This is a genomic window from Mycolicibacterium anyangense (assembly GCF_010731855.1).
Classification (GTDB): domain Bacteria; phylum Actinomycetota; class Actinomycetes; order Mycobacteriales; family Mycobacteriaceae; genus Mycobacterium; species Mycobacterium anyangense.
In genome coordinates this window covers 1,887,104-2,112,504 of the sequence record NZ_AP022620.1, presented here as the reverse complement: position 1 = coordinate 2,112,504, position 225,401 = coordinate 1,887,104, and the positions used below count along the sequence as shown (strand labels likewise).

Genomic DNA, 225,401 nt, shown 5'->3' with positions numbered 1-225,401 from the left:
CGCTGCTGGCCAACGTCGACACCTACCGGTGCTGGCTGGACAACGAGCGCGAGGAGGTCCTCGACCGCATCGACGAGCTGGTGATCAAACCGGTCGAGGGCTCCGGCGGGTACGGCATCGTCTTCGGGCCGGAGGCCTCTGAGAAGGAACTGGCCACCATTCGCAAGAAAGTCATTTCCGATCCCCGCGGCTGGATCGCCCAGCCGGTGGTTCAGCTCTCGACGGTACCGACCAAGGTCGGGGACACCCTGGCGCCCCGCCATGTCGACCTGCGGCCGTTCGCCGTCAACGACGGTGAGGACGTCTGGGTGCTGCCGGGCGGGCTGACCCGCGTGGCGCTTCCCGAAGGCTCACTGGTGGTGAACTCCAGCCAGGGCGGTGGTTCCAAAGACACCTGGGTCCTGGCGTCGCGGACGTCGGTGGCGGCGCGCGAACTGGTGGGCGCGGAGATCGTGCGCAAGGTGACCAAGACGGCCAAGGCGCCGGCGACGGAGAAATCGCCCGAGCAATCCGGCCAGCAACAACAGAGCCAACAGCAGCAACAGCAGCAGGGAGTGATGCACTGATGCTCGCCCGTAACGCCGAGGCGCTGTACTGGATCGGGCGCTATGTCGAGCGCGCCGACGACACCGCCCGGATCCTCGATGTCACCGTGCACACCCTGCTCGAGGATTCCAGCGTCGACCCCGACCAGACGTCGCGGGTACTGCTGCAGGTGCTGGGGATCGAACCGCCCAAGCACCAGCTCGACCTGTGGTCGCTGACCGACCTGGTGGCGTTCAGTCGCGGCCTGCCTAGCGGCTGCTCGATCGTCGACGCCATCTCCGCGGCACGTGAAAACGCCCGCTCGGCAAGGGAAGTCACCTCCACCGACATGTGGGAGTGCCTGAACACCACCTACAACGCCCTGGCCGAGCGAGAGCGTGCCGCCCGACGCCTCGGCCCGCACGAGTTCTTCGCGTTCATCGAGGGGCGGGCGGCCATGTTCGCCGGCCTGGCCGACTCGACGCTGTCCCGCGACGACGGTTACCGGTTCCTGGTGCTGGGCCGGGCGATCGAACGAGTGGACATGACGGTGCGGCTGCTGCTGTCCCGCGTCGGTGACAGCGCCTCGTCACCGGCGTGGGTCACGGTGCTGCGTTCGGCCGGTGCCCATGACACCTATCTGCGGACCTACCGTGGCGTGCTCGACGCCAACCGGGTGGTCGAATTCATGTTGCTGGACCGGCTTTTCCCGCGGTCGATCTTCTATTCGCTCAAGCTCGCCGAGCACAGCCTCGACGAGCTGATGCACCGCGCCCACAACCGGGTCGGCGCCACCGCCGAGGCGCAGCGCCTACTGGGTCGTGCCCGCAGTGAGTTGGAGTTCATCCGGCCCGGTGTACTGCTGGAGTCGTTGGAACAGCGGCTGGCCGCGCTGCAGACGACCTGTGCGGAGGTCGGAGAAGCCGTGGCCCTGCAGTACTTCCACTCCGCGCCCTGGGTGGCGTGGTCGGATGCCGGGCGAAACGGGGCGTTGGTCGTCGAGGAAGGTGAGATTTAAATGTGGCGGATGCGCGTGGTGCACGCGACGGGTTATGCCTACAAGTCCCCGGTGACCGCCTCCTACAACGAGGCCCGGCTCACCCCTCGGTCGGACTCCCGGCAGAACGTGATCCTCAACCGGGTCGAGACCATCCCCGCGACCCGCAACTACCGCTACGTCGACTATTGGGGAACGGCCGTAACGGCTTTCGACCTGCACGCCCCGCACACCGAACTGGAGGTCACGTCCTCCTCGGTGGTCGAGACCGACAAGGGCGAACCGCCGGAGGAGTCGGTCTCGTGGGAGGAGCTGGCTTCCGAGGCGGTCCGCGACCGGTTTGACGAGGTACTCACCCCGACGCACTACACCCCGGCCAGCCGTCGGCTGGAGCGGGTGGGCAGGCGCATCATGAAGGAGAACGAGCCCAACGACGCCGTGGTGGCGGCGGCCAGGTGGGCGCACAGCGAACTCAAGTACGTGCCCGGCACCACCGGTGTGCACTCCTCGGGCCTTGATGCGCTGCGTGAAGGCAAGGGTGTCTGCCAGGACTTCGCCCACCTGACCCTGATCCTGCTGCGCGGCATGGGGATTCCGGCTCGATACGTGTCCGGCTACCTGCATCCCAACCGCAAGGCGGCCATCGGGGACACCGTCGACGGCCAGAGCCACGCCTGGATCCAGGCCTGGACGGGCAGCTGGTGGAATTACGACCCCACCAACGACACCGACATCAACGAGCAGTACATCAGTGTCGGTGTCGGTCGGGACTATGCGGATGTGTCACCGCTGAAGGGCATCTACTCCGGCGAGGGCTCGACCGATCTGGACGTCGTGGTGGAGATCACCCGCCTGGCGTGAGTTCGCCGACCGGCACCTCGTTGTCGTCAACCGTGCTGTCCTCTGGCGCAGGGGCTTTCGGCTGCCGGGAACGCCGCACGGCGATGACGGCCTCGACCACGAGGACGACCAGCAGGGACACCCCGAACACTGGGTAGAGCACACCGAGGGTGACGGCAACGATCGTCGCCGCCGTCATCGCGCCCCGTGGCGTGTTGGCACGGGTGGCTTCGCTCACCGGGGCGGGCAGACCGGTGCCGCCCTTCGGCCGTCGCTTCCACCACATGAGCAGTCCAGTCAGCACGCTGGTCAGCACGCCGAGGCAGGCGACGGTCGCTGAAATCCTGGTGAGCCAACCCATTTGGTTACCCATGTGCATGGCGATCCCGAAACTGGTGAGCCGCGACAGGGCGCCGTCCTGGGCGGCGGTGGCGTTGGTGATGGTCGCTCCGGTGAACTGGTTGAGGTACAGCGTGCGCTGTTCGGAGACCCGCTGCGGCCAGCGGTTGACCACCGTGTAGCTGCCGTAGACGGTCTTGCCGTCCGTGGTGGAGTCCGACGGCGGGAAGATCGCGTAGCCGGGCAGCATGTGCTCGTCCTTGGCGATCTTGTCGATGTCGGCATAGGACAGCCGCGCCGGGACGGTCCCGCCAGGTTGCGATGCATAGACCGGATCGTCGGTGGCGGCCCAGGCGATCCGCCGGCCCAGCCGGTCGTAGTCGCCGAGTGTGGCCGCGGTGGACGGGGCGTCGATCGTGGTGGATGGAGTGACGGTGGCAACGACCGTGCGCCAGTTCTCGCCCCAGTAGCGGGTCCAGGTCATTCCGGAGACGATGTAGCAGATCAGGATGACCGCGATCACCACACCGGTCAGCGCATGGACGTCACGCCACCGGATCCGGCCGCCCTTGCGCCACCGGACTTTGACCAGCGGTTTGGCGGCCTCGATGGCCCGCGGCCACCACAGGTAGATACCGGTGGCCAGCAACACCAGAATCCAGGTGGCGGTCAGTTCGATCCACAGATTGCCCACCCCGACCGGGATGGTGGAGTTGGGGTAGGCCGACGGGTTGATCAGATGGCCCAACGACGGCAACTGCACATGCGGGCCGTCGTTGCCGAACATCCGGTGCAGTTGGTTGGCCCATCCGACCAGGCCGGACAGCTGATCGCGCTGACCGAGGTAGGCGCCGGTGTAGGGGTTCACGAACACCTGGACCACGTTGGTCTCGGCCTGCGGGTAGCCGGCGGTGTTGGGGGCCAGGAAGTCCACCCGAGTAGATCCGCGGCCGTTGTCCGGCGGGGTGACCGCTTCGAGCGAGAAGTCGGAACCGACATGCTGTTTGGCGGTGGCCACCTGTTGATCGAGCGGGATGGTCTGCGGCCCCTGCTCGACGATGAACAAATGTCGGTTCAGTGCGGCGTCGAGCGGCTGGCTGTAGAGGATCACCAGCCCGGTGCAGGCCAGCACTACCAGGACCGGCGCTGCGAACAGCCCCACCCAGAAGTGCAGCCGCCAGATCCGGCGCAGCACCGCGGCGTCACTACGCCGTTTCGGTCGATTCGAAGTCTCCGTCGTCGTCACGGCGCATTAGTCGGCCACACTTCGGTGTTGGTTCCCGCCGGCGGGAAAGATCTAGCCGACCGACACGCGGTGCAGGTCGTCGCCAATCTCCACGGTTCCGCTGAATTCGCCTGCGGCCAGGGCGCGCCACTGATCCTCTTGCCCGGGTACCAGCGGCGGCACGTAGTGGGTGAGGACGAGTGTGCCCACCCCGGCGCGCGCCGCCGTCGCGGCGGCCTGTTCCACCGACGAGTGATAGTCGAGGATGTCGCGGATCCGCTGGACCGGCAGCTGCTGCACCAGGTCGGCGCGGATCACGGTGTGCACCAACGCGCCTGCCCCGCTTGCCAACTCGTCGAGGCTGGCGCAGGGAACCGTGTCGCCGGCCAATACCACCGACGTGCCGTCATGTTCGATGCGGAAGGCGATGGTCGGTTCCACCGGACGATGGTCGGTGGGCGCCACGGTGATGCGTACCCCGTCGGTATCCCACACCTGACCTTCGGTGTACTCGTGCACCTGGATTGACGGCGGCTCGGTGATATCGGCGTGGTGGCCGATGCGGTAGGAGATGTCGGGCGCCAGCGCCGCCAGCGTCGCCTCGACGACGGCCTTGGTTCCGGGCGGGCCGATGATCGGCAGCGGGGTCGCGACGAACGTGGTGACCCACCGGGTGGTGATGATGTCCGACAGGTCGGTGATGTGGTCGCTGTGCAGGTGGGTGAGCAGCAGTGCGGTGATGTTGGCGGCGCCCACGCCCGCGGCGGCGGCCCGCATCAGTACACCCCGTCCGCAGTCCACCAGGAACACCGCATTGCCGGCCTTGACCAAGGTGGACGGGCCCGCCCGGTTCGGGTCGACCATGGGGCTTCCGGTGCCGAGCAGCGTGATGTCGATCATGCGTCATTCCTACCGTGCCGCGGCGGTCAGGGCCGGTAACCGGCCTCGGCTGTCGCGGCCGGTGTCGTCCCGCCGGCGTCACCATCCGGTCTTTTCAATGCGTTATTGAAACATGATCGGCGTCAGGTCGGCGATAAAGTGCTGCTAGATCTCGAAGGTTATTCTTTATTTTCAATAGGTCATTCACTGCGCCGAAACACCCCGGCAACAGTCCGCCGTTACGGTCGGAGTTCCACCGCCGCCGACATTGCGTCGACCGCTGAAAGGAATCACATGACCAGCACGCGCAACGGCCACCCGCAACACGCGGAGGTTGATCAGGTCGCCGAGACGTTGGCGAGTGCAGGCGTTCGGTACGCCGCGATCAGCTTCGTCGACATGCACGGCAAGCCCAAGTCGAAGATGGTGCCGCTGGCGCACCTGGGGCAGGCGGCGTACGGCTCGGAGATGTTCACCGGCGCCGCACTCGACGGCGTACCCCAGGACGTCAACGACGACGAGGTGGCGCCCCACCCGGATCTCGGCAGAGCGATCATCATGCCGTTCAACCGCGAGATCGCCTGGTTCCCCGGAGATCTGTGGATCGGCGACACCCCATTCGAGGCGTGCAGCAGGCAAATCCTCAAGCGGGTCGCCTCCGACGCCGAGTCCCTCGGATACACCTTCAATCTGGGGATCGAGACCGAGTTCTTCCTGCTGTCGGACAGTTCCGGCGGCCCGGTTCCGGCCAGCCCGGACGACAACCTCGACAAGCCGTGCTACGACCTGCGCACCATGTTGCACAACTTCGGTGTGGTGGACGAGATCGTCACCGCCATGAACGAATTGGGTTGGGACGTCTACTCCTTCGACCATGAGGACGGCAACGGCCAGTTCGAGACCGACTTCACCTACACCGACGTGGTCTCGATGGCCGACCGCTTCGTGTTCTTCCGGATGATGGTCGGTGAGATCGCCCGCAAACACGGACTGTTCGCGTCGTGGATGCCCAAACCCTTTGCCGATCGGACCGGTAGTGGTGCGCACTTCAACATGTCGCTGGCCGACGCCGCGGGTGTCAACCTGTTCGCCGCCGACGACGACCCCCGTGGGTGTGGTCTCTCGGAACTCGGATACCAGTTCATCGCCGGCGTGCTCCGGCACGCCCCGGCGATCTGTGCGGTGATCGCCCCCACCGTCAACAGTTACAAGCGGCTGGTCAAGCAGGGCAGCATGTCGGGTCTGACCTGGGCCCCGATCTTTGCCTGTTACGGGGACAACAACCGCACCAACATGCTGCGCATTCCCAGGGGCGGCGGTCGGGTCGAATGCCGCGCCGCCGACAGCGCCAACAATCCTTATCTGGGAGCCGCTCTCATGCTGGCCGCCGGCTTGGAGGGTATCCGCGAAGGGCTCGACCCGGGAGAGCCCAACCGGGACAACCTCTACCGGCTCTCCGAGGCTGAGCTGCAGGATCGGGGCATCACCTGGTTGCCGCGCTCGCTCGGCGAAGCCATCGAGGTACTCGACGCAGACCCGTTGGCCCGCAGCGTTTTCGGTGATGCCATGTTCACCTCATTCCTGGACGAGAAACGTGCCGAGTGGAACTCCTACAACGCCCACGTGTCGTCGTGGGAGTCCGATCGCTACCTGAGGTTCTTCTGATGGCCGAGTCCAGCCACCGCTGGGAAGAACTCAACTCGGTCCAGATCGCCGCACGCCTAGCGGCGGACCCCGACACGGTCGCCCTGATCCCGGTCGGAGCCACCGAACAGCACGGTCCCCATCTGCCGGTCGGCACCGACACCATCATGGCGACCGCGGTCGCCGACGCCGCGGCTGGTGACCTCGCGCTGGTACTACCCGCACTGGCGTTCGGCGCGAGCATGTTTCACGGAACCCAGCTGGCCGGGACCGTCGCCTTCTCCGGCGAGGACACCGCGGACGCAGCGGTGCGGGTCGCGCAGGCATGCGTCGAGTCCGGGGTGCGGCGCATCCTGTTCGTCAACGGGCACGTCGGCAACGCGGCTCCACTGTGGTTGTCCTGCGACCGGTTTCGCCGGCTGCATCCGGACCGCCGCGTTGGTGTCATGCAGTGGTGGGACCTGACACCCGATATCGCTCGGCGGGCCACCGAGGACGCCGCCGACTGGCACGCCAATGCCGCCGAGACCTCGCTCATGCTCGCGGTTCGCCCCGACCTGGTGGATACCGACGCGATGGCCGGTGCCGACGATCCGGACCGCACCGCTGGCACGGTGTTCCGCTATCCCGTCCAGCAGGTCTCCACCAACGGGGTGACCGGGTACCCGTCGCGGGCTTCGGAGGCCTTCGGGCGTGAGCTGTGGCGGGATGTGGTGGCCGCCGCCCGCGATGTCGTCGAGCGCGCCCACAACGAGGTCCCCCCACTGGGGTGAGTGACGACCGTAGAATTCGCCGTGTGCCGACATCGGAGCCCCGGTCGCAGGTTCGTTCCATCGGGCGACCCCGCAACGATGCCGACTCGGTGGGTGCGGCCTCGCCGCGCGCCGGGATCGTCAACGCTGCGACACGCCTGTTCTCCGAAAAAGGCTATGCGCAAACCACGATGAGCGACATCGCCAGGGCCGCGGGTCTGCAGCAGTCGTCGCTGTACTACTGGTTTCGCAACAAGGAGCAGCTGCTGGGCGAGGCTTTGCTGGTCAATCGGGCGCCGCTGACGTTCATCTCCGAGGTGGGGGCCGGCTCGGGTTCGCCGGCGGTCAAGTTGTACCGCTTGTTGCGGTTCGACACCCTGCAGTTGGCGTTGTCGCCGATCGACTTCAACGAGATCCAGCGCATCGCCCACGACCAGCGCGCCGAGTTCCACCAATTCTGGACGGATTACGAGCGGCTGAAGAACTGGGTGGCGGACCTGATCGGTGCCGGCATTGCCGAGGGCAAGTTCATCGATTGCGATCAGCAGGAGACGGCGGGGCTGCTGCTGAACTTCGATGAGGGCGCGCAGAAACGCACCCGGCTGCACACCGACGAAGGGGATCGGGAAGCCGAGGCGATCAGGGTGGCCGAACAGGTCGCTGTCATCGCCGTGCGGGGCCTGTTGAAGCGCCCGAGTGAGATCACCCGGATCAGCAGTCAGGCCGCCCAGTTCGACGACGCCGCGATGATCATTCCCGGCCGGCCGACACCCAGGTGAGGTCGGCGAACCGGTCGCCGGTGACCGCGGCGGCTGCCGCGTCCAGCCCGCCGAGCTGCGCGTCGGTGAGCTGAATCGACAGCGATGCGGCGTTCTCGTCGACCCGCGCCGCCCGCCGCGTTCCCGGGATCGGCACCGATACGATGCCCAAGGCCTGCGCGCGCTGGCGCAGCCAGGCCAGCGCGACCTGGGCCGGGGTGGCGCCGATCTGGTCTCCGACATCGGAAATGGCGTGCAGGACAGCCTGATTAGCGTCCAATGCCCCGTCGGTGAAGCGCGGCATGGTACGGCGGAAGTCCCATTCGGAGGAGAAGTCCCCCGCCGAGCGGAAGGCCCCGGCCAAGAAGCCGCGGCCCAAGGGTGAGTAGGGCACGAAACCGACGCCGAGCGCTACCGCGGCGGGAACGACGTTGCGTTCCACGTCCCGACTCCACAACGACCATTCGCTCTGCACCGCAGCGATCGGGTGGACGGCCACGGCGGCACGCAGCTCCTCTGCCGTCACTTCCGATAGCCCGAGGTGGCGCACCTTGCCTGCGGTGACCAGCTCGGCCATCGCGCCGACGGTTTCCTCGATCGGCACCGTCACATCACGCCGGTGCAGGTAGTACAGGTCGACGGCGTCGGTGCCGAGCCGTGCGAGGCTCTCGTCCAGGCACTGCCGTACGTAGTCGGCGTCACCGCGGGCGCGCAGCTGGCCGGTCGTCGGGTCACCGGTGATACCGAACTTCGTCGCCACCGTGATCTCGTCGCGGCGGTCAGCGAGCAGCCTGCCGATCAGCTGCTCGTTGGCGCCGATGCCATAGACGTTGGCGGTGTCGAGGAAGGTGACACCGATGTCGACGCAGTGATGCAGGGTGGCCAGCGACTCGGCGTCGTCGACCTCCCCATAGATCGGAGTCAGCGCCATCCCGCCGAATCCGATCGCACTGACCTCCAGGCCGTCGCCCAGCATCGTCGTGGGAACCGCGCTCACGGTGCACTCTCCTTCAGTCGTCCTGCTCCAACATCAACACACTCGGTTTGCATCCGCGCCGGGGAGGAACGTTTTAGCCTGATGTGAGGTCGATCACAAAGGAGTGTCGATGCGCATCGCGGATATTTTGCGGAGCAAGGGCTCGGCGGTGGCGACGGTCACCGAAACGACCACGGTCAAAGGTCTGCTGACCGAGCTGGCCACCCACAATATCGGCGCCATGGTGGTCGTCGGCGCCGACGGTGTGCTGGGCATCGTGTCCGAACGAGACGTGGTGCGCCAACTCCACGAGCACGGGCCTGACCTGCTGCATCGTCGGGTCGGCGACATCATGAGCAGCACCCTGGTGACCTGCACACCGGAGGATCACATCGACGACCTTTCGGCGCTGATGACCAACAACCGGGTCCGTCATGTGCCGGTGCTGCACAACGGCCGGCTGGTCGGCATCGTCAGCATCGGCGACGTGGTGAAGAACCGGATGGAGGAACTGCAGGCCGAGCAGCAGCAGCTGCAGGCCTACATCACCCAGGGCGGCTAGCCGAGCCTCTCCGATCACCGTGGTTTGAACTATCGCCACGGCTGCGATCTCCGATCATGCTCGTACGGGGTGCCCGCACGCCGAAATGATCTGGAGCCGAACCGATTTCATGTCTGACCATCTCAAGTTCCACTGGTATCTGCCCACCCACGGCGACACCACCACCATCGCGGACAACCAGGGCAACTTTCAGCTACGCGCGCAGTCCCATCTGCTGCCCACGCTGGAGAATCTGACCAAGCTGGTTCGCACGGCCGAAGACCTGGGCTTCGAGGCTGCGCTGACGCCCACCGGATCGGCGTGCGAGGACTCCTGGATCGCGACAGCGGCCCTGGCCCAGCACAGCGAGAAGCTGAAATTCCTGGTGGCCTTCCGGCCCGGGGTACTCTCGCCGACCCTGGCCGCCCAGGAAGTCAGCACCTATCAGCGGTTCACCGGCAATCGGCTGGCCATCAACATCGTCACCGGCGGGGAGGACGTCGAGATGCGCCGCTACGGCGACCATCTGGACAAGGCCGCCCGCTACCGGCGCACCGGGGAGTTCCTGTCGATCCTGCGCGGGGTGTGGCGCGGTGGCGAGTTCTCCTTCCGCGGCGAGTTCTACCAGGTGGACAGCGCCCGCGTCGCCTACCCGGTGACCACGGCGCCGGCCATCTATTTCGGTGGCTCCTCGCCGGAGGCCATCGAGGTGGCCGCCGAGCACGCCGACGTCTACCTCACCTGGGGTGAGACACCTGATCAGGTCGCCGAGAAGATCGCCGAGGTCCGGGCGGCGGCGGCCAGGCACGGTCGCACCCTGCGCTACGGCCTGCGGGTGCACACGGTGGCCCGTCCTACCCGCGACGAGGCCTGGGCCCGTGCCGAGGAACTGCTCGCCGACCTCGATCCCCAGCAGGTTCGTGCCGCGCATGAGCGCTTTCTGCAGTCGGGCTCCGAAGGCCAGCGGCGGATGGCGGCGCTGACCACCGGGGAACTGCTCGATGCGCGCAGCCTCGAGGTCCATCCCGGCCTGTGGGCCGGGCCGAGCCTGCTGCGCGACGGTGCAGGTACCGCCGCGGTGGGCAGCTACGACGACGTCGCGGCGCTCTTCGACGAGTACGCGCGCCTGGGCATCAGCGAGTTCGTGCTGTCGGGTTATCCGCAGATCGAGGAGATCGCGCACGTCGGCACCGGGGTGTTGCCGGTGGTGCGGGCGGCCGAGCAGGCGGCCCCGGTGACCGCGTGAACGCTCAGCTCCAGGAATGCTCCGACCGCAGTCGGGTGGCCACCAGTTCGAAGGTCGCCGCATCGAGGATCGCGCCTTCCCGCCGGATGCCCTCCTCGGGAACGTCGAGCACCCGGTCCAGCCGCACCCAGCTGGCCCGGCCCTCGTAGTCCCAGGTGCCCGCGCCGATACCGATCCAGTTCGGGTCCTCGGCGCGCTGAGTCTGGCTGGACAGCATCAACCCCAGCAGAATCTCGCGGTCCCGGCCGACGACCAGAACCGGGCGGTCCTTGCCCTGAGTGGGATCGTCCTCGTAGACCACCCACGTCCAGACGATCTCGCCCGGGTCCGCCCGGCCGTCCAGATCGGGGGAGTAGACGACCTTGCGGGCACGGTGCGCGGTGGGCACACCAGCCTTGGTCACCGGGCGACCCGCGGTGATCGCGGCGGGCGCCTCGGGGGCAAGGGCGGTCGCGAGCAACGCGTCGAGACCCAATTTGAGGCCCTGTTGGATGGTCCGCTGCACCCCCTGCGGACTCTGCAGCTGGCGGATGAGCTTGGGAGCTTCGTTGAACACGAGGTGCTCGGTGTTGATCAGAATCCGTTGCAACGTCTTCCACTGCGACGCCATTCTCGACAGCATAGGCGAGGACGATGGAGCGCGATTGTGCTCGACGGCGCCGGTGTCGATACTCTTGAGCTGCCCAACGGCCCTCAGAACACCGCCCGACCAGGAGATTCCCATCAGCAGTTTCGCCGACAAGACGTTCACCGCGCCGGCACAGATTCGGAACTTCTGCATCATCGCCCACATCGATCACGGCAAGTCGACGCTGGCCGACCGGATGCTGCAGCTCACCGGTGTCGTCGATGAGCGCTCGATGCGCGCCCAGTACCTGGACCGGATGGACATCGAGCGGGAGCGCGGCATCACCATCAAGGCCCAGAACGTCCGACTGCCGTGGAAGGTCGGCGACGACGAGTTCGTTCTGCACTTGATCGACACCCCCGGCCACGTCGACTTCACCTACGAGGTGTCCCGGGCGCTGGAGGCCTGCGAGGGCGCGATCCTGCTGGTCGATGCGGCCCAAGGTATCGAGGCCCAGACCCTGGCGAACCTCTATCTGGCGTTGGACCGCGACCTGACCATCGTCCCGGTGCTCAACAAGATCGACCTGCCCGCCGCCGACCCGGAGCGCTACGCCGCCGAACTCGCGCACATCATCGGCTGCGAGCCGGGTGACGTGCTGCGGGTCTCCGGGAAGACCGGCGAGGGCGTCGCCGAGTTGCTCGACGAGGTGGTGCGCCAGGTGCCGGCCCCCACCGGTGATGCCGACGCCCCGGCCCGGGCGATGATCTTCGACTCGGTCTACGACATCTATCGCGGCGTGGTCACCTACGTGCGCGTGGTCGACGGCAAGATCGTTCCCCGCGAGAAGATCAAGATGATGTCGACCGGCGCCACCCACGAGCTGCTCGAGGTGGGCATCGTCTCCCCGGAGCCTAAGGCCACCGAGGGCCTCGGTGTCGGTGAGGTGGGCTACCTGATCACCGGTGTGAAGGATGTCCGCCAGTCCAAGGTCGGTGACACCGTCACCACCGCCCGCAACGGCGCCGGCGAGGCGCTCACCGGCTACCGCGAGCCCAAGCCGATGGTGTATTCCGGGCTCTATCCGGTGGACGGCTCGGACTACCCGAACCTGCGTGAGGCGCTGGACAAACTTCAGCTCAACGACGCCGCGCTGACCTACGAACCGGAAACGTCGGTGGCGCTCGGCTTCGGCTTCCGGTGCGGGTTCCTCGGACTGCTGCACATGGAGATCACCCGGGAGCGGCTCGAGCGGGAGTTCGACCTCGACCTGATCTCCACCGCACCCAACGTGGTCTACCGGGTGATCCAGGACGACGGCACCGAGCTCACCGTGACCAACCCGTCGGACTGGCCGGAAGGCAAGGTGCGCTCCGTCTTCGAGCCGGTGGTCAAGTGCACGGTCATCTCGCCCAGCGAATTCATCGGCACCATCATGGAGCTGTGTCAGTCCCGCCGTGGCGAGCTCGGCGGCATGGACTATCTCTCACCCGAACGCGTCGAACTGCGCTACACCATGCCGATGGGCGAGATCATCTTCGACTTCTTCGATGCGCTCAAGTCGCGCACCCGCGGCTACGCCAGCCTGGACTACGAGGAGGCCGGTGAGCAGGAGGCCGCGCTGGTCAAGGTCGACATCCTGCTCCAGGGTGAGGCCGTCGACGCGTTCAGTGCGATCGTGCACAAGGATTCGGCCTCGGCCTACGGCAACAAGATGACCACCAAGCTCAAGGAACTGATCCCGCGCCAGCAGTTCGAGGTGCCGGTGCAGGCCGCGATCGGGTCGAGAATCATTGCGCGCGAGAATATCCGGGCGATCCGTAAAGACGTTCTGGCCAAGTGCTACGGCGGTGACATCACCCGCAAGCGCAAGCTGCTGGAGAAGCAGAAAGAGGGCAAGAAGCGGATGAAGACCATCGGTCGGGTCGACGTGCCGCAGGAAGCCTTCGTCGCCGCGCTCAGTACCGATTCCGGCGGCGACAAGTCGGGCGAGAAAACTCGGAAGTAGGAGCACATCACACACGACGGTTACGTCGTTCGGGGGCGATCGATTCTCGGTGCCGTGTTGGGCATCACCGTGCTGGCCGGCTGCGCGGCCACTGTCGATGGCCGTGCCGTGCCGCAGACCGGCCCGCTGCGCCCACTCGTCTCAGCGCTGCCGACCAGCGCCGAGGTGAGTCGGATCGCCGGAAACCCCCTGAGCGACAACGGTTCACGCCCCTATCAGGGCGGCATCGGCGTCCTGCCGAACGGTATCCGGGACAACGACACCGCCCGGCCCATCGACTGCCTCGGGGCGGTGTCGCCGTTCATGCGCATCGTCTACGAGAAGGGCGACGTCGTCGGGGCTGCCTGGCAGGAATTCTCGCGGTACGGAACCGGCCAGGCGGTTTCCAGCGTCGACGCCGGGGTGGTGCGGTTCCGGTCACCGGGTGAGGCGCAGCGGATGTTCAGCGCGTTCGCGGCCCGCTGGAAGGCCTGCGAGGGCACTACGGTGACGACGTTCCTGCCGGGCCCGCAGAACACCGAACTGTACGAGAAGGTCACCGACGTCCGTGTCGACGGAGCGGTCCTGACGGCGATCATCGTCAATTCCGACAACCAGGGTGGTGCGCAGTTCCCCGCCGAGCGGGCCGTCGAGGTGTCGGCCGACTGCATTGTCGATGTCGACATGGCGGTCACCGCCGGCCGGGCTGCGACCGCCGACCGGGCCGCCGGTATCGCCCGGCTGATGGTCGAGCGGCTCGGCTAGCCCCGGTGACCGGCCACCCGCCGAAGACACACAGGAAACGGTCAGCGGAGGGACAATATTGCGATGATGCGCCGTATACCCGTGCTCTACGTGACCGCGTTGCTGGCCAGCGCCCTGGCCTCCGGATGCGCCTCGACGGTCGCGGGAACGGCGGTCCGGACGCAGGGGACCGGTAAGGCCTCGGTGAACCTTCCCGACCTCACCGAGTCCGATCTCGGTCGGGTGCTGCTCAGCGTGGGCCAGATCAACGGCGTGATGGGCTCGACCGGAATCCGGGAGACCGGATCCACCGAGACCTTGAGCGACAACTCCGCCGTGGTGTCCGACGTGGACTGCCTGGGCGCCATGTACGGCGCCGAGGAGAAGGTCTACCGGGGTAGCGGCTGGTCTGCCGTTCGCGACGAGGTGCTTCAGGAACCCACCGACGACAACGATCACTGGGTGGAGCAGATCGCCGTGCTGTTCCCCTCGGCGGGCAAGGCGCAGCAGTTCCTGGAGGAGTCACGGACGACGTGGCAGTCGTGCGAGAAGGCGTCGGTGGACGTCGACCGCACCGGGGTTCATGCGACGTGGGACATCGGTGCCGCCGATGTCAGTGGTGAAGTGCTGACCCAGGGCATCGAGCAACAAGATGCCGGGGGATGGGGCTGCCAGCACGCGATGGCCTCGGCCGCCAACCTCATCGTCGAAGTGTGGGCGTGCAGCGACTCCATCGGTGACGAGGCCAAATCGATCGCCACCGGCATGCTGGCCAAGGTGGCTAAGAAGTAGCGTTTCGGCCGCCAAGATAGGCCGCTATCGCCAACACCGACAGCGTCACCATGACGATGGCCAGCGGCAGGGCTGTGTGCTCTCCGCCGAGACTGACCAGCGGGGAGACCGCTGCTCCCAACCCGAACTGCAAGGCGCCCAGGCCGGCTGAGCCGGCCCCGGCGGCGGTCGGCACCGCTGCGAGGGCAAGTGCGGTGGCGTTGCCGAGGATCAGTCCCTGGCAGCACACCGCGACGAAGATCGGGACGGCGACGGTCCATGCCGGGGCCGCGGTGAGGGTCAGGACGAGCAGGGTGAGTGTCGCGGCCAGTGTCACACCGAGGCCGGTGCCGAGCAGTCGGCGGCTCGAGACGCTTGCCGTCAACCGCGCGGACAGTGCGCTCGTGGCGGTGAGACCAAGCGCATTGACGGCGAAGGCGATCCCGTACTGCATCGGAGTCAGCCCGAGCATCACCTGGTAGACGAACGGGGAGGCCGAGATATAGGCCATCATCACCGAGAACCCGAAGCCGAACGCCAGGGTGTTGGCCAGATAGGTGCGGGAGCGCAGTTCGCCCCACCGTGAAATACCCTCGGCCACAGTCGCTTTGAGGGCCTCCCGGCGCTCCATGGGATGTGACTCGCGCACCAGGACAGCCGAGGACAGGAACATCAACACCGCGATACCGCCGACCACCCACAGGATGCCGCGCCACCCGAGGGGGCCGACCAGAAGTCCGCCGGCGAACGGGGCGACGACAGGGGCGATGCCGCCGACGATCATCATCAGGCTGAAGGCGCGAGCAGCCGACTTGCCGGTCGCGAGATCGGAGATCACCGCCCGGCCGATCACCATGCCGGCTGCGCCGGTGAATCCCTGGGCGAAGCGTGCCGCGATCAGGATGCCGACGCTGGGGGCGGTGGCCGCCACCGCACTGGCGAGCACACACAGCAGGGTGCCGACCACCAGCGGGCCGCGGCGGCCGACGCGGTCGGACAGCGGTCCGAAGGCGAGCTGCCCGAAGGTGAGGCCGAGCAGGAACGCGGTCAGGGTCAACTGCACGGCCGTCGCGCTCGCGTGCAGTTCGGCCGTCATCTCGGGGAAGGCGGGCAGGTAGAGGTCGGTGGCCACCGGGGCGACCGCCGAGAGCAGGGCCAGCGCCAACAGCAGCCAGGGTGAGATGGACCCGTCGTGCTGGTTGGTCCGGCCGGGCTCGGTCGCTGCGGTCGTCATGAGTCCTCATTGAAGTAGTTATGAACAAATAACTATAAAATAATAACCAATGGGCGTAGTCTTTGTCCATGGACAGCCAGCTGGCCGACCTCGCCGAGGTGATTCTCGCCATCGGCCGAGAACTCCGCATGGGCATGGACGCCGAGACGGTGCCGCTCACCCCGTCGGAGGCCCAGGTGATGCGTCATATCGACAACCATCCCGGCGCGGCTCCCAGTGACGTCGCCAAACACACCGGCCTGCAGCGCAGCAACCTCAGCACGGCGCTGCGGAGCCTGGAACGCCGCGGATTCGTCGAGCGTCGCGTCGATCCCCAGGACGCCCGCGGTGTCAATCTCTTTCCCACCGAGCTGGCCGCTGCGAATCTGACCCGGTTGCGCCGGCAGTGGGCCCGTCACATGGCCACGGCTCTGGGCGACGACGTGGGTGAGGTGGCGACCGTCAAGGCGGTGTTGCAGCGGATCGAGTCGGCGATGGTCACCGATCGTCTCGGGTAGCGCGCATATCGCGCTCCTACATGGGGGCGTTGGCCGGCTGGAACACCCCGGTGCTGTCCGCCTCCTCCTCGGCGCGGATGACGTGCACGACGGCGTTGATGAGCGCCAGGTGCGTGAACGCCTGCGGGAAGTTCCCCAGATGCCGGCCGGTGCGCGGCTCGATCTCCTCGGCATAGAGATGCAGCGGGCTGGCGAACGACAGCAACCGCTCACACAGATGCCGGGCCCGGCTCACCTCACCGATCTCCACCAGAGCCGACACCAGCCAGAACGAACAGATCGTGAACGTGCCCTCTTCGCCGGACAGCCCGTCGTCGGTCTCCTCGACCCGGTAGCGCAGTACCAGGCCGTCCTCGGTGAGCTCGTCGGCGATCGCCAGCACGGTGGCCCGTACCCGCGGGTCGTCGGACGGCAGGAAGCGCACCAGCGGAACCAGCAGCAGTGAGGCGTCCAGCGCGTCGTCGCCATAGCGCTGGGTGAGCACCCCGCGCTGGTCCACCCCGTGGGCCAGGATGTCGGCCTTGATCTCCTCGGCAATGGCCCGCCACTGCTGTGCGTAACTCTTTTCACCGACCAGTTCGGCCAGTTTGGAGCCGCGGTCCAGGGCGACCCAGCACATCACCTTCGAGGAGGTGAAATGCTGCGGTTCACCGCGAACCTCCCAGATGCCGCGGTCGGGTTCCTTCCAGTGCTTGATGGCCTCTTCGACCTGCTCCTTGAGTACCGGCCACAGCTGATCGGAGATCTGCTCGCGGGACTTGGCGTGCAGGTACACCGAGTCCAGCATGGTGCCCCAGATATCGTGCTGGCGTTGGTTGTAGGCGCCGTTGCCGATGCGCACCGGCCGAGCGTTGTCGTAGCCCGACAGGTGGTTGAGCTCCTCCTCGACGAGTTCACGTTCGCCGCCGACGGCGTACATCACCTGCAGCGGGTGCCGCTCCCCGTTGTTGGCGCCCGAGACGTCGGCGATGAATGAGAAGAAGTCGTCAGCCTCCCGGTCCAGGCCCAGGGTGTAGAGGCCCCACAAGGCGAATGTCGAGTCACGCACCCAGGCGTAGCGGTAGTCCCAGTTGCGTTCGCCCTGGGGTGTCTCGGGCAGCGAGGTGGTGCTGGCCGCGAGCAGGGCGCCGGTGGGCGAGTAGGTCAGCCCCTTGAGGGTGAGCGCGCTGCGCTGCAGGTACGACCGCCACGGGTGGTCCGGGAAGTCACCGATGTTGATCCACTGGCGCCAGGCCTCGCTGGTCTGCCACATCTTGTCGGCGGCCTCTTCATAGGTCTGCGGCGCCGGATGTTTCGACCAGGACAGGGCGACGAAGATGTTGTCGCCTTCCTTCAACCTGGTTCGCGCCCTGGCCTCGCGGCCCTCCAACCCGATCCGAAGGTTGGTGGTCAGCCTCAGCGTCGGGTGCGCATCGGGATCCTTGCGGGCCCGCGCGATCGCCTCGCCGTAGGCGTTGGCCGAGTACTCCCACGTCGCGTTGACGCGGGCGTAGTCGAAGGACGGCTCGCAGTTCATCACCATCTCGACCGTGCCGCTCACACAGCGCACGGTGCGCAGCAGGATGTGTTCGGCATCCCAGTCCATCGGGGTGCGCCGGTGGGTGCGCGACCGGGTTTCGATGTCATGCCATGGCCCCATCACGAGGGCGTCGCGGACGATCACCCAGCCGGTGTGGGTCTGCCAGGTGGTTTCCAGAATCAGGCTGCCGGGCAGGTAGCGGCGTGCTGCCGGCACCGAGACCCCGTAGGGCCCGAGCCGGAAGTGGCCGGCCCCGCGGTCCAGGATGGCGCCGAAGACGCTGGGGGAGTCGGGCCGCGGGACGCACAGCCATTCCACCGCCCCGGCCGAGGAGATGAGGCAGGTGTTCTCGCAGTCCGAGAGGAACGCATAGTCGGCGATCGGCGGGAACGGGTTGCGCAGGGGCCCGCCCGGTGTGTACGGCACCGGCGCCGTGGCCGACAGCGGTGCGGCGGTGTCGAAGGCCGGCACGGCCGAGTTATCACCTGCTGGCTGGGCTTGCAGAACCATCCAGACATCATCGACCGCGCGGAGGTCTGGCGTCCACTTCTGCGCCGAACCGTAACTTTGCTGCTCACACCGATGGCGAGCGGGTATCGGTGGCGGCCTAGGCTGGGATCGTGACCGGGATCCTCAGTTGGTGGGACGGCGTGGAATTGTGGCTATCCGGCCTCGGATTCGTGCTGCAGGTCGTCATCGTGATTCCGGTGGTGCTGGCGCTGGCCTACGGCATCGCCGCCACGATCGACGTCATCCTGGGAAACGGCATCAAGGCGCTGCACTGGATTCGGCGCAGTGAGGAGCAGAATCGGTGAGCGGGATGCCCAGGTCGCGGGTCACACTGGCCCTTGTCGCGCTGCTGATCCTCGTCGTCGTGGTGTGGCTTCTCAATCGCTGACGCCCCGAGTAGCCCTGCGCTGAAACTCTGTTAAGCTTCGCGCCATGCAATCGGCGACCGGTTACGGCGAGGGCCATAAATTGGCGCTCATTGCCGTCGGTGCGTGTGCCGTTGCTGATGTCGCTTGTTGTCGCTGACACCCCTGCCCGCCTGCGGTTTGGTGTCGGTGATGGTCATGGCAATTCGCCGTTGATACATAGCCATTCCGTTGTGACGGGTGCGATCCGCCCACATCCCACAATGAGAAAGGCCCCCCATGAAGAGAGTCCCCTCCATCCCGAGCCGTTGGCGCGCTGCCGCGGCTCTCACCGTCACCGCCACAGTGTTGGCCGCGTGCGGTGGCGGAGGCTCGAGCGACGTCGCCGGTGGTGGAAACCAGCCGAAGGCTGATACCACCCTCACCCTGGTCGCCTATGCCGTGCCCGAGCCGGGCTGGAGCAAGATCATCCCGGCCTTCGCCGCCACTCCGGAGGGCAAGGGTGTCGCCGTCACCACGTCCTACGGCGCCTCCGGTGACCAGTCGCGCGCGGTGGTCGACGGCAAGCCGGCCGACATCGTGAACTTCTCGGTCGAGCCCGACGTCACCCGACTGGTGAAGGCCAACAAGGTGGCCGCCGACTGGAACAAGGACGCCACCAAGGGCGTCCCGTTCGGATCGGTGGTGTCCATCGTGGTGCGCAAGGGAAACCCCAAGAACATCAAGACCTGGGACGATCTGCTGAAGCCGGGTATCGAGGTCGTCACTCCGAGCCCGCTGAGCTCGGGTTCGGCCAAGTGGAACCTGCTGGCGCCGTACGCCGCCAAGAGCAACGGCGGCCAGGATGCGCAAGCCGGTCTCGACTTCGTCAGCAAGCTGGTCAGCGAGCACGTCAAGACCCGTCCGGGTTCGGGCCGCGAGGCCACCGACGTGTTCCTGCAGGGCACCGGTGACGTCCTGCTGAGCTACGAGGACGAGGCCATCAACATCGAGCGGCAGGGCAAGGATGTCGAGCACTTCATCCCGGCGCAGACCTTCAAGATCGAGAACCCGGTGGCCGTGGTGACCACCAGTGCGCATGCCGACAAGGCCACCGCGCTGAAGAATTACCTGTTCACCCCGGAGGGCCAGAAGATCTGGGCCGAAGCCGGTTTCCGTCCGGTCGACCCCAAGGTCGCAGCGGACTTCGCGTCCGAGTTCCCGGCACCCGCAGAGAAGCTGTGGACCATCGCCGATCTCGGTGGCTGGACAACGGTGGATCCGGCGCTGTTCGACAAGGAGAATGGCTCCATCACGAAGATCTACAAGCAGGCCACTGGATGACAGCGGCTATCGAGCCGAATCCTTCGGCGGTCCGGCCCGAGCTCACCGGCGGTGACTCGGGCCGGTCGCCCGGCTTTCTATCTCGTCGGCACGGCACCACCCGGCTGCGGGTCGGTGCCGCGTCGATCTGGCTGAGTGTCATCGTCCTGCTGCCGCTGGCAGCGATCGTCTGGCAGTCCGCCAAGGGCGGTTGGTCGGCGTTCTGGGCGGCGGTCACCTCGAACGCAGCGCAGGAGTCGTTCCGGGTCACGTTGACCATCTCGATCGGCGTGACCCTGATCAACGCGGTGTTCGGCCTGCTGGTGGCCTGGGTGCTCACCCGCGACGACTTCCCGGGCAAGCGCCTGGTGGATGCGGTGATCGACCTGCCGTTCGCGCTGCCCACCATCGTCGCGAGCCTGGTGATGCTGGCGCTCTACGGCCCGAACAGTCCGGTCGATCTGCATCTGCAACACACCAAGTGGGGCGTTGGTATCGCGCTGCTGTTCGTCACCCTGCCTTTTGTGGTGCGCTCGGTTCAGCCGGTTCTGCTCGAACTCGACCGTGAGGTGGAGGAGGCGGCGGCGTCGCTTGGCGCCAACAACACCGTCATCTTCACCCGGGTCGTATTGCCTGCCCTGCTGCCCTCGCTGCTGTCGGGCGCCGGACTGGCCTTCTCCCGTGCCATCGGTGAATTCGGGTCGGTGGTGCTGATCGGTGGTGCGGTGCCAGGTGAGACCGAGGTGTCCTCGCAGTGGATCCGTACGCTGATCGAGAATGACGACCGGACCGGTGCGGCGGCGATTTCCATTGTCCTGCTGCTGATCTCGTTCGTGGTGCTGTTCATCCTCAGGGCGATCGGATCGCGGGCGGCCAAACGGGAGGAGCTGGCGTCATGACCCCGTCTCCGTTGGTGCGATACCTCGCTCGCTATACGGCACTGGGCTACGTTCTGATCTTGGTTCTGGTCCCGGTGGGGCTGATCCTGTGGCGCACCTTCGCTCCCGGCTTCGGTGCGTTCTTCGCCTCGATCTCCACGCCTGCGGCGATATCCGCCCTGCAACTGTCGCTTCTCGTGGTGGCGATCGTGGTGCCGCTCAACGTCATCTTCGGGGTTCCGACTGCCCTAGTACTGGCGCGCAACAAGTTTCGTGGCAAGGCGGCACTGCAGGCAATCATCGATCTGCCGTTCGCGGTGTCGCCGGTAGTCGTCGGCGTAGCCCTGATCCTGTTGTGGGGGACCGCTGGGGTCTTCGGTTTCGTCGAGAACAGTCTGGGCTTCAAGATCATCTTCGGGCTGCCCGGCATCGTGCTCGCCAGCATTTTCGTCACCGTGCCGTTCGTCATCCGGGAGGTCGAACCGGTGCTGCACGAACTGGGCACCGACCAGGAGGAGGCTGCCGCAACGCTGGGTTCCAGCTGGTGGCAAACGTTCTGGCGGATCACCCTCCCATCGATCCGGTGGGGCCTGACCTACGGCATCGTGCTCACCGTCGCGCGCACCCTCGGCGAGTACGGCGCGGTGATCATGGTGTCGTCCAACCTGCCCGGCACGTCCCAGACCCTGACCCTGTTGGTGTCCGACCGCTACAACCGCGGCTCCGAGTACGGCGCCTACGCCGTCTCGACACTGCTGATGGCCGTCGCCGTCATCGTCCTCGTCGTCCAGGTGATTCTCGACGCGCGGCGGGCGCGGGCCGCCGAATGAGCCAGACCAGATTGGAACTGTCATGACCAATGCGATCACCGTCAGCGGCGCCAACAAGCGTTACGGCGAGTTCGTCGCCCTCGACAACGTCGACTTCGTGGTGCCGTCCGGATCGCTGACCGCCCTGTTGGGTCCCAGCGGCTCGGGCAAGTCCACGCTGCTGCGCGCCATCGCGGGGCTCGACCAGCCCGACACCGGCTCCGTCACGATCAATGGCCGTGACGTCACCGGTATCCCGCCCCAGCGCCGCGGCATCGGGTTTGTCTTCCAGCACTACGCCGCGTTCAAGCACCTGACGGTGCGCGACAACGTCGCGTTCGGGCTGAAGATCCGCAAGAAGCCCAAGTCCGAGATCAAGGAGAAGGTGGACAACCTTCTCGAGGTCGTCGGTTTGGCCGGCTTCCAGAACCGTTATCCCAACCAGCTTTCCGGCGGTCAGCGTCAGCGCATGGCGCTGGCGCGGGCCCTGGCCGTCGACCCGGAAGTGCTGCTGCTCGACGAGCCGTTCGGCGCGCTGGATGCCAAGGTCCGGGAGGATCTGCGGGCGTGGCTGCGCCGGCTGCACGACGAGGTCCACGTGACGACGGTGCTGGTGACCCACGATCAGGCCGAGGCGCTGGATGTCGCCGACCGGATCGCGGTGCTCAACAAGGGTCGGGTGGAACAGGTCGGCAGCCCCACCGAGGTCTACGACAGTCCGGCAAACGCGTTCGTCATGTCGTTCCTGGGGACCGTGTCGGCACTGAACGGAATCTTGGTGCGTCCGCACGACATTCGGGTCGGGCGTAGCCCGGAGATGGCCATCGCGGCTGGTGACGGCACCGCAGAGTCCACCGGGGTCACCCGAGCCACCATCGACCGTGTGGTGTACCTGGGCTTCGAGGTGCGGGTGGAACTGACCAGCGCGACCAACGGCTCGCCGTTCACCGCACAGATCACCCGGGGCGACGCCGAGGCGCTGGGCCTCAAAGAGGGCGACACCGTCTATGTGCGGGCCACCCGGGTGCCGCCGATCGCCGGCGAAGTCCAGGTCGCGGCAAGCTAAGCCGCGGCGCGCTGCGCCACCGCGCGGTCGAATCGGTCGAGCACCGTTTCGGCCACTAGTGGGTGTGCGCCCAGCGGATCGGCCATCGCGATGCCCTCGGCTTCGGCGATCTCGGCCACCCGGTCGGTGATGCGTCCCGGCGCGATGAACCACGGCGCCAGCACGATCCGGCGGGCGCCGGACTGCCGCAGCAGCTCGATCCCGTCGCGCACCGACGGCTGCGGTCCGGTGGCGTAAGCCACCTGTGCGGCTGCCCAATGGGCGCCATCGGACAGCGCGCCGGCGAGGGTGGCCGTGCGGGCGTTGGCCTGCGGCCGCGACGACCCGACGGCCACTACCAGCACCCCCACCTCGTGGTCGTGCGGGCCGACACCGGTGTGGGCCAGGCGTTCACGCATGACCTGCACCAGGCGCGGGTCCTCGCCGAGGGCGTCGGCCTGCAACACATCGGCATCGGCCTCGGCGATCATCGCCGGGATGTCCACCCGGGCATGGTAGGCGCTGGCCAGCAGCAGGGGACTGACCACAGCAGGTTCATTGTGCGCCTGCAATACGTCGCGCAGGTTGGGGGAGTTCTTCTCGCAGAACGCGACTCGAACGTCCAATGCGGGCCGCTGCAGCCGGATCTGGTCGGCCACCGCGTGTGTCACCGTGGCCGAGCGCGGATCGGCACTGCCGTGCGCGGTCAGGATCAGCGGCAGGGTCACGAAACGTGAAGTCCGCATTCGGTTTTGGCCAGGCCCTGCCAGCGGCCGCTACGCGGGTCGGCGCCCTCGACCGGTTTGGCGGTGCACGGAGCGCAACCGATCGACGGATACCCTTCGTCGACAAGCGGATTCACCAGCACACCATGGGCGTTGATGTAGTCCTGCATGTCCTCGTCGGTCCAGGCTGCCAGCGGATTGATTTTCACCAGGCCGAACGCCTCGTCGAAGCTGATCAGCGGGGCGTTGGCGCGAGTCGGCGATTCCACCCGCCGAATCCCGGTCACCCAGGCCGAATAGCCCGCCAGGGCCTTCCGCAGCGGGGTCACCTTGCGCAGCCGGCAGCACTCATTGGGGTCACGGGAGAACAGGTCCTTGCCCAGCAACCGATCCTGTTCGGCCACGCTGTGCTCGGCGGTGACATTGACGATGTGCACGTCGTAGACGGCCTCGACCGCGTCGCGGGTGCCGATCGTCTCGGCGAAGTGATAGCCGGTGTCCAGGAACAGCACGTCCACCCCGGGACGAACCTTGGCGGCCAAGTCGACCAGCACCGCGTCCTGCATGTTCGACGCCACCACATAGGTGCCGGCGAAATTCTGGTCGGTCCATGCCAGCAGGTCGGCGGCGCTGGCGCCGTCCAGTTCGGCGGCACCGCGCTCGGCGAGCGCCCGCAGGTCGGCCTCGGTCATCTCATGCACCCCAATACTCATCGCGGCCTTCTTCTCTTCGCGCGAGCGCTCATCGCAAATCACCCTCGTCAGCACGAACGGCCCACTGGGCGAAACGCTCTCCCTCGGTTCTTTGTTTCACGAAGTTGCGGACGACACGCTCGATATAGTCACCCAACTCGGTGGAGAGCACCTTGTGCTGGCGCAGCTTGCGGCCGAAGTTGCTGTCCAGACCCAGGCTGCCGCCCAGGTGCACCTGGAAGCCTTCCTCCGGGCCGTTGCCCTCGTCGACCATCTGACCCTTGAAGCCGATATCGGCGACCTGGATGCGGGCGCACGAGTTGGGGCAGCCGTTGATGTTGACGGTCACCGGCACATCGAGCGTGGAGTTGATGTCCTCGAGGCGCTTCTCCAGTTCGGGCACCAGGCTCTGTGCCCTTACCCGGGTCTCGGCGAAGCTGAGCTTGCAGAACTCGATTCCCGTGCAGGCCATCAGGTTGCGCCGCCAATGCGACGGTGACGACGGCAGCCCGATCGCATCCAGGCCCGCGATGAGCTCGTCGAGCTTGTCGTCAGCCACGTCGAGGATGATCAGCTTCTGGTACGGCGTGAACCGGACCCGCTGGGAGCCGGCGGCCTCGGCCAGGTCGGCGACCTTGGTCAGGATCGTGCCCGAGACCCGGCCCGCGATGGGCGCGACGCCGACGGCGTTGAGCCCGTTCTTCAGCCGTTGCACACCGACATGGTCGATGGGCCGCACGACGGGCGCCGGCGCCGGCCCGTCGATCAGCGGCCGCTTCAGATACTCGGTCTCGAGAACTTCGCGAAACTTCTCAACGCCCCAGTCCTTGATCAGGAACTTCAGCCGGGCCTTCGACCGCAGCCGCCGGTAGCCGTAGTCGCGGAAGACGCTCACCACGCCTTCCCACACGTCGGGAACCTCGTCGATCGGCACCCAGGCGCCCACCCGCTGTCCCAGCATCGGATTCGTCGACAACCCGCCACCGACCCACAGGTCGAAACCGGGGCCGTGCTCGGGGTGCTCGACACCGATGAACGCGACGTCATTGACCTCGTGCACCACGTCCTGCAGACCACTGATCGCGGTCTTGAACTTGCGCGGCAGATTCGAGTACTCGAGCTTGCCGACGTAGCGGCGCACGATCTCCTCGACGGCGGGGGTGCCGTCGATGACCTCGTCGAGTGACTCGCCGGCAAGGGGGGAGCCCAGCACGACGCGCGGGCAGTCGCCGCAGGCCTCGGTGGTCTGCAGACCGACCTCGTCGAGCCGGCGCCAGATCTCCGGCATGTCCTCGACCCGGATCCAGTGGTACTGGACGTTCTCGCGGTCGCTGATGTCGGCGGTGTCGCGGGCGAACTCGGTCGAGATGCCGCCGAGTGTCCGCAGCGCCGCGGTGGTCAGTGCTCCGCCGTCGCTGCGCACCCGCAGCATGAAGAACTCGTCCTCGAGCATGTCGGTGTTCTCGTCACCGGTCCAGGTGCCGTCGTAACCGGGCTTGCGCTGGGTGTAGAGCCCCCACCACCGGAACCGGCCACGCAGGTCGCTCTTGTCGATACTGTCGAAGCCCTGCTTGGCGTAGATGGACTCGATGCGCGCCCGCACGTTCAGCGGGTTGTCGTCCTTCTTGTTCTGCTCATTGGGGTTGAGCGGTTCGCGGTAACCCAGGGCCCACTGGCCCTCGCCGCGTCGCTTGGCTGGCCTGGCCGTGTTGGTCGGCTGGGTCATGAATCGTTGCTCCTGGAATTGAGGAGCCGGCGTTCGAATTGCGCACTGCACCGGTGAGCTGTTCCGGCAGCGCAGATCCGGCGGCCAGCTGAAGAACAGGGTGGGCGGGGTCTACGGCGTCAAGCCAGACAACAACAGGTACAGACGCGCTTGAAATCGACATGGCGCCGGGCCACCAGCACACCGTTGCGCAGGGTCTGAGGGGCAGCCATGCGGGTCATTCTGCCATGAACGCCCGCATTGCCTCTAACCGGGCCAGATTTGTGCTCGCGGTGAGCAAAAGTCGATCTCTGCCACACTGAGCGCATGTCGGTTCGCCCCGATCCGGCCGCCGTGCCCCATCTCGTCGTTACTCCGGGTACGGCGTTCGGCATCTACGTTCATGTCCCTTTTTGCGCCACCCGGTGCGGGTACTGCGACTTCAACACCTACACCGCCGGTGAGCTCGGCGGCGCGACCCCGCAGGGCTGGTTGGCCGCGGCCCGCGCCGAGTTGGCGATGGCCGCCGACGTGCTCGGCGAGGTGGTCGTGGACACCGTCTTCGTCGGTGGCGGAACCCCCTCGCTGTTGGGCGGCGACGGACTGGCGGCGGTGCTCGCCGCGATCGGCGATAAGTTCCCGCTGGCGCCGGACGCCGAGATCACCACCGAGGCCAACCCCGAGTCGACGTCGGCGGAATTCTTCGAGCAGATCCGGTCGGCCGGCTACACGCGGGTGTCGCTGGGCATGCAATCGGCGGTCCCGCGGGTACTGGCCACACTGGACCGGACGCATTCACCGGGGCGCGCACTCGAGGCCGCCGCGCAGGCCACGGCGGCAGGATTCGAGCACCTCAACCTCGATCTGATCTACGGCACGCCGGGCGAGTCCGACGACGATCTGCGCCGGTCGGTCGAGGCGGTGCTGTCCGCCGATGTCGACCACGTGTCGGCCTACGCCCTGGTGGTGGAGGAAGGCACGGCGCTGGCCCGCCGGGTCCGGCGCGGCGAGATCACCCGGCCCGACGACGACGTCCTGGCGCACCGCTATGAACTGCTCGACACCTGGCTGTCCGACGCCGGCCTGCAGTGGTACGAGGTGTCCAACTGGAGCTCACCCGGCGGCGAATGCCGGCACAATCTCGGCTACTGGAACGGCGGACAGTGGTGGGGCGTAGGTCCCGGTGCGCACGGCTTCGTCGGAAATGTCCGGTGGTGGAATGTCAAGCACCCCAACGCCTATGCGCAGAAGATCGATGAAGAACAGTTGCCGATAGCCGATTTTGAACGGCTCGACGCTCACGACCGCCATGTCGAAGATGTGCTGCTGCGCATCCGGTTACGCGGCGGGCTGCCCGTTGGCCTGTTGACCGAGTCCGAACGCGAGCGTGCCGAGCACGCCGTCCCCGCCGGCCTGCTGACTGCTGTGGATGGGCATCTGGTGCTGACCCGGCGTGGGCGTCTGCTCGCCGATGCCGTGGTGCGCGACGTCCTCTACGACTAGTACGACGTGGCCGCGGTGCCAGTGTCCATGTCATAGACCCGGGCGTGCAACACCGTGCGGTTGCGCAGCGCGGCCCGCACCGCGCGATGCAGACCGTCCTCGAGGTAGACCACCCCGTGCCACTTCACCGCGTGCGGGAACAGGTCGCCGTAGAACGTCGAGTCCTCCGACAGCAACCGGTCCAATGCCAGCACGGTGGTGGTGGTGACCAGTTCGTCGAGGCGGATCTGGCGCGGTGGGATCTGCGACCAGTCGCGGTAGGTCAGACCATGCTCCGGATAGGGCTTACCTTCGCGGACACCCTTGAAGATCATCGACGCGCCATCCCGAGCTCGTCCTCGAGGGCTGGCGTCACCATGTGAGCAAGGCTAGTCGCTGCGCGGCCGAATGCCAGTGCAGGGCGAACTTCGGTGCGCGGGTGACCACCGCGTGACGCACCGCGGCGCGGGGTGGCACTCGGCGGCCGTGGGTGCTAATTGTGCAGATGATGACCGTAAAATGGAGACGACTTGGAGGTGTACCAGATGGGAAGTGCTGACGACCGTCGCTTTGAGGTGCTCCGTGCCATCGTTGCCGACTTCGTCGCGACCCAGGAGCCGATCGGCTCCAAGGCGTTGGTCGAGCGCCACAACCTCGGCGTCTCCAGCGCGACCGTGCGCAACGACATGGCGGTGCTGGAGGCCGAGGGCTATATCGCCCAGCCACACACCAGCTCCGGCCGGGTGCCCACCGAGAAGGGCTATCGCGAATTCGTCAACCGGCTCGACCAGGTCAAGCCGCTGTCCTCCTCGGAGCGCCGCGCGATCCTGCAGTTCCTGGAATCCGGCGTCGACCTGGACGACGTGCTGCGCCGCGCGGTCAAACTGCTCGCACAGCTGACCCGCCAGGTCGCGATCGTGCAGTACCCCACGCTGTCCACCTCGACGGTGCGCCACCTCGAGATCGTGGCACTGACCCCGGCGCGGCTACTGATGGTCGTGATCACCGACTCGGGCCGGGTCGATCAGCGCATCGTCGAACTCGGCGACACCATCGACGACCACCAGCTGTCCCAGCTGCGCGAACTGCTGGGCCAGGCCCTCGAGGGCAAGCGGCTGGCCGCGGCCTCGGTCGCGGTCGCCGACCTGGCGGCCCGGCTCGACGGCTCGGGGGGACTGGGTGACGCGGTCGGCCGGTCGGCGACCGTCTTGCTGGAGTCGCTGGTCGAGCACAACGAAGAGCGACTGCTGATGGGTGGCACCGCGAACCTGACCCGCAACACCGCGGATTTCGGCAGTTCGCTGCGCACCGTCCTGGAAGCGCTCGAAGAGCAGGTGGTGGTGCTTCGACTGCTGGCCGCCCAGCAGGAGGCGGGTAAGGTCACGGTGCGTATCGGTCACGAGACCGAGGCCGAGCAGATCCTCGGCACCTCGGTGGTGACCACGACGTACGGCAGCTCCAACACCGTGTACGGCGGCATGGGTGTGTTGGGGCCGACCCGGATGGACTACCCGGGAACTATCGCCAACGTTGCGGCGGTTGCGACGTACATCGGCGAAGTTCTCGGCAACAGAACCGGCTAATCGGCAGAGATTTTCGAAAGGTCAAGCGTGGCACGCGACTACTACGGCCTGCTCGGGGTCAGCAAGGGTGCGAGCGATCAGGAGCTCAAACGCGCCTATCGCAAGCTGGCCCGCGAATACCATCCCGACGTCAACCCCGACGAGGAAGCCCAGCACAAGTTCAAGGAGATCAGCACCGCCTACGAGGTGCTCTCCGATCCGGAGAAGCGGCGCATCGTCGACCTCGGCGGTGACCCGCTGGAGAACGGTGCGGCGGGCAACGGCTTCGCCGGGTTCGGCGGTCTCGGCGACGTGTTCGAGGCGTTCTTCGGAGGCGGTACCGGATCGCGCGGTCCGGTCGGTCGGGTCCGGCCCGGCTCGGACTCGCTGCTGCGGATGCGGCTGGATCTGGCCGAGTGCGCGACCGGGGTGACCAAGCAGGTCACCGTCGACACCGCCATCCTGTGCGATATCTGCCAGGGCAAGGGCACCCACGGCAACTCGACCCCGGTCACCTGCGACATCTGCGGCGGCCGCGGCGAGGTGCAGAGCGTTCAGCGCTCACTGCTGGGTCAGGTCATGACGTCCCGTCCGTGCCCGCAGTGCCGCGGCGTCGGCGAGGTGATTCCCGATCCCTGCCACCGCTGTGGCGGCGACGGCCGGGTGCGCGCGCGGCGCGACATCAGCGTCAAGATCCCCGCCGGTGTCGGGGACGGCATGCGGGTGCGGTTGGCCGCCCAGGGTGAGGTCGGGCCGGGCGGCGGTCCCGCGGGCGACCTCTACGTCGAGGTCCACGAACAGCCGCACGACATCTTCGTGCGCGACGGCGACGACCTGCACTGCACCGTTTCGGTGCCGATGGTCGACGCCGCCCTGGGCACCAGCGTCACCGTCGACGCGATCCTGGACGGGCTGACCGAGATCACCATTCCGGCAGGCACCCAGCCCGGATCGGTCACCACGCTGCGTGGTCACGGTATGCCGCACCTGCGTTCCGGCGTGCGCGGTGATCTGCACGCCCACATCGACGTCACTGTCCCGACCAAACTCGACGCCCGTACCAAGGAGCTGCTGACGGAGGTCAAGTCCCGCGGGCAGGAGGAGGCGGCGGTGCGGTCCGCGCACGCCCAGACGGCCAACTCCGGCGGGCTGTTCAGCCGGCTGCGGGAAACCTTCAGCGGCCGCTGACGCCGTTGGCCGACACGCTGTTCTACACCGACACCGTCCCGGCCGTCGGCCAGCGCGCCGCCGTCGAGGGAGACGAGGGCTTTCATGCCGCCACGGTGCGCCGGATCCGGCCCGGCGAGATCCTGGTGCTCTCCGACGGTGCCGGGGCGCTGGCCCGCTGTGAAGTCGAAACGGCGACCAAGCGCGGGCTGACGGCCACGGTGCTGGAACGCTGGGACGCCGCGCCGCCGGTTCCCGCGGTGACCGTCGTGCAGGCCATCCCCAAGTCGGAGCGCTCGGAACTGGCCGTCGAACTGGCCACCGAGGCCGGCGCCGACGGGTTCGTCGCCTGGCAGGCCGCCCGGTGCGTGGCGCGCTGGGACGGTGAGCGTGCCGAGAAAGGGCTGCGCCGGTGGCGCGCGGTGGCCAAGTCGGCGGCCCGGCAGTCGCGCCGGCCGTGGATCCCCGAGGTCGCCGGGCCGTTGACCACGACGGCCCTGGCCGCACTGGTGGCTGACCGGGTCGGCGGGGGCGCAGTGGTGCTGGCGCTGCATGAGTCAGGTCCGCTGGCCTTCGCGGAAATGCCGGTCGCCCAAGCAGATTCGATCGTCCTGATCGTCGGTCCGGAGGGCGGGATCAGCGACGAGGAGCTGGCCGCCCTGACGGCTGCCGGTGCCCGCACGGTCCGGCTCGGGCCCACGGTGCTGCGGACGTCCACCGCGGCGGCGGTCGCGCTGGGAGCCCTCGGCGTCCTCACCGACCGCTGGGCGCTGCCGTCCTGACCTGGTGCCAGCAAACCCGCGGGTGCGTCGTCGGGCAGAGCGGTAAACTGGGGTTTCTGACCCCGTCGGAAAAACCCAGAAAGCAGGCTTCGAAGACCACGTGACGCCCCGCGAGACGACCGCTGCTCGCCCTGATCACAGCCAGGTGCGCAGCAGCATGACTGTTCCGCCCGACCTCGTGGTGGGCCTTCTGGGTTCTGCCGACGAGAATTTGCGCACCCTGGAGAAGAGCCTGTCGGCCGACGTCCACGTGCGCGGCAACACCGTCTCGATGGCCGGTGACGCCGCCGACGTCGCACTGGCCGAGCGGGTCATCTCCGAATTGATCGCGATCGTCGCCGGCGGCCAGAGCCTGACCCCCGACGCGGTCCGCCGCAGCGTGGCCATGGTGTCCGGGGCCGACGACGAATCCCCGGCCGAGGTGCTGAGCCTGGACATCCTGTCCCGGCGCGGCAAGACCATCCGGCCCAAGACGCTCAACCAGAAACGCTACGTCGATGCCATCGACGCCAACACCATCGTGTTCGGCATCGGCCCGGCCGGTACCGGCAAGACCTATCTGGCGATGGCCAAGGCCGTCAGCGCACTGCAGACCAAGCAGGTCAACCGGATCATCCTGACCCGCCCTGCGGTGGAAGCCGGTGAGCGCCTTGGCTTTCTGCCGGGCACGCTGAGCGAGAAGATCGACCCGTATCTGCGGCCGCTCTACGATGCGCTGCACGACATGATGGATCCCGCGGCCATCCCGAAGCTGATGGCCGCCGGCGTGATCGAGGTTGCGCCCCTGGCCTATATGCGGGGTCGCGCGCAGCCCCTGTCCACTAAAGTGTTGACGCCCGCCGGCTTCCGTCCGATCGGTGAGCTTGTGGTCGGCGACTTCGTCATCGGCTCGAATGGCAGCCCGACCGAGGTCCTCGGGACCTATCCCCAGGGTTTCAAAGAGATCTACCGGGTCCACACCCAGGACGGATCGTCAACCCTCGCATCCGGTGACCACCTGTGGGCGGTCTATACCGCAAGTGACCGACGCCGAAATCGGCCCGCCAGGGTGCTCGAGACCAAGGAAATGATTGGCAACCTTTGGGCAGCGCATGCCCATCGCTACGAGTTGCCGCTACTCGGTGCGCCTGTTGCATTCGAGTCCCGCTCGGTACCGCTCGACCCATATGCGTTGGGACTCCTGCTGGGTGACGGCTGCTTCAGTTGCCGAGCCACACCGACGTTCGCCACCACAGATCCCGAACTGGCGCAGGCGCTGACTGACCTCATCCCCGGCGTCCAAGCACGGCAGAAGACCGAGGTCGATTACGTCCTTAACCGGATCCGGAAACCCGGCGACGTGATCACAATCGAGAATCCCGTTACTGGAGCGATGCGCCGCCTCGGACTTGACGGCAGACGATCGAGTACCAAGTTCGTCCCGGAGGACTACCTACTCAACTCCGCCGACATTCGACTCGCGGTGCTACAGGGATTGCTTGACACCGACGGGGGTCCCGTTACGCAGCTGGGTCGCACATGCCGGATCCAATACGCCACGGTCTCTGACCAGCTTCGGGATGACGTCATCTTTCTGGTCCGTTCGCTCGGCGGCATCGCCTACTGCCGCACCCGTAAGGCCGAGGGTCGCAAGCCCGGCCTTGCTCGCGGGAGAGCGGTCGCATACCGGTCTGATGCACATGTCGTCGACATTCGACTGCCGGAGGGCCTTGCTCCATTCCGATTGGCCCGCAAGGCCGCGAAGTATGACGCGACCGGGGGCGGTCACCCGAAGCGCTATATCCACAGCATCGAACCTGCGGGCACTGAAGAGGCCGTCTGCATCCGTGTCGCAGCCGAGGATTCGCTTTATGTCACTGAGGACTTCCTGCTTACCCACAACACCCTCAATGATGCCTTCATCATTCTCGACGAGGCGCAGAACACCACTGCCGAACAGATGAAGATGTTCCTGACCAGGCTCGGATTCGGCTCGAAAATCGTTGTGACGGGCGATGTTACGCAGGTCGACCTGCCCGGTGGCGCCAAGTCCGGTCTTCGTGCGGCCGCGGAGATCCTCGATGGAATCGACGATATCCACTTCGCCCAGCTCACCAGTGCCGACGTGGTGCGCCACCGGCTGGTCTCCGAGATCGTCGACGCATACGCCAAGGCCGAACAACCGGCTCTGATGAACCGGGCGCAACGGCGCTCGCCCCGACGTTAGGCGGCAGGCCACACCATGACCATCGAGGTATCCAACGAATCCGGCCTCGACGTTTCCGAAGAGGAACTGATCAGCGTCGCCCGCTTCGTGATCCGCAAGATGGACGTCAACCCGGCCGCCGAACTGTCGATGGTGTTGCTCGACACCAACGCGATGGCCGATCTGCACATGCGGTGGATGGACCTGCCCGGCCCCACCGACGTGATGAGTTTCCCGATGGACGAGCTCGAGCCCGGGGGGCGGCCCGATGCGCCGGAGCCCGGCCCGTCGATGCTCGGTGACATCGTGCTGTGCCCGGAGTTCGCCGCCGGGCAGGCCGCCGCAGCCGGTCACACCCTCGGCCAAGAACTGGCGCTGCTGACCGTGCACGGTGTGCTGCACCTGCTCGGCTACGACCACGCCGAGCCGGACGAGGAAAGAGAGATGTTCGCCCTGCAACGTCAGCTGCTCGAGGAGTGGGTGGCCGAACAGGTGGAGTCCTACCACCACGACCGCCAGAACGAGAAGGACCGGCGACTGCTCGACAAGTCGCGGTATTTCGACGAACCGTGACCGGACTCGGCCCGCTCCTGGGCGCTATCGCCCTCATCGCGATGGGCGGCCTGTTCGCCGCCATCGACGCCGCGATCAGCACCGTATCGGTGGCCCGCGTCGAGGAACTGGTGCGCGACGAACGCCCCGGGGCGCTGCGGCTGGCTCGGGTGATGGCCGAGCGGCCGCGCTACATCAACCTCGTCGTCCTGCTGCGTATCGCCTGCGAGTCGGCCGCCACCGTGCTGCTGGTCGCCTTCCTGTGGGATGACCTGGGGTTGACCTGGGGTCTGGTGGCTGCTGCGGGCATCATGACGATCGCCAGCTTCGTGGTGATCGGGGTGGGACCGCGCACCGTCGGGCGGCAGAACGCGTACACGATCGCGCTGGCGTCGGCGGTTCCGCTGCAAGCGATCTCGGTACTGCTCACGCCGATCAGCCGGCTGCTGATCCTGCTCGGCAACGCCGTCACACCGGGTCGCGGCTTCCGCAACGGGCCGTTCGCCTCCGAGATCGAGCTGCGCGAGGTCGTGGACCTGGCCCAGCAGCGCGGTGTGGTGGCCGACGACGAGCGCCGGATGATCCAGTCGGTGTTCGAACTCGGCGACACCCCGGCCCGTGAGGTCATGGTGCCGCGCACCGAGATGGTGTGGATCGAGAGCGACAAGACTGCCGGTCAAGCCACGTCGTTGGCGGTGCGCAGCGGTCACTCCCGGATCCCGGTGATCGGTGAGAACGTCGACGACGTCATCGGCGTGGTCTACCTCAAAGATCTTGTGCAGCGCACCTATTACTCGACCAACAGCGGGCGCGACACCACGGTCTCCGAGGTGATGCGCCCCGCGGTGTTCGTCCCGGACTCCAAGCCACTCGACGAACTGCTGCGTGAGATGCAGCGCGATCGCAACCACATGGCCCTGCTGGTCGACGAGTACGGCGCCATCGCCGGGCTGGTCACCATCGAAGACGTCCTCGAGGAGATCGTCGGCGAGATCGCCGACGAGTATGACACCCACGAGGTGGCTCCGGTGGAGGAGTTGGGCGACAACACGTTCCGGGTGTCGGCGCGGCTGCCGATCGAGGACGTCGGTGAGCTCTACGACGTCGAGTTCGAAGAGGATCTCGACGTCGACACCGTCGGCGGGCTGGTGGCCCTGGAGCTGGGTCGCGTCCCGCTGCCCGGCGCCGAAGTGGAGTCGCACGGGCTGCGGCTGCGCGCCGAGGGCGGCCGCGACCACCGTGGCCGGGTGCGGATCGAAACCGTTCTGGTGAGCAGAACGGAACGGGAGAACGAGGTGACCGATGACTGAGCTCGACGCCGAAGACGCCAAACTGGTGGTGCTCGCCCGTGGCGCGATGGCCCGGGCCGAGGCCGCCCAGGGCGCGGCGGTGCGCGATCTGGACGGACGCACCTATGCCGGTGCCCCCGTGGCGCTGGCGGCGCTGCAGCTGACCGCGTTGCAGGCCGCCGTGGCCGCCGCGGTGTCCAGCGGTGCGACAGGTCTGGAGGCGGCGGTCCTGCTGGGCGGCAGCGCCGACGACGACGGTGTGGCGGCCGTGCGGGAACTCTCGCCGCAGGCGGCCGTCATCGTCACCGACCGGGCCGGGACGCCGCAGTGAGCGACGAATTCCGTTCCGGCTTCGTCTGTTTCGTCGGTCGTCCGAACACCGGCAAGTCGACGCTGACCAACGCCCTGGTGGGTGCCAAGGTCGCGATCACCTCCAACCGGCCGCAGACCACCCGGCACACCATCCGTGGCATCGTGCACCGCGAGCAGTTCCAGATCGTCCTGGTCGACACCCCCGGGCTGCACCGGCCGCGCACCCTGCTGGGCAAGCGCCTCAACGACCTGGTGCGCGACACCTACTCCGAGGTCGACGTCATCGGCCTGTGCATCCCGGCCGACGAACCGATCGGCCCCGGTGATCGGTGGATCTACGAACAGATCCGGGCCGTGGCGCCCCGGACCACGCTGGTCGTGATCGTCACCAAGATCGACAAAGTGGCCAAAGACAAAGTGGCCGAACAGCTCATCGCCGTGCACGAACTGGTCGGGGACACCGCCGCCGAGATCGTCCCGGTGTCGGCCACCACCGGCCAGCAGGTCGACGTCCTGATCGACGTGCTGGCCGGCCAGCTGCCGCCCGGCCCGGCGTTCTACCCCGACGGTGAACTCACCGACGAGCCGGAAGAAGTGCTGATGGCCGAGCTCATCCGGGAAGCCGCGCTCGAGGGTGTGCGAGACGAGTTGCCGCACTCGCTGGCCGTGGTCATCGAGGAGATCGAACAGCGCGAAGACCGGGACGACCTCATCGACGTGCACGCGGTGCTTTACGTGGAGCGCGACAGCCAGAAGGGCATCGTGATCGGCAAGGGCGGCGCCCGGCTCAAGGAGGTCGGTACCGTTGCGCGGACCCAGATCGAGAAGCTGCTCGGCACCAAGGTGTACCTGGACCTGCGCGTCAAGATCGCCAAGAACTGGCAGCGTGACCCCAAACAGCTTGGACGGCTAGGCTTCTAGATCTCTGCGGCCAAACGAGGCCTCACAGGATCTTGCCGCCCGTAGCGCCACGGGTGGGAGGTGCGCTGAGAATCCCTCGGGCACGCGCTTTTTCGACCCAGCTAACCACCGTTCGCGGACTCACGCAGTACTCCTGAGCCAAGCTCGCGGTATAGCCGCGACCCCGGACCAGGTACTCGTGGGCGATCGTGTTCAGGAATTCGTCGGTGAGCATGCGGCGGCAGCGGAGGGGTTGGACGGCGACAGCCGGGAATCCGGTCAACGGAAGGTCGGTGGCGAATGGGTCCGACCCGGCGGCGATGAGTCGGGGCAGGATTCCCGTGACGGCAGTCAACGGCGAGGCCCAGCGAAACTCCTGCTGGAGCGTAGCGAGGTCCAGACCGTCCGGTGCGAGCAGAGACATCTCGACGATCTGCGGCTTGCCATCGATGAGATCTACTCGCGCATTGATCCGTACCGTTGTGTCGCCAGTGGTGGGATCAGTGTGGACCCAGTTGACGATCACGGGTAGATCGACTGTGACGCCGCCGGTCTTCCAAGGATGGTGTGCCGGCCCATCGACCCGCACGAATCGCGACCTGACTCCACTGAATCTCGGCGCTGCATCCATAGGCCTGATCTTCCTCGGCGGGCCGCCTGCACCTTCTGTTTCCGCGCAAGCCGCGGCGATCGGCGGCTTTACGTAGTGGTGCCGTCGGCGCCGCTGTCTCCCGGTTGGCCGCCGAGGCCACCCGGGCCGCCGAAGCCGCCTGTACCGGGCTTGGTCCCGGGGAAACCGCCCTGGTTGGCATTGCCGCCGGTGCCCCCGGTCCCGCCGTTGGCGAAGAGGCCGCCTCGGCCGCCGGTGCCTCCGGTGCCACCGGTACCAAGGGCAATGTTCGAATACGGGCCGGTGCCCACGAGTGCCCCGCCGGTGCCGCCGGTGCCGCCGACAGCGAACGGCCCACCTCTGGCGCCGGTGCCGCCGTGACCGCCCTTGGCGGTCGCGGTGCCGTTCGATGTTGTCGTGGCGCGTCCGCCCGCGCCTCCGGTTGCAGCCCGGACGAGGCTGAGGAAGCTCGCGCCGCCGTCGCCACCTGCCCCGCCCTGGGTGTCACCGAGGAGGCTCACGGCAGAGCCACCGCTACCACCGGACTGGCCCGGGCCGGCGAGCCGAACACCACCGCCGCTGCCGCCGGCACCGCCGGTGGCACTACCACCGCCGGTTGAGGTAGCGGCGTTTCCGCCGTTGCCGGCTTGGCCGCCGGAGCCCATCGTCGCCCCGCCGCCGCTGCCGCCGGGACCGCCGATCGCCTTCCCGTCACCGGAGACGACCCCGGTGAGATACCAGTTGTCGGGATTAGTGCTGGCGGTCCAGCCGCCGCCGTTGCCGCCGGCGCCGCCACTGCCCAACACGAGTCCACCGCGACCGCCGTTGCGGCCGGCGCCGCCGGTGGCGTTGCCATTGGGTGATTGGGCGCGGGCGCCCATACCGCCGGCGCCGCCCGTCCCGAACAGGCCGGTGCCTCCGCCTGCTCCGCCGTCGCCGCCGGTGGCGCCTTGGATACCGAGGCTCAGGACCAGGGCCTCCCCGCCGGCGCCGCCTGCGCCGCCGTCACCCCAGAGCAGGCCACCGCGGCCGCCCGCGCCACCGTTGGCGCCCACCGAGTTGCCGGTCTGCGCGGTGCCACCAAGATCGGTACCGCCGTTGCCGCCTGCACCGCCGTTGCCCAGCAATCCGGCGCGACCACCCCGTCCGCCGGCGGTAGCGGCCTGGTTCAACACATTGGCGACGTACCCGGCGTTGGCGCCGTTGCCGCCATCGCCGGCGTTGCCGACGCCGAGCAAGCCGGCGTTTCCGCCATTGCCTGCGGCCAGCCCGGAGCCTGCGGTGGCACTCCAGCCGCTGCCGCCGTTGCCGAACAACAATCCGGCGTTGCCGCCGTTGCAGACGTGCGACGTGCAATAGGTGTCATCCGCAGAGGTGTAGCTGTATCCGTTGCCGATCAGAAGCCCCGCGTTCGGGCGCGTCTGGGTTCCGTCACCGATGAAGAAGCCGACGACGGAACCCAGCAACCCACTCGCCGAAGCGGTCAACTCCACGTCATGGGTTTGGACGTGCGCCGCAGGTGTGGAAGCGAGAAACGGCGCCCCCGCCGGCGGCATCATCATCATTACCCCGGTGCCGGCCGCGACCCCGACAGTCATCAAACGATTAATGGTCATTCTTCCCCCCAGATGAACTGCAGCCCCGGGTGCACACCCAATCAGGGCGCCGGGCTATCCGGCGCACATTCATCGATCGGTGGAAGCTCGTGGCCGTGATGGAAGGTTCAGGAGACGCCGGGGGACAGCGGCGTGTTCCACCACACGTCGGGTTGTTTGTCGGCCCAGCCGTTGATCGCCTCCAACTCGGCGGCCAGTGACACCAGCAGCGGTTCGCTGTTGGCCGGACCCATCAGCTGGACACCGATCGGCAGGCCGTCGGAGGTGAATCCGGCCGGGATGTTGATCGATGGCCAGCCCAGGACGTTCCACGGGAAGGTCACCGGACACGCCGCGATCATCGCCCGGTCGGTGGCGGTGGGGCCGAGATCGTCGAATAGGCGGGCCTGCGGTGGCGGCTGCGCGGTGGTCGGCGCCAGCACCACGTCGACGGCATTGAAGATGGCCCCCACCCGGCGGTGCAGCGCCGGTTCGCCACGTCGTGCCCAGCGCAGCATCGAGCCCGACAGCAGCTGCCCCATCCGCAGATTGGCCTCGGTGCGGCGGTCGAAGGTGACGTCCTCGCCGAGCCGGTCCGCCCAGTCCAGCAGCCCGGCGGTGGAGCGGGGCAAAAAGCTCAGCGGCAACCGCAGTCCGTAGTTGGGGTTGCCGGCCATCACCGTGTGCCCCAGGTCGACCAGTTGATCGGCGATCGTCTGCAATGCCGCGCGGATCTCCGGGTGAAGCTTGGCCCCGAAGAGGGTGAACGGGAACCGGGTGGACACCGCGACCCGCAATGACCCCGGCGCCACCCCGACGTGATCGGAGACCCGCACCGGTGGCGGCTGGTGCGGGTCATCGTCGACGTTGCCCGAGCAGGCGTCGAGTACCAGCGCCGCATCGGCCACGGTGCGGGCCAGCACCCCGTTGACGGTGATCCCGTTGAACGGGTCGCGCAGCGGCCAGGTGGAGATGCGACCGCGTTGCGGTTTGATACCGACCAGATGGGTCCAGGCGGCGGGTACCCGCACACTGCCGGCCCCGTCGGAGCCGATGGCAGCGGCCACCAGGCCGGCGGCGACGGCGGCGGCGCTACCGCCCGAGGATCCGCCGGGGGTGTGCTTGCGTGACCATGGGTTGCGGGTGTGGCCGAACGCCGGGCCGCTGGTGAACGGCCACTGGCCCAGTTCGCAGCAGTTGGTCTTGCCGACGATCACCGCACCTGCGGCCCGCAGCCGGCGCACCAGCTCGGCGTCCTCGGTGGCGGGCCGGATTCGCCCGGCAGTGCCGAAGGAGGTGGGCACCCCCGCGATGTCGACGTCGTCCTTGACCGCGATCGGCACGCCCAGCAGCGGGGCCTGCTCACCGGCGGCCCGCCGGCGGTCGGCCTCGGCGGCCTCGGCCAGGGCGCTCTCGGTGAGCACCACCCGGAAGGCATTGAGCGTCGACTGGCTGACGGTGATCGCATGCAGCGATCGGCGCACCAGTTCGGCGGAGGTCACCGCTCCGCTGGCCAACTGGTAGAGCTGTTCGCCGACCGTTGGAAACCGGGTCGACCTGCTCGGATGCGCATTCACTGCCATGGCGAGGTCGAGACTATCGGCGCGGGTCCGCGTGGATGTCGCATTACGGTGCGAAACTCTTCTGATGCGGCTGTACCGGGATCGGGCGGTCGTGCTGCGCCAGCACAAGCTCGGTGAGGCCGACCGGATCGTCACCTTGCTGACCCGCGACCATGGTCTGGTCCGCGCCGTCGCCAAGGGCGTCCGTCGTACCCGCAGCAAGTTCGGCTCCCGGCTGGAGCCTTTCGCCCACATCGACGTCCAGCTACATCCCGGCCGCAACCTGGACATCGTCACCCAGGTGGTATCCATCGACGCGTTCGCCACCGACATCGTCAACGACTACGGCCGCTATACCTGCGCATGTGCCGTCCTGGAGACCGCCGAGCGCCTCGCCGGTGAGGAGCGGGCCCCGGCGCCGGCGCTGCACCGGCTCACCGTCGGGGCATTACGTGCGGTCGCCGACGGGAGCCGCCCCCGTGAACTGGTGCTCGACGCCTACCTGCTGCGGGCCATGGGCATTGCCGGCTGGGCGCCCGCACTCACCGAATGTGCCCGCTGCGCGGCTCCCGGCCCGCACCGCGCATTCCACATCGGCGCTGGTGGCAGCGTTTGTATCCATTGCCGCCCGTCGGGTTCGTCCACCCCGCCGCAGGCCGTGGTGGACCTGATGTCGGCGCTGTACGACGGTGACTGGCAGACCGCGGAGTCCTCCACGGCATCGCACCGCAGCCATGCCAGCGGCCTGGTCGCTGCGCACCTGCAGTGGCACCTGGAGCGGCAGCTGCGGACGCTGCCGTTGGTGGAGCGCGTCTACCGGCAGCCCGCTAACCACGGTAAGGAGATGTTCAGGCAGGATGTGCCCCATGGCGATGAACCGGGTGACCAGCTCGTGGCGGGGGGCTGAGCGTCGGCGCAAGGATAAGTTCCCCCAGCTCCCGGCGGCGCCCGACGACTATCCGGTCTTCCCCGACACCTCGAACTGGCCGGTCGTGTTCCCCGACCTGCCGCCGTCCCCGGACGGCGGCCCCCGTCGGCCACCCCAGCATCCGTCCAAGGCGGTGCCGCCGGCCATCCCGGCCGACCAGATGCCCAAGCACGTCGCGGTCGTCATGGATGGCAACGGCCGGTGGGCCACCCAGCGCGGATTGAGCCGCACCGAGGGCCACAAGATGGGTGAGGCGGTCCTCATCGACATCACCTGCGGGGCCATCGAGATCGGCATCAGGCACCTGTCCGTCTATGCGTTCTCCACCGAGAACTGGCGACGCAGCGCCGAGGAAGTCCGCTTTCTGATGGGGTTCAACCGCGAGGTGGTGCGCCGCCGCCGGGAGAACCTCGACATCATGGGCGTGCAGATGCGCTGGGTCGGCTCCCGGGCGCGGATGTGGCGCAGCGTGATCAAAGAGTTCGACATCGCCGAGAACATGACGACGCAGAACGACGTCATCACGGTGAACTATTGCGTCAACTACGGTGGCCGCGCCGAGATCGCCGAAGCCGCGCGCCAGATCGCCCGCGAGGCGGCCGCCGGGCGCATCGATCCCGAACGGGTCAACGAGGCCACCATCTCCGAGCACCTGCACCGGCCCGACATTCCCGACGTCGACCTGTTCATCCGGACCTCGGGGGAGCAGCGGTCGAGCAACTTCATGCTCTGGCAGGCGGCCTACGCCGAATACGTGTTTCAGGACAAGCTGTGGCCGGACTACGACCGCCGCGACCTGTGGGCCGCGTGCGAGGAGTACGCCGAGCGCAACCGGCGCTTCGGACGCGCGTGAGTCTCGCGGCGCGACTGGCCGAGGCGCTGCGTGACGTCATGCCGGTCGACGTCGAGGAGGACGGCGCGCTGACCGTGCGCCACGACGGCACGTTCGCCTCGCTGCGCACGGTGACGATCGCCGAGGACATCGAGATGGTGTCGGTCACCCAGGTGCTGGCCTGGGATCTGCCACTGAACGCCGATCTTCGCAAACGTGTTGCAGCCCAAGCGCAGTCGACGATGCTGGGCACGGTGACCTTGGTCGAGCAACCCGGCAAGCGCGGCGATGTGATGCTGCGCTACAACTTTCCCGGCGACGGTCTGGGTGATTCGGCATTGAGCACGCTGGTGTTGATGGTGCTGGCCGGTGGCGCCGATGCGCGCACCGCGCTGACCACATAGGGCGTTCTGGCGGCGGGTGAGTACTTGTCCACACCGTTGATGCCACAGGGTTTTTGGGGTCGATATGTCGTTGCTCTGATCCTCGCCGTCGCCCCGATCGGGTTGGGCGTCGTTGGTGGCGGGCCGCCAACCGGGACCGCCGTGGCCGAGTGCTTCCAGCGCGGCGGCTACAACCCGCCGCCGTGCACCACAACTGCTCCCACCGCCACGAGCACGCCGGCCCCCAGCAGTTCGTCAGGCGACTCATCCGCCGGCAGCCAGGATTCGGATCAGGGCGGTGCGAGTTCGCCGGATAAGGATCAGTCGGAAAATCCGCCGGCCGGAAAGACCCCGACCGACTCTGGCCTCAACGCCTGTCAGAACCAGGCCGCGATGCCCAACTCGCTGGGCCTGCCGCCCGCCACCTGTCGCGCGAGTCAGGGCCCGAACACTCCGCCGGACTCCGGATCCACCGCCTGCCAGAACCAAAGTGCCATGCCCACGTCCATCGGGCTGCTACCGGCCAGTTGTCCAGGCACTCAGGGCGCCAAGACCGCGACCGACTCCGCAAGTACCGCCTGCCAGAACCAGAGCGCCATGCCGATCTCCATCGGCCTGCAGCCCACCCCGTGCCCGGGCACCCAGGGGGCCAGCACTCCGCCGGACTCGGGAGTCAATGCGTGTCAGAACCTGAACGCAATGGCCAACTCGCTCGGATTGCTTCCCGGTATCTGCCCGCCGAGCGCACCCGGCTAGATCTCAGCTGCTGCGCAGCCCGGCCAGTGCGTCGAAGGAGCCCCGGATGTGCTGCTCGGTGAGGTCGGCGGCTCGTTCGCCGTCACCGGCCTCGATCGCGTCGAAGATCCCATGGTGCTGGCTCTGTAGGACGCGAGCCAGTGCCGGCCAGTCGTCGACCCGCCGCATGGCGTCGAGGATCGGCTGGCGCAGCGAGGCCCGGATGGCCACGGTCATATCGGAGACCAGTCGATTGCCGCTGGCTTCGGCGATGGCGACGTGGAAGGCGGTGTCGGCATCGTTGAAACGCTCGACATCGATTCCGGCAGAATCCATGTCGAGCAGGGGAGCACGGATGGCGGCCCGCTCGGCGTCTCCGGCGTTGACGGCGGTCAAGGCGGCGCTGTTGCGCTCCAGGATGACGCGCGCGTCGACGATGTCAGGCATCGCGAAGTTGGACAGCGCGACGTGCAGGCGCAGGAAACGGGTCAGTGCGGCGCTGGGCATTGCGGCGATGAAGGTGCCGGCTTCCGGTCCTGCGCCGACGTTGGCGGTGACCACACCCTGGGCTTCCAGCACGCGGATTGCTTCGCGGACACCGGCCCGGCTGACCTGAAGGTGGGCAGCGAGCTCCCGCTCCGAGGGCAGCGGATCGCCGACCTTGAGCGCTCCGCCCAGGATCTGGTCTTCGATCGCGGCGATCACCAACTCGTGTGACCGCACCCGCGCGACGGGAGTCCACTGTGGTGCAGGGTGTGCGGCGTTGGTCATGCATGACTCCCTATCACGGGGGCGGCGGTCAGCGGTGTCGTGGAGACGTCTGGCATGTCGGGGATTGACTGTGAGCGGGCTCACGCCTAGTGTACACACCACTGTGTGGTCAGACCACTAAGAGGTCGGCCCCTTTGGGAAGTATGGGCACCAGCATGTACACACCGAATCTGGCACCGATCGCCGGCAGCCTGTTCTCTTCGTCGCTGGTGGCGCTGCTGCCACTGCTGGCGGTCTTCCTCACCCTCGGTGTGCTGAAGTGGAAGGCGCACTGGGCCGGGCTCACCGGTCTGGGCACGGCGCTGGTGGTCGCCGTCGTGGGCTACGGCATGCCGCCGGCGCTGGCGGCGATGTCGGCCACCGAGGGCTTCGCCTTCGGCGTGTTCCCGATCATGTGGATCGTGCTCAACGCGATCTGGCTCTACGAGCTGACCGTGACGAGCGGGCGGTTCGAGGACCTGCGCCGTGTCATCGACCGGATCTCCGACGATCCCCGCGTCCAGTCGATCATCATCGCGTTCTGCCTCGGCGGCCTGCTCGAGGCGCTGGCCGGATTCGGTGCCCCGGTGGCCATCACCGGGGTGATGCTCATGTCGATCGGCTTCACCGCCATGCGCGCGGCGGTCGTGGTACTGGTGGCGAACACCGCGCCGGTGGCCTTCGGCGCGATCGCGATCCCGATCATCACCGCGGGCAACCTCACCGGGATTCCGTTCACCGAGATCGGCGCCGTGGTCGGTCGGCAGACACCGCTGCTCGCCCTGTTCGTGCCGCTGATCCTGGTCCTGCTCGCCGACGGCCGGCGCGGGGTACGTGACGTCTGGCCGATGGCCTCGGTGGTCGGCGTCAGCTTCGCGCTGGCTCAATTCGTTTCGGCCAACTGGCTTTCGGTCGAGTTGACCGATGTGATCGCCTCCTTGGTCGGCCTTGCCGTCGCTGTCCTGATGTTGCGGGTGTGGCAGCCGTCCAACACCGCTGCGGCTCGCGGGCGGCTGCTGACCGAGGGTGCCCGCGACGTCGCCGGTGCGGCCGCAACCGGGTCGGCCCCGCGCGGCAGCACCGTCGTGGAGCACAAGACCGCAACCGAACTCAGCTCCTCCCGCGTCTTCCTGGCGCTGTTTCCCTACCTGTTGGTGATCGTGGTCTTCGCGGTCGCCAAACTCTGGACCCCGGTCAAGACGTGGCTGGCCGGAACGGATGTGAAGTTCGGCTGGCCGGGCCTGGACGGTCATGTCCTGACGGCCGCCGGCAAGCCCTCGGCGTCCACGATCTTCACCGTTGGTTGGTTGTCCTCGCCCGGTTCGCTGTTGCTGATCGCCGGGGTGGTGGTAGCCGTCGTGTACCGCATCTCGTTGGTGCAGGCCGCCCGGGTCTACGGCCGCACGGTCGTCAAGCTGAAGTTCTCGATCCTGACCGTCGCGTCGGTGCTGGCGCTGGCGTATGTGATGAATCAGTCCGGTCAGACGATTACCGTGGGAACCTGGATCGCGGGCACCGGTGCGGTATTCGCTTTCCTCTCACCGATTCTCGGTTGGCTCGGCACCGCGGTCACCGGGTCGGACACCAGTGCGAACGCCTTGTTCGCCACACTGCAGCAGACAGCGGCCACCCATGCGGGTATCAACCCGACGCTGCTGGTGGCCGCGAACACCTCCGGAGGAGTTGTCGGCAAGATGATCAGTCCGCAGAACCTCACCATCGCGGCAACCGCAGTCGGGTTGCTGGGACGTGAGTCCGAGATCTTCCGCCGGGTGATCTGGTGGAGCCTGGGCATGCTGGCCGTGCTGTGCATGTTGATCGGCCTGCAGTCGACGGTGCTGTCCTGGATGCTGCCATGATGAAAGTCGCCGTCTTCGCGACCTGTTACAACGACACGATGTGGCCCGAGACGCCCAAGGCCGTGGTCCGCCTGCTGCGCCGGCTGGGGTGCGAACCGGTGTTCCCGCCCGAACAGACCTGCTGCGGTCAGATGTTCACCAATACCGGGTATGCCGCCGAAGCGCTTCCGGCGGTGCGCCGATTCGCGGCCGCCTTCGCCGACTGCGATGCGGTGGTGGCGCCGTCGGGATCGTGCGTCGGGTCGGTGCGCCACCAGCACGCCGATGTGGCGGCCCGGGCCGGGGACACTGCGCTGAGTGCGGCGGTCGCCGAACTGGCGCCCCGGGTCTACGAGCTGTCCGAGTTCCTGGTCGACGTCCTCGGAGTCACCGATGTGGGGGCCTACTTCCCGCACCGGGTCACCTATCACCCGACGTGTCACTCGCTGCGGATGCTGCGGGTGGGGGACCGACCGCTGCAATTGCTGCGGGCGGTCCGCGGTATCGACCTGGTCGACCTGCCCGCCGCCGACCAATGCTGTGGCTTCGGTGGCACGTTCTCGGTGAAGAACGCCGACGTGTCGGTGTCGATGGGGGCCGACAAGGCCCGCAACGTCAAGGATTCCGGCGCTGAAGTCCTTGTCGCAGGGGACAATTCGTGCCTGGCCCAGATCGGCGGCATCCTGTCGCGCCAGCGTGCCGGGATCCGTGTGATGCATCTGGCCGAGATCCTGGCCACCACCGAGGGGAGTGTGTCGTGAGCGGGCACCCGCATGTCGGAGTCACTCAGGCATTTCTTGGCCTGCCCAGGGCTGTGCCGAAGTTCCCTACGGCCGCCAAAGCGGCACTTCAGAATTCGGTCCAGCGCCGCAACCTCACCCATGCCACCGGCATCATCCGCGGCAAACGTGCCGGCGTGGTGGGCGAGCTGGACAACTGGGAGGAGCTGCGGCTGGCGGCCGAAGCGATCAAGGACCGCACGCTGGGCCGACTCGACGAGTATCTGGAGCAGTTCGAGGCCAAGGCCACCGCGGCCGGCGCCGTCGTGCACTGGGCGCGCGATGCCGAAGAGGCCAACCGCATCGTCGTCGACCTCGTGAAGTCCACCGGGTCAAGCGAAGTCGTCAAGGTCAAGTCGATGGCCACCCAGGAGATCGAACTCAACGAGGCGCTCGCCGCGGCCGGGATCGACGCCTGGGAGACCGATCTGGCGGAGCTGATCGTGCAGCTCGGCGACGACTGGCCCAGTCACATCCTGGTGCCGGCGATCCACCGCAACCGCGCCGAGGTCCGTCAGATCTTCCTGCGCGAGATGGGCAAGGTCGGCAGGCCCGCACCCGCCGACCTGACCGACGAGCCGCGCCGGCTGGCCGAGGCCGCCCGGTTGCACCTGCGGGAGAAGTTCCTGCGTGCCAAGGTCGCCGTGTCGGGGGCCAACTTCGCCATCGCCGAGACCGGGAGCCTCGTGGTGGTCGAATCTGAGGGCAACGGCCGGATGTGCCTGACCCTGCCCGAGACTCTGATCTCGGTCGTCGGCATCGAGAAGCTGCTGCCCTCCTGGCGCGACCTGGAGGTCTTCCTGCAGGTGTTGCCGCGCAGCAGCACCGGCGAACGGGAAAACCCCTACACCTCGATCTGGACCGGTCCCAGCGGTGGTGACGGGCCCCGCGCCATGCACATCGTGCTGCTCGACAACGGCCGCACCGACGTACTGGCCGACACCCTCGGCCGCCAGGCCCTGCGCTGCATCCGCTGCTCGGCGTGCCTGAACGTCTGCCCGGTCTACGAGCGGGCCGGCGGGCACTCCTACGGTTCGGTGTACCCGGGCCCGATCGGAGCGGTACTGACGCCCCAATTACGCGGTACCGCAAGTGAAGTCGACAAGTCGCTGCCGTACGCCTCGAGTCTGTGCGGTGCGTGCTTCGATGTCTGTCCGGTACGTATCGACATCCCGTCGCTGCTGGTGCATCTGCGCACCCGGGTGGTCGACGAGGCCCGCGGCGGCCTGCCGTCGGCCGAACAGGCCGCCATGAAGGCGGCCGGCTGGATGTTCGGCGACCATCGCCGGCTGGAAGCGGCGCAGCGCGCCGCGGGGCTGGGCGGGCGGGCCTTACGCAGCCGGGTGCTCGGCAACAAACAGGTGCTGCGGTCGCTGCCGGGGCCGGCGGCCGGATGGTCGAACGCCCGGGACACCCCGGTACCGCCGGCGGAGACCTTCCGCTCGTGGTGGGAGCGCACCGACGGCGGACGCAACGAGGAGGACCAGTGAGCGCACGAGACGAGATCCTCGGTCGGGTGCGAGCCGCACTGGCCGACCGGCCAGCGCCGGCCGAATCCGGTTGGACCTACGGTGCGCCGGTGTCGACCGGCGGCCAGGACGTCGTCGAGCGGTTCATCGAACGGGCCGCCGATTACCGGGCCACGGTGGTGCGCGTCGACGCGGGGGCGGTGGCCGCTGCGGTGTCCGAGGCGCTCGCTGCTGCCGGTACCAACACGGTAGTGGCCGACGATATGGTGCAAACCCGTTGGGGTGCACAGGTTCCGGTGAGCTGGATCGCCGATGACGGGCTCGATGCCGCCACCCTGGATGGTGTCGACGCCGTCGTCACCACCGCCACGCTGGCGATCGCCAACACCGGCACCATCGTCCTGGACCACGGTCCCGGTCAGGGCCGCCGGGCGCTGAGCCTGATTCCCGACGTCCACGTGTGCGTGGTCTTCGTCGATCAGATCGTCACCGATGTCCCCGAGGCGGTGGCGCGGCTGGTCGAGCTGGGCAGCCACACCAGGCCGTTGACCTGGATCAGCGGGCCCAGCGCCACCAGCGACATCGAACTCGACCGGGTCGAGGGTGTGCACGGCCCGCGCACGCTCGCGGTGATCGTCGCCGGTTAGCCCCGTGCGCAGTCGGCACAGGTGCCGAACAGTTCGATGGTGTGACTGACGTTGGAAAAGCCATGTGCCGAAGCCACTTCCGCGGCCCAGGCTTCGACTTCGCGGCCACTGACCTCCACCGCCGATCCGCAGTGCCGGCACACCAGATGGTGGTGATGGTGCGGCGCCGAGCAGCGCCGGTACATCGACTCGCCGGTATCGGTGCGCACCATGTCCACCAGGTCGGCTGCCGACAGTGACTGCAGCGTGCGGTAGACGGTGGTGAGCCCGATGTTCTCGCCGCGGCGGCGGAGTTCGTCGTGCAGGTCCTGGGCCGAGCGGAACTCCTCGACCGCATCCAGCAACCCGATGATCGCCGCCCGCTGCCGGGTGGCGCGGACGCCGGCCCCTGCTGAACGCACCTCGGCCCCGGTCACGTGCGGTCCTCCTCGGAATGGGTGATCGCGGCGACGACGATCTCGGCCAGATGATCGTCGACCAACCGGTACATGACCTCGCGTCCGGACCGCTCGCCGGCGACCACACCGGCCGCTTTCAGAATCCGGAGGTGCTGGCTGACCAGCGGCTGGGGGACGTCGAGGGCGTCGACGAGCTCGTGCACACAGCGCTGCGACTCGCGTAGCTGCATCACGATCGCGATGCGCACCGGCGCGGCCAGGGCCCGCAGCAGCTCACCGGCTCGTTCCAGCAGTTCGCCGGACAGCAGTGGCGTCGCCTCGACATCCGCCCAATTGGAAACGGTTTTCATATACCGCCAGAATACATGCGCAATCGTGCATGTCAACGCCACCGGCGGCGACCGGGCGCCCACACCGGGTCGCTAGGCTAAGGGATTGTTGCCCGACAGACCGCCCAGACCGACCAAGACAAAGGAGTGACACCCATCGTGGCGTCCGTGATCGATAACGTCGTCAACCTGGCCAAGCGGCGTGGGCTGGTGTACCAGTCCGGTGAGATCTACGGCGGCACGAAGTCGGCGTGGGACTACGGCCCACTGGGTGTCGAACTCAAGGAGAACATCAAGCGGCAGTGGTGGCGCTCGGTGGTGACCGGTCGCGATGACGTCGTCGGCCTGGACTCCTCGATCATCCTGCCCCGCGACGTCTGGGTGGCCTCCGGTCACGTCGCGGTGTTCAACGACCCACTGGTGGAGTGCCTGAACTGCCACAAGCGGCACCGCCAGGACCATCTGCAGGAGGCGTACGCCCTGAAGAAGGGTGGCGACCCCGACGACGTCCCGATGACCGAGATCGTCTGCCCGGACTGCGGCACCAAGGGACAGTGGACCGAGCCGCGTGACTTCAACATGATGCTCAAGACCTACCTCGGCCCGATCGAATCCGAGGAAGGTCTGCACTACCTGCGCCCGGAGACCGCGCAGGGCATCTTCGTCAACTTCGCCAACGTCGTGACGACGTCGCGCAAGAAGCCGCCGTTCGGCATCGGCCAGATCGGCAAGAGCTTCCGCAACGAGATCACGCCCGGCAATTTCATCTTCCGCACCCGCGAGTTCGAGCAGATGGAGATGGAGTTCTTCGTCGAACCGGACACCGCCAAGCAGTGGCACCAGTACTGGATCGACACCCGCCTGCAGTGGTACGTCGACCTCGGTATCAAGCGGGACAACCTGCGGCTCTACGAGCACCCGCTGGAGAAGCTGTCGCACTACAGCGCGGGCACCACCGACATCGAGTACAAGTTCGGGTTCGCCGGCAACCCATGGGGTGAGCTCGAAGGCATTGCCAACCGCACCGACTTCGACCTCAAGACGCACTCGGAGCACTCGGGCACCGACCTGTCGTTCTACGACCAGGCCTCCGACACCCGCTACGTCCCCTACGTCATCGAACCCGCAGCGGGGTTGACCCGCTCCTTCATGGCGTTCCTGGTCGACGCCTATTCCGAGGACGAGGCCCCCAACGCCAAGGGCGGCGTGGACAAGCGCACGGTGCTGCGCCTGGATCCGCGGCTGGCCCCGGTCAAGGCCGCCGTGCTGCCGCTGTCGCGCAACGAGGACCTCAGTCCCAAGGCCCGCGACCTGGCCGCAGAGCTGCGCAAGTACTGGAACATCGAATTCGACGACGCCGGTGCCATCGGACGGCGCTACCGCCGCCAGGACGAGATCGGCACCCCGTATTGCGTCACAGTCGATTTCGACACCCTCGAGGATCAGGCCGTCACCGTTCGCGAGCGTGACCAGATGACCCAGGAGCGGATCGGTCTGGACTCGGTGGTCGACTACCTGGCCACCCGGCTCAAGGGCTGACCCTCCGGCGCGAGCGTGCGTTTCGCGCACGCTCGCGGCCGGCCTGTGCCGCCTAGAACCGGCCGCCGCCGCCCAGCATTCCGCCACCGCCAGAGGATCCCGACGATCCGCCGTAGGATCCCGACGATCCACCCGACGATCCGCCGTAGCTGGTCGACGTCCATCCTCCGCCTTGGCTTGATCCAGCGGCTGACGCCCCGGCGGTAAAGGCACGCAGAATGAGGCCGCCGACCACCGCGGCCGTCTCGATCGGATCTCGCTGTCCGGCGTTGTTGTTCATATATCTCTGCTGGGTCCACTCGACGTCGTCGTTGGCCAACTGCTGGGCCTGAGCGGCCAACTTCGACGCTCGGTTGGCGTAGGCAATGGCCTCGGCGATGTTGGTCTTCTGCTTGGCTTGGGCAGTTTCCAGTTGGCGTTCTGCCGCGTTGAGTCGAGTCCGGGCCTCGGGTCCGACGCTCCCGCGGCGGGTGTCGATGTAGTCCGACACCGAACGAACCCGCGATTGCGCAGTGAGCAGCGCCTTGTCGAACGACCGGTTCAGTCGTTGTGCGGTTTTGCGTTCCTCGGCCACCTCGTCCAGTACGTGGTCGAGATCGGCGTCGGCCTCAGTCAAGTCGGTCAAGGTGCCCAGCGGGTCGGCCGCGCCGTTGTCCTTCGCTGCGGTCACCGCGGTGACCGCAGCGTCGTGTGTCGTGGTCAGCTTGGCGGTGTCGGACAGTCCGCCCTTGGCGAGTTGGGCTGCGGCCTCGTCGATGCCCTCCTGGACGTCCGCGATCACCGACGGCAACGTGGCGACCGCGCTTCTGATGTCGGTGGCCGCGCTGTCTACCGAGTCCAGCATCGAACCGGCCTGCTGCAGAGCCGATTCCGCGCCCCGCACACAGTCGACGAGTTCGATCTGCGGACCGGTGGGTGGTCTGGCCACCAACTCGCGGGCGCGGCCGATGGAGTGGTCGGCAAAGTGCAGTCGCTCCTTGGCGGCGTCAGCGTTGGGAGCCACCGACACCAACGCGGTCTCGGCGAATTCGGTGCGCAGCTGGGTCAGCTTCGCTCGTGCCGGATCGACGCGTGTGCTGATGTCGACCAGTTTCTGAGTCAACGTGTCAAGGCGGTCGGATGCGTTGAGCACCAGGTCGCGCAGCTTGTGGAACGACTCCGTCTGAGCGTCCAGTTCACGGTTGGCGCGTGCGGCCGCGGTCACGACCCGGGTGAGCAGCTTCCGGCGTTCTTCCGGCGTTTCGAAATCTTCGTCATCGAGTACGAGGCGGACATTGAATGCCTGTCGCAGTGCGGACTTCGCGTTCTCGACGGCCTTCGTGAACGGCTCTGTCTCCTGTCGGCCGAATTCTTGGGTCGCCAAAGCCAATTCGTTAGTGCTGGTGCGCACCGCGTTGTCGACATCGACGACGATCGACTTTGACAGGTCGTCGAGCACGTCGAGGGGGATCGCGGCGAGCGCCTTGGGATCGGTCGGGTCCACTCGCTTGGCGGCCGCCAGCTGGGCGGCGTGCCGCTTGCGCGAGCGCCGGTAGCTCCATAGCAGCCACGCTGAGACCGCCAGAACGATGACCGTCAGACCGATCAGTAGTGGCTTCACCCAGAATCGGCTGGAACTGCTGGTTCCGACGGTCGTCAACCCGTCAGCCGCGGCGATCGCCGCATCCGCCCAGTGGTTGTTGTGCAGCGCGGGCTCGATCTTGTCGCGGCGCAGTGCGTCGACGTCCGCCGCGGCGCCACCGACCGCATCGGAGGGCACCTGGAAGTAATACGAGCGGTCCAGGACCGCTACCGCCAGTATTGCGTCGAGAGCGCCGAGGTCACTGGCCTCTCGGGTCGCCTGAGTCCAGCTCGGGCTCGTCAGCGGGGAAAACGATTCGACGTAGACCACCCAGAGCCGAATATGCCGATCGCGGTACAGCGCCTCGACCGCATTCTGCACGTCGGTCCGCTGACCCGGGGTCAGGATGCCGAGGTCGTCGGTGACGTAGCCGGGCAGCCGGAACGGCGGCTCGGCGGTGGCCGCCGGAGCCACCAGAGTCGCCACCGTCAGGATGACGCCGAGCAGGCTGAGTAGACGTCCGAAGTACATGAGCAATCAACTTAATGGTGCGAGGGCGCCGCGCCTGGGAATGCTAGGACAAGGCCCACTGCCGCGGCCCCTAGAACCGGCCGCCGCCGCCGAACATCCCGCCGCCCGAGGAACCCTGCGAGCCGCCGTAGGTGGTCGACGTCCAGCCGCCACCACCGCCGCCGAAGCCGCCGCCGCGGGAACCGCCGGACAGGATGTTGCCCAGGATGATCCCGCCGATCACCGCGCCCATGTCCGACGAACGGCCGCCGCTGCCATAGTGATTCATGTAGACGCGCTGGGCGGCCTGCACATCGCTGTTGGCCAGCTGCTGGGCCTGGGCGGCCAAGAGTGAGGCGCCGTTGGCGTGTGCGATGGCCTCGGTGATATTGGTTTTCTTCTTGGACTGCGCAGCCTCGAGCTGGCGGACCGCCTCGTTGAGCCGGGTGCGCGCCTCCGGGCCGACGCTGCCGCGACGGGTGTCGACGTAGTCCGACACCGACCGCACCCGCGACTGCGCGGTGAACAGCGCCTGGTCGTAGGACCGGTTGAGCCGTTCGGCGGCTTCGCGTTCCTCGGCCACCGCCGCCAGCAGCCGGTCCAGCTGGGCGTCGGCCTCGGTCAGCGCGGTGAACGCGCCGAGTGGGTCGGCGGTGCCGGTGTTCTGGGCGGCGGTGACCGCCGTGACGGCTGCGTCCCGGGCCGCCGACAGCTCGGCGGGATTGGCGAGTTCACCCTGGGCCAGCTGGGTGGCCGCCTCGTTGATGCCGTTCTGGATGTCGGCGATCGCCGCGGGCAGGGTGGCCACCGCCCGCCGGATGTCGGTGGCCGCGCTGTCCACCGCGTCGAGCATCGAACCGGCTTGCTGCAGAGCCGATTCCGCACCCCGCACACAGTCGACCAGTTCAGACTGCTTACCGGCTACCGGCTTGGCCACCAGCTCGCGGCCACGGGTGATCGACTGGTCGGCGAAGCCCAGCCGCTCCTTGGCGGCGTTGACATTGCGGGCCACCGACGCCAGCGCGGAATCGGAGAACTCGGAGTGCAGCTGGGTCAGCTGCTGCGACGACGGATCGATGCGGGCGGTGATGTCGACCAGTTGCTGGGTCAGGGCGTCGAGGCGGTCGGGTGCGTTGATCACCAGATCCCGCAGCTGATGGAAGGACTCGGTCTGGGTCTCCAGTTCGCGGTTGGCTTTGGCGGCGGCGACGATCACCCGGGTCAGCAGGTCCCGGCGCTGGGCCGGTGTCTCGGGCACGTCGTCGTCGAGCTGCTGGCGCACGTTGAACGCCTGCTGCAGCGTGATCCTGGCGTTCTCGACAGCCTTGGCGAACGGTGCGGTCTGCTGCTCGCCGAACTCCTCGACGGCAAGCACCAATTCGTTGTTGCTGGTGCGGACGGCGTTGTCGACGTCGACGACGATCGAGCGGGACAGCTCGTCGAGTGCGTCCACCGGCACCGCCGCCAGCGCGGTCGGGTCGGTCGGGTCCACCCGCTTGGCGGCCGCCACCTCGGCTTCGTGGCGCTTGCGCTTGCGGTGCCGGCTCCACAGGAGCAGCAGCGCGACGGCCAGCAGCACGATCGCGGCGATGATCAGGACGGGCACGATCGACATGCTCGCCGGGGCGGTGCCCGCCGAGGCGCCCAGCGCCGACAGCCCGGTGGCGGCCGCGATCGCCGAGCCCGCCCAGTCGTTGGCGCGCAGCGCCGGTTCGATCCGGTCGCGGCGGATGTCGTCGACCTTGGAGGAGCTGCCGCCGGCCGCGGCCGAGGGCACCAGGAACGAGTACGACCGGTCCTTGGTCGCTACCGCCAGGATCGCGTCCTCGTTGCCCAGATCGCTGACCACCCGGGTGTCCTGCGCCCAGGACATCGCGCCCTTGGGGGCGAACGAGTCCACGAAGACCACCCAGAGCCGCACATGACGGTCCGCGTAGAGCTGGTCGACAGCCTTCTGCACATCGGAGAGCTGCTTGTCGGACAGCACGCCGGCGTTGTCGGTGACGTAGTCGGGCAGCCGGAAGGGCGGCTCGGCGGTGGCCGCCGGAGCCACCAGTGTGGCCGCCACCAGGAGGGCGGCGAACAGGCTGAGTAGACGTGCGAGGCGCATGGGCAATCAATCTAGTGGTGCCAGGGCGGCGCGCCTGAGAAAGTTCTGCGCAAGCGTCGTCATTCGGGCCTGGCAGACTGTGCCCCGGTATGACGAATCAGTACGGCCGCTACGACGAGGCCGACCGCGAACGGGTGGTGACCGAGCCACCCAAGGCCGCCGGGCTACCTGGCACCAGCACCGAGCACCGCAGCGACTTCGCCCGCGACCGTGCCCGCGTGCTGCACTGTGCCGCCCTGCGCCGGTTGGCCGACAAGACCCAGGTGGTCGGGCCCCGCGAAAGCGAGAACCCGCGCACCCGGCTGACCCACTCGCTGGAGGTGGCCCAGATCGGCCGCGGCATGGCCGTCCCGCTGGGCTGTGACGCCGACCTGGTGGACATGGCCGGCCTGGCCCACGACATCGGCCATCCGCCCTACGGGCACAACGGCGAACGTGCGCTCGACGAGTTCGCGGCCTCCTGCGGTGGTTTCGAGGGCAACGCCCAGAACTTCCGGATCCTGACCCGGATCGAACCGAAAGTGCTTGACGCACAAGGCCGTAGCGTTGGGCTGAACCTGACCCGCGCAGGCCTGGACGCGGTGACGAAGTACCCGTGGTTCCGTGGCGAGCAGGGCCGCAAGTTCGGCTTCTACGCCGATGACCGCGAACTGGCGGAGTGGGTGCGCGGCGGGCAGCCGGCGCGCCGGCCCTGCCTGGAGTCCCAGGTGATGGACTGGGCCGACGATGTCGCGTACTCGGTGCATGACGTCGAGGACGGGGTGATCTCCGGTCGCATCGACCTGCGGGTGCTCGCCGACGACGACGCCGCGGCCGCCCTCGGCAAGCTGGGGGAGTCCGCTGCCGTGGCCGCCGCGGAACTGGAGCAGGCCGCCCGTCGGCTCTCGCGCCTGCCGGTGGTCGCCGCGGTCGGCAAGTACGACGGCACGCTCACGGCCTCAGTGGCACTCAAGCGGCTGACCAGTGAGCTGGTCGGCCGGTTCGCCTCCGCGGCGGTCGCGCTCACCCATCAGGTGGCAGGCCCGCAGCCGTTGGTGCGCTACCAGGCCGACCTCCAGGTCCCCGCCACCGTGCGCGCCGAGGTCGCCGTGCTCAAGACCCTTGCGCTGCAGTTCATCATGTCCGATCCACGGCACCTCGAATTGCAGGCGCGACAGCGCGAGCGCATCCATCAGGTGGCGCACTGGTTGCTGTCCGGGGCGCCGGCCACCCTGGATGCCATCTTCGTCCCCGCGTTCAATGCGGCCGCCGACGACGCCGCCCGGATGCGGGTGGTCGTCGACCAGATCGCCTCCTTCACCGAGGGCAGACTCGAGCGCATCGTCGCGCTCTAGACTGTGCCGATGGCTGCAGGTGTGAGCGGGGATCGCAAGGGGCGGATCTCCGACCGTGACATCGCGGCCATCCGTGAGCGGGTCCGCATCGAGGACGTCGTCGGCGATTACGTGCAGTTGCGCCGCGCCGGCGCGGACTCGATGAAGGGCCTGTGCCCGTTCCACGACGAGAAGTCGCCGTCGTTTCACGTTCGGCCCAACCACGGCCACTTCCACTGCTTCGGCTGCGGGGAAGGCGGTGACGTCTACGCCTTCATCCAGAAGATCGAACACGTCAGCTTCGTCGAAGCCGTCGAGACCCTGGCCGACCGCATCGGCTACACCGTCACCTACAGTGGCGGCGGCACCAGCGTGCAGCGCGACCGCGGCAGCCGCAGCCGGCTGGTCGCCGCCAATGCCGAGGCTCAGGAGTTCTATGCGGCCGCGCTGGATTCCGACGAGGCCGCCCCGGCCCGAAAGTACTTGACGGAGCGCAACTTCGACGCGGCGGCCGCCCGGCAGTTCGGCTGCGGGTTCGCCCCCTCAGGCTGGGACTCCCTGACCAAACATCTGATCCGTAAGGGCTTCGAATTCAAGGAACTCGAAGCCGCCGGGCTATCCCGCGAGGGTCGTCGCGGCCCGATGGACCGCTTCCACCGCCGCCTGCTGTGGCCGATCCGTACGGCCAGTGGCGAGACGGTCGGCTTCGGGGCGCGCCGCATCTTCGACGACGACCAGATGGAAGCCAAGTACGTCAACACCCCGGAGACGGTGCTCTACAAGAAGTCCAACGTGTTGTTCGGCATCGACCTGGCCAAGCGCGATATCGCCAAGGGGCATCAGGCCGTGGTGGTCGAGGGCTATACCGACGTGATGGCCATGCACCTGGCCGGGGTCACCACCGCCGTCGCCTCCTGCGGCACCGCGTTCGGCGACGAGCACCTGTCGATGCTGCGGCGGCTGATGATGGACGACAAGTTCTTCCGCGGCGAACTGATCTACGTGTTCGACGGCGACGCCGCGGGCCGCGCGGCCGCGCTCAAGGCCTTCGAAGGTGAGCAGAACCTGGCCGGGCAGAGCTTCGTCGCGGTGGCGGCCGACGGGATGGATCCGTGCGATCTGCGGTTGGCGCAGGGCGACGGTGCGCTGCGTGATCTGGTGGCGCGCCGCACGCCGCTGTTCGAATTCGCCATTCGCACCGCGTTGGCCGAGCACGACCTCGACCTGGCCGAGGGCCGGGTGGCGGCGCTGCGCCGCTGCGTGCCGATGGTCGCCCAGATCAAAGATCCGACGTTGCGTGACGAGTACGCCCGCCAGCTGGCCGGCTGGGTGGGTTGGGATGACGTGGCCCAGGTGATCGGCCGGGTCCGTGAGGAAGCCGGTCACAAGCCCGGCGCCCGTGGGGACAACCGCCGGCATGCGGCCAGCCGGCCGCGTACGGCCGCTGATGCCGGAGCGGTCCGCCCGGATCCGCGCGATCCCACCCTGTGGCCTCAGCGTGAGGCGCTCAAGGCGGCGCTGCAGTACCCGGCGCTGGCGGGCCCGATCTTCGACACCCTGACGGTGGAGAGCTTCACCCATCCCGGCTATGCCGCCGTCCGGATGGCGATCGAGGCCGCCGGCGGCACATCCTCCGGGGCCGCCGGTGCGCTGTGGATCGACATGGTGCGGGAGAAGAGCGGCTCACCGGCCGCGCAAGGGCTGATCACCGAACTCGGGGTGGAGGCCGTCCGGGTGGAGGACGAGGAGAAGCTGCCGCGCTACATCAGCGGCGTGCTGGCCCGGTTGCAAGAGGTGTGGGTGGGCCGGCAGGTCGCCGAGGTCAAGTCCAAGCTGCAGCGAATGTCCCCGGTGGAGCAGGGAGACGAATATCACGCTCTGTTCGGCGACCTGGTGGCTCTGGAGTCGTATCGCCGCAGCTTGCTCGAACAGGCCAGCGGCGACGACCTGACTGCGTGACCCCGGTGATCACGGTATGGTTAACACGCTGCCTGTCTCCGGCGAAAGGTCAGATATGACTACCGCGAATACTCGTGCCCGGCGTATCGCCGCCATCGGCGTGCTTGCCGTGGCTGCGGCCGCGGTGCCGGCCCTGGCGGCACTGACCGACTCCAGCACGTCGAGCACCTCGGCCACCGGCAACTGCCTGGCCTGGGTCGGTTCCCGCAACGACGGCCAGTGCATCTCGTACTCGAATGGCACGCCGGCCTTCATCGGCACCCCGGACCTCGGGATCTACGGCCCGCAGGCCAACGGCGGTAATGGTGGCGGTATCGGCGTCACCACCGGTCCGTTGCTGCCGGGTCAGACCATCAGCATCCCGCTGGGCTAGTTTCGTTCGGCTCGCAGCCCTCCGCCGTTCGGTGTGAGGGCTGTTCGTCGTCGGGTCAGCGGCCCTTCTGGCGTTCCCGCTGCACGGGCTCCACCACGGTGGTGTCCGCGTCGATCTGGGTCAGTGTCACCATCTTGGGATCCGGGTCCGGTGAGACCCGGTCGGCCAGCTTGCGGCGGCCGGCATCGATCACCGTCTTGGTGGCGGGATTGTCGGTGAGCGCACGGTAGGTACCCACGATCTGCTCGTAGCGACGTCGTCCGGCTTTGGTGCCCAACACGTAGCCCACGCCCAGTACGGCCAGAAACCGAATCACTGCGCTCCCTTCCTCGGCTCTGCCACCATCCTGCCTGACGCGCCTGGGGGGACGCTCGTCCGCCCGTTTTGGCGTCAGGGGACCCCGGTAGGCTAGAGTCACTTCCCGGCCCGCATCAGCGGGAAGGTAGTCCCCTGTAGCTCAATTGGCAGAGCTTCCGACTGTTAATCGGACGGTTGATGGTTCGAGTCCATCCGGGGGAGCCAGGGTTTCAGCGGCGGAAGTGCCGCTACAGCCACAGATACAGGCCACTGAGCACGGCCCACAGCGCCACAGAGTAGATCTCGAAGGCGGACACTCAGCGGGATCGGGGCATGCCGCAATTCCATGAAGTCCAGCCCCACCAGGCGCACCTTGACCGCGGCGATGCCGAGGACGGCGACCAGTGAGCCGGTGCCCAGCACCGGCCAGCAGCGCGTACTCGGTGACCTTCAGCGCCACGAACAGCACACCGCAGCCAATGGCCGCCAGCAGCGCCCGGGCGGCGATGGATCGCGCTCCCGTGCGAATGCCGCCCACCGCCGCGACCACCAGCAGTGAGCTGGTGAGCAACACCAGGGTGTTCAGCAGGCCGATATCGAGGTGCAGCGTTTTCCGTGCCGCATCGAAAACCACTGGCGCCTTGGATCTTTCGACCAGGAAGGTACCGAAGAACACGCCGAACACCAGCATGTCGCCGAACACGAACACCCAGGTGCCTTGCTCGCCGGGAATGCGGCGGGCAGCCGGAGCGGGGCGGCCCCGCCACCGTTTCGTCAAGATTGTCAAAACATCTGGGTTCGTGTCGGTCCTGCGCGCGGTAAAGTGACGATTGCGTCAAAATGTGTTTGCCGCCGCGTACAGCCCGCTATCGTTTGTCTTCAGAAGGGCTTTTCGTCGGTATGGGGGTGCGATGGCTCGAGCTCTTCGATCGGCATTGGTCGCCGGTGGTTTCGCTGCCCTCTACGCGATGTCGGTGTCTCTCGGCCGCGCCACTCGGCTGCCCGGCGGCGAGGTGTCTCTGGTCTGGCCGGCCGCCGCCGTGGCCGTCATCTGGTTACTCGTCGCCCGCCGGTATGGGCGCGGGACCTGCTTGATCAACGTGGCGCTGCTCGGCCTCGTCACATTCGTCACCAACCTGGTCACCGGTGCCTCCGCGCCGCTGAGTGCGTGCTTCATCGTGGTCAATGTCTCGTTGGCGGTGGTGACCACTGCGGTGCTGACCTACCGTCGCGACGAGGTGGTCCTGCGTGACCCCCCTGACCTTGCGCGGTTGGTCACCGCGGTCACCGCGGGATCGCTCTGCGCGGCCACCGCGGCCACGGCGGCCCTGGCCTACTTCCTGGACCAACCGCTGGGAATGACGTTCGCGCTCTTCGCAGTGCGCAACGGAGCTACCGCACTGCTCGGGGTGGCGGCCTGGCTGCGACTGCGCGACGTCACCTGGCACCGTCCGCGGCTATCGGCCAGGGCAGTCATGGAGGCCGTGCTGGTCGGTGTCGCTGTCGTGGTGATCTTCTGGACCGCGTTCTGGCTGAAAAATGGTGCGCAGCTTGCCTTTCTGGCACTCGTGCCGGCGATGTGGGTGGCGCTGCGCTACAGCACCACCGTCAGTACCGTCTTTCTCCTGACTGCGGGCGCCTGGATCGTCTTCTCCACCCTCGCTGATCGGGAAGTCTTCGTCGTCGCCACGGTTCAGATGCGTGCCCTGCTGGCACAGGCGCTCGTCATCAGCCTGACGCTTGTCGTGCTGACGCTGTCGTTGTACCGCGACTCACGGGTTCGTCTCGTCCGGCAACTGGAGGCGGCGCGCGATCAGGCAGATCGCGACTCCGAGCTGTTCGGCGCCGTGCTCGACAGCATCCACGACAGCGTTCTGCTCATCGATCCCGCCGGTGATGTCGTGCTGCAGAACGCGCGGGCCTCCGATTCCGGAATCGTGGACGACGTGGTCGCAGTGGCCCGGGGCGACAACGGGGCACGACGCCGTGACGTCAAGGTCGCGGCCGAAAACTCCCGGGTCGTCGAGGTCACGACCGCTCCGCTGGCGCGGCGGTCGCTGTTCGAAGTCGTCGCCTTCCGGGATGTCACCGAGGAACGGGCGAATGCGCGAGCGCTGCGCGAGGCGCGTGACCTGTTCGCCGGGATCCTGCGGGCCGCATCCGAGCAGGCCATCATCGGCACCGACCCCGAGGGGCGCATCACGGTCTTCAACAACGGCGCCGAGCGATTGCTCGGCTGGACTGAAGCAGAGCTGCTGGGCGCCTCGCCGACGGCCTTCCACGACGACGCCGAATTGCGTTTGAGGGCAGCGGAACTCGGCATACCCGTTGGCTTCGGGATCTTTGTTCACAACGTCACGCCGAGCCGGGCCGAGGTGCGGGAGTGGACGTACATCCGGCGCGACGGCAGCAGGGTGACGGTGAGCCTGGCCGTTTCCCAGATCACCAATGAGGATGGCAGCTGCGGGGGATACATCGGTGTCGCTACCGACATCACCCAACAGAAGGCGGCAAAACAGGCGCTCGCGGAAAGCGAAGAGCGGTTCCGGCTTGCCTTCGACACCGCCCCCATGGGCGTGTTCATGTTCGAACTCGCACCGCACGGCGCCGGGCGCATCATCCGATGCAACCAGGCCATGGCCGAATTCCTCGGCCGCACGGCGGAGCAGATGTTGGGAATCACCCTTGTCGAGCTTGTCGACGATATCTGCGTCTCCTGGGCTCCCCGGCTGGACGACCTCCTGGCGCTGCAGGTGGGCCAACGGTGCGAAGCCGAGACCGCTTTTCATCGTGCGGACGGTGTCATCGTGTGGGGTTCGATCTCGGCCTCGATCGTCGCGCCCGCCGGATCCGACTCGTATGGGATCTGCCTGGTCGAGGACGTCACCGGACGCAAGCGCGTGGAGTCGGAGCTACACCATCTGGCGCTGCACGACCAGTTGACGGGATTGGCGAATCGGGCACGGTTCATGGATCACGTGGAACGCGCGCTGGCTACCTCCGAAGACGGTGCCCGCGCCAGGGTGGGCCTGATCTTCCTGGACCTCGACGGATTCAAGACCGTCAACGACAACTGGGGTCACGGTGAAGGGGACAGCGTCCTGAAGATCGTGGCGGGCCGGATACTGACATCGATTCGAGCAGGCGACATCGCGGCCAGAGTGGGCGGCGACGAGTTCGCCGTGTTGTGTCCAGAGGTTGCCGACGCCGCCGAACTGGACAGCGTGGCCCGACGCATCCGAGAGAGCTTGCGCTGGCCCGTCGGGCTGGGTGACGGTGCCACCTACGATCAGCTCTCGGTGAGTGCCGGCGCGGTGATCGCCCGGCCGGGATGTACCGCGGAATCGCTTTTGCAACGAGCAGACATGATGATGTATCAGGCGAAACGGTCCGGTAAGGACCAGGTGACGATCGGCGATCCGTCGAGCGAGGCGGCGCTGGTTCGCACCATGGCACTGATGCGCGATCTCGAGCGGGCTGAGGCGTCAGATCAGTTCGTCGTGCACTTTCAGCCGATCGTGAATCTTCGCAGCGGCGAATGTGTTGCGGCCGAGGCCCTTTTGCGCTGGCAACATCCGCGGTGGGGGTTGCTCACTCCGGAAGCGTTCTTGGATCTGGCCGAAACCTCGTGCCAGATGCCCGCCATCGGGCGCCATGTTCTCAACGAGGCGTGCGCTCAAGCGGTGCGATGGACCGGGGAGATGGCTGCTGCCGCCGTTCATGTGAATGTCTCGCCCCGAGAACTGGTGGACACGAAATTCCGGGCGGGCGTGGTCGACGCGCTCGCTAGGACGGGGCTCTCGCCGTATCGGCTCGTCCTGGAAATCACGGAGAGTTCCGCCGGACAGATCGCGGAGTCGGCGCGAGCTGATCTGGACGACCTTCGCCGGATCGGCGTGCGCATCGCGATCGACGACGTCGGCACCGGTTTCAGCGGCCTGGCCAGGATCGTCAACCTGCCCCTCGACATCCTCAAGATCGACAAGCAGTTCATCGCCGGTCTGCTGGGCGACGTGCGCTGCCAGGCGATCACGCAGGCCGTCTTGGGCCTGGGAGCGAGCCTGGGTCTCACGGTGATTGCCGAGGGCATCGAAGGTGCCGAACAGCGCGCCGCGCTCATCGAACTGGACTGTGAATTCGGTCAGGGCTTTGTGTTCGGAGAGATCACGGCCGCCGGCCGCGCGCACTAACTGCTGACCAGGTGCTCCGGGTGCAGCATCTCGGCGTAGCGCAACTGCTCGGGAACTCCGAACCCGTCGACGAGTTCCTCGGCGTAGGGCCGCAACAACCGGCAGCGCTCGTTGATGGCCCGGGTGACGGCCTTGGCCCGTTCGGTGGACAGATACCGGTGCTCGATGAACCAGGCCTTGTCCTCGTCGATCACCGACAGCGCATACAGGTCGCACACCATGCTCAGAACGCGGCGGGCCTCCGGGTCCCCACATGCGTCGATGCCGGCGACGAAGGCCTCGAGCACGATCCGGTCGATATGGGCCTGCGCGGTGTGCAGCACGTGATCCTGCACGGCGTTGAACGCGTCGAAGGCCGACATCTCCTTGGACTTGCCCTGTAGGCGCCGGGCGACCGACGACAGCAGGTACTCCTCGCGGTCTTCGAACATCGCGACCTGGGTGCCCCGGTTGAACAGGCTGCCCTCCTCCTCGCTGTCCTGCCGGGAGTCCAGGATGGTCTGCATGATTGTCTCTGCCGCAGTCCTTTTCAGTACCCGGTCGCCGGCGAAGTTGGCGGCGAAGCGCACCCACTCGACCGGGCTCATGCCCTTGATGTCGTCGGCGTAGGCGGTCAGCAGCTCCTTGGCCACCAGCTGGGTCAGCACGTGGTTGTCACCCTCGAAGGTGGTGAACACGTCGGTATCGGCGCGCAGTGCGATCAGGCGATTCTCGGCCAGATACCCGGCGCCACCGCAGGCCTCGCGGGCTTCCTGGATCGCCCGGCTGGCGTGCCAGGTGTTGGCGGCCTTGAGCCCGGCGGCCCGCGACTCCAACTCGCGCTGCTCCTCGGCATCGGGATTGTCCGAGGTCTGCAGGTCATGCAGCCGGGCCACCAGTTCGTTCTGGGCGAATTGCAACGCATAGGAGCGCGCGATCAGCGGGAAGAGCCGGCGCTGATGCACCAGGTAGTCCATGATCAGCACTTCGCCCTCGTCGTCCGGAGCGCTGAACTGCTTGCGCTGCAATGCATATCGGACAGCGATGTCGAGTGCCACCCGCGCCGCTGCGGCCGCGCTGCCGCCGACGGTGACGCGGCCCCGGATCAGGGTGCCCAGCATCGTGAAGAACCGGCGGTTGGGGTTCTCGATCGGTGAGGAATAGGTGCCGTCGGCGGCCACGTCGGCATACTTGTTGAGCAGATTCTCCCGTGGCACCCGGACGTGGTCGAACATGATCCGGCCGTTGTCCACCCCGGGCAGGCCGCCCTTGTACTGGCAGTCCGACGTGGTGACGCCGGGCAGGTCGTTGCCGTCCCCGTCGCGGATCGGCACGACGAAACAATGTACGCCGTGGCCTTCGCCCCTGGTGACGAGCTGCGCGAAAACCGCGGCCACTCTGGCGGTTTCGGCAGCACCACCGATGTAGTCCTTACGCGACGACGCGGTGGGGGAGTTGATGACGAACTCCTGGGTATCCGGGTCGTAGGTGGCGGTGGTCTCCAGGGACTGCACGTCGCTGCCGTGACCGGTCTCGGTCATCGCGAAGCAGCCGAGCAGGTCGCAGTCGATGATGCGCCGCACATAGGCCTGGTGGTGGCGCTCGGTGCCCAGGTTCTCGATCGCCCCGCCGAACAGGCCCCACTGCACCCCGGCCTTGACCATCAACGACAGGTCCGACATCGCCAGCATCTCGATACGGGTCACCGCGGCGCCGACGTCGCCGTTGCCGCCGTGCTCCTTGCGGAACCCGTCCTCGGCGGCACCGGCGGCGGCCATGATCCTCATCTGCTCGGCCACTTTGGCCCTGGCGATGGCGGTGTTCGGGGTGTAATGCGGCCGGAACACCTCAGTGGCGAGTTCGGCACGGACCGCGTTCTTGACGTCGCGCCAGCGACCGTCGAGCGCATGACGAAGATGCTCCGCAGTGGTAGTCATACGTGAAAGTAGCCCGCTTCTTGTTCGGGCAAACGCTCTTGTGGCAAACACAGGTAAACCTGAGTCGAAGTGACCGCGGCGGCGCGCGTTGAATAGCGCTCATGCCCGAGCAGATCGGGGGCAGCATGCAGCCCCAGGTTGCCCTTCCACACGAGATCGACCACTCGCACGCCGACGTCACCGGCGGCTGGCTACGGGCCGCCACCTTCGGCGCCATGGACGGTCTGGTGAGTAACACCGCACTGATTGCCGGCGTCGCCGCGAGTGCCGACGCGCAAACTGTCGTGCTCAGCGGAGTGGCCGGCCTGCTGGCCGGTGCGTTCTCCATGGCGCTGGGTGAGTACACCTCCGTGACCACCGCCAATGAGCAACTCGATTCCGAGGTGCGCGCCGAGCGGCTGGCATTCGAGCGTCATCCCCATGCCGAGCAGGTCGAACTCGTCGCCATGCTGATGGACATGGGGATGACCGAGCCCACCGCCCGCAAGGCCGCCGAGGAGATCCACCTCGACGAGGAGAAGGCCGTGCACTTCCACATCGCCCAGGAGTTGGGCGTGGACCCGCGCGAGAAGCCGTCGGCGATGGTGGCGGCGGTGTCGTCGTTCCTGTTGTTCGCGGTCGGGGCGATCATCCCGCTGTTGCCCTACCTGTTCGGTGTCGTGGCGTTGTGGCCGGGCCTGGTCTGCGGCGGGGTGGGTCTGCTGTTGGCCGGTGCGATTGCCGCGCGCTTCACCAAGGGCTCGCTGGTGTTCGGCGCCGGCCGCCAACTCGCGTTCGGGGTGGTCGCCATCGCCGCGACCTATACCGTCGGAAAGCTCATCGGCGCGGTGGTGTGACGGCCGCTCAGCTGTCGCTGCCGACCGTCCCGGCGCTGTCCTGATCGCCGGCTGCGTCGAGATCGCCGAGCAGGCGGTGCAGGGCACCGACGGCGTCCGACAGGATGGCCCGGTCATCTGCCGAGAGACGCTCGATCCGGGGATCGATCACCGCGGCCCGGTCCGCCCGAACCTGGGCCAGCACCCGCTGTCCTTCCGGTGTGATGCGGATGTGGACGGCGCGGGCGTCGGCCGGATCGGGAGTGCGCGCCACCAACCCGGCGTCCTCGAGCCGGCGGACTTGGGTGGTCATCGTCGGCTGCGAGCAGTGGTCCAATCCGGCCAGATCCGAGATCCGCGCCTCGCCCTGGTCGTCGATGGTGCTCAGCAGCCGCGCCTGCGCCCAGGGCAGGGGCAACCGGATGCGCTGGGTGGCCAGCCGGTTCAGCTTGGCGACGACGCTCAGTAGTTCGGAACCCAGGCCGGTGGTCTGCGGCGGCGTCGAACTCATACCTCTATATTTACATAGTTTTGCTATGCGAAGCGAACTCGGTGCGCGGTGGCATCCCTCACAGGCACGTCGGATCGACGGCCCGCCCCCGCCGGCTGGCAGAATCGTGAGATGACCGCGACGCGACCGGGGGCGCTTGCGCAACCTCCCGACTCCGCATCGCACCCTTCCCCAGGTCGATCTATGACGCCCGTCGAGATGGCGCACGCCTCGGTGATGGCTGCGCTGGCCGCGGCGTTGTCGATCCTGTCGGTGGTGATCCCGTTCGCCGGCGGGCTGTCGCTGCTGGTGACCGTCCCGATGGGGCTGTTGGGCTACCGCTACCGACTGCGGGTGCTGGTCGCGGCGACGTTCGCCGGCGCGACCATCGCTTTCCTCATCGGCGGCATCGCCGGTTTCATGGTCGTCCTCAACTGCGCCTACGTGGGTGGGCTGACCGGCATCATCAAGCGCCGCGGGCGCGGTACCCCGACGGTGATCGCGGTCTCCGTGGTGGCGGGCGTGGTCTCCGGGGTGTTCATCATCGCCGCGCTGACCGTGTTGTCCCGGCTGCGCACCCTGACCTTCGATGCGATGACCGCCAACGTCGACGGTGTGGCGTCGGTGATGTCGCGGTTCGAGCCGTTCCGGCCGGCTGCCGAGGACTTCAAGGGGTTCTTCAGCACCGCGTTGCAGTACTGGCCGCTGATCATCATGGCCTACGCGATCTTCTCGATCATGCTCGTCACCCTGGTCGGTTGGTGGGCGCTGTCGCGGGTCTTCGAACGGCTGCGCGGCATCCCCGACGTGCACAAGCTGGAGACCCCGCCGGACACGGGTCCCGTCGCGCCGGTGCCGGTCCGGCTGGTCGATGCCCGCTTCCGCTACCCGGGGGCCGACCATGATGCGCTTCGGCCCCTGTCGATGACCGTCGATGCCGGTGAGCACGTCGCCATCACCGGCGCCAACGGCTCGGGCAAGACCACCCTGATGCTGCTGCTGTCCGGTCGGCAGCCGACGTCGGGCATCCTGGAGCGCCCCGGATCTGTCGGCCTGGGGCACCCCGGCGGGACGGCGATCATCCTGCAGCACCCCGAAAGTCAGGTACTCGGCACCCGCGTCGCCGACGACGTCGTGTGGGGTCTGCCGCCGGGGACACACACCGATGTCGCCACCTTGCTCGACGAGGTCGGGCTGACCGGCATGGAAGAGCGCGACACCGGCGGCCTGTCCGGCGGGGAATTGCAGCGGTTGGCCGTGGCGGCGGCACTGGCCCGCAAGCCTTCGATGCTGATCGCCGACGAGATCACCAGCATGGTCGACCAACGCGGGCGCGAAGGCCTGCTGACCGTGCTGTCCGGTCTGACCGAGCGGCACCGGATGGCACTGGTGCAGATCACCCACTACGCCAATGAGGCCGAGATCGCCGACCGCATCGTCAACCTCAGCGAGTCACTGGACAACAAAGCCATGGTCGACAGCGCCGAGGCGCCGACCACAACGGCCTCGGTACACGAGGTGCGCGGCGGCGCTCCCGTGCTCGAACTGCGGGGCGTCGAGCATGAATATGCCAGCGGCACACCGTGGGCCAAGTCCGCGCTGCGGGACGTGAGTTTCACCGTGCGCGAAGGCGAAGGCCTGCTCATCCACGGTGGCAACGGATCCGGGAAGTCGACGCTGGCCTGGATCATGGCCGGCCTGACCACCCCGACCGCCGGCTCGGTCCTGGTGCGGGGCCGGCCCGCCGACGAGCACGTCGGCGAGGTCGCGATCGCGTTCCAGGCGGCGCGGCTGCAACTGATGCGGGCCCGAGTCGACCTGGAAGTGGCTTCGGCAGCGGGCTTTTCGCCCCACGACCAGGCCCGGGTGGCTGATGCCCTGGCGACCGTGGGCCTGGACGCCTCGCTGGCCCGGCGGCGCATCGACCAGCTCTCCGGCGGTCAGATGCGCCGCGTGGTGCTGGCCGGTCTGCTGGCCCGCTCACCGCAGGCGCTGATCCTCGACGAGCCGTTGGCCGGTCTGGACGCGGGGGCCCAGCGTGGCCTGCTGCGATTGTTGACCGACCTGCGCCGCAACACCGGGCTGACCGTCGTGGTGATCTCGCACGATTTCGTCGGACTCGAGGAGTTGTGCCCGCAGACACTGCATCTCGACGACGGGGTGCTGGCCGCGGCGCCCACGACTGCGGGTGGGCTCGCATGACGTCGACCCGCCAGCGCCGGCCCGTCGTCCTGCTGCGCCCGACGCCGGGCACCTCGACCATTCACGAACTGTGGGCGGGCACCAAGATCCTCGTCGTCGTGGCGCTGTCGGCGTTGCTCGCGTTCTACCCCGGGTGGGCATCGATCGCGTTGGTCACCGTCCTGGTGGCAGTCGCGCTGCGGCTGGCCCGCGTCACCTGGGGTGTGGTGCCGACCATCCCGAAGTGGTTGTGGCTGTTGATCTTCCTGGGCGGCCTGACCGCGGCACTGGCTGGCGGCAGTCCCGAGATCCACCTCGGCCCGCTGGACATCGGACTGCACGGGTTGCTGAACTTCTTGCGACTCACCGCGGTGTCCTTCCTGCTGATCGCCCTGGCCGGCCTGGTGTCGTGGACGACGAACGTCGCCGATGTGGCGCCCGCGGTGGCCAAACTGGGCCGGCCCTTCAAGGTCGTCCGGATCCCGGTCGACGACTGGGCGGTCGCACTGTCGTTGGCGCTGCGGGCTTTTCCGATGTTGCTCGACGAGTTCCGGATGATGTACGCCGCGCGGCGGCTTCGGCCCGCTCCGGTACTGACCTCGCGGCGGGCGCGCCGTCGCCGCTGGGCGATCGAGATCGTCGATCTGCTGGCGGCCGGGATCACGGTGACGCTACGGCGAGCCGACGAGATGGGTGATGCCATCACCGCCCGCGGCGGCACCGGACAGATCGCCGCCGCGCCCTCGGGTCCGCGCCGGGCCGACTGGGTGGCGCTCACCATCACCGCGGCGGTCTGTGTGCTGTCGATCGGTCTGGAACTGACCGTCCTGGGCTAGCGCGCAGCTGCGGTGTTGGCCGCGCGTTGCGCCACTGCCAGCGCCTCGGGCACCGGTGTCCGGCCCAGGAACATCTCGTCGAAGTACGGCTTGATCGCCTGGTAGCCGGCCGCGAAGCCGGCGCCGCCCGGTGCGTCGATCCGTGGCCCGTCGAGCACCCGGAAGAACGGGCTGACGTCGACGCCCTTGGCCGACCAGTAGTCCAAGTACGCCTGCTGCGCGGGCAGTACCGCGGGGATCGCGGCCCCTCGGCTGCCGAGGTACTCGTTGCCCGGTGTGCTGCCCAGCCAGGCCAGCACCTCGCGCACCGCCTCCGGGTGTCGGGAGGCCGGATTGCCCGCGGCGGCAATACCGTTGGTGACGCTGACCCGCCCCGCCGGGCCGGTCGGCAGCATCGCCACGCCCCAGCGGAACCGGGCTTGCTCGGCGATCTGGGCCAGGTTGTAGGTGCCCGACTGGAAGAGTGCCATCCTGCCGGCCAAAAACTGGTTGCGGGAGAAGTCGCCGTTGCCGTTGGTGTCGGAGGCCGGTGGGGCCACCTTGTCGGTGTTGATCAGTCCGACCACGTAGTCGAACGCGGTGACGGCCTGCGGGTTGTCGAAGGCGAACCGGTCGCCGGTGGCGAACACCCCGCCCGCCGAGCCGATGTAGTTCAGGTAGATGCCCTGCAGGTCGTTGGCGGCGTTGTAACCCCACTGCCTGCCGTGGGTCAGCCGCTTGAGCAGTGGGCGCAGGGTGTCCACAGTGGGGTCGGGATCCCAGCGCAGCGCGTCGAGATCGTTCGGGTCGATGCCGTCGGCGGCCAGCAGATCGGCGTTGTAGTACACGCCGATGCCGGCGTCGGTCAGCTGAGGCACTCCCCAGAGCGCACCGTTGCGGGTGAACTGGTTGACCACCGAGCGGTCCCAGTCGGGGCTGGATGCGATGGCCATAAGCCGGTGATTGTCGGCGTATTCGGCGAAATAGGAATTGTTGATCCAGAAGATGTCGTCGGCCCCGCCGCCGGCGACATCGGTGCGCAGCGTGTCGAAATAGCTGGCGTAGGCCACCACATTGGTGCGTGCCTCGATGCCGGGATGGGTGCGGTTGAATTCGGCGAAGGAGTCGCGGTAGGCGGCGGCCACCTGGGGATCCCACAGCCGCACCGTGACCACGGTCTTGCCGCCCGGCTCGGTGCTGCGGCCCAACACCCAGACGCAGCCCACCAGCACCAGCACGACGGCGAGTAGGGCGCCCAGCATGAGCGTCGAGAACCGGGGTCTCATTTCAGCCCCGTTACCACGATCGAGCGCACGATATGGCGCTGGAACGCCAGGAACAGCACCAGCAGCGGGACGATCGCCACGGTGGTCGCGGCCATCACCAGCGTCCACTGGGCGTTGTACTGCGTCTGCAGCCCGGCGGTCGCGACGGTGAGTACCCGCCAGGTACCGCCGCTGGTGATCACCAGCGGCCACATGAACGAATTCCATTGACTGACAACGGTGATCAACGTCAGCGTCACCAGGATCGGTTTGCTCGCCGGCAGGATCACATGGACGATCACGTCCAGGGTGTTGGCACCGTCGAGGCGGGCGGCGTTCACCAGATCGGCTGGGATCGCGCGAAAGTACTCGCGCAACAGGAAGATCGCGTACGGCGAGCCGAACAGGAACGGCAGCACCAGCGCCCAGAATGTGTTGCGCAAACCCAACTCGGCCATCATCAGGTACAGCGGCACCACCGTCACCGTGGCGGGCACCATCAGCGTGGCGATGTACACCCAGAACAGTGCGTCGCGGCCGCGGAAGTCCAACCGCGCGAACGCATACCCGGCCAACACTGAGAACACCAACTGCGACAGCGTGATGATCGCCGTCATCAGTGCGGTGACTGCCAGCGCACGGCCGAACCCAGCGTCACCCAGTGCATCGTAATTGGCCAGCGTGGGTGGGTTCGGCAGCGACAGCGGAGTGCCGGTGGCGAACTGCTGGGCCGAGGTGAACGACGTCAGCAGCCCCAACCCGAACGGGGCCAGCGTGATCACGGCGCCGGCCACCAGGCAGCCGTAGACCAGCGCGTTACGTGATGTCATAGCTGATCCGTCTGCGGAAATAGAGATGCTGGGCGATCGTTGCCGCGACCAGGATCACGAATAGCACCAGCGCCATCACCGCGGCCCGCCCGATCGCCGCCGCGCCGAACGCCTCGGCGTAGATCCGGTGGGCCACCAGGTCAGTGCGGCCGGCCGGCCCGCCCCCGGTGAGCGCGTACACGGTGTCGAACACCTGCGCGGCGCTGACGATTCCGGTGACCGAGACGAAGAACAGCGTCGGGCGCAACATCGGCAGCGTGACATGCCAGAACCGCTGCCAGCTGGTCGCCCCGTCCAGCCGGGCGGCGGCCTGAATCTGCGGCGGGATCGCCAGGATGCCGGCGAGGAAGAACAGCGTCACATAGCCGACGTTGGTCCACACCGTCACGGCCGAGACGACGGGCAGGGCCAGCCCGGGATCGGTCAACCACTCGATCGGACGTCCCAGCACGGTGCTGACGGCCCCGTCGGTGGGTGCCAGGATCCAGTGCCACAGCACCGCCACCGCCAGCGGCGAACACACCCACGGCAGCACGTAGAGGGTGCGGAACACGCCGCTACCGGGTAGCTCGCGCGCCAGCAGCCAGGCCGCCGCCAACCCGAGCAGGATCTGGGCAGGCACCACGATCGCGATGAATGCCAGCGTCACCAGCAGCGAGTTGCCGAAACCGGGGTCGGTCAGCACCGAGCGCCAATTGTCCAGTCCCACATACCGGATCGGGCCCAGTAGGTCCCAGTGGTGCAGGCTCAGCCACACCACCACCAGCATCGGCAGCAGCAGGAAACAGACCACCCCGAACAGGCTCGGCGCCAGCAGCGCATAGCCCAGCAGACCGCCGCGCCCACGCCGATTGCTCACCTGAGCATTAAAGCCCGTCAGCGGTGGCGACCGTTACGGTGTAGCGGTGAGTTCTCGTGACGTCGATCCCGACTTTCTGGCCCTCCCGCGTCACCACCTGGCCGACGCGGCGCTGTCGGCGGCGCGCGCCGCCGGCGCCAGCTATGCCGACCTGCGTATCCACGCGATCACCAACGAGGTCGTCCAGCTGCGCGACGGGGAGCTGGAAGCCGCGGTCACCGACCGTGAGATCGGCCTGGCGGTGCGGGTCATCGTCGACGGCACCTGGGGCTTCGCTTCGCACGCCGAGCTGGCTCCCGAGGTCGCCGCCGATACCGCGCGCCGCGCGGTGGCCGTCGCGACCACCCTGGCCGCGCTGAACGCCGAACGCATCGAGTTGGCCGCCGAGCCGGTCTACTCCGACGTCACCTGGGTCTCGGCCTATGCCATCGACCCGTTCACCGTGCCCACCGCCGACAAGATCGCCCTGCTGGGGGAGTACTCCGGCCGGTTGCTGGCGTCCGACGGTGTGGACCATGTCTCGGCGATGGCCAACACCGTCAAGGAGCAGGTGTTCTACGCCGACACCTTCGGCTCGAGCATCACCCAGCAGCGGGTGCGGGTGATGCCGACGCTGGAGGCCGTCGCCGTGGACCCGGCCGCCGGCAGCTTCGAGTCCATGCGCACCCTGGCCCCGCCCACCGCGCGGGGCTGGGAGGCGGTGGCCGGTGACGACGTGTGGGACTGGTCGAGCGAGCTGGCCGAACTCCCGATCCTGCTGGCCGAGAAGACCAAGGCGCCCAGCGTCGTCGCCGGGCCGACTGACCTGGTGATCGATCCCACCAACCTGTGGCTGACGATCCACGAATCCATCGGGCATGCCACCGAATACGACCGGGCGATCGGCTACGAGGCCGCCTACGCCGGTACTTCGTTCGCCACGCCCGACAAACTCGACACCATGCGCTACGGCTCCCCGGTGATGAACGTGACCGCCGACCGCACCGTCGAATACGGTTTGGCGACAATCGGTTACGACGATGAAGGGGTGGCCGCCCAGAGCTGGGACCTGGTGCGCGACGGCATCTTCGTGGGCTACCAGCTGGACCGGGTGTTCGCCCCCCGGCTGGGGCAGGACCGCTCCAACGGGTGCTCGTATGCCGACTCCCCGCATCACGTGCCGATCCAGCGGATGGCCAACGTCTCGCTGCAGCCCGGCGCCGAGGACCTGTCCACCGACGACCTGATCGGCCGGGTCGGCGACGGCATCTACATCGTCGGTGACAAGTCGTGGTCAATTGACATGCAGCGCTACAACTTCCAGTTCACCGGGCAGCGGTTCTTCCGGATCCGGGACGGCAAGCTGGACGGCCAGCTGCGTGACGTCGCCTATCAGGCCACCACCACGGACTTCTGGAACTCGATGGAAGCCGTCGGCGGACCCTCGACCTGGCGGCTCGGCGGGGCCTTCAACTGTGGCAAGGCCCAGCCCGGCCAGGTCGCGGCCGTCAGCCACGGATGTCCGTCGGCCCTGTTCCGCGGTGTCAACGTGCTCAACACCCGTGAGGAGGCCGGGCGCTCATGATCCCCGCACAGCAGGTCGTCGAGCTGGCTCTGGCCGCCGCGACCGTGGACGAGACGATCGTCATCGTCACCGACCGCGCCGAGGCGTCATTGCGCTGGGCCGGGAACTCGATGACCACCAACGGCGTCGGCAGCACCCGCACCACGACGGTGATTTCCATTGTCCGCACTGGCAATGCGGCCCACACCGGGGCGATCCGCACCAGCGACGTCGACCCGGCTGCCCTCCCGGCCGTGGTGGCCGCCGCCGAGCGCGCCGCACACGCCGCGCCGGCGGCCAGTGATGCCGCGTCACTGCTCGCCGGTGGGCCGACGCCCGATGACTGGAACGAGGCCGTCGCGGAAACGGGCGCCGAGGTGTTCGCCGATGTCGCCGAATCCCTGACCCGCGGTTTCACCGGCACCGACCGGCTCTACGGCTACGCCCACCACCTGGTCGAGACGACGTTCCTCGCGACGTCGACGGGGGTGCGCCGCCGCTTCACCCAGCCCACCGGAACCGTCGAGATCAACGCCAAACGCGCGTCCGCCAGCGCCTGGGCCGGGATCAGCACGCCCTGGTTCACCGACGTGCCGACCGACACCCTGCTCGAAGACCTGGCCATGCGGCTGGGCTGGGCGCAGCGCACCGTCGAGTTGCCGGCCGGCCGGTACGAGACGCTGATGCCGCCGTCGACGGTGGCCGACATGATGATCTACCTGGGCTGGTCGATGGACGGCCGCGGCGCCCAGGAGGGGCGTACCGCGCTGTCGGCACCGGGCGGCGGAACGCGGGTGGGGGAGAAGCTCACCGATCTGCCGTTGACCATGTACTCCGACCCGTTCGCCGCGGGCCAGGAATGCGCCCCGTTTGTCCACGCCACCAGTAGCTCCGAGCGGATCTCGGTGTTCGACAACGGAATCGACATCGGACGGGTGGACTGGATCCGCGAGGGTGCCATCCACGCGCTGGCCTATCCGCGGGCCGCGGCCGCCGAGTTCGGAACCGAGCTCGCGGTGCCTGCCGACAACCTATTGATGACCGGTGGTGGCGCCGACCTTGCCGATATGGTGGCCGCCACCGAGCGAGGCCTGCTGCTGACCACGCTGTGGTACATCCGCACCGTCGACCCGACCACCCTGCTGTTGACCGGGTTGACTCGCGACGGGGTGTACCTGATCGAGGACGGCGAAGTCACCGCCGCGGTCAACAACTTCCGCTTCAACGAGAGTCCCCTCGACCTGTTGCGGCGGGCCACCGAAGCCGGGGTCGCCGAGGCGACGCTGCCCCGCGAATGGGGCGACTGGGCCACCCGCGCGGTGATGCCCACCCTGCGAATCCCGGACTTTCACATGTCCTCGATGAGCCAGGCGCAATAATCGCCAGGATGAGCGACGATCTCGATGCTGAGCTGACCGCCCTCGTCGTGCAGTCCCCGCCCGGCCAGCAGCGACTGATCGGGCTGACCCGCTCGACCTGCGCAACCGCCCTGCAGCTCACCCCGCTGCCGGCGGAAGAGGTCGTCACCGAACCCGAGTCGGACACCGATCGCGTTCTGGTCGACTTCGCCGAGCAGTTCAGCGTCGACGTCGCGGCGGTGTCCGATGCCCAGCGCACCGCGCTGACCGGCGCGCTGGGAGCGGGCGCCTTCGGCGCGGTGATCCAGATGTTCGTCGCCGACTTCCTGCCGCGGGTACGCAACGGTCTGGAGGTGCTGGGCCAGCCGGTGCCATGGTGGCCCGAGTCGCCGCGCTGGGATGCCGGCGTGGATGTGGGCGATGTGGTGTTCAACCGGCTGCTGCCCGGAGTGGCGCGGCTGCGGACGCTGGATCCGGTGACCTCGGAGGTGGTGCGGCTGCGCGGAGCGGCCCAGCACAACTGCCGGCTGTGCAAGTCGCTGCGCGAGGGCAGCGCGCTGGACGCCGGGGGATCGGAAAGCCTGTACGACGACATCGAGCACTACGAGAACTCCGAGCTGCTCAGCGACGCGCACAAGGCGGCGCTGCGCTACGTCGACGCGTTGATCTGGTCACCGGCCCGGATCAGCCCGGCGGTGGCGGCCGGGGTGCGCGAGCACTTCACCGCCGAGCAGGCCCGCGAGCTGACGCTGGACGTGATGCGCAACGCCAGCAACAAGATCGCGGTGGCGCTGGCTGCCGATGCGCCCCGGGTCCAGGAGGGAACCGAGCGCTACCTCATCGACGCCGACGGTCAGACGCAGTACGCCTGAGCACGCCGAGGGCGGCGTCGACATCCTCGTCGGTGGTGGCCCACGAGCAGACGAACCGTGCGGCCGCTTTGTGCGGGTCGGGGACGTGGACCGTGAAGTGCTCGCGAACCGCATCCAGGGTGTCCGGGTTCAGGTCGACGAAGATCTCGTTGGCCTCGGTAGGGGAGGCCAGCTGCAGACCGAGGTCTGTCATGCCGGTGGACAGCCGGGCGGCCAACGCATTGGCATGGGCGGCGGCCCGCAGCCATTCGCCGTCGGTGAGCATGGCGTCGAATTGCGCTGAGACATAACGATGTTTACTGGCCAGGTGACCGATCTGCTTCTGGGTGAATTCGATGCCGGTGAAGTGCTCGGGGCGGCGCACCAGGATCGCGTCACCGAACACCATCCCGATCTTGGTGCCGCCGACGGTCACGATGTCGGCGTCACCGATCGCCTCTGCTGGTGTAACGCCCAGGGCGGCAATGGCGTTCGCGATCCGGGCGCCGTCGACGTGGACCAGGAGATCCAATCGGTGGGCGTGGTCGATGAAGGCCGCCAGGGTATCGGGCTGCCACACCCGGCCGTTCTCGGTGGACTGGGTGATGCTGACGATGCGCGGCTGGGAATGGTGGACCTCGCCGCGGCGGGCGATGCGGCGGGTCAGCAGGTCCGGGTCGATGATGCCGTCGTCACTGGGCAGCGGGACCAGGCTGGCGCCGGACACCCGGACCGGGCCGCCGGCCTCGTCCATCAGCGAGTGCGCGATGTCGCTGCAGAGGATCTCGTCCCAGGGGCGAACCGCGGCGGACAGCGCGATGATGTTGGCGGCGGTCCCGGTGAAGGCGAACAGCACCCGGCCCTGCGGTGACTCGAACGTCTCCCGGATCCGCTCGACGGCGCGACGGGTGATCGCGTCGGCGCCGTACGACGGCAGGGCACCGTGATTGGCGGCGATCACGGCGTCGAGGGCCGCTGGGTGTGCGGGGGCGGCGTTGTCGGAGGCGAAGGCGGCGGACGTGTGCGGCACGGCTCTCATCGTTACACCCGGATTCGGGGTGAGGGAAACGCTGGCCGGCGCCGGCGGCCGCTGGGAGACTCGCGATATGGCGAGCGCACAACCGCATACGACCGATACCACCGCAGGTCTGGCACCGCTGGCCGGGCGGCTGGAGACGATCGCCCAGCAGCTGGGGGTCAAGTCCGTGTTGGTGATGCGCTCGGAACCCGACGCGATGGTGGTGGCCGCGACCGCCGGCGAGGCCACCCAGCACTACACCGTCGGTGCGGCGGGCAAGAAAGCGCTGGACGACGAGTCTCGGGTGCCGCTGTACTGCGAGCGGGTGGTCGATTCGGACAGCCCGGTGTTTGTGCGCGATTCACGCGAGGACGCCGCCTTCGCCGGTAACGAGGACGAGGTGGAATTCGGGCTGCACAACTATCTGGGCCTGCCGGTGCACGACGGGTCCGGGCGGGTGGTGGGCACGGTGTGCGTGCTCGACGACACCGCGCGGGAGTACACCCAGGAGGAACTGGCCCAGCTGTCGGCGCTCGCCGGTGAAGTGGAGAGCCTGGTCGACAGCGACGGCAGCGCGCTGGGCTGATCTGGGCCTTGTGACGCCCGCCCCGGTTGGCATGCGACCATAGGTGCCGCACACGAGGGGCGGTAGCTCAGTTGGTTAGAGCCGGGGACTCATAATCCCTTGGTCGCGGGTTCGAGCCCCGCCCGCCCTACCAGAGCCGGTTTTTCTAGATCAGACTATTCGCTTTGTCCGTTGCCCATGCGGGTCGGCTGGGTCCGGCGGGTGGGGTTGATGGCCCGAGCCCAAGCGTCGTGGACGGCGGTGAGGGCCTGCATAGGTGAAACCGTGAGGCGGGTTTGGCCTGCGAGCTGGTTCTGCCAGTCGGCCTGCGTTGGTGCGGTCGTGAAGTCGCGGAGGCTGGGCGGCCTGTTGGTAGGCCCATACCGTCGGTAGAGAGCCTCGGCTTCGGCATCGATAGCGCCGATCCGGTCCAGTGCCCAGAGATCCCATAGGTCACGGGAAGCGTGTCTGTCGAACCACGTCGCAGTCTTGGATGCGGCGAAGGCGGGAAGCGTGGGCACCAACAGCTCGGCGGCGGGTGCATCGGACTAGCGCTGGACCACAGCTCGCCGCTCTGTCGGCCACACGGTTCGGGTCCGGGAGGACAGCAATTGCATCCGCACCGTCAGCCCTTCGGAAGTCCGCAGGATCGCCCCACTTGTGTCGGAAATGCTGCCGAGTGCTGGGTCCACCGTGAGTCGTCCGTGCGTACGGGCGAGTGCGCGGGGGAGCGCAGCATCCAGCCCGACGGCCACGGCCTTGCGGTCGTCGACCGCGACGAGGTCGATGTCCTCGCTCAACCGGCCATTCGGTAGGTGGGTGCGGGCGAGCGCCGTACCGCCGATGAAGTGAATCTGGTCGCCAAAGTCCCTGCTGAGAAAGGCAAGGAGATGGGAGATGAGGTGGTCGCGTTCGGCTTGTTCGGTTGCGACACCGAATTGTTCAGCGACGGAGGATATTTCGCCGATGATCACCGTCGAGCCCAGGCTTCCGCCCGCTCCAAAGACGCTGTGCGTCTCTGTTCGGTGGCCAAAGCCAGTAGACGGTCTTTGTCGCTGCGCTCGTATAGTACTGCGACGGCACCTGGGATATCGATCTCGGCGCCGCCAAGTTTGGGTCGGTGGGCGAGGTCCAAGATCGTCTGCTCAGGTGTGGTCACCAGCGTTGGTCCGAGCTCGGTTTCGTAGCGTTCGGCATCCAGATTCTGGGTGGTGCGTTTGACGAATCGGATAGATCCGGTGCGATCTGACAACTCGATGGGCCGGTGCTGCTGGGGGGTGGCGATTGCCGCGATGGTGAGTGCGCGTGGAATCGCCCCGTGCAGGCGCGCGGCACTGACGCCCATTACGACGATGTTGTCAGGCCCGTAGATCGCCGAGGCGATGCCCGCCGCTGCGGTCTCCAGCCCCGGCATCCAGCTGCGCCCCACTCTGTCTTGCGGCACCACCATGTAGTAGCCGTGGGCGAGACGATGCAGTAATCCACGTTCGGTGAGGCGACCCAGCTGTGCGCGTGGATGGGCGTAGTGGCGAGCCGCATCGCTTGGCCGAATCGTCTTCATCGGCACTTGCGCCAGACTTGTCGGCAGGGGGGTGCTGCGGTCCTGCGCCATTCTGCTCCCAACTATGCATTTCGTACCTCTGAAGAGTACGAAATGCATACTCAAGATGTAAAGGTTCCTCAGGTAATTGATGAATTGCCGCCGCCATCATCGCCACCGCTGGTGAACTTCCTGAGCTTGATGGTGGCGCAACCAATACGTCGCCGAAGTCATTCGCGAGCGCCCATCCTCATCGAGGCGCAGTCCACAAATCCGGTGACCTAAGGCCGTAGTTCGCCGCAGTGAGCCCTGCCACTCTGAAGCCAGCAGATCGTTGGGTCGGAGCCAACGGTCAGCGTGAGGGACGGGGGTCCCACCATGGGCAAAGTCGCCCGATCGGGCGCGCTCGCCGTCCTGATATTCGGCGCGGCGCTGCTCGTGACGCTGACGCCGCTGCCGTCGGCGGTTGTCGCGCTGGCTGCCACGGCCCTGTACATGGGCGGCACCGGCCACCCGCTGAGCATCCCCGAGGACACCACCGAGTACATCACCCAGTACGTCGGCAACGCCGACGCCAGCTACGTCACGCCGTCCGGGTTGTGCGGATCCGTGTGTTCGCCGATCGCGGTGTACGGCCCTGAACAGTTCCGCTTCGATACCGGCTTGTCGGACATGCCCTACGACCAGTCGGTGGCGATCGGGCTGGCCAATCTGGATGCCTGCCTGCGTAAGAAGCCGTGTACCGTCACCGACCCGCCGTTCACCAGTACCGGCACGTCCACGCTGACCGACACCTCCTACGTGGTCTTCGGATACTCCCAGAGCGCGGCGATCGCCGCGTTGGAGAAGTACGACCTCATCGCGCATCCGCCGCCGGGAACCACGGTGAGCTTCATCATCAACGCGAACCCGAACCGTCCCAACGGCGGCATCCTCGAGCGGTTCGTCGGCTGGCACCTCCCGATCATCGGTGTGACCTTCAATGGCGCGATGACCACGAATTCCCCTGAGCCGCATCCCATTACCACGGTCGATGTAGCCAACCAGTATGAGCCGGTGGCCGACTTCCCGACCAACCCGCTGAACCTGCTGGCCGATCTCAACGTCCTGGTCGGATTCCTCTACTTCCATCCCGAGACGGCGTACTTCGCCTCGACCGATGTCCGGCTGCAGGGCCAATACCAAGACACCACCTACTATCTCGCGCCGGCGAAGACGGTGCCCCTGCTGATGCCGCTCGAGCAGATTCCGGTCATCGGTCCTGCATTGGCCGCCACGTTGGACCCGCCACTGCGTGTTCTCATCGAAGCGGGTTACGACCGCACCATCAATCCCGGCCAACCCACCCCGGCCAGATGGCTTTTTGTTCCCGACCTTCTCAAGACGGCGGCGAACTTCCTGGAAGCGATCCCGACCGGCTGGGACAACGGGATCGCCACGCTCACCGGTGATCCGACGAACCGGCCCTTCCACACCACTGCGCCGGGACCCTACGGTGTCGGCGGGCCACCGGTCGACACCGGCGCGATCGACCCCTACGGATCGCCCACACCGTTCACACCGGCGCCTGCCGCCGCTGCGCCAAACTCGCACACGGCGCATGGCAAGCGCGCCACAGCCAAACCTTCACGAACCGCGATTGCCGCGCCACGGCAGCGCGCGGCACATGCTGCGACCACCGGGGGCACCGGGCGCAGATCTGCCGCTAGCCGAAGTTGATGGGGGTGAAACCCCCCGCGTCGGTGTACGTCGGCGGCAGCCACCCGGGCTCGCCTGGCACCACCGTGTCGGGCGTAACGGGGTACTTCACCTTTTCGAATACCTGCTCGTCCTGCCAGTAGCCGCCACTGGTCGTGCAGATGTACGTCCCGCAACTGGTTCGAACCGGTACTTGGTGCGCTGGTACCCAGACCATCCGGAATCGCACCCAACTGCCGTCCGCCTGAAGCGGCCCGTCGCAGATGCTGCGGGTCTGGGTTCCGAGGAATCCCCACGGGATGCTCTCGCAGCCCGGCTGAACGTCTGCGTTTGCCGGAGGTGCAGCTATGGCCCCGCTCGCCGCCGCGGCAGCAAGGGCTGTAGCTAATCTTTTGGCCATGTGGTCGCCTCCTCAACAGGCAATATAGCCATATTGTCACAGGATGGCAACGGGTCGAGCTTCAGTAATTGCCGTTGGTGTAAAAGTTGCTGACGATACACATGTGGCTGCAGGGACAAAGGTGGCACGTGTGAACGCGCGCAGTGTGGTCAGCTATCGACCAGTCCGCTAGGACCAGCCGTCCAGATCATCGGGCACGTCGACGGCGTACTGCCGCAGCGTCTCCAGTGGTATCAGGTCCAGGGTGCTCTCTTGGGTACACGCCAGCACCACCGGAGCTGCGCACCCGTCCTGATGGGCGCGCAGCCAGTTCCGGGCTGTGACGCACCACCGGTCCCCGGGCTCCAATCCCGGAAACCGGTACTGGGGCATCGGCGTCGACAGGTCGTTGCCGATCGAGCGCTGGTGCTCCAGAAACTCCGCCGTCACCACCGCGCAAATGGTGTGCAGGCCGATGTCCTCCGGCCCGGTCGAACAGCAGCCGTCTCGATAGAAGCCGGTCAGTGGGTCGGTGCCGCAGGGTTGCAGTTCCTCGCCAAGAACATTGCGTTCAGCCACGCCATCATTATCGGCGTCGAGCCCGCCAATTGCGGTAACCCCGGTGCGCGGCGAACGCCCCGATGATGGCGGTCACGCACCACACCCCGATCGCGGCGTATGCCAGCGGCGACGACAGATTCGAGATCGACGCCCCGAGGGCGGTGTAGACGAAAGCTCGCGGCGCCGAGCCGATGAACGCCCCAATTGCCATCTGCCACAAAGGCATTCCGAAAGCGCCGAAGGCATACGATGCCAGCGCGTCGGAGATGCCCGGGATGAATCGCTGCCCGACCACCGCCCACAGTCCGCGCCGCTTGATCTGGCCGTCGATGCGTTCGGACCAGTCCGGTCCGATCAGTGCGCGAGCACTGTCCCGCCCCGCCCGTCGTCCGATCGCAGCCGCGATCATCGCCGTCGTGACCGTTGAGCCGAGCGTCACGAAAGTGCCGAGCAGGGGGCCGAACAGAAATCCGCTGCCCGCGGCCAGTAGTGGCCCGGGGACGAAGATCGCGGCCAGCGCGGCAGCCGCCAGCAGATAGGCCACGGGCGCGATGGGTCCGGTCGCAGCGACGGCGTCGCGGACCTGTTCGACGTGGACGACGCGGGCGATGGCGACCAGATAGAACATCGTGAGCAGCACCGCGACGAACAGCACTAGGCGCAGGATGTGTGGCCAGCGGCGGGCCGCGGGGGACTGCGCGGCGTCAGTCATGTGCCGTCAGCCCAGTCCTAGCCGCTCCCGCACCGAGTCGGCCACGAATCGGGCCGCCGATACCGGTGTGAACGCCTTCGCCGCCGCGGTCAGCACGTCCCTCGACTCCGGGGACAGTTCGATATCGGCTGCGGCGACGTTGAATTCGAGCTGTTCCACGCTGGAGGCACCCGGTATCGCGACCACACCGGGCAGGCTGATCAGCCAGGCCAGCGCCACCTGAGCGGGTTGCGCGCCGACCTCGGCCGCCACATCGCGCAATGTCTGCAGCAGCGGCTCGGCCCGCCGCAAGTTCGCGGTACCGAACAGCGGGTTGGCAGCCCGGATCCCGCCCGGGCGGTTGTCCAGGCCGTACTTGCCGCCCAGCAGCCCCTGCTCCAGTGGGCTCCACGCGATGATGACCCGGTTCTCCCGTTCGGCGAACGGGACCAGGTCGTCGAGCGGGCCGGCGTGCGCCAGCGAGAAGTGCACCTGATTGCTGATCACCGGGCGGCCCAGTGCCGCATCGGCTTTACGCCACCGCGCCAGCGAGTAGTTGGACACACCGGCCGCGCCGATCGCACCGCTGTCCAACAGGTCGCGCAACCCGGGCATGATCACCGAATCGGGGACCACCGGGTTGGGCTGATGGATCTGATAGAGCGGGATCCGGTTCACCCCCAGCCGCTGGGCGCTGGCCTTCTCGCGCTGGCGGATCACCGGTGGGAAGGGAGCCACCGGGAAGATCTTGCTGGCCACCGCGACGTTGGCCCGTTCCGCACCGAGGGCCTCGCCGAGAATCCGTTCACTGCGACCGAAGCCGTAGACCTCGGCGGTGTCGAAGAACGTCACTCCCAGGGCAAGGGCACGCTGCACGATCTCGTGTGCCGCCCCGTGGGCGTACTCGTCGCCGTAGCCCCATTCGCTGGAGCCGAACTGCCAGGTGCCCAGGCCGATCCGGCTGACCAGGCCGACACCCGGTACTTCGAGATATTTCATGAGACCAACGTACGTGGCCGGCCTACACCACCGTGGTGTGCAGTGGCGTCAGATCGGTCTGCATCAGGGTCACGTTGTAGGGACCCCACAGTGACATGTTCCAGTACAGGTTGCTGACATCGGGATCGCCGCTGCTGTCCACCAGTTTCCCGGTGCCCGACCACGGATGGATCATCGGCGCATACAAGCCCGGGTACTGCGCCGACGTCGCGATCGTGATCGGATCGGACCACGGTCCCTCCGGCCGGTCGGCGGTCCGCAGCACCACGTTGTTCTGGCCGTTGGCGTAGAGCACCACGTACTTGTTCAGGTACTGGTTGTACTGCACCGACATTTCGCTGACGTTGCCGCCGGTCTTGGCGCCGGTCAGCCCGGCGAACCAGCCGCCGAAGAAGTTGGGGTTGTTGGCCAGGTCGATGATGGGACCGAAGAGCCCGGGGGAGCTGGTGGAGTCACCGAGGATCGGGGTGGCGACCGCGGGCTTGCCCTGCACCCAATTGCTGCCGTCCCAGTACTGGTACTTGGTCAGATCGGTCTCGCTGCCGACCGCGACCCGCGACAGGTATGCCGACCCGGCGCGGCCCGACGGGGTGCCGAAGGCGTACAGGTACTGCGGTTCACCATCGGCGACCTGACTGGTGGGCTCGAGTACGTAGGCCGCCTGCTGGAAGTTCTGGCTGCCCGGAACGTAGGGCGTCGAGGACCGGAACCAGCCGGCCGAGCGGATCGTCGAGGGCACCAGTACCCACTGGCCACCGTTCGGTCCGGGAACGAACTGGGACATCGCCGAGTAGTTGGTGGTCCAGCGGCCCGGGGTGTCCCAGGACTTGACCGACATGTAGTTGACGTACTCCTGCTGGCCCACCGTGACCGCGGAGGTCGGGATGATCGTCACCTCGGAGTTGAGGATCGGGAACAGGGCGCCCGGTGCGCTCGGGATGAACTGGTAGGCGTAGCCGGTCTGCAGCAGACTCAGGCCGTTGGTCAGATTGGTGTCGGTGCTCAGCAGCAGCGCGTTCGACCGCCAGTCACCGGTCATGTTCGGCCCGCTGAAGGTGTCGCCGAAGGCCAGCTGAATCCGCCCCGCGTACTCCCACATGATGCCGAGATCGGTTCCGTAGATCCCGAAACCGTTGGTGATGCCCGGGCCGGTCACCCAGCCGACATTGCGGGTGGCCAGCGAGCCGGTCGAGGTGGTCGCCGCAGCGGCCACCGCAGCCGACTGCGCGGCCTGCGCCGTGGTCGTCGCCGCGACGACGGGGGAGATGGCCGGTGCGGGATCGACCTCGCGCCGGGCCCAGGCCGCCAGCGTCCAGATGGCGGGCGACGGAGCGGGGGTGGGCGCCACCGGCGAGTTCGCGGCACCCGGCACCGGCAGGCCGACGGCCGAGAGTATGCGCGATACCACCGGTGCGGCGACCGGGATGGCGGCAGGCTTCGGTGGCGTGATGACCCGGCTGACGGGTTCGGTGACGGCAGTGGTGCCGGTCGCCGCCGCGGGCGCGGGGCTCGATAGGGAGGACGGTGCGGTGGACTGTGGCGACGGTGCGGACGACGGGGTCGCCCCGCTGGTCACCGCCCCTCCGGAACTCGTCACGACGGTGCGCGACGCGGCGCTCTTGCCGGACTTCGACCCCGACGCGCCGGAATCAGCGGGGGCCTTCCTGCTTCGCGCCGAGGCGCCCGTGGATGTGGGCCCGGCGCTCGTCGACCCCGCATCGCGGCCCGGCGAACTGGCCGTCGAGCCGGCCGCGCCTGCCCCTGGGCTGTCGTCGGCCCACGCCACCGCAGCGCCGTTGGCGATCGCTGCCCCGACCCCCAGGGCCACCGCCAATGCCCCCATCCGGCCCACGTACGCCGAGGCGTTCTTCGAAGCACCCATCGATTCCACCCCTTGTCGCATCCCTTATCGCATTTCCAGTAGTTCGCCCATTCGGGGAACGATCGCCTGCAAGGCCTTCAGTGGCCGGATCATCACCTTGACCGACGTGATCTTCCCGTCGTCATTCCACTGGATCATGTCGATGCCGTCGACGGTCAGCCCGTCGACCTCGGCGGTGAATTCCAGTACCGCAGAACGACTCTCGACCCATTGTCCGATGTAGCGGAAGTTGCTGGCGGAGAACAACTTTTCTGCGGCACGCAGGTAGGTGGCGGTCTTCTGCCTGCCATGCTGCGGGGTGAAAACGGCGGGAGAGTAGAACACCGCGTCCTCGGCCAGCAGGTCGTCGAGCTCATCGGTCTGCCCGGCTTCGATGAAACGCAGCCAGCGCTCGATGACGGGAGCGGTCACGTCGGAGGTCCTTTCGGATAACGGACTTCCAGCGTCCCACAGCGGTCCGGCCCGACGGTCGCGGTCCCGCGAGTCGACGCAAAATTGGGACCTTCGTACCTCATCGGGCCTGATCCCGGCAAACGGCACAGCTCTGCCCAGAAATAGCCTGATCTGCTGATTCGCTGTTCTAGATCAGTGGCTCGGCGAAGCCGAATCCCGGCGCCCGGAATTTTCGCGACGAACTAGGCCGTCGGTTCGCTCGTTGCCTGCGGCGGCAACGAGGAGCTCGACTACTTGGAGCAGTTGATCGTCACGTAGGCGACCTTCTGGCTGCCTGCCGAGCCGACGGTGTTGATGTCGGTGACCGTGCACTGCGACAACCCGGCGTTGGGCACGCCGTTCTCATACTGCAGGTTCACGTCGTATCCCAGGTTGTCGAGGTCACCGATAGTGGCGGCGGCCGACTCCGAACCCGGCTCCGGGATGTTGGGCGGATCTGCAAAGGCCATGGGGGCCAAGGCGATCGACACGCCAAGACCGATCATCACAGAGGCGGTGCTACGCAAGCGGATCGACATGCCTGGACCTTCGCGGTTGTGGTTTTCAGTTAGGGAGATGCAGGGTGAACGGTTCCCGAACAGCAGGTGTCGGGTCGGCTCACCAGTTCATCATCCCTCATCGAGGGTCACGGTGAACGGCCTTCGGGGCTGGCGCCCACAGCGAGTTGATCGGTGGTGTCCGATTCGTCGCCGCGCGGTGACGGCCACTTCTGCGGCCGCGGGCGCTGACGCAACCGCTGCGGCCACCAGAACCAACGGCCCAGCAGCGCGGCGATGGACGGTGTCATGAACGACCGCACGATCAGGGTGTCGAACAGCAGGCCCAGCGCAATGGTCGTGCCGACCTGGCCGGCGACCTTCAGTGGACTGATCGCCATCGAACCCATCGTGAACGCGAAGACCAGGCCCGCCGAGGTCACCACCGAACCGCTGCCGGCCATCGCCCGGATGATGCCGGTGTTCAATCCGGCGTGGACCTCTTCCTTGAAGCGCGCGACCAGCAGCAGGTTGTAGTCCGAACCCACTGCCAGCAGGATGATCACCGCCATCGCGATCACCATCCAGTGCAGCGGCTGGCCCAGGATGTGCTGCCACAGCAGTACCGACAGGCCGAACGAGGCGCCCAGCGACAACAGCACGGTGCCCACGATGACCGCCGAGGCCACCACGGCCCGGGTGATGACCAGCATGATGATGAAGATCAGGCACAGTGCCGCGATACCGGCGATCAGCAGGTCGTAATTGGCGCCGTGTTGCATGTCCTTGTAGACCGACGCGGTGCCGCCCAGATAAACCTTCGACCCCTCCAGCGGGCTGCCCTTGATGGCCTCGAACGCCGCATTCTTGATCTTGTCGATGTGCGAGATGCCCTCTGGCGTCGCCGGGTCACCCTCGTGAGAGATGATGAACCGCACCGCTTTTCCGTCCGGCGAGACGAACATCTTCAGACCGCGCTTGAAGTCCGGGTTGTCGAACACTTCCGGTGGCAGGTAGAAAGAGTCGTCGTTCTTGGAGGCGTCGAACGCCTGACCCATCGCGGTGGCGTTCTGCTGCATCGCCTCCATCTGATCCTGCAAGCCGTTCATCGTCGACTGCATCGTCAGCATCGACGCCTTCATGCTCTTCATGGTCGCGATCATCGGCGGCATGATCGTCACCATCTTGGGCATCAGCACATCGAGCCGGTCCATATCGACGACCACCGACTGCAGGTCGTCACTGAGCGTGTCGACGCCGTCGAGCGCATCGAAGATGGACCGCAGTGCCTGGCAGATCGGGATGTCGTAGCAGTGCGGTTCCCAGTAGAAGTAATTGCGGATCGGCCGGAAGAAATCATCAAAATTAGCCAGGTGGTCCCGGATTTCGTTGGTGTCGGCCACCATCTGCTTGGTCTTGCTCACCATGTCGTGGGTGATGCCGACCATCTGCTTGGTCAGCGCCAGCATCCGTTCCATGGTGTCGATGGTGACCTGCAATTCGTCACCCATCTTCAGCATGTCTTTCATGCGGTCCTGCAGGTAGGACATGTTCATCGTCTGGTTGGTGCCAGACATGCTGATCAGGAACGGGATCGAGGTGTGCTCGATCGGGGTGCCCAGCGGGCGGGTGATGGTCTGCACCCGGCCGATGCCCGGAATGTGGAACACCGACTTGGCGACACGGTCGATGACGAGCATGTCCGCCGGGTTGCGCACATCGTGGTCGGTCTCGATGAGCAGCATCTCGGGGTTCATCCGCGCCTGCGGGAAGTGCCGGTCGGCGGCGGCGTAGCCCACGTTGGCCGGGATGTCCTTGGGCAGGTAGTTCCGGTCGTTGTAGTTGGTGGTGTAGGACGGCAGCGCCAGCAGGCCCACCAGGGCCAGCGCGATCGAGGCCACCAGGATCGGTGCGGGCCAGCGCACCACCGCGGTGCCGACCCGGCGCCACAGATGGGTGTTCATCTTGCGTTTGGGCTCGAACGTATTGCGGAACCGACTGCCGATCGCGATCACCGCGGGGCCGAACGTCAGCGCCGCGAACACCACCACGAGCATGCCGATGGCCAGCGGGAAGCCCAGCGACATGAAGTAGGGCAGCCGGGCGAAGTGCAGGCAGAGCGTCGCGCCGGCGATGGTCAACCCGGAGCCCAGGATGACGTGGGCGGTGCCGTGGTACATCGTGTAGTAGGCGGTCTCGCGGTCTTCACCGGCCTGCCGCGCCTCGTGATAGCGCCCGATCAGGAAGATCGCGTAGTCGGTGGCCGCGGCGATCGACAGCGTCGCCAGCAGGTTCACCGCGAACGTCGACAGGCCGATGACCTCTGCATTACCCAGGAACGCGATGACGCCGCGGGCGGCGGTGAGTTCCAGGAACACCATGACCAGCACCAGCACCGTGGTGACGACAGACCGGTAGACCAGCACCAGCATGATGAAGATGACCGCGATGGTCACCATCTCGACGATCTTGACCGCCGAATCGCCGACGTTGTGCTGATCATGGCTCAGGGCCGTCGGCCCGGTGACGTAGACCTTGAGCCCGGCGGGGGGAGGGTTGGCGGCGACGATCTTCTGGACCGCGTCCACCGATTCGTTGGCCAGGCTCTCGCCCTGGTTGCCGGCGAGATAGACCTGGACGTAGGCAGCCTTGCCGTCGGCGCTCTGGGAGCCGGCCGCGGTCAGCGGGTCGCCCCAGAAGTCCTGCACGTGCTCGACGTGCTTGGGATCTTCCTTCAGCTTCTGGATCAAGCCGTCGTAGTAGTGGTGCGCCTCGGCGCCCAGCGGCTGGTCGCTTTCCAGCAGGATCATCGCCGAACTGTTGGAGTCGAACTCCTGGAAATCCTTGCCGACCCGCTTCATCGCCTGCATCGACGGGGCGTCCTCGGGTGCCAGCGAGACGGTGTGCTCCTGGCTGACCTGCTCGAGTGGCGGGACCGCGACGCTGAGCACGACGACCAGCCCGAACCAGAACAACACGACCGGTACCGCGAACGTGCGGACCAGTCGGGGAATCAGCGAGTGTGCTGCTGGTGGCTGGCTCATGCGGACTTCACCAGACAGAAGGTTTGGGCGTTGACGCCGTTGGAGGTCTTTTCGTCCTTGAGTTCACCGTTGACGGTGATCCGGCAGCCGATGGTGTCGCTGTCGCCCTGGGCGACGATGTTGGCACTGGCGGCCGGGGCGGTGGTGGTCAAGGTGACCGTCCAGGGCAGGCTGACGTCCCTGGCGATCTGTGGGGTGGCGTCGAGGTCGAGATAGTTGACGGTGGCCACCGTGCCGGGTGGGCCGAAGATCTCGTAGGTCACCGTCTTGGGGTTGAACGGCTTGGTGTCATTGGCCAGTCCACTGCCGGGACGGGTGAGTTCGGTCTTGCCGAAGACGCCGTGCAGGCGGAACACGGCGAAGCCCGCGATGGCCACCACGACCAGGATGACCACCGGTATCCACCCGCGTCTGAGTGCCCTGACCATAGGTTTCTTTCGATGAGGTCAGGATGCCGACACGGACAACGCGCAGAACTCTGCGACGCCGGTCGTGTGGGTGGCCATCCGTCTCATCTCAACCCCGATTTTCTCGCCCGTCGCGACAGATTAGTCGATGTAACTCAAGAGATTAGCCCACTTAATTGATCGGACGATACCCCCGGTAGCCCCGCCGATCGATCTCACCATTCCGTTCGTGCCCGAGGTCACATCATTGGTAGCCGGCAGGCTTTCGCGCCGGTGGTTAGCAGGCCTACAATTCCGTTCCATGAACGTCACGAGGCTTGCCATGGTAGCCGCAACTGCCATCGCGGCGCCGCTGGTCCTGGCCACGCCGGCACACGCCGATCCCGACACCGATTTCGCCAACCAGCTGCACGTTTTCGGGATCTACGGTCCGCGTGACTACAACGCCTGGATCGGCAAGATCACCTGCAAGCGCCTCAACGCGGGCCTGGACAAGGACGCCTACCAGTCGGCCAAGTTCATTCTGACCAACCTGCCCAACGGGTCCACCCAGGCCCAGGCAGTGCAGTTCCTGGGCGCGGCGATCAGCACCTACTGCCCGGACCAGGTCGGCGTCCTGCAGCGGGCCGCCAACCAGTAAGGCCTGGTCGTGGCCGGGCCGGTGGACCGGACCCTGACCGAGGACGTGCCGGGCGCACCGGCCGACGTCCGCGATCACTACGTCGATCTGGACAGCATCACCGACGTCCACCCGTTGGTGGTCTCCGTGCGCACCCTGCACCGCAGTGAGTCGCCGGACGGGTACGTCCACACCTATCGGGTCGCCGATCGCATCCCGCTGGGCGTGGCCACCCTGCCGATCAGTTACACGGCCACGCTGCGGGTGCCCCGATCCGGGCCCGTTCGCACCGAGGCCCGCCAGTTTCCCCGGGTCCGCCTCGACGGCGTGGTGTCCTTCGACCCCATTCCCGGCGGTACCCGACTCACCGAGCGGATCCGGATCAGCGCACCGTGGCCGCTGCTGGCGATGACCGCACGGCAAGCCGTGGCGGCACACCAGGAGATGCTGGCCGGGATCCGGCGGCGATTCGAAACGGCGGGCTAGTTCCTCCGAATCGCCGGAGCTAGCCCGCCGTCTTGCCGTTGTCGACGTTGTAGACGGCGCCGTGGATGGTCGAGGCGTCGTCGCTGGCCAGGAAGGCGATCACTTTCGCCACATCGCGTGGATCCATCATTCCGCGCGGCGCGGCGATCCGCATGATCAGGTTCCAGTCGGCGTCATCCGGGGTGGCGAACTCCGTCACCTGCGGGGTGAGCATGCCGCCCGGGCACACCACGTTCACCCGCAGTTGCTCCTTGGTGAACTCCACCGCCAGCGCCCGGGTCATCCCGACCAGGCCGTGCTTGGCTGCGCAGTACCCGGCCGAGTACACCTCACCCTCGATCCCGGCGATCGAGGCCACGTTGACGATGTTGCCGCCGACCTCGAGCAGGTGGGGCAGTGCCGCCCGGCACAGGAAGAACGGCCCGTTGAGGTTCACCGCCAGGTCGTAGTCCCAGTCGTCATCGGTCACCGAGGTGGTGTGCCGCATCTGGTGGAACCCGGCGGCGTTGACCAGGACGTCGAGCCGGCCGAACTGCTCCACGCAGCCGGCGACGGCGTCCCGGCAGGCCTGGGCGCTGGTGATGTCGACCGAGGCGAACGCGCCACCGGGGACCGACTCGAACACCGTCGCCATCCGCTCGGTGTCCCGCGCGATGCCGTAGACCGAGGCGCCGCGCTCGGCGAAGACCTGGGCCGCCGCGGCCCCGAGCCCCGACGACGCTCCGGTCACCAGGGCGACCTTGCCGCTCAGCTGTGTCATTGACCAACCTCTCCGCCCGGCTGGGCATGTACGTTGCGTAGGCCCACCGCGTTGCGCAGTCCCGAGCAGTTGTAGCACCCGACACATCCCACGCAGTCGGTGCACCGGGCGCAGGCCAGGCACGCCAGACACTTGCGGCAGGCGAAACATGCTGCGCAGGCGACACATTCGCGCATGGCGATGCAGAGCAGCGTCAGCAGGCAGCCCGCAATCACGGCGCTGCCGACACTGAGAATCGAGCCGGCGACCACCGCACTGCCCGCGGTGGCGATCGACCCCACCACGACGGCACTACCCGATGTGGACACCGAACCGCCCACGGCTGCGCTGCCCGCGGTGGCGATCGAGCCGGCCACCGCCACACTGCTGATCGTGGCGATGGACCCGGCCACGGCGGTGCTGCGCTCGGTGGCGATGGATCCGGCATCGGTCCCGACGTCACCGGCGGTGGTCTGCATCGGCTCAGTATTTCAGCGGCGAGAAGGCCGTTCCGGTCCATCTCGGTGGGTGGAAGAGAAAATTACGCGTACGTGACCATGTGCGTTCTGACGAGGCATTGCAGTCCCCACTCGCCTTGAATTGGAGCCAAGGGCACCGCCGTCTGGTTGCATCAACTTCCGGAGGGGTATGGCATGCACGGTGCTCGGCCCGGGCCGAAGTGGCCCGCCACGGGGAAGGAGCAGCCATTGCGCGCATCTGACGCAGTCTCGCGCAGCGATGTGCGCGTGCCATCGGCCACCGGGGTGGCCGTGGAGCACGACGCGCAGTTCGAGATCTGGCGCAACGGTGTGCGGCAGGCTGCGCTCGCCCACGTCGCAGACTTCGTCGACAGCCATTGCGTCCCGCAACTGGCCGGCACCGGAATCGACGTCGCGTCCGACATCCTGGTGCAGTTCGTCGGCGGCGGTAAGTGCCTGCGGTCCACGTTCATGTATCTGGGCTGGCTGTGCGGGGCGGGGCCGGACGAGGCCGCGTTGCGCGCGTCGGCCGGACTCGAGCTGCTGCACGCCTTCGCGCTGCTGCAGGACGACGTGATGGATGATTCGGACATGCGCCGCGGCGCGCCTGCCGCGCACGTGCAGTTCGGCCAATGGCATCGCGATCACGGCTTCAACGGGTCGCAGTGGCGGTTCGGCGCCTCGGCGGCGATCCTGCTGTCGGACCTGTGTCTGGTGTGGGCCGAGCAGATGATGCGCGACAGCGGTGTGCCGGCCGACGCGCTGGCTCGGGCTTGGCGCCGCTACGACGCGATGCGGGTGGAACTGGCGGTGGGCCAGTTCGCCGACGTCGCCAACGATTACGGCGCCGTGCCCACCCTGGACAAGGTGCTCGATGTCGCGCGGCGCAAGTCGGGTAACTACACCGTGCGCCGCCCGCTGGAGATCGGTGCGGCGATGGCCGGTTGCGAGGATCTGATCGGGGCGCTCGGCGAATATGGCAGCGCTGTCGGCGAGGCGTTCCAGCTGCGTGACGACATCCTGGGTGTGTTCGGTTCACCGACGGTGACGGGCAAGCCGATCGGGGGAGACCTTGCCGAGCGCAAGGCCACCAGCGTCGTGGTCGCCGCCCACCAGATGGCCGACGCCACCATCCGCAGGCAGTTCGTCGAGCTGATGAACGCCGAGGAACTCGACACCGCCGACATCACCCGCTGGCGCAATCTGATCGTTGCGACCGGTGCCGTCGAGTGGATCGAGGACATGATCGACGACCTGGTCGCCACCGCGGTGGATCGCGTGAGCGACAACCGAATTGACGGCTGGGTGCAGTCGACGCTGGCCAATATGGCTGCGGCCTGCACCCTGCGAGTGACCTAGAACGAACAGGAGAAGATGATGCGTACCGTGCCAGGGGCGACCGACCACGTCGTGGTAGTCGGAGCCGGGCTGTCCGGCTTGTCCGCTGCCCTGCAGCTGGCCGGGCGCGGCCGGTCGGTGACGGTGGTCGAGCGCTACCCGTTCCCGGGTGGGCGGATGGGCCAGGCCGACATCCGCGGGTATCGCATCGACACCGGCCCCACTGTGCTGACGATGCCCGACATCATCGACGAGGCGTTCGCCGCGGTCGGCGCCTCGATGGACGACCACCTCCAGCTCGATCTGGTGGATCCGGCCTACCGGGCCTCGTTCGCCGACGGTTCGTCGCTGGATGTCCACACCGATGCCGCGGCGATGACCGCAGCCATCGAACAGTTCGCCGGGCCCACCGAGGCCGCCGGATACCTCCGGATGCGCAGCTGGCTCACCGAGCTCTACCAGCTGGAGATGAAGGGGTTCATCGCCTCGAACTTCGACTCTCCGTTGTCCCTGCTGACCCCGCAACTGGCCCGCCTCGCCGCGATCGGCGGTTTCCGCGGCTGGGAGAAGATGGTCGGCAAGTACATTAAAGACGAACGCCTACAACGGGTTTTCACCTTCCAGGCGCTCTACGCCGGGGTTCCCCCGCAGCAGGCGCTGGCAGCCTATGCGGTGATTGCCTACATGGATACCGTCGCCGGGGTGTACTTCCCGCGTGGCGGTATGCGGGCGGTCCCCGAGGCGCTAGCCGCCGCGGCGGCCGCGGCGGGGGTGGAGTTCCGCTACCGGTCCTCGGTGACCTCGCTGGAGAAGTCCGGTTCCCGGGTGACCGCTGTGCGTACCGACAATGGCGACCGGATCGCTTGTGACGCGGTGGTTCTCACCACCGAACTGCCGCTGACCTATCAACTGCTGGGCCGGACGCCGCGGCGTGCCGTCAAGATCCTGCCCGCCCCCTCGGCCGTCGTCATCCACGCCGGCGTGCCCGCGGTGGGTGACAAGTTGGTCCACCACAACATCAGCTTCGGTAAGAAGTGGGCGGGTACCTTCGACGAGATCATCCGCGAGGGTCAGCTGATGAGTGATCCCTCGCTGCTGGTCACCAGACCCACCGCGGGCGATCCCAGCCTGGCCCCGGTGGGCCGAGACCTGCTCTATATCCTGGCTCCAGCTCCGAATCTCGATGTGGGCGTTGTGAATTGGGCTTCGGCGGGCGAGGCGTATGCTCAGCAGGTGCTCACCAAGGCAAGTGAGCGGTTGCTGCCGGGGCTCGACGACGACGCGGATGTCCTGGACATCGTCACTCCCGCGGACTGGGCGCGCCAGGGGATGGCGGCCGGTTCGCCGTTTGCGCTGGCCCACACCTTCTCGCAGACCGGTCCGTTCCGGCCCGCCAACCTGGTGCGCGGGATCGACAACGCGGTGCTGGCCGGCGGATCCACGGTCCCCGGGGTGGGGGTGCCCACCGCACTGCTGTCGGGCCGGCTTGCCGCCGAGCGAATCGCGGGCCCGGTCGACGAACTGTTCCGCAAACGCACCATCACCAGGTCGGGAAGCAGGTAGTGATGATCCACACCGAGTTACACGCCGCTGGGATCGACGACGAGCGGTTACGCGAGTCCTACCGGTACTGCCGCAGGCTCAACGCCCAGCACGGCCGAACCTATTTCCTGGCCACCCGGCTGCTGGCACCGCCGCAGCGGCCTGCCGTGCACGCGCTGTACGGCTTCGCCCGTTATGCCGACGACATCCTCGACGACCTGGACTCGACGGCCACGATTGCCGAGCGGGAGGCCCGGCTGGACACCTTGTCGGCCAAATTCTTCAGCGGCACAGCCGATCCCAGTGAGCCGGTGCTGCCCGCGGTGCTGCACACCGCGCGTACCTACCGCATCCCGCTGGATCTGTTCGACGACTTCCTGACCTCGATGCGGATGGATCTGACCGTCACCGACTATCCCGACCGTGCTGCGCTCAACCACTACATGCGCGGGTCGGCCGAGGTGATCGGCCTGCAGATGTTGCCCATCCTCGGGACGGTCGTGCCCACCGCCGAAGCCGAACCGTTCGCCGAGGCGTTGGGCCGGGCCTTCCAGCTGACCAACTTCCTGCGCGATATCGACGAAGACCTCGACCGCAACCGGGTGTACCTGCCCGCCGACGAACTCGCCGCCTTCGGGGTGGACCGCGATCTGCTGACGTGGTGCCACCGGAGCCGCCGCACCGATGCCCGGGTGCGTCAGGCCCTGGCCGCTCAGCACGACACCACCCGCGAGGTCTATCGCGAGGCGCGCAAGGGCATCGCCCTGCTCGCGCCACCGTCGCGACCCTGCGTGGCCACCGCGTTCACGCTGTACTCGGAGATCCTCGACCGCATCGAAGCGCTGGACTTCGAGGTGTTCAGCCAGCGCGCTACGGTCGGTAACGGTCGGCGGGTCCAGGTGTTCGCCGGCGGACTGGTTCGGGCTAGACGTGCCCGAAAGTACGGCGCCGCCTGATGTACTTGTTCCGCGACATCGTCGATCGAAAGGACCGCCGGTGGTGAGTGTCGGTCAACGCGGACTGCAGCGCGAGCAGGTTCCCGGAGCCTTCGACGTCGGTGCGGCGGCCTATGACCGGCTGGTTGGGGCCAACCCCGGCTATCACGACCACCTGCGGATCTCGGCGCGACGGATGCGGATCGCCGACGGTGGACGCGGGCTGCGCCTGCTGGATGCCGGCTGTGGCACCGGTGCGTCCACGGCGGCACTGCTCGAGGCCGCGCCGCACGCCGAGATCGTCGCCGTCGACGCTTCGGCGGGAATGCTGACCCAGGCCCGGGCCAAGTCGTGGCCGGCGACCGTTCGCTTCGTGCACACCCCGATCGAAGGGATCGCCGATGCGGGGGTCCAGGGACCATTCGACGGAATCCTGGCCGCCTACCTGCTGCGCAACCTGGCTGATCCCGACTCGGTGCTCAGGACCTTCCGCGGACTGCTCCGCCCCGGCGCCACCCTGGCCGTGCACGAGTACTCGGTGAGTGACTCCCGGGCAGCCAAGGCGATGTGGAACGCCGTGTGCTGGGGCATCATCATCCCGGCCGGCTGGCGGCAGACCGGTGACAGCACGCTCTACCGCCACCTCTGGCGCAGCGTGAACACCTTCGACGGTGCCAGGGACTTCCAGCGCAGGCTCGTCGCTGCCGGGTTCACCGGCGTGCACAGTGAGACCATGCCCGGCTGGCAGCGTGACATCGTCCACACCTTCCTGGCGGACGCACCACGATGATCGATCCACGCCGAGTCGCACATCCGGCTCAGTCCGGGCTCCCGCATGCCAACGCGCTGCCCAGCACCCCGCACGTCGTCGTCGTCGGTGCCGGGATCGCCGGTCTGGCGGCAGCCACCGGTCTGGCCGAACGCGGCGTCTCCGTGGATGTCCTGGAGCGCCAGGAGTATCTGGGTGGCCGCGTCGGAGGCTGGACGGAGACGCTCGACGCGGGGGATCCAGCAGGTGGCGAGGTGGCCAACAACCGCGGCTTCCACGCCTTCTTCCGGCAGTACTACAACCTGCGCGCGCTGCTCCGGCGCAGCGATCCCGGCCTCGAGCGGCTGCGGCCGGTCGAGGACTACCCCTTGGTCGACGGTGAGGGCCGCCGGGACACCTTCCGCGGCCTGCCCAAGACACCGCCGTGGAACGCCCTGGTGTTCGCACTGCGCAGTCCAACCTTCCGGATGCGAGATCTGTTGCGGCTCAACGCTCCCGCGGCCGCTCCGCTGGCCGCGGTGTCGGTGCCCGAGATCTACGATCAGCTCGACGATCTGGACGCCGAGACGTTCCTGACCAACATCAACTTCCCGGTGGCCGCCCGGCATCTGGCGTTCGAGGTGTTCGCCCGCAGCTTCTTCGCTCGCCCGGAGCGGTTGTCGGCCGCGGAGTTGGCCGCGATGTTCCACATCTACTTCCTGGGTTCCAGCGAGGGTCTGGTGTTCGACGTCGCCGAGTCCAATTTCAACACCGCGCTGTGGGATCCGTTGGGGGAGTATCTCGTCGAGCAGGGTGTGGTTTTCCGCACCGGGGTGTCGGTCGAGTCGGTCAGTATCGGTGGGCCCAAGAGGTTTCAGGTGCGGGTGTCCGACGGAACCACCGTTGAGGCCGACGCCGTGGTGCTGGCCACCGATCCGGGCGGCCTGCAGCAGATCGTGGCGGCGTCGCCCGATTTGGGTGACCAGCACTGGCGCGAACAGATCGCGGGGCTGCGTACCGCTCCGCCGTTCGTGGTGCAGCGGTTGTGGCTGGACCGGCCGGTCGACGCGGACCGTCCGCCCTTCCTGGGCACCGGCGGACTCGAACCCGTCGACAACATCAGCGTGGTGAGCAGCTACGAGCGGCAGGCCGCCGAATGGGCGCGGGTACATGGTGGTTCGGTGGTCGAGGTGCATTCCTATTCGGTAGTGGATCCGCCGCCGTTCGAGGGGCTGCGCGAACGCATGCTGGGCCGGCTGCACCAGCTCTATCCGGAGACGGCGCGGGCCGGGATCGTCAAGGAGACCATCCTGTTCCGCGACGACTGCCCGCTGTTCTTCCCCGGCTCCTTTGCCGGGCGGCCCACTGTCGAGACGCCGGTGCCCAATCTGATGCTCGCCGGTGACGGCATCCGCATCGATCTGCCGGTAGCGTTGATGGAGCGCGCTGCCACCACGGGGTGGACGGCAGCGAACCGGCTGCTGGCCGGGTGGGGGGTCAGCGGCCACACGGTGCACACCGTCCCGGTGCAGGGCCGTTCACCGGTCCTGCGTCGGCTGGTCACCCCGAGGAAGGCCCAGGCGTCATGAGCATCACCTCCCGGCTGGCCGCCCGCTTCCCCAAAGGTGTTCCGCTGCAGGTTGTTCCGAAGCTGGATTGGGCCAACCAGAAGCCCACCTACCAAGACGCCGAGCCAGCGTTGATCAATGCCGCCCTGCATCGGGCCGAGCAGCGGCCCAGCGGCAACTGGTTCGTTTTCGCCGCCAGTTCGGATGTGAAGGCCGACAAGCCGTTTGGTACCCGGGTCGGTGGTGTGGAGATCGTGGCGTGGCGCGACCAGGTCGGTGGCCTGCACGTCGGCCCGGCGGCCTGCCCGCACCTGGGGGCCGACCTGGCCACCGGAACCGTGAACTGCGGTGCGCTGATCTGCCCGTGGCACGGCCTGAAGCTCGAGGGCGCACGTGAGTTCGGCTGGAAGCCGATGCGCGCGTTCGATGATGGTGTTCTGGTCTGGGTCCGGCTCGACCGGGTCGGCGGTGAGGAGCCGCTGGACCAACCGGTGATCCCGCCGAGGCCTGCGGGCGCGCGGCTGGCCGCGGTGACCCGGCTCGAAGGCATCTGCGAGCCGTCCGACGTCATCGCGAACCGCCTCGACCCGTGGCATGGCGCCTGGTTCCACCCCTATTCGTTCACCCAGCTCGAGGTGCTCAGCGCCCCGCCCGACGATGCCGATGAGGACGCTGACCGGTTCCTGGTCGCGGTGACGTTCCGGATGGGCCGGCTCGGCGTCCCGGTGATCGCCGAATTCACCACTCCGGAGCCGCGCACCATCGTCATGCGGATCGTCGACGGCGAGGGCACCGGCAGCGTGGTGGAGACCCACGCGACGCCGATCGGCCCCGGGCCGGACGGGCGCCCGCGCACCGCGGTGATCGAAGCCGTGATCGCCCAGTCCGATCGCACCGGCTTCAAGTACTCGCTGCGGGCGGCGCCGTTGATCACCCCGTTGATGCGGGTGGCGGCGGCCCGACTGTGGCGCGATGATCTGGCCTACGCAGAACGCCGATTTGCCTTGCGGGACAATTCATCCAGCTAGGCTCCTAGCGTGGCTAAGCGAATAGTGGTCTGGGGTACCGGTTTCGTCGGCAAGATGGTGATCCCGGAGGTGCTCAAGCATCCCGAGTTCGAACTGGTCGGGGTGGGAGTGAGCAACCCGGCCAAGGTTGGTGTCGATGTGGGCGAGATCTGCGGGTTGTCCGAGCCGGCCGGGGTGCTGGCCACCGATGACGTCGAGGCCCTGATCGCGCTGAAGCCCGACGCCCTGGTGCACTACGGACCGACCGCCGCCCACGCCGATGCGAACATCGATCTGATCACCCGGTTCCTGGCGGCCGGGATCGATGTGTGCTCGACGGCGATGACGCCCTGGGTGTGGCCCGCGATGCACCTCAACCCGCCGAACTGGATCGACCCGATCGTCAAGGCCTGTGACGAGGGCCGCTCGTCGTGCTTCACCACCGGGATCGACCCCGGTTTCGCCAACGATCTGTTCCCGATGACCCTGATGGGGCTGTGCTCGGAGGTGCGCCGGGTGCGGGCGTCCGAGCTGCTGGACTACACCAATTACGAAGGCGACTACGAGTTCGAGATGGGCATTGGCCGGGAACCGGAGTACAAACCCCTGCTGGAGAACTCCGACGTCCTGGTCTTCGCCTGGGGCGCGACCGTGCCGATGATCGCTGCCGCCGCCGGTATCGAACTCGACGAGATCACCACCACCTGGGACAAGTGGGTGACACCGACCGAACGCACAACCGTCAAGGGCGTCATCCCGGCGGGTCACGTGGCGGCGGTGCGGTTCACCATCAACGGCGTCTACCGCGGGCAGACCCGCATCCAGCTCGAGCACGTCAATCGCATCGGACGCGACGCCGCCCCGGATTGGCCGTCGGGTGATCAGGACGACGTCTACCGCGTCGACATCGATGGCACGCCCAGCATCTTCCAGGAGACCGCGTTCCGGTTCACCGACGGATCCGGGCGGGACGCCGCCGCTGCGGGATGCCTGTCGACCGGGCTGCGGGCGCTCAACGCCGTGCCCGCCGTCAACGACCTGCCCCCGGGCTGGGTCACCCCACTGGATCTGCCCTTGATCCCAGGTCGCGGCACCATTCGCTGAGTAACGCCGGCGGCGCTGCGACCGACATGTCAGATGATGACTGACGCAACCAAACCGGCCATCGGACTGTCGGTCGGAGCTACCACGCTGGCTGCGGTGACATCGGACCGAAGTGTCACGCGTAAGCCTGTTATCGCGCTGCCCGGCGTGACGATCAGCGATTTCGTCGACCGGGTCGGTGACCCGGTGGGCATCGTGGCCTCCGACGGGTCGATGCATTCGGCAGAAGATTTGCTGGCCGACGCGCTGCGCGGGCTGGCCTACGAGGCGACGGCCGGCCGGCCGTTGCCGACGGCCGCCGCGTGCGCGTATCCGGCGCACTGGGCACCCGCCGCCGTGGAGGCCCTGCGCCGGGCGCTGCGCCGCCTCCCTGAGTGGTCGGCCGGTGAGCTGCTGATGATGCCCGACGCTGCGGCAGCGGCGACGGCCCTGCAGGCCGACCCCGGGCTACCGACACGGGGTGTGATCGCCCTGTGTGACGTCGGCGGCAGCGGGACGACGCTGACCCTGCTCGATGCGGCCGCCGGATACCGGCCGATCGACGCGCCGCTGCGATATCTGGACTTCTCCGGTGATCTGGTCGACCAGGCTGTGCTGGCCCATGTGGTGGGCGAGCTGTCGGTGGGCGGAACACTCGACATCACCGGCACCTCGGCCATCGGGTCGCTGACACGGCTGCGGAGCGACTGCCGGGTGGGCAAGGAACGGCTGTCCACCGCCTCGGTGACCGCCATCCCCGCCGATCTGCCCGGCTTCACCGGTGATGTGCGGCTGACCCGCACCGAACTCGACGAGGTGGTGCGCCGGCCGCTGGCCGACCTGACGGCTGCGGTCATCGATCTGCTGAGCCGAACCGGAGTGCGGCCGCATGAACTGGCCGCCGTCGCCACGATCGGCGGGGTTGCGGCCACCCCGGTGCTCACCACCGCGCTGTCCGAGCAGCTGCGGGTGCCGGTTGTCACGTCGCCGCGACCAGGGCTGATCCCGGCGATCGGTGCCGCGTTGCGGGCTGCCCGTGGGCCGGTCGATGACAGTCCTACCGCGCTGGCCGCCGCGTCGGTGGTCCCGGTGCCGGTCCCGTCCCCGTTGGCACCGATTGCCGACCACGCGCCGCTGACCGGTGCGGCGCTGGCCTGGTCACAGGCTCCCGACGTGCCGGACATGCTGGCCCCCGAGCCCGAGCTCGTGGTCCCGGTTCGCCCGCAGATCGATTTCGAGCCCGAACCCGGCGAGGCCGTCGACACCCGCACGCCCTGGTACCGGCGCCCCCTTCCGGTGGTGGCGGCGGCGCTGGCGGTGATCGCGATGGCCGGAGCCGGAACCGCGCTTGCGCTGCGCAGCGACGGCGGAGCCGCCGCTCCGGCCAATCCCATGCCGAGCGTCACGACCACACCCGCCGCGTTGCCGACCGTCACCGCGGTAGCGCCACCGCCGTCGTCGCCGAGCCCGGCGCAGCTGCAGGCTCCGCTCGAGCAACCCGCGCCGCGGACGGTGGTGCAGGCACCCGTCACCCAGACCCAGGTGGTTCAGGCGCCCCCGGTGACCACCGAAGCGCCGGCGCCCCCGCCAGTGACTGTCACACCGCCGCCGGTGACCGAGACGGCGACCGTCACGGCGCCCCCGAGTCAGGCACCGGCTGCGCCACCGCCGATCATCCCGACGATTCCGCCGATCCCGACGATTCCCGGCCTGCCGCCGTTCTTGCAGCCCAAGATCTCAGGCTGACGTCGAGCGCTTCTCCAGTACGAGTTTGGCCAGCGGAATCGACATCTGCTCCGGTGCGGCCGCCAGGTGGGCTGCCACGGCGGCTTCCAGGCGGTCGACGAATTCGGTACCCCTGGGATCGTGCACGCCACCGTCCAGCGCGGCGGCCAGGGTGGGGAATATCGAAGCACGAAGGAACGCAGCCCAATTCGCGCCGAACGCCGTCGCGTCCTTGTCGCTGAGGTACTGCGCCCAGTACCGGTCCTCGCCTCCGAACAGCTCCAGGTGTTCGATCGACAGGCCCTCGAACCGACCAGACGGGGCGAATGGCGCGCGAAAGTCCTTCTCGTCACGGCCCATTGACGGAATCGACATCCGGCGCACCTCGTCGCCGGTGATGAACTTGTCCTCGGCCATCCGGCGCAGGTGGGTCAACACCGCGTCGAACACCGGCCGGAAGCCGGAACTCCCGTCGGATTCCAGGCCGACGGTCAGCACCACCAGGCGTCCACCCGGAGCTAGTTCGCGACCGCGGAAAGCAACGAACTCGTGCCAGTCCTCGGCAGACTGCCGCGCGTAAGCCCGCCGGGCCACAGCGTCGGAACTAAAGGAGATCTGGATGTGGTCCGGGATCGGCGTCGGCACCCGGCTCAACCAGTGCACCGCCCATGAACTCCAGCCCAGCGCAATGCTGTCCGAGGGCAGGATCTGCTTGAAGAAGGACCGTCCGACGGCCGAGGCGAAGGTGGCCGAATCCTTTTTCAGGTAGCTGTCGTGGTCGTCGGAAAGGGTGGCGAACAGTGCGCTGAAGTCGTTGTCGGGAACGTCGGTGTGGGCCACCAGGATGGCGTGGTCGGGGCGGGTGCGCTCACGCAGGATCGCGATGGCCGCATTGATCGGCAGCAGCGAGTTGAATCCGTTGGCCGCGCCGTAGTCTGCGATCGCAATCGGCTGGGGCGCGCGCGGCAGCGGGACGCTGCGGGCGGCCTCCTCGAAAAGCGCTATCGCAGGGCGCAATCCGGCGGCTTGCAGTCGCGAAGAGGCGGTGTAGGTGGCGCTGTCCATCGGTTGTGGACGCACCACGATGCTGGACTCGGGCACGTCAGTGTCGGCGACGACGTCCCAGCAGCAGGCCGACCACGATGCCCACGGCGAGCATCGCGGTCAGCAGCAGCCACATCGGCGACTCCACGGTGATCCACAGCACGTGCACCTGCTGACGGTCGCGGTTCTGGCCGATGAAGATCGCCGCGAGCGCCACGAGCAGGATGGCTAGCCAGTACCGCAGGGCGAACCGTTGTACCACCCCGCCGGAGGGCTTGGACTCGTCTGGGGACATGGCGACCTCCCGTACTCGCTGCCGTGCAGGTGACGGTAGTCGCCCCGAGGTCAATTGTCGGGATAACGCACGCCGGTGAGATCTTCGGAGATCTGCCAGAGCCGGCGGCACCCCTGTGCGTCGGTGGCGCGGGGCAGGATCTTGCCTTCTTTGACCCCGCCCCCGGCAACTTCCATGAAACCCTTCGGTCCGTAGAAATGACCGCCCTGGGCCTTCGGGTCGGCGGCGGCGTAGAGCACCGGCACGATGCCGGCGTCGACCTCCTGCCACATGAATGGCATGAACCGCCAGCTGAACTGGTAGAACCGGGCCAGCGCGGTGGGCTTCTCGCGGCCGTGCGAGGGGCCGCTGATCTGCAGATTGGTCTTGCACAGACCGGGATGCGCGGCATTGGACATGATGCCCCAGTCACGCGCGCGGCTGAGCCGGTCCAGTTCGATCGCGAACATCAGCGTCGCGCTCTTGGACTGGGCGTAGGCGGCGTTGGCGGAGTAGCTGCGCTCGAAGTTGGGGTCCTCAAAGTTGATCCCGCCGATCCGGGCGGCCAGGCTGCTCAGCGACACCACTCGCGGGCTCTGCGCGGCCCGCAGCAGTGGCAGCAGGTGTGCGGTCAGGGCGAAGTGGCCCAGATGGTTGGCACCGAACTGCAATTCGAATCCTTCGGAGGTGGTGTCGCGCTGTGGCGGCTGCATGACGCCGGCGTTGTTCACCAGGATGTCGATCGGGCGTCCTTCGGCATTGAGTTCGTCGCCGAGGGCCGCGACGCTGGCCAGCGACGACAGGTCGATGCTCTTGAGGGTCAGCTTCGCGGTGGGCACCGCGGCGCGGATCTCGGCGGCCGCGGCTTCGCCTTTGGCCTGGTTGCGGATCGCCATGATCACCTCGGCGCCCGCGGCCGCGAGGCGCTTGGTGACCCCGAGACCGAGGCCACTGTTGGAGCCGGTGACGACGGCGAGTGTGCCGGACAGATCGGGAACGGACAGGGAGAGGGCAGCCATGGCGCCGACGTTAACAGAACGATAGTCTGATAACAAGAGAACGGTGGTCTGCTAAATTACTGCGGTGACGTTACCGTTCCAGCGGGCCCGTCGGCCCGAGCAGCTGGCCGCCCGACGGTCTGCCATCCTGGTTGCCGCGCGCGATGCCCTGGCCGCCAGCGGTGTCGATGGCGTCACGCTGCGCGACATCAGCGAACGCGTCGGGTTGGCGAAGTCCAATGTGCTGCGTTACTTCGAGAGCCGGGAGGCGATCTTCCTGGAGTTGCTCGACTCGGAGTGCCGGTCCTGGCTGGTCGAACTGAACGAGCGGCTGGGTGTGCCCCAGCCCCGAAAGCCGAACTACGACAGCGAAATCCGGGTGGCGGCCGTGATCGTCGAGACCTTGGTGGAACGGGCTCTGCTGTGCGAGCTGCTCGGTGCGATGGCCGGGGTGCTCGAGCGCAACATCTCGGCTGACTTCGCCCGCGATTTCAAGGTCCGGGCTATGCAGACCATCGGTGAGCTGTCTTCGGTCGTGGGCGGGCAGCTGCCGTGGCTGAGCGCCGAATTCCTGGGGTTCATCGGCGAAGGAGTCCTGACGCTGGTGGCTGGGATGTATCCGTTCTCGGTGCCCACCGAGCCGGTGCGCCAGGCCGTCGAGGAACTCGGCTTTCCCGACCCGGCGTGCCGTTTCGTCGATGGGCTGCAGGCCGGGCTGACGACCTGGCTGATTGGAGCGGCGGCGCAAAGTCCGCCGTGACACACTTGGCGGCCATGAAGGGCAGCTGGTCGGCCTCCCGCATCTTGGCCATCACCGGAATCCTCGGCATGATCGTCGGCGGGATCGGATTCATCGTCGTCATGGTGCTCAACGCCTTCGTCCTCGACGAGTTCGATGCCTATGGTGAGGTCCCGATCCCGGGATCCGGGCAGATCTCGCTGCCGGCCGGTGAGGTCCAGATCAGCTTTCACACCTCGGTCACCGGCTCGCCGTCGGGCAGCTTCCCGGTGCCGGCCCTGAAGCTGAGCATCATCCCGCCCGAGGGTGCGCCTGATCCAGTGCTCACCGAACGCCCTAGTGGCACAACGACTGTCAACAGCGACACCCACCTGAGGATCTGGACCGCCCAGGTAGCCACCGCGGGCGTGTACCAGATCAAGACCGGCGGTGAGGTGAACGGCTACATCAACCCGAGGCTGGCGTTCGGTCACGAGAGCGACTACGACTACCTGCACTGGGTCTTCGCCGTGGTGTTCGGGGTGGGCCTCCTCGATGTGATCCTGTCGCGGGTGTTCAAGCGGCTGCGCGGTCGCGGATCGCCGGAGGTGCAGCGGCAGGACATGCCGGCCGAGCTTGCCCCGCAGGCGGACCCTTTCACCCCGACCGACCAGGGGGTTCGGTTGGAGCAGCTGAAAACCATTGCCGCCCTCCGTGACTCGGGTGCGCTCACCGAAGCGGAGTTCGAAGCCGAGAAGCGGCGAATCCTGCGGGGGTAGCGGCATAGACTCGGCGGCGTGAAGGCTGTCAGCTGTGTGCAGGGAACATTGTCCGTCGTCGATATCGCCGCGCCGCGGCCTGCGCAGGGGCAACTGGTGCTCGATGTGCGCAGCTGCGGGATCTGCGGGTCTGACCTGCACGCCAAGGACCACGCCGACGAGCTGGCCGAGGTCTTCGACGAGACCGGGTACCCGGACGGGATGCGCAGCACCACCCCCACGGTGATGGGCCACGAGTTTTCCGGCGAGGTGGCAGAACGGGGGGCGGGGACTCCCAAGGCGCTCAAGGTGGGCACCCGGGTGGTGTCCTTCCCGATGGTCCGCGCGCACGGTGGCGTGCACCTGACCGGACTGTCCCCACTGGCACCCGGCGGCTACGCCGAGCAGGTTCTGGTCGAGGCGGCGATGACCTTCCCGGTGCCCAATGGGTTGTCGATGGACGTCGCGGCGCTGACCGAACCGATGGCGGTGGCGCTGCACGCGGTCCGGCGCAGCGAGGTCACCAAGCGCGACACGGCGATTGTCATCGGTTGCGGTCCGGTGGGGCTGGCCGTCATCTGCCAGCTCAAGGCGCGGGGTGTGGCGACGATCGTCGCCAGTGACTTCTCCCCGGGGCGGCGCGCGCTGGCCAGCCAGTGCGGCGCCGATATCGTCGTCGACCCGAAGGTCGACTCGCCCTACGCCCGGGCGATTGGCAAGGGCGTGGTCACCGACTTCGCCGGGCTGGCCGAGCTCGGCGTCGGATCGATGGAGAGGCTGCGCAAGCTACCGGGCTGGCAGTACGTCTACCGGGCGGCCGACGCCCTGGGGGCGGCGGGCCCCAAGCGGCCGGTGATCTTCGAATGCGTCGGGGTGCCAGGCATGATCGATGGCGTCATCGCGGCTGCGCCGCTGACGTCGCGGGTGATCGTGGTCGGGGTGTGCATGGGCACCGACCAGATCCGGCCCACGATGGCGATCGGTAAAGAGATCGACCTGCGCTTCGTATTCGGTTACACCCCACTGGAATTCCGTGACACCCTGCACATGCTGGCCGACGGCAAACTCAACGCTTCACCGTTGATCACCGGCAAGGTGGGTCTGGACGGGGTGAGTGCGGCGTTCGAGGCGCTGGGGGACCCGGAATCACACGCGAAGATCCTCGTCGATCCCCGCAGCATGGCAACCGCGCCCTAGTGGCCGTGTCTGACTGGCCACTTCCTCCTCGTCGCTCGTACCTCGCGGCGCATCGTCAGTGGCCGCGTCTGACTGGCCACTTCCTCCTCGTCGCTCGTACCTCGCGGCGCATCGTCAGTGGCCGCGCTTCACCCAGTCGTCGTAGTTCACCAGCTCGTCGCCGATCCGGGTGGTGTCGCCATGGCCGGTGTACACCACGGTGTCCGCGGGCAGTTTGCCGAGCTTGTCTTTGATCGACCCGAGGATGGTCGGGAAGTCCGAGAACGAGCGTCCGGTAGCACCCGGTCCGCCCTGGAACAGGGTGTCCCCGGAGAAGACGGCACCCAATGCCGGCGCGTAGAGGCAGGTCGAGCCGGGGGAGTGCCCCGGGGTGGCGATCGCATGCAACTCGATTCCGTCGGCCTTGAGCACCTGGCCGTCCTCGATGGCGCGGAACTGCTTGTCGCCGTGGGTCATCTGCCACAACATCGCATCGGCGGGGTTCAGCAGCACTGGGGCGTCGAGGTCGGTTCCGAGCTGGGGTGCGACGGTGATGTGGTCGTTGTGACCGTGCGTGCACACCACCGCTACGACGTGACGGTTGCCGACGGCGTCCTCGATGGCCTTGGCGTCGTGGGCGGCGTCGATGACGATGACCTCTGTATCGTCACCGACGATCCAGATGTTGTTGTCGACTTCCCAACTGCCGCCGTCGAGTTCGAAGGTGCCGTGAGTGACCACCCGCTCGATACCGGCCATTACAGGACTACCACCGATCGCAGCACCTCGCCGGCGTGCATCTTGTGGAAGGCGTCCTCGATGCCCTCGAGGCCGATCCGCTCGGAGACGAACTTCTCCAGTGGCAGCCGGCCCTGGCGGTACAGGCTGATGAGGGTGGGGAAGTCGCGCTCGGGGAGGCAGTCGCCGTACCAGGACGACTTGAGTGCGCCGCCGCGGGAGAAGAAGTCCACCAGCGGCATCTCCAGCTTCATGTCCGGTGTCGGAACACCAACCAGGACAACGGTTCCGGCCAGATCGCGGGCGTAGAACGCCTGCTTCCAGGTCTCCGGGCGGCCGACGGCGTCGATGACCACGTCGGCGCCGAACCCGTCGGTGAGGTCCTGGATGGTTTCGACGACGTCGAACTCCTTGGCGTTGACGGTGTGGGTGGCGCCGAAATCACGGGCCCAGGCCAGCTTGGTGTTGTCGGTGTCGACGGCGATGATCTTCTTCGCTCCCACCAGTGCGGCCCCGGCGATGGCGGCGTCGCCGACACCGCCGCAGCCGATGACCGCCACGGTGTCGTCACGCCCGATATTGCCGGTGTTGACCGCGGCACCCAGGCCGGCCATCACGCCGCAGCCGAGCAGGCCCGCCACTGCGGGGTCGGCCTCGGGATCGACTTTGGTGCACTGACCTTCGTGCACCAGGGTCTTGTCGGCGAAGGCGCCGATACCCAGGGCCGGGGTGAGTTCGGTGCCGTCGGTCAGGGTCATCTTCTGGGTGGCGTTGAACGTGTTGAAGCAGTACCACGGCCGGCCACGCTTGCAGGCGCGGCACTGGCCGCAGACCGCGCGCCAGTTGAGGACCACGAAGTCGCCGGGGGCCACGTTGGTGACGCCCTCGCCGACGGCTTCGACAGTGCCGGCAGCCTCGTGGCCCAGCAGGAAGGGGTATTCGTCGTTGATGCCGCCCTCGCGGTAGGTCAGGTCGGTATGGCAGACACCGCAGGCGATGACGTCGACGACCACCTCGCCCGGACCGGGATCGGGGATGACGATGTCGACGAGCTCTACGGGTTGCTTCTTGGATCGAGAAATCACACCGCGCACTGTTTGACTCATGAGTCAAACCTTAGCGTGAGCCCACCGGATTGCCGCATGGCCGTACCACATGACGGTACGGGCTGGGCTAGCCTCACCCGATGCCCACCCCTCTGGACGTCATCGCCGACTGGCCGGTGCCCGCTGCGTCGGCCGCGGTGGTCGGGCGGTCCGGTGTCCTGGCCCGGTACGGCGATCTCGACGCCGAGTACCGCCTGGCCTCGGTCACCAAGCCTCTTGTCGCCCGGGCCGCCCAGGTCGCCGTCGAGGAAGAGGTGTTCGAACTGGATACTCCGGCCGGCCCGCCCGGAAGTACCGTTCGGCACCTGCTGGCCCATGCGTCGGGGCTGGCGATGCATTCGGCCGAGGTGATGGCCGAACCCGGCAAGCGGCGGGTCTACTCGAACTACGGCTTCACGGTGCTGGCCGAGGCGATCGAGCAGAACTCCGGGATCGAGTTCGGGCAATACCTGGCGGAGGCGATCTTCGAACCACTCGGGATGGTGTCATCGCGGTTGATCGACGGTGCGGTGGCGGCCGGCTATGGGGCGGTGTCGACGGTCGCGGATCTGGCGCTGTTCGCCGGGGATCTGCTGGTGCCCCGGACGGTGTCGGCACAGCTGCATGCCGAGGCCATCAGTGTGCAGTTCCCCGGGCTGACGGGTGTGCTGCCCGGGTTTGGCGTGCAGCGGCCCAACGACTGGGGGCTGGGGTTCGAGATCAGGGACGGCAAGTCGCCGCACTGGACCGGGTCGCTGAACTCGGCGCGGACGTTCGGGCATTTCGGTCAGACCGGCACGTTCATCTGGGTGGAGCCGGAACGGGCGTTGGCCCTGGTCGTGCTGACGGCACGGGACTTCGACGAGTGGGCCAAACCGCTCTGGCCGGCCTTGTCTGATGAAGTTCTGAGAGAGTACGGGGCCGACTAGCGCAACAGGCGTCCCACAAGGCACAATAAACACGCACGAAACAACTGCATCTTCTGCACACCAGGTCGTTGGGGAAGACGTCCCTCGTGGAGCCGAAGGAGCAAGTTATGCGTGCGTCGAACCAGTTCGCCGACGCGACGACTGGCGTGGTGTACGTCCACGCCTCGCCCGCGGCGGTGTGCCCACATGTCGAGTGGGCGTTGTCGTCGACCCTGAATGCCAGGGCGAACCTGAAGTGGACCCCGCAACCGGCCATGCCCGGCCAGCTGCGCGCGGTGACCAATTGGGTTGGTCCGGTCGGAACGGGTGCGCGGCTGGCCAACGCCCTGCGCTCCTGGTCGGTGCTGCGTTTCGAGGTCACCGAAGATCCGAGCGCGGGTGTGGACGGCCAGCGGTTCTGCCATACCCCGCAGCTGGGGCTGTGGAGCGGATCGATGAGCGCCAATGGCGACACCATGGTCGGGGAGATGCGACTGCGTGACCTGATGGCCGCCGGCGCCGACACCCTGGCTGCCGAGTTGGATTCGGTGCTGGGCACCGCGTGGGACGACGCGCTTGAGCCCTATCGCGACGGTGGCGACAGCGGTGAGGTCAGCTGGCTGAGCCGCGGCGTCGGCTGAGCCGTCAGAACGGCGGCGGTTCGCTGCGTTTCGCAACGCGCACGTCGTTGACGGCGCGCTCGCGGCTGATGTAGCGGGCCCGGTTCTGGGCCCTGGTTCGTCGCCGAGTCGGCATCATCAGGGTGCGAGCCCGGGACGGGTCAATCGGTTGCCGCGGAGGCAGTGGGCTGGTGGTGATGTTCCACCGCGGGAACAGGATCAGGCTGCCGGGTTTCGTCGCGTAGACCTCGCCGGTCGGTGACGTCCACTCGACGGTTCCGTCGGGGAACTGCACATCTGACCAACCGTCCCAGAAAGTCTTGAGCAAGTGATCTTTTCGGCACATGCACTTGAGGTTGGACGGGTGCGTGGGACCGGCCGGCCACGGAATGGTGTGGTCGATGTCGCAGGCTTCTGCGGGCACATCGCACTGGGGGAAGCGGCAGGTGAGGTCGCGGAACCGGACGAACTCTTCCAAAGCCGCCGAGGGGCGGTAGCCCGACTCGGGCTGCTCGGACGGCCTACGGATGTTGCGCACCCGGGCGCCCCGGCTGGTGAATTCTGCAAGCAGTGATGTCGGGACGATCCCGCCGCGACCGGTCAGCGTTGCCGTCGCCTGCCCGCTAACCGCGCCATCGGCTGCCGGGACATCGGCTCCGGACATCGCCGGATCCGGGGTGAGGGTGGTGACGTCGGCGTCGGTCACCACATGGATCACGACGCTGCCGGCCCGTCCGTCGTCGTCGGCCGCCGGGCACTCCGGTGTGCCGCACTGGCAGGCGAGTCGATCCGAGCCGGCGGCCAGTGCGCCAAGGGCGTCGGCGCGGCGCTGGCCCAGCGTGCGCGGGTCGTCGTCGCACACGCCGCGGGCCATCTGCATGAGGCGCCTGTCGAGCAGCCTGGCATCGGTGGCGAAGAGGCGGCCGTGCACGGAAGTTGACCCCGCCACGTCGTTCCGGGAGCCGAACTGGACATCCCGATCCCGGGCCCGGGACCGGGCCTGGTGTAGCGCGCCGGGATCGATCCTGTCCACCCACGCGTCGATGGCCTTCTCGAGCTTGTACGCCGACAAGATGCCCCACGCGCGGGCATGCTCGGCGATCGCGGAGTCGATGAGATCGAGCGCTGTCTGGTCCTGGATCAGGTCGGTGCGGTCGGCGATGGCGGCGCAGACGCGATGGCTGATCAGGCCGTCCATGAACAAGTCGGCCACCTGAGGCAGTCGGTAGCGCAGCGAAAGCCCAAGATGCATGTCACCGGACGCGCGCCCGCGGCTGACGCCGAGGGCGGCCCCGATCTCGGCTGCCGCAGCATCCCATGGGTCGCACGCCCAGTAGGCGCGCTCGTCGTCACCGCAGCGCCTGCGCACCAGCTCGCTGATCGCCGCGATGCGCTTGGCCGCGGTCCTGGCTTCCTCGCGGGCGAAGTCCGCGATGGCCCTGACGACCTCGGCGTCGCTGGCAGATCGCAGACCATCGTCGAACATGTGTTCGAGTATGTCATGGGGGTGTGACAAGAGGCGCCCGGACGATGATCCGGTGTATGACCTGCGAAGACGTGACATCTCCGGCCGGTTCGAAGCCCATGCGGCGGGTGAGGTTAAGACTGCGGCCGTCGTACCGCCACCTCGCGACGAGCTCGGCGTCCGCGGCGGTCATCGCTCGAACGTGGACATGCGGCCAGCGTGCCATCGGCTAAGCCGGAACGAAAAGCTTCAGCGCGCCGGGCACCGCCGAGATCTCGGCGGGCAGCGGGCAGACGTAGTCGCCGTCGGCGTAGGCGTTGATCCCGGGGGATTCGACCGTGATGGTCCGCGCCCGATCGACGGTGACCTCGTCGAGGTTGACATGAGTGCCCTTGAACACCGTGGGGAACAACCGGATCAGCCGGCTCCGTGATGCCGAATGAACCATCGTGATGTCGAGCATCCCGTCCGAGTGGTTGGCGCCCGGACAGATCTGCATGCCGCCGCCGTAGCTGCGGGTGTTGCCGAAGGCTGCCAGCGTCAGGCGGGTGGTGATCTCACGCTCCCCGTCGAGGACCATCCGGAACGGCAGCAGTCGCAGCTTCGACAGCTCGGCTACCATCGCCAGGTTGTAGCGCATCCGGCCGTGCGGCCAACTCATCCGGTTCACCCGGTCGCTGACCAGCGAGTCGAAACCCGTTGCCGCAACGGTGCCGAACCAGGTGCTGCTGCCGTCCGAACCTTTGATCAGCCCTAGGTCGACTGTCTCGGTATGACCCGCCGCGATGATGTCGACCGCCCCTGCGGGATCGCTTGTCGGCAGCCGATATTCGCGAGCATGGTCGTTGCCGGTTCCGGCGGGCACGATTCCCAACGGAATCCCGGTGCCGGCCAACGCCTGCAGTGCCAGCCGGATCACTCCGTCGCCGCCCACCACGACGAGCGCGTCGGTGTCCTGGCGCAGTGCCTCGTCGACGAGTTCGCGGGCATGGGCAGCGTCACGGCCGACGACCTGGACGACGTCGATCCCCAACTCTTGGAACCGCGCCACCGCCCGCTCCGAGGCGTGCGGCGCATTGCCATGCCCGGACATCGGGTTCGTCAGCACCGTGACCTGGCTGATCATGGAATCAGCTTGCCCGGGTTGAGGATTCCGGCCGGGTCCACCGCGTGTTTGACGGCCTGCAGCACCTTCACCCCGAGGTCGCCGACTTCGGCGGTCATCCACGACCGGTGGTCGGCACCGACCGCATGGTGATGCGTGATCGTCGCACCCACCCGGGTGATCGCCTCGCAGGCAGCCACTTTCGCGGCCCGCCACTGCTCGGCGACATCCCCGCGCTGGCCCGCCACGACAGTGAAGTACAGCGACGCTCCGGTGGGGTACACATGCGAAATGTGGCACATCACCAGCGCCGGCGTGCCGCTTTCCGCCAGCGAAGTGGTGAGCGCCTCGGTGACCGCCGCCTTCAGCGTGGGGAGGTTGGACCACGTGGTCGCCGTCTCGAGCGTCTCGCACAGCGCCCCGGCTGCCAGCAGCGAGTCGCGCAGGTAGGGTGCGTCGAACCGGCCGTGCTCCCAGGCGCGGGCCGGGCCTTCGCCCAGTGACGTTCCGCCGTTGGCCTCCAGTACCGCCCGGGTTTCGGCGTGCCTGCTCTCGGCATGTTCGGCGCTGCCTTCGAACACCGTGATGCCCAGGCACCCGCCGGTGATGGTCTGCTCGCCGATGCTGCCGGTGGTGGCGAGGTTGACGCCGGTCTCGGCCTCGTCGGACAACCGCAGGACGGTCGGGCCGGTGCCGATCTGGGTGACCGCGCGCAGAGCAGCCGCGCCGGTGGTGAAATCCGGGAAGGACCACGCCTCGTAGCGCACGGCCTCCGGAACCGGGTGCACCCGCAGCCGCACCCGGGTGATGATGCCGAAGACGCCCTCCGATCCCGAGAAGAGTTCGCGCAGGTCCGGTCCGGCCGCGGTCTCGGGCGCCCGGCCGAGGTGGAGAACCCCGACCGGTGTGACGACCGTGAGACCCCGGATCATGTCGTTGAACCGGCCATACCCGGCCGAGTCCTGTCCTGAGGACCTGGTGGCGGCGTACCCGCCGATGGTGGCGAACCGGAAGCTCTGCGGGAAGTGCCCGAGGGAGAAGCCGCGCTCGCCCAGCAGTCGCTCGGCATCGGGGCCGGTGACGCCGGCGCCGAGTTCGGCCTCACTTGAGGTCTCGTCGAGCCAGTGCAGCGCATCGAGGCGACGGAGATCCAGCGAGATCACCGCGCCGAACTGGCCCCGGATCGGATCCAGGCCGCCGACCACACTGGTACCACCGCCGAACGGGACCACTGCGATACCGTGCTCGGTGCAGTACGCCAGCACAGCCGCGATCTCGTCCTCGTCGGCGGGCAGCAGCACCGCGTCGGGCGCGTCCTGGTGAGTCTGCTTGCGGCGCAACAGGTCCAGTGTCGACTTTCCGCCGGCATGCAGGAGGCGCTCACGATCGGCGGTGTGGACGAAGTCGGTGCCGACGATGGCGGCCAGGCCGTCCCGGTCGTGATCCGGAAGCGACGACGGCCGCAGGACGACCTCGTCGATGCTCGGCGCGGGCACGGTCGAGGTCGTAACCCCGAGCGCCTGCTCGAGCAGGTTGCGGATGCCGTCGGAGAGCGGCTTGGCCGCCGCAGCGTCGCCCCAGGCGTTCCACGCCATCGGCGGAATGAGGGTCTTCTGGCCGTCGTCGTTGATCATGCGTTACAGTATTACACATGCTGTCAATCAGTAACGTGGATTCGGTGGCCATCGACGACCGGATCATGACCGCCGCGGCCAGCTGTGTGCGGGATTTCGGCGTCGATCGGGTCACCCTGGCCGAGATCGCCCGCCGGGCCGGTGTCAGTCGCCCGACGGTCTACCGCCGCTGGCCCGATACCCGCACGATCCTGGCCTCGCTGCTCACCGACCGGATCACCGGCACGTGGGCCTCGGTTCCGGCCCGGCAGCCCGGCCGCGATGGTGTGGTGGCCAGGATCGTCGAGGCTGCCCAACGGCTGCGTGATGACGAATTGCTCGTCGCGGTGCTGCGATCGGCACCCGAGCTGGCCATGGTCTACATCACCGGCCGCCTCGGCACCAGCCAGCAGATCCTCATCGACCTCGTCGAACAGGAACTGCGCACCGCCCAGGCCCAGGGCAGCGTCCGGCCGGGCGACGCCCGGCAGATGTCGGCCATGGTGCTGCTGATCGCCCAATCGTCCATCCAGTCCGGTCCGATCGTCGAGACCATCCTCGACGCCGACTCGCTGGCTGCCGAACTCTCCCACGCACTGAACGGATACCTCGCCCCATGAGTGACCTCACCGCTCTCAACGCCACGCGACGCGCTGCTGACCTGGCCGCCCTCGGAGACGACGGCCGCGTCGACGTCATCGTCATCGGTGGTGGCATCACCGGTACCGGGATCGCTCTGGATGCTGCCAGCCGAGGTCTGTCGGTGGTGCTGGTCGACAAGCATGACCTGGCGTTCGGCACCAGCCGCTGGAGCTCCAAGCTCGTCCATGGCGGCCTGCGCTACCTCGCCACCGGCAACGTCGGCATCGCCCGCCGCAGTGCGGTCGAGCGCGGCATCCTGATGACCCGCAACGCCCCGCATCTGGTGCACGCCATGCCGCAGTTGGTGCCGCTGCTGCCATCGATGAGCCGGGCCCAACGTGCTTTGGTCAGAGTCGGATTCACCGCCGGTGATGCGTTGCGCGCATTAGCCGGCACCAGCTCCTCGACACTGCCGCGGTCGCGGCGCATCGGCGCGGCGCAGGCCGTGGCCATGGCGCCGACCGTGCGCCGCGACGGCCTTGACGGCGCGCTGCTGGCCTACGACGGACAGTTGATCGACGACGCCCGTCTGGTCACCGCCGTCGCCCGCACCGCGGCCCAACACGGCACCCGGATTCTGACCCGGGTGTCGGCAGCGTCGGCCACCGGAGATTCGGTGCTGCTGACCGATGAGCTGACGGGGGAGACCCTTACCGTGACCGCCCGGGTGGTCATCAATGCGACGGGAGTGTGGGCGGGTGAGGTGGACTCGTCGATCACGCTTCGCCCGAGCCGTGGCACCCATCTGGTGTTCGACGCCGCCTCGTTCGGCAATCCCACTGCGGCGCTGACCATTCCGATACCGGGCGAGATCAACCGGTTCGTGTTCGCCATGCCTGAACAGCTGGGCCGGGTGTACCTGGGGCTCACCGATGAGGATGCGCCCGGGCCGATTCCGGATGTGCCGGAACCGACTCCGGCCGAAGTCAGTTTTCTGCTCGACACGGTCAACACCGCGTTGGGAACGGCACTGAGCACCGCCGACGTGCGCGGGGCCTATGCCGGTCTGCGGCCGCTGATCGACACCGGGCAGGGCCGGACGTCGGACCTGTCCCGCGACCACGCCGTCATCGAATCGGCCGCGGGGGTGTTCAGCGTGGTCGGTGGCAAGCTGACCGAGTACCGGCACATGGCACAGGACACGCTGGACCGGGCGCTGGCAGCCCGATCGTTGAGCGCGGGACCGTGCCGCACCCGCAACCTGCCCCTGGTCGGTGCGCCGGCCAATCCTGTTGCCACCCTGCGTACCTCGAGCGAACTTCCGGGTTCGCTGCTGGCCCGCTACGGTGCGGAGTCACCCAACGTCATCGCCTCGGCGCGCTGCGAGCGGCCCACTGACCTCGTGGCTGACGGGATCGATGTCACCCGCGCCGAATTCGAGTTCGCCGTGACCCACGAGGGGGCGCTGAGCGCCGATGACATCCTGGACCGGCGCACCCGGATCGGACTGGTGTCCGCCGACCGCGAGCGGGCACTGGCAGCTGCCGAGGAATTCCTGTCCGCAACGATCTGACCAGGCTTAATCTGGGGCGGTTTTGGGCATCCACTGTCCATTACCGCCCAGCCGGAGGACGCCATGGCAGCCACACCGACCTTGAAGAAGGCGCTTAACCAGCGGCAACTGCGAATGATCGCGATCGGCGGCGTGATCGGCGCCGGCCTGTTCGTGGGTTCGGGTGTGGTGATCGGGGATACCGGCCCCGGCGCTTTCATCACCTACGCCCTGTCCGGCGTGCTGATCATCATGGTCATGCGGATGCTCGCCGAGATGGCGGTGGCCAACCCGTCGACCGGATCTTTCGCCGACTACTCCCGCGAAGCTCTCGGTCATTGGGCGGGCTTCTCGGTCGGCTGGCTGTACTGGTACTTCTGGGTGATCGTGGTCGGCTTCGAAGCGATAGCGGGGGCCAAGATCGTCCAGTACTGGGTCGACGTCCCGCTGTGGTTGTGCGCCTTGGTGTTCATGGTGCTGATGACGGCGACGAACCTGTTCTCGGTCAAGTCCTACGGGGAATTCGAGTTCTGGTTCGCCGGGGTCAAGGTAGCCGCCATCCTGGTCTTCATCGCGATCGGGGCCTGCTTCGTCCTGGGCCTGTGGCCCCATAAGTCACTGGATTTCTCCAACCTGACCAGCCATAGCGGCTTCCTGCCGATGGGTGCCGGGGTGATCACCGTCGGCATCGTCACGGTGATCTTCTCCATGGTGGGCCCCGAGATCGCGACGATAGCTGCGGCGGAGTCATCCGATCCTGAGAAAGCCGTTGCACGCGCTGCGAATTCGGTGATCATGCGCATTCTGGTGTTCTACGTGCTGTCGGTATTCCTGATCGTGACGATCGTGCCGTGGAATGACAGCGGACTGGCCGCCTCACCGTTCGTCGCGGCGTTCACTGAAATGGGCATTCCCTACGCCGATCACATCATGAACGCCGTGGTGCTCACCGCGGTGCTGAGTTGTCTGAACTCCGGGATGTATACGGCGTCTCGCATGCTGTTCGTGCTCGCCGCACGGCGCGAGGCCCCGGCGCCACTGCTCACCGTGACGGTGCGTGGAGTCCCCGCCAATGCGATCTTGTTCTCGTCGATCGTCGGCTTCGCCTGTGTCGTCGCCGCCGCGTTTGCCGAGAAGACGATCTTCGCGTTCCTGCTCAACTCCAGCGGCGCGATCATCCTGTTCGTCTACCTGTTGATCGCGGTCTCGCAGATCGTGCTGCGCTACCGGCGCGGCGACACCGAGCTCAGGCTCGCGATGTGGCTCTTCCCGGTGCTGTCGATCCTGACCATCTTGGCGATGCTGGCCATTCTGGTGCAGATGTACCTCGACGACAAACTGCGTTCACAGCTGGTGCTGAGCCTGCTGTCCTGGGCGGTGGTGATCGGCCTGTACTTCGTGGCGAAGCGGTTCAACCGCGGCAAGGATCAGCGGAACCCAGCCGACGCCGAGATCGACGAAATGGCGTGATTCACTCGGTCTTTCCCGCCCAAACGTCGGTTTGGGCGGGATAGCCGACTACAGCGGGATGTTCTTGTGGCGGCCCCGGCGGGCAGGCGCTTCGGCGAGCGCCTGGGTGACCTTGCCGCGGGTGTGCGCAGGGTCGATCTTCTCGTCCACCACGCCGATCTCGATAGCGGAATCCACCCCGCCGGCGATCCGCTCGTGCTCGGCGGCCAGCTCCTCGTGCAGCGCTTCGCGCTCGTGGTCCGGGGCAGCCGCCAGCTTCTTCTTGTGCAGGATGCCGACCGCGGGCTTGGCACCCATCACCGCGACCTCGGCGTCCGGCCACGCGAAGACCTTGGTGGCACCCAGTGACCGCGAGTTCATCGCGATGTAGGCCCCGCCGTAGGTCTTACGAGTCACCAGCGTGACGCGCGGGACAGTCGCCTCACCGAAGGCGTGCAGTAGCTTGGCGCCGCGGCGCACCACGCCGCCCCACTCCTGGTCGACACCGGGCAGGTAGCCCGGTACGTCGACGATGACCACCAGCGGGATGCCGAAGGCATCGCACAGCCGAACAAGACGGGCTGCCTTCTCGGCGCTCTCGGAGTTCAGGCAGCCGCCGAGGCGCAGCGGGTTGTTGGCCAGGATGCCCACCGAGCGGCCTGCCAGCCGGCCGATACCGACCACGATCGAGGGGGCCCATTTGCCCTGGAACTCCTCGAATGTCGAGTTGCCCTCATCGTCGGTGTCCAGTAGCGCTTCCACGACCGGGTGGACGTCATAGGCACGGCGCGGTGACTCGGGCAGCAGGGCGTGCAGGTCGACCTCGCCGGCCTCGGCCTTGCTGCGGTCGAAATGGCCCTGTTGGCAGAACAATCCGACCATGCGGCGGCCGCGGGCATAGGCGTCGAGCTCGCTGTCGGCGACGATGTGGCAGACACCGGACTTCTTGTGGTGGGTGTCCGGCCCGCCCAGCGAGGCCATGTCGACGTCCTCACCAGTGACGCTGCGCACCACGTCCGGTCCGGTGACGAACACCCGGCCCTCGCCTGCCATGATGACGACGTCGGTCAGCGCCGGTCCGTAGGCGGCACCGCCCGCGGCGAAGCCGACGACCACCGAGATCTGCGGGATGTACCCCGAGGCGCGGATCATGGCCTCGAACACCAGACCGACGGCGTGCAGGGCGCGAACGCCTTCGGCCAGTCGTGCGCCGCCGGAGTGCCAGATGCCGACGATCGGGCTCTGCTCCTCGATGGCGGTGTCGTAGGCGTTGACGATGTGCTGGCAGCCCTCCACGCCCATGGCGCCGCCCATGACGGTGCCGTCGGTGCAGAACGCGATGGTCCGCACACCGTTGACGGTGCCGGCCGCGGCCAGCACACCTGAGCGGTCACGCTCGTGCAGCAGCTCGACGCTGTCGTCGTCGAAGAAGGTGCGCAGGCGCAGCAGCGGGTCGCGCGGGTCGAGCGATTCGCCGACCGTCTCAGGTGCCATGATCGTCATCCAAATCTCCTTAGTGCGCGCCGGTTATCCTCGACGCCTTCGGTTTTCAGTACTTTCCGAAGGCGATCGCCACGTTGTGACCACCGAATCCGAACGAATTGTTGACCGCGTATTGGTACTTGCCTGGCCGGGGTTCACCGGCCACCACATCCAGATCGATCTCCGGATCAAGGTTGCGCAGGTTGAGCGTCGGCGGGATTACCCCTTCGCGCAGCGCCATGATCGTGAGGATCGATTCCACCGCTCCGACCGCACCGACCGAGTGGCCCAGCGCCGATTTGGGCGCGTAGACCGCGGGCCGATGGCTGCCCATCGCGTTGTTGATCGCCTTACCTTCCGCTACGTCACCAACCTGAGTGCCCGTCGCGTGTGCGTTGATGTGATCGATATCGGTGGGTTGCAGGCCGGCCACCTGGATGGCCCGCGTGATCGCCTGCCCCGCCTGATCTCCGGTCGGGTCGGGAGCCACGATGTGGTACCCGTCGGAGGTGATGGCCGCACCCATGATGCGGGCCAGGATGTTGGCGCCGCGGGCCTTGGCATGCTCCTCGGTCTCGATCACCAGCAGCGCGCCGCCCTCGCCGAACACGAAGCCGTTGCGATCCTTGTCGAACGGCCGGCAGGCGCCGGCGGGATCGTCGTTCGTGGTCGACAAGACGATGCGCATCTGGGCGAAGCCGGCGATCGGCACCGCCTCGATCTTGGTCTCGACACCTCCGCAGACCGCGATGTCAGCTTCGCCGAGCACGATCTGCCGCCACGCTTGGGCGATGCCCTCCGAGCCCGACGCGCACGCCGACACCGGAGTGACCACCCCGGCCTTGGCACCGAGTTCCAAGCCGACCGCCGCGGCGGCGGCGTTGGGCATGTACATCTGAACCGCCAACGGCGACACGGCGCGAAGACCCTTCGCGCGCATGCCGTCGTAAGCGAAAACCAACTCCTCGGTGGACCCCATGCCGGTGCCGATGGAGACCATCAGCCGCCGGGTGTCGACCTCCGGGGCGCCGGCGTTCTGCCACACCCGTCGGCCAAGCACGGTGGACATCTTCTGCAGATAGGACAACCGGCGCAGTTCGACCCGCGTCAGTTCCCCGTCGAAATCCTCGACCAGATGTCCGCCGATCCGGACGGGCAAGTCGTACTTCTCGACGAACTCATCCTCGAGCAGCCGAATACCACTTTGCCCGTCCAGCAGCGCCTTCCAGGTGCTGTCGGCGTCAGATGCCAGGGCCGTCGTCATGGCGATACCCGTGACGACGACGTTGGGGAACCCGTTCCCCGTTGACAGTTGTGTCAACCCTGCCATTGCCTCTTGATCGTCCTTTCCCCCCGGATCAGTAGCGCCCGAAGGCGAGCGCCACGTTGTGTCCTCCGAATCCGAACGAGTTGTTGATCGCGTACTGGTAATCGCCGTAACGGGGTTCGCCCGCAACGACATCCAGGTTGATCTCCGGATCCGGCGTCTCATAGTTCAGCGTCGGAGGAATGACGCCGTCCCGCAGTGCGAGCACGGTGAGGATCGACTCCAGAGCACCCACCGCACCGATCGAGTGGCCCAGCGCCGACTTCGGTGCGTACACCGCGGCGTGGTCCACACCGGCGACCCGGATCGCATTGGCCTCGGCGATGTCACCGATCGACGTCGACGTGGCGTGCGCGTTGACGTGGCTGATGTCCTTGGGGGACAGGCCCGCCAGCTCCATCGCCCGGGTCATCGCCCGACCGGCCCGCAGGCCGTCCGGAGCCGGCGCCACCATGTGGAAGGCGTCCGACGTGATGCCCGCACCCATCAACCGGGCCAGTGGCTTGGCGCCACGTGCCTTGGCGTGCTCCTCGGTCTCGATGATCATCAGCGCACCGGCCTCGCCGAAGACGAAGCCGTCGCGATCCTTGTCGAACGGACGCGAGGCGCCCGCCGGATCATCGTTGCGGGTGGACATCGCGCGCATCATCGAGAACGTCGCGATGGGCAACGCCTCGATTCCGCCCTCGACGCCACCGCACACCGCGAAATCGGCGTCACCCATGACGATCTGGCGCCACGCGTGGGCGATGGCCTCCGACCCCGACGAACAGGCCGACACCGGCGTGATGACGCCGGCGCGGGCACCGAGCTCGAGGCCGACGACCGCCGCCGCACCGTTGGGCATGATCATCTGAACGGCGAGCGGAGACACCTTGCGGGGCCCGCCCTCGTTCATCGCGTCATAGGTTTCGACGATCTTCTCGCCACCGCCGAGTCCGGTGCCGACGACGACGGCGAAGCGGTCCGGATCGACCTCCGGCTTGCCGGCGGTCTCCCACAGCTGAGCGCTGAGGAACTTGGACATCCGCTGGACGTAAGACATCCGGCGGAAGTCGAGCCGACCCATGTGGTCGTCGACCGGATCCTTGAGGTGCCCGCCGATCTTGACCGGCAGATCCCATTTGGTGACGAAGTCGTCCTCGAGAACGCGGATGCCGCTCTCGCCGGCCAACAAACCCTTCCACGTGCTCTCAATGTCGCCCGCGACGGAAGTGGTTGCCGTAACGGCCGTCACCACCACATTGGGGAAACCGCCGTTAGCAGTGGAAGGCTTGGTCACTGTGCGAACTTCTCGCGCAGCGCGGCGGCAGCCTCGGGGTTCTCTTCCTCGAGCTTCTGGATGTAGTTGACCACGTCACCGACGGTGCGCAGACCGGCCAGATCCTCGTCGGGGATCTTCACGCCGTACTTGTCCTCGGTCTGAACGGCGATCTCCACCATCGACAGCGAGTCGATGTCCAGGTCGTCGACGAACGACTTCTCGGGGGTCACCTCAGACGGCTCGATACCGGTGACCTCTTCGATGATCTCCGCGAGACCGGCGATGATTTCTTCCTGGCTGGCGGCCACAGTGTGGCTCCCTTCGTGATTGGTGTTACTTGATACGGAATCTGTTGTGTTACTTCGGCACTGCGTGGTTGTGCTCTATGTGGTTGTCCTGGATCCGGCCCGTGTCTAGAGCGCGGTCAATTCGTCCAGGTCTGCGGGTGTCTTGACGGCGCGCGTCGCGACCCCCCGAAGTTCTCGTTTGGCGATACCGGTCAGAGTGCCCGCGGGCGGGAACTCGACGATCGCCTCGACAGCGAGCTGCCGCATGGTCTCGGTGCACAGGTCCCAGCGCACCGGGCGGGTGAGCTGAGCCACCAGCTTGTCCATCGCATCCGCCGCCGAGGTGACCGGCTGGCCGTCGGCGTTGGACAGCAGGGTGGTGGTGGGCTCGCTGGTGGCGACCTCGGCGGCCGCGGCGGCATAACCGTCGAGCGCGGACGCCATGAAGTGGGTGTGGAAGGCGCCGGCGGTGGCCAGCTGGCGCACCCGGGCCTTGGCCGGCGGATCCTCGGCGAGCTTCTCCAGTGCGGCGATTGCACCGGCGGCCACGATCTGGCCGGCGGCATTGCGGTTGGCGGGAATGAGGTCCAGACGTGCCAGGGCTTCCAATACGTCGGCCTCGTCGCCACCCAGGACGGCGGACATACCGGTGGGCTCGACCGCGCAGGCCTTCGCCATTTCCGAGCCGCGGACGGCGGCCAGCTTGACCGCGTCGTCGGCGGAGATGACGCCGGCGATCGCGTACGCCGCGATCTCGCCGACCGAGTGGCCGGCCACGACAGTCTTCTTGTCGGCCAGCACGCCGCGCTTGACCAGTTCGGCGTTGGCCAGCAGGGTCGCCGCCACCACGAGCGGCTGGGTGACCGCGGTGTCGGTGATCTCCTCAGCCGACGCAGTCGTGCCGAGCTGGGCCAGATCCAGGCCGCTGATCTGCGACCAGGCCGCAATCTGATCGGCAGCACCGGGCAGCTCGAGCCAGGGCGCGAGCATGCCGGGGGTCTGTGATCCCTGTCCGGGGGCGAGCAAAGCAATCACGTTCTTAAGGGAACACTGTGAAACCGGTTTTGCGCGGTGTAAGAGATTATGAACCTTGTCTTATGTTTTTGTAGCTTGTCCACAAAAGTGCATGTGATGCGACATCGTTGATACCGTCCCGCAATCTGCACCCGGGATCAGCCGAACCCGTTCACGCCCGTCACCGCCGGTGTGAGCTGCGCTACAGATCTGTTTGCCATGGTCTGAGAGGGCGCTGGGTAGCCGAGGCGGCCGACCGTGGCGGCGACCCGCAGGACGTAGGCATCGCGCGGCAGCGTGGGATCCCGGCCGGTGAAATCGGCGATCCGCTTCAAGCGGTACCGGACGGTATTTGGATGAACGAACAGTTTCCTGGCGCAAGCTTCAATGGCTCCACCGCTGTCGAGGTAGGCGTCGAGCGTCTCGGTGAGCGCCGGACCCGCGTCGGCCAGTGGGCGCATGATCTCGGTGTGCAGGGCCGCGACGGCCAGCGTGTCGCCGAGAAGTGCCCGCTCCGGCAGTAGTTCGCGAGCCGGTACCGGCCGGGGGGCCCCACTCCAGCCGGCTACGGCGTTCATCCCCGAGATCGCCTCGATCGCACTGTGGTGGGCCGCGGTCAGCATCGCTGCCGTCGGACCGATCACCACCGGGCCGGCCGAGAAGGCGGTGAGTAGCTGATTGAAGAACTTGTCGGTCGGTGACAGTGGACCGGAGATGATGGCGATCAGCCAGGTGCCGTGCACGTCGGCCAGCGCCCCGCGCTCGAAGCGCAGCGCGATCTCGCGGATGTCCTCGCTGGCCAGATCCTCCCGGCCCGGGGGCGGGGTACCGACGACGACCGTCGCCGGCGCGGTGGTGTCCCAGTTCAGCGCCGCCGCGCGGGACAGCAGTTCGGGACCGGCGTCGCCGCGGACGATCGCGTCGACCACGCTGGCTTCCATCCTGCTGTCCCACGAGCCGCGGGCCTCGGCGGCGTCGGCGTAGGAGGCGGCAGCCGCGAACGCCAGGTCACGGCTGTAGCGCAGGATGCCAATGGTCAACGCGGTGAGCTGCTCGTCGGTGCGCGCCAGCAGCGGCACCACCTCCTCGAAGAACTCCATGGTGACGCGGACCATGTCGACGGTCTGGGCCAGCGCGATACGCCGGGTCAGATCCTGCGGGACGAGTTCGAAGGCCTGGGCGGTGTAGCCCACCTGGCTGTCCGGGTTGCGCATCCATTCGACGAAGTTGACCACCGCGGCCTGCACCACCAACTGCACGCTGGCGCGCTGGGACGCCTCGAGGTCGCCGAAGAACGGCAGCCGCTCTTCCATAGCGTGCACGGCCTGGGTGGCCAGGCGCCCGGAGTACTGCTTGAGCCGACGCAGCGTCGAATCGGGCACGTTGGCCAGAAGCTCCAACGGCGGCCGCGGCGCCTCCGGGCGCGGATTGTCGCTCACCCCTAAAAGCTACGCCCTGTTTATGGATGTTCCTACCAAAGGCGCAGTACGGGCCCGTCGACTACGCGCTCCCGGTGTCGACGTAGGAGACCTGAGCCGCCTTCACGTCATCGATCTGGTACTCGCGTGCCGCCGCCACCGCCACCGACGGGTCGATCTCGCCGTCGCGGGCCAGCGCCTCGAGAACCGCCACCACCACCGACTCGGCGTCGGTGTTGAAGTAGCGGCGGGCCGCCGGCCGGGTGTCGGAGAACCCGAACCCGTCGGTGCCCAGCGTGACGTAGGTGTTGGGCACCCAGGGCCGGATCTGCTCGGGCACCGCGCGCATCCAGTCCGACACCGCGACGGCGGGTCCGGCGGTATCGGCGAGAACCTGGGTCACGTACGGCGTCGCGGCCGGACGATCCGGATGGCGCAGCTGCTCCTTCTCGATGGCCACGCCGTCGCGGTTCAGCTCGGTCCAGCTGGTGACCGACCAGACGTCGGCGGCCACATCCCAGCGCTCGGCCAGCAGGTCGGCCGCCCGCAGCGCCTCCGGCATCGCCACACCGGAGGCCAGGATCTGCGCGACGTTCGTCCGCTTCTCGGGTGCGCTCCGATACCGGTAGATCCCGCGCAGCAGACCTTCGGGGTCGAAGTTCTCCGGCTCCGCCGGCTGCACGTAGGGCTCGTTGTAGATGGTCATGTAGAAGTAGATGTTCTCCGGGTTCTCCCCGTACATCCGGGCCAGGCCGCTCTCGACGATGTAGGCGATCTCGTAGGCGAACGCCGGGTCGTAGGCCACCACCGCCGGATTGGTTGACGCCAGCAGCAGCGAGTGACCGTCGGCGTGCTGCAGGCCCTCACCGGTCAGCGTGGTGCGCCCCGCGGTGGCCCCCAGGACGAAACCGCGGGCCATCTGATCGGCTGCCGCCCAGAAGCTGTCGCCGGTGCGCTGGAAGCCGAACATCGAATAGAAGATGTAGATCGGGATCATCGGCTCGTTGTGGGTGGCGTACGACGTGCCCACCGCGATGAACGATCCGGTGGACCCGGCCTCGTTGATGCCCTCGTGCAGGATCTGGCCGACTTCGGATTCCTTGTAGGCCAGCATCAGCTCGGCGTCGACCGCCGTGTACAGCTGGCCGTTGCGGTTGTAGATCTTGAGGCTGGGGAACCACGAGTCCATGCCGAAGGTGCGCGCCTCGTCTGGGATGATCGGGACGAACCGGTGGCCGATGTTCTTGTCGCGCAACAGTTCCTTGAAGGTGCGCACCACCGCCATCGTGGTGGCCACATGCTGCTGGCCGGAGCCCTTCTTCAGCGGCTGGTAGACCTCGCGGGGCGGCAGGGTCAGCGCCTTGGACTTGGTGCGCCGCTCGGGCAGGAAGCCGCCGAGAGCGCGCCTGCGGTCCACCAGATAGCGGATCTCCGGGGCCTCCGGTCCGGGGTGGTAGTACGGCGGCAGGTAGGGGTTCTCCTCGAGCTGGGCATCGCTGATGGGGATGCGGATGGCGTCGCGGAAGTCCTTGAGATCTTGCAGCGCAAGCTTTTTCATCTGATGGGTGGCGTTGCGGCCCTGGAAGTGGGCGCCCAGCGAGTAGCCCTTGATGGTCTTGGCCAGGATCACCGTCGGCTGGCCCTTGTGCTCCATCGCCGCACGGTAGGCGGCATACACCTTGCGGTAGTCGTGGCCGCCACGCTTGAGGTTCCAGATCTCGGCGTCGGACATGTTGGCCACCAGGGCCTTGGTGCGCGGGTCGCGGCCGAAGAAATGGTCCCGGACGTAGGCGCCGTCGTTGGCCTTGTAGGTCTGGAAGTCGCCGTCCGGCGTGGTGTTCATCAGGTTCACCAGCGCGCCGTCCTTGTCGGCGTGCAGCAGGGCGTCCCACTCACGGCCCCACACCACCTTGATGACGTTCCAGCCCGCGCCGCGGAAGAACGACTCCAGCTCCTGGATGATCTTGCCGTTGCCGCGCACCGGGCCGTCGAGGCGCTGCAGGTTGCAGTTGATGACGAAGGTCAGGTTGTCCAGCGCCTCGTTCGCGGCGACCTGGATCAGGCCGCGGCTCTCCGGCTCGTCCATCTCGCCGTCGCCGAGGAACGCCCACACGTGCTGGTCGGAGGTGTCGGTGATGCCGCGGTCGTGCAGGTAGTGGTTGAACCGGGCCTGGTAGATGGCGTTCATCGGGCCCAGGCCCATCGACACCGTCGGGAACTCCCAGAAGTCGGGCATCAATCGCGGGTGCGGGTAGGACGGCAGGCCCCCGCCGGCGTGGCTCTGCTCCTGGCGGAAGCCGTCGAGTTGATCGGCCGACAGGCGTCCTTCGAGGAAGGCGCGGGCGTAGACACCCGGGGAGGCATGCCCCTGGATGAACACCTGGTCGCCACCGCCGGGGTGGCTCTTGCCGCGGAAGAAGTGGTTGAAGCCGACCTCGTAGAGCGCGGCCGAGGAGGCATAGGTGGAGATGTGGCCGCCGACGCCGACGCCGGGCCGCTGCGCGCGGTGCACCATGATGGCCGCGTTCCAGCGGATCCAGGCCCGATAGCGGCGCTCGACGTCTTCGTCGCCGGGGAACCACGGTTCCAGCTCGGTGGGGATGGTGTTGACGTAGTCGGTGGAGGTCAGCGCCGGGATGGCGACCCGCTGCTCACCGGCGCGCTCGAGCATCCGCAGCAGCAGATAGCGAGCCCGGGCCGGTCCGGACCGCGACAGCAGCTCGTCGAACGACTCGAGCCACTCCGCCGTCTCCTCCCCGTCGATGTCGGGTAGGTAGGACGCCACTCCCTCGCGGATCACTCGCACACGATCAGATTCGGTTGGGCTGTTTGAGTTTTGAGCCAGATCGTGGCGCGCGAACTCGGTGGTCAACATCAGCTCCTTAGTAGCTGGTGCAGGTTTTGCACCCTCTGACCCCTATCGTGCCGCACTTGGGCCGGTACCGACGAGTAGTCAACTAGAGGGTTGATTGAATTCTTCGCGCCGCGCCGAGCTGGGCAGTTTGCCGGTAACCTCTCGGGCTGTGCTGATCACAACGGCTTCCAGGCTGCGGATCGGCGGACTGCTGGCCGGCAGCGCCGCTGCCATCGCCATGGGCGTGGTGGGTTGCACGACGGTCAGCGACGGCACCGCCCGGGTCAACGCCGGTGACGCCCCCGCTTACCGGACCTCGGTGTCGGTCTCGTTGTCCGAGTCGGCGGCCTCGTCGAGTGCCCGCGAGTCCGAGCGCCAGGCGTCGGAAACGACCAAGGCCATGCATGACACCTGCGAGACGCTGTCGACCACCAGTGCCGACGCCATCGACGCGGTCAACACCTACGTCGGCGCCTTCAATCAGGGCGGCGGAAATACCGCCGCCACCGAGGGGCCGGCTGTCGATGCGCTCAACCAGAGCGCGGACGCGGTGCAGGGCAGCATCACCGATGCCATCCCGGCCGACCTGCGTCAAGCGCTGACCGACTGGGTGGACGGGGCTCGCGCCACCGCCAAGGCGATCACCGCCCAGGCCCCGGCTGACGAGTTCAACAAGACCATCGGCGACCTGAACGACACCAGGTCCAACGCGTTGAGCCTGTGCGACGCGACGTACTGAGTCCGTACCGCGCGGCGTGGAATCTCGCGTGTCGTGCGACGATAGCCCTAGACAGCCGATCCTGACGATATGAGGAGGTCCTGACGGTGGTCGCGGAGGGTGGCCCCCCCAACTATGCCCAGAAGCTGGGCATACACAAAGATCAGGTCGTTCAGGAGTTGGGCTGGGACGAGGACACTGACGACGACATTAGGGCCGACGTCGAGGATGCCAGCGGATCCGAATTGCTGGACGAGGATGCCGACGAGGTTGTGGACGTGGTTCTGCTGTGGTGGCGGGACGGCGACGGTGACCTGGTAGACCGGCTGATGGACGCGATCGCGCCACTGGCGGACGACGGCATCATCTGGGTGCTGACACCCAAGACCGGAAAACCCGGCCATGTGGCTCCCGCCGAGATCGCCGAGTCGGCGCCGACCGCGGGTCTGATGCCGACCTCGTCGGCCAACCTGGGTGACTGGAGCGCCAGTCGGCTGGTGCAACCGAAATCGAAGGCCGCCGGACGGCATTCGTGACGGACCCTGCCGAGGGTCTGATCGGTTCTGCGGCGCCGGACTTCACCCTCAAGGACCAGAACGGCCAGCCCGTCACACTCAGCGATTTCCGCGGGCGCAAGAACGTGCTGCTGGTGTTCTTCCCACTCGCGTTCACCGGAATCTGTCAGGGCGAACTCGACTACGTTCGCGATCACCTACCCGAGTTCGAGAACGACGACACCGCCACGCTGGCCATCTCGGTGGGGCCACCGCCCACGCACAAGATCTGGGCCGTCCAGAGTGGATTCCTGTTTCCCGTGCTGTCCGATTTCTGGCCGCACGGCGCGGTGGCCCAGGCCTACGGCGTGTTCAACGACGACGCCGGCTATCCCAACCGCGGAACCTTCGTGATCGACCGCGCGGGAGTGATCCGGTTCGCCGAATGCAAGCAGCCCGGCGAGGCCCGCGACCAGTCGGTGTGGACCGAGGCGCTCGCTGCGGTGGACGCCTGACCTGGATTTCCCTGCACCCGCGCAGTCCGTGTAACCTGCCCGGGCACGGGCGTGTAGCTCAGTGGTAGAGCTCTGGTTTTACACACCAGCGGTCGGGGGTTCGAAACCCTCCGCGCCCACCACACCAGACACTGGCCGATCTCACGCGAGATCGGCCAGTGCCTTACGGGCAGCTTCGAGTTCGGCTTCCAGGGCGCTGACCCGGGCGGCCTGCTGAGCGCGGGCCTCTTCGATCACCTCGTCGATGGGCGCCGAGAGATCCTCGTGCAGTTCCTTGGCCGCACGCGAGACGGCCGCCGCCGCGACGGCGAGATCGCGGGCCAGATAGCTGCCGCCCTGCTTGAGTTCGGCCCGCCATTCACCGTCGGCGGTGCCGGTCACGGTCAGCGTCAGCTCCAGCGTCTTGGCCTTGCGCCCGGCACCCCGTTTCGCGGGCGCCATGGCAGGAGCGATCTCGACGGGTTCGGGGGCCGGGCCTTCAACCGAACGGAGCAGCGGGGTGGTCAGGGTCTCTACAGTCATCGGATGGCGCTTTCCGGGTGAACGTCGCCCGCGATGCGGGCCGGGCACACCATTAGAACATGTGTTCGACATAGTGCCAAGCTTTGGGGTGTGTGCCGTTAATCGCGTTGTGCCTCAAGTGCTTCGAGCGCGCCCAGGCGGGTATGACAGGCTGGCGTGGTGAACCGCCGCGAGCCCGACATCACCGTCGAACTGGACGGCGCGGTCGAGGTGCCCGACGTGGGACGCCTGACGGCGAGTGCCCTTCTGGTCGTCGCGGTAGTGCTGGTGGCGATCAATCTGCGTCCGGCGGTCACCGCCGTCGGTCCCGTCCTCGGCGACATGCAGCGGGCCATGGGGGCGTCGGCCGTGTGGGCCGGCGTGCTGACGGCCTTGCCCGGGTTGTGCTTCGCGGGGGCGGGCTTGGCGGCGGCGCAGGTATCGCGCCGATTCGGGCTGGTTCGCTCGATCGGTCTGGCGCTGCTCGCACTGGTTGTCGGTCTGCTGATCCGCGTGGTCGACGGTCCATGGGTCGTCATCGGCGGAACGCTGATCGCGAGCTCGGGGATCGCCGTCGTCAACGTGCTCATCCCGGCCGTCATCAAGGAATCGTTTCCGGCTCGGCTCGGCATGATGACCGGTATCTACACCGCGGCGCTGCAGGGCGGAGGGGCGCTGGGCTCGGCCGCCACGCCGCCCCTGGAAACTCTGTGCGGTGGTTGGCGGCCGGCATTGGGCAGCTGGGCTGTGTTGGCGGTCGCAGCATTGATGCTGTGGCTGTTGGCTTCCCGTGGCGGCAGCCGTCCGCCGGAGCGCGTCGACGGGCCGGTCGCGCGCCGCTCGCTCCTGCGCAACCGGCTGGCCTGGACCGTCACCCTGTTCTTCGGTGCGCAGGCGATGCTGGCCTACATCATGCTGGGCTGGTTGCCCGAGGTGTTCATCGACCACGGCGTCAGCAAGACGAACGCCGGACTGCTGGTCGGCCTGCTCTCGGTGATCGCGGTGCCGATCAGCCTGATCCTGGCGCCGATCGCCGCCAGGGGTACCCATCAGAGTGGCTGGATCGCGGCCCTCGGTGTCGCCGGCGTCGCCGGTGTGGTCGGGCTGCTCGTCGCACCGGATTTCAGTCCGCTGTTGTGGAGCTTTCTGGTCGGTGTCGGCATGAGCGTGTTCTCGTTGGCGCTGACGGTGATCGGATTGCGGGCCCGCACCCAGGAGGACACCGTGCAGCTCTCGGCCATGTCACAAGGATTCGGGTATCTGCTCGCCGGGGTCGGGCCGTTCCTGTTCGGGATGCTCCACGATGTGTCCGGCGGCTGGACGGTTCCCTGGCTGCTGGTGCTGGCCGTCTACCTCGTCCAGATCGTCACCGGCGTGCTGGCCGGGCGTCGCCGCTACGTCTGAGTGGGAAGTGCTCTCACGCCGCGAGCCCGCCCGGTGATCGTCACGGGCGGGCTCGGGCGTGTTCGGTGGATCAGCTACCGGCGTAGCAGCGCTCGTCGCCGTTGTCGTTGATCCAGCAGTTCGGGCTGATGAAGTGGGCGCCGGGGCCAGGCGCGTTCAGCACGCAGGTGCCCCCGTCGAGGTGGTAGCCGTAGCCACAGCCGTCGGCCGCGCTGGCTGTCGGGGCCATGCCGATGCCCAGGGCGAGTGCGCCGGCGGCGAAGGTGCCGGTGAGAATTCCTACCGCACGCTTGATGATCGTGGTCGTCATGATGTCTCCAGTTGTTCTATGTCTTGTGGGCGGGCTCGGGATGAGCGGGCTCGAGATGAATAGTGCGCTGGCCCACAGCCGGTGTATGTCCGCCAACCGGACCGGATCTGGAGGGAATCCGGTGTCCTACGATCGGTGGACGACGGCCTGGGTGGCGGCGACCGCCACTGGCCGTCCTGGATGTTTAAAAGTATTGTAGCGCAGTACTTTTAAAGAAAATCCCGCTCGGACTGTGCGGTCCGAGCGGGAGTGGTGTGACAATGCCGTCGAGTTACGGTGCGTAGCAGCGCTCGTCGCCGTTGTCGTTGATCCAACAGTTGGGACTGACGAAGCGAGCACCCGGGCCGGGGATGTTCACCACGCAGTTGCCGTTCTCGAGATGAAATCCGATACCGCAGCCGTCGGCGGCGCCGGCGTTGGGCGCGAAGTTCATTCCCGCCGTCAGCGCGCCGGCTGCCATGGCGCCTGCGAAGAACACTGCCGTCCGTTTACGGATTGATCCAGTCATGATTGTCCTCCCCGAATTTCCCCCGCTCGGGCCGAGCGAGGCGCGAGACGGTTGAGTGTAGTTCTGCAGCGTGCGCGGCGCGGGGGGAATTCGCCGCGTGCGCAGCAGATCAATAGGTTCCGCACCCGTGATTCGGACAGCCGTCATCCCGCCCGGGCCGACGGCCCGGGCGGGATGGATTCGATATTCGATGTGGGGGAGGGTTAGTAGCAGCGCTGGTCGCCGTTGTCGTTGATCCAGCAGTTGGGATGGCCGGGATCGACCTGGGCGCCGGGACCGGGCGCATTGGCGATGCAGCTGCCGCCGGCCAGGTGGTAGCCGTAGCCGCAGTTGTCGGCGGCGCCGGCGGTGGGTGCGAAGCCGAGGCCCAGGGCCAGTCCGCCAGCCGCGACGGCACTGGCGAGAATTCCTGCGGCGCGCTTGGAAATCTGTGTGGTCATGGTGTCCTCCAAGTCTTGGTCCGCTTCTTCTCGAGCGGCTGGAAATGAATACTGCGCCGCCCCGGCCTGCCTCCTATCAGCGGACATCAGCGTTTCTGACCCGTTCGACAATCACGTCCGGATCGTGACCCTGGTGGCCAATACTGGACGGGCGATCAAGGGGGGCATGGATGCGAACAGCGGCGTACGTCTGTCGAATCGGTGGGCTGGCGATAGCCCTGGGGGTGGGTACCGCTGTGGCCACCGGGGTCGCCTCGGCGGATCCCGGTGATTCGACGGCTAGCACGTCCTCGACCGCGCACTCACCACGCAGTCAACATGGCGCGGCCACGCCCAAGGCGGCCAAGCCGGTGAGCCCGGCGGCCGGTGTCCCGACCGCAGCCAGAGCGGCGGCCGCCACTGACCCGGTGAGCACGCCGAAGGCGTTGCCGGTCAACGTCTCTCGGAGTACCGGCAGATTCGCCCCCAACCGCCCGGTGGACCCCGTCGATCCTTCTGCGTTGGTGGCACTGGCATCCTGGACCGGCCGCGAACCGGAGACCACCACCACCGCGGCGCCCACTGCCACCACCTCCCAGACGGCGGTCACCGCCGCACCGGTCACCACCAAGGTCGGCTGGGTCACCGGGCCCGGCAACGGCACACCCGCGAGATTCGGCATCTACGGCACCGATGTCGGAATCATGTGGGACAACGGAATGACCGGCGACCAGCATCAGGTGCTGATGATCTTCGGTGACACCTTCAGCGGGCCCAATCAGAGCGGGGTGTGGCGTTCCAACGTCCTGCTGCGCACCACCGACCCGATCACCCGGACGTTCGCCACCGGCTCGCTCACCGATCCCTTCGCCGGCTCGCCGTTGAGTTCGCCGGGAATGTCCAAGCAGGTGATCCGGGGCAATCCCGGCTATCTGGGTATCTTCGGCTCGGAGGTGACCGTCATCCCCACCGCGGCGATCTCGGTGCCCTACGACAATGCCTACGGCGCAAGGCAATACGTCAACTTCATGTCGGTGCGCTCCTGGGACTACGGCGGGCAGTGGACCACCAACTACTCGGCGATCGCCTACTCCGACGACAACGGGCAGAACTGGACCGTCGCACCGCAGACCGTCCGGGCGGCCAGCTGGCTGCGCTCCAGCCGGCCATTCGTCTACGGCAACCAGAACTTTCAGCAGGGCGCGTTCGTCAAGCCGCCCGCCGACTCACCGGACGCCGGGTACGTCTACTCCTACGGCACGCCGTCGGGCCGGATGGGTTCGGCCTACGTCTCCCGGGTCGCCGACGCCAACATTCTCGATCTCACCAAGTACGAGTACTGGAACGGCTCCTCGTGGACCGTCAACGACCCGTCGGCCGCGGTGCCGATCCTGCCGCCGACCGCGCAGAACCAGAACGCCGGCGGCTTCCTGGGACAGCTCGGTCTGTTCTTCGGCAGCTGGGTGGCGGGCATCTTCGGCGTCGGCGGACCCAACGGACACGTCAGTGAGATGTCGGTGCAGTACAACACCTATCTCAGCAAGTACGTCGCGATGTACTCCGACGGCACCGGCACCGTGGTGATGCGGACCTCCGATTCCCCGCAGGGCACCTGGTCCTCGGCCACCCCGCTGGTCAATTCGCTGCAATACCCGGGGTTGTACGCGCCCATGATGGATCCGCTGTCCACCGGCCAGGACATCTACTGGAACCTGTCGCTGTGGGGTGACTACAACGTGGCGCTGATGAAGACCACGTTGGCCTAGCGATACGTCTAGCCGGACTTCCTCGAACCGTCGCAGGGAGTCCTTCCGCTCGGCTCCTCGGTCCGTTAGTCTGCACCCGACCGGACAAACTGGTAGAACCAGTGCGTCTTGGCTGACGACTACGGGGGTGTCGATGTCTGTTCTCGCTGTACGTGACCGTCCGATTCGTGCGTTCTCCTGTTGGCTGAAGCGATTGTGTGTCGTCGTCCTCGCCGTCGGCATGCTCGTCGCCTCCTCCGCAGCGGCCTGGGCGGCCACGTCCATGACGTTGACCTTCGTTCGGCACGCCCAGTCGATGGAGAACGTGGAGAACATCCTCGGCTCGATCCCGCCCGGGCCGGATCTGAGTCCGCTGGGGCAAACCCAGGCGCAGGCGCTCAAGGACACTCTGATCGCCAAAGGTGTGGCCTACGACGCCATCTACACCTCAACCCTGATCCGAACCGCACAGACCGCCGCACCCTACGCGCAGTACGCCGGGCTGACGCCGGTGGCTCTGAACGGACTGCTCGAGGTCCGCGCCGGTGCCAATGAATTGGCCAGCACCCTGACGAACCCCGACGGCACATTCGTCGACCCGCGAATGACGTCCTACGTCGACGTCCAGGACCGGTGGCGCCTTGCCAGCTGGCTGACTCCGATGCCGCAAAGCCCCACACCGACGTTGGCGAACGGCGATGTCAACGGGATCGCATTCTTCGACCGCACCAACGCGGCGATCCAGAAGATCTACTGGGACGAGATGAACAAGTACTCGTCCTTCACCGCCGATGCTCTCAACCCCGATGCCAACCCACTTGCGTTCTCGCACAACGGCACCATCACCAGCTGGGTGATGATGAACGTCAAGAATCCGCCGAGCCTCGACTTCGTCAACAAGAATTTCCTGGGAAACACCGGAATCGTTGTCGTCAAAGGTAATCCGACCGACGGATGGACATTGGTCAGTTGGAATGGAATTGCGGTTCCAGAACACCCGTCGCTGGCGACCGCGCTGTTCGTCGATTATCGCGATTGGGCCCTGGCGGGATCGCGCGCGGTCTACGACGTCCAGCTCGCGATGGCGGCCGGGGATCCGGCTCTGGTGCTGCAGAAGGTGGTCGAGGGTGCGGGCGCGGTAGTGAAAGCGACCGCAGTGCTACCGGGCAAGGTAGTGGGTGACGTCGCATCCGCGATCGCCGACGCGATCCGCCCGCCGGCACTCGCGGGCGCACCGGTATCGACCGCGAGCACGCGGCTCACGTCAGCGCGAACGGCCGGCGCCGCAAAGGTGCGCGGTGCCGCCGCCGTCCCGATCACGCCGAGGACGGCGGCCGCCGGCAGCCGGACCGCAAGCCCATCCACCACCAAGGCCGCCAAGGCGCCCGCGTCAGCGGCCTCGGCAGGGCGGTCGGCACGTTCGGATCGGATCCGCCCGGCCGCGTGACCGGGCCCAGTGTGATCAGCAGCAGGTGCGGTGTGCCGTGTCGTTGAGGTGGGCGTGTGCGTCGGTGTCGATTCCGTTGACGGCTCCGAGGAAGGCTTCGAGGTCGATTCGCTTGCCGCTCAACCATGTTCCACTCACCTGAACCTGCTCGGCCAGCGCGGCAGGCTCGACGGTGTACGGATCACCCGTCAGCTCGGTGAAATCGGCGAGCTTGCCGACACTGATGGAGCCGACCAAGTCCTCGCGGTGCAGGGTGCGGGCGGCGTCGATGGTGTGGGCGCGTAACGCGGCGTCCAGCGAGATGGCCTGCTCGGGACCGTGCACGGTGCCCGCCCTGGTGCGCCTGCTGACCGCCGTCTGGATGTTGAGCAGCGGTGTCGGCGGAGACACCGACCCGTCGTTGTGCAGTGACACCACCGCACCGGCTGCGACCGCGTCCCCGAAGGCCTGCCACCGGCTGCCGTGCTCGTGATCGAATAGCTTGCCGTCCAGCAGGTCACCCCAGAAGTAGTACTGAAACGGCGCCATCGAGACGTACACCCCGAGAGCGGCGGCCCGCTCGAACTGCGCCCGGGTACCGGCCCCGAGATGTTCCAGCCGCCAGCGATGGTCGGTACCGATCAGGTTGTGCCGGTGCAGCGCCGCCTCGTAGGCATCCAGCGCCAGATCGATCGCGAGGTCGCCGTTGGCATGGAACGACATCTGCCAACCTGCCGGTGCCGCCTGGTCGAGCGTGGCGTCGAGCTGTTCGCGGGTGTAGTTCATCGATCCGACACCGCCGGCCACCGCCGGGTCGATACCGGCGTCGCGGGTGGTGTCGTTGCTCAGATAGGGAAACGAGATCGCGATGTTGCCGATCCACGGCGAGCCGTCGGTCCACAGCTTCACACCACGCTTGACCAGCAGCGCCTCACCCGCGGCGAAACTCTCCGGGTCGGCGAAGCCCTGCGAGGTCGACATCTCCCACATGCTGATCCGCAGTGGGCACGACGGTGCGGCGGCCAGCGCCTCGTAGGCCGGCTTGATGGCGCGGTCGTAGGTCATGTCCGAGGTGGACGTGTAGCCGCCGCGCGCCATCCACGCGTAGTACTGCGCAGCGCTGGCCAGAGGATTGCCGCCGATCTGGGCCATCACCGGGGCGGCGATGGACATGATGGCGGGCGTCTCGAAAGCCTGGCCGTTGAGGCTGCCGTCGGGGTTGCGGCCGAAGTGGCCACCGACCGGGTCTGGCGGGGCCGTCACGTCCCAGCCATTGCGCTTGATCAGCGCGGTCGTGAAGTAGGCGCCGTGACCGGAGTTATCGGTGATTACCGCGATCCGGTCGCCGAAGATCCGGTCGAGTTCGTCGGCCTTGGGGGAGGGCCGGCCGTGCAGCAGTGCGTCGAACCCGGCGAACAGTAGCGGGGTGGCCGGATTCGTGGTGGCGATCGCGTCGGCGATGATCGCCTCGACCTCCGCCCACGACGAGGCCACCCAGGGGGCGATGGACCGTGCCGGTTGCTGGGTGGCCACGCCGCTCATCACCGGGTGGCTGTGCGGTTCGACGAAGCCGGGGAGCAGCGCGGCCACGCCGGTGTCGACGACCTCGGCGTCCGGGCAGGCCGCCCGGCATTCGTCGAGTGACCCCACCGCTGCGATCCGCCCGTCGGTGACGGCGACGGCCTGCGCCCGAGGATGGCCCGGATCCATCGTGATGACGGTTCCTGCCGTGACGATCTGGCTGGACATGGATTTCCCCCTTGGTCAACTGCACCCTCGGGGCAGTACACCACGTGTGAGAGAGTGCCGGGGTGATTGTGGGCAGACCGTGGCGTGCCGCCGGGATCGCACTCGGTCAGTTGGCCGACACGACCTTCGCCGACCCGGCTCGCCGCCACCCGGTCGCGGGGTTCGGTTGGTGCGCAGCCGCACTCGAAGCCAGGACCTACCGCGACAGCCGGGCCGCCGGTGTGCTGCACGTCGCCGTTCTGGTGGGCGGGCTGGGGGTGCTGGGAACGGTGCTGCAGCGCGCCGCGCGGGGCGGCCCGGCGCTGGGTGCGGTGACCGCCGCATCGACCTGGGTGGCGCTCGGGGGCACCACACTGGCCCGGACCGGCACCCGGCTGGCCGACCTGCTCGATGCCGGCGATATCAACGGTGCCCGGCAGCTGCTGCCCTCGCTGTGCGGGCGCGACCCCTCGGTGCTCGACGCCGACGGGCTGGCTCGTGCCGCGCTGGAGTCGGTGGCCGAGAACACCTCCGACGCGCACGTCGCCCCGGTGCTATGGGCGGCGGTGGCCGGGGTCCCGGGTGTGCTCATGTACCGCGGGATCAACACGCTGGACGCGATGATCGGCAACCGGTCGCCGCGATATGCCCAGTTCGGTTGGGCTGCAGCACGATTGGACGACGCCGCCAACTACGTCGCGGCGCGGGTGGGCGGTGCACTGGTGGTGCTGTGCGCACCGCTGATCGGGGGCTCGCCGACGGGAGCCCTGCGGGCCTGGCGCCGTGATGCGGCTCGGCACCCCAGCCCCAACGCCGGAGTGGTCGAGGCGACGTTCGCCGGTGCGCTGGGGGTGCGTCTGGGCGGTCCGACCCAGTACCGGCATGAGTTGGAGATCCGTCCGACCCTGGGTGACGGACGGGTGCCGCAGGTCGACGACCTGCGCCGCTCGGTGGTGCTGTCCCGGGTGGTTCAGTTGGCGACCGCCGCGCTGGCCGTCGGGCTCAGCGCCGCCGGCCGTAGCGGTCGGCGAGCTTGTCCTCGACGGTGAGCGGCTCGGCGGATGTGACGGCCGCGGCCGTCTCGGCCTCGCGGCGGCGCGCCTTGACCTCGGAGTAGATGAAGTAGCCGAGGCCGATCGGTGCCACGATGCCGAACGCGATCCACTGGATGCCGTAGGACAGGAACGGTCCGGAGTCCAGATGGGGGAGTTCGGCGACACCGAGCACACCGGGCTGGTTCTCCACCAGTTGCAGATAGGACCCCGCCAGCGGGACCCGGGTAGTGGCCGAGACGGCGCGAGTGTCGATGGCGTAGACCTGGGTGATGCCGTTCTCGGTGAACGCCCCCTTGTCCGGCGGCGCGGTCTCCGAATCGCGCAGCCGGGCGGTGATCGACACCGTGCCGGACGGCGCGGGCGCGATCTCGGGTACCGAGGTGCCCTTCACCGGACGCACATAGCCCCGGTCGACGAGCACGGTGGGCCCGCCGTCGACGGCGAACGGCACCAGTACCTCGTAGGCCGGATCGCCGCCGACCACCCGCAGCCGGGCCAGCACCTGGGCGTCGGTCAGGTAGTGGCCGGTCGCGGTGACACGCCGCCACTGGGCATCCGGGGCAGCCGAATTCTGGTGTGGGAGATAGGTTGTCAGCGCAACGGGCTCCGCGGACAGCGACGACTGGATCTGCTGGTTCTCCCGCTCGGTCTTGGTGTTCTTGCCCAGCTGCCACGGGGCCAGCACCGTGAAGCACAGGTAAGCGAACGCCACGACCACCAGCCCCAGCGCCCACCAGCCTGGCTTCAGCAGGAACGACCACCGCTTCATCTAGCCCGCCAGACCCTCGGCGGACAGTCGCGCTTCGACCCAGGTGTGCAGGCCCGGCAGGGACGCCTCGATGACGGTGAACGTCTCCTCGAAGTCTGCGTGGTCGCCGTAGTAGGGGTCCTCGACGTCCGGTGCGTGCGCACCGGAGCGCGGGTCGAAGGAGCGCAACAGCCGCAGCCGGTCCGGCTCGACTCCGAGGTCGGAGAGGAACCGCAGGTGATTGCGGCCCAGTGCGATCACCAGATCGGCGCCCAGGTGGTCGTCGTCCAGGCGGGCCGCCCGATGGTCGGTCGGGTAGCCGTGCTGGCGCAGCACCGCGTTGGCGCGACGGTCGGCACCTTCACCGACGTGCCAGTGGCCCGTCCCCGCGCTGCTCACCCGCACCACGTCGGCCAGGCCGCGCTGGGCGATCTGGTGGCCGAACATCTTCTCGGCCATCGGGGAGCGGCAGATATTGCCCGAGCAGACGAACGTGACGTGAAGGAGCGACTGTGGGTCAGACACCGAGCACCTCCCGCAACGCCGACACGCTCGTCACGTGGGCGGCGGCCGCGGCGGCTGCCTCCGGGTCGGTGAAGTCATTCGCGCCGTAGCCCCACCCGACGACGACGGTGTCGATACCGTGCTCGGCGGCCCCCTCGACGTCATGGGCGCGGTCACCGACCATGACCACCCGCTGCGGCAGCGGCTGCAGCTGGGCCAGCGCATGCGCCACCACGTCGGCCTTGCTGGACCGGGTGCCGTCGACGCTGGCCCCGGCGATCACGTCGAACGCGTCGGCCAGGCCGAAGTGCTCCAGGATCCGGCGCGCGGTGGGCTCGGCCTTGGAGGTGGCCACCGCCAGCCGCACCCCGGCGGCCCGCAGGTCGGCCAGCAGCTGCGGGATACCGTCGAACAGCCTGTTCATCGCCCATCCGCGGGTGGTGTAGTCGGCCCGGTAGGCGGCGATCGCGTCACCCGCCAGCTCACCCAGCCCCATGCCCCGCAGCGTGACGTGCATCGGCGGTCCGACGATCCGGCTGGCCAGATCGCCGGCGGGAACCTCGGCGCCCACCGCGGCCAGCGCATGCCGGAAGCTGGCGACGATGCCGTCCGCCGAGTCGGTCAGGGTGCCGTCGAGATCGAACAGCACCAATTGCGGGCGGGTGTCGGAGGCCGTGCGGGTCACGGCTCCATTGTCCCTGATCGCCCGACGGTACTGTGCTTCACGTGGTGGAGATGATCCGATGAGCGCAGCACTCGCCGAGATCATCGCCGTGCTCGATGCCGCCTACCCGCCCGCGCTGGCGCACAGCTGGGATTCGGTGGGCCTGGTATGCGGTGATCCGGCAGACACCGTGGACTGCGTCACCGTTGCCGTCGACCCGACCGCGGAGGTGGTGGCGACGGTGCCCGAGCGTGGGCTGTTACTCGCCCACCACCCGCTGCTGCTGCGCGGAGTGGACACCGTGGCGGCCAGTACCCCGAAGGGTGCGCTGATCCACCAGCTGATCCGTCGCGGTGCCGCCCTCTTCACCGCGCACACCAACGCCGACGCCGCCACCCCCGGGGTATCCGACGCCCTGGCCGATGCGTTGGGCCTGACGGTCGAGTCAGCGCTCGAACCGGCGGCCGAGGGACCGGATATCGGGATCGGGCGGATCGGCCGCCTCGCCGAGCCGGTGCGCTTCGCCGACTTCGTCGCCCGCGCGGACGCGCTGCTGCCCCGCACGACCTGGGGGGTCCGGGGCTCCGGCGACCCGGATGCCCTGGTGTCGCGGATCGCGGTCTGCGGGGGTGCCGGTGACTCGCTGCTGGGCGCGGCCTCGGCGGCGGGCGTGGACGTCTATCTGACCGCCGACCTACGTCACCACCCGGCCGACGAGCATCGCCGCACCGGCGGCCCGGCGCTTGTCGACGTCGCCCACTGGGCCAGCGAATTCCCCTGGTGCGGCCAGGCCGCCGCGCTGCTGAGCGCCCACTTCGGCGCGGCGCTGCCCGTCACCGTGTGCGACATCCGAACCGATCCCTGGAACATCGAGTACTCATCGTCGAAAGGCGGCTTGTGAAAGCTGATGTGACCCAGCAGCGTTCGCTGCTGGAGCTGGCCGAGCTGGATGCCGAGCTGTCCCGCACCGAGCACCGTGCGGCCAACATGCCCGAGCAGCAGGCCTACGAGCAGGCCCAGTCCGACCACCGTGCCGCCGGTGACCAGCTGGCCGCCCTGACCCTGGCGATCGAGGACCTCGACGCCCAGGTCGCCCGGTTCGAGTCCGAGATCGACGGGGTGCGCCAGCGTGAGGACCGCGACCGCGGCCTGCTGGACTCGGGCACCGTCAACCCCAAACAGCTCGAGGAACTGTCCCACGAGCTGGAGACCCTCGAGCGCAGGCAGGCCAGCCTGGAGGACTCGCTGCTCGAGGTGATGGAGCGCCGCGAACAACTGGTCGCCGAGCAGTCCGAAGCGTCGGCGAAAGTCGAAGCGCGCCAGCATGATCTGGCCACCGCGAAGGCCGGCCGGGATGCGGCGACCGAGGAGATCGACGCGGTGCGCACCCAGCGCACGGCGCACCGCGGCGAGGTACTGGCCGGACTGGACAGTGCGCTGGTTCAACTCTACGAACGGCAACGCGCGTCGTCCGGTGTCGGTGCGGCCCGGCTGCAGGGTTCGCGGTGCGGCGCGTGCCGGATCGAGATCGATCGGGGCGAGATGGCCCGGATCTCGGCGGCGGCCGAGGACGAAGTGGTGCGCTGTCCCGAATGCGGCGCAATTCTGTTGCGTTTCACCGGTTTCAGCCGATGAAGGTGATCCTCGAGGCCGATGGCGGGTCGCGGGGAAACCCCGGACCCGCCGGCTACGGCTGTGTGGTGTGGTCGGCCGATCACCAGACCGTACTGGCCGAGCACGGCGCGACCATCGGGGTGGCCACCAACAACGTCGCGGAATACCGCGGCCTGATCGCCGGGTTGGAGGAGGCGCGCAGACTGGGTGCCACCGAGGTCGCGGTGTTCATGGATTCCAAACTCGTCATTGAGCAGATGGCCGGACGGTGGAAGGTCAAGCACGCCGCCATGGCCGAGCTGCATCAGCAGGCCCGGGCGCTGGCATCGACCCTCGATGCGGTGAGCTACCAGTGGATTCCGCGCGAGCAAAACTCCCATGCCGACCGGCTGGCCAACGAGGCGATGGACCAGCCCGCCACGATCGCCGACCCACCGGCGGGGGCGGTCGCCGTGCCGCCGTCAGCCTGGACGGGCAACCGCGGCGCCCCGACCCAGCTGTTGCTGTTGCGGCACGGCCAGACCGCGCTGTCGGTCGCGCGGCGCTATTCGGGACGCGGCAACCCGGAACTGACCGACACCGGCCGGCGGCAGGCCGAGGCGGCCGCCCGGTATCTGGGTGGACGCGGTGGCGTGACCGCAGTGGTGTCCTCGCCGCTGCAGCGTTGCGTGCAGACGGCGACGGCGGCGGCGTCCGCACTGGGATTGCCGGTGTCGATCGACGAGGACCTGATCGAGACGGATTTCGGTGCCTGGGAGGGGCTGACGTTCTCCGAGGCCGCCACGCGTGACCCTGATCTGCACGGAAACTGGCTGCGCGACACCAGCCTGCGGCCGCCCGGCGGGGAGAGTTTCGACGACGTCGCCGTGCGGGTGCGCCGTGCCCAGGACCGCATCATCGCTGAGAACGCGGGCCAGACGGTCCTGGTGGTCTCGCACGTGACGCCGATCAAAACCCTGCTGCGCCTGGCGTTGGACGCCGGCGCGAGCATTCTGCACCGGCTGCACCTGGACCTGGCCTCGCTGAGCATCGCCGAGTTCTACCCCGACGGCGGGTCGTCGGTGCGACTGGTGAACCAGACCTCGTATCTGGGCGACTAGGGTTTCGCCGCGGTCACCTCGGGTGCCACCGTCAGCTTGCGGAGTCCGTTCGCGGTGACCACGAAGTTGTCCTCGATCTTCAACACGGTGGTCTTACCGTCCCGCTGGTAGCTCAATTCGGGCTCGATGGCGATGACCTCGCCTTCGACGAGGACGGCGTCCTCGTCCATGTGCTGCGTGGTGTAGATCGACGGCAGCTCGCACAGTCGCAGACCGACACCGTGGCCGACTGCATACGGTGTGCCGAAATAGCCTTTGCCGACGAGGAATTTCTTGGCGATTCGTTGAAGTTCTGATGCGCGTGCCCCGGGCCGCGCCGCCGACTGAATCAGTTCATGGCACTCCAGCAGCGTGGCATAGGCTTCGGCGTGGTGCTTTCGGGGCTCGCCCACGAACGCGGTCCTGGCTGCATCTGACGCGTAACCGCCGACGCCGTAGCAGCCGATGTCGAAGAAGAACGGATCTCCATCGACGAATTCGCGGCCCGCGGCGAACCAGTCGCCACTTCCGTTGCGCAGATTGCACACCGAGTGCGTGACGAACTCGACCCCGGCTGACTGCTGATAGGCCATTGCGGCAGCGAGCACGTCGTGGTCGGTGGCGCCGGGCACCGCCGCGAGGGCGGCCGCCTCCATGGCGGCGGTGTTGACGTGGGAAGCCGCTTCCAACAGTACGATCTCGGCGTCCAGTTTGAAGCGGCGCAGCCCGAACAACGCTCCAGAGACGCTGTGGATGTCCAGTTGCGGTGCCGCTTGACGAAGCCCGCTCAGCAGTGCGGTGTCAATCGCGTCGACCCCGACCCGACGGGCGCCCGAACCGAGTGCTGACTGGACGGCACGCACCCAGGTGGCCGGATGCGCGGCCGGAGGCGACCATGAAGGCAGCGGGCGGAGGTGCTTGATCCACGGCTTGTCGGGGAAATCGGCGGCGACCACTTCGTCGACGTAGGGCACCATCAGGTCGGCGGAGCCATCGGAGGAGACGACGGCGACGAACCAGTCCGGCTCGTTGGTGATCTGTGCGCGGAAGTCGGTTACGTAGCGGATGTGGTCGGCGCCGGTGAGGAGCAGATGGTCCAATCGCTGTTCCCGCATGAGCGCCTCCACCCGCTCCCATCGCTGGCGATGAAGGAGGGCGAAGTCGACTGTCGGCCATTCGAAGCTGACGGGCATGTTCAGTTCCTCTCGGGGAGTCGTTGTCCGGGTGAGTGTTTGGTCTAGAGCGTGGGCAGTGCGGTGTCGGGCTCTGTCAACGGTGCGGTGATCGGCTTGGCGGCTTCCCGGTGCGCGGGAGCGGTGAAGTAGGCCAGCAGCCCGAGGGCTGCGATCACCGCTGTCGCGATCACCGGGGACCAATTGAGAAGCCATTGATCGGCTGTCCCACGTGGCCAGAGAACGTTGACCGTTTCGAGTACGAGCCAGGCAAGAGCCAAGAAGGCGCAGGGTATTCCAGCGCGGCCGGCGAATGTCGGCTCGCTGGGTTGCCATCGGCCGCGGAGGTAGGCGATGACCAGGGCCGCCACCGGGAAGAGGAACGCCAGGAAGAACCCGGTCGTGGTGAACGCGATGAGCACAGTGTTCATGTCGGCGTTCTGCAGTGGGATGAACAGCGCGATCGAGATGACTGCCGTCACGAGAACCGCGTTGCGGGGCATCCGCTGTTCGCCGCTGAGGCGTCGCAGCCAAGCGGCACCGGCGAGTTCACCTTCACGGGCGTTGGCCCAGATCACCCGCGACACCGAGGCCTGGACGCCGATGAGCGTCGCGACGAACGCGATGATGAACAGCACGAGGATGACGTCGACCATCGTGGGGGAGAAGTGATACGCCAGGATCGCGATGACGGGATCTTGTCCGCTTGCCAGAATCGCGGCGAGATCCGGTGTGGCCATGATGATTCCGAATGACGTGAAGAGCACCAGCGCTCCGACCGCGAGCAGCGACACGACGATCGCGCGCGGGACGGCGCGGGCGGGTTCTCGGACCTCCTCCGCGATGGCGCTGGCGGATTCGAAGCCGAGAAATGACCACCCGGCAAAGGAGACGGCGACGATGAGCGGGGTCATCATGAGCGCTGTACCGGGTGCGGCATGCAGCCCTTCGAGGACTATCGACGGCTGCTGCAGGCGGCCGAAGAACAGCAGATAGGCGCCCACGCCGAGTGATCCGAGGACCTCGGCAGCGACACACGCGACCGAGGTGATCTTGACTGCTGAGCGCCCGATGAGGTTCACCGCGGTTGCCACGACGAGCATTCCCACCGCCAGTCCGGTGCGGACGACCGTGTTCGCCGGATCGAGTCCGAACAGGACGGCGATGAAGAATGCTCCACCGTAGGCGACCGAACTCAGTGCGATCAGCAGTGCCCACGAGTAGGTCCAGCTCGCTGCCCACCCGTATGGGGCGCCAAGAAGACGCCGGGACCACTGATACACGCCACCTGCGAAGGGCCAGCGCGAGGCGAGGACGCCGAAGGTGACTGCTACCAGGGTTTGGCCGGCGAGACACACGACCCATCCCCACCAGAACCCGGGTCCCACGGTGGCCAGGCCGATGCTGAAGATCGCGTACATGGCCACGATCGGCGAGACGAACATGAACGCCAGTGATGCGGCTGACCACATCCCGAACTCCCGCTTCATGGTGGCGGTTTGGGACCCGTCCGATCCGATTGCCATGAGCCTCTCCTTGGAACGCTGTGCCGGTGGGATGGCGTCTTCGCGAGCGTGCGGAAACGTTTCCGCAAGTATGGTCGCTTCCGCGCCGGAGTCAAGATCCGGAGAGTGTTCGGTAACGGAGTGTTTACGAGCGGAGCTGCCCCGGCTGGTCGCAGCTGGTGTGCGCAGTGCTTCGCTGAGTGCGTAGTTGCCAGTCGAAATGCACTGCAATACAAGGCAATTAGATCATCGCGCGGTCCGCGGTATTCGGACTTTTCAGGTTGTCGCGCCGGCCGCACCGGTCGTGCGCGCAATGAGGCGACCTGGAATGATCACCTCGGTCGGGCCGGCTTGTTGGTTGATCACGTCGAGCAGGACCTCGACGCATGCGGCGCCGATGGCGGCTGGGGATAGGTCGATCGCGGAGATGCGGACGGTGTCGGTTTCCAATGATCGGCTGTCGCCGAGACTCAGCACCCTGCCGTCGAGGGGAAGATCGCGACTGCGCAGCGCTGCGTAAGCGCCCAACGCGAGCCTGTCCAAGGTGGCGAAGAAGGCGTCCGGCGGCTTGGTGTCGGCGAGCAGTCTGGTCGCCGCCACCCGAGCGGCTTCCTCGGTGAGGGCGCCGGCGATGCTACAGATCCGGGGTGACACCTCGTGATCGGCGCACCAGGCCAGGTAGGCGGTCGTGCAGTCGTGCACATAGGACGCTGAACTCTCGCTGGTGAGTAGAGCGGGGGCGGTCGCCCCGGATGCCCGCAAGAAGTTCAGTCCTTCGGGGACCACCTCCGAGAAGTTGCTGTCGACGAAAGCCACGTCAACGCCGGTGGCACGACCCGCTGTTACCAGCGGAAGGTGGCGGGACACCGCCTCACGCAGGAGCGGGAACTCGGGAACGGGATCGACGATGATGACCCCATCCGAGGGAATGTTCGGGTGTTGCGCGTTGGCCGACAACAGCGGAACCAGTGCCAGGACCACGCCGCGCTGGGCAGCGGCGTCGGCCGCAGAACTCAACACTTGGACGAAGTAATCCACATCGAAGGTTGCGGTCAGCGCCGCTCCGGGTGATGCGATAGCCGCCAGAATGACCCCGGTCCGGCCGGAGGGCAGATTTTGTGCACTCAAACTGGGCTTGTACTGCAGCTTTTCGGCGACCGCCCGCACCCGGATTCGGGTGCCTTCGGGCAGCCGCCCATGTCCGCTCAGCGCTGCGGAGACGGTGGTGGTGGATACCCCGGCAGCGGCGGCCACATCACGAATGGTGACCCGTGACTTCTTCATCGATGTCCGTACAGCGCGGGCCGCAGATGGTGGATGTAGTCGATGACGCTCGGCACCCGGTCGCCCACGCGGACCACCGCTTCGGTCACATTCTCCCCGGTGCCGCAGGATGCCTGGGTCGTCCCGTCAGAACTGGCGACCAGTGATCCTCCCGCGAACTCGAATCCCGATTCGTGTCCCACCCGGTTGACGTAGACGTGGGGAATCCTGTTGTCCAGGGCGCGCGCGCGGACGGCGAGTTCGTGATCCGGTCCGTACGGTTTCATGTTCGCAGCGACTGTGGTCAGGACTTCAGCGCCAGTCCGGCGGAGAGTGCGTGCGATCTCCGGAATCTCGGTTTCGAAACAGATCATCGGACCTACGGCCACACCGGCGACCTCGACTGTGTGGATCTCGTCGCCGGCGACGAAGGCGTGCTTCTCCTCGCCGAACAGATGAGTCTTGCGATAGACCGCCGCGAGGTCACCGTCCCGGTCGATGATCAACAGTGAGTTGAAATACCCTGCGACATCGTCTTCGACGAAGCCCAGCATGAGAGCGGTTCGGTGCTCGCGACACAGTGCACCGAGGCGATGGACGAGCGGATGTGAGCGCCCGATTGCGATCTCGTTCAGGTCTACGGTGGTGTAGCCGCTCAAGAAGAGCTCCGGGAACACGCACACATCTGCATCGGGGTGGTTGCTCAAGACGGCGGCCGCGTAGGAGGCGTTCGCGTCCAGATTTCGCGGCGACGGGCTGCATTGAACTGAGACAACCCTGATTTCACGTGGACCGCCGGCACCGTGATCGGTGTGGTCATGAGCTGTCACGCCTACGAGATTAACGGCATCGTCGCAGTGCGACGGACTCCGGCGGACCCGGATCGGCTAATCGCGCAGGTGCACCCGTTCGCCGTGCGGGCCGAACAGGATGATGGCCTCCACGGGGGAGTCGACGGTGCCGAACCAGTGCGGTGTCCAGGTGCTGAACTCCACCGCCTCGCCCGGGTCGATGACGAACTGGCGCTCGCCCAGGATCAGCTGAAGCCGGCCCGACAAGACGTAGAGCCATTCGTGGCCTTCGTGGGTGGGGAGTTCGGCAGGCGGGGTGCGGCGCCGGGCGCTGATGCGGATCTTGAAGGCCTGCAGGCCGCCCGCCCCGCCGCCGCGGGTCAGCGGCCAATAGGTGACCAGATGGCGGGTGTGCGAGGTGCTCCGCACCCGTGGGTCGACGGCCTCATGCGTTCCGAGCAGCTCATCGCTGCTCACCGACAGCGCTGCGGCAAGCCGGGGCAGGTGGTCCAGCGCCAGCCGTCGCTTGCCCGACTCCAGCCTGCTCAGCGTCGAGACGTCGATACCGGCCCGCGAGGCGACGTCGTCGAGTGTCATGCCGTGGCGGGCGCGCAACTCGCGCAGCCTTCGGCGCACCCGGAGGTCGACGTCATCATCGGTGTTTGCCTGCATGGCAAACAACATTGCCAGTCGGGATGGGGCGCGGCAAGCTTGCCGGTATGGACAACGAACACCACAGCCATTGGGAACAGCGCTACGCCGAGAAGCCGCAGATCTGGAGCGGACGGGTCAACGCCCGGCTCGAAGAGATCGTCCCGCAGCTCGATGGCGACGTCGTGCTGGATCTGGGCTGCGGTGAGGGCGGGGACGCCATCTGGTTCGCCGAACACGGCTGGGAGGTGGTGGCCGTGGACGTCTCCAGCACCGCGCTGGCCCGCGCCGCCAAGGAAGCCGACAAGCGGGGAGTGTTGTCGCACATCGACTTTCAACAGCACGACCTGACCCAGACCCTGCCGGAGGGACCGTTCGATCTGGTGTCGGCGCAGTTCTTCCACAGCATGGTCGACATGGACCGCCCGGCCATCCTGCGCCGCGCCGCGGCCACCGTGGCACCCGGTGGCACGCTGCTGATCGTCGACCACGGCGGGGCGCCGCCCTGGGCGCCCGAGGAGGTGCGCCACCACGTCTTCCCGTCGGCCGACGAGGTGGTCGAGGGCCTGGCGTTGGACCCGGGGCAGTGGGAGCGGGTCCGGGTGGACAGCGTGCCGCGGCACGCCACCGGGCCGGATGGTCAGCAGGCCGAACTGCTCGACAACGTCATCGAACTTCGCCGCAGATAGCCGAGTCGATTACGGAACAGCCCGCTGAGGCGCTACGTTGTTGGCGCGGACGAGTTGGCCGGGCGGCCGCGGCTCTTCGAGTCGAGGAAAGTCCGGACTTCACAGAGCAGGGTGATTGCTAACGGCAATCCGAGGTGACTCGCGGGACAGTGCCACAGAAAACAAACCGCCACCGCTCTTCGGGGCGGCGGTAAGGGTGAAACGGTGCGGTAAGAGCGCACCAGCATCCCGGGTGACCGGGATGGCTCGGTAAACCCCACCCGAAGCAAGGCCAAGAGGCCGCACCTGGTGCGGCTGCGCAGGCGTTCGAGGGCTGCTCGCCCGAGCCTGCGGGTAGGCCGCTCGAGGTACCCGGCGACGGTGTGCCCAGATGGATGGTCGCCGCCGCTCTGCCACGGGCAACCGGGCAGGGCGGAACAGAATCCGGCTTACAGGCCAACTCGTCCGCCCCGCGCGCCTAGTGCGCCTTGGCCACCGCCTTCTTCAGGGCGCCCAGTGCCTCGTCCAGTTGTTCACGGGACCGGCGGGCCAGGTCGTCCTCCTGCTGATACAGCAGTCCGTAGGTGAAGGTGTCCTCGCCGGCGGCGTGGGCGGCCTCGGCCTGCTGGCTCAGGTGGGTGCGGCTGACCACGCTGTCCTGGTGGTCGCCGAGCAGGGTCTGGATCACCTTGGCGCGCTCGGACACCTTCGACTCGCCGGTGGCTGCTGCGACATAGCGAAGGCGCTTGGCGCCCTTGCGAATTCGGTGCAGCGCCTCGTCTTTGTGTTCTTCCTCGGCGTGTGCGGCCGTCCTGGCGGCCTTGCGGATCCGCTTGTACGCCGAGTCGATGGTCACCGGTGCGTGCTCCTCGCCGGGGGCAGGCGGCGCCGGCTCGGCGGCCACCAGTGCCTCCAGCGCGTCGAGCAGGCGGAAGTAGCGCGGCGAGCGCATCGCGGCCAACGAGCGGCGCAATCCGGCCTGGTAGCGCCGGTTGGCACCATCCACCAGCCGCTCCCGCACCTGGCCGCGGACCAGCTCCGGCGCCAACTCGTCCAGCGCCCGCTGATAGCGCTCGGCGAGCACCTCGGCGTCGCGCGCCACCCCGAGCACCCCGGCGAGCTGGCGCAGTTCATCGAGCACCCAGGCGTCGTCGGTGAGGCCGAAGGCGTCCTCCGAGGCCTGCAGCAGGCTGCGGATCTTGCGGGTGGTCACCCGCATCTGGTGCACCGAATCCCAGGTGTCGGCCCGCACCGCCCGGTCCCACTCCATCATCTGGTCCACCTGCTCGGCCACCGCGCGGTGCACCGGGTCGGCGGATGGCTCGGGGCGGGCGGGGGCGGGCAGCCCGGCCTGCAGCACCTTGGCCAGCTTCGAGCCGTGCCCGGCGGGGGCGGCGCCGGCGTCGAGCAGCCGGTTACCCAGCCGGCGCAGCACTTCCTTGCCGCCCTTGACCTCGCCGTCGACGAGTTCTAGCTCCCACTCGTGCCAGCGCTGCTCCTCGCCCGGGCTGCTGTCAACGGGATCGAGGGCCGATGCGGTGACCTCGTCGTCGCAGAACTCGGCCAATGCGGCTCCGTCCGTGCCGTAGACCATCACCACGTTGCGGGTGGTCGAGATCCGGGCGACCGGCACCAGCGGGCGGTCGCGCACGATCGCCAGCACAATGTCGACGAGTTCCTCGGGCACCTCGCCGGCCGCGGCGTGGTCGCCACTCTCCAGCGGCGCGTGCACCTCGGTGCGGGCATCCGGACCGGCCGGCAGTTTCAGGTGCCAGCCGGCATCCGGGCCACCGGTGCGTCGGCGCAGGGTGACACGCCGCCGGGCCAGGTCCTGGTCTGATGTGTCGAAGTACACCGCGTCCAGGGATTGTGACGGCAGCCGCTCGACCCGCGAGACGAACGTCAGCCCCTCGAAGGACGGGAACACCGTTGCCGGGGGGACGTCGAACTTCTGCTCAACCTCGACGTGGCGGGACGAACCCGCAGCTTTTGCAGCCATTTCCACCTTCGCTAGTGACTCCGTTGGCGGCCTGTGTGCCGCAGAGGGTGTCACATCCAAGTGAACACGAAGTCGCGCTTCGATGTCGGCAGCCGCCGCTGCGACGAATCGCGCCACGCCAAACCGTGGCGCGGCAGCCGAGGAAACGTGCTGGCCGATCGTAAAATTCGCTCATGAGTCACGAACCCACAGCTGCCACCGGTCAGGGGATTCGGCTCAAGCTCGAGGATTACCTCGACGGTGACGGGAACATCGCTTTGCCTGCCGACCTGACGATCACCCGCTTCCTCGACCACAACATCGACCAGTTCGGTGACACCGCCGCCTACCGCTACCTGGACTTCGAGCACGACGCAGCGGGCACACCCATCGAGCTGACCTGGCGCGAACTCGGCCTGCGGCTGCGCGCCGTGGGGGCGCGTCTGCAACAGGTCACCCAGCCCGGCGACCGGGTGGCGATCCTGGCTCCCCAGGGCGTCGACTATGTCCTCGGCTTCTTCGCTGCGATCCAGGCCGGCAACATCGCGGTGCCGCTGTTCGCCCCGGAACTGCCCGGCCACGCCGAACGCCTGGATGCGGTGCTCTCCGATGCTCTGCCGTCGGCGGTGCTGACCACGACGGCGGCCGCCGAGGCTGCCCAGGCCTTCGTCCGCAAGCTTCCGCGCACCCGCCGCCCGCGGGTGATCGCCATCGACGCGGTGCCCGATTCGGTCGGCCAGACGTTCGTGCCCGCGGCGCTGGACAGCAACGGCATCGCCTATCTGCAGTACACCTCGGGATCGACGCGCAGCCCGGCCGGTGTGGAGATCACCCACCGGGCGGTGCTCACCAACGTGGTGCAGATGATCATCTCGGTGGGCCTGGACTGGGACACCGCCAGCGTCAGCTGGCTGCCGCTGTTCCACGACATGGGCCTGCTGATGATCATGTTCCCGGCGTTGTTCGGCGGCCATCTGACGTTGATGTCGCCGACGGCGTTCGTGCGCCGCCCACACCGCTGGATCAAAGAGCTCGCCGTGGAAGCCCAGCGCGGGCGGACCTTCGCCGCGGCGCCGAACTTCGCCTTCGAGCTGGCCGCCCAGCGCGGTGTGCCGCCTGCCGGGGAAGACCTCGACCTGAGCAATGTCGCCGGCCTGATCAACGGGTCCGAACCGGTGAACATCACCTCCATCGACAGGTTCAATGCCGTGTTCGGGCCGTATGGGCTGTCACCGAATGCGGTGAAACCGTCCTACGGGATGGCCGAGGCGACGCTGTTCGTGTCCACCATCGGCTCCGATGACCGGGCGACGGCCATCTACCTGGACCGCGAGGAACTCGGCCTGGGCCGTGCCGTGGTGGTCGCACCAGATGCACCCAACGCCGTCCCGCAGGTGTCGTGCGGGCGGGTCGCCCGCAGCCAGTGGGCGGTGATCGTCGACCCCGACTCGGAGTCCGAGCTGCCCGACGGCCGGGTCGGCGAGATCTGGCTGCACGGGGAGAACGTCGGCCGCGGATACTGGGGCCGCGAACGCGAGACCGACCAGTCGTTCCGCAACAAGCTTCAGGTGCGGTTGGACAGTGGCAGCCACGCCGACGGCGTCGCGCCCAACGCAATGTGGTTTCGCACCGGCGACATGGGCGTCTACCTCGGCGGCGAGCTGTACATCACCGGCCGGATCAAGGATTTGGTGATCATCGACGGCCGCAATCACTACCCACAGGACATCGAGGCCACCGTCGCCGATGCGTCGAGTGCGGTACGCCGCGGGTTCGTGGCGGCCTTCTCGGTGCCTGGACCCGAAGGCACCGGTGAGCGTCTGGTGGTGATCGCCGAGCGCGGACCGGGGGCGGGCAAGGCCGACCCCGAGCCCATCGTCGAGGCGATCCGCGCCGCGGTGTCCCGTCAGCACGCCCTGCCGGTGGCCGACATCCTGCTGGTCGCCGCCGGGGCGATTCCGCGGACCACCAGCGGCAAGCTGGCCCGCCGGGCCTGCCGCGCGGAGTACCTGTCGGGGCTGCTCGGCTCGCGTTAGCTGGCCAGCTGACCGGCGAACTCGCCCGCCTTGTCCCAGGCCCGCCGTTCAGCGGTGAACGCCTCGGCCTGCTGGGCGCGAAATGTCGCGATGCTCTCGGCGTTGCCCGCAAGGAACCGCTCATACTCCGACATCGAGAACTCGCCGTCACCGATCTCGACGTTGCCGCGTCCGGCTGCCATGTCGGCCCGTAAGTCGAGGAGTTCCTCGGCGCTGACCGGGTAGAAGCTGATCCGGTCGAAGTAGCGCAGCAGCCAGGGTGTGCCCGGCTCGAAGGACTGGGAATCGTTGGGGTGCTGATGATTCCACACCTGCGTGGTGCGCCCGACGAACTGATAGCCGCCCGGGCCCTCCATCCCGTAGATGCACAGATAGGCACCGCCGATACCGACGGCGTTCTCCGGTGTCCAGGTGCGTGCCGGGTTGTACTTCGTGGTCACCAGACGGTGGCGTGGATCCAGGGGAGTGGCCACCGGGGCACCCAGGTAGACGTCGCCGAGGCCGAGCACCAGGTATTGGGCGTTGTACACGATGTCGTGGACGGCATCGACGTCAGCCAGACCATTGATCCGGCGGATGAACTCGATGTTCCACGGGCACCATGGTGCGTCGGCGCGCACGCCGTGGATGTAACGCTGGATCGCTTCGTGGGTGGCCGGGTCGTCCCACGACAGCGGTAACCGCACGGTGCGGCTCGGTAGCACGAGTTCGTCTGTGGCGGGCAGGGATTCGTCGGTGCGGGCCAGCAGGTCGACGAGCTCGGGCATGGCGATCACCGCGGGATCGAACTGCACCTGCAGCGAGCGCACACCCGGGGTGAGCTCGGTGACACCGGGCACCGCGCTGGCCAGCATCTGCTCGTAGAGCACGTGCACCCGCGCGCGCATGGCCAGGTCGAGCACCATCGGCCCGTACTCGACGAGCAGGCCGCCGTCGCCGTCACGCCGGACGGTGACAGCGGTGTCGTCGGCAGCGGTGAACCGGGTCAGCACACCGTCGTCCTGGTCGCCGGCGGTCGAGATCACCAGGGGTAGCGACGCCCGGCGATCGGCGTCGATACTGCCCAGGGAGGGGGCGCGGTCGGCCCGGACCGGGACGAAGCGGACGGTGTCACCGGGCGCCATCTGGCCCAATTTCCACCGGTCGCCGCGGACCACGGTCACCGGGCAGACGAAGCCGCCGAGGCTCGGGCCGTCCGGGCCCAGCAGGATGGGGGTATCGCCGGTGAAGTCCAAAGTGCCGACGCAGTAGGCATTGTCGTGGATATTCGACGGGTGCAGGCCGGCCTCGCCGCCATCGGTGCGGGCCCACTGCGGCTTGGGGCCCTCCAGCCGGACACCGGTGCGGTCGGAGTTGAAGTGCACGGTGTAGTCGGTGCTGACCAGCGTGTCGATATCGGCGCGGGTGAAGAACTCCGGAGCCGCGTGCGGGCCCTCGGTGACGGCGACTTCCCAGCGGTGCCCGATCGAGGGCTGCTCCTCGATTGCGGCGCGGGCCGGCCGGCTCGATACCGGCCCGGGGTCCTCGGCGGCGGTCAACTGGTCGCCGGCGCGCAACGGCCTGCCGTCGTGCCCGCCGAAGGTGCCCAGGGTGAAGGTGGCTGTGCTGCCGAGATATTCGGGCTCGGTGAGTCCGCCTGCGATCAGGATGTAGCAGCGCATCCCCGGACCGTCGACCATACCGACGTCCAGGACGCCGCCGGCCGCAACGGTGACCGACTGCCACTGCGGCACCGGGGTGCCGTCCAGGGTCACCGGCACCGGCGCGCCGGTGACACACACCCGTGCGCCGTCCGGAAACCGTAGGGCCGGACCGGCTTTGGTACACTCCAGTCCACCGGCTCCTTCGGGATTGCCCAGGACCCGGTTGCCGATCCGGAACGACAGGTCGTCCATCGGGCCCGACGGCGGTACGCCGACATGCCAGTAGCCGATCCGGCCGGGCCAGTCCTGGACGGTGGTGAGCATTCCCGGCCGGATCACCTCGATGGTCGTCACGGAGCGGACCGACCCGCGACATCGGACTCCGGCGAGGTGATCACCATTCGCACCGGCGTGGGGTCGAAACCGTTGCAGGGGTTGTTGATCTGCGGGCAGTTGGACACCAGTACCAGGGTGTCGCTCTCGGCGCGCAGCGTCAGCGACTTACCGGGTGCGGACAAGCCGTCGACGATGCCGAGGGTGCCGTCGGCTTCAACCGGGACGTTCATGAAGAAGTTCACGTTGGAGACGATGTCGCGCTTGCCCATGCCCCACTTGGCGGCCTCGGCCAGGAAGTTCTCGGCGCAGGCGTGCTGGTGGACGGTGTGGTGGCCGTAGCGCAGGGTGTTGGACTCCTTGGAGCAGGCGCCGGCGATGGTGTCATGGTTGCCGACTTCGTCGGCCACGATGCTCACCAGGGGCCGGCCATCGGCCGCGCGCAACACCGAGCCGGTGGTCAGGAAGATGTTGCGCTGGGCGGCGATGGTGGTCTGGGCGCTGTAGCGGCCGGTGGGATCCACCCGGTCACCGTCGACGGCGTAGAACAGGGTGTCGACCGCCTGGTTGCCGTGCAGGTCGATGATCTGCAGGGTCTGGCCGGTCCGCAGAATCGCCGACCACGGTGCGCAAGCGGCCACGACCTCGTCGGAGATTGCCGTCGGTGCTGCGGTTGTCATCGAAGTTCCTCACTGGATTGTGCTGCGGCCCAAGTTGATTCGGTGTTGAACAGGGCCCTGAGATATTCCGGGTCGTCGTTGACCGGGGTGGTCAGTTCCTCGGGCGCGCGCCAGGCGACGATGTCGAGACCGGTGACGGCGGGCGCGGGATCGAGGGGATGGGCGGTGTTGACCACCGCGACGATCACCGGCAGGTGGATCAGCAGGTCGATCGCGGCGCCGGGGCCTGCCGAGCCGGTGAAGGTCAAGGCTCCGGACTCTTCCACCCGGGCACCCTTGAACAGGGTGGCCGACGGCGCGACGTCCCGGATGTCCATGCCGTGTTTGAGCGCCGCGAGCAGCATCGTCGGGCGGGCCGACGGCGGTAGGCCGCACAGCATGTCGTGATGGCCGGAGGTGTCGGCGACGACGGTGGCCAGCACCCGGCCCTGATCGGAGAGCAGGGGATGACCGGGGCCAAGGTAGGCCTGCCACGGCACCTTCATGGTGTCGGCGATGTTGAGCCGCTCCCAGGACGCGTCGGCGCGGAACAGCAGCAGGTGCGCGCAGGCGCCGCCGTCGGGGTCGGCGAACCTCAGTCGTGTTCCGCGGCCGAGCACGCGGGTGGCGTAGGAGCCGGCGGGCACGGCCTCCGACCACACGAGGGCAGTGTCGTCCACACCGTCCGGCAGGGCCGGGATGCGCATATCCGCTGCCGCCGCCTGTGAACGGGCGTGCGAGCGGGCGCCGTCGGTCGACGCGGTGGTCATGGTGTCACTCCTGTCCGGGCGAACCCGATTAACTGTCACTTGAAAGTTTTCTGCGGCGCGGTTCCCGGCGAGTATCACCGATGTAACGACTGCGTTGACTATATTTCTATCAAATGACAGTTATTCCGGCATGTCGGGAATGTAACAATGTCGTATGCGCAGCGAGGGGCGGGGCCGGCCGCGGCTCGAACAATCCCGCCGACCGGGCAACACAGCCCGCGAGGAGATCCTCGATGCGGCAGCCGAACTGTTCACCACCGTCGGTTACGCCGCGACGTCCACCCGCCGGATCGCCGACGCAGTCGGGATGCGGCAGGCCTCGCTGTATCACCATTTCCCCACCAAGGACGACATCCTCGAGGCGTTGCTGGCCGGAACGGTCGACGAGCCGCTGGCGCTGGCGGCCGATCTGCTGGATCAGCCCGGTCCGGCGGCCGAGCGGCTGCACGCGCTGGTGGTCGGTGACGTGTCCCAGCTGTGTGCCAAGCGGTGGAACCTTGGTGCGCTGTACCTATTACCCGAACTGCGGGTGGACCGCTTCGGGCAGTTCCGGCTCAACCGGGAACAGCTGCGCGGCCGGTACCGGCAGCTGGCGGCCGCGGTGATCGTGGAGTGCGACGGGGTGGCGGACGCCGACGATCTTCCCTTCCGGCTCGTCGAATCGGTGATCAACCGCCGGTCCGACGACGGGACGTGCCCGCCGGAGACGCCGTGGATCATCGCCGACGGCGCGGTGCGCATCCTGGGCTGGCAGGGGGATACCGCCGCACTGCGCCGGTGCAGTGCCGCTCGGTTGCAGGCCCGGTGTGGGGAGCCCGCGGTCACCGGTTAACGTGTGCCGCGTGAGCGAATACGAGACGCTGAGCGTCGAGCAGGCGGGCCCGATCGTCACCGTCGTGCTCGACCGCCCGGATGCCGCCAACGGCATGAATGATGCCATGACCCGCGAACTCGCCGCCGTCGCGCAGCAGTGCACGGCGCCGGAGGTCAAGGCCGTGGTGCTGACCGGTGCGGGCCGATTCTTCTGTGCCGGTGGCGATCTGAAGGCGATGGCCGCCTCCCCGCTGGGGCCGGGCCGCTTCGTCAAGGGCATTGCCGACGACCTGCACCGGGCCATCGCGACCTTCGCCAGGATGGACGCCGTGCTCATCAGCGCGGTCAACGGGGCGGCTGCGGGCGCGGGCTTCAGCATCGCGGTGGCAGCTGATCTGGTACTGGCCGCCGACACTGCGTCGTTCACCATGGCCTACACCAGGGCTGGGCTGAGCCCGGACGGCAGCGCGTCCTACTACCTGCCGCGCCTGGTCGGGGTACGCCGGGCCGCCGAGCTGATGCTGACCAACCGCACGTTGAGTGCGTCGGACGCGCTGCAGTGGGGGTTGGTCAACGAGGTCGTCCCGGCTGCCGGTCTGGCCGCCAGGGCTGACGAGCTGTCCGCTCAGATCGCCTCTGCGGCAAAGGGTTCCAGTGGTTCGGTCAAGAAGCTGCTGCTGGCGTCGTTCGGTAGCACCATCGAGGACCAGATGGAGCTGGAGGCCGAACTGATCGGTGCCTGCGCCGACAGCCCGGACGGCCACGAGGGTATCGACGCGTTCCTGAACAAGCGGGCGCCCAACTTCAGCTAGAAGCTGTGCTCCTCGGCCGGGAACGCGCCGGTGGCCACCTCGTTGGCGTATTGTGTTGCGGCACGGCGTAATTCGCCGCCGACATCGCCGAATCGCTTGACGAACTTCGCGGTCTTGCCGCTGGTCAGCCCGGCCATGTCCTGCCACACCAGAACCTGGGCGTCGCAGTTGGGTCCGGCGCCGATGCCCACGGTCGGGATGGTCAGCTTGCCGGTGATCTGGGTGGCCAGCTCGGCAGGCACCATCTCCATCACCACGGCGAACGCGCCGGCCTCCTGGACCGCGATGGCGTCGTGGATGGTCTGCTCGGCGGCATCGCCGCGGCCCTGCACCCGGAACCCGCCCAGGCCGTTGACACTCTGCGGCGTGAACCCGATGTGGGCCATCACCGGGATACCCGCGGCGGTCAGCGTGGCGATCTGATCGGCCACCCGCTCGCCGCCCTCGAGCTTGACCGCATGCGCGCCGGCTTCCTTCAGGAACCGGGTGGCCGTTCGGAGGGCTTGTGCAGGGCTCTCCTCATAGCTGCCGAACGGCAGGTCGGCGACCACCAGGGCGTGCTCGGCGCCGCGGACCACGCCGCGCACCAGCGGGATCAGCTCGTCGATCGAGATCGGCACCGTGGTGTCGTAGCCGTAGACGACATTGGCAGCCGAATCACCGACCAGCAGCACCGGAATCTCGGCCTCGTCGAAAGCCCGGGCGGTGGAGTAGTCGTAGACCGTCAGCATGGCCCACTTGTGGCCCTCGGTCTTCCACTTGTGCAGGTGCGGAGTGCGGATCTTGACGCGCGGCGCGGACGGCGTGCCGGCGCCACCATAGACAGTCTGCTCAGACATCATTGTCCCTATGTGATGGTCGGGTCGATCCTCGTGGCCCATCCGGGTCCCCGGGTTCGTCTGACCTGCCCAGTCTGCCACCGACCCCTGGCAAAGGTGAACGGCCGGTGAAGTGGACTTTGTCACACCGCATTCGACCCGCTGCCCCCGGTGTTGGGCGAATCCGGCTCGCCCGACAACTCGCCGGACTTACCATCGGCGCATGGTCCAACACCTGCAGCGGCTCAGCGGACTCGACGCAAGTTTCCTCTATCTCGAAACTCCCTCTCAGCCTTTGCATGTGTGCTCGGTGCTGGAGTTGGACGCCGCCACGATTCCGGGCGGCTACAGCTTCGACCGGCTGCGCGATGCGTTGCAACTGCGGATCAAGGCGATGCCGAATTTCCGCGAGAAGCTGGCCAACAGCTTCCTGAACCTCGACCATCCGGTGTGGGTGGAGGACGAGCACTTCGACATCGACCGGCATGTGCACCGCATCGGTCTGCCCGCACCCGGCGGCCGTGTCGAACTGGGTGAAATCTGCGGCCATTTGGCGTCGCTTCCGCTGGACCGCCGGCACCCGCTGTGGGAGATGTGGGTGATCGAGGGAGTGGCCGGCACCGACGCCCGCGAGGGCGGCCGGCTCGCCGTCCTGACCAAGGTGCACCACGCCGCCGTCGACGGTGTCACCGGCGCGAACCTGATGTCGCAGCTGTGCTCCACCGAGCCCGACGCCCCACCGCCGGCGCCGGTCGACGGACACGGCGATGCCAACCCACTGCGGATCGCGTTGGGCGGGCTCGGCAACTTCGTCTCCCGGCCACTGCATCTGGCGACCAATGTGCTGCCCGCGACGGTGACCACCGTCTTCGACACCGTCAAACGGGCGGTCGGCGGCCGCGCGATGGCCGCCCCGTTCGCCGCGCCCCAGACCCGGTTCAACGCCAGCGTCACCGCGCACCGCAACGTCGCCTTCGCGCAGCTCGAACTCGACGACATCAAGAAGGTCAAGAACCACTTCGGCGTCAAGGTCAACGACGTGGTGATGGCGCTGGTGGCCGGTGTGCTGCGGCAGTTCCTGCTCGACCGTGGTGAGTTGCCGGACTCCTCACTGGTGGCGATGATCCCGGTGTCGGTGCACGACCGCTCGGACCGGCCCGGCCGCAACCAGGTTTCGGGCATGTTCTCCAAACTCGAGACGCAGATCGAAGATCCCGCCACCCGGCTGGCGGCCATCGCCGAAGCCAACGACCTGGCCAAGGAACACAGCTCGGCGATCGGGGCCACCCTGCTGCAGGACTGGAGTCAGTTCGCCGGCCCGGCGATCTTCGGCGTCGCGATGCGGGTCTACGCCCGAAGTCGGCTCACCGAGGCGCGACCGGTGCACAACCTCGTCGTCTCCAACGTGCCCGGCCCGCAGATCCCGCTGTACTTCCTGGGCGCCGAAGTGACGGCGATGTACCCGCTCGGCCCCATCTTCCACGGCTCGGGACTTAACATCACCGTGATGTCGCTCAACGGCAAGCTCGACGTGGGGCTGATCTCCTGCCCCGAGCTGCTGCCCGATCTGTGGGATATGGCCGACGACTTCGCCGTGGGCATGAAGGAACTGCTCGACGCGACGAAACCGGCCGCCAAACAAGGGCGGAAGTGACCGCCGGCCGACGTCACGCCTGACGTCACGGCCGACGTCGGCGGGTCGGTGTGCAAGTCACCCCCGCCGAGCATGGCAGCATGTTTGCCATGAGGCAGTCCCCCCGCCAACCCCAACGCCCGCGCGTCGTCCGCACCGCTGCGGTGCTCGCTGCCGTGGCCGGGCTCGTTGCGAGCGCCGGCTGCAGCACCATGGTGACGGGACGGGCGATCATCGCCGAACCCCAGATCGGTCAGCCCGTGCAGTGGGGTCCGTGCCGGGTGGCCGGCGGTGGCGGGGGTAACGCGCTGCCGATCCCGGCGGGTGCGCAGTGCGGCAAGATCGCCGTCCCGGTCGACTACTCCAAACCCGACGGCGCGACGGCCGCCCTGGCACTGATCCGGTTCCCCGCCACCGGCGACAAGATCGGCTCGCTGATCATCAACCCCGGCGGGCCGGGGGAGTCCGGCATCGAGGCGGCGGCCAGCATCGTCGAGAACCTGCCCGCCAACGTGCGGCAGAAGTTCGACCTGGTCGGGTTCGATCCGCGCGGTGTCGGAGCGTCCACCCCTGCCCTGTGGTGCAACTCCGATGCCGACAACGACGCCATCCGCGCCGACCCCCAGGTGGACTACAGCCCCCAGGGCATCGAGCACATCGAGAACACCACCAAGGCGTTCGTCCAGCGCTGCGTCGACAAGATGGGCAAGGACTTCCTGGCCAATATCGGAACCGCCAGCGTGGTCAAGGACATGGACTCGCTGCGCGCTGCCGTCGGCGACGACAAGATCACCTACCTGGGCTACTCCTACGGCACCCGGATCGGTTCGGCCTACGCCGAGGAGTTCCCGGACAAGGTCCGCGCGATGATCCTCGACGGCGCGGTGGATCCCAACGCCGACCCGATTCAGGCCGACATCGACCAGGCGGCCGCTTTCCAGCAGGCGTTCAACGATTACGCCGCCGACTGCGCCAAGGACCCGAGCTGCCCGCTGGGCACCGACCCGGCCAAGGCTGTCGACGTCTACCGCAACCTGGTGGATCCGCTGGTGAACAAGCCGCTGCCCACCGCCGACCCGCGCGGGTTGGGCTACAGCGACGCGATCATCGGCACCATCATGGCGCTGTACTCACCGAACCTGTGGCGTCACCTCACCCAGGCGCTGACCGAGATGACCAACGGGCGCGGCGACACCATGCTGGCGCTGGCCGACATGTACATGCGCCGTGACCCGCAGGGCCACTACACCAACGCCACCGACGCGCGCATCGCCGTCAACTGTGTGGACCAGCCGCCGATCACCGACCGCGACAAGGTCGTGGCCGAGGACAAGAAGATGCGCGAGGTCGCGCCCTTCATGAGCTACGGCGAGTTCACCGGTCACGCCCCGCTGAGCACGTGTGCCTTCTGGCCGGTGCCGCCGACCAGTACCCCGCACGCGGTCTCGGCGCCGGGCCTGCCCCCGGTTCTGGTGGTGTCCACCACCAACGACCCGGCGACGCCCTACCAGGCCGGTGTCGACCTGGCCAAGCAGCTCGGCGGATCGCTGCTGACGTTCAACGGAACCCAGCACACGGTGGTGTTCCAGGGCAACACCTGTGTCGACAACTATGCCGCCGCCTACCTGGTGGACCTCACCCTGCCGCCGCCGGGTGCGACCTGCTGATCAACGAAAGTCCCAGCGCAACAACGGTTTTACACCTTCGTCAACCATTGTTATCGAAGTCGGCCCCATCTGAGATCCAGGCGTGACCGGCTCGCTGTCACCTTCGGGGCGCGGCCGTGCGACGATGACACCCATGGGACGCATGAGTCGACTGGGCTCGGCTCTGTCCTCCGGGTTCCTCTGCACCATGCTCGCCCTCGGTGTCACGGCCCCGCCGGCCGCTGCCACCGAACCGGGAGCCGGTCAGACGACGGTGCCACAGGCTGTCTGGGGAAGCTGTGCACGCTTCCTCGGCACGGACTCCCGTGAGCTTCCCACCGCGGTGTGCACCAGCATCGGTGTCCCGATCGATGACGCGGATCCCGCTGGGGCGCAAGCACAACTGGCCGTCATCAAGATCCCGGCGACGGGACAGCGCATCGGCTCGCTGTTCATCAACCCCGGAGGTCCCGGCGCCTCAGCCGTGGACGCTACGGCGGCCATGGGGTACGCGCTGGCGGGCACGCCGATCAGCGAGCACTTCGACCTCGTCGGCTTCGATCCCCGCGGAGTGGGTTACTCCACGCCGCAACTGCGGTGCCGCACCGATGCCGAGTTCGACGCCTGGCGGCGCAACCCGATGGTGGACTACAGCCCGCAGGGCGTGGCCGCGATCGAGCAGATCTACCGGGACTACGCCCAGGAGTGTGCCGACAAACTGGGCACCGCGTTCCTGGCCGGCGTCGGAACCGCCTCGGCGGCACGGGATATGGACACCGTCCGGCAGGTGCTGGGCGACGAGCAGATCAACTACCTCGGCTTCAGCTACGGCACCGAGCTGGGTACCGCTTATGTGGAGCGCTACCCCGACCGGGTGCGCACGATGGTGCTCGACGGCGCGATCGATCCAGCCCAGGACACCGTTGACTCGGTGATCGAGCAGATGACCGGATTCCAGGTGGCGTTCAACGATTACGCCGCGGACTGCGCCAGGTCAGCGGGCTGCCCGCTGGGCACCGACTCGACGCAGTGGGTGGCTCGATTCCACCAGCTGGTCGATCCGCTGGTGGCCGCACCGGGGCCGACGTCGGACCCGCGTGGGCTGAGTTACCAGGACGCGATCACCGGAACGTTCAATGCGCTCTACGCGCCGCAGTACTGGAAGTTCCTCACCAGCGGGCTGCTCGGATTGCAGCGGCACAGCGACGCCGGCGATCTGCTGCTGCTCGCCGACGAGTACCAGGGCCGCAACCCGGCCGGCCAGTACAACAACGGTCAGGACGCCTTCAACGCCATCCGCTGTGTGGACGATCCGACGCCCACCGACCCGGCGGTGTGGGCCGGTATCGACCAGCGCACCCGGGAACTGGCGCCGTTCCAGTCCTACGGGCAGTTCACCGGTTACGCACCGCGTGACATCTGTGCGTTCTGGCCGGTGCCGCCGACGTCGTCCCCGCACCCCGCCGCACCGGCTCCGCCCGGCAGTGTCGTCGTCGTCTCCACCACACACGACCCGGCCACCCCGTACGAGGCCGGGGTCAACCTGGCCCGGCAGCTGGGCGCGCCACTGATCACCTTCGACGGCACTCAGCACACCGCGGTGTTCAACGGCGACGTGTGCGTCGACTCGGCGATCTTCCGGTACTTCGTCGACCGGACGGTGCCGGCAAACCTACGCTGCTAGTCGGCGGCCAGCGCTCGTCGCGGCGACACCCGCAATTGCCCTGGTGATGCGGCATTTACCCCGCGTGTAACACGGAATTAACAGCCGGTGCCTACGCTCGCGTCATGGACCGCCAGAAGGAATTCGTGCTGCGTACGCTGGAGGAACGCGATATCCGGTTCGTCCGGTTGTGGTTCACCGACGTGCTCGGCTACCTCAAATCGGTCGCCATCGCGCCCGCCGAGTTGGAGGGCGCCTTCGAAGAGGGCATCGGGTTCGACGGCTCGTCCATCGAGGGTTTCGCGCGGGTCTTCGAATCCGACACCGTCGCCCGCCCCGATCCGTCGACCTTCCAGGTGCTGCCCTGGACCACCAGCGGTGGTCAGCACCATTCGGCACGGATGTTCTGCGACATCACCATGCCCGACGGATCGCCGTCGTGGGCCGACAGCCGGCACGTGCTGCGCCGCCAGCTGGCCAAGGCTTCGGATCTCGGCTTCTCCTGCTACGTCCACCCGGAGATCGAGTTCTTCCTGCTCGAGCCCGGGCCATATGACGGCAGCGTGCCCGTCCCCGCCGACAACGGCGGCTACTTCGACCAGGCCGTGCACGACTCGGCACCCAACTTCCGCCGCCACGCCATCGACGCCCTCGAGCAGATGGGCATCTCGGTGGAGTTCAGCCACCACGAGGGCGCACCCGGCCAGCAGGAGATCGACCTGCGCTACGCCGACGCGCTGTCCATGGCCGACAACGTGATGACGTTCCGCTACGTCGTCAAGGAGGTCGCCCTGGCCGAAGGGGTCCGGGCGTCGTTCATGCCCAAGCCTTTCGCCGAATACCCCGGCTCGGCCATGCACACCCACATGAGCCTGTTCGAGGGCGAGACCAATGCCTTCCACAGTCCTGAGGACCCGCTGCAGCTGTCCGACGTCGCCAAGTCGTTCATCGCCGGCATCCTCGAGCACGCCAGCGAGATCAGTGCGATCACCAATCAGTGGGTGAACTCCTACAAGCGGCTGGTGCACGGCGGCGAGGCGCCGACCGCGGCCTCCTGGGGTGCGTCCAACCGCTCCGCGCTGGTGCGGGTACCGATGTACACCCCGCGCAAGGCGTCGTCGCGGCGCATCGAGGTGCGCAGCCCCGATTCGGCGTGCAACCCGTACCTGACCTTCGCGGTGCTGCTGGCCGCCGGGCTGCGCGGCGTCGAGAAGAACTACGTGCTGGGCCCGCAGGCCGAGGACAACGTCTGGATGCTGACCCCCGAGGAGCGGCGCGCGATGGGCTATCGCGAACTGCCATCCAGTCTGGGCATGGCGCTGTCCGAGATGGAGGGCTCCGAACTGGTGGCCGAGGCGCTCGGCGAGCACGTCTTCGACTACTTCCTGCGCAACAAGCGCAAGGAGTGGGAGGACTACCGCAGCAACGTCACGCCGTTCGAACTCAAGGCTTACCTCTCGCTCTGATGACCGGTTGCCCGCGGCCGGTGCGATACCGTCGTGGGCGTGGCCAAACCAGCGACGCAGCGTCCACGCGTACCCGGCGTGGGCCGACTCGGTTTGGTCGACCGGTCCGCGGCTGCCGACCTGGCGACGCTGGGCTGGGATACCGATGCCCACGTCGAGTTGTTGTGGTCGCTGTCCCGGGCGCCCGACGCCGACGCCGCGCTGCACACCATGGTCCGGCTGGCCGAGGCGCTCGGCCCGGACTGGCAGCAGCTGAACACCGCCCTGCTCAAAGACCGCGGACTGCGTGGCCGGCTGTTCTCGGTGCTCGGCTCCTCACTGGCGCTCGGCGATCATCTGGTGGCCAATCCGGTGTCCTGGCATCTGCTCGACGGTGCGGTGACCCTGCCCGACGCCGATCAGCTGCGCCGCTCCTTCGACAGCTGCATCGCCGAATTCGGCACTGCCGCAGCCACGATCATGCCGAAGCTGCGCGACCTGTACCGCGACCAGCTGTTGATCCTGGCCGCACTGGACTTGGCGCCGACCGTCGAGAACGAACCCGTGCTGCCGTTCCAGACCGTCGGCGCGCACCTGGCCGACATGGCCGACACCGCACTGCACGCCGCCCTGCAGGTGGCCGTCGCGACGGTCTGCAAGGGTGAGACCGCCGCGCCGCGGCTGGCCGTCATCGCCATGGGTAAATGCGGTGCCCGCGAACTGAACTACGTCAGCGACGTCGACGTTATCTTCGTCGGTGAGAGCGCCGATGCCGTCACCACCAGGGTGGCCGGCGAGATGATGCGGCTGGCTTCGGACAGCTTCTTCGAGGTGGACGCCGCACTGCGGCCCGAGGGCAAGCAGGGTGCGCTGGTGCGCACGCTGGAGTCGCACGTCGCCTACTACCAGCGGTGGGCCAAGACGTGGGAGTTCCAGGCGCTGCTGAAGGCCCGTCCCGCCGTGGGCGACGCGGAACTCGGCAGGCAGTACATCGAGGCACTGATGCCGATGGTCTGGACGGCCTGTGAGCGTGAGGATTTCGTGCCCGAGGTGCAGGCCATGCGCCGCCGGGTCGAGGCCCTGGTCCCGGCGGAGGTCCGGGATCGCGAGATCAAGCTGGGCACCGGCGGTCTGCGCGACGTCGAGTTCGCCGTGCAGCTGCTGCAGCTGGTGCATGGCCGCACCGACGATTCGTTGCATGTGTCCTCGACACTGGCCGCGCTGGCGGCGCTGGGAGAAGGGGGATACGTCGGGCGTGACGACGCGGCGAACCTGACCGCATCGTACGAGTTCCTGCGGCTGCTCGAGCATCGGCTGCAGCTACAGCGGCTCAAGAGAACACACATGTTGCCCGCACCCGATGATGACGAGGCGTTGCGCTGGCTGGCCCGTGCCGCGCACATGCGGCCCGACGGCACTCACGACGCGCTCGGCGTGCTGCGGGAGGAGATCAAACGCCAGAACCTGCGGGTGTCCCGGCTGCACGCCAAGCTGTTCTACCAACCGCTGCTCGAGTCGGTCGGCCCGTCGGTGGGCATCGCCGGCGGCCTGACGCCGGCCGCGGCCGAAAGACAGCTCGCCGCACTGGGTTACGAAGGACCGCAGACCGCGCTGACGCATCTGAGTGCGCTGGTCAACGAGAGTGGCCGTCGTGGGCGGGTGCAGTCGGTGCTGCTGCCGCGCCTGCTGGACTGGCTGTCGGACACCCCGGATCCGGACAGCGGCCTGCTGGCCTATCGCCGTGTCAGCGAGGCGCTCGCCGAGCACCGGTGGTATCTGGCCACCCTGCGTGACGAGAGCGCGGTGGCCAAGCGGTTGATGCGGGTGCTGGGCACCTCGGCCTTCGTGCCCGAACTGCTCATGCGGGCACCGGAGGTGATCCAGCAGTACGCCGACGGACCGACCGGCCCCAAACTGCTCGACGTCGAGCCCGACGGGGTGGCCCGTGCGCTGATCGCCTCGGCGGCACGGCATCCCGACCCGGTCCGCGCGATCGCGGCCGCGCGGACGTTGCGCCGCCGGGAACTGGCCCGGATTGCGTCGGCGGATCTGCTCGGCATGCTCGAGGTCCGGCAGGTCTGTGGGGCGCTGACCTCCATCTGGGTGGCGGTGCTGCAGTCGGCGCTGGAAGTGGTGATTCGGGCCAACACCCCGGCCGACGGTGTTCCGGCCAGGATTGCCGTCATCGGGATGGGCCGGCTGGGCGGCGGCGAACTGGGATACGGCTCGGACGCCGACGTGATGTTCGTCTGTGAACCGAACGCCGGGATCGAGGAGTCCCGGGCGGTGAAGTGGTCGGTGTCGATCGCCGAGCAGGTCCGCGCGCTGCTGGGCACGCCCAGTGCCGACCCGCCGCTCGAAGTCGACGCCAACCTGCGGCCCGAGGGCAGGCAGGGACCGTTGGTGCGCACCCTGGCCTCCTACGAGGCGTACTACGACCAGTGGGCGCAGCCGTGGGAGATTCAGGCGCTGCTGCGAGCGCACCGGGTGGCCGGTGATCTCGAACTCGGCCACCGCTTCCTGCTGATGGTGGACAAGACCCGCTATCCCGGCGGCGGGGTGTCGGCCGAGGCAGTGCAGGAGATCCGGCGGATCAAGGCGCGGGTGGATGCCGAGCGGCTGCCGCGCGGAGCCGATCCCAACACCCACACCAAGCTCGGCCGCGGCGGGCTGGCCGATATCGAGTGGACGGTCCAGCTGCTGCAATTGCGCCACGCCCACGAGGTGCCCGCCCTGCACAACACTTCGACGCTGGAAACCCTGGACGCGATCGGCGCCGCCGAGCTGCTGGCCGAGGACGACGTGGACCTGCTGCGCCAGGCCTGGCTGACGGCTACCCGGGCACGCAACGCGCTGGTGCTGGTGCGTGGCAAGCCCACCGACCAGCTGCCCGGCCCCGGACGCCAGCTCAATGCGGTCGCGGTGGCGGCCGGCTGGCCCACCGATGATGGTGGCGAGTTCCTGGACAACTACCTGCGCGTGACACGCCGGGCAAAGACTGTGGTGCTCAAAGTCTTCGGAGGTTGACCGACGCTGATGAACTCAGAATCCGAGTGGGACTTCATCACCGCCGAAGACTATGAACGGATAGCCTCGCTGCATGAGCCGTTGGCACAGGCGGTACGCCGGTTGATCCACGCCACCGTTCACGCCGGGGCCGACACCGACACGATCGAGCAGGCCCGCATGACGATCGACCGCGTCAGCCAGGCCCTCGAAGACACCCCCGCGCAGCGGCCGCGCATCCTGCGCCACGCCGATACCGGGCGTCCGGTGGTCTGGGCGAATCCCGCTGTCGGACGGCACAATCCGATAGCACCGTCGATGACCGTGCACCAGGATCCGGATGGCCGGTGCTGGAGTGAGTTCACCCTGGGGCCCGTCTATGAAGGTCCGCCGGGAATGGTGCACGGCGGGATCTGCGCACTGCTCATGGACCAGATCCTCGGGGAGGCGGCCACCAACAAGCTGACCGAGGCGAAATTCACCGGCACGATCACGCTCAGGTATCTGCGGGGCACCCCCTTGGGGCCGCTGCGGGCTCAAGCCTGGGTGGAGCGCATCGACGGTCACAAGACGTACGCACGCGGCTCGTTGAGCGACGCCGAGGGCACCACCGTGGAAGCAGAAGGAGTCTTCATCATGCCGGCGTGGGCGAGGGGTACAACGGGATGAAGTTCTACGTCAGCTGCGCATTCCTGAAGACCAGTGATGTCATCGAGATCGCTAAGGCCGCAGACGATCTGGGCTATGAGGGCCTGGGCATTCCGGATCATGTAGTGAACCTCGAGAAGCTGGCCACGCCGTACCCGTACACGCCCGACGGTGAGCGTCGCTGGCAGCCGTTCACCGACTGGCCCGATCCGTGGGTGCTCGTCGGTGCCCTGGCGCAGGCAACCGAGCGGCTGAAGTTCCTCACCACGGTCTACATCCCGGCCATGCGTGACCCGTACTCGGCTGCCAAGGCCATCGGCACCGCTGCCTATCTGGCCGACGGCCGCGTCGAGCTCGGCATCGGCGTCGGCTGGTGCGAAGAGGAATTCACTCTGATGGGCCAGCAGTTCGCCAAGCGCGGCAAGCGAACTGACGAGATGATCCGGTTGATGCGGACGCTGTGGGAGCCCGGCTGGACGGAGTTCGACGGTGAGTTCTACCAGACTCCCCGCCTGGAGATGACGCCTACGCCGCCGCCGATTCCGGTCTACAGCGGGGGACTCTCCGATATCGCACTGCGCCGCGCCGCCGGGCTCGACGGCTGGATCGGTGACCTGATCACGCTGGACCAGGCCGTCGAGCGGGTCGAGAAGGTGCGGGCGCTGCGCGCCGAGAAGGGTCTGACCATGGACGGCTACACGGTGGTGACGCCGCTGTCGGATGCCTTCCTGCCCGAACACTACGACCGTGCGGCGGCAGCCGGGATCCACGGCATCATCACGATGCCGTGGGTGTTCTACTGCGGGCCCGATGCCACGGTGGCCGAGAAGATCGACGGCATGCGCCGGTTCCGCAACGACCTGAAGCTGGACGCTTAGGTCGCGTCCGCCTCGTGCAGGACCGACAGGATTTCGCCGATATCGTGGCCCCGCTCTACCGGGTGCCGTAGCGGCCGGTCGGATTTCACCTTGTAGTAGTTGCGCCTGCCGTCGCGAAGCCGGTCCAGATAGCCGGCCTCGACCAGGTCGCTGACGATGCGCTGGGCGGCGCGTTCGGTGACGCCGACCCGTTCGGCCACGTCGCGCAGTCGGATCCCGGGATCACGGGCGATACACAGCAGGGTGTGGGCGTGATTGGTGAGAAACGTCCACTCTGCCATACCGGAATCCTAGGTCGTCAACGCTGTATCAGGAAACAACCATCTCCGGTTTTACCGGGACACCCGGCAACACAAACAAGATTCATATTTCCCGAAGATTGACACGCGAAACAAAACACATGTAATTTCGGTCGTATGTTGAGCGGAATCGAGACCACGACGACCGGGTCTCCGGTCATGAACGCAGTGCTGGGGGTCAGTGTGCTCGGGCCGGCGGCGATCGCTGCGCTGGCCGCGCTCGCGGGCCGGCGCAACGCTCGACTGGTCGGCCGACTCGGTGCGGTCGGCTCCGGTCTGGCCTTCCTCGGGGCGGCCGCTCTTGCCGTCGCCTCCGCTCGGGGCGACGCGGTGTCCGTGACGGCGCATGGCGCCGACGGACAGGCGATCCTCGCCGTGTCGGCCGACCGGCTTGCGGTGGTCCTGCTGATGCTGGTCTTCGGGGTCAGCACCATCGTGCAGGCCTTCGCGGTGCGCTACCTGGCCGAAGACGCCCGGGCCGGCTGGTTCACCGCCGGTGCCGGGCTGCTCACCACCGGCTCCGCCCTGCTGATGACCGCGCAGACCCTGTGGGTGCTGGCCATCGGGTGGACCGTCGCGGGAGTGGCGCTGTGCCTGCTACTCGCGACCTACTGGCCGCTGCCTGCCGCACGTGACGGCGTGCGACGCACCGCCACCGCCTTCCTGATCGGCGACCTCGCGCTGTGGGTCGCGGTCGGCATCGTCGCTACCCACGCGGGCACCGTCGACCTCGGTGCGCTGCGCGCCCAACCACTGGCCGGCACCACAGTGGTGATCGCCGCCTGCCTGGTGGTCGCCGCCGCGCTGTCGAGGTCCGCGCAGATACCCTTCCACCGCTGGCTGCCCGCCACCCTGGCCGCCCCCACGCCCGTCTCGGCAATGCTGCACGCCGGCGTGGTCAACGCGGGCGGCATCCTGCTGATCAAGCTGAGCCCCCTGATGGCCGCCTCCGGACTGGCCCAGGCGCTGACCATTCTCGCCGGTATCGCCACCCTGGCCTACGGTGCGGTAGTCATGCTGGTGAAGCCGGATATCAAAGGGGCGCTGGCACATTCGACCATGGCGCAGATGGGCTTCATGATCCTCACCTGCGGACTGGGGCTCTGGGCGGCGGCGGTCTTCCATCTGGTCGCTCACGGCTTCTACAAGGCCACCCTGTTCCTGTCCTCCGGGTCGGCGATCGCCTACCGGCGCCGCAAGGTGATGCTGCCGGCCGCCACACCCACCGCCTCGCAGCGGCGAGTGGCTCTGGTCGCGGCGCCGGTCCTGCCCGCGGCGGCCCTCGGGCTCGCGGTGGCGGTGGTCCCGAGCGGGCCCGGCGACCACCTGGCCGAATGGGCACTGCTGATCTTCGCCTGGGTGACCGGCACCGCCGCCACCTGGGGCTGGCTCGCTCGACGCCCCGGTAGCGGGGGAGTGTTCGGTGCCGCCGCCTTCCTGTTGCCAGCCGCCACTGCCTACGTCGGCCTGGTCGCGACGGTCGGAGGATTCCTGGCCCCGGCGCTGCCCACCGCGATACTGCCCGCCGCCGCGACCTGGCTCATCACCGGTGCAGCGCTCACGGTGCTGGTCGGACTGGGTGCAGTGCGCTGGGCGCCTGGCGGCAACCGGCTGCAACGCACCCTCTACACCCGCGCCCTGAGCGCCGGGCACATCGCACCGCCGTCACCGACCAGACCCGCCACCGCACTGACAGGAGCCCGTTCATGACGACTGCCTACCTCGAACCCGGCCTCGCCCAACGGCGCTCGCTGCTGCGCAGTGACATCACCCTGGCCGCCCGGGTTCTTCCCACCCACTACCCCCTGGAGACCTTCATCGCGGTCAACCCGCTGGCAGGCCTGGAGAACCTCCCGTTCGAGCAGGCTGTCCGGCGTGCCGGTGACCTCTATGGCATGCGGGGCACGCTGACCGAGCAGGGTTTTCGGGACCTGTACCGCGCGGGCCGCATCACCGACGCCGACCTCGACCGGGTCCTGGCGCGGCGCTATCCACGCCTGCTCGCCGAACCGGGGCTGCGGTTCGGCGATCGTGAGGTCACCCCGGCCGAACTGCTGCGCGGTGACCTTCTGCACGGCACCGGCACGCCCCAGCCCGCCCGGCGGTACCGGACCAGCGCCGAGCGGCTGGCTCCCGAGGCCGCCCGGATCATCGATGCACAGGCAGCCAAATGGTGCTCGGCATTCTTCGGCTCGGCGGGCTGGGCGATGCCCGGTCGGGATCGCGGCTTCTACCCGGCATGGCGCGGCCTGGCGGCCGCCGACCCGACACTGTCACGCCGGTCGCGGACTGGGCTGCGCTCGGTGCCGGAGCGTCCCGAAGATGCTGTGCTAGAGGCTCTTTCGGATCTCAAGATCGGCGACGACGAGCGCGCCGCCTACCTGCAGGCGCACTTGACCTCGCTACCCGGCTGGGCGGCCCACATCCAGTGGTGCGCCGGACGCGGGGAGGGTATCGACCTGGTCGGCTACCTGGCGATGCGGCTGACCTACGAGGTGGTCCTGCTCGCCGGGCCCAAGCACGGCCCGGTGGTCGAGCCACAGGATGAGCGCGCGCCCGCCGCCCGGCAGCGCGCGATCCACCTCGCCGGGGTCTGGGGTGTGGGTGAGGTCGCCGACAACGACCTGACCGCCGCCGCCCGGGTGCTCGCGGCCCTGCCGGTGGGATCCCGGGAGATGGTGTGGCAGAACGCCTTCGAGGGTCATTACCGGGACGGGCTGCTCGACGCACTTGCCCGGACCGGGGAAGTGCTGCCCTCCGGCACCCCACACACCCAGGTGGTCACCTGCATCGACACCCGCTCCGAGGGGTTGCGCCGGCATCTGGAATCGCTCGACGGGTACGAAACCTTCGGCTTCGCAGGCTTCTTCGCGGTCGCCATCCGGTTCACCGACCTGCTCGGCGGCGCCTCATGCGACCTGTGCCCGGTGCTGATCGAGCCGAACCATGAGATCCACGAGGTACCCGCCGCCGGGGCCGCCGGTGCCGCGGCGCGCCGGGTGTCGGGCGTCAAGGGCCTCGCGGGTGCCGAGTCGGCCTTCCACGCCGCCAAAGATGCTCTGGCAGCGCCGTTCACGCTTGCCGAAGCGGCGGGCTGGGCTGCCGCACCGTTGTCGGCGGCCAAGACCCTGGCGCCGGCCACCAGCGGGCGGCTGCGCAAGCGGCTGCGCGACCTGTTGGCACCGCAGGCGCCGACCGAGCTCACCGTCGGTGCGCTCCCGCTGGACCAGCGGGCGCTGTTCGCTCAGGTGGCACTGACCACCATGGGCCTGACCCGGGATTTCGGCAGGCTGGTGGTGCTGTGCGGGCATGGCAGCACTACCGAGAACAACCCCTACCAGGCGTCCCTGGACTGCGGGGCGTGCGGTGGCCAGGCCGGCGGCCCGAACGCCCGTACCGCGGCGGCCATCCTCAACCAGGCCGACGTCCGCGACGAATTGCGGCCGCTGGGCATCGACATCCCGGACGGGACCTGGTTCGTCGCCGCTCAGCACGACACCGCCACCGACCGGGTCACTGTGCTCGACCACCACCTGATCCCGGCCTCGCATCGCGACCAGGTGGGCCGGCTGCAGGAGGCGGTGGCGTCGGCCGGGGCCGCGCTGGCCGCCGAACGCAGCGCGCAGCTGCCCGGCGCCCCGCGCCAGATGTCACCGGCGCGGGCCGCCCGCCACGTCGCGGGCCGGTCGCTGGACTGGGCGCAGGTCTACCCGGAATGGGGGTTGGCGGGCAACGCCGCCTTCCTGGTCGGACCACGCGGCATGTCGCAGGGAATCAACCTGCAGCGCAGGACATTCCTGCACTCCTATGACGCCGATGTCGACCCCGATGGCAGTGCACTGGAGACCATCCTGACCGCACCGCTGGTGGTCGCGCAGTGGATCAACTGCCAGTACTACTTCTCCGCGGTGGCACCGGAGGTCTTCGGTGCCGGCACCAAGACCATCCACAACGTGGTCGGAACCGCAGGAGTCATCGCCGGCCACGAAGGCGATCTTCGACTCGGTCTGCCCTGGCAGTCGGTGGCCGCCGGCGGCCGGCTCATCCACGAGCCGATGCGACTGCTGGCCGTGGTCCAGGCGCCCCTGGAGCGGATCGACATGATCGTCGCCCGCAACCCGATCCTGCAGCGGCTCTTCGGCAACGGGTGGGTCAGCGTCGCGGCCCGCGGGGAACCGGAGCAGGAATGGCAACGCTGGACGCCGTCGGGATGGCGCTCCTGGGCCGAAACCACCAGTACACCAGAAGTTCTCGACAAGGAGGAGATGGTCCGATGACAGCACCGACGCTGACCAAGATGATCAAGATAGAGGTGGTCGTCGCCGGCAGCGACGCACCGGCGGTACGCGAGCTCATCCAGAGTGTCGGTGCCACCGGGTTCACCAGCCTGTCCGGGGTGTCCGGGCTCGGGCACAACGGTTACCACCAGGGCCGGTTGCTGTTCAACCAGCAAGCAGCGCTGGAACTGCTGATCACCGTGGTGCCAGAAGACAAGGTCGATGCTCTGCTTGCCGGTCTGCGGCCGCTGCTCGACGCCTCATCCGGCGTGATGTTCGTGACCGAGACCTACGTCAGCCGTCCCGACTACTTCTCCTGATCCGCCAACCCGAAAGGTGCACAACATGTCTGATCCGATGACCGCCTGGCAGCGACTGCGTGCCGGCAACGAGATGTTCTTCCGCCCGGTGCGCTCACAGCGGCACAACTTCCACGAGGGTGCTCCGCTGGCGGCGGTGTTCCGGTGCGCGGACGCCGAGGTCGCCAGTGAGGTGGTGTTCGGCCAGAGCTGGGGGTCGCTGATGGATCTGAGCACCTGGGGCCACGTGGTGGACACCGGTGTGCTCGGAACCCTCGAGCATGCCGTCGAAACCTACAACGTGCCGTTGATCGTGGTGCTCGGTCACCACAACTGCAGTGCGATGCAAGCGGCGCTGCGGGCCTGGGACACCGCCGAGGTTCCGGACGGCGCCAGCCGGCTGGCCATCGAGCAGGCGCTGTCCTCGATCGTCCGGCGCGGGTCGGCTGCCGACAGCGTCGATGCGGTGTCCGCCGCGCACATCGTCTCCGTCGGGATGTCGCTGCTGGAGAAGTCACCGGTGGTGGCCCGGCGCGTCGATGCCGGCGTGTGCGGAATCGTCTGCGCGACAACCGATCACGATGGCCGAATTCATCCCTACGCCACCGTCGGCGCGGTCGGGGAGCCGGGCGACTCGCTGCTGGAGTGCGTCTGAACGGCTACAGCTGACGGGGTCCCATCGCGTTACCGCCGTCCCCGTACAGCGTCCAGTGCATAGGCGCCGCCGCCGGTGAAGACCAGGAGGAAGAAGGCGAAGCAGTACAGCACCGAGAGCTCACCGTTGTTGGTCAGGGGGAGTAACCCGTCCGGCTGGTGCATGGTGAAATAGGTGAAAGCCATTGCACCGGAGGCGATGAACGCCGCAAGCCGGGTGAACAGCCCGCTCGTCACAAGCAGTCCCGTGACGAACTCGATGACACCGCCGAAGAAATCGGGCCACGTCCCGAACTCTGCGGCCGGGCCCATCGGCCAGCCGAACAACAGGCTCGACCCGTGCCCGGTGAACAGCAGTCCGAAGACGACGCGGAACACGCTGAGTACTGCAGGTGAATACGAGGAGAGGCGAGCGTCAAGGTTGTGGCTCATGCGATCGACCCTACCCGTCTCGCGGTCGTCTCCGTAGCGTCACCGTGACGGCCGATCGGCTGGATTTGGTGCCAAAAGACCGGTCACTCAGCCGAACTGGTGCCGTTCGGTGACGGCTATCTGCTCCGTACGGCGAAGGCGCCGACGCCTGCGAACGCGATCAGGAACAGCGAGAAGCAGTACAGGATGGCGAGCTCGCCGCCGTTCTCGACGGGCCACAGTGCTTGGGGCTGGTGCTGGGTGAAGTAGGCAAAGGCCATCTCGCCGGAGCCGATGATCGCGGCGATGCGGGTGATGATGCCAACGCCCAGGATCACCAGGATGCCGACGACCACTTCGATCACGCCGGCATACCAGTACGGCCACGCGCCGACGGGTGCGGGGCCGCCCTGGGAGATCGGCCAGTCGAAGAGCTTCACCGTGCCGTGGATGGTGAACAGGAAGCCGATGACGATCCGGAACACGCCGAGCACAGGGGAGTGGAAGGAGGTGAGGCGGGCGTCCAATTTCTCTGACATGACCGGAAGCCTACTATATCCGGACCGCGGTCCGGATAGCTTGACGACTGAACGAACCGTGAACGCCAGCGAGCCCACCCGCAGCGCGACTCGGAGGTGTCGCGGAGCGGATGGGCTCGGCAGGCTTACTGCGACGAGTTACACGTCGTAGTACAGAGCGAACTCGTACGGGTGAGGACGGATCTGCACGGGCAGGATCTCGTTCTCACGCTTGTAGGAGATCCAGGTCTCGATCAGGTCGGGAGTGAACACGCCACCCTCGGTGAGGTAGTCGTGATCCTCTTCCAGCCGGTCGATGACGGCCGACAGCGAGGTGGGCGCCTGCGGGATGTTGGCGGCCTCCTCCGGCGGGAGCTCGTAGAGGTCCTTGTCGACCGGTGCCTGCGGCTCGATCTTCTTCTTGATGCCGTCGATACCGGCCATCAGCATGGCCGCGAACGCCAGGTACGGGTTACCCGAGCTGTCCGGGCAGCGGAACTCGAGACGCTTGGCCTTCGGGTTGTTGCCGGTGATCGGGATACGCACGCAGGCGGAGCGGTTGCGCTGGCTGTACACCAGGTTGATCGGGGCCTCGTAGCCCGGCACCAGACGCTTGTAGGAGTTCACCGTCGGGTTGGTGAAGGCCAGCAGCGACGGGGCGTGATGCAGGATGCCGCCGATGTAGTGGCGCGCCATGTCGGACAGACCGGCGTAACCGGACTCGTCGTGGAACAGCGGCTTGCCGTCCTTCCACAGCGACTGGTGCACGTGCATGCCGGACCCGTTGTCACCGAACAGCGGCTTGGGCATGAAGGTGACGGTCTTGCCGTTCTGCCACGCGGTGTTCTTGATGATGTACTTGAACAGCAGCACATCGTCGGCGGCGGCCAGCATGGTGTTGAACTTGTAGTTGATCTCGGCCTGGCCGGCGGTGCCCACCTCGTGGTGACCACGCTCGAGGGTGAACCCGGCGTTGATCAGGTTAGTGGCCATCTCGTCGCGCAGATCGACGTAGTGGTCGTAGGGGGCGACGGGGAAGTAGCCACCCTTGGGACGGACCTTGTAGCCGCGGTTGGCGCTGCCGTCGGCCTCGAACGGCTCACCGGTGTTCCACCAGCCCGACTCGGAGTCGATCTCGTAGAAGGTGCCGTTGATCTTCGAGTCGAAGGCGATCGAGTCGAAGATGTAGAACTCCGCCTCGGCGCCGAAGTAGGCGGTGTCGGCGATGCCCGTGCTGGCCAGGTAGTTCTCCGCCTTGCGGGCCACGTTGCGCGGGTCGCGCGAGTAGGCCTCGCGGGTGAACGGGTCGTGCACGAAGAAGTTGAGGTTCAGCGTCTTGGCGGCGCGGAACGGGTCGATGCGGGCGGTCTCGGGATCCGGCAGCAGCATCATGTCGGACTCGTGGATCGACTGGAAGCCGCGCACGGACGATCCGTCGAATGCCAGGCCGTCCTCGAACACGCTCTCGTCGAACGCCGACGCGGGAATCGAGAAATGCTGGACTACACCGGGCAGATCGCAGAACCGGATGTCGACGTACTCGACGTTCTCGTCCTTGATCAACTTGATGATGTCGTCAGCGTTCTTTTCTGCCACTTACACACTCCTTCGTTGCAGCCGTCATGCATGTCCAGGCACACATTCTTAACCCGCAGGTGACGCTAGGTAGGTGATGTTGCACGCCAGTCAAGCCCGTGTTGCGCCGACGTTACGCATCTGCGGACGGCAGGTCACCGGCGGGGTGCACCTATCCTGGGGCCATGGCGCGTGAAATGGGCTCATGGCTGTCGGGGCCGGAATCGGTGGAGCCCGACCGGTCTGCCGGTTATCCCGGCCAGGCCTTAGGCCTGCCCGAATCCGGTCCGCGCTCGCTGGCGCGGATGGGCCGGCGTTTCGGCGCACTGATCATCGACTGGTTCATCAGCTACGGCCTGGTGGGTCTGCTGATCGCGGCCGGAGTGGTGAGTACGGCGATGCTGTCCACCGCGGTGCTGGTGATCTGGTTCCTGCTGGGCGTGATCTCGGTGCGGCTGTTCGGGTTCACGCCCGGCCAATACGCGCTCGGCCTGATGGTGGTGCCGACAGACAACCGCCTGCACGTGGGCACCGGCCGCGCGATCGTGCGGGGGCTGTTGCTCTCCCTCGTGATCCCGCCGCTGTTCACTGACTCCGACGGCCGCGGCTTGCACGACCGGCTGACGGCGACGGCCGTCGTCCGCCGTTGACCGGTACGCGTTGATCCAGAACCCACGCAGGGGTTTACTCGCACTTCTTCGGCGTGAGGTCTGACTCAACGAGGGTGTGGATAGCCGACGGCGCGATTCGCCCGCCGTTGACATCGTTCCCGGGATGCAGGTGTTCATCGGCAGCGAGGCGTTGGCGGCAGGCGCGGTGTCCAGGTACGAACTGTGCTCTGCTTTCGAACGGCTGCTGCCCGACGTATACGCCCCGAAGGGCACGCCGCTGACACTGGCGGACCGGACCCTCGCCGCCTGGCTCTGGTCGAAGCGGCGCGGGGTCGTCGCTGGCCTGGCGGCGGCGGCTCTGCATCGCGCCAAGTGGATCGACGACTCTGCCCCGATCGAGCTGATCTACTCGAACAACAAGTCGCCGAAGGGGGTCGTGGCTCGGCAGGAGACACTGTTCGAGGCCGAGGTCATAAGACTGGGGGACATGTCGATGACGACCGTCGAACGCACCGCGTTCGATCTGGCTCGCCGAGGTTCCATCGTTGAAGCAGTCGCACGCATCGATGCGCTGGCGAGGGCGACAGGTTTCAAGGCTGACGATGTGCTGGCGGTCGCCGATCGGCATCCGCACGTGCGCGGTGTTCGGAGGATTTCCAAGGTTCTCGACCTCATGGACGGTGGGGCGCAGTCACCGAAGGAATCCTGGTTGCGGGTGCTACTCATCGAGGCGGGCTTCCCCAGACCACAGACCCAGATTCCGGTGCTCGCCCCAGACGGCTACCCGCGGTACTTCCTCGACCTCGGCTGGCCTGACCTCAAGATCGCCGTGGAGTACGACGGCGAGCAGCATCGCACCGACAGAATGCAGTACCGCGGCGATGTCACGCGCTCGGAGTACATCCAGCAGCTCGGCTGGCGGCGGATCAGGGTCCTAGCCGGCGACCGCGGTCCCGACGTGATCAGACGCGTGGAGCGAGTCTGGCCACGTTGATGCAGAACTGACGCAGAGATCTACCCGCACTTTCTCAGCGTGAGGTCTGGATCAACGCTCAGCGGCGGCGCACCGTCCGCTGCACGCCCTTCATCTTGGCCTGGGCCGGCAGCGGGCCCTTGGGCATGGCGGCCGGGCCCATCCGGGATCCCAGCGCGACCAGCTTGGACTCCAGGGTGTCCATCTGCTTGACGGTGATGTTCGCGGGCAGCTTGGTCAGGTGACGCTCCAGCTTGGCCAGCGGTACCTCACCCTCGCCATTGCCGACGATCACGTCGTAGATCGGGACATCGCCGACCAGCCGGGCGGTGCGCTTCTTCTCCTGCGCCAGCAGCGGCTTGACCCTCGACGGCACACCTTCGGCCACGAAGATCACCCCGGGCCGGCCGATCACGCGGTGCACGGCGTCGAAATGCCCGGTCGCCGCGACACCGGGAGTCACCCGCCACTTGCCGCGCAGGTTGTCCAGCGCCCACGCCGCGGCCCCGGTCTGGCCCTCGGCCTTGCTGTACACCGACTTCTGGGCGCGGCGGCCGAAGATGATGAAGGCCACCAGCGCGCCGAGCACCACACCCAGCAGGATCATCAGGTACATCGTGAACCCGCCGGCGTAGACGCCGACGGCCACAGAAGCCGCGACGACCAGCACGAATGCGCCGATCATGTAGGGCAGCAGCCGCTTGTCTTCCTTGCGCTGCATCTGGAATGCCTGCCACAGCTGGGCGCGGCGTTGCTTGGACGCGGCCTTGCGGGCGGCCTTCGCCTCGGCCTTGGCAGCCTTGGTCTCGGCGGGTGTACGGGATTTCGCCATCAGAACAGGATACGGGTCACGCTGTGGTGCCCGATGTCGCCGCCGGGGCGGCTCCGGTGGGCGGCCGAGCGGCGATGGTCTGCGCATACAGCCGTCCCGCCCGGTACGACGACCGCACCAGCGGTCCGGCCAGCACACCGGCAAAGCCCAACCCCTCGGCATAAGCCGCGAGGTCGACGAACTCGTCGGGATGCACCCAGCGCTCGACCGGATGATGGCGCGCCGACGGCCGCAGGTACTGGGTGATGGTGACGATGTCGCACCCGGCGCCGTGCAGGTCGGCCAGCGCGGTGCGCACCTCGTCGATGGTCTCGCCCATCCCGAGGATGAGGTTGCTCTTGGTCACCAGGCCGAAGTCACGCGCGGCGGTGATGACGTCCAGGCTGCGCTGGTAGCGGAACGCCGGCCGGATGCGCTTGAAGATGCGCGGCACGGTTTCGACGTTGTGCGCGAACACTTCTGGACGCGATTCGAACACCTCACGCAGCAGTTCGGGATCGCCGTTGAAGTCCGGGGCCAACAACTCCACCCCGGTGGCCGGGTTGAGCGACTTGATGGCGCGCACGGTCTCGGCGTACAGCCACGCCCCGCCGTCGGGCAGGTCGTCGCGCGCCACACCGGTGACGGTGGCGTACTTCAGGCCCATCGCCGCGACGCTCTCGGCGACCCGGCGCGGCTCGTCGCGGTCGAGTTCGGCCGGCTTACCGGTGTCGATCTGGCAGAAATCGCAGCGCCGGGTGCACTGCTCGCCGCCGATCAGGAACGTCGCCTCGCGGTCTTCCCAGCATTCGTAGATGTTGGGGCAGCCGGCTTCCTCGCAGACCGTGTGCAGACCTTCGCGGCGCACCAGGCCCTTCAGCGCGGTGTACTCCGGGCCCATCTTCGCGCGGGTCTTGATCCACGGCGGCTTGCGCTCGATCGGGGTTTCGGCGTTGCGAACCTCCAGGCGCAATAACTTGCGGTTACCGGGTTCGACGCTCACGAGGTCAATGCTACGTGAGTGGACACCGGCAATCGGCCGTCGAGTGCGTCACATACCGCCTCGGCGACCCGCGCCCGGACGTCGTCGATCCCGACTGGCCGGCCCAGTTCGGCGCTCAGTGACGTCACGCCCGCATCGGCGATGCCGCACGGCACGATCGAGGTGTAGGCCGCCAGGTCGCAGTCGCAATTCAGGGCGAAGCCGTGCAACGTGGTGCCGCGTGCGACCCGGATGCCGATCGCGGCGATCTTGCGGGCCGGGCGGGTGGCGTCGGCGGCCAGCCATACCCCGGAGCGGCCCTCGACACGGCCGGTGGCCACGCCGAGGTCGGCACACACCGAGATCAGCGATTCTTCAAGTCGTCGAACATAATTCACCACATCCAGCGGCTCGGCCATGCCGATCACCGGATACCCTACGAGCTGCCCGGGGCCGTGCCAGGTGATCTTGCCGCCGCGGTCGGTGTCGACGACGGGGGTGCCGTCCGCAGGGCGTTCGTGGTCCTCGGTGCGTTTCCCGGCGGTGTAGACCGCCGGGTGTTCGAGCAGCAGCAGGGTGTCGGGGCCGCCGGCCACCCGGGCGTCGGCCAGCTCGCGCTGCAACTGCCAGGCGGCCAGATAGTCGACAGCTCCGAGCTGGCGCACCTCGACGGGCGCGGCGCTGGATCGGATCGACTGCCGCATGTCCTCGACGCTACTAGCCCTGCGCCGAGGACGTGGCATACGCCAGCGCCTCGCCGATGGTGTTGTGGTGGAACACGAATCCGGCCCGCTCCAGGACGGCCGGGATGGCCCGCTGGCCGCCGAGCAGCCCTTCGTCGGCGAACTCCCCGAGCAGGGTGCGCAACGCGACCCCGGGCACCAGCCACGGTGTCGGGCGATTCAGGGCTCGGCCCAGGGCGGCGGTGAACTCCGAGTTGGTGACCGGCGCGGGGCCGGTGAAGTTCACCGGCCCGGCCACATCCTCTGAGTTGATCGCGAACAGCAGGGCGCGGATCTCGTCCTCCAGGCTGATCCACGGCATGTACTGGCGTCCGCCACCGAGCCTGCCGCCGAGCCCGAGGGAGAACAGCGGGCGCAACCGACCCAGCACGCCGCCGCCGGGAGAGAGCACCAGCCCGGTGCGGGCCAGCACCACCCGCACTCCGGCATCCTCGGCGGGCAGTGTCGCCGCCTCCCAGTCCACGCAGAGCTGGGCCAGGAAACCCGTTCCGGCAGGCGCGGTTTCATCGACGACGTGACCGTGGGTGTCACCGTAGTAGCCGACGGCGCTGGCGTTGACGAGCACCGGCACCCCGGCGTCGACGACGGCCGCCGAGATCACCTCGGTGGGTGCGATGCGGCTGTCCCGCAGGGTCTGCTTGAACGAGCCCGACCACCGCTTGTCACCGACCCCCACACCGCACAGGTTCACCACGGCGTCGACGCCCTCGAGCCCGGCGGGGTCGAACTCACCGCTGTCGGGGTTCCAGTGCAGTTCGTCGCCATTGGCCGGGGCGCGCCGCACGATGCGGATCACGCGGTTGTCCGCAGCGCGCAGTGCCGAGACCAAGGCCGAGCCGATCAGCCCGGACGAGCCTGCGATGGCGAGAACCGAACCGCCCATGGTGTCTACAGCCCCAGGTCGGCCTCGAACGCCCCTTCTTCCAGCCGCCGCTTGATGGTGGTCAGGAATCGGCCGGCGTCGGCGCCGTCGATGAGCCGGTGGTCGTAGGTCAGCGGCAGGTAGCAGATCGAGCGCACGCCGATCGACTCGTTGCCGAGTTCGTCGACGATCACCCGGGGCCGCTTGACGATCGCTCCCGTACCCAGCATCGCCGCCTGCGGCGGCACCAGGATTGGGGTGTCGAACAGGGCGCCCTGGCTGCCGATGTTGGTGATCGTGAAGGTGCCGCCGGACAGCTCGTCGGGCTTGAGGTCACCGGAGCGGGCGCGCGAGGCGATGTCGTTGATCGCCCGGGCCAGTCCGGCCAGCGACAGGTCACCGGCATTGTGGATCACCGGGGAGAGCAGGCCCTGCTCGGTGTCCACCGCGAAGCCGAGGTTCTCGGCGTCGTAGTAGGTGATCTCCTTGGTGTCCTCGTTGTAGCTCGCGTTGATGTTCGGGTGCACCTTGAGGGCGTCGATCACCGCGCGGGCGATGAACGGCAGATACGTCAGGTTCACACCCTCGCGCTCGGCGAACTTGTTCTTGGCCTTGGCCCGCAGCGCCACGATCTTGGTCATGTCGACCTCGTGGGTCTGGGTCAGCTGCGCGGTGGTCTGCAGCGACTCGCGGGTCTTCTTCGCGGTGATCTGACGGATCCGGTTGGCCTTCTGCGTGGTGCCGCGCAGGTGTGCCAGCGGCGAGTCGACCGCGGCCGGGGCCGGTGCCGACGCGGCAGGCGCGGCGGCGGGTGCCGCTGCGGGTGCGGGCGCCGGGGGAGCCTTCTTGGCTTCGGCGGCGGCCAGCACGTCCTGCTTGCGAATCCGCCCGCCGACGCCGGTGCCCTTGACCGTGGCGAGGTCAACGCCGTTCTCGGTGGCCAACTTTCGCACCAGCGGGGTGACGTAGGGGCTGCCGTCGGTATCGGCACCGCCGTCGGTCTCGGCTGCCGCCGGCGCGGGGGCCGGTGCCGCTGCGGGCGCCGGTGCCGGCTCCGGCTTGGGCTCCGGTTTCGGCTCGGCCTTGGGTTCGGGCGCGGGTTCGGGCTTCGCTTCGGGCTTGGGGGCCGGCGCGGGAGCCGGGGCGGCGGCCGCAGCGGCGTCGCCGATCTTGGCCAGCTCGCCGCCGACCGGGACCGTCACGTCCTCCTCGGCGGTGATGGCGATCAAGGTGCCCGCCACCGGCGAGGGAATCTCGGTGTCGACCTTGTCGGTCGAGACCTCGACGAGCGGCTCGTCCACCGCGACGGAATCACCGACCTTCTTCAGCCAGCGGGTGACGGTGCCCTCGGTCACCGACTCGCCGAGCTCGGGCATCAGCACCGGAGTCGCCGAGCCCGGCGACGCGGCGGGCGCCGCGGCGGCCGGTGCGGGTTCGACCTCTTCGGCAGCAGGCTCGGGTGCGGCGGCCGGCTGTTCGGCGGGCTTCTCCTGCTCGGCCGGTGCCGGAGCGGGTGCCGACTGTGCGGCCTCGCCGGCCTCACCGATGATCGCCAACTCGCCGCCGACCTCAACGGTGTCGTCTTCCTGCGCGACGATCTTCGTCAGCACGCCGGAAGCGGGCGACGGGATCTCGGTGTCGACCTTGTCGGTGGACACCTCCAGAAGCGGCTCGTCGACCTCGACGGTGTCACCCTCTTGCTTGAGCCAGCGGGTGACGGTCCCTTCGGTCACGCTCTCACCGAGTGCGGGCATCTGGACGGAGACGGCCATAGGTGTTGGCTCCCTCGAACGGTCAGTCGTGTGGGTCGCTGTCCATCCTGTCATCACCGGGCCGTTGATATGCACTCAGGGCGAAGCACGTTCTTTCTCTGGCACCATCGAAGAAAGCCCTTCAGAAGGAGTTCAGCAAAAGTTGGGATTGTTCGACAGGTTCCGATCCGGCCGCCGCGGCGCCTCGGGGTCGGCCGCCGACCAGAAACACCTGCGCGAGTGGGCTGCTCAACGCACCGGCGTCGAGGCGTTCGTCGAGCCCCAGACCAGCGTCACACCGATGACGGTTGTGCTCGTCGCCGCCGACGGGGAATGGACACGACGGCCCGCGGGTGGTGCCGCCGGGGCGCGCCGGCTCGGCGAGCAGCTCCGGATTCCGGTGTATGACGTGCAAAAAGTCGGGTATCCGCAGCGGATGCGCGACTATGACGCCAAGCGGCGCATCGAGCGCCGCCGCGCGCTACGTGACGAACTCGAGGAGCGCTGAGCGTCTTGACATCGGCTCGCGGTGGCGGGCAGGGTCAAAGTTGTTCGGTACCAACGGTATGAGCTACTAGCCGTTACAGGTAAACGCCTGGAGAGGGGTCTGATGCCCACCCGCTACGTCGACAGCAAAGACGGCACCCGCATCGCGGTCTACGAAGAGGGCAATCCGGACGGGCCCACCGTGGTGCTGGTGCACGGCTGGCCCGACTCGCATGTCCTATGGGACGGCGTCGCGCCCCTGCTCGCCGAGGAGTTCCGCATCATCCGCTACGACAACCGCGGCGCGGGAGCCTCCGGTGCGCCGGCACCGGCGTCGTCGTATGTGATGGCGTCGTTCGCCGACGACTTCGCCGCCGTCATCGCCGAACTGAGTCCGGGGGAGCGCGTGCACGTGCTGGCCCACGACTGGGGTTCGGCCGGGATGTGGGAGTACCTGGGCAGGCCCGATGCCGCCGACCGGGTGGCTTCCTTCACCTCGGTGTCGGGGCCGTGCGCCGACCACTTCAGCCGCTATGTGCGCGACGGCCTCAAGCGGCCCTACCGGCCAAAGCGCTTCTCCCACGCGCTGTCCCAAGCCGCTCATCTGAGTTACATGGCGGGGTTCTCGGTGCCGGTGGTGGCGCCCGCGCTGATGAAAGTGGGGGCAAAGCGCTTGCGGTCGTTGATGACTCGCGGCATCCCGGCCGAACGCGTGCACGACGGCGATACCTACGTGACCGACGCGGCCAACGGGATGAAGATCTACCGGGCCAATTTCTTCCGCTCGCTGCGGCGGGCCCGCACCGACCGCTACATCGACGTCCCGGTGCAGCTGATCGTCAACCTCGACGATCCCTACGTGCGGCCCTACGTCTACCGCGACACCCCGCGGTGGGTGTCGCGGTTGTGGCGCAGGGAGATCCGGGCGGGCCACTGGTCGCCGTTCTCGCACCCCCAGGTGCTGGCCACCGCGGTGCGCGAGCTCGCCGAGCACGTCGGCGGCGCGCCGGCCGGTCGCGCGCTGCTGCGCGCCGAGGTCAACCGGGCGCGCAGGGAATTCGGTGACCTGCTGGTGTCGGTGACCGGTGCGGGCAGCGGGATCGGCCGTGAGACCGCGCTGGCCTTCGCCCGCGAGGGCGCCGAGCTGATCGTCAGCGATATCGACGAGGTCGGCCTCAAGGAGACCGCGGGCCGGATCGCCGCCCTCGGCGCCGTCGCCCACCCCTACCCGCTCGACGTCGCCGATCGCGAGGCCGTCGAACGGTTCGCCGACGAGGTGTGCGCCGCTCACGGGGTGCCCGACATCGTCGTCAACAACGCCGGCATCGGTGTGGCGGGCGCCTTCCTGGACACCCCGGCCGAGCAGTTCGACAAGGTCCTCGACGTCAACCTCGGCGGCGTCGTCAACGGCTGCCGCGCCTTCGCCCGCCGGCTGGTCGACCGCGGCACCGGCGGCCACATCGTCAATGTCGCCTCGATGGCCGCCTACGCGCCGCTGCAGTCGCTCAACGCCTACTGCACATCCAAGGCCGCGGTCTACATGTTCTCCGACTGCCTGCGCGCCGAACTCGATTCGGCCGGAATCGGTCTCACCACGATCTGCCCCGGCGTCGTCAACACCAACATCGTCTCGGCCACCAATTTCCACGCCCCCGACGGCAAGCGAGCCGCGGTGCCGGGTCGGCGCGCGCAACTGGAGAAGATGTTCGAGCTGCGCCGCTACACCCCGGACAAGGTGGCCAAGGCCATCGTGTCGGCGGTCAGGAAGAACAAGCCGATCCGGCCGGTCACCCCCGAGGCCTATCTGCTCTACGGCACCTCGCGGATCGCGCCGCAGGCGCTGCGCAGCACCGCCCGCGGCAAGGTCCTCTAGCCCGGCCTACCCGTTGGCGGCGATGTCTTCGAGCACCGCGAACATCGTCCGGGTCGGCACCCCGGTACCGCCCTTGGGCGTGTAGCCCCAGGGGCCCGAGGTGTTGTAGGCCGGCCCGGCAATGTCGATGTGCGCCCACTGCACGCCGTCGGCGACGAACTCCCGCAGGTACACGCCCGCGACCAGCATGCCGGCGAAGCGCTGCGAGCTGACGTTGGCCAGATCCGCCACCGACGACTTGAGGTCGTCCTTGAGTTCGTCGGGCAGCGGCATGGGCCAGGCGTTCTCACCCTCGGCCTGCGACAGTGCGGCCACCCGGTCGCGGAACTCCTCGCTGCCCATCACGCCCGGCGTACGGGCGCCCAGGGCCACCGTCTGCGCGCCGGTCAGTGTCGAGGTCTCGATCAGGTAGTCGGGGTTGTCCTCGCAGGCCCGCACGATGGCGTCGGCCAGGATCAACCGGCCCTCGGCGTCGGTGTTGAGCACCTCCACGGTGATGCCGCCGTATTGGGTCAGCACGTCACCGGGACGCTGCGCCGTCGACGACGGCATGTTCTCGGCCATCGGCACGGTGGCGATCACGTCGATCGGAAGCTGCTGGCGCGCGGCCAGCACCACGGTGGCGATCACCGCCGCCGCACCGCCCATGTCGGAGGTCATGTGGTGCATCGAGGCGGCCGGCTTGATCGAGATGCCACCCGTGTCGAACGTGACGCCCTTGCCGACCAGTGCGACGCGCTTTGCCTTCCCCTTAGCTCCCCGGTGCGTCAACCGCACCAGCCGCGGCAGCCGCGAGGATCCCTTGCCCACCCCAACGATGCCGCCGTAGCCGGCCTTGGCCAGGGCCTTGTCGTCGAGCACCTCGACCTCCAGGCCGGCGGCCTCGCCGAGGGCCTTGGCGCGCTTGGCGAACTCGGCGGGGAAGAGGTGGCTCGGCGGCGTGTTCACCAGATCGCGCGCGGTGTTGACCGCGACCGCGATGTCAGCGGCCCGCGCCGCGGCCTTCTTGGCGCCCGCGGCCGTGCTCAGCGCGGTGATCTTGGCCAGCGCCGCATCCTTGGGCGCGGTCTTGGCGCTGCGGAACTCGGTGAACCGGTAGCCGCCCAGGATCAGGCCCTCGATCGCGGCCTCCAGATGCAATTCGGTCAGGGTGGTGACAACGGAAGCGACGCCGGCCAACGAGCGGGCGGCCACGCCCGCGGCGCGCCGGATCGTCTCGGCCGGCCATTCCTCCCGGTCGGCACCCAACCCGACGGCCAGCACGCTGCCGACCGGCAGCGACGGCACGTGCAGCCGGGTCACCTGCTCGGCGCCGCCCCTGGCGCCCAGCGCGCGCAGCGCCACCTCGATCTCGCCGATCGCCTCGGCGTCCAGGAACGGACCGCCGACCACCACGGCCGAGCCGTCGTCATCCCCGGTGACGCTGCCGGTCACGATGGGGACGACCAGCACCGCCGAGCCGATCCCACGCTTGGGCAGCGAGGTGGCGACGGTGACGACAGGGGCGCGGTATCCAGGTTCGGTGCTCACGACCTCACCCTAACGATGGGGCACTAGGCTTGTTGGCCGTGACCGACACAGAGCTGTTGCACGGCCCCCTGGAAAACCAGCACCGCGAGCTGGGGGCCACGTTCGCCCCCTTCGGCGGCTGGCTGATGCCGGTGTCCTATGCGGGCACCGTCGGCGAGCACACCGCGACCCGTGAGGCCGTCGGTTTGTTCGACGTCAGCCACCTCGGCAAGGCACTGGTCGTCGGCCCGGGGGCGGCGGAGTTCGTCAACAGCGCGCTGACCAACGACCTGCGCCGGATCGGCCCGGGCAAGGCCCAGTACACGCTGTGCTGCACGGCCTCCGGTGGGGTGATCGACGACCTGATCGCCTACTACGTCAGCGACGACGAGATCTTCCTGGTGCCCAACGCCGCCAACACCGCTGCGGTGGTCGCTGAGTTGAAAAAGTTTGCACCGCAAGACATTTCGGTCACCGATGAACACCGGTCGCATGCTGTCCTGGCCGTGCAGGGGCCGCGGTCCACCGAGGTGCTGGCCGCACTGGGACTGCCCACCGACATGGACTACATGGGTTATGCCGACGCCGAGTACTCCGGAATTCCGGTGCGGGTCTGCCGCACCGGATACACCGGCGAGCACGGCTATGAGCTGCTGCCGCCGTGGGACTCGGCGCCGACGGTGTTCGACGCCCTCGTCGCCGCCGTCGGTGAAGCCGGCGGTCAGCTGGCCGGCCTCGGCGCCCGCGACACCCTGCGCACCGAGATGGGCTACCCGCTGCACGGTCACGAACTGTCGCTGGACATCTCGCCTCTGCAAGCCCGGTGCGGCTGGGCGATCGGCTGGAAGAAGGACACCTTCTGGGGCCGCGACGCGCTGCTGGCCGAGAAGGAGGCCGGCCCCCGGCGGCTGCTGCGCGGCCTGCGGGCCGTCGGTCGCGGCGTGCTCCGGCAGGACCTGACCGTGCTCGACGGCTCCACCCCGGTCGGTGTGACGACATCGGGCACCTTCTCGCCGACGCTGAAAGTCGGTATCGCCCTTGCCCTGATCGACGCCGACGCCGGAATCGAGGACGGCGCGACGGTGACGGTCGACGTGCGCGGCCGGGCGCTGGAGTGCGAGGTGGTCAAGCCGCCGTTCGTCGAGGTCAAAACTCGGTAGCGGCGGGCAGGAGCGAAGCGACCCGGGAAATCGGCTAGCGCCCCGGTCTACAATTCCAGCTATGACCAACGGCCCCCTCTCATTCACGGTTGAGCGCAACGCGAACCCAGTGAGCGATGAGGTACGGGGTCAGATCCTGGCCGATCCCGGCTTCGGCCGCTACCACACCGACCACATGGTCTCGGTGCTCTACAGCCACGATCTCGGCTGGCATGACGCCCGCGTGCTGCCCTACGGGCCGATCGAACTGGACCCCTCGGCGATCGTCCTGCACTACGCGCAGGAAATTTTCGAAGGGCTCAAGGCCTACCGCTGGGCCGACGGATCCATCGTGTCGTTCCGGCCGGAGGCCAACAGTGCCCGACTGCGGACGTCGGCGCGGCGGCTGGCCATCCCGGGACTGCCCGACGAGGTGTTCATCGAGTCGCTGCAGCAACTGATCGCTGTCGACGCGCAGTGGGTGCCGCCTGCCGGTGGTGAGGAGTCGCTGTATCTGCGGCCGTTCGTCATCGCCACCGAACCCGGTCTGGGGGTGCGGCCGGCGAACGAGTACCGCTACCTGCTGATCGCCTCGCCGGCCGGTGCCTACTTCAAGGGCGGTATCAAGCCGGTCAGTGTGTGGCTGTCCACCGAGTACGTCCGTGCCAGCCCCGGTGGCACCGGCGCGGCGAAGTTCGGCGGCAATTATGCGGCTTCGCTGCTGGCGCAGGCCGAAGCCGCCGAGCACGGCTGCGATCAAGTGGTGTGGCTCGATGCGATCGAGCGCCGCTACATCGAGGAGATGGGCGGGATGAACCTGTTCTTCGTCTTCGGTAGCGGCGGGTCGGCCCGGCTGGTCACCCCGGAACTGTCCGGGTCGCTGCTGCCCGGTATCACCCGCGACTCCCTGCTTCAGCTGGCCAGTGACGCCGGTTTCGCCGTCGAGGAACGCAAGATCGACATCGAGGAATGGCGCAAGGGCGTGGCCGCCGGCGAGATCACCGAGGTGTTCGCGTGCGGCACCGCGGCCGTGATTACGCCGGTGTCGCACGTGAAGTTCGGTGAAGGCGAGTTCACCATCGCCGACGGAGAGCCCGGCGAGGTGACGATGGCGTTGCGCGACACGCTGACCGGTATCCAGCGCGGTACCTTCGCTGACACACACGGCTGGATGGCCCGCCTCGGCTAGCCTGCGCCAACCGCGCTAGTCGCTGACCGCGTTGCGGCCGGACCGCTTGGCCCGGTAGAGCGCCTCGTCGGCACGGGCCAGCCAGGAATCCAGGCCGTCACCCGACCACCGCTCGGCAGCACCGATGCTGACGGTCACCGGTCCCACGTCGCTGAAGATCATGTCGGCGATCTGCCCCCGGATCTTCTCGGCCGTCGCCATCCCGTCGTCGATATCCGAACCGCGCAACAGGATGACGAACTCCTCGCCGCCCCACCGCGCCACGATGTCGGAGCTGGGCAAGTTGGTCTGCAGCCGGCGGCTGACCTCGATCAGCACGCGGTCACCGGCCTGGTGGCCGTAGCGATCGTTGATCGCCTTGAAATGGTCGATGTCGAGCATCAGCAGGGTCAGCGGCCTGCTGGTCTCCCGGGCCTGGGTCAGCTCGGCGTTGAACAGCTCCTCGCCGTGTCGCCGATTCCACACGCCGGTCAGGGCATCGGTGACGGCCAGTCGTCGCAGTTCCGACTCGAACGCCCTGCGGTCACTGACATCCCTTGTCACACCGATGATTTCGACAAGAGTGCCGTTCTCGTCGAGGTGCGGGATGACCTGCGTCTCGGCGATCATGATGCTGCCGTCACCGCGGTACATCTCGACTTCCTGCCGGTAGGGCGGCGGCAGCGCGCCGGTGCGGATCGCGGTGTGCAGGGCGATGAAATAGTTCTGCATGCTGGCCGCTGAGTCGGGTGGATAGATCTCGCTCAGCGGTTGTTTCATGGACTCTTCCACGCTGATCCCGCGAACTCGTTGCACCGACGGACTCACGTAGGTCACCGTCCCGTCGACGGCGGCGGTCCAGATGATCTCCCAGGCGTTCTCGGCCATCAGCCGGGAGCGCTCCTCGGATGTGCGCAGTTCGGCCTCGACCCGTTTGCGCTCGCTGATGTCCCGGCTGACCCCGAGCAGCTCGATGAGCTCACCGTTGCCGTCGAGATGCGGGATCACCTGCAGGTCGGCCGACATCACCGACCCGTCCTTGCGGTAGAAGTCGATCTCGCCGCGGAAGGTCGGCAGCTCGGTGCCGTCCTCCTTCGCCTGGAAAACCCTGCGGAAGTACTCCAATGCCCGTGCCGCGGACTCCGGGGTGAGCGCCTCGGCGAGGGATTCGCGCATCGCCTCGTCCGGGGTCAAGCCACGGTGCCGCTGGACGGCCGGGCTGACGTAGGTGATCGTGGTGTCCATCGCCATGGTCCAGATGACTTCCCAGGCGTTCTCGGCCAGCAACCGGTGCCGTTCCTCGGACTGCTGCAGTTCGAGTTCGGCCTCGCGCAACTGAGTGACGTCGCGGGCGGTGCCCTCGAGGACCACCGAGCCGTCGTCGCGTTGCCGCGACCGGACCCGGATGCGGCTGGCGGTGGTATGTCCGTCCCGGTGCCGCCACACCAACTCGATGCTGGATTCCTCGCCCGGTGGTAACGCCAGTGCTTCGGCGAGGCGCCCCGTGTAGCCCGCGTTCACCTGACCCAGCACCGCCGACGCGTCGGCAAGAGCTTCGGTGGCCGGCACACCCAGCTGGGCGTACACCGCGTCGTTGACGAATTCAAAAGCCAGGTCGGGCTGGACCCGAAGAATGAAGAACACCAACCCGTTGCCGTCGGCCATCCGACAGAACCAGTCGGCGTCAGGCAGCTTGCCCGCCTCGTCCATATCACCCCCTGTGGTGAAGGCGACGCCTTCGCGACAGGTTAGCCGTTGCAGACGGATGAGCGCGTCGAATCGGTGCGCTCACTGTGCTGCAATGACCAACCCGACTGCCGCCAGGGTCGTCGACAGCTCGATGACCGCGCCCAGTACATCCCCGGTGATCCCGCCGAAGCGCCGCACGCAGTGGCGAACCAGAATCACGGCCAGGCCGAGCACAGCGAGGACGGTCACTGGGCCCTGCCAGAGGCGAGCGGTCGCCACGGCCGACACCGCCCCGACCAGCACCACCCACAGCGCCACCACCGCGATCGGCTGGGTACCCGCGACCAGCTCACCCAGGACACTTCCCGGTGCGGCGGGTACCGCACGACGACACGCCAGCACCGCGGCGACCCGCCCGGTGGTGACCGCGGTGATCACCGCCGCCAAGCCCTCCAGCCCCGCCGGGGCCGCGGCGAACGACAACGCCTGGGTGATCACGACGACGACGACGGCCGCAACCCCGAACGGGCCCGCGGTACCGTCGCGCATCACCGACAGGGCGCGCTCGGGTGGGCCGTAGCAGCCCAGCCCGTCGACGGTGTCGGACAACCCGTCGATGTGCAGACCCCTGGTGATCAGCAACAGCACGGCCACGGCCAGCATGCCGGCCAGCGCGCTGTGCGGACCGAAGGCCCACCGGCCCACCCACAGCAGCCCGGCGGCCAGCGCGCCGAGCGCGACACCCACGACCGGGAACACCGACATGGTCGCCCGGCCCACGCCCGGGCCCCGCGACGGCACCGGCACCACCGTGCCGAACGCGAAAGCCGTTGCCAGCGAGCCCAACACGATCAGTCCGGAAGACGGTCCGAGACGCCCGCACCCTCGAAGGTGGCCATCGACGCCAACGTGGCCACAGCGGCGCGCACGATCGGCAGCGCCACCGCCGCGCCGGTGCCCTCGCCGAGGCGCAGCCCGAGATCGACGATCGGCTCCAGGCCCAGGTAGTCCAGCGCCAGGGTGTGCGCCGGTTCGGTCGACCGGTGACCGGCCTGCCACCAAGCCCGCGCTCCGGGCGCCATGCGATCGGCGACCAGTGCTGCCGAGGTCACCACGAGGCCGTCCAGCAGCAGGGGAGTGCGGCGCACCGCCGCTTGCGCGCAGAAGCCGGCCATCGCGGCGAGGTCCGCGCCGCCGCACGTCCGCAGCAGGGCGACCGGCTCGGACCGGAACCGGCGCGCCCGGTACATCGCGTCGCGCACCGCCGCGGTCTTGCGGGACCAGCCCGCATCGTCGATTCCGGTGCCGCGGCCCACGACCGCCACCGGTTCGGTGTCTGTCAGAGTGGCGATCAATGTCGTTGCAGCCGTGGTGTTTCCAATGCCCATGTCACCAGCGATCAACAAGTCGGCACCGGCGTCGACCTCTTCGTCGGCGATCCGCCTGCCGATCTCGATCGCCGCGTGCACCTCGTCATCGCGCAGCGCGTCCTCGATCGCGATGTTGCCACTGGAACGCCGCACCTTGTAGCCGCTGTCCGGGCCGTCGCAGTCCACCGCGATGTCGACCACCCGCACCGTGGCACCGGCGGCCTGCCCCAGCACGTTGATCGCTGCACCGCCGGCCTCGATGTTCGACACCATCTGGGCGGTCACCTCAGGCGGGTACGCCGACACTCCGGCGCGGGCCACGCCGTGGTCACCGGCGAAGACCACCACCCGGGCGTGCTCGAATTGCTGTGGCGGACAGAGCCCTTGGCATGACGACACCCACACCGAAAGGTCTTCGAGCCGGCCGAGTGCGCCGGCGGGCTTGGTGAGGATCTCCTGACGGCGGCGGGCCGCCGCCGCGACGCGGGAATCCGGTGGGACAACCGGGGAGAATTCCATCAGTTCGGCACCTCCGTCGGTTTGACCTGGACCGGCAGTCCGGCGACTACCAGTACGACCCGGTCGCAGTGCTCGGCGAGTCGTTGGTTGAGCAGACCCAGTTCGTCGGCGAACCGCCGGCCGGTCGCGGTGGCCGGCACCACCGTCAGCCCGACCTCCGGGCTGACCAGCACCAGCGTTCCGGTGAATTCGTCGACGGCCGTGGCCAATTCGTCGACCTCGGCCGTTACCGTGCCGCGCTCCCAGCCGCTGCGGTCGAGCGCCGCGGTGAGCCAGCCGCCGATGTCGTCGACGAGCGTCGCGACGTCGGGTTCGGCGCGCAACTGCGCGGCCAGATCGGTGGTCTCCACGGTCGACCAGTCGGTTGGCCTGCGGTCGCGGTGCCGGGCCACCCGCTGCGCCCAGGACGAGTCGTCGGCATCAGCAGCGGGCCCGGTGGCAACGTAGCGCACCGGATGCCCGGCGCGGATCGCCGACTCCGCCCAACGCGATTTGCCCGACCGGATTCCGCCGAGCACCAGGGTGCGCACCGTGCTGAACGGGCTCAGGAGACCGTGGCGCCGCGCTCGACCCGAGGTCGCGGGGCGCGCATGCGGCGCAGCTGAGAGGCCCGGCCAGCGGCGTAGAGCCCGAGCTTGAAGGCGCCCTCGGTGTTGTCCGGGAACTTGGCGGCCACCGCCTTGTTCACCTTGCGGCCCAGCAGCACCGCATCCAGACCCATGATCGCCATCAGTACGAGCATGGCGGGGGAGATCAACAGCTGCACCTTGGGCAGCGCCAGCATGACGAAGATCATGAAGAGCGCGGCGGGCATGAACAGGCCGAGCAGATTGCGCCGGGAGTCGACGATATCGCGGACGTAGCGGCGCACCGGGCCCTTGTCACGGGGCAGCAGGTAGTCCTCTTCACCGGCCATCATCCGCTCGCGGCGGTCGTTCATCGCGGCCCGGCGCGCCAGCTTGTCGGCCTTGCGCTCCTCCTTGGACTGCGTCGCGCGCAGCTCCTTGCGGCGCTTGCGGGCCTCGGCGGTGGTCATCGGAGCGGGCGCGACCGGTCCGCGGCGTTTGGCGGACTGGCTGCGCTTGGGCGTCGGCCTGCCCTTGGGCGCGGTCGTTCCAGCCGCCGACTCCGCGATCTCGGTCGTCGGCTCGGCCTCCGGCGCGTCGCCGTCGTCGTTCTTGCGGCCCAGCAGCTTCACGCCTGCCAGGTTACTTCGCCGTACCGCGCCGCTGCGCATGCACCTCTGGATGGCTCGCCTTACCCTGCAGGAATGACTGGCTTCCCGGGCGTCCTGCGGGTGCTCGTCGCCCCGGACTGCTACGGCGACAGCCTGACCGCGGTGCAGGCGGTGGACGCCATCGCGGCCGGCTGGCTGCGGGCCCGACCGGGCGATCAGGTCGTGCGGGCTCCGCAGTCCGACGGTGGTCCGGGCTTCGTCGGGGTGCTGGCCGAGCGGCTCGGCGGCGTCCGGCACGCCCGGGTGTCCGGGCCACTGGCCGACGAGGTGGACGCCGAGTGGGTCTACGACGCCGCCACGGGCACGGCCTACATCGAGTGCGCGCAGGCCTGCGGGCTGGCGCTGCTCGGCGGACCGCCGACCGCGCAGACCGCGCTGGCCGCGCACAGCCGCGGGGTGGGCCAGTTGGTCGAGGCCGCCGTGCTGGCCGGCGCCAGCACGATCGTCGTCGGCCTGGGCGGCAGCGGCTGCACCGACGGCGGTCGCGGCCTTATCGATGCACTCGGTGGGCCGGCCGCGGCCCGCGAGCGGTTCGATGGAATCCGGCTGGTCGCCGCCACCGACGTGGAGCATCCGCTGCTGGGGCCGTTGGGGGCCGCCCGCATCTTCGGGCCGCAGAAGGGCGCGGACCCGCCGACCGTCGAGATCCTCGAACAGCGACTGACCGACTGGGCGGTACACCTGGACGCGCTGGCCGGCTGCCCGGTGAGCAGCCAGCCCGGTGCCGGTGCGGCCGGGGGACTGGGCGCGGCGCTGCTGGCGCTGGGCGGGCGCCGGGAGTCGGGAGCGGCGGTGATCGCCGAGCACACCGGGCTGGCCGCCGATATCGCGGCGGCCGACGTGATCGTCACCGGGGAGGGTCGCTTCGACGACCAGTCGCTGCACGGCAAGGTGGTCAGCGCGTTGGCGGCCGGAGCCAGACCGCGGGGCATCCCGGTGCTGGTGCTGGCCGGGCAGGTGACGCTGGATCCGGCGGTCCTGCGCGACGCCGGCATCACGGCGGCCCACTCGATCGCCGACCACGCCGGGTCGGTTCAGCGGGCCATGGATGACGCCGCGGCCCAACTCGCCGGACTGGCCGAGCGCACGGCGGCCCAGCTGGGCAGCGTCTGAGTCGGGAATAGCGGCCGGACAAGGTACCGTTGATGAGGTGGGCCTCACCCCACGGGAACCCACCACAGACATCTGTATGAGGGAGACGTAATGACTGTTTCCGACGAGTCGACCACCACGACCGGTGCCGATGGCGCGGCCCTGACGACCGCGACCGCCGCCCACGGCGTGACGTTGACCGACGCCGCGGCCGCCAAGGCCAAGTCGCTGCTCGATCAGGAGGGCCGCGACGACCTCGCCCTGCGGATCGCCGTGCAGCCCGGTGGTTGCGCCGGCCTTCGCTACAACCTGTTCTTCGACGACCGCGCCCTCGACGGTGATCTCATCGTCGACTTCGGTGGCGTGAACCTGACTGTCGACCGGATGAGTGCCCCCTACGTGCAGGGCGCCACCATCGACTTCGTCGACACGATCGAGAAGCAGGGCTTCACCATCGACAACCCGAACGCCACCGGCTCCTGCGCCTGCGGCGACTCGTTCAACTGACAAGTACCTGACGAACGTTTGACGCGACGGCCGCCCAACTAGCTAGAACCCCAACTAGCTAGAACTGGGCGGCCGTTCGCAATAGGTACGAGCACACCAGCAGCTGGTTGTCCTGGCGCAGGATCTGCGCGACACCCTGCTCCTCGTCGCGGCCGTTGCGCGCGGCAGACGTCGGCGCCACCTTCATGGTGAACAGCACCTGGGCCTGATACGACGACCAGGGCACGATCTTGTCGATCGAGATCACCTCGGCGCGCGCGAACTGTCTGCGGAACGCATCGCTGGCCAGCCGCGCCAGCGCCTGGTCGGCCCGCTTGTCCTTGACCGCGTCGAACATGCCGCACGACGTATTGCGCGCAATCGTCTCGGTATCGCCGTTGGACAGCGCGGTCAGATAGTTCTGGATCGTGGATTTCGTCGACGCGTCGGTGAACGCGCCGCCGGTTGCGCCCGGCCGATCGGTGCGGATGACCAGCACCGCTGCCACGACCGCCGCCACCACGACCAGCGCCAACAGGCTCAGCCACAGTGCTGTGCGCCGACGCGGCTTGGCGCTCGGGTACGACACCGCGGGCGGCAGCATCCCCGGGTAGGGCGTTGGCTGCGCGCCCGGGGGAGCGAACCGGTCGTCGGGATACGGCTCGGAATAGGCGGGTTGACCCGGGAAGGGTTGCCCCTGGGCGCCGGCCTGCTGCGGCGGCGGAAAGGGGTCAGCCATCGATGCGTCTCCTGGGGTCTGCGGAGCTGGAGAGGGACCTACCGCCCACATCGGCGCCGATGCCGGGCCATATAGTCGGCTCTTGTAGGCAGGCTAGCGCACCGGATCGGAAATGAACCTCTGCGTGACGACGTATGGTTGCCTAGATCAGCTATCGATTGAAGGGTGGACGCGTCGTGACCATCGCGGTGACCGGATCCATTGCCACCGACCACTTGATGCGCTTCCCCGGGCGGTTCTCCGAGCAGCTGCTCGCCGAACACCTGCAGAAGGTGTCGCTGAGTTTCCTCGTCGACGATCTGGTGGTGCACCGCGGCGGCGTCGCGGGCAACATGGCTTACGCCATCGGTGTACTGGGTGGCAAGGCCGCACTGGTCGGCGCCGCCGGCCAGGACTTCGCCGACTACCGCGCCTGGCTGGAGTCCGCCGGGGTGGACTGCTCAGGCGTGCTGATCTCGCAGACCGCCCATACCGCGCGGTTCGTGTGCACCACCGACACCGAGATGGCGCAGATCGCCTCGTTCTATCCGGGCGCGATGTCTGAAGCCCGAAACATCAAGCTGGCCAACGTCGTCGCCTCGACCGGCACCCCGGAACTGGTGATCGTCGGTGCCAACGATCCCGACACGATGTTCCTGCACACCGACGAGTGCCGCAGCCTGGGCCTGGCGTTCGCCGCCGACCCGTCCCAGCAGCTGGCCCGGCTGTCCGGCGACCAGATCAAGCAGCTGATCGACGGCGCCACCTACCTGTTCACCAACGACTACGAGTGGGACTTGCTGCTGTCCAAGACCGGCTGGACCGACGCCGATGTGCTCAGCCAGATCGGGCTGCGGGTCACCACGCTGGGCGCCAAGGGCGTCGACCTGGTCAGCCCGGACGGCACCACGATCCACGTCGACGTCGTCCCCGAGACCGCCCAGGTGGACCCGACCGGTGTCGGCGACGCGTTCCGGGCGGGCTTCCTGACCGCCCGCAGCGCGGGTCTGGGTCTGGAGCGCGCCGCGCAGCTGGGCTCGCTGGTGGCCGTGCTGGTCCTGGAGACCACCGGCACCCAGAACTGGACGTGGGATGCCGAGGCGGCCAAGACCAGGCTGGCCGACGCCTACGGCGCCGAGGCGGCCACGGAGATCTCCCAGGCGCTCGGCTAGAGCTGCACGGGGTAGTGCGGCTCGCTGATCGTCGGGGTGATGCTGTGCTCGACGAAGATCGCGTGCCAGAGCATAAAGATCAGCACGGTCCACAGCCGGCGGCTGTGATCACTCTGGCCGGCGCGATGCTCGTCGAGCATGGTGCGCACGGCCGCGATGTCGACGAGGTGGCCGGCCTGCGAGGTGTCGATCATCTGGTAGGCCCAGTCCATCAGCTCACCGGAGCGCAGCCAATGCCGAATCGGCACGGGGAAGCCAAGTTTCGCGCGGTTGAGCACATGCGCGGGGACAATCGGCTCGAGCGCGCGCCGCAGCGCGTACTTGGTGGTGGTCCGGGTGATCTTCTGGTCGTAGGGCAGCCGGGATGCCACCGCGAACACCTCGGGATCCAGGAACGGCACCCGCAACTCCAGTGAATTGGCCATCGTCATCTTGTCGGCCTTGACCAGGATGTCGCCGCGCAACCAGGTGAACAGGTCGACGTGCTGCATCCGCGCCACCGGGTCCCAGCCGGCCGACTCGGCGTAGATCGGTGCGGTGACATCGGTGTGGGTCCAGGCCGGGTTGAAGTCGGGCAGCACGGCACGCAGATGGTCGTCGGAGAAGCTGCGGGCGTTGCCGTAGTAGCGCTCCTCGAGCGTCAGCGAGCCGCGATGCAGCAGGCTCTTGCCCCGCATACCTTCCGGCAGCGGTCGTGATGCGCGACCCAGCGACTTGCGCACCGGCCGCGGCAGATAGTCGAAAGGCTTGAGCGACAACGGTTCCCGGTAAATCGTGTAGCCGCCGAAGAGTTCGTCGGCGCCCTCGCCCGACAGCACCACCTTGACGTGCTTGCGCGCCTCGCGGGCGATGAAGAACAGCGGCACCAACGCCGGGTCGGCCACCGGTTCGTCGAGATACCAGACGATTTCGGGCAGCGCGGCCACGAACTCGGCCTGGCTGACCACCTTGGCCACGTGCCGGGCGCCGATCGCCTCGGCGGAGGCCACCGCCACGTCGACCTCGGAGAAACCCGCGCGTTCGAATCCGGTGGTGAAGGTGATCAGCCGCGGGTTGTGCCGGATGGCCAGCGCGGCGATCGCGGTGGAGTCGATGCCACCGGACAGGAACGCCCCGACGGTGACATCGGCCCGCATGTGTTTGGCGACCGAATCCTCCAGGGCCGCGGTGATCTCGTCATAGCGAGCCTGCTCACCGCCCGGGCGGAACGGCACCGCGGAAAACCTGGGCACGAAGTAGCGGCTTGTCACGGGCGCCTCGCCGGGGCGGATCACCGCGTAGCAGCCCGACTCCAGCCTGCGGATGCCGCGCTGCAGGGTCTCGGGCTCGGGCACGTACTGCAGCACGGTGTAGTGCTGCACGGCGCGCTCGTCGATACCGGTGTCCAGGTCCAGAACCGGTGCGAGGTCCAGCAGGCACTTCTTCTCGCTGCCGACGACGGTGCCGCCCGGGCCGGTCGCCATGAACAGCGGCTTGATGCCGAACGGGTCGCGGGCGCAGAACAGCACCTGCTCGCGGCTGTCCCACAGGGCGAAGGCGAACATGCCGCGCAACCGGCTCAGCGCGCCGGCGCCCCAGAAGTGGTAGGCGGCCACGATGGCCTCGCCGTCACCATCGGTGGCGAACACCGCGCCGTGCTGCTCGGCGAGCTCAGCGCGTAACTCCAGGTAGTTGTAGATCTCACCGTTGAACACCAGCACGTAGCGCTCGGGATCGTCCTGCGGGCCCCAGCGCAGCGGCTGGTGCGAGTGGGCGATGTCGATGATGGAGAGCCGGTTGAAACCGAGCACCACGGTGCCCGCCGCCGCGTCGGCATCTGTCCACGTGCCGGGTTCATCGGGTCCGCGGTGCCGCATCAGCGTCGTAGCGCCGGCCACCGCCTCGACCGTCTGGGGGGTGATCCCGCTTGCCGGGGCAGAAACCAGGGCAAGCAGTCCGCACACGCGGCCAAGTATGCCGCACGTCGCGGGGTGCTTCGAACGCGCCACAGGACGGAAATGGAGGTGTGTCGGGCTTGGTGTTCCCGCGTGGTCTACGCTGCGTAGTATTCGATTCGCGGAAAAGTTCCCGCGATCGCAAAAATGCGGTTCATTAGGGCCACGAGCAGGACCTGAAACAGGAGGCGCCAAAGTGAAGACCCGCGGTTCCCGGCTCCGTTCGGTGGCGCTGGCGGCCACCTTCGGTGTGCTGGCGCTGACGCTCAGCGGGTGCAGCTGGCAGGAAGCTCTCGGGCTCGGCTGGCCCAAGGGCATCACGCCGGAGGCGCATTCCATGCGTGAGCTCTGGGTGGGCTCGGTGATCGCCGCCCTCGTCGTCGGTGTGATCGTGTGGGCACTGACCTTCTGGACCATGGCCTTCCACCGCAAGAAGAAGGGCGACGACTCGCTGCCCCGCCAGTTCGGCTACAACATGCCGCTGGAGCTGGTGCTCACCGTCGTTCCGTTCCTGATCATCGCGGTGCTCTTCTACTTCACCGTCGTGGTGCAGGAGAAGGTGCTGCACCGGGATCCCAATCCCGAGGTCGTCGTCGACGTCACGGCCTTCCAGTGGAACTGGAAGTTCGGCTACCAGAAGGTGGCCTTCGCCGACGGGACGTTCAACTACGACGGTGCCGACCCGGCCCGCAAGGCCGCGATGGTGTCCAAGCCCGAGGGTGTCGACGCCCACGGCGAGGAGAAGGTCGGCGCCGTGCGCGGCCTGAACCCCGAAGACCGCACCTACCTCAACTTCGACAAGGTCGAGACGCTGGGCACCAGCGACGAGATCCCGGTGCTGGTCCTCCCGCAGGGCAAGCGCATCGAGTTCCAGGTCGCCTCGGCCGATGTCATCCACTCCTTCTGGGTGCCGGAGTTCCTGTTCAAGCGCGACGTCATGCCGGATCCGGAAGCCAACCACTCCGAGAACAAGTTCCAGGTCAGCGAGATCGACCAGACCGGTGCGTTCGTCGGGCGCTGCGCCGAGATGTGCGGCACCTACCACTCGATGATGAACTTCGAGGTCCGCGTGGTCTCGGCCAACGACTTCAAGGCGTACATGGACGCCCGCATCGCCGGCAAGACCAACGCCGAGGCGCTGCAGGCCATCAACCAGTCGCCGGTGGCGATCAGCACGCACCCCTTCGACACCCGTCGGGGCGAGCAGGTCATTCCGCAGGCGAGTAAGTAGGGGATCGCTCATGCATATCGAAGCCAGACTGTTCGAGATCCTGACCGCGTTCTTCGTCCTCGCCGCTGTGGTGTACGGGGTGTTGACCGCCCTGTTCCAGCACGGTGGCATCGAGTGGGCCGGCACCACTGCGCTGGTGCTGACCGCCGGTCTGTCGTTGATCATCGGAACGTTCTTCCGGTTCGTGGCCCGTCGCCTCGACACCCGGCCCGAGGACTACGAAGAGGCTGAAATCAGCGACGGCGCAGGGGAGTTGGGCTTCTTCTCGCCGCACTCCTGGTGGCCGATCCTGATCGCGCTGGCCTTCTCGACCACGGCTGTGGGCGCTGCCCTGTGGCTGCCGTGGCTGATCGCCGCCGGCGTCGTCCTGGTGCTCGGCGCGGTGTCCGGTCTGGTCTTCGAGTACTACATCGGGCCCGAGAAGCACTGACCAGTCGAAGGTCACAATCGGGGCGTCACTTGGCGCCCAACGGTGTGCTGCGACGCGCCCGGCCGACCCGGTTGGGTAGGGTTCTGCCAGGGCAACGCGATCCGTCAGCGCGCCGTGCGCCAGTCCTTGGTCCGCGTGCTGCGGTGATGTAGTCGAAAGAGGACAGGGCGAGGATGAGCGGGCCGAATCCGCCACATGATGAGCCGGGCGGTCAGCCCCTGGATCAACCGACCGAGGAATACCGCGAGAACACCAGCGGTACCGGTTTCCAGGCCTATTCCGCGCCGGAGTCCGAGCAGTGGACCGCCGGTCCCTACGTCGCACCCGATCCGCGGCTCTACGACTACGACAGCTACGACGCCGGCCCCGACGTGGTGGAGGACGCCGAGCCGCCCAAGTGGCCGTGGGTCGTCGGCGTCACGGCCATCATCGCGGCCATCGCCCTGGTCGTCTCGGTGTCGCTGCTGGTGACCAGCACCGACACCCAGGATCTCGCGACGCCCAAGACCACCACGACGGTCAGCCTGCCGCCGGTGCAGGACGAGATCACCACCACCGTGCCGCCACCGCCGCCGCCTCCGCCGCCCACGACGGAAGAGCCGCCACCGCCGCCGCCCGAGACGGTGACGGTGACCTCGGAGCCGCCACCCCCACCCCCACCCCCGCCCGCTACGACGGAGGCACCGCCACCTGTGACCACCACAACCGCTCCGCCGCCCCCGACGACGACCACCACGACGCCCGCCGGGCCGCGTCAGGTGACCTACAGCGTGACGGGCACCAAGGCACCCGGCGACATCATCACCGTCACCTATGTCGACGCCTCCGGGCGCCGCCGCACCCAGCGCAACGTCTACATCCCGTGGTCGCTGACCGTCACGCCGATCTCGCAGTCCGACGTGGGCTCGGTCCAGGCCTCCAGCCTGTTCCTGGTGAGCAGGCTGAACTGTTCCATCACCACCAGTGACGGAACGGTGCTGTCGTCCAACCAGAACAACTCCGCGCAGACAAGCTGCTGATGGCGCGCGATACGGAGTTCGCAGGGCCAGGGGCGACAGAGGACAACGGCCGCTCACCGGAGACGGTGGATCGCATCCTGGTCGGCATCTGCGGCGCCATCTGGCTGGTGCTGCTGGCGGTCACGGTCATCGCGATCGTCGCACTGGTGGATCTGGGCCGCGGCCACACCCTCGGCGGTGACGGCAAGCAGACACCGTGGGTGCTCTACAGCGTCATCGTGGTCTCGGCGCTGATCATCGTCGGCGCGATCCCGCTGCTGCTGCGCGCCCGCCACGCCGCACTGGCCGAGCCGGCCCCGCCGGCCGCGGCCAAACCTGCCGCAGCCACTCCATCGGCCGCCGCTTCGGCGTCTGGACGGCCCGTAGAGGCGCCGACGGAGAAGCTGAAGGTCTTCGGTGCGACCGTCGACCCCTACGAGCCGTATCAGCCGGCCTTCGCCCAGTCCTCGACCGCCCGCGCCGATCTGTTGATCCCACGCACCCAGCTGGACCGCCTCTGGCTGCGTGGCACCGTGACCCTGATGGGTGCCATCGGGCTGGCCCTGGTGGGGGTCTCACTGGCCACCTACCTGCTGGCCGTCGCCAGCGATACCGCCGCCTGGGTGGCACTGGGGCTGGCTGCCGTCGTGACCATCGCGATGCCGGTGATCCCGGTCTTCTATCTGCGCGAGCTCCGCAACGCCCTGGACGGGGCCGTGCCGGCTGCGTGACCCTGGACTGGGATCACAACGCGTTCTACCACCGGCGGGTGCTCGACGAGCTCCCGGTGCGGTGTGAGCGTGTCCTCGACCTGGGTTGTGGCGCAGGGGTTTTGGCCGCGAAGCTGGCAGGCAGAGCGGATCGGGTCGATGCGCTGGACCGGTCGCCGGTGATGATCGAGGCCGCGCGTCGGGTTGTCGGTGAGAACGTGACCTGTGTGCTGGCCGATATCGACGACTACGGGCTTGCCGAGGACACCTACGACGCCGTGGTCTCGGTGGCCGCACTGCACCATCTGCGCGCCGCACAGGTGCTGCCCCGGCTGGCTGCCGCCCTGCGCCCGGGTGGGGTGCTGGTCATCGTGGGGCTGCCGGCCCGCGACCTGGTGGGGGACTGGCTTACCGAGACAGCGTCGGTGGTGCTCAATCCGGTGGCCGGGGCGGTGTTCGCCGCGCTGCGCCGGCTGACCGGCCGGTCCTGGTTCGCCCACGACTCCACCCATGACCTCATGCCGGTCCAGGGCCATGCCCCGCTGACCACGCGGCAGCTGGGGCAGCTGGCCCACACGGTGCTACCGGGTTCGTCGATCCGGCGTCTGCTGTTCTGGCGCTACTTGCTGGTCTGGCACAAGCCACCGGGGTAGGGGGCGGGCCCGGAAACGCCGAAACCCCGGGCCACGAAGACCCGGGGTTTCGACTGTCGAACTGTTAGTGGTGGCCGCTGCCGTTGGAGCCGTTGCTGCCGTTGGTGGCGCCGGACTCCTCGTCCTGCCACTCGCGCAGCGCGGTCAGCGCCTTGTGCTCGGTCGCATGCGCGGCCTCGTTGAGCGCGGCATCCTCGGAAGCCGGATCGGCCGAGAGGAAGCTGCCACGACCCGGTGCACCACCGGAGCCCAGCTTGTTCATCCGCTTGGGCAGTGCTGCCCCCTGGTACTCCAGCGGGATCGGGTGACCGTGGTCGTCGACTGGGCCCAGCGGCTGATGCAGCTCGATGTAGGCACCATGCGGCAGCCGCTTGATGATGCCGGTCTCGATGCCGTGCTCCAGCACGTCGCGGTCGCTGCGCTGCAGGCCGACGGCCCACCGGTAGGCGATGAAGAACACGATCGGCGGCAACACCACCATGCCGATGCGGCCGATCCACGTCGTCGCGTTCAGCGAGATGTGGAACTTCAGCGCGATGATGTCGTTCATGCAGGCATAGGTCAGCAGCATGTAGAACGAGATCGCCATCGCGCCGATGGCCGTACGGACCGGTGCGTCACGCGGACGCTGCAGCAGGTTGTGGTGCGCGTCGTCCCCGGTGAACTTCTTCTCCAGGAACGGCCAGACCATCAGCAGGATGAACACCAGGCCCATGCCCAGCGCGATCCACACCGGCTGCGGGATGGTGTGGTGGCCGATGTAGATCTCCCATGGCGGGAACAGACGGATCAGGCCGTCGGTCCACATCATGTAGAAGTCCGGCTGGCTACCCGCGGACACCTGGGACGGCTTGTAGGGGCCGAGCTGCCAGATCGGGTTGATCTGCAGCAGACCGCCCATCAGACCGAGGATGCCGAGCACCATCGCGAAGAAGGCACCCGACTTCACGGCGAACACCGGCATCACCCGGACGCCGACGACGTTCTTCTCGGTGCGGCCGGGGCCGGGGAACTGGGTGTGCTTCTGGAACCACACCAGCGCCAGGTGCATACCGATGAGCGCCAGGATGATTCCCGGGATCAGCAGGATGTGCAGCGCATAGATGCGGGGGATGAAGATGTTGCCCGGGAAGTCGCCGCCGAACAGTGCCCAGTGCATCCAGGTGCCGACGACCGGGATACCCATCGTGATGCCCGAGAGTGCGGCGCGGACGCCGGTGCCCGAGAGCAGGTCGTCGGGCAGCGAGTAGCCGAAGAAGCCTTCGAACATGGCCAGGATCAGCAGCAGCGAACCGATGACCCAGTTGGCCTCACGCGGCCGGCGGAAGGCGCCGGTGAAGAAGATGCGGGCCAGGTGGACCATGATCGCCGCGGCGAACATCAGGGCCGCCCAGTGGTGGACCTGCCGGACGAACAGGCCGCCGCGCACCTCGAAGCTGATGTCCAGGGCCGTTTCGTAGGCCCGCGACATCTGCACACCGCGCAGTGGCTGGTACACGCCGTTATAGGTGACCTCGGCCATCGACGGATCGAAGAACAGGGTCAGATACACACCGGTGAGCAGCAGGACGATGAACGCGTACATCGCGATCTCACCCAGCAGGAACGACCAGTGCGTGGGGAAGACCTTGTTCAGCTGACGCCGAACCGCGGCCGACGGGTGATAGCGGGAGTCGATGGCATCGCCTTGGGTGGCGAGGCGATCAGCGATCTTGGAACTCATGATGTGCGCTCCCAGAATGCGGGTCCGACAGGTTCGATGAAGTCGCCGTTGGCGACCAGGTAGCCGTCCTTGTCAATCGTGATCGGCAACTGCGCCAGCGCCCGGGCGGCCGGACCGAAGATCGGCCGCGCGAAATGCAGTGCGTCGAACTGAGATTGGTGGCACGGGCACAGGATGCGGTAGGTCTGCTGCTCGTACAGCGAGGACGGGCAGCCCAGGTGCGAGCAGACCTTGGTGTAGGCGAACAGGTCACCGAAGTTGAAGCTCTCCTGGCCCTGGCGCTTGACCACCCGCGGCATGTCGACCGGCTTGATGCGGATCAGCATCACCGGGTTGCGCACGCCGAGCGCGATCTCGCCGAGCTTCTCATGCGACTCGACCGTGGTGCCGTCACCGTCGGACTCCCGCCACGGGAAGACCGTCTCCATGCCGCCGGCGTCGATGTCCTCCGGGCGCATCTTGACGAACGGCGACTCGCCCGGCAGGCCGGTGGCGCGGGCCAGGTAGATGGTCTCGCCCTTGAAACGGGGAGTCCACCCGGAGGTCCACAGCACCGCCTTCTTGCCTTCGGCGGTGGGCACGACCGGCTTCCACGGGTTCTTGATCAGGCCGCCGATGAAGGCCACCGCCGTGCCGACGCCGAAGGCGCCGAGGCCGATACCCAGCGAGAGCCCGATCATCTTGCGGCGCTTGATCGTCGAGCCCTCGAGCGCGTCGGTGAGGTTGGCCGCGACCGTCTTGCGGTCGAGTTCGGACGACGCCCCGTCGTGGCGGTCCTGGACGGAGATCTCCTGCGGGATGAACCGCTTCTGGAAGAGCACCGCGCCGATACCGATCGCCAGGATCGACAGGCCGAAGGTCAGGCCGTACAGCGGGGTCGCCAGGGTGTAGAGGAAGTTGCCCTTGGCACCGTCCGGCTTGTACTCCCACGGCCAGAACAAGAAGATCAGCAGCAGTGCCAGGCCGGACACGCCACCGAGCAGCAGCCAGAACGCCACCAGGCGCTCGGCGCGCTTCTCGGCGCGGGTGCCCTCGACCGGCCAGCGCGGCTCCTTGAGGATGGTCTGGACGCCGTCGATGCGGCCACCGAGATCGACCAGCTCCTCGCGGGACATCTCCGCGAGCTGCTCGTCAGTCGGCTTCTGGATGTCGCTCATGCCCTCGCCCCGATCCACAGCGCCACACCGATTGCGGCGACCATGCCGATGATCCACATCGCCATACCTTCCGGCGCCGGCCCGAAACCGCCGAGGCCGTAGCCGCCGGGATTCGGTGTCTCCGTTGCCATCCGGACGTAGGCGACGATGTCCTTCTTCTCCTCCGGCGACAGCTGCCGGTCGGAGAACTTCGGCATGTTCTGCGGGCCGGTCAGCATCGCGGTGTAGATCTGGGCCGGCGTCGCCGCTTCGAGCTCCGGCGCGTACTTACCGGAGGACAGCGCGCCGCCCTTGCCGGTGAAGTTGTGGCAGGACGCGCAGTTCAGCCGGAACAGGTCGCCACCGCGGGCGACGTCGCTGCCGAGCAGCGAGTGATCGGCCACCTGGCCGTTGGCGTCGCGGGGGACCAGCGGTCCGCCACCGTTGGCCTGGATGAAGGCGCCGAGGGCGTCGATCTGGTTCTCGTCGAACACCGGATCCTTGCGGGGCGCCTGCGCCTCGCCACGCATCGCCGGCATGCGGCCCGTCGAGACCTGGAAGTACACCGCCGCCTCGCCGACACCGATCAGGCTGGGCCCGCGGCCGTCGACACCCTGCAGGTTGGCGCCGTGGCAGGTGATGCACGCCGTGTCGTAGAGCTGCTGACCGGTGCGCAGCAGCGCCGACTGCGATTCGTCGGCGACCGCGACCTGCGGGGTGGGAGTCAGTGTGGCGGCCAGACCGCCGGCCAGACCCAGTCCGGCCAGCAGCAGAACGGCGCCGGTCAGGCGACGACGCAGTCGGCGGCGCGACTTGTCGCTCATGCCGGATCCGAGCCGCCCCGTTTTCTTGAGCATCGAACCCCTTCTCATCAACGGATGAAGTAGATGGTCGCGAACAGCGCGATCCACACGATGTCGACGAAGTGCCAGTAGTAGGACACGACGATCGCCGCAGTGGCCTGCGCCGGGGTGAACTTGCTCATCCGGGTGCGCAGCAGCAGCAGCACGAACGCCACCAGACCGCCGATGACGTGCAGGCCGTGGAAGCCGGTAGCGAGGTAGAACACACTGCCGTAGGCGCTGCCCGGGATCGTGGTCCCGTGGGTCACCAGGTGGTAGTACTCGTAGCCCTGGCCGAGGACGAAGAAGATGCCCATCCCCAGCGTCAGGGTGTACCAGCGGCGCAGACCGAACACGTCACCGCGTTCGGCCGCGAACACACCCATCTGGCAGGTGAACGACGACGCGATCAGCACCAGCGTCACCGGAACCGCCTGATAGAGGTTCAGCTCGGTCGGTGGCGGCGGCCATACCCCGCCGGCCTGAGCACGGGCAGTGAAGTACATCGCGAACAGTCCAGCAAAGAACATCAGTTCACTGGAAAGCCACACGATAGTGCCAACACTGACCATGTTCGGCCGGTTCAGCGAATGTACGCGCGATGTGATCGCAGTTCCCGAAGTGCCAACAGCGCTCGTCACATGAAGAAGTATGACGCTTTGTAGTTGTCGAGGTACAGCCAGGGGCCGAATTAGTCATAACTGTCGTTGGTCGGCGCTGTGAAGTTCCCGGTCGGCATGCGAATATCGGCGCGTGACCCAGCCCGATTCGCACGCCTCGTCCGACGCCCCGATTTCGACATGGCCGCAGCTCCTGGGCCGATTGACGGCCGGGCAAGACCTCGTACCGGGGGAGGCGGGCTGGGCGATGGACCAGATCATGACCGGGGTCGCGACACCGGCTCAGATCGCGGCCTTCGGCGTGTCGATGAAGATGAAGCGCCCGACCGCCGCCGAGGTACGTGAGTTGGCCGACACCATGCTGGGCTACGCCCAACTGGTGCCGACCGACGTCATCGGCACCGACACCGTCGACATCGTCGGCACCGGCGGGGATCGCGCCAACACCGTCAACCTGTCCACGATGTCCTCGATCGTGGTCGCGGCGGCCGGGGTCCCGGTGGTCAAGCACGGCAACCGCGCCGCATCGTCGCGCAGCGGTGGCGCCGACATGCTCGAGGCGCTCGGGGTGCGGATCGATCTGGGCCCCGAGCAGGTGGCGCGCTGCGTGGCCGAGGTCGGCATCGGTTTCTGCTTCGCACCGGTGTTCCATCCGTCGCTGAAGTACGCCGGGGCGCCGCGCCGTGAGATCGGTGTGCCGACGGTCTTCAATCTGCTTGGCCCGCTGACGAATCCGGCCGGACCGCGGGCCGGGCTGGTGGGCTGCGCCTTCGCCGATCTCGCCGAGATCATGGCCGGGGTGTTCGCGGCGCGCCGGTGCAGCGTGCTGGTGGTGCACGGTGACGACGGCCTCGACGAGCTGACCACCACGACGACCAGCACGATCTGGCGGGTGCAGGCCGGGACGATCGACAAGCTCACGTTCGACCCGCTCGGCTTCGGCTTCCCGCGGGCCCGGATCGAGGAGCTGGTGGGCGGCGATGCCGAGTTCAACGCGGCCGAGGCGCGCAACGTGCTGGCCGGTGCCCAGGGGCCGGTGCGTGATGCGGTGATCCTCAATGCGGCGGGCGCGATGGTGGCCCACGCGGGGCTATCCAGCCACGCCGAATGGCTGCCGTCCTGGGAGGAGGGGCTGAGTCGGGCCGCCGAGGCGATCGACTCCGGGGCGGCCGAGCAGCTCCTCGCGCGTTGGGTGCGGTTCACCCAGCAGCTCTGAGTCCAGTCGCTGGGCCTGCTCGGCGGCCAGCCGGGCCGAGCGGGCGGTGGCAGCCCACCGCGACCAGGTGCCGGCCGAGCCGACGGGCGATGCCAATCCTGTTGTGGCGCTGACGATTCGGACGCCCGGGGCGGCGAGCCAGCGGGCTATCAGCGCGGTTTCCTCCACCAGCGCTCCGCCGAGTGGGGCGGGGCTGGGCAGGATCGTCTGGGCGCCGGCCTGCAGGGCCTCGACCACCGGCATCGGTGGTACCCGCCGGGGCGCCACCCCGGCGGCGGCCAGCTGTCCGTGCCGGACCACCACCAGCTGCCAGCCGCCCGCGCCATCGGGGGCGGCGGCCACCAGCTCCTCGACGGCGGCCAGCGCCCGCAGCCGCTGGCCGCGCCACAGTACGTCGACCGCCGCGGCGGTCTGATCGCGTAGCCGGGCCGCGCTCTCGAAGCGCGACCGGGCGGCCAGTTCGTCGACCCGGCCCACCGCGGCGGCCAGCGCGGTGTTGTCGAGCCCGTCGATGAGTGCCGCCGCCCGCCGCGGCGCGGCGGCGTAGTCGATGGCACCGATACCCCGGGGCGCCGGGCACGGCGAGACCTCACGCTCCGGACAGGCCGGGCCGTGCTCCCCGGTGCGGCCGATCCGCGAGGTGCAGGTGCGCACACCGGTGAACCGGGCGACCAGATCGGCGGTGTCCATGGCGTCGGCGCGGGAGCGGAACGGACCGATGGCGTGGCCGTGGCGCGGTTCGCGGACGACCGACAACCGCGGGAACGCCTCGTCGGTGAGCGCCACCCACCACCAGCGGTGTGGAAAGCGGGACCGGCGGTTGTAGGGCGGTGCGTGGGCGGCCAGCAGTCGCAGCTCGCGGACTCCCGCTTCCAAGGGGTGCGCACATTCGACGTGGTCGACCACGGTGGCCAGGCCGACCATTTCCTTGATGCGCCCGCGCGGGTCCGAGCCGTTGAAGTACTGGCCGACCCGGCGGCGCAGATCGGTGGCGGTGCCGATGTAGAGCACCTCGCCGCCGGGCCCGCGGAACAGGTACACCCCGGGCCGGTTGGGCAGCCGCTGGGCCAGCGACCGTTTGCTGCGTTGTGCGGTGGAGACGTTGGGCAGGTATCCGCGCAGATCGGCATAGGTGTGGATGCCCTGGTTGCCCACCCGCTCGATCAGCGCGTGCAGGACGTCCACGGTGGCCCGGGCATCGTCGAGGGCGCGGTGGGTGGGCCGGGTGGCCGAGCCGACGAGGGCGGCCAGCGTGGCCAGCCGGACGCTGGGCGCCTCTTCCCGGGTGAGCACCCGGCGGGCCAGTCGCACTGTGCACAGCACCGGCGGGCGCGGCCAGGTGATGCCGCACTGCTCGGCGGCCGACCGCAGGAACCCGATGTCGAAGCCGGCGTTGTGGGCGACCAGGACGGCGCCGCGGGCGAATTCCAGGAACATCGGCAGCACCGCGTGGATGGTCGGTGCGTCGTGGACCATCGCGGTGGTGATGCCGGTCAGTTGGACGATCTGGGGCGGGATGGTCCGCTGCGGGTCCACCAGGGTGGCGAACTCGCCGAGCACCTCGCCGCCACGAACCTTGACGGCGCCGATCTCGGTGATGGCGTCGCGGGAGCCGTCGGCCGAGGCGGTGGCCCGACCACCGGTGGTCTCCAGGTCGACGACGACGAAGGTGGTCTCACGCAGTGAGACATCGGCGGCCGGGTCCACGTCGGCGAAGCTCAGCTGAGCGTCGATGGGTGAGCCGGCCACAGCTGCAGACGGTAGGCACCGGCACCGACAGCTTCCGGCTGCCACTCCGCAGGCGGCCGAACTTGTCGGTGCGCCGGGTTAGCGTCCGGTCAAGCCGAAGAGAGGAGATCCGTCATGGGTACGGAGCCAGGCGATCCGGTCGTCATCGACTGCGACGACTGCGCGGTGCGCGGTCCGGGCTGCCGGGATTGCGTCGTCAGTGTTTTGCTGGGAGTTCCCGAGACTTTGCTCGACGATGAACGTGCGGCCCTCGAGGTGCTCGCCGAAGCGGGGTTGGCGCCCCGGTTGCGCCTGGTGCCGATCCACCGGCACGGAGGTTCGGGCCTGGCGAGCTGATCGCTGGTAGGTTGGCCGTCAGGTTGTGACTTGTGTGGCAGGCGTGACGTGGACGTGTGTTAAATCTTGATCTCGCGTTGGACAACGCCGATGCCATTTCGTAACCTATTCGAGACCTAAGGCAGCTCGATGCAGACGGCGTCGACGGCACTTAAAGGATGCGTTATCTTGAGTTTTGATCGCAGGTCCCTGGCGAAACGCGTTCTTCGACGCCATGTTGTGGGTGGGATCGCGGGTCTGGCAGTGTTCTCCGCCGTTATCTCCGGAACTGTGCACGCCGACCCCGCCGACGACGGCGTGGCAAAGCTCAACGAGCTGTCCCGTCAGGCTGAACAGCTGACCGAGTCCATGCATTCCGCTCAGCTTGATCTTGACAAGAAGCTGCAAGTGCAGGCCGCTGCCGAGAAGAAGCATGTCGACGACCTCGCCGCCGTCGATGCCGCCAAGGCTCAGCTGGCTACCTATCAGGTTTCTGTCGACAAGTTTGCTGCCGCCATGTACATGGGCGGCCGCACGGATGGTTTCAACGCCATCCTGACTGCCGAGTCGCCGCAGGGCCTGATCGACAAGATGGCCGTCCAGAAGGTGATGGCCACCGAGATGTCGGCGCAGATGCAGAACTATCGCCGCGTCTCCGACGAGTCCGCCAAGGCCGAGGCGGCCTCGGCGCAATCGGCCGCCGACGCCAAGACCGCCGCCGAACAGGCCGCCGCCGTGCGGGCCGACCTGCAGCGCAAGCAGTCGCAATTGCAGGTCCAGATCGCGATCGTGAAGTCGCGTTATCAGATGCTCACCCCGGAGCAGCGGACCGCGCTGGCCGCCCCCGGACCGCCTCCGCCGCCGGAGGTGCTGGCCGCGCCCGCACCCGATGCGCTGCCCCCGATCGACGCGCCCCCGCCGCCGCCGGAGGCCGCCGAGGTGGTCCCGATGGCCGCCGTGCCTGCCCCCAGCGAGGGTTCCGGTGAGGGCGCGATCGCCGTACAGGCCGCGCTGACCCGGATCGGTGACCCTTACGTGTGGGGCGGCTCGGGCCCCAACCAGTTCGACTGTTCGGGGCTGGTGATGTGGGCCTTCCAGCAGGCCGGCATCTTCCTGCCGCACTCCAGCCAGGCGCTGGCCGCCGGCGGACAACCGGTCTCGATGGACAACATCCAGCCCGGTGACGTCGTCAACTACTACTCCGACGCCTCGCACTCGGCGATCTACATCGGCGACGGCATGATGGTGCACGCGTCGACATTCGGCGTGCCGGTGCGGGTCGCCCCGGTGAACAACGCGCCGATCTACAACATCCGCCGGTACTGAAGCATCCGCCGGTACTGACCAACCGATCCGTTCGACGCTGGCTTCCGGTCAGCCTCGCCGCGCTGATCGCGACCACCGTCGTGATCGCCGCGTTCCTCCTCGACGCGCGCTCTGAACCCGCGCCGGGCAGCACCGCGTCGACCACCCCGACCGCTGCTCCGCTGGTCGTGGGGGACCATCGCACCGTCCGCCTGATCAGTCTCGGTGGCGAGCGCACCGATGCTCTGCTGACCCGGGTCGCCGCGGACATCGGTGCCGCCGTCACCGCCGTGGAGACCTTCTGGGGTACTGATTGGGAGCGCGAGATCGTCGTCATCGCCACCGACTCGCCGGCCCAGTTCGTCGCCGAGGCGGGACTTGATCCCGTCCGGAACTGGTCGGATATCGCCGCCGTCTCGGTCGCCGACAGCGTCGACCTGCAACACCGCAGTGCCACCGGGCAACGCATCGTGCTGGCCCCCGGCGCCTCGGCCATGAGCGAGGCATCCCTGCGAATCGTGTTGACACATGAGCTCTTTCACCTCGCCGCCCGCACCGGCACGGCGCTGGACGCACCACGCTGGCTGGTCGAGGGCGTCGCCGATTTCGTCGCCCGCCCGGCCGCCCCGTTACCGGCAGGCGCGGCCGCCGACCCGGCCCTGCCCACTGACACCGCCCTGGACGCCGCCGGGCCGGCCCGGGCCATGGGCTATGACCGGGCCTGGTGGTTCGCCCGGTTCGTCGCCGACACCTACGGCGTCGACGCGCTGCGCCGGCTCTACGTCGAGGCCTGCGGACCCGGCCACCCCGACTTCGCCACCGCGGTGCGCCGCGCCCTCGACACGGACCTCGCCGAGGTGCGTGCCCGCTGGGCGCAGTGGCTGAGCAGATAACGTGTGAGGCAATGACGCGGATCCTGCTGGTCACCAATGACTTTCCGCCGCGCCCCGGCGGCATCCAGTCCTATCTGGAACAGTTCGTCGGGCGGCTGGCCGCGACCGGACAGCATGAACTGTGGGTCTACGCCCCACGCTGGAAAGGCTGTCAGGAGTACGACGCCGCCGCCGGCTACCCGATCGTGCGACACCCAGGCACCCTGATGCTGCCCGAGCCCGGAGTCGAGCACCGGATGCGTGACCTGATCGCCGAGCACGCCATCGAGACGGTGTGGTTCGGGGCGGCCGCACCGCTGGCGCTGATGGCCAACCGGGCTCGCCGCGCGGGGGCCGCGCGCGTCGTGGCATGCACCCACGGTCACGAAGTGGGGTGGTCCATGCTGCCGGTCGCCCGCTCGGCCCTGCGGCGTATCGGCGACACCGCGGACGTGGTGACCTACGTCAGCGAGTACACCAGGGGCAGGTTCGCCTCGGCATTCGGGCCCAGGGCCAACCTGCAGCATCTGCCGCCGGGGGTGGACGCCGACCGGTTCCGGCCGGATCCCGCTGCCCGCGACGACCTGCGCGCGCGCTACCGGCTCGGGCAGCGGCCCACGGTGGTCTGCGTATCCCGGCTGGTCCCACGCAAGGGGCAGGACATGCTCATCACGGCGCTGCCCGACATCCGGCGCCGCGTCCCCGACGCCGCCCTGGTGATCGTCGGCGGCGGTCCGCACGCCGAGCAGTTGCACCGACTGGCCCGCGAGGCCGGGGTCGTCGACGATGTGGTGTTCACCGGCGGCGTGCCCAGCGCCGAGCTGCCCGCCCACTACGCCATGGCCGACGTCTTCGCCATGCCATGCCGGACCCGAGGTTACGGGCTCGATGTCGAAGGCCTGGGGATCGTCTTCCTGGAGGCCTCGGCCACCGGGGTGCCGGTGGTTGCCGGCAGCTCTGGCGGGGCGCCGGAGACCGTGCGCGACGGGGAGACCGGCCGCGTGGTGGACGGCCGCTCGCACGCGCAGATCGTCGAGGCCGTCAGTGCCATCCTCGCCGACCCGGCGCTGGCGGCCCGGATGGGGGAGGCCGGCCGACGGTGGGTGCGCGAGGACTGGTCATGGCAGGCCAAGACCGCCCGACTGTCCGAACTCATCAGTGGCGTCGCACCCGTCGTGTGACCATGTGGCGATGGATACGCCGTCGCTCCTGACGTCCCTGGCCGCAGCCGCTGTGGCCGCTGCCGCGGTGACCCTGATCCCGGCCGCTCCTGCCGCCGCCGATGACGGCTGCCCCGACGTCGAGGTCATCTTCGCCCGCGGCACCGGCGAACCGCCCGGGCCCGGCCGGGTGGGCCAGGCCTTCGCCGATGCGCTGGCCGGCCAGCTCGGCGGCCGATCGATGGGGGTCTACGGCGTCAACTATCCGGCCAGTCTGAACTTCCTGGCCGCGGCATCCGGCGCCGACGACGCGGCGGCGCGCATCGCCGACATGACGGTGCGCTGCCCGCAGACCCGGTTGGTACTCGGCGGCTTCTCCCAAGGGGCGGCGGCGGTCTCGATGCTGGCCGGGGTGCCGCCGGTCGGCGAACGCATCGGCAGCATCGGTTCGGCCGCCCCGCTGCCGCCGGATGCCGTCGGTCGGGTGGCCGCGGTCGCGGTGTTCGGCAATCCCGGCGCACGGTTCGGCAGCCCGCTGTCGAGCACCGGCGCCTTCGCGGGACGGGCCATCGACGTGTGTGTGCCGGGCGACCCGATCTGCTCGAACGGCCGCAACCGGTCCGCCCACAGCGCCTACGAACTGCCGCCGTACCCGCAGCAGGCGGCCGGCTTCGTCGCCGGCCTGCTCTGACGCGGCCGCTGGATTCCTACTTGGCGTAGATGGCGTCGATCTCGTCGGCGAACTTCTGCGCCACCACGTTGCGCTTGACCTTCAGCGTCGGGGTCAGCTCGCCGGTGAGCACGGTGAAGTCGCACGGCAGGATCCGGAACTTGCGGATCGACTCGGCATGGGAGACATGCTGATTGGCGTCCTTGACCGCGAGCTCGATCTCGGCCACCAGATCCGGATCCTCGCGCAGATCGCCGACCGAGGCGTCGGCCGACTTGCCGCGATGCTGCTTCCAGACCTCGAAGGACTCCGGATCGATGGCGATCAGCGCGCCGATGAACGGCTGGTTGTCCCCGACCGCCATCGCCTGGCTGATCAGCGGGTGCGCCCGCAGCGCATCCTCGAGCACCGCCGGTGCCACGTTCTTTCCGCCCGCGGTGACGATGATCTCCTTCTTCCGGCCGGTGATCGACAGGAAGCCCTCGGAGTCGATGCTGGCCAGGTCGCCGGTGTGGAACCAGCCGTCGACGATGGCCTCGCCGGTGGCCTTCTCGTTGTGCCAGTAGCCGCTGAACACCACGCCGCCCTTGACCAGCAACTCGCCGTCCTGCGCGATCCTCATGCTGTTGCCCGGCACCAGCTTGCCCACCGAGCCGACCTTGAGTTCGCCGATGCGGTTGACCGTGATGGCCGCGCTGGTCTCGGTGAGGCCGTAGCCCTCGTAGATCGACAGCCCGACACCGCGGTAGAAGTGCCCAAGGCGCTTGCCCAGCGGTGCACCGCCGGAGATCGCCGCCCGGCAGTCACCACCCAGGGCGGCCCGCAGCTTGCCGTACACCAACCGGTCGAACACCGCGTGCCCCAGCTTGAGCGCCACGGAGGGTGAGCCGGATTCCAGTGCCTCGCTGTAGGCGATCGCGGTCTTGGCGGCCAACGCGAAGATGCGGCCCTTGCCGCTGTCCTGGGCGTTCAATTCGGCTGTGTTGTAGACCTTTTCGAACACCCGGGGCACCGACACCACGATGGTGGGCTTGAACTGCTGCAACATGGGCACCAGGTTCTTGATATCGCTGGTGTAGCCCAGGGTCACCTTGTTGGCGAACGCCGTCATCGACAGTGCGCGGGCCAGCACGTGTGCCAGCGGCAGGAACACCAGCAGCCGCTCGTGCTGGCGCAGCAGGGTCGGGAAACACGTTGCCGCGCCGCGGGTCTCGTACAGCAGGTTGGAGTGGGTCAGCTGCACGCCCTTGGGCCGGCCGGTGGTGCCGGAGGTGTAGATCAGGGTGGCCGGGTTGTCGGAGCGCAGACCGTCGAGCCGCCGGGTCAGTTCGGCGCCGTCGACGGACGCGGCAGCCTCGGCCAGCTGATCGAGGGCGCCCCCGCCCTCGATCCGGAACGTCGTGCGCAGTGCCGGCAGTTCACCGCGCAACTCGTCGACCAGCTGTGCGTGGGCCTCGGTCTCGGTGAACGCCACCACCGCGCCGGAGTCCTCGAGTACCCAGCGGACCTGCTCGGCCGAGGAGGTCTCGTAGATCGGGACGGTGACGGCGCCGACCGACAGGATCGCGTAGTCCAGGATCACCCACTCGTAGCGGGTGGCCGACAGCAGTGCGACCCGGTCACCGGCCTGCACGCCGGAGGCGATCAATCCCAGCGCGGCCGAGCGGATCTGGCCGGCCACCTCGGCGCACGTCACGTCGGTCCAGGCGCCGTCGACCTGGCGTTGCAGGATCACATAGTCCGGGTCGTCTCGCTCGTGGTCGTAGACCGAGCTGACGACGTTGTCGTGCTCCGAAATGGTGAACGGCGCCGGAACGCTGTACTCACGCACATGAACCCCTCATGGAATCGCGCTTTGATGACGCCAGCCTAGTCACCCGTTCGTGCTCGCTGTGATCGTGTTCACCGGCCGGGCCACGACCGGCCGGTCCGCGGTGATATGTGAAGCTTGTCGCATGCACAGCATCCAGATCGCCGACGAGATGTTTGTCGCCGCGGACCCGGCGGCCGTCGGCCGGGCGGTGGGGGATCGAGCCAGCTGGCGGCGATGGTGGCCGGACCTTCGGTTGGAGGTCGTGGAGGACCGCGCCGACAAAGGCGTGCGCTGGACCGTCACCGGGCCGCTGACCGGGACCATGGAGATCTGGCTGGAGCCGGTGCTCGACGGTGTTCTGCTGCACTATTTCCTGCACGCCGAACCGACCGGGGTGGCGGCCTGGGAGCTGGCGAAGATGAATCTGCCGAAGCTGACCCATCAGCGTCGGGTGGCGGGCAAGCGGATGGCCTTCGAGGTCAAGGCCACGCTCGAGGCGAACCGTCCGGTGGGGGTCGCACCCCAGCGGTGATATCGGGTCACACCGCGGCCCGGGAGGGTACCGTTTGTGGCCAAGGAGGCAAGGCATCAGTGGCTGACAAAACGGCGCAGACCATCTACATCGATGCGGATCCGCGCACGGTCATGGACGTGATCGCCGACATCGGGTCCTACCCGCAATGGGTGTCGGAGTACAAGGAGACCGAGGTCCTCGAAGCCGACGAGCAGGGTTACCCGCTGACCGCGCGGTTGCACTTGGACGCCGCAGTGCTGCGCGACACCATGGTGCTGGCCTATGTCTGGCCCGCCGATCGCACGTCGGTGCGCTGGTCGCTGGTGTCGAGCACCTTGCTCAAGGCTCTCGACGGGGCATACATCTTGCGGCCCAAAGGTTCTGGAACCGAGGTCACCTACGAGCTCGCGGTGGACCTGATGATCCCGATGATCGGTCTGCTCAAGCGCAAGGCCGAACGCCGACTCACCGACACCGCCCTGAAGGATCTGAAGAAGCGGGTCGAGGGCTGAGTGAAGCCCCCACCGCCTCCCGCCGCCGATGCGGGCACCGATGCCCGGGCCCGGATCAGCTTCTTCGTCGGCAAAGGGGGAGTGGGGAAATCCACGCTGGCCTCGGCCAGTGCGGTGCGTGCCGCGCTGACCGGCGAGCGGGTGCTGGCGGTGTCGACCGACCAGGCGCACTCGCTGGGGGACGTCCTGGGTGTACCCGTGCCGCCGACGGGTACTCGGGAGCCCGTGCGCATCCTCACCGAGCAGGAAGGGGGGCACCTCGACGCGCTCGCGCTGGACACCCTGGCCCTGCTGTCGGACCGCTGGCGTGACGTCGCACCGGTGCTGGCTGCACGATTCCCCGAATCGGATATCAAAGACCTTGCCCCGGAGGAACTTTCGGCATTCCCTGGCGTCCAGGAGGTGCTCGGGCTGGCCGAGGTCGCTGCGTTGGCCGACAGTGGGCAGTGGGACTACCTGGTGGTGGATTGCGCGTCGACCGCCGATGCCATGCGGATGCTGACCCTGCCCGCGGCGTTCGCCATGTACGTCGAGCGGGCCTGGCCGCGGCACCGCCGGCTCAGCTCCGCGGTCGAGGACATCCGGGGTGCGGCCACCGTGGCGGTGGTGGAGTCCGTCGCCGCCGGGATGGAGGGTTTGTCGGCTCTGCTCACCGATGGTGAGCGGGTCACCGCCCACCTGGTGCTCACCGCCGAACGGGTGGTCGCCGCCGAAGCCGTGCGTACTCTGGGTTCGCTGTCGTTGATGGGGGTGGCCGTCGCCGAGCTGATCGTCAACCAGGTTCTGCTTCAAGATGATTCGTATGAGTACCGAAACCTGCCGGATCACCCCGCCTTCGATTGGTACGCCGAGCGGATCTCCGAACAGCAGACCGTCCTGGACGAACTGGCCACGACGATCGGGGACACCGCACTGGTGCTGGCGCCGCACCTGGCCGGCGAACCGATCGGCCCCAAGGCGCTCGGGCAGTTGCTCGACAGCGTGCGGCGCCGCGGCGGCGCCGCACCACCTGGGCCGCTGCGCCCGGTCGTCGACCGCGAATCGGGCTCCGGTCTCGATGCCGTGTATCGGTTGCGGCTAGAGTTGCCGCAGGTCGACTCGGGCACGCTGACGCTGGGCCGGGTCGACGACGACCTGATCATCGGCGTCGCCGGAATGCGGCGCCGGGTGCGGCTCGCCTCGGTGCTACGCCGCTGCATCGTGACCGACGCGGCACTGCGCGGTACCGAGCTGACAGTGCGCTTTCGACCCAACCCGGAGGTGTGGCCGGCGTGAGTGGCTCCAGCCACCCCGATATCGGGCCCGAGCTGCGTGCGCTGGCCCAGGCGATCCTCGAGCGCCTGGACCCGGCCGTGCGTGCCGCGGCGGCGATGGCCGCCAACCCCGACAGCGGGCCCGGCAAGTGCCAGCAGGTGTGGTGCCCGGTGTGTGCGCTGGCCGCGCTGGTCAACGGGGAGCAGCATCCGATGTTGACGGTGATCGCCGAGCACAGCGTGGCGCTGCTGACCGTCATCCGCACGATGGCCGGTGACACCACGCCACCGCCCGGCCCCGGCGCGCCGCCGCCATCCGACGGTGCGGCCCCGGATCCGCCGGCGCCGCCACCGAACCGCTACCAACCCATCCCGGTGATCGTCGAGGACGCCGGCGGGCCGGCACCGCAAGATCTCGTCTGAAGATCCGGTGTGAAGCGGCACCGACCAGTGGTCGGTGCAACACCACCTGGGTAGAGTTGGCCCAAAGCACGCGCGCCCGATCGGGAGGCTTCATGTGGTTCTGGCTGTTCAAGTACATCTTGATGGGCCCCATTCTGCGCGTCTTGGGTCGGCCGAAAGTTGAAGGGCTGGAATACGTTCCGAGCTCCGGCCCGGTGATCGTGGCCAGTAATCACCTCGCGGTGGCGGACAGCTTCTATCTGCCGCTGGTGCTCCGGCGGCGGATCACCTTCCTGGCCAAGGCCGAATACTTCACCGGTACCGGACTCAAGGGCGCGTTCAACCGCTGGTTCTACTCCTCGACCGGGCAGGTCCCGATCGACCGCACCGACGCCGACAGTGCGAAGTCCGCCCTGGACACCGCCAAGCGACTGCTCACGCAGGGCAAGCTGCTGGGCATGTACCCGGAGGGCACCCGCTCGCCGGACGGCCGCCTGTACAAGGGCAAGACCGGGCTGGCCCGGCTGGCACTGGAGACCGGTGTCCCGGTGATTCCGGTCGCGATGATCGGAACTGATGTCGTCAACCCGCCCGGGTCCAAGATGTGGCACTTCGGCCGGGTGACCGTCCGCTTCGGCAAGCCGATGGACTTCTCCCGGTTCGAGGGCCTGGCCGGGAACCGGTTCATCGAGCGCGCCGTCATCGACGAGGTGATCTACGAGCTGATGGAGCTCTCCGGCCAGGAGTACGTCGACATCTACGCCGCGTCACTGAAGGACGGCGGCAGCTCGGGCGCCGCCGACGCTAAGCCGGGCGGACCAGATCAGCCACCGGCGCGGATCCCGGAGACGGCTGCGGGGTAGTCGCCGGCGTGCGCACCGTGAGCCCGGCCACCACCAGCACCGCCAGCGCCCACCACACATAGGACATCCCGAGTAGCTGACGCCACCACGACGCGGTTTCCTCGTGGTGCTTGGGCATCAACTCCAGCGGAATCCACACCATCAGCGCGACGCCGACCGCACCGAGCGCAGCCAGCGCGATGTTGCGCCGCCGGTAGCCGAGCACCATGGTCACCACGATCGTCGGCAGGGCCCACACCCAGTGGTGCGACCAGGACACCGGCGAGACCATCAGCCCGAACAGCGCCACACAGATCAGCGCCAGCGTCGGCTCACCGGCGAGGACCACTCGCCGGACCGTCCAGATCGTCAGTCCGAGCACCGCGACGCAGGCCGCCGTCCACAGCAGGAAATGGGTGCTGTGGCCCAGGCCGAGGCGGGCCAGTGAACCGGCGATGTTCTGGTTGGTGTTCAGCGCGGCACTGCCGATCCGGTCGGTGTGGCGCACCGTGGTGGTCCAGTACTCCACCGAGTCCTGCCAGGCGAAGACGAAGCCCACCACGCTGGCCGCGATGAACGTGGCGAACGCGGTGACGGTGGCGCGGACGTCGCGGCGCAGCACGAAGTACAGCAGAAAAACCGCCGGGGTGAGCTTGAGCGCGATCGCCACGCCCAGCAGCAGCCCGCGGGGCCACGGTGTGCGGCGCGGCACGCAGTCGGCGATGACCAGTGTCATGAGGACGACGTTGATCTGGCCGAAGGCGAAGTTCGCGGTGATCGGTTCCAGGTAGATCACCGACAGCGCCACGATGCCCGCGGACAGCCAGCAGCGCCGCAGCCAGACCGGTTCCCGCGTCAGGCTCGAGGTCTGCCAGACATCCAGGCGGGTCAGCACGATCCACGTGGACAGCAGCAGCAGTACCAGCGTGATCACCGTGATCGCAATGCTCGCGCCGTCCAGGCCCAGCCAGGCGAACGGGCTGAACACGATCGCGGCCAGCGGGGGATAGGTGAACGGCAGGTCCAGCCCGATCCTGGTGTGGAACGTCGCATCGCCGGCGTAGAGCGGGCGGCCGTCCAGCCAGGCCTGCGCGCCCATCCGGTAGACGTCGATGTCGATGCGGTACGGGATGTGCCCCAGCAGCGACCACCCCGCGTAGACCAGCAGTGCGACGATCACCAGCTGGCTCGCCCGCCACGCCACGGTCAACCACGGCGCAGTCTTCGGCGATAGCCGGACGCGCCCGAACACACTGCCCCCATCGGACGCCTGCCACGTACTCATGTCGGGAGACAGACTATCGGTGCGGGCTGTGTGCAGGCGCCATATCCCTGGCCGGGCCGGCACTGCGCCGCAGGTTGGGTATGTTCTGTGCTCGTGCCCCTGACCGTGCACTTCGACGTCGTCGCCCCCGGGCGGATCCCACTGATGTGGTGCCTCATCGCGTTCATCGTCACGTTCTTCGTGACCAGGACGATCGTGCGCTACATCCGCAGCAACGCCGACAAGACCGGCCCGCGCAAGTGGTGGCAACCGCGCAACATCTCCGGCAAGGGTGGGTTGCACATCCACCACGTCGTGATCGGGATCGTGCTGGTGATGATCTCCGGGGTCACCATGGTGACCCTGGCCGTCGACGGCACCGGAGGTGAATTCACAGCTGCGGCAATCGTTTTCGGTATCGGTGCCGCCTTGGTGCTCGACGAGTTCGCGCTCATCCTGCACCTGGAGGACGTCTACTGGTCCGAGGACGGCCGCGCGTCGGTTGACGCGGTGTTCGCCGCCGTGGCGGTGACCGGGCTGTTGATCCTGGGGTTCAACCCGCTGTCGTTCTTCGACATCGGCATCTGGCGCGACGACGATTCGGTGGTGGCCCGCACCACGGTGGTGGTGATGGCCGCGCTGACGCTGGCCCTCGCGGTGATCGTGCTGCTCAAGGGCAAGGTGTGGACCGGCCTGATCGGGATGTTCATCACCCCGCTGCTGTTCGTCGGGGCGATCAGGGTGTCGCGGCCGCATGCACCGTGGGCGCGCTGGCACTACCAGGACAAACCCCGCAAGATGCACAAGGCCCTGGAGCGCGAGCGCTACCTGCGCCGACCGGTCGTGCAGGCCAAGTTGTGGCTGCAGCACATCATCGCCGGTGAGCCGAGTTTCCCCGCCGATGCCGAGGTGGACGCCGAGTTGGACCGCGAGATCCATGCCGCGCCCGCTCCCCAGCCGCAGTCCACCGGATAGGGTGCGCCCAGTGCGGTACTTCTACGACACCGAATTCATCGACAACGGGCGCATCATCGACCTCATCTCGATCGGTGTGGTCGCCGAGGACGGTCGCGAGTACTACGCGATCTCCACCGAGTTCGACCCCGAGTCGGCGGGCAAATGGGTCCGCACCAACGTTCTTCCCAAGCTGCCGTCGCCGTCCTCGCAGCTCTGGCAGTCACGCCGGCAGATCCGCGAGGGTCTGGAGAGCTTCTTCGACATCGACGGTGACGAGCCGATCGAGCTGTGGGCCTGGGTGGCGGCCTACGACCATGTGGCGTTGTGCCAGCTGTGGGGGCCGATGACCAGCCTGCCACCGCAGATTCCGCGCTTCACCCGCGAGCTGCGCCAATTCTGGGAAGACCGCGGCTGCCCACGGATGCCACCGCGGCCGCAGGACACCCACGATGCGCTCGTCGACGCCCGCCACAACATGCGTCGCTACGTGCTGATGACCACCGGAGTGGACCTCGGCGCGGTGCCCACCGACACCCCTATCCGCAGGTAGCCCCACCCGGCGGGTGGTAAAAGCGGTGGTTGCGCCCGGTTACCATGAATGGGTGAACTGGACCGTTGACGTACCGATCGAGCAGCTCCCGTCGCTGCCGCCGCTGCCGTCGGACCTGCGTGCGCGCCTGGACGCCGCGCTGAGCAAGCCGGCCGCCCAGCAGCCGAGCTGGGACGCCGGTCAGGCCGCCGCGATGCGGACGGTGCTGGAGAGCGTGCCGCCGGTGACGGTGCCCTCGGAGATCGAGAAGCTGTCCGGCCAGCTTGCCGCGGTCGCCCGCGGCGAGGCGTTCCTGCTGCAGGGCGGAGACTGCGCCGAGACGTTCGCCGACAACACCGAGCCGCACATCCGCGCTAACATCCGGACCCTGCTGCAGATGGCCGTCGTGCTCACCTACGGCGCCAGCCTTCCGGTGGTCAAGGTGGCCCGGATCGCCGGCCAGTACGCCAAGCCCCGCTCGGCCGACATCGACGCGCTGGGCCTGAAGTCCTACCGCGGCGACATGGTCAACGGCTTCGCCCCGGATGCCGCCGTGCGCGACCATGACCCGTCCCGTCTGGTCCGGGCCTACGCCAACGCCAGCGCCGCGATGAATC

The 225,401-nt window shown here is 67.9% G+C and carries 209 protein-coding genes, 3 tRNA genes, 1 other RNA gene and 9 pseudogenes (2 of these 222 running past the window's edge); 125 read left to right on the top strand and 97 right to left on the bottom strand.

Going from position 1 to position 225,401, the window contains the following annotated elements:
* The 3 genes in view from G6N35_RS10000 to G6N35_RS09990 are tightly spaced (each overlapping or abutting the next) and all read left to right on the top strand, a layout consistent with a single transcriptional unit that may run on beyond the window.
* Positions 1-566, top strand: the 3' portion of a protein-coding gene (locus G6N35_RS10000; RefSeq protein WP_407664613.1) for a circularly permuted type 2 ATP-grasp protein. Its footprint begins 1,000 nt before the window's first position; 566 of the gene's 1,566 nt are visible here — the last part of the coding sequence; its start codon lies off the left edge, out of view; it ends in the stop codon at positions 564-566.
* A complete protein-coding gene (locus G6N35_RS09995; RefSeq protein WP_163804113.1) occupies positions 566-1,543 on the top strand; it encodes an alpha-E domain-containing protein in 978 nt (325 codons plus the stop codon). The genes G6N35_RS10000 and G6N35_RS09995 overlap by 1 nt, the downstream gene beginning before the upstream one ends.
* Positions 1,544-2,383, top strand: coding sequence for a transglutaminase family protein (locus G6N35_RS09990; RefSeq protein WP_163804112.1), 840 nt, complete (start codon positions 1,544-1,546; stop codon positions 2,381-2,383).
* Here G6N35_RS09990 and G6N35_RS09985 read toward each other — a convergent pair.
* Complete coding sequence (locus tag G6N35_RS09985; protein ID WP_246224267.1) at positions 2,367-3,896, bottom strand: PepSY-associated TM helix domain-containing protein; 1,530 nt, start codon at positions 3,894-3,896, stop codon at positions 2,367-2,369. The two genes, G6N35_RS09990 and G6N35_RS09985, sit on opposite strands and share 17 nt — an antisense overlap.
* Before the next feature lie 102 nt (positions 3,897-3,998).
* Positions 3,999-4,826, bottom strand: coding sequence for a ribonuclease Z (locus tag G6N35_RS09980; protein WP_163804110.1), 828 nt, complete (start codon positions 4,824-4,826; stop codon positions 3,999-4,001).
* A gap of 273 nt (positions 4,827-5,099) precedes the next feature.
* Here G6N35_RS09980 and glnT point away from each other — a divergent pair, with 273 nt between their 5' ends.
* Genes glnT through G6N35_RS09965 form a run of 3 tightly spaced genes read left to right on the top strand, consistent with a single transcriptional unit; the run spans position 5,100 to position 7,980 of the window.
* A complete protein-coding gene (gene glnT, locus G6N35_RS09975) occupies positions 5,100-6,470 on the top strand; it encodes a type III glutamate--ammonia ligase (RefSeq protein ID WP_163804109.1) in 1,371 nt (456 codons plus the stop codon).
* Positions 6,470-7,222 carry a creatininase family protein gene (locus G6N35_RS09970; RefSeq protein WP_163804108.1) on the top strand — a complete coding sequence of 251 codons (753 nt, stop codon included), beginning with the start codon at positions 6,470-6,472 and terminating at the stop codon, positions 7,220-7,222. Before glnT ends, G6N35_RS09970 begins: the two co-directional genes overlap by 1 nt.
* Positions 7,223-7,245: 23 nt before the next feature.
* Positions 7,246-7,980 carry a TetR/AcrR family transcriptional regulator gene (locus G6N35_RS09965; protein ID WP_246224266.1) on the top strand — a complete coding sequence of 245 codons (735 nt, stop codon included), beginning with the start codon at positions 7,246-7,248 and terminating at the stop codon, positions 7,978-7,980.
* Here G6N35_RS09965 and G6N35_RS09960 read toward each other — a convergent pair.
* Positions 7,952-8,956, bottom strand: coding sequence for an aldo/keto reductase (locus tag G6N35_RS09960; protein ID WP_246224265.1), 1,005 nt, complete (start codon positions 8,954-8,956; stop codon positions 7,952-7,954). The two genes, G6N35_RS09965 and G6N35_RS09960, sit on opposite strands and share 29 nt — an antisense overlap.
* A 109-nt stretch (positions 8,957-9,065) precedes the next feature.
* Between G6N35_RS09960 and G6N35_RS09955 the strand changes: the two genes are divergently transcribed.
* Together G6N35_RS09955 and G6N35_RS09950 are read left to right on the top strand one after the other, a co-directional pair.
* Complete coding sequence (locus G6N35_RS09955) at positions 9,066-9,497, top strand: CBS domain-containing protein (RefSeq protein WP_163804107.1); 432 nt, start codon at positions 9,066-9,068, stop codon at positions 9,495-9,497.
* Positions 9,498-9,606: 109 nt separating this feature from the next.
* Positions 9,607-10,722: an LLM class flavin-dependent oxidoreductase gene (locus G6N35_RS09950; protein ID WP_163804106.1), complete on the top strand. Its 1,116-nt coding sequence runs from the start codon at positions 9,607-9,609 to the stop codon at positions 10,720-10,722.
* Between the two features lie 4 nt (positions 10,723-10,726).
* Here G6N35_RS09950 and G6N35_RS09945 read toward each other — a convergent pair whose 3' ends face one another.
* The gene (locus G6N35_RS09945) at positions 10,727-11,332 is read right to left on the bottom strand and encodes a type II toxin-antitoxin system PemK/MazF family toxin (RefSeq protein ID WP_179967340.1); all 606 of its coding nucleotides are present in this window, start codon (positions 11,330-11,332) and stop codon (positions 10,727-10,729) included.
* Between G6N35_RS09945 and lepA the strand changes: the two are divergent.
* The 3 genes and pseudogenes from lepA (at position 11,321) to G6N35_RS09930 (ending at position 14,813) form a co-directional block, all read left to right on the top strand.
* Positions 11,321-13,298, top strand: a pseudogene (gene lepA, locus G6N35_RS09940) (translation elongation factor 4). The gene G6N35_RS09945 and the pseudogene lepA sit on opposite strands and share 12 nt — an antisense overlap.
* Before the next feature lie 54 nt (positions 13,299-13,352).
* A complete protein-coding gene (locus G6N35_RS09935) occupies positions 13,353-14,042 on the top strand; it encodes a sensor domain-containing protein (RefSeq protein WP_163804104.1) in 690 nt (229 codons plus the stop codon).
* Positions 14,043-14,105: 63 nt separating this feature from the next.
* Entirely contained in the window at positions 14,106-14,813 is a 708-nt protein-coding gene (locus G6N35_RS09930; protein ID WP_246224264.1) for a sensor domain-containing protein, read from the top strand.
* On the opposite strand, the gene G6N35_RS09925 is transcribed toward G6N35_RS09930, so the two are convergent.
* Positions 14,803-16,026, bottom strand: a complete 1,224-nt coding sequence (locus tag G6N35_RS09925; protein ID WP_163804103.1) for a multidrug effflux MFS transporter — start codon at positions 16,024-16,026, stop codon at positions 14,803-14,805. The genes G6N35_RS09930 and G6N35_RS09925 overlap by 11 nt on opposite strands.
* Before the next feature lie 68 nt (positions 16,027-16,094).
* Between G6N35_RS09925 and G6N35_RS09920 the strand changes: the two genes are divergently transcribed.
* Positions 16,095-16,523, top strand: a complete 429-nt coding sequence (locus G6N35_RS09920) for a MarR family winged helix-turn-helix transcriptional regulator (RefSeq protein WP_163804102.1) — start codon at positions 16,095-16,097, stop codon at positions 16,521-16,523.
* 16 nt (positions 16,524-16,539) lie between these two features.
* On the opposite strand, the gene G6N35_RS09915 is transcribed toward G6N35_RS09920, so the two are convergent.
* The gene (locus G6N35_RS09915; RefSeq protein WP_163804101.1) at positions 16,540-18,552 is read right to left on the bottom strand and encodes a glycoside hydrolase family 15 protein; all 2,013 of its coding nucleotides are present in this window, start codon (positions 18,550-18,552) and stop codon (positions 16,540-16,542) included.
* Positions 18,553-18,662: 110 nt separating this feature from the next.
* Between G6N35_RS09915 and G6N35_RS09910 the strand changes: the two genes are divergently transcribed.
* The 6 genes from G6N35_RS09910 to G6N35_RS09890 all read left to right on the top strand — a co-directional run bounded on the left by G6N35_RS09910 (position 18,663) and on the right by G6N35_RS09890 (position 22,972).
* A complete protein-coding gene (locus G6N35_RS09910; protein ID WP_163804100.1) occupies positions 18,663-18,857 on the top strand; it encodes a hypothetical protein in 195 nt (64 codons plus the stop codon).
* A gap of 127 nt (positions 18,858-18,984) precedes the next feature.
* Complete coding sequence (locus G6N35_RS27750; RefSeq protein ID WP_407664535.1) at positions 18,985-19,077, top strand: Ms4533A family Cys-rich leader peptide; 93 nt, start codon at positions 18,985-18,987, stop codon at positions 19,075-19,077.
* 119 nt (positions 19,078-19,196) lie between these two features.
* Positions 19,197-20,240 carry a sulfate ABC transporter substrate-binding protein gene (locus G6N35_RS09905; RefSeq protein WP_163804099.1) on the top strand — a complete coding sequence of 348 codons (1,044 nt, stop codon included), beginning with the start codon at positions 19,197-19,199 and terminating at the stop codon, positions 20,238-20,240.
* Complete coding sequence (gene cysT, locus G6N35_RS09900; protein WP_163804098.1) at positions 20,237-21,118, top strand: sulfate ABC transporter permease subunit CysT; 882 nt, start codon at positions 20,237-20,239, stop codon at positions 21,116-21,118. The genes G6N35_RS09905 and cysT overlap by 4 nt, the downstream gene beginning before the upstream one ends.
* Entirely contained in the window at positions 21,115-21,927 is an 813-nt protein-coding gene (gene cysW / locus G6N35_RS09895) for a sulfate ABC transporter permease subunit CysW (RefSeq protein ID WP_163804097.1), read from the top strand. The genes cysT and cysW overlap by 4 nt, the downstream gene beginning before the upstream one ends.
* 22 nt (positions 21,928-21,949) lie before the next feature.
* Positions 21,950-22,972: a sulfate/molybdate ABC transporter ATP-binding protein gene (locus G6N35_RS09890; RefSeq protein ID WP_163804096.1), complete on the top strand. Its 1,023-nt coding sequence runs from the start codon at positions 21,950-21,952 to the stop codon at positions 22,970-22,972.
* On the opposite strand, the gene G6N35_RS09885 is transcribed toward G6N35_RS09890, so the two are convergent.
* The 3 genes from G6N35_RS09885 to G6N35_RS09875 are packed head-to-tail and all read right to left on the bottom strand — an operon-like array spanning position 22,969 to position 26,094.
* Positions 22,969-23,673, bottom strand: a complete 705-nt coding sequence (locus tag G6N35_RS09885) for a sirohydrochlorin chelatase (RefSeq protein ID WP_163807582.1) — start codon at positions 23,671-23,673, stop codon at positions 22,969-22,971. The two genes, G6N35_RS09890 and G6N35_RS09885, sit on opposite strands and share 4 nt — an antisense overlap.
* Positions 23,674-23,675: 2 nt before the next feature.
* The gene (locus G6N35_RS09880) at positions 23,676-24,389 is read right to left on the bottom strand and encodes a phosphoadenylyl-sulfate reductase (protein WP_246224263.1); all 714 of its coding nucleotides are present in this window, start codon (positions 24,387-24,389) and stop codon (positions 23,676-23,678) included.
* 28 nt (positions 24,390-24,417) lie between these two features.
* Entirely contained in the window at positions 24,418-26,094 is a 1,677-nt protein-coding gene (locus G6N35_RS09875) for a nitrite/sulfite reductase (protein ID WP_163804095.1), read from the bottom strand.
* A gap of 306 nt (positions 26,095-26,400) precedes the next feature.
* Between G6N35_RS09875 and hemW the strand changes: the two genes are divergently transcribed.
* Complete coding sequence (gene hemW, locus G6N35_RS09870) at positions 26,401-27,576, top strand: radical SAM family heme chaperone HemW (protein WP_163804094.1); 1,176 nt, start codon at positions 26,401-26,403, stop codon at positions 27,574-27,576.
* Here the strand turns inward: hemW and G6N35_RS09865 are convergent.
* The gene (locus tag G6N35_RS09865; RefSeq protein ID WP_163804093.1) at positions 27,573-27,890 is read right to left on the bottom strand and encodes a type II toxin-antitoxin system VapB family antitoxin; all 318 of its coding nucleotides are present in this window, start codon (positions 27,888-27,890) and stop codon (positions 27,573-27,575) included. The genes hemW and G6N35_RS09865 overlap by 4 nt on opposite strands.
* A gap of 210 nt (positions 27,891-28,100) precedes the next feature.
* On the opposite strand from G6N35_RS09865, the gene hrcA reads away from it, so the two are divergent.
* From hrcA to era, 10 genes and pseudogenes are all read left to right on the top strand, one after another.
* Entirely contained in the window at positions 28,101-29,138 is a 1,038-nt protein-coding gene (gene hrcA, locus G6N35_RS09860; RefSeq protein WP_163804092.1) for a heat-inducible transcriptional repressor HrcA, read from the top strand.
* Between the two features lie 27 nt (positions 29,139-29,165).
* Entirely contained in the window at positions 29,166-30,305 is a 1,140-nt protein-coding gene (gene dnaJ, locus G6N35_RS09855) for a molecular chaperone DnaJ (protein WP_163804091.1), read from the top strand.
* Between the two features lie 5 nt (positions 30,306-30,310).
* Entirely contained in the window at positions 30,311-31,066 is a 756-nt protein-coding gene (locus G6N35_RS09850; protein ID WP_163804090.1) for a 16S rRNA (uracil(1498)-N(3))-methyltransferase, read from the top strand.
* 100 nt (positions 31,067-31,166) lie between these two features.
* Positions 31,167-31,871 (top strand): annotated as a pseudogene (locus tag G6N35_RS27295) (PhoH family protein); the annotation flags it as partial.
* Positions 31,860-32,690 (top strand): annotated as a pseudogene (locus G6N35_RS27710) (LAGLIDADG family homing endonuclease); the annotation flags it as partial. The pseudogenes G6N35_RS27295 and G6N35_RS27710, both read left to right, overlap by 12 nt.
* Before the next feature lie 258 nt (positions 32,691-32,948).
* Positions 32,949-33,272 (top strand): annotated as a pseudogene (locus G6N35_RS27285) (PhoH family protein); the annotation flags it as partial.
* Positions 33,273-33,287: 15 nt separating this feature from the next.
* Complete coding sequence (ybeY, locus tag G6N35_RS09840) at positions 33,288-33,824, top strand: rRNA maturation RNase YbeY (RefSeq protein WP_163804088.1); 537 nt, start codon at positions 33,288-33,290, stop codon at positions 33,822-33,824.
* The gene (locus G6N35_RS09835) at positions 33,821-35,113 is read left to right on the top strand and encodes a hemolysin family protein (RefSeq protein ID WP_163804087.1); all 1,293 of its coding nucleotides are present in this window, start codon (positions 33,821-33,823) and stop codon (positions 35,111-35,113) included. The genes ybeY and G6N35_RS09835 overlap by 4 nt, the downstream gene beginning before the upstream one ends.
* Positions 35,106-35,423 carry a cytidine deaminase-like protein gene (locus G6N35_RS09830; protein ID WP_163804086.1) on the top strand — a complete coding sequence of 106 codons (318 nt, stop codon included), beginning with the start codon at positions 35,106-35,108 and terminating at the stop codon, positions 35,421-35,423. The genes G6N35_RS09835 and G6N35_RS09830 overlap by 8 nt, the downstream gene beginning before the upstream one ends.
* On the top strand, positions 35,420-36,325 hold the full coding sequence (gene era / locus G6N35_RS09825) for a GTPase Era (RefSeq protein ID WP_163804085.1): 906 nt from the start codon (positions 35,420-35,422) through the stop codon (positions 36,323-36,325). The genes G6N35_RS09830 and era overlap by 4 nt, the downstream gene beginning before the upstream one ends.
* Before the next feature lie 22 nt (positions 36,326-36,347).
* Here era and G6N35_RS09820 read toward each other — a convergent pair whose 3' ends face one another.
* From G6N35_RS09820 to G6N35_RS09810, 3 genes are all read right to left on the bottom strand, one after another.
* On the bottom strand, positions 36,348-36,830 hold the full coding sequence (locus G6N35_RS09820) for a hypothetical protein (protein WP_163804084.1): 483 nt from the start codon (positions 36,828-36,830) through the stop codon (positions 36,348-36,350).
* 173 nt (positions 36,831-37,003) lie between these two features.
* On the bottom strand, positions 37,004-38,512 hold the full coding sequence (locus tag G6N35_RS27590; protein WP_163804083.1) for a hypothetical protein: 1,509 nt from the start codon (positions 38,510-38,512) through the stop codon (positions 37,004-37,006).
* A gap of 125 nt (positions 38,513-38,637) precedes the next feature.
* A complete protein-coding gene (locus G6N35_RS09810; RefSeq protein ID WP_163804082.1) occupies positions 38,638-40,092 on the bottom strand; it encodes an amidase in 1,455 nt (484 codons plus the stop codon).
* Positions 40,093-40,156: 64 nt separating this feature from the next.
* Here G6N35_RS09810 and recO point away from each other — a divergent pair, with 64 nt between their 5' ends.
* The 4 genes from recO (at position 40,157) to G6N35_RS09790 (ending at position 42,970) form a co-directional block, all read left to right on the top strand.
* On the top strand, positions 40,157-40,978 hold the full coding sequence (gene recO / locus G6N35_RS09805; RefSeq protein WP_163804081.1) for a DNA repair protein RecO: 822 nt from the start codon (positions 40,157-40,159) through the stop codon (positions 40,976-40,978).
* Positions 40,938-41,852: a decaprenyl diphosphate synthase gene (locus G6N35_RS09800; protein WP_179967337.1), complete on the top strand. Its 915-nt coding sequence runs from the start codon at positions 40,938-40,940 to the stop codon at positions 41,850-41,852. The genes recO and G6N35_RS09800 overlap by 41 nt, the downstream gene beginning before the upstream one ends.
* 38 nt (positions 41,853-41,890) lie before the next feature.
* Positions 41,891-42,235 carry a hypothetical protein gene (locus tag G6N35_RS09795; protein WP_246224578.1) on the top strand — a complete coding sequence of 115 codons (345 nt, stop codon included), beginning with the start codon at positions 41,891-41,893 and terminating at the stop codon, positions 42,233-42,235.
* Between the two features lie 474 nt (positions 42,236-42,709).
* Positions 42,710-42,970: a hypothetical protein gene (locus G6N35_RS09790; protein ID WP_163804079.1), complete on the top strand. Its 261-nt coding sequence runs from the start codon at positions 42,710-42,712 to the stop codon at positions 42,968-42,970.
* A gap of 3 nt (positions 42,971-42,973) precedes the next feature.
* On the opposite strand, the gene G6N35_RS09785 is transcribed toward G6N35_RS09790, so the two are convergent.
* Positions 42,974-43,720: a FadR/GntR family transcriptional regulator gene (locus G6N35_RS09785; protein WP_163804078.1), complete on the bottom strand. Its 747-nt coding sequence runs from the start codon at positions 43,718-43,720 to the stop codon at positions 42,974-42,976.
* A gap of 155 nt (positions 43,721-43,875) precedes the next feature.
* Between G6N35_RS09785 and G6N35_RS09780 the strand changes: the two genes are divergently transcribed.
* From G6N35_RS09780 to G6N35_RS09765, 4 genes are read left to right on the top strand one after another with little or no spacing between them, the layout of a single operon-like run.
* A complete protein-coding gene (locus tag G6N35_RS09780) occupies positions 43,876-45,558 on the top strand; it encodes an L-lactate permease (RefSeq protein ID WP_163804077.1) in 1,683 nt (560 codons plus the stop codon).
* Entirely contained in the window at positions 45,558-46,298 is a 741-nt protein-coding gene (locus G6N35_RS09775; RefSeq protein ID WP_163804076.1) for a (Fe-S)-binding protein, read from the top strand. Before G6N35_RS09780 ends, G6N35_RS09775 begins: the two co-directional genes overlap by 1 nt.
* Entirely contained in the window at positions 46,295-47,806 is a 1,512-nt protein-coding gene (locus G6N35_RS09770; protein ID WP_163804075.1) for a LutB/LldF family L-lactate oxidation iron-sulfur protein, read from the top strand. The genes G6N35_RS09775 and G6N35_RS09770 overlap by 4 nt, the downstream gene beginning before the upstream one ends.
* Positions 47,803-48,432 carry a LutC/YkgG family protein gene (locus G6N35_RS09765; protein WP_246224262.1) on the top strand — a complete coding sequence of 210 codons (630 nt, stop codon included), beginning with the start codon at positions 47,803-47,805 and terminating at the stop codon, positions 48,430-48,432. Before G6N35_RS09770 ends, G6N35_RS09765 begins: the two co-directional genes overlap by 4 nt.
* Here G6N35_RS09765 and G6N35_RS09760 read toward each other — a convergent pair.
* Both G6N35_RS09760 and G6N35_RS09755 read right to left on the bottom strand, forming a co-directional pair.
* Positions 48,429-48,848 carry a Fur family transcriptional regulator gene (locus tag G6N35_RS09760; protein WP_407664531.1) on the bottom strand — a complete coding sequence of 140 codons (420 nt, stop codon included), beginning with the start codon at positions 48,846-48,848 and terminating at the stop codon, positions 48,429-48,431. The genes G6N35_RS09765 and G6N35_RS09760 overlap by 4 nt on opposite strands.
* Positions 48,845-49,180, bottom strand: a complete 336-nt coding sequence (locus tag G6N35_RS09755; RefSeq protein WP_163804073.1) for an ArsR/SmtB family transcription factor — start codon at positions 49,178-49,180, stop codon at positions 48,845-48,847. Before G6N35_RS09755 ends, G6N35_RS09760 begins: the two co-directional genes overlap by 4 nt.
* A 138-nt stretch (positions 49,181-49,318) precedes the next feature.
* Between G6N35_RS09755 and G6N35_RS09750 the strand changes: the two genes are divergently transcribed.
* On the top strand, positions 49,319-50,698 hold the full coding sequence (locus G6N35_RS09750; RefSeq protein WP_163804072.1) for a glycine--tRNA ligase: 1,380 nt from the start codon (positions 49,319-49,321) through the stop codon (positions 50,696-50,698).
* A gap of 52 nt (positions 50,699-50,750) precedes the next feature.
* Here the strand turns inward: G6N35_RS09750 and G6N35_RS09745 are convergent, their stop codons facing one another.
* A complete protein-coding gene (locus tag G6N35_RS09745; RefSeq protein WP_163804071.1) occupies positions 50,751-52,790 on the bottom strand; it encodes a TPM domain-containing protein in 2,040 nt (679 codons plus the stop codon).
* Positions 52,791-52,860: 70 nt separating this feature from the next.
* Entirely contained in the window at positions 52,861-54,879 is a 2,019-nt protein-coding gene (locus G6N35_RS09740; RefSeq protein ID WP_163804070.1) for a TPM domain-containing protein, read from the bottom strand.
* An 89-nt stretch (positions 54,880-54,968) separates the two neighbouring features.
* Between G6N35_RS09740 and G6N35_RS09735 the strand changes: the two genes are divergently transcribed.
* Genes G6N35_RS09735 through G6N35_RS09725 form a run of 3 tightly spaced genes read left to right on the top strand, consistent with a single transcriptional unit; the run spans position 54,969 to position 58,524 of the window.
* The gene (locus G6N35_RS09735) at positions 54,969-56,213 is read left to right on the top strand and encodes a deoxyguanosinetriphosphate triphosphohydrolase (protein ID WP_163804069.1); all 1,245 of its coding nucleotides are present in this window, start codon (positions 54,969-54,971) and stop codon (positions 56,211-56,213) included.
* Positions 56,214-56,222: 9 nt separating this feature from the next.
* Complete coding sequence (dnaG, locus tag G6N35_RS09730) at positions 56,223-58,151, top strand: DNA primase (protein WP_163804068.1); 1,929 nt, start codon at positions 56,223-56,225, stop codon at positions 58,149-58,151.
* A 55-nt stretch (positions 58,152-58,206) separates the two neighbouring features.
* Positions 58,207-58,524 (top strand): DUF7155 family protein, encoded by a 318-nt coding sequence (locus tag G6N35_RS09725; RefSeq protein WP_163804067.1) that lies wholly within the window; start codon positions 58,207-58,209, stop codon positions 58,522-58,524.
* 55 nt (positions 58,525-58,579) lie between these two features.
* Here the strand turns inward: G6N35_RS09725 and G6N35_RS09720 are convergent, their stop codons facing one another.
* On the bottom strand, positions 58,580-58,840 hold the full coding sequence (locus tag G6N35_RS09720; protein ID WP_163804066.1) for a hypothetical protein: 261 nt from the start codon (positions 58,838-58,840) through the stop codon (positions 58,580-58,582).
* Positions 58,841-58,970: 130 nt separating this feature from the next.
* On the opposite strand from G6N35_RS09720, the gene G6N35_RS09715 reads away from it, so the two are divergent.
* A tRNA-Asn gene (locus G6N35_RS09715) sits at positions 58,971-59,046 on the top strand.
* Between the two features lie 23 nt (positions 59,047-59,069).
* Here the strand turns inward: G6N35_RS09715 and G6N35_RS27270 are convergent.
* Positions 59,070-59,238 (bottom strand): annotated as a pseudogene (locus G6N35_RS27270) (cytochrome C oxidase subunit IV family protein); the annotation flags it as partial.
* Positions 59,234-59,512, bottom strand: a pseudogene (locus G6N35_RS27265) (cytochrome c oxidase subunit 3 family protein); the annotation flags it as partial. The pseudogenes G6N35_RS27265 and G6N35_RS27270, both read right to left, overlap by 5 nt.
* Positions 59,513-59,732: 220 nt before the next feature.
* Between G6N35_RS27265 and G6N35_RS09705 the strand changes: the two are divergent.
* Complete coding sequence (locus tag G6N35_RS09705) at positions 59,733-63,011, top strand: bifunctional diguanylate cyclase/phosphodiesterase (protein WP_163804065.1); 3,279 nt, start codon at positions 59,733-59,735, stop codon at positions 63,009-63,011.
* Here the strand turns inward: G6N35_RS09705 and G6N35_RS09700 are convergent.
* Complete coding sequence (locus tag G6N35_RS09700; RefSeq protein ID WP_163804064.1) at positions 63,008-64,927, bottom strand: acyl-CoA dehydrogenase family protein; 1,920 nt, start codon at positions 64,925-64,927, stop codon at positions 63,008-63,010. The genes G6N35_RS09705 and G6N35_RS09700 overlap by 4 nt on opposite strands.
* A 101-nt stretch (positions 64,928-65,028) precedes the next feature.
* Here G6N35_RS09700 and G6N35_RS09695 point away from each other — a divergent pair, with 101 nt between their 5' ends.
* Complete coding sequence (locus G6N35_RS09695) at positions 65,029-65,763, top strand: VIT1/CCC1 transporter family protein (protein ID WP_163804063.1); 735 nt, start codon at positions 65,029-65,031, stop codon at positions 65,761-65,763.
* Positions 65,764-65,770: 7 nt separating this feature from the next.
* Here G6N35_RS09695 and G6N35_RS09690 read toward each other — a convergent pair whose 3' ends face one another.
* The gene (locus tag G6N35_RS09690; RefSeq protein ID WP_163804062.1) at positions 65,771-66,253 is read right to left on the bottom strand and encodes a MarR family winged helix-turn-helix transcriptional regulator; all 483 of its coding nucleotides are present in this window, start codon (positions 66,251-66,253) and stop codon (positions 65,771-65,773) included.
* 183 nt (positions 66,254-66,436) lie between these two features.
* Here G6N35_RS09690 and G6N35_RS09685 point away from each other — a divergent pair, with 183 nt between their 5' ends.
* Both G6N35_RS09685 and G6N35_RS09680 read left to right on the top strand, forming a co-directional pair.
* Complete coding sequence (locus tag G6N35_RS09685; RefSeq protein ID WP_197748414.1) at positions 66,437-68,434, top strand: ABC transporter ATP-binding protein; 1,998 nt, start codon at positions 66,437-66,439, stop codon at positions 68,432-68,434.
* Complete coding sequence (locus G6N35_RS09680; protein WP_163804060.1) at positions 68,431-69,249, top strand: energy-coupling factor transporter transmembrane component T family protein; 819 nt, start codon at positions 68,431-68,433, stop codon at positions 69,247-69,249. Before G6N35_RS09685 ends, G6N35_RS09680 begins: the two co-directional genes overlap by 4 nt.
* On the opposite strand, the gene G6N35_RS09675 is transcribed toward G6N35_RS09680, so the two are convergent.
* Genes G6N35_RS09675 through G6N35_RS09665 form a run of 3 tightly spaced genes read right to left on the bottom strand, consistent with a single transcriptional unit; the run spans position 69,246 to position 72,182 of the window.
* Positions 69,246-70,514, bottom strand: coding sequence for an ABC transporter substrate-binding protein (locus G6N35_RS09675; RefSeq protein ID WP_163804059.1), 1,269 nt, complete (start codon positions 70,512-70,514; stop codon positions 69,246-69,248). The genes G6N35_RS09680 and G6N35_RS09675 overlap by 4 nt on opposite strands.
* Complete coding sequence (locus G6N35_RS09670; protein ID WP_163804058.1) at positions 70,511-71,323, bottom strand: carbohydrate ABC transporter permease; 813 nt, start codon at positions 71,321-71,323, stop codon at positions 70,511-70,513. Before G6N35_RS09670 ends, G6N35_RS09675 begins: the two co-directional genes overlap by 4 nt.
* A complete protein-coding gene (locus G6N35_RS09665) occupies positions 71,310-72,182 on the bottom strand; it encodes a carbohydrate ABC transporter permease (RefSeq protein ID WP_163804057.1) in 873 nt (290 codons plus the stop codon). Before G6N35_RS09665 ends, G6N35_RS09670 begins: the two co-directional genes overlap by 14 nt.
* Positions 72,183-72,228: 46 nt before the next feature.
* Here G6N35_RS09665 and G6N35_RS09660 point away from each other — a divergent pair, with 46 nt between their 5' ends.
* The 3 genes from G6N35_RS09660 to G6N35_RS09650 are packed head-to-tail and all read left to right on the top strand — an operon-like array spanning position 72,229 to position 75,955.
* Complete coding sequence (locus G6N35_RS09660) at positions 72,229-73,746, top strand: TldD/PmbA family protein (protein ID WP_163804056.1); 1,518 nt, start codon at positions 72,229-72,231, stop codon at positions 73,744-73,746.
* A complete protein-coding gene (locus G6N35_RS09655; RefSeq protein WP_163804055.1) occupies positions 73,743-75,104 on the top strand; it encodes a metallopeptidase TldD-related protein in 1,362 nt (453 codons plus the stop codon). Before G6N35_RS09660 ends, G6N35_RS09655 begins: the two co-directional genes overlap by 4 nt.
* Positions 75,105-75,112: 8 nt before the next feature.
* A complete protein-coding gene (locus G6N35_RS09650; RefSeq protein ID WP_163804054.1) occupies positions 75,113-75,955 on the top strand; it encodes a carboxymuconolactone decarboxylase family protein in 843 nt (280 codons plus the stop codon).
* Here G6N35_RS09650 and G6N35_RS09645 read toward each other — a convergent pair.
* The gene (locus G6N35_RS09645) at positions 75,921-76,973 is read right to left on the bottom strand and encodes a threonine aldolase family protein (RefSeq protein ID WP_163804053.1); all 1,053 of its coding nucleotides are present in this window, start codon (positions 76,971-76,973) and stop codon (positions 75,921-75,923) included. The two genes, G6N35_RS09650 and G6N35_RS09645, sit on opposite strands and share 35 nt — an antisense overlap.
* A gap of 67 nt (positions 76,974-77,040) precedes the next feature.
* Between G6N35_RS09645 and G6N35_RS09640 the strand changes: the two genes are divergently transcribed.
* Both G6N35_RS09640 and G6N35_RS09635 read left to right on the top strand, forming a co-directional pair.
* A complete protein-coding gene (locus tag G6N35_RS09640) occupies positions 77,041-77,538 on the top strand; it encodes a GAF domain-containing protein (RefSeq protein ID WP_163804052.1) in 498 nt (165 codons plus the stop codon).
* 56 nt (positions 77,539-77,594) lie between these two features.
* Positions 77,595-77,671, top strand: a tRNA-Ile gene (locus G6N35_RS09635).
* 22 nt (positions 77,672-77,693) lie between these two features.
* On the opposite strand, the pseudogene G6N35_RS09630 reads toward G6N35_RS09635, so the two are convergent.
* A pseudogene (locus tag G6N35_RS09630) lies at positions 77,694-78,491 on the bottom strand (nucleotidyl transferase AbiEii/AbiGii toxin family protein).
* Entirely contained in the window at positions 78,488-79,129 is a 642-nt protein-coding gene (locus tag G6N35_RS09625) for a type IV toxin-antitoxin system AbiEi family antitoxin domain-containing protein (protein ID WP_163804051.1), read from the bottom strand. The pseudogene G6N35_RS09630 and the gene G6N35_RS09625 overlap by 4 nt, the downstream one beginning before the upstream one ends.
* Positions 79,130-79,435: 306 nt before the next feature.
* Between G6N35_RS09625 and G6N35_RS09620 the strand changes: the two genes are divergently transcribed.
* Positions 79,436-80,776 (top strand): PE-PPE domain-containing protein, encoded by a 1,341-nt coding sequence (locus tag G6N35_RS09620; RefSeq protein WP_163804050.1) that lies wholly within the window; start codon positions 79,436-79,438, stop codon positions 80,774-80,776.
* Here G6N35_RS09620 and G6N35_RS27815 read toward each other — a convergent pair.
* The 9 genes from G6N35_RS27815 to G6N35_RS09580 form a co-directional block, all read right to left on the bottom strand.
* Complete coding sequence (locus G6N35_RS27815) at positions 80,763-81,155, bottom strand: CDGP domain-containing protein (protein WP_456093989.1); 393 nt, start codon at positions 81,153-81,155, stop codon at positions 80,763-80,765. The two genes, G6N35_RS09620 and G6N35_RS27815, sit on opposite strands and share 14 nt — an antisense overlap.
* A gap of 168 nt (positions 81,156-81,323) precedes the next feature.
* A complete protein-coding gene (locus tag G6N35_RS09615; RefSeq protein WP_163804049.1) occupies positions 81,324-81,713 on the bottom strand; it encodes a DUF2237 family protein in 390 nt (129 codons plus the stop codon).
* 7 nt (positions 81,714-81,720) lie between these two features.
* Positions 81,721-82,407: a TVP38/TMEM64 family protein gene (locus tag G6N35_RS09610; RefSeq protein WP_163804048.1), complete on the bottom strand. Its 687-nt coding sequence runs from the start codon at positions 82,405-82,407 to the stop codon at positions 81,721-81,723.
* Positions 82,408-82,413: 6 nt separating this feature from the next.
* Positions 82,414-83,385 carry an aldo/keto reductase gene (locus G6N35_RS09605; RefSeq protein ID WP_163804047.1) on the bottom strand — a complete coding sequence of 324 codons (972 nt, stop codon included), beginning with the start codon at positions 83,383-83,385 and terminating at the stop codon, positions 82,414-82,416.
* Positions 83,386-83,407: 22 nt separating this feature from the next.
* Complete coding sequence (locus G6N35_RS09600) at positions 83,408-85,267, bottom strand: glycoside hydrolase family 183 protein (protein WP_163804046.1); 1,860 nt, start codon at positions 85,265-85,267, stop codon at positions 83,408-83,410.
* A 24-nt stretch (positions 85,268-85,291) separates the two neighbouring features.
* Entirely contained in the window at positions 85,292-85,678 is a 387-nt protein-coding gene (locus G6N35_RS09595; protein WP_163804045.1) for a nuclear transport factor 2 family protein, read from the bottom strand.
* A gap of 272 nt (positions 85,679-85,950) precedes the next feature.
* Entirely contained in the window at positions 85,951-86,238 is a 288-nt protein-coding gene (locus G6N35_RS09590) for a hypothetical protein (protein WP_163804044.1), read from the bottom strand.
* Positions 86,239-86,345: 107 nt separating this feature from the next.
* Positions 86,346-89,240 carry an MMPL/RND family transporter gene (locus G6N35_RS09585; protein ID WP_163804043.1) on the bottom strand — a complete coding sequence of 965 codons (2,895 nt, stop codon included), beginning with the start codon at positions 89,238-89,240 and terminating at the stop codon, positions 86,346-86,348.
* Positions 89,237-89,668, bottom strand: a complete 432-nt coding sequence (locus G6N35_RS09580) for an MmpS family transport accessory protein (protein WP_163804042.1) — start codon at positions 89,666-89,668, stop codon at positions 89,237-89,239. The genes G6N35_RS09585 and G6N35_RS09580 overlap by 4 nt, the downstream gene beginning before the upstream one ends.
* Before the next feature lie 280 nt (positions 89,669-89,948).
* On the opposite strand from G6N35_RS09580, the gene G6N35_RS09575 reads away from it, so the two are divergent.
* Entirely contained in the window at positions 89,949-90,287 is a 339-nt protein-coding gene (locus tag G6N35_RS09575) for a DUF732 domain-containing protein (RefSeq protein ID WP_170313121.1), read from the top strand.
* A gap of 9 nt (positions 90,288-90,296) precedes the next feature.
* Entirely contained in the window at positions 90,297-90,752 is a 456-nt protein-coding gene (locus tag G6N35_RS09570; protein WP_163804041.1) for an SRPBCC family protein, read from the top strand.
* Positions 90,753-90,771: 19 nt separating this feature from the next.
* On the opposite strand, the gene G6N35_RS09565 is transcribed toward G6N35_RS09570, so the two are convergent.
* Both G6N35_RS09565 and G6N35_RS09560 read right to left on the bottom strand, forming a co-directional pair.
* Positions 90,772-91,512 (bottom strand): SDR family NAD(P)-dependent oxidoreductase, encoded by a 741-nt coding sequence (locus G6N35_RS09565; RefSeq protein WP_163804040.1) that lies wholly within the window; start codon positions 91,510-91,512, stop codon positions 90,772-90,774.
* Entirely contained in the window at positions 91,509-91,970 is a 462-nt protein-coding gene (locus G6N35_RS09560) for a hypothetical protein (protein ID WP_163804039.1), read from the bottom strand. Before G6N35_RS09560 ends, G6N35_RS09565 begins: the two co-directional genes overlap by 4 nt.
* 228 nt (positions 91,971-92,198) lie before the next feature.
* Here G6N35_RS09560 and G6N35_RS09555 point away from each other — a divergent pair, with 228 nt between their 5' ends.
* Genes G6N35_RS09555 through G6N35_RS09520 form a run of 8 tightly spaced genes read left to right on the top strand, consistent with a single transcriptional unit; the run spans position 92,199 to position 101,937 of the window.
* The gene (locus G6N35_RS09555) at positions 92,199-93,329 is read left to right on the top strand and encodes a polyprenyl synthetase family protein (protein ID WP_407664529.1); all 1,131 of its coding nucleotides are present in this window, start codon (positions 92,199-92,201) and stop codon (positions 93,327-93,329) included.
* Between the two features lie 18 nt (positions 93,330-93,347).
* Positions 93,348-94,871 carry a phytoene desaturase family protein gene (gene crtI, locus G6N35_RS09550; protein ID WP_163804037.1) on the top strand — a complete coding sequence of 508 codons (1,524 nt, stop codon included), beginning with the start codon at positions 93,348-93,350 and terminating at the stop codon, positions 94,869-94,871.
* A gap of 2 nt (positions 94,872-94,873) precedes the next feature.
* A complete protein-coding gene (locus G6N35_RS09545) occupies positions 94,874-95,806 on the top strand; it encodes a phytoene/squalene synthase family protein (protein ID WP_163804036.1) in 933 nt (310 codons plus the stop codon).
* A 43-nt stretch (positions 95,807-95,849) separates the two neighbouring features.
* On the top strand, positions 95,850-96,575 hold the full coding sequence (locus G6N35_RS09540) for a class I SAM-dependent methyltransferase (protein WP_163804035.1): 726 nt from the start codon (positions 95,850-95,852) through the stop codon (positions 96,573-96,575).
* Complete coding sequence (locus tag G6N35_RS09535; protein WP_163804034.1) at positions 96,572-98,122, top strand: FAD-dependent oxidoreductase; 1,551 nt, start codon at positions 96,572-96,574, stop codon at positions 98,120-98,122. Before G6N35_RS09540 ends, G6N35_RS09535 begins: the two co-directional genes overlap by 4 nt.
* Positions 98,119-99,129 (top strand): DUF5914 domain-containing protein, encoded by a 1,011-nt coding sequence (locus tag G6N35_RS09530; RefSeq protein ID WP_163804033.1) that lies wholly within the window; start codon positions 98,119-98,121, stop codon positions 99,127-99,129. Before G6N35_RS09535 ends, G6N35_RS09530 begins: the two co-directional genes overlap by 4 nt.
* A 9-nt stretch (positions 99,130-99,138) precedes the next feature.
* Positions 99,139-100,212 (top strand): NAD(P)H-dependent amine dehydrogenase family protein, encoded by a 1,074-nt coding sequence (locus G6N35_RS09525; protein WP_163804032.1) that lies wholly within the window; start codon positions 99,139-99,141, stop codon positions 100,210-100,212.
* Positions 100,213-100,248: 36 nt separating this feature from the next.
* A complete protein-coding gene (locus G6N35_RS09520; protein WP_163804031.1) occupies positions 100,249-101,937 on the top strand; it encodes an Hsp70 family protein in 1,689 nt (562 codons plus the stop codon).
* Here G6N35_RS09520 and G6N35_RS09515 read toward each other — a convergent pair.
* From G6N35_RS09515 to G6N35_RS09505, 3 genes are read right to left on the bottom strand one after another with little or no spacing between them, the layout of a single operon-like run.
* Positions 101,929-103,017 (bottom strand): class I SAM-dependent methyltransferase, encoded by a 1,089-nt coding sequence (locus tag G6N35_RS09515; protein WP_163804030.1) that lies wholly within the window; start codon positions 103,015-103,017, stop codon positions 101,929-101,931. The genes G6N35_RS09520 and G6N35_RS09515 overlap by 9 nt on opposite strands.
* Position 103,018: 1 nt before the next feature.
* Positions 103,019-103,255: a DUF1049 domain-containing protein gene (locus G6N35_RS09510; RefSeq protein WP_163804029.1), complete on the bottom strand. Its 237-nt coding sequence runs from the start codon at positions 103,253-103,255 to the stop codon at positions 103,019-103,021.
* Between the two features lie 50 nt (positions 103,256-103,305).
* Entirely contained in the window at positions 103,306-104,253 is a 948-nt protein-coding gene (locus tag G6N35_RS09505) for an SDR family oxidoreductase (protein WP_163804028.1), read from the bottom strand.
* A gap of 64 nt (positions 104,254-104,317) precedes the next feature.
* On the opposite strand from G6N35_RS09505, the gene G6N35_RS09500 reads away from it, so the two are divergent.
* Genes G6N35_RS09500 through G6N35_RS09490 form a run of 3 tightly spaced genes read left to right on the top strand, consistent with a single transcriptional unit; the run spans position 104,318 to position 106,905 of the window.
* Entirely contained in the window at positions 104,318-104,992 is a 675-nt protein-coding gene (locus G6N35_RS09500) for a TetR/AcrR family transcriptional regulator (protein ID WP_163804027.1), read from the top strand.
* A gap of 14 nt (positions 104,993-105,006) precedes the next feature.
* Entirely contained in the window at positions 105,007-105,729 is a 723-nt protein-coding gene (locus tag G6N35_RS09495; RefSeq protein WP_163804026.1) for an SHOCT domain-containing protein, read from the top strand.
* A gap of 18 nt (positions 105,730-105,747) precedes the next feature.
* Positions 105,748-106,905, top strand: coding sequence for a zinc-binding dehydrogenase (locus G6N35_RS09490; protein ID WP_163804025.1), 1,158 nt, complete (start codon positions 105,748-105,750; stop codon positions 106,903-106,905).
* Positions 106,906-107,019: 114 nt separating this feature from the next.
* Here the strand turns inward: G6N35_RS09490 and G6N35_RS09485 are convergent, their stop codons facing one another.
* Positions 107,020-107,643 (bottom strand): MBL fold metallo-hydrolase, encoded by a 624-nt coding sequence (locus G6N35_RS09485; protein WP_163804024.1) that lies wholly within the window; start codon positions 107,641-107,643, stop codon positions 107,020-107,022.
* On the bottom strand, positions 107,643-108,728 hold the full coding sequence (locus G6N35_RS09480; RefSeq protein ID WP_163804023.1) for an S-(hydroxymethyl)mycothiol dehydrogenase: 1,086 nt from the start codon (positions 108,726-108,728) through the stop codon (positions 107,643-107,645). The genes G6N35_RS09485 and G6N35_RS09480 overlap by 1 nt, the downstream gene beginning before the upstream one ends.
* Positions 108,729-108,808: 80 nt before the next feature.
* On the opposite strand from G6N35_RS09480, the gene G6N35_RS09475 reads away from it, so the two are divergent.
* Together G6N35_RS09475 and G6N35_RS09470 are read left to right on the top strand one after the other, a co-directional pair.
* The gene (locus G6N35_RS09475; protein WP_163804022.1) at positions 108,809-109,636 is read left to right on the top strand and encodes a serine hydrolase domain-containing protein; all 828 of its coding nucleotides are present in this window, start codon (positions 108,809-108,811) and stop codon (positions 109,634-109,636) included.
* Positions 109,637-109,743: 107 nt separating this feature from the next.
* Positions 109,744-110,256: a DUF3145 domain-containing protein gene (locus G6N35_RS09470; protein ID WP_059018347.1), complete on the top strand. Its 513-nt coding sequence runs from the start codon at positions 109,744-109,746 to the stop codon at positions 110,254-110,256.
* 4 nt (positions 110,257-110,260) lie between these two features.
* Here G6N35_RS09470 and G6N35_RS09465 read toward each other — a convergent pair whose 3' ends face one another.
* The 3 genes from G6N35_RS09465 to G6N35_RS09455 form a co-directional block, all read right to left on the bottom strand.
* Complete coding sequence (locus tag G6N35_RS09465; protein WP_163804021.1) at positions 110,261-111,721, bottom strand: HNH endonuclease signature motif containing protein; 1,461 nt, start codon at positions 111,719-111,721, stop codon at positions 110,261-110,263.
* A 208-nt stretch (positions 111,722-111,929) separates the two neighbouring features.
* A complete protein-coding gene (locus G6N35_RS09460) occupies positions 111,930-112,826 on the bottom strand; it encodes a diacylglycerol kinase (RefSeq protein ID WP_163804020.1) in 897 nt (298 codons plus the stop codon).
* The gene (locus tag G6N35_RS09455; protein ID WP_163807576.1) at positions 112,823-114,400 is read right to left on the bottom strand and encodes an FAD-binding oxidoreductase; all 1,578 of its coding nucleotides are present in this window, start codon (positions 114,398-114,400) and stop codon (positions 112,823-112,825) included. The genes G6N35_RS09460 and G6N35_RS09455 overlap by 4 nt, the downstream gene beginning before the upstream one ends.
* A 56-nt stretch (positions 114,401-114,456) precedes the next feature.
* On the opposite strand from G6N35_RS09455, the gene G6N35_RS09450 reads away from it, so the two are divergent.
* The 3 genes and pseudogenes from G6N35_RS09450 to G6N35_RS09440 form a co-directional block, all read left to right on the top strand.
* A complete protein-coding gene (locus G6N35_RS09450; RefSeq protein ID WP_179967336.1) occupies positions 114,457-115,038 on the top strand; it encodes a TetR/AcrR family transcriptional regulator in 582 nt (193 codons plus the stop codon).
* Positions 115,035-116,573, top strand: a complete 1,539-nt coding sequence (locus tag G6N35_RS09445) for a glycerol-3-phosphate dehydrogenase/oxidase (protein WP_163804019.1) — start codon at positions 115,035-115,037, stop codon at positions 116,571-116,573. Before G6N35_RS09450 ends, G6N35_RS09445 begins: the two co-directional genes overlap by 4 nt.
* Before the next feature lie 63 nt (positions 116,574-116,636).
* Positions 116,637-117,965, top strand: a pseudogene (locus G6N35_RS09440) (amino acid permease); the annotation flags it as partial.
* A 105-nt stretch (positions 117,966-118,070) separates the two neighbouring features.
* Here G6N35_RS09440 and G6N35_RS09435 read toward each other — a convergent pair.
* The 7 genes from G6N35_RS09435 to aceE all read right to left on the bottom strand — a co-directional run bounded on the left by G6N35_RS09435 (position 118,071) and on the right by aceE (position 127,665).
* Complete coding sequence (locus tag G6N35_RS09435; RefSeq protein ID WP_163804017.1) at positions 118,071-119,504, bottom strand: acyl-CoA carboxylase subunit beta; 1,434 nt, start codon at positions 119,502-119,504, stop codon at positions 118,071-118,073.
* Between the two features lie 46 nt (positions 119,505-119,550).
* Positions 119,551-120,813 carry a 3-oxoacyl-ACP synthase KasB gene (kasB, locus tag G6N35_RS09430; RefSeq protein ID WP_163804016.1) on the bottom strand — a complete coding sequence of 421 codons (1,263 nt, stop codon included), beginning with the start codon at positions 120,811-120,813 and terminating at the stop codon, positions 119,551-119,553.
* A gap of 28 nt (positions 120,814-120,841) precedes the next feature.
* Positions 120,842-122,092: a 3-oxoacyl-ACP synthase KasA gene (gene kasA / locus G6N35_RS09425; protein WP_163804015.1), complete on the bottom strand. Its 1,251-nt coding sequence runs from the start codon at positions 122,090-122,092 to the stop codon at positions 120,842-120,844.
* Complete coding sequence (gene acpM / locus G6N35_RS09420) at positions 122,089-122,382, bottom strand: meromycolate extension acyl carrier protein AcpM (RefSeq protein WP_163804014.1); 294 nt, start codon at positions 122,380-122,382, stop codon at positions 122,089-122,091. The genes kasA and acpM overlap by 4 nt, the downstream gene beginning before the upstream one ends.
* A gap of 105 nt (positions 122,383-122,487) precedes the next feature.
* Complete coding sequence (locus G6N35_RS09415; RefSeq protein WP_163804013.1) at positions 122,488-123,396, bottom strand: ACP S-malonyltransferase; 909 nt, start codon at positions 123,394-123,396, stop codon at positions 122,488-122,490.
* Positions 123,397-123,533: 137 nt separating this feature from the next.
* Complete coding sequence (locus G6N35_RS09410) at positions 123,534-124,814, bottom strand: PucR family transcriptional regulator (protein ID WP_163804012.1); 1,281 nt, start codon at positions 124,812-124,814, stop codon at positions 123,534-123,536.
* A gap of 61 nt (positions 124,815-124,875) precedes the next feature.
* A complete protein-coding gene (gene aceE / locus G6N35_RS09405; protein WP_163807575.1) occupies positions 124,876-127,665 on the bottom strand; it encodes a pyruvate dehydrogenase (acetyl-transferring), homodimeric type in 2,790 nt (929 codons plus the stop codon).
* A 220-nt stretch (positions 127,666-127,885) separates the two neighbouring features.
* On the opposite strand from aceE, the gene G6N35_RS09400 reads away from it, so the two are divergent.
* From G6N35_RS09400 to G6N35_RS09385, 4 genes are all read left to right on the top strand, one after another.
* Entirely contained in the window at positions 127,886-128,386 is a 501-nt protein-coding gene (locus tag G6N35_RS09400; RefSeq protein ID WP_407664611.1) for an Rv2240c family protein, read from the top strand.
* Positions 128,387-128,472: 86 nt separating this feature from the next.
* On the top strand, positions 128,473-128,901 hold the full coding sequence (locus tag G6N35_RS09395) for a DUF3052 domain-containing protein (RefSeq protein WP_163804010.1): 429 nt from the start codon (positions 128,473-128,475) through the stop codon (positions 128,899-128,901).
* Positions 128,898-129,374 (top strand): peroxiredoxin, encoded by a 477-nt coding sequence (locus G6N35_RS09390; protein ID WP_281356985.1) that lies wholly within the window; start codon positions 128,898-128,900, stop codon positions 129,372-129,374. The genes G6N35_RS09395 and G6N35_RS09390 overlap by 4 nt, the downstream gene beginning before the upstream one ends.
* A gap of 47 nt (positions 129,375-129,421) precedes the next feature.
* A tRNA-Val gene (locus tag G6N35_RS09385) sits at positions 129,422-129,496 on the top strand.
* 19 nt (positions 129,497-129,515) lie between these two features.
* Here the strand turns inward: G6N35_RS09385 and G6N35_RS09380 are convergent.
* Positions 129,516-129,896 (bottom strand): DUF6319 family protein, encoded by a 381-nt coding sequence (locus tag G6N35_RS09380; RefSeq protein WP_163804009.1) that lies wholly within the window; start codon positions 129,894-129,896, stop codon positions 129,516-129,518.
* 159 nt (positions 129,897-130,055) lie between these two features.
* On the opposite strand from G6N35_RS09380, the gene G6N35_RS09375 reads away from it, so the two are divergent.
* Entirely contained in the window at positions 130,056-131,279 is a 1,224-nt protein-coding gene (locus G6N35_RS09375; RefSeq protein WP_197748413.1) for a CynX/NimT family MFS transporter, read from the top strand.
* Positions 131,280-131,349: 70 nt separating this feature from the next.
* On the opposite strand, the gene G6N35_RS09370 is transcribed toward G6N35_RS09375, so the two are convergent.
* The 3 genes from G6N35_RS09370 to G6N35_RS09360 form a co-directional block, all read right to left on the bottom strand.
* The gene (locus tag G6N35_RS09370) at positions 131,350-131,589 is read right to left on the bottom strand and encodes a GCG_CRPN prefix-to-repeats domain-containing protein (protein ID WP_163804007.1); all 240 of its coding nucleotides are present in this window, start codon (positions 131,587-131,589) and stop codon (positions 131,350-131,352) included.
* A 271-nt stretch (positions 131,590-131,860) separates the two neighbouring features.
* A complete protein-coding gene (locus G6N35_RS09365; protein ID WP_163804006.1) occupies positions 131,861-132,097 on the bottom strand; it encodes a hypothetical protein in 237 nt (78 codons plus the stop codon).
* Positions 132,098-132,300: 203 nt separating this feature from the next.
* Positions 132,301-132,537 (bottom strand): hypothetical protein, encoded by a 237-nt coding sequence (locus G6N35_RS09360; protein ID WP_163804005.1) that lies wholly within the window; start codon positions 132,535-132,537, stop codon positions 132,301-132,303.
* A 170-nt stretch (positions 132,538-132,707) separates the two neighbouring features.
* On the opposite strand from G6N35_RS09360, the gene G6N35_RS09355 reads away from it, so the two are divergent.
* Together G6N35_RS09355 and G6N35_RS09350 are read left to right on the top strand one after the other, a co-directional pair.
* The gene (locus G6N35_RS09355; protein ID WP_163804004.1) at positions 132,708-134,282 is read left to right on the top strand and encodes a glycoside hydrolase family 183 protein; all 1,575 of its coding nucleotides are present in this window, start codon (positions 132,708-132,710) and stop codon (positions 134,280-134,282) included.
* Between the two features lie 133 nt (positions 134,283-134,415).
* Positions 134,416-135,708 (top strand): histidine phosphatase family protein, encoded by a 1,293-nt coding sequence (locus G6N35_RS09350; RefSeq protein WP_163804003.1) that lies wholly within the window; start codon positions 134,416-134,418, stop codon positions 135,706-135,708.
* Between the two features lie 15 nt (positions 135,709-135,723).
* Here G6N35_RS09350 and G6N35_RS09345 read toward each other — a convergent pair whose 3' ends face one another.
* On the bottom strand, positions 135,724-137,436 hold the full coding sequence (locus G6N35_RS09345; RefSeq protein ID WP_163804002.1) for an amidohydrolase: 1,713 nt from the start codon (positions 137,434-137,436) through the stop codon (positions 135,724-135,726).
* A gap of 62 nt (positions 137,437-137,498) precedes the next feature.
* Here G6N35_RS09345 and G6N35_RS09340 point away from each other — a divergent pair, with 62 nt between their 5' ends.
* Positions 137,499-138,464 carry a cobalamin biosynthesis protein gene (locus G6N35_RS09340; RefSeq protein ID WP_407664525.1) on the top strand — a complete coding sequence of 322 codons (966 nt, stop codon included), beginning with the start codon at positions 137,499-137,501 and terminating at the stop codon, positions 138,462-138,464.
* Here G6N35_RS09340 and G6N35_RS09335 read toward each other — a convergent pair.
* The 3 genes from G6N35_RS09335 to G6N35_RS09325 are packed head-to-tail and all read right to left on the bottom strand — an operon-like array spanning position 138,418 to position 140,371.
* Positions 138,418-139,239: an SURF1 family cytochrome oxidase biogenesis protein gene (locus G6N35_RS09335; protein WP_163804001.1), complete on the bottom strand. Its 822-nt coding sequence runs from the start codon at positions 139,237-139,239 to the stop codon at positions 138,418-138,420. The genes G6N35_RS09340 and G6N35_RS09335 overlap by 47 nt on opposite strands.
* Positions 139,240-139,743, bottom strand: coding sequence for a low molecular weight protein-tyrosine-phosphatase (locus G6N35_RS09330; RefSeq protein ID WP_163804000.1), 504 nt, complete (start codon positions 139,741-139,743; stop codon positions 139,240-139,242).
* A complete protein-coding gene (locus tag G6N35_RS09325) occupies positions 139,736-140,371 on the bottom strand; it encodes an HAD-IA family hydrolase (RefSeq protein WP_281357069.1) in 636 nt (211 codons plus the stop codon). The genes G6N35_RS09330 and G6N35_RS09325 overlap by 8 nt, the downstream gene beginning before the upstream one ends.
* 94 nt (positions 140,372-140,465) lie before the next feature.
* Between G6N35_RS09325 and G6N35_RS09320 the strand changes: the two genes are divergently transcribed.
* Genes G6N35_RS09320 through G6N35_RS09310 form a run of 3 tightly spaced genes read left to right on the top strand, consistent with a single transcriptional unit; the run spans position 140,466 to position 143,100 of the window.
* On the top strand, positions 140,466-141,287 hold the full coding sequence (locus tag G6N35_RS09320; RefSeq protein WP_163803998.1) for a Nif3-like dinuclear metal center hexameric protein: 822 nt from the start codon (positions 140,466-140,468) through the stop codon (positions 141,285-141,287).
* Positions 141,284-142,021 carry a zinc ribbon domain-containing protein gene (locus G6N35_RS09315; protein WP_163803997.1) on the top strand — a complete coding sequence of 246 codons (738 nt, stop codon included), beginning with the start codon at positions 141,284-141,286 and terminating at the stop codon, positions 142,019-142,021. The genes G6N35_RS09320 and G6N35_RS09315 overlap by 4 nt, the downstream gene beginning before the upstream one ends.
* Positions 142,018-143,100 carry a bifunctional RNase H/acid phosphatase gene (locus G6N35_RS09310; RefSeq protein WP_163803996.1) on the top strand — a complete coding sequence of 361 codons (1,083 nt, stop codon included), beginning with the start codon at positions 142,018-142,020 and terminating at the stop codon, positions 143,098-143,100. The genes G6N35_RS09315 and G6N35_RS09310 overlap by 4 nt, the downstream gene beginning before the upstream one ends.
* Here the strand turns inward: G6N35_RS09310 and G6N35_RS09305 are convergent.
* The 5 genes from G6N35_RS09305 to G6N35_RS09285 all read right to left on the bottom strand — a co-directional run bounded on the left by G6N35_RS09305 (position 143,097) and on the right by G6N35_RS09285 (position 148,482).
* Positions 143,097-144,272: a M24 family metallopeptidase gene (locus tag G6N35_RS09305; RefSeq protein WP_163803995.1), complete on the bottom strand. Its 1,176-nt coding sequence runs from the start codon at positions 144,270-144,272 to the stop codon at positions 143,097-143,099. The two genes, G6N35_RS09310 and G6N35_RS09305, sit on opposite strands and share 4 nt — an antisense overlap.
* A 44-nt stretch (positions 144,273-144,316) precedes the next feature.
* Positions 144,317-145,777 carry an APC family permease gene (locus tag G6N35_RS09300; protein WP_163803994.1) on the bottom strand — a complete coding sequence of 487 codons (1,461 nt, stop codon included), beginning with the start codon at positions 145,775-145,777 and terminating at the stop codon, positions 144,317-144,319.
* Positions 145,778-146,032: 255 nt separating this feature from the next.
* Positions 146,033-147,040 carry a LacI family DNA-binding transcriptional regulator gene (locus G6N35_RS09295; RefSeq protein ID WP_163803993.1) on the bottom strand — a complete coding sequence of 336 codons (1,008 nt, stop codon included), beginning with the start codon at positions 147,038-147,040 and terminating at the stop codon, positions 146,033-146,035.
* Positions 147,037-147,849 carry a nitrilase-related carbon-nitrogen hydrolase gene (locus G6N35_RS09290; RefSeq protein WP_163803992.1) on the bottom strand — a complete coding sequence of 271 codons (813 nt, stop codon included), beginning with the start codon at positions 147,847-147,849 and terminating at the stop codon, positions 147,037-147,039. Before G6N35_RS09290 ends, G6N35_RS09295 begins: the two co-directional genes overlap by 4 nt.
* A gap of 57 nt (positions 147,850-147,906) precedes the next feature.
* The gene (locus tag G6N35_RS09285; RefSeq protein ID WP_163803991.1) at positions 147,907-148,482 is read right to left on the bottom strand and encodes a type II toxin-antitoxin system RelB family anti-toxin; all 576 of its coding nucleotides are present in this window, start codon (positions 148,480-148,482) and stop codon (positions 147,907-147,909) included.
* A 47-nt stretch (positions 148,483-148,529) separates the two neighbouring features.
* Between G6N35_RS09285 and G6N35_RS09280 the strand changes: the two genes are divergently transcribed.
* Entirely contained in the window at positions 148,530-149,150 is a 621-nt protein-coding gene (locus G6N35_RS09280) for an SAM-dependent methyltransferase (protein WP_163803990.1), read from the top strand.
* A gap of 50 nt (positions 149,151-149,200) precedes the next feature.
* Positions 149,201-149,597: RNase P RNA component class A (gene rnpB, locus G6N35_RS09275), an RNA gene on the top strand.
* 10 nt (positions 149,598-149,607) lie between these two features.
* Here rnpB and G6N35_RS09270 read toward each other — a convergent pair.
* A complete protein-coding gene (locus G6N35_RS09270) occupies positions 149,608-151,128 on the bottom strand; it encodes a CYTH and CHAD domain-containing protein (protein WP_163803989.1) in 1,521 nt (506 codons plus the stop codon).
* Between the two features lie 173 nt (positions 151,129-151,301).
* Here G6N35_RS09270 and G6N35_RS09265 point away from each other — a divergent pair, with 173 nt between their 5' ends.
* Positions 151,302-153,143, top strand: coding sequence for a fatty acyl-AMP ligase (locus tag G6N35_RS09265; protein ID WP_163803988.1), 1,842 nt, complete (start codon positions 151,302-151,304; stop codon positions 153,141-153,143).
* On the opposite strand, the gene G6N35_RS09260 is transcribed toward G6N35_RS09265, so the two are convergent.
* Genes G6N35_RS09260 through G6N35_RS09250 form a run of 3 tightly spaced genes read right to left on the bottom strand, consistent with a single transcriptional unit; the run spans position 153,140 to position 156,548 of the window.
* The gene (locus G6N35_RS09260) at positions 153,140-155,110 is read right to left on the bottom strand and encodes a 5-oxoprolinase/urea amidolyase family protein (RefSeq protein WP_246224572.1); all 1,971 of its coding nucleotides are present in this window, start codon (positions 155,108-155,110) and stop codon (positions 153,140-153,142) included. The two genes, G6N35_RS09265 and G6N35_RS09260, sit on opposite strands and share 4 nt — an antisense overlap.
* Positions 155,111-155,136: 26 nt before the next feature.
* A complete protein-coding gene (locus G6N35_RS09255; RefSeq protein ID WP_163803986.1) occupies positions 155,137-155,799 on the bottom strand; it encodes an urea amidolyase associated protein UAAP2 in 663 nt (220 codons plus the stop codon).
* On the bottom strand, positions 155,796-156,548 hold the full coding sequence (locus tag G6N35_RS09250) for a DUF1989 domain-containing protein (RefSeq protein ID WP_163803985.1): 753 nt from the start codon (positions 156,546-156,548) through the stop codon (positions 155,796-155,798). The genes G6N35_RS09255 and G6N35_RS09250 overlap by 4 nt, the downstream gene beginning before the upstream one ends.
* A 154-nt stretch (positions 156,549-156,702) precedes the next feature.
* Between G6N35_RS09250 and G6N35_RS09245 the strand changes: the two genes are divergently transcribed.
* Together G6N35_RS09245 and G6N35_RS09240 are read left to right on the top strand one after the other, a co-directional pair.
* Entirely contained in the window at positions 156,703-157,380 is a 678-nt protein-coding gene (locus G6N35_RS09245; RefSeq protein ID WP_163803984.1) for a TetR/AcrR family transcriptional regulator, read from the top strand.
* Between the two features lie 10 nt (positions 157,381-157,390).
* Positions 157,391-158,173: an enoyl-CoA hydratase/isomerase family protein gene (locus G6N35_RS09240; protein ID WP_163803983.1), complete on the top strand. Its 783-nt coding sequence runs from the start codon at positions 157,391-157,393 to the stop codon at positions 158,171-158,173.
* On the opposite strand, the gene panB is transcribed toward G6N35_RS09240, so the two are convergent.
* Positions 158,170-159,012: a 3-methyl-2-oxobutanoate hydroxymethyltransferase gene (gene panB, locus G6N35_RS09235; protein ID WP_163803982.1), complete on the bottom strand. Its 843-nt coding sequence runs from the start codon at positions 159,010-159,012 to the stop codon at positions 158,170-158,172. The two genes, G6N35_RS09240 and panB, sit on opposite strands and share 4 nt — an antisense overlap.
* A gap of 214 nt (positions 159,013-159,226) precedes the next feature.
* Between panB and G6N35_RS09230 the strand changes: the two genes are divergently transcribed.
* The 7 genes from G6N35_RS09230 (at position 159,227) to G6N35_RS09200 (ending at position 169,910) form a co-directional block, all read left to right on the top strand.
* Complete coding sequence (locus G6N35_RS09230) at positions 159,227-160,645, top strand: WS/DGAT/MGAT family O-acyltransferase (protein ID WP_163807572.1); 1,419 nt, start codon at positions 159,227-159,229, stop codon at positions 160,643-160,645.
* An 89-nt stretch (positions 160,646-160,734) separates the two neighbouring features.
* The gene (locus G6N35_RS09225; protein ID WP_163803981.1) at positions 160,735-162,291 is read left to right on the top strand and encodes an alpha/beta hydrolase; all 1,557 of its coding nucleotides are present in this window, start codon (positions 160,735-160,737) and stop codon (positions 162,289-162,291) included.
* Positions 162,292-162,415: 124 nt separating this feature from the next.
* Complete coding sequence (locus G6N35_RS09220) at positions 162,416-163,954, top strand: alpha/beta hydrolase (RefSeq protein WP_163807571.1); 1,539 nt, start codon at positions 162,416-162,418, stop codon at positions 163,952-163,954.
* 104 nt (positions 163,955-164,058) lie between these two features.
* Positions 164,059-165,399 carry a type I glutamate--ammonia ligase gene (gene glnA, locus G6N35_RS09215; protein WP_163803980.1) on the top strand — a complete coding sequence of 447 codons (1,341 nt, stop codon included), beginning with the start codon at positions 164,059-164,061 and terminating at the stop codon, positions 165,397-165,399.
* A gap of 33 nt (positions 165,400-165,432) precedes the next feature.
* Positions 165,433-168,405: a bifunctional [glutamine synthetase] adenylyltransferase/[glutamine synthetase]-adenylyl-L-tyrosine phosphorylase gene (locus G6N35_RS09210; protein WP_179967335.1), complete on the top strand. Its 2,973-nt coding sequence runs from the start codon at positions 165,433-165,435 to the stop codon at positions 168,403-168,405.
* A gap of 9 nt (positions 168,406-168,414) precedes the next feature.
* Positions 168,415-169,053 carry a PaaI family thioesterase gene (locus G6N35_RS09205; RefSeq protein ID WP_163803978.1) on the top strand — a complete coding sequence of 213 codons (639 nt, stop codon included), beginning with the start codon at positions 168,415-168,417 and terminating at the stop codon, positions 169,051-169,053.
* Positions 169,050-169,910, top strand: coding sequence for a TIGR03619 family F420-dependent LLM class oxidoreductase (locus tag G6N35_RS09200; RefSeq protein ID WP_163807570.1), 861 nt, complete (start codon positions 169,050-169,052; stop codon positions 169,908-169,910). Before G6N35_RS09205 ends, G6N35_RS09200 begins: the two co-directional genes overlap by 4 nt.
* On the opposite strand, the gene G6N35_RS09195 is transcribed toward G6N35_RS09200, so the two are convergent.
* A complete protein-coding gene (locus G6N35_RS09195; RefSeq protein WP_163803977.1) occupies positions 169,907-170,191 on the bottom strand; it encodes a helix-turn-helix transcriptional regulator in 285 nt (94 codons plus the stop codon). The two genes, G6N35_RS09200 and G6N35_RS09195, sit on opposite strands and share 4 nt — an antisense overlap.
* 135 nt (positions 170,192-170,326) lie before the next feature.
* On the opposite strand from G6N35_RS09195, the gene G6N35_RS09190 reads away from it, so the two are divergent.
* The 4 genes from G6N35_RS09190 to G6N35_RS09175 are packed head-to-tail and all read left to right on the top strand — an operon-like array spanning position 170,327 to position 175,440.
* Positions 170,327-171,919 carry a proton-conducting transporter transmembrane domain-containing protein gene (locus G6N35_RS09190; RefSeq protein ID WP_163803976.1) on the top strand — a complete coding sequence of 531 codons (1,593 nt, stop codon included), beginning with the start codon at positions 170,327-170,329 and terminating at the stop codon, positions 171,917-171,919.
* The gene (locus G6N35_RS09185) at positions 171,916-174,486 is read left to right on the top strand and encodes a DUF2309 domain-containing protein (protein ID WP_163803975.1); all 2,571 of its coding nucleotides are present in this window, start codon (positions 171,916-171,918) and stop codon (positions 174,484-174,486) included. The genes G6N35_RS09190 and G6N35_RS09185 overlap by 4 nt, the downstream gene beginning before the upstream one ends.
* On the top strand, positions 174,483-174,806 hold the full coding sequence (locus G6N35_RS09180; RefSeq protein ID WP_059018469.1) for a P-II family nitrogen regulator: 324 nt from the start codon (positions 174,483-174,485) through the stop codon (positions 174,804-174,806). Before G6N35_RS09185 ends, G6N35_RS09180 begins: the two co-directional genes overlap by 4 nt.
* 25 nt (positions 174,807-174,831) lie before the next feature.
* Positions 174,832-175,440 carry a carbonic anhydrase gene (locus tag G6N35_RS09175; protein ID WP_163803974.1) on the top strand — a complete coding sequence of 203 codons (609 nt, stop codon included), beginning with the start codon at positions 174,832-174,834 and terminating at the stop codon, positions 175,438-175,440.
* A gap of 29 nt (positions 175,441-175,469) precedes the next feature.
* On the opposite strand, the gene G6N35_RS09170 is transcribed toward G6N35_RS09175, so the two are convergent.
* The 3 genes from G6N35_RS09170 to glnA (G6N35_RS09160) all read right to left on the bottom strand — a co-directional run bounded on the left by G6N35_RS09170 (position 175,470) and on the right by glnA (G6N35_RS09160) (position 177,964).
* Positions 175,470-175,871, bottom strand: a complete 402-nt coding sequence (locus G6N35_RS09170) for a DoxX family protein (protein ID WP_163803973.1) — start codon at positions 175,869-175,871, stop codon at positions 175,470-175,472.
* A gap of 116 nt (positions 175,872-175,987) precedes the next feature.
* Complete coding sequence (locus G6N35_RS09165) at positions 175,988-176,389, bottom strand: DoxX family protein (protein ID WP_163803972.1); 402 nt, start codon at positions 176,387-176,389, stop codon at positions 175,988-175,990.
* A 138-nt stretch (positions 176,390-176,527) separates the two neighbouring features.
* Positions 176,528-177,964, bottom strand: coding sequence for a type I glutamate--ammonia ligase (glnA, locus tag G6N35_RS09160; protein ID WP_163803971.1), 1,437 nt, complete (start codon positions 177,962-177,964; stop codon positions 176,528-176,530).
* Positions 177,965-178,128: 164 nt separating this feature from the next.
* Here glnA (G6N35_RS09160) and G6N35_RS09155 point away from each other — a divergent pair, with 164 nt between their 5' ends.
* Positions 178,129-178,593, top strand: a complete 465-nt coding sequence (locus G6N35_RS09155; RefSeq protein ID WP_163803970.1) for an RDD family protein — start codon at positions 178,129-178,131, stop codon at positions 178,591-178,593.
* Positions 178,594-178,717: 124 nt separating this feature from the next.
* The gene (locus tag G6N35_RS09150) at positions 178,718-179,548 is read left to right on the top strand and encodes an endonuclease domain-containing protein (protein WP_163803969.1); all 831 of its coding nucleotides are present in this window, start codon (positions 178,718-178,720) and stop codon (positions 179,546-179,548) included.
* A 58-nt stretch (positions 179,549-179,606) separates the two neighbouring features.
* Here the strand turns inward: G6N35_RS09150 and G6N35_RS09145 are convergent, their stop codons facing one another.
* From G6N35_RS09145 to sucB, 5 genes are read right to left on the bottom strand one after another with little or no spacing between them, the layout of a single operon-like run.
* Positions 179,607-180,359: a DUF4191 domain-containing protein gene (locus G6N35_RS09145; protein ID WP_163803968.1), complete on the bottom strand. Its 753-nt coding sequence runs from the start codon at positions 180,357-180,359 to the stop codon at positions 179,607-179,609.
* A gap of 16 nt (positions 180,360-180,375) precedes the next feature.
* A complete protein-coding gene (lipA, locus tag G6N35_RS09140; RefSeq protein WP_163803967.1) occupies positions 180,376-181,341 on the bottom strand; it encodes a lipoyl synthase in 966 nt (321 codons plus the stop codon).
* Positions 181,338-182,024 carry a lipoyl(octanoyl) transferase LipB gene (lipB, locus tag G6N35_RS09135; RefSeq protein WP_163803966.1) on the bottom strand — a complete coding sequence of 229 codons (687 nt, stop codon included), beginning with the start codon at positions 182,022-182,024 and terminating at the stop codon, positions 181,338-181,340. The genes lipA and lipB overlap by 4 nt, the downstream gene beginning before the upstream one ends.
* A gap of 13 nt (positions 182,025-182,037) precedes the next feature.
* Positions 182,038-182,946, bottom strand: coding sequence for a TIGR01777 family oxidoreductase (locus G6N35_RS09130; protein WP_163803965.1), 909 nt, complete (start codon positions 182,944-182,946; stop codon positions 182,038-182,040).
* Positions 182,947-182,951: 5 nt separating this feature from the next.
* Complete coding sequence (gene sucB / locus G6N35_RS09125; protein WP_163803964.1) at positions 182,952-184,697, bottom strand: 2-oxoglutarate dehydrogenase, E2 component, dihydrolipoamide succinyltransferase; 1,746 nt, start codon at positions 184,695-184,697, stop codon at positions 182,952-182,954.
* A 142-nt stretch (positions 184,698-184,839) separates the two neighbouring features.
* Here sucB and G6N35_RS09120 point away from each other — a divergent pair, with 142 nt between their 5' ends.
* Both G6N35_RS09120 and G6N35_RS09115 read left to right on the top strand, forming a co-directional pair.
* Positions 184,840-185,184, top strand: a complete 345-nt coding sequence (locus G6N35_RS09120) for an oxidoreductase (RefSeq protein ID WP_163803963.1) — start codon at positions 184,840-184,842, stop codon at positions 185,182-185,184.
* 102 nt (positions 185,185-185,286) lie between these two features.
* A complete protein-coding gene (locus G6N35_RS09115; protein WP_163803962.1) occupies positions 185,287-187,035 on the top strand; it encodes an SDR family oxidoreductase in 1,749 nt (582 codons plus the stop codon).
* Positions 187,036-187,041: 6 nt separating this feature from the next.
* Here the strand turns inward: G6N35_RS09115 and G6N35_RS09110 are convergent, their stop codons facing one another.
* The gene (locus tag G6N35_RS09110) at positions 187,042-188,565 is read right to left on the bottom strand and encodes a leucyl aminopeptidase (protein WP_163803961.1); all 1,524 of its coding nucleotides are present in this window, start codon (positions 188,563-188,565) and stop codon (positions 187,042-187,044) included.
* A gap of 38 nt (positions 188,566-188,603) precedes the next feature.
* Here G6N35_RS09110 and gcvT point away from each other — a divergent pair, with 38 nt between their 5' ends.
* Together gcvT and G6N35_RS09100 are read left to right on the top strand one after the other, a co-directional pair.
* Positions 188,604-189,704 carry a glycine cleavage system aminomethyltransferase GcvT gene (gene gcvT / locus G6N35_RS09105; RefSeq protein WP_163803960.1) on the top strand — a complete coding sequence of 367 codons (1,101 nt, stop codon included), beginning with the start codon at positions 188,604-188,606 and terminating at the stop codon, positions 189,702-189,704.
* A 61-nt stretch (positions 189,705-189,765) separates the two neighbouring features.
* Complete coding sequence (locus tag G6N35_RS09100) at positions 189,766-190,872, top strand: branched-chain amino acid aminotransferase (protein ID WP_163803959.1); 1,107 nt, start codon at positions 189,766-189,768, stop codon at positions 190,870-190,872.
* A gap of 15 nt (positions 190,873-190,887) precedes the next feature.
* Here the strand turns inward: G6N35_RS09100 and G6N35_RS09095 are convergent, their stop codons facing one another.
* The 5 genes from G6N35_RS09095 to G6N35_RS09075 all read right to left on the bottom strand — a co-directional run bounded on the left by G6N35_RS09095 (position 190,888) and on the right by G6N35_RS09075 (position 195,627).
* A complete protein-coding gene (locus G6N35_RS09095; protein WP_163803958.1) occupies positions 190,888-192,561 on the bottom strand; it encodes a sensor domain-containing diguanylate cyclase in 1,674 nt (557 codons plus the stop codon).
* 78 nt (positions 192,562-192,639) lie between these two features.
* The gene (locus G6N35_RS09090) at positions 192,640-193,389 is read right to left on the bottom strand and encodes an adenosylcobinamide-GDP ribazoletransferase (RefSeq protein ID WP_163803957.1); all 750 of its coding nucleotides are present in this window, start codon (positions 193,387-193,389) and stop codon (positions 192,640-192,642) included.
* Between the two features lie 2 nt (positions 193,390-193,391).
* Positions 193,392-194,429 carry a nicotinate-nucleotide--dimethylbenzimidazole phosphoribosyltransferase gene (cobT, locus tag G6N35_RS09085; protein WP_163803956.1) on the bottom strand — a complete coding sequence of 346 codons (1,038 nt, stop codon included), beginning with the start codon at positions 194,427-194,429 and terminating at the stop codon, positions 193,392-193,394.
* Entirely contained in the window at positions 194,429-194,959 is a 531-nt protein-coding gene (cobU, locus tag G6N35_RS09080) for a bifunctional adenosylcobinamide kinase/adenosylcobinamide-phosphate guanylyltransferase (RefSeq protein WP_163803955.1), read from the bottom strand. The genes cobT and cobU overlap by 1 nt, the downstream gene beginning before the upstream one ends.
* 14 nt (positions 194,960-194,973) lie before the next feature.
* Positions 194,974-195,627: a DUF3043 domain-containing protein gene (locus G6N35_RS09075; protein ID WP_246224259.1), complete on the bottom strand. Its 654-nt coding sequence runs from the start codon at positions 195,625-195,627 to the stop codon at positions 194,974-194,976.
* A 72-nt stretch (positions 195,628-195,699) separates the two neighbouring features.
* Here G6N35_RS09075 and G6N35_RS09070 point away from each other — a divergent pair, with 72 nt between their 5' ends.
* A complete protein-coding gene (locus G6N35_RS09070) occupies positions 195,700-196,779 on the top strand; it encodes a glycerate kinase family protein (protein WP_163803953.1) in 1,080 nt (359 codons plus the stop codon).
* A 90-nt stretch (positions 196,780-196,869) separates the two neighbouring features.
* The gene (locus G6N35_RS09065; RefSeq protein WP_163803952.1) at positions 196,870-197,265 is read left to right on the top strand and encodes a HesB/IscA family protein; all 396 of its coding nucleotides are present in this window, start codon (positions 196,870-196,872) and stop codon (positions 197,263-197,265) included.
* Between the two features lie 58 nt (positions 197,266-197,323).
* Here the strand turns inward: G6N35_RS09065 and G6N35_RS09060 are convergent, their stop codons facing one another.
* Entirely contained in the window at positions 197,324-197,983 is a 660-nt protein-coding gene (locus G6N35_RS09060) for an Rv0361 family membrane protein (RefSeq protein WP_163803951.1), read from the bottom strand.
* Positions 197,984-198,159: 176 nt separating this feature from the next.
* Between G6N35_RS09060 and G6N35_RS09055 the strand changes: the two genes are divergently transcribed.
* Positions 198,160-199,134: a carbohydrate kinase family protein gene (locus G6N35_RS09055; RefSeq protein WP_163803950.1), complete on the top strand. Its 975-nt coding sequence runs from the start codon at positions 198,160-198,162 to the stop codon at positions 199,132-199,134.
* Here the strand turns inward: G6N35_RS09055 and asnB are convergent.
* On the bottom strand, positions 199,131-201,077 hold the full coding sequence (gene asnB, locus G6N35_RS09050) for an asparagine synthase (glutamine-hydrolyzing) (RefSeq protein ID WP_163803949.1): 1,947 nt from the start codon (positions 201,075-201,077) through the stop codon (positions 199,131-199,133). The genes G6N35_RS09055 and asnB overlap by 4 nt on opposite strands.
* 103 nt (positions 201,078-201,180) lie before the next feature.
* Here asnB and ctaC point away from each other — a divergent pair, with 103 nt between their 5' ends.
* From ctaC to G6N35_RS09025, 5 genes are all read left to right on the top strand, one after another.
* Positions 201,181-202,299 (top strand): aa3-type cytochrome oxidase subunit II, encoded by a 1,119-nt coding sequence (gene ctaC / locus G6N35_RS09045; RefSeq protein WP_407664609.1) that lies wholly within the window; start codon positions 201,181-201,183, stop codon positions 202,297-202,299.
* A gap of 10 nt (positions 202,300-202,309) precedes the next feature.
* Positions 202,310-202,729 carry a cytochrome c oxidase subunit 4 gene (locus G6N35_RS09040; RefSeq protein ID WP_163803947.1) on the top strand — a complete coding sequence of 140 codons (420 nt, stop codon included), beginning with the start codon at positions 202,310-202,312 and terminating at the stop codon, positions 202,727-202,729.
* A 173-nt stretch (positions 202,730-202,902) separates the two neighbouring features.
* Positions 202,903-203,748: an MmpS family transport accessory protein gene (locus G6N35_RS09035; RefSeq protein ID WP_163803946.1), complete on the top strand. Its 846-nt coding sequence runs from the start codon at positions 202,903-202,905 to the stop codon at positions 203,746-203,748.
* A complete protein-coding gene (locus G6N35_RS09030; RefSeq protein WP_163803945.1) occupies positions 203,748-204,458 on the top strand; it encodes a DUF2561 family protein in 711 nt (236 codons plus the stop codon). The genes G6N35_RS09035 and G6N35_RS09030 overlap by 1 nt, the downstream gene beginning before the upstream one ends.
* Complete coding sequence (locus G6N35_RS09025; protein WP_163803944.1) at positions 204,455-205,090, top strand: class I SAM-dependent methyltransferase; 636 nt, start codon at positions 204,455-204,457, stop codon at positions 205,088-205,090. The genes G6N35_RS09030 and G6N35_RS09025 overlap by 4 nt, the downstream gene beginning before the upstream one ends.
* Before the next feature lie 64 nt (positions 205,091-205,154).
* On the opposite strand, the gene qcrB is transcribed toward G6N35_RS09025, so the two are convergent.
* Genes qcrB through ctaE form a run of 4 tightly spaced genes read right to left on the bottom strand, consistent with a single transcriptional unit; the run spans position 205,155 to position 209,432 of the window.
* Entirely contained in the window at positions 205,155-206,813 is a 1,659-nt protein-coding gene (qcrB, locus tag G6N35_RS09020) for a cytochrome bc1 complex cytochrome b subunit (protein WP_163803943.1), read from the bottom strand.
* Positions 206,810-207,970, bottom strand: coding sequence for a cytochrome bc1 complex Rieske iron-sulfur subunit (gene qcrA / locus G6N35_RS09015; RefSeq protein ID WP_163803942.1), 1,161 nt, complete (start codon positions 207,968-207,970; stop codon positions 206,810-206,812). The genes qcrB and qcrA overlap by 4 nt, the downstream gene beginning before the upstream one ends.
* On the bottom strand, positions 207,967-208,773 hold the full coding sequence (qcrC, locus tag G6N35_RS09010; protein WP_163803941.1) for a cytochrome bc1 complex diheme cytochrome c subunit: 807 nt from the start codon (positions 208,771-208,773) through the stop codon (positions 207,967-207,969). Before qcrC ends, qcrA begins: the two co-directional genes overlap by 4 nt.
* 47 nt (positions 208,774-208,820) lie before the next feature.
* Entirely contained in the window at positions 208,821-209,432 is a 612-nt protein-coding gene (ctaE, locus tag G6N35_RS09005) for an aa3-type cytochrome oxidase subunit III (protein WP_163803940.1), read from the bottom strand.
* Between the two features lie 112 nt (positions 209,433-209,544).
* On the opposite strand from ctaE, the gene trpD reads away from it, so the two are divergent.
* Positions 209,545-210,627 carry an anthranilate phosphoribosyltransferase gene (gene trpD, locus G6N35_RS27260; RefSeq protein ID WP_163803939.1) on the top strand — a complete coding sequence of 361 codons (1,083 nt, stop codon included), beginning with the start codon at positions 209,545-209,547 and terminating at the stop codon, positions 210,625-210,627.
* Here trpD and G6N35_RS08995 read toward each other — a convergent pair.
* A pseudogene (locus G6N35_RS08995) lies at positions 210,565-212,376 on the bottom strand (DEDD exonuclease domain-containing protein); the annotation flags it as partial. The gene trpD and the pseudogene G6N35_RS08995 overlap by 63 nt on opposite strands.
* A 114-nt stretch (positions 212,377-212,490) precedes the next feature.
* Here G6N35_RS08995 and G6N35_RS08990 point away from each other — a divergent pair.
* The 5 genes from G6N35_RS08990 (at position 212,491) to G6N35_RS08970 (ending at position 216,719) form a co-directional block, all read left to right on the top strand.
* On the top strand, positions 212,491-212,712 hold the full coding sequence (locus tag G6N35_RS08990; protein ID WP_163803938.1) for a hypothetical protein: 222 nt from the start codon (positions 212,491-212,493) through the stop codon (positions 212,710-212,712).
* A gap of 168 nt (positions 212,713-212,880) precedes the next feature.
* Positions 212,881-214,017 carry a peptidoglycan hydrolase RipC gene (gene ripC / locus G6N35_RS08985; protein ID WP_246224258.1) on the top strand — a complete coding sequence of 379 codons (1,137 nt, stop codon included), beginning with the start codon at positions 212,881-212,883 and terminating at the stop codon, positions 214,015-214,017.
* A gap of 80 nt (positions 214,018-214,097) precedes the next feature.
* Positions 214,098-214,889 carry a hypothetical protein gene (locus tag G6N35_RS08980; RefSeq protein WP_407664523.1) on the top strand — a complete coding sequence of 264 codons (792 nt, stop codon included), beginning with the start codon at positions 214,098-214,100 and terminating at the stop codon, positions 214,887-214,889.
* 11 nt (positions 214,890-214,900) lie between these two features.
* The gene (locus tag G6N35_RS08975; protein ID WP_163803936.1) at positions 214,901-216,049 is read left to right on the top strand and encodes a glycosyltransferase family 4 protein; all 1,149 of its coding nucleotides are present in this window, start codon (positions 214,901-214,903) and stop codon (positions 216,047-216,049) included.
* Positions 216,050-216,059: 10 nt separating this feature from the next.
* Positions 216,060-216,719 (top strand): cutinase family protein, encoded by a 660-nt coding sequence (locus G6N35_RS08970; RefSeq protein WP_163803935.1) that lies wholly within the window; start codon positions 216,060-216,062, stop codon positions 216,717-216,719.
* A gap of 16 nt (positions 216,720-216,735) precedes the next feature.
* Here G6N35_RS08970 and G6N35_RS08965 read toward each other — a convergent pair whose 3' ends face one another.
* Positions 216,736-218,529, bottom strand: coding sequence for an AMP-dependent synthetase/ligase (locus G6N35_RS08965; protein ID WP_163803934.1), 1,794 nt, complete (start codon positions 218,527-218,529; stop codon positions 216,736-216,738).
* 124 nt (positions 218,530-218,653) lie between these two features.
* On the opposite strand from G6N35_RS08965, the gene G6N35_RS08960 reads away from it, so the two are divergent.
* The 5 genes from G6N35_RS08960 to G6N35_RS08940 all read left to right on the top strand — a co-directional run bounded on the left by G6N35_RS08960 (position 218,654) and on the right by G6N35_RS08940 (position 222,055).
* On the top strand, positions 218,654-219,043 hold the full coding sequence (locus G6N35_RS08960; RefSeq protein WP_163803933.1) for a polyketide cyclase / dehydrase and lipid transport: 390 nt from the start codon (positions 218,654-218,656) through the stop codon (positions 219,041-219,043).
* Between the two features lie 59 nt (positions 219,044-219,102).
* Positions 219,103-219,537, top strand: a complete 435-nt coding sequence (locus G6N35_RS08955; RefSeq protein ID WP_163803932.1) for an SRPBCC family protein — start codon at positions 219,103-219,105, stop codon at positions 219,535-219,537.
* Positions 219,538-220,812: an ArsA family ATPase gene (locus G6N35_RS08950; protein ID WP_163803931.1), complete on the top strand. Its 1,275-nt coding sequence runs from the start codon at positions 219,538-219,540 to the stop codon at positions 220,810-220,812.
* The gene (locus G6N35_RS08945) at positions 220,800-221,213 is read left to right on the top strand and encodes a hypothetical protein (protein ID WP_179967333.1); all 414 of its coding nucleotides are present in this window, start codon (positions 220,800-220,802) and stop codon (positions 221,211-221,213) included. The genes G6N35_RS08950 and G6N35_RS08945 overlap by 13 nt, the downstream gene beginning before the upstream one ends.
* A 92-nt stretch (positions 221,214-221,305) precedes the next feature.
* Positions 221,306-222,055, top strand: coding sequence for a lysophospholipid acyltransferase family protein (locus G6N35_RS08940; RefSeq protein ID WP_163803929.1), 750 nt, complete (start codon positions 221,306-221,308; stop codon positions 222,053-222,055).
* Here G6N35_RS08940 and G6N35_RS08935 read toward each other — a convergent pair.
* Positions 221,997-223,319, bottom strand: a complete 1,323-nt coding sequence (locus G6N35_RS08935) for a glycosyltransferase 87 family protein (protein WP_163803928.1) — start codon at positions 223,317-223,319, stop codon at positions 221,997-221,999. The genes G6N35_RS08940 and G6N35_RS08935 overlap by 59 nt on opposite strands.
* Before the next feature lie 144 nt (positions 223,320-223,463).
* Here G6N35_RS08935 and G6N35_RS08930 point away from each other — a divergent pair, with 144 nt between their 5' ends.
* The 3 genes in view from G6N35_RS08930 to G6N35_RS08920 are tightly spaced (at most 52 nt apart) and all read left to right on the top strand, a layout consistent with a single transcriptional unit that may run on beyond the window.
* Positions 223,464-224,273: a hypothetical protein gene (locus G6N35_RS08930; RefSeq protein ID WP_163807567.1), complete on the top strand. Its 810-nt coding sequence runs from the start codon at positions 223,464-223,466 to the stop codon at positions 224,271-224,273.
* Positions 224,274-224,283: 10 nt separating this feature from the next.
* Complete coding sequence (locus G6N35_RS08925) at positions 224,284-224,805, top strand: polyadenylate-specific 3'-exoribonuclease AS (protein ID WP_163803927.1); 522 nt, start codon at positions 224,284-224,286, stop codon at positions 224,803-224,805.
* A 52-nt stretch (positions 224,806-224,857) separates the two neighbouring features.
* Positions 224,858-225,401: the start of a class II 3-deoxy-7-phosphoheptulonate synthase gene (locus G6N35_RS08920; RefSeq protein ID WP_163803926.1), read on the top strand. 845 nt of this gene lie beyond the right edge of the window; 544 of the gene's 1,389 nt are visible here — the first part of the coding sequence; it begins with the start codon at positions 224,858-224,860; the stop codon falls past the right edge of the window.

Excerpts from the sequence above, each read along its gene's own strand:
- G6N35_RS09645 (WP_163804053.1), bottom strand. The coding sequence starts at position 76,973 with ATGAGAGCCGTGCCGCACACGTCCGCCGCCTTCGCCTCCGACAACGCC.
- G6N35_RS09465 (WP_163804021.1), bottom strand. The coding sequence starts at position 111,721 with ATGTTCGACGATGGTCTGCGATCTGCCAGCGACGCCGAGGTCGTCAGG.
- glnT (WP_163804109.1), top strand. The coding sequence starts at position 5,100 with ATGACCAGCACGCGCAACGGCCACCCGCAACACGCGGAGGTTGATCAG.
- G6N35_RS09675 (WP_163804059.1), bottom strand. The coding sequence starts at position 70,514 with ATGAGACCCCGGTTCTCGACGCTCATGCTGGGCGCCCTACTCGCCGTC.
- G6N35_RS09700 (WP_163804064.1), bottom strand. The coding sequence starts at position 64,927 with ATGACTACCACTGCGGAGCATCTTCGTCATGCGCTCGACGGTCGCTGG.
- G6N35_RS09035 (WP_163803946.1), top strand. The coding sequence starts at position 202,903 with ATGAGCGGGCCGAATCCGCCACATGATGAGCCGGGCGGTCAGCCCCTG.
- G6N35_RS09810 (WP_163804082.1), bottom strand. The coding sequence starts at position 40,092 with ATGGCAGTGAATGCGCATCCGAGCAGGTCGACCCGGTTTCCAACGGTC.
- G6N35_RS09255 (WP_163803986.1), bottom strand. The coding sequence starts at position 155,799 with ATGACAACCGCAGCACCGACGGCAATCTCCGACGAGGTCGTGGCCGCT.
- G6N35_RS09605 (WP_163804047.1), bottom strand. The coding sequence starts at position 83,385 with ATGAAATATCTCGAAGTACCGGGTGTCGGCCTGGTCAGCCGGATCGGC.
- G6N35_RS09945 (WP_179967340.1), bottom strand. The coding sequence starts at position 11,332 with ATGGCGTCGCAGTGGAAGACGTTGCAACGGATTCTGATCAACACCGAG.
- G6N35_RS09380 (WP_163804009.1), bottom strand. The coding sequence starts at position 129,896 with ATGACTGTAGAGACCCTGACCACCCCGCTGCTCCGTTCGGTTGAAGGC.
- G6N35_RS09195 (WP_163803977.1), bottom strand. The coding sequence starts at position 170,191 with ATGGCAGAGTGGACGTTTCTCACCAATCACGCCCACACCCTGCTGTGT.
- G6N35_RS09785 (WP_163804078.1), bottom strand. The coding sequence starts at position 43,720 with ATGACCAACGCCGCACACCCTGCACCACAGTGGACTCCCGTCGCGCGG.
- G6N35_RS09400 (WP_407664611.1), top strand. The coding sequence starts at position 127,886 with ATGGGCGTGGTGGGTTGCACGACGGTCAGCGACGGCACCGCCCGGGTC.
- hemW (WP_163804094.1), top strand. The coding sequence starts at position 26,401 with ATGTCGGTTCGCCCCGATCCGGCCGCCGTGCCCCATCTCGTCGTTACT.
- G6N35_RS09535 (WP_163804034.1), top strand. The coding sequence starts at position 96,572 with ATGATCGATCCACGCCGAGTCGCACATCCGGCTCAGTCCGGGCTCCCG.
- G6N35_RS27815 (WP_456093989.1), bottom strand. The coding sequence starts at position 81,155 with ATGGCCAAAAGATTAGCTACAGCCCTTGCTGCCGCGGCGGCGAGCGGG.
- G6N35_RS09165 (WP_163803972.1), bottom strand. The coding sequence starts at position 176,389 with ATGTCAGAGAAATTGGACGCCCGCCTCACCTCCTTCCACTCCCCTGTG.
- G6N35_RS09370 (WP_163804007.1), bottom strand. The coding sequence starts at position 131,589 with ATGACGACCACGATCATCAAGCGTGCGGTAGGAATTCTCACCGGCACC.
- G6N35_RS09560 (WP_163804039.1), bottom strand. The coding sequence starts at position 91,970 with ATGCAGACCACCGCCGGTGACGTCGGGACCGATGCCGGATCCATCGCC.
- G6N35_RS09060 (WP_163803951.1), bottom strand. The coding sequence starts at position 197,983 with ATGGCTGACCCCTTTCCGCCGCCGCAGCAGGCCGGCGCCCAGGGGCAA.
- qcrC (WP_163803941.1), bottom strand. The coding sequence starts at position 208,773 with ATGAGCGACAAGTCGCGCCGCCGACTGCGTCGTCGCCTGACCGGCGCC.
- G6N35_RS09320 (WP_163803998.1), top strand. The coding sequence starts at position 140,466 with ATGAGCGCAGCACTCGCCGAGATCATCGCCGTGCTCGATGCCGCCTAC.
- G6N35_RS09755 (WP_163804073.1), bottom strand. The coding sequence starts at position 49,180 with ATGAAAACCGTTTCCAATTGGGCGGATGTCGAGGCGACGCCACTGCTG.
- G6N35_RS09225 (WP_163803981.1), top strand. The coding sequence starts at position 160,735 with ATGAGGCAGTCCCCCCGCCAACCCCAACGCCCGCGCGTCGTCCGCACC.
- G6N35_RS09695 (WP_163804063.1), top strand. The coding sequence starts at position 65,029 with ATGCCCGAGCAGATCGGGGGCAGCATGCAGCCCCAGGTTGCCCTTCCA.
- G6N35_RS09670 (WP_163804058.1), bottom strand. The coding sequence starts at position 71,323 with ATGACATCACGTAACGCGCTGGTCTACGGCTGCCTGGTGGCCGGCGCC.
- G6N35_RS09655 (WP_163804055.1), top strand. The coding sequence starts at position 73,743 with ATGATCCCCGCACAGCAGGTCGTCGAGCTGGCTCTGGCCGCCGCGACC.
- G6N35_RS09295 (WP_163803993.1), bottom strand. The coding sequence starts at position 147,040 with ATGAAGAAGTCACGGGTCACCATTCGTGATGTGGCCGCCGCTGCCGGG.
- panB (WP_163803982.1), bottom strand. The coding sequence starts at position 159,012 with ATGTCTGAGCAGACTGTCTATGGTGGCGCCGGCACGCCGTCCGCGCCG.
- G6N35_RS09260 (WP_246224572.1), bottom strand. The coding sequence starts at position 155,110 with ATGCTCACCACCGTCCAGGACTGGCCCGGCCGGATCGGCTACTGGCAT.
- G6N35_RS08930 (WP_163807567.1), top strand. The coding sequence starts at position 223,464 with ATGTGGTGCCTCATCGCGTTCATCGTCACGTTCTTCGTGACCAGGACG.
- G6N35_RS09890 (WP_163804096.1), top strand. The coding sequence starts at position 21,950 with ATGACCAATGCGATCACCGTCAGCGGCGCCAACAAGCGTTACGGCGAG.
- G6N35_RS09200 (WP_163807570.1), top strand. The coding sequence starts at position 169,050 with ATGAAGTTCTACGTCAGCTGCGCATTCCTGAAGACCAGTGATGTCATC.
- G6N35_RS09680 (WP_163804060.1), top strand. The coding sequence starts at position 68,431 with ATGACGTCGACCCGCCAGCGCCGGCCCGTCGTCCTGCTGCGCCCGACG.
- G6N35_RS09705 (WP_163804065.1), top strand. The coding sequence starts at position 59,733 with ATGGCTCGAGCTCTTCGATCGGCATTGGTCGCCGGTGGTTTCGCTGCC.
- G6N35_RS09475 (WP_163804022.1), top strand. The coding sequence starts at position 108,809 with ATGCCCACCCCTCTGGACGTCATCGCCGACTGGCCGGTGCCCGCTGCG.
- G6N35_RS09970 (WP_163804108.1), top strand. The coding sequence starts at position 6,470 with ATGGCCGAGTCCAGCCACCGCTGGGAAGAACTCAACTCGGTCCAGATC.
- G6N35_RS09030 (WP_163803945.1), top strand. The coding sequence starts at position 203,748 with ATGGCGCGCGATACGGAGTTCGCAGGGCCAGGGGCGACAGAGGACAAC.
- G6N35_RS08960 (WP_163803933.1), top strand. The coding sequence starts at position 218,654 with ATGCACAGCATCCAGATCGCCGACGAGATGTTTGTCGCCGCGGACCCG.
- G6N35_RS09505 (WP_163804028.1), bottom strand. The coding sequence starts at position 104,253 with ATGGCTGCCCTCTCCCTGTCCGTTCCCGATCTGTCCGGCACACTCGCC.
- G6N35_RS09920 (WP_163804102.1), top strand. The coding sequence starts at position 16,095 with ATGGACAGCCAGCTGGCCGACCTCGCCGAGGTGATTCTCGCCATCGGC.
- G6N35_RS09350 (WP_163804003.1), top strand. The coding sequence starts at position 134,416 with ATGTCTGTTCTCGCTGTACGTGACCGTCCGATTCGTGCGTTCTCCTGT.
- cysW (WP_163804097.1), top strand. The coding sequence starts at position 21,115 with ATGACCCCGTCTCCGTTGGTGCGATACCTCGCTCGCTATACGGCACTG.
- G6N35_RS09460 (WP_163804020.1), bottom strand. The coding sequence starts at position 112,826 with ATGATCAGCCAGGTCACGGTGCTGACGAACCCGATGTCCGGGCATGGC.
- G6N35_RS08970 (WP_163803935.1), top strand. The coding sequence starts at position 216,060 with ATGGATACGCCGTCGCTCCTGACGTCCCTGGCCGCAGCCGCTGTGGCC.
- G6N35_RS09185 (WP_163803975.1), top strand. The coding sequence starts at position 171,916 with ATGACGACTGCCTACCTCGAACCCGGCCTCGCCCAACGGCGCTCGCTG.
- G6N35_RS09905 (WP_163804099.1), top strand. The coding sequence starts at position 19,197 with ATGAAGAGAGTCCCCTCCATCCCGAGCCGTTGGCGCGCTGCCGCGGCT.
- G6N35_RS09455 (WP_163807576.1), bottom strand. The coding sequence starts at position 114,400 with ATGGCGTGGAACGCCTGGGGCGACGCTGCGGCGGCCAAGCCGCTCTCC.
- G6N35_RS09175 (WP_163803974.1), top strand. The coding sequence starts at position 174,832 with ATGTCTGATCCGATGACCGCCTGGCAGCGACTGCGTGCCGGCAACGAG.
- sucB (WP_163803964.1), bottom strand. The coding sequence starts at position 184,697 with ATGGCCGTCTCCGTCCAGATGCCCGCACTCGGTGAGAGCGTGACCGAA.
- G6N35_RS09470 (WP_059018347.1), top strand. The coding sequence starts at position 109,744 with ATGCGTGCGTCGAACCAGTTCGCCGACGCGACGACTGGCGTGGTGTAC.
- qcrB (WP_163803943.1), bottom strand. The coding sequence starts at position 206,813 with ATGAGTTCCAAGATCGCTGATCGCCTCGCCACCCAAGGCGATGCCATC.
- G6N35_RS09980 (WP_163804110.1), bottom strand. The coding sequence starts at position 4,826 with ATGATCGACATCACGCTGCTCGGCACCGGAAGCCCCATGGTCGACCCG.
- G6N35_RS09345 (WP_163804002.1), bottom strand. The coding sequence starts at position 137,436 with ATGTCCAGCCAGATCGTCACGGCAGGAACCGTCATCACGATGGATCCG.
- G6N35_RS09360 (WP_163804005.1), bottom strand. The coding sequence starts at position 132,537 with ATGACCACACAGATTTCCAAGCGCGCCGCAGGAATTCTCGCCAGTGCC.
- G6N35_RS09690 (WP_163804062.1), bottom strand. The coding sequence starts at position 66,253 with ATGAGTTCGACGCCGCCGCAGACCACCGGCCTGGGTTCCGAACTACTG.
- G6N35_RS09115 (WP_163803962.1), top strand. The coding sequence starts at position 185,287 with ATGCCCACCCGCTACGTCGACAGCAAAGACGGCACCCGCATCGCGGTC.
- G6N35_RS09610 (WP_163804048.1), bottom strand. The coding sequence starts at position 82,407 with ATGACTGACGCCGCGCAGTCCCCCGCGGCCCGCCGCTGGCCACACATC.
- G6N35_RS09520 (WP_163804031.1), top strand. The coding sequence starts at position 100,249 with ATGACTGACGCAACCAAACCGGCCATCGGACTGTCGGTCGGAGCTACC.
- crtI (WP_163804037.1), top strand. The coding sequence starts at position 93,348 with ATGCGTACCGTGCCAGGGGCGACCGACCACGTCGTGGTAGTCGGAGCC.
- G6N35_RS09280 (WP_163803990.1), top strand. The coding sequence starts at position 148,530 with ATGGACAACGAACACCACAGCCATTGGGAACAGCGCTACGCCGAGAAG.
- G6N35_RS09600 (WP_163804046.1), bottom strand. The coding sequence starts at position 85,267 with ATGGGTGCTTCGAAGAACGCCTCGGCGTACGTGGGCCGGATGGGGGCA.
- cysT (WP_163804098.1), top strand. The coding sequence starts at position 20,237 with ATGACAGCGGCTATCGAGCCGAATCCTTCGGCGGTCCGGCCCGAGCTC.
- G6N35_RS09650 (WP_163804054.1), top strand. The coding sequence starts at position 75,113 with ATGAGCGACGATCTCGATGCTGAGCTGACCGCCCTCGTCGTGCAGTCC.
- G6N35_RS09585 (WP_163804043.1), bottom strand. The coding sequence starts at position 89,240 with ATGAGCCAGCCACCAGCAGCACACTCGCTGATTCCCCGACTGGTCCGC.
- G6N35_RS09990 (WP_163804112.1), top strand. The coding sequence starts at position 1,544 with ATGTGGCGGATGCGCGTGGTGCACGCGACGGGTTATGCCTACAAGTCC.
- G6N35_RS09205 (WP_163803978.1), top strand. The coding sequence starts at position 168,415 with ATGAACTCAGAATCCGAGTGGGACTTCATCACCGCCGAAGACTATGAA.
- G6N35_RS09495 (WP_163804026.1), top strand. The coding sequence starts at position 105,007 with ATGAAGGGCAGCTGGTCGGCCTCCCGCATCTTGGCCATCACCGGAATC.
- G6N35_RS09150 (WP_163803969.1), top strand. The coding sequence starts at position 178,718 with ATGCAGGTGTTCATCGGCAGCGAGGCGTTGGCGGCAGGCGCGGTGTCC.
- G6N35_RS09130 (WP_163803965.1), bottom strand. The coding sequence starts at position 182,946 with ATGGGCGGTTCGGTTCTCGCCATCGCAGGCTCGTCCGGGCTGATCGGC.
- G6N35_RS09155 (WP_163803970.1), top strand. The coding sequence starts at position 178,129 with ATGGCGCGTGAAATGGGCTCATGGCTGTCGGGGCCGGAATCGGTGGAG.
- G6N35_RS08990 (WP_163803938.1), top strand. The coding sequence starts at position 212,491 with ATGGGTACGGAGCCAGGCGATCCGGTCGTCATCGACTGCGACGACTGC.
- G6N35_RS09365 (WP_163804006.1), bottom strand. The coding sequence starts at position 132,097 with ATGACTGGATCAATCCGTAAACGGACGGCAGTGTTCTTCGCAGGCGCC.
- G6N35_RS09640 (WP_163804052.1), top strand. The coding sequence starts at position 77,041 with ATGGCGAGCGCACAACCGCATACGACCGATACCACCGCAGGTCTGGCA.
- G6N35_RS09270 (WP_163803989.1), bottom strand. The coding sequence starts at position 151,128 with ATGGCTGCAAAAGCTGCGGGTTCGTCCCGCCACGTCGAGGTTGAGCAG.
- dnaG (WP_163804068.1), top strand. The coding sequence starts at position 56,223 with ATGGCTGCAGGTGTGAGCGGGGATCGCAAGGGGCGGATCTCCGACCGT.
- G6N35_RS09095 (WP_163803958.1), bottom strand. The coding sequence starts at position 192,561 with ATGGACGAGGCGGGCAAGCTGCCTGACGCCGACTGGTTCTGTCGGATG.
- G6N35_RS09745 (WP_163804071.1), bottom strand. The coding sequence starts at position 52,790 with ATGTACTTCGGACGTCTACTCAGCCTGCTCGGCGTCATCCTGACGGTG.
- hrcA (WP_163804092.1), top strand. The coding sequence starts at position 28,101 with ATGGGAAGTGCTGACGACCGTCGCTTTGAGGTGCTCCGTGCCATCGTT.
- G6N35_RS08975 (WP_163803936.1), top strand. The coding sequence starts at position 214,901 with ATGACGCGGATCCTGCTGGTCACCAATGACTTTCCGCCGCGCCCCGGC.
- G6N35_RS09450 (WP_179967336.1), top strand. The coding sequence starts at position 114,457 with ATGCTGTCAATCAGTAACGTGGATTCGGTGGCCATCGACGACCGGATC.
- G6N35_RS09580 (WP_163804042.1), bottom strand. The coding sequence starts at position 89,668 with ATGGTCAGGGCACTCAGACGCGGGTGGATACCGGTGGTCATCCTGGTC.
- G6N35_RS09300 (WP_163803994.1), bottom strand. The coding sequence starts at position 145,777 with ATGGCAATCGGATCGGACGGGTCCCAAACCGCCACCATGAAGCGGGAG.
- G6N35_RS09780 (WP_163804077.1), top strand. The coding sequence starts at position 43,876 with ATGTACACACCGAATCTGGCACCGATCGCCGGCAGCCTGTTCTCTTCG.
- G6N35_RS09790 (WP_163804079.1), top strand. The coding sequence starts at position 42,710 with ATGCCCACGTCCATCGGGCTGCTACCGGCCAGTTGTCCAGGCACTCAG.
- G6N35_RS09190 (WP_163803976.1), top strand. The coding sequence starts at position 170,327 with ATGTTGAGCGGAATCGAGACCACGACGACCGGGTCTCCGGTCATGAAC.
- G6N35_RS09100 (WP_163803959.1), top strand. The coding sequence starts at position 189,766 with ATGACCAACGGCCCCCTCTCATTCACGGTTGAGCGCAACGCGAACCCA.
- G6N35_RS09305 (WP_163803995.1), bottom strand. The coding sequence starts at position 144,272 with ATGCCCGTCAGCTTCGAATGGCCGACAGTCGACTTCGCCCTCCTTCAT.
- G6N35_RS09995 (WP_163804113.1), top strand. The coding sequence starts at position 566 with ATGCTCGCCCGTAACGCCGAGGCGCTGTACTGGATCGGGCGCTATGTC.
- G6N35_RS09435 (WP_163804017.1), bottom strand. The coding sequence starts at position 119,504 with ATGACGATCATGGCACCTGAGACGGTCGGCGAATCGCTCGACCCGCGC.
- kasB (WP_163804016.1), bottom strand. The coding sequence starts at position 120,813 with ATGGCAGGGTTGACACAACTGTCAACGGGGAACGGGTTCCCCAACGTC.
- G6N35_RS09040 (WP_163803947.1), top strand. The coding sequence starts at position 202,310 with ATGCATATCGAAGCCAGACTGTTCGAGATCCTGACCGCGTTCTTCGTC.
- G6N35_RS27590 (WP_163804083.1), bottom strand. The coding sequence starts at position 38,512 with ATGACTGTCGGGGTCGCGGCCGGCACCGGGGTAATGATGATGATGCCG.
- G6N35_RS09930 (WP_246224264.1), top strand. The coding sequence starts at position 14,106 with ATGATGCGCCGTATACCCGTGCTCTACGTGACCGCGTTGCTGGCCAGC.
- G6N35_RS09795 (WP_246224578.1), top strand. The coding sequence starts at position 41,891 with ATGCCGGTCGACGTCGAGGAGGACGGCGCGCTGACCGTGCGCCACGAC.
- G6N35_RS09620 (WP_163804050.1), top strand. The coding sequence starts at position 79,436 with ATGGGCAAAGTCGCCCGATCGGGCGCGCTCGCCGTCCTGATATTCGGC.
- G6N35_RS09265 (WP_163803988.1), top strand. The coding sequence starts at position 151,302 with ATGAGTCACGAACCCACAGCTGCCACCGGTCAGGGGATTCGGCTCAAG.
- G6N35_RS09245 (WP_163803984.1), top strand. The coding sequence starts at position 156,703 with ATGCGCAGCGAGGGGCGGGGCCGGCCGCGGCTCGAACAATCCCGCCGA.
- G6N35_RS27750 (WP_407664535.1), top strand. The coding sequence starts at position 18,985 with ATGCAATCGGCGACCGGTTACGGCGAGGGCCATAAATTGGCGCTCATT.
- cobT (WP_163803956.1), bottom strand. The coding sequence starts at position 194,429 with ATGGAATTCTCCCCGGTTGTCCCACCGGATTCCCGCGTCGCGGCGGCG.
- G6N35_RS09950 (WP_163804106.1), top strand. The coding sequence starts at position 9,607 with ATGTCTGACCATCTCAAGTTCCACTGGTATCTGCCCACCCACGGCGAC.
- G6N35_RS09220 (WP_163807571.1), top strand. The coding sequence starts at position 162,416 with ATGACACCCATGGGACGCATGAGTCGACTGGGCTCGGCTCTGTCCTCC.
- G6N35_RS09865 (WP_163804093.1), bottom strand. The coding sequence starts at position 27,890 with ATGATCTTCAAGGGTGTCCGCGAAGGTAAGCCCTATCCGGAGCATGGT.
- G6N35_RS09800 (WP_179967337.1), top strand. The coding sequence starts at position 40,938 with ATGGCGATGAACCGGGTGACCAGCTCGTGGCGGGGGGCTGAGCGTCGG.
- recO (WP_163804081.1), top strand. The coding sequence starts at position 40,157 with ATGCGGCTGTACCGGGATCGGGCGGTCGTGCTGCGCCAGCACAAGCTC.
- G6N35_RS09625 (WP_163804051.1), bottom strand. The coding sequence starts at position 79,129 with ATGGCGCAGGACCGCAGCACCCCCCTGCCGACAAGTCTGGCGCAAGTG.
- G6N35_RS09145 (WP_163803968.1), bottom strand. The coding sequence starts at position 180,359 with ATGGCGAAATCCCGTACACCCGCCGAGACCAAGGCTGCCAAGGCCGAG.
- G6N35_RS09725 (WP_163804067.1), top strand. The coding sequence starts at position 58,207 with ATGACTACCGCGAATACTCGTGCCCGGCGTATCGCCGCCATCGGCGTG.
- G6N35_RS09355 (WP_163804004.1), top strand. The coding sequence starts at position 132,708 with ATGCGAACAGCGGCGTACGTCTGTCGAATCGGTGGGCTGGCGATAGCC.
- G6N35_RS09530 (WP_163804033.1), top strand. The coding sequence starts at position 98,119 with ATGAGCATCACCTCCCGGCTGGCCGCCCGCTTCCCCAAAGGTGTTCCG.
- G6N35_RS09070 (WP_163803953.1), top strand. The coding sequence starts at position 195,700 with ATGACTGGCTTCCCGGGCGTCCTGCGGGTGCTCGTCGCCCCGGACTGC.
- G6N35_RS09310 (WP_163803996.1), top strand. The coding sequence starts at position 142,018 with ATGAAGGTGATCCTCGAGGCCGATGGCGGGTCGCGGGGAAACCCCGGA.
- G6N35_RS09545 (WP_163804036.1), top strand. The coding sequence starts at position 94,874 with ATGATCCACACCGAGTTACACGCCGCTGGGATCGACGACGAGCGGTTA.
- G6N35_RS09285 (WP_163803991.1), bottom strand. The coding sequence starts at position 148,482 with ATGCAGGCAAACACCGATGATGACGTCGACCTCCGGGTGCGCCGAAGG.
- G6N35_RS09775 (WP_163804076.1), top strand. The coding sequence starts at position 45,558 with ATGAAAGTCGCCGTCTTCGCGACCTGTTACAACGACACGATGTGGCCC.
- G6N35_RS09740 (WP_163804070.1), bottom strand. The coding sequence starts at position 54,879 with ATGCGCCTCGCACGTCTACTCAGCCTGTTCGCCGCCCTCCTGGTGGCG.
- G6N35_RS09955 (WP_163804107.1), top strand. The coding sequence starts at position 9,066 with ATGCGCATCGCGGATATTTTGCGGAGCAAGGGCTCGGCGGTGGCGACG.
- G6N35_RS09180 (WP_059018469.1), top strand. The coding sequence starts at position 174,483 with ATGACAGCACCGACGCTGACCAAGATGATCAAGATAGAGGTGGTCGTC.
- lipB (WP_163803966.1), bottom strand. The coding sequence starts at position 182,024 with ATGCGGCAGTCGATCCGATCCAGCGCCGCGCCCGTCGAGGTGCGCCAG.
- G6N35_RS09915 (WP_163804101.1), bottom strand. The coding sequence starts at position 18,552 with ATGGTTCTGCAAGCCCAGCCAGCAGGTGATAACTCGGCCGTGCCGGCC.
- G6N35_RS09510 (WP_163804029.1), bottom strand. The coding sequence starts at position 103,255 with ATGTCCCCAGACGAGTCCAAGCCCTCCGGCGGGGTGGTACAACGGTTC.
- G6N35_RS09575 (WP_170313121.1), top strand. The coding sequence starts at position 89,949 with ATGAACGTCACGAGGCTTGCCATGGTAGCCGCAACTGCCATCGCGGCG.
- G6N35_RS09735 (WP_163804069.1), top strand. The coding sequence starts at position 54,969 with ATGACGAATCAGTACGGCCGCTACGACGAGGCCGACCGCGAACGGGTG.
- G6N35_RS09335 (WP_163804001.1), bottom strand. The coding sequence starts at position 139,239 with ATGAAGCGGTGGTCGTTCCTGCTGAAGCCAGGCTGGTGGGCGCTGGGG.
- G6N35_RS09480 (WP_163804023.1), bottom strand. The coding sequence starts at position 108,728 with ATGAGTCAAACAGTGCGCGGTGTGATTTCTCGATCCAAGAAGCAACCC.
- G6N35_RS09880 (WP_246224263.1), bottom strand. The coding sequence starts at position 24,389 with ATGAGTATTGGGGTGCATGAGATGACCGAGGCCGACCTGCGGGCGCTC.
- G6N35_RS09685 (WP_197748414.1), top strand. The coding sequence starts at position 66,437 with ATGACGCCCGTCGAGATGGCGCACGCCTCGGTGATGGCTGCGCTGGCC.
- glnA (WP_163803980.1), top strand. The coding sequence starts at position 164,059 with ATGGACCGCCAGAAGGAATTCGTGCTGCGTACGCTGGAGGAACGCGAT.
- G6N35_RS09565 (WP_163804040.1), bottom strand. The coding sequence starts at position 91,512 with ATGACACAGCTGAGCGGCAAGGTCGCCCTGGTGACCGGAGCGTCGTCG.
- G6N35_RS09830 (WP_163804086.1), top strand. The coding sequence starts at position 35,106 with ATGACTGAGCTCGACGCCGAAGACGCCAAACTGGTGGTGCTCGCCCGT.
- G6N35_RS09170 (WP_163803973.1), bottom strand. The coding sequence starts at position 175,871 with ATGAGCCACAACCTTGACGCTCGCCTCTCCTCGTATTCACCTGCAGTA.
- G6N35_RS09875 (WP_163804095.1), bottom strand. The coding sequence starts at position 26,094 with ATGACCCAGCCGACCAACACGGCCAGGCCAGCCAAGCGACGCGGCGAG.
- G6N35_RS09445 (WP_163804019.1), top strand. The coding sequence starts at position 115,035 with ATGAGTGACCTCACCGCTCTCAACGCCACGCGACGCGCTGCTGACCTG.
- G6N35_RS08935 (WP_163803928.1), bottom strand. The coding sequence starts at position 223,319 with ATGAGTACGTGGCAGGCGTCCGATGGGGGCAGTGTGTTCGGGCGCGTC.
- G6N35_RS09590 (WP_163804044.1), bottom strand. The coding sequence starts at position 86,238 with ATGTCGATCCGCTTGCGTAGCACCGCCTCTGTGATGATCGGTCTTGGC.
- G6N35_RS08940 (WP_163803929.1), top strand. The coding sequence starts at position 221,306 with ATGTGGTTCTGGCTGTTCAAGTACATCTTGATGGGCCCCATTCTGCGC.
- G6N35_RS09250 (WP_163803985.1), bottom strand. The coding sequence starts at position 156,548 with ATGACCACCGCGTCGACCGACGGCGCCCGCTCGCACGCCCGTTCACAG.
- G6N35_RS09925 (WP_163804103.1), bottom strand. The coding sequence starts at position 16,026 with ATGACGACCGCAGCGACCGAGCCCGGCCGGACCAACCAGCACGACGGG.
- G6N35_RS09065 (WP_163803952.1), top strand. The coding sequence starts at position 196,870 with ATGACTGTTTCCGACGAGTCGACCACCACGACCGGTGCCGATGGCGCG.
- G6N35_RS09485 (WP_163804024.1), bottom strand. The coding sequence starts at position 107,643 with ATGGCCGGTATCGAGCGGGTGGTCACTCACGGCACCTTCGAACTCGAC.
- qcrA (WP_163803942.1), bottom strand. The coding sequence starts at position 207,970 with ATGAGCGACATCCAGAAGCCGACTGACGAGCAGCTCGCGGAGATGTCC.
- ybeY (WP_163804088.1), top strand. The coding sequence starts at position 33,288 with ATGACCATCGAGGTATCCAACGAATCCGGCCTCGACGTTTCCGAAGAG.